This window comes from Pasteurella testudinis DSM 23072 (assembly GCF_900176075.1).
In the GTDB taxonomy this organism is placed as follows: domain Bacteria; phylum Pseudomonadota; class Gammaproteobacteria; order Enterobacterales; family Pasteurellaceae; genus Chelonobacter; species Chelonobacter testudinis.
Map to the genome: position 1 here is coordinate 162,603 of NZ_FWWV01000001.1, position 189,282 is coordinate 351,884.

Genomic DNA, 189,282 nt, shown 5'->3' on the forward strand with positions numbered 1-189,282 from the left:
TGACGGTGAAAGGCGAGAACGGTAAAGACGGTATCAGCCTGAACGGTGCAGACGGCACAATCGGCTTGAACGGCAAGGACGGCGCGAGCGCAACGATCGGCGTGAAAGCCGGTCAACCGGGCTTGAATGGCGCAGACGGTACAACCCAACCACGCTTAACCGTGGGTGATGACGAAGTGGCGACCTTGAATGACGGTTTGAACTTTGCCGGCAACCAAGGTGATGTAATTGCCAAGAAACTGAACGACACATTAACGGTGAAAGGCGGATTGGCAAATGATTCTGACGCCAGTGCGGCGAACCTGCGTGTAGACAGTGAAAGCGGGGAGCTGGTTGTAAAATTGGCGAAAGAACTGACCAATCTGACCAGTGCGACCTTCACCAATACCGCCGGTACGCAAACCGTAGTCAATGGCGGCGGTGTGACCATTACGCCAACGGCAGGGAGTGGCAAAGCGCCGGTTAGTTTGACTGAGACTGGCTTAAATAACGGTGGTAACCAAATTACTAATGTTGCGAGTGGTGGAGATGTAGATACCAATGCAGCGAATATCGGTGATGTTAAGAAGGCTGTTAATGCCACTAAAGTAGAGGTTGAAGCCGGTAAAAATGTTCAGGTGAATAGTAGAGCCGGAACAGACGGTCATACCATTTATACTGTGGCTACGACGAATGATCTGGACGTAAACAGCGTTACGGCTGGTGATACCAAGGTCAATACCAATGGCGTAACTGTTGGTGATGAAGTCAATCTGACTAAAGACGGGCTGACTGTAGGGGATGTGAGCATCACCACCGGCGGTATTAATGCTGGCGGTAATAAAATTACCGGCGTAGCCGCAGGGGACATTTCCGCGAACAGTACTGATGCCGTGAATGGTAGCCAATTGTACGCAATTCAGCAGCAAGCAAGTGCGCACAGCTCAGTGGTTGCCGGAGACAATGTGGTGGTGACAACAGGAACCAATGACAAAGGCGGCGTGGAATATAAAGTTGCTACGGCAAAAGAGGTCGCTTTTGATAAAACGACCATTGGCAGCGTGGTCACCGATTCCGGCAGCAACAAAATTACCGGCTTGGCAAACGGTGATGTGTCTGCCTCAAGCAGTGATGCGGTAAACGGTAGCCAGTTATACAACAATGCTAAATCCGTTGCGGATGCCCTCGGCGGCGATTCAAGCGTGGATGCAAACGGTAATGTGACGGCACCGACTTATACCATCACTAAAACAGATGGTTCGACGGTGACAACCAATAGTGTTGGCGGCGCATTGAATTATTTTAACCGTGAAGTCGTGAAACCGATCACCTTTGCTGCAGACGACGGTAGTCATGATGCGCAATTGGGTACAACGGTTCATGTGAAAGGTGACGGTAAAAATATCAGCACTGCGGTGAAAGGCAATACGTTGACGATCAGCATGACCGATACGCCGGAATTTAGCAGTGTAACCACCGGTAACACCACCATGAGTTCACAAGGTATCGTGGTAAAAGGCGGTGAAAACGGTGATGTTTCATTAACGGCAAACGGCTTGAACAATGGAGGCAACCGTATTACCAATGTGGCTGGCGGCGTGGAAAATAATGACGCGGCAACGGTAGGTCAGGTGAAATCCATGGGTAATGCCTTGAATAACCGTATCAGCGAAGTTGACAGCAAAGCGAGAGCCGGTATTGCCGGTGCCTTGGCAACCGCAGGCTTGTATCAAGCCTATCTGCCGGGTCATTCTATGGTGGCGGTCGGTGCCGGTACATATCGTGGCGAAAATGCGTTGGCAATCGGGGTATCGCGTATTTCCGACAACGGTAAAATCGGGGTCAAGTTGAGCGGAATGTCAACCAGTCAAGGTGATGTCGGCGGTTCTGTCAGCGTGGGTTACCAATGGTAGTGGATTTGTAGGGGGAATTCCCCCTACAACAGATAATTTGTTGTAAGGATTGGAAAAATGAAAAACACAGTAAAAAAAGCATTTCCGTTGGCGGCGGCATTTTTATTAGCCGCTTGCGGAAATTTAAGTGAAGTTAAAAAAGACGGCACTACCGACGAACCGGTATGGCCGAAAATCGAAGACGCCGGCGTGAACTTTAGCGGCTCGCAATATGGCATTTGGCCGAATTGGGACAACGTGCGCATGATCGAAAAAGGCATGAACAAAGATCAGCTTTACTATTTAATCGGTCGCCCGCACCATGCGGAAGGCTTATTTGCCGTGCGTGAATGGGATTATGTGTTTAACTACCGTGAAAACGGCGAACATAAAATTTGCCAATACAAAGTGCTGTTCGACAAAGAGATGAACGCACAGTCGTTTTTCTGGAAACCGACCGGTTGTAATAATCAGTACGAACTATCCGGTGATTTTCTGTTTGATTTTGATGCGGACAATTTGAGTGCGAAAGGGAAATCCGTACTGGATGGCGTTATCAGCGGCTTGAAATCGCAGGCGGTGAGCGCGGTTGAAATTGCAGGTTATACCGACCGTTTGGGCTCGGACAGCTATAATCAAACATTGTCGCAAAAACGCGCCGATGTGGTGAAAGCCTACTTTGTACAGCAGGGCTTTGCCCCAAGTGCGGTTACGGCAATCGGGCGAGGCAAAGCCGATCAGGTAGTCGCTTGTGAAACAGAACAGGGGCAAGCCCTGCGCGACTGCTTAAAACCGAACCGCCGCGTGGTGATTTCAGCGAAGTAAGCAGCTTACATGAAAGATAAAACCGTATTGATTGAAAAATTGATACGGTTTTTTATTTAGCTGGTTGTAAACTTGCGCCATCTGTTTTTTAAACTTAATTTCGATTTTCAGCCAATCCCATATAGATATCAAAGCGGTGGTTTTTGGTTTGCTGACTAAAGTGCGGTTTTTGTTCTGCTAAAAACGGAGCGTAGTCGGGGCGTTTGACCACCACCCGTTTGCGTGCCAATTGCATGGCGGGGGCGAGGAGTTGGTCGGAATCCAAATCGGCACCGACCAAATGTTGGAAAATGCGCATCTCTTTTTTCACCAGTGCGCTTTTTTGTTTATGCGGATACATCGGATCGAGATAAACCACATCGGCGCTATCTGCGGCAGGCGAAAGTGCGGTCAGACTGTTGATTGGCAGTAAGCGCATTCTCTGTTGCAGCCAGCCACCGATTTCCACATCCTGATAGCCGCGCCGTAAGCCGTCTTGCAGCAATGCAAAGACCACGGCATGGCGCTCGATTAACCGCACTTTGCAGCCGATTGCCGCCAGCACAAAGGCATCACGCCCTAAGCCGGCGGTGGCGTCAATCACGTTGGGTAAATAGCCTGATTTTATGCCGACGGCTTTGGCGACCGCTTCACCGCGTCCACCGCCGAATTTACGCCTGTGTGCCATTGCGCCGCTGACAAAATCCACCGTGATTGCACCCAATTTCGGCTCGTCCAGTTTGCGCAATTCCAAGCGCTCGGCGGTTTGCACCAACGCTAAAATTGCGTTCGGGTCATGCTGTAAATGTAACTCGGCACAAGTGCGGTCAAATTGCGCTTGTTGGGTTTGATCTTCGCACAGTAATTGAACGGTCATCAGCGTTTTACCAACCAAACCGCACTTTCCATATGTTCGGTATAGGGGAACTGGTCAAACAACGCCGCCCGTTCGATACGGTGGCTTTGGCATAGGATTTGCAGGTTGTCGCATAAGGTGTGCGGATTGCAGGAAATATATAAAATACGCGGGTACTGCTGCACCATTTTCACGGTTTCTTCGTCTAGTCCGGCGCGCGGCGGATCAACTAAAATGGTTTCGCACTGATAGGCATTGAGATCAATGCCCCGCAAGCGGTTAAACGTGCGTACGCCGTTGATCGCTTGGGTAAATTCTTCCGCTGACATACGGATAATTTGCAGGTTGTCGATACGGTTTTCGGCAATATTGAACTGCGCCGCCGCCACTGACGGTTTAGCGATCTCGGTTGCCAGCACGTTACGGAAATTTTGCGCCAACGCCACGGAAAAGTTGCCGTTGCCGCAATAAAGCTCCAGCAAATCGCCTTGACTGCCTTGCGTGCAGGAAAGCGCCCATTCAATCATCTTCACGTTAATCCCAGCGTTCGGCTGAGTGAAGCTGTTTTCCACTTGGCGGTAGGTATAATCGCGCCCGTTGATGGTCAGTACTTCATCGATATAGTCTTGTTCCAACACCATTTTTTGTTTGCTGGCACGTCCGATCAACTGTAGATCAAAGCCTTGCTGCTGCAATTGTCGGCGCAGCGCTTCGGCTTTTTGCAGCCATGCCTCGTCCAGTTTTTTGTGATACAGTAGGCTGACGATGATTTTTCCGCTGGTGGTGCTGAGATAATCAAGCTGAAACAGTTTATGCGCCAGCAAAGGTTCTGGTTGCAATAACGGCAAAATCGCCTGCATCATTCGGTTGATTAAGCGGCTTGTCACCGGAAATTGATCGACCCGATAACGCTGACGGGTTTGCGGATCGAACATAATGTGATAAATCTCGTTGTGATCGTGCCAAATCCGAAATTCGGCTCGCATACGGTAATGCTGCGGCTCGGAGGCAAAGACCTCGATTGGCGGCGTGCCGAACGGGGCGAGCAGGGCGCTCAATTTTTGCTGTTTGTCGCTTAACAGTTGTGAATATTGGGAAATCGGTAACGCTTGCTGTGGCATAGGATCTATTTAGGTTAAAAGTCAGAATGCGGCTAGTGTAGCATTTTTTAGGCTTGAACAGAATAAAAGTGCGGTATGGATAATAAGAGCGGCGCATAAGGCATGCGCCAGATCGTTAAGGTATCCGTTAAGATGGTGAACGGATTAATCGTTGTTGCTATAGTCGTCGACGGTATCGCTGCCGGCAAGACCGGACAAGGTGTAAACCCGTTTTACACTGGAAATACGCGCACGGTATTTGCACCAGGTTTTTTCAAAAAAGGTTTCCGCTTCACGCTCTTTGCGGCAAACCGCGACAAATTGTTTTTCTTCCGCCGTTACCGGTGCACGGTTGCCTAAATCCAGCTCGATAAACGCTTGTCCGTATTTTTCCAAGGTATCGGATTCACGAATGGTGTAATCCCCGTGACGGGAAAAACCGCGCGGATAATTTTTGTCATCGAAAAAACGACGGGTGACGCTAAAACTTTCGGCCATAATGGTTCCTCTATAATACAAAAGATAATTCGGTGTGCATTAAATCAATTCATAAAAATATGTCAATATTTTTTTGTAATATCGCTAAAATTCATGTGTATTTTGGACTGGAGAAAGGGTTAGAAAAAATCATCTCGTGATAACCCATGTTTTAGCAGATATTCAATTGCGGATAAGATTGTTTCCATTTGAGTGTCGTCATACAGCAAGGCTGAACGACCAAATTGAAAAGCGGTAATCACCGGTTTGTTATGGACAAAAGAAAAATAGCAACTGATTTGCTGTTTTTTAGTGATTTTAACTAAATTAGCATTGACCACGCGCGAGCAGAAGTAATTTTGCTCTTTAATTCGGGTGCGGATTTCAGCCTGTGTGCTGGAGCTTAACACCTGATGAAAAAGAAAGGCGAGAAAGGGATTTTTGAATACTAGCATTCAGCTAATCTCTTTCTCAGTTCATCAGCAGATTGAATTTTCCCTTGCCAAAGATCGTTGCCTAGGGCTGCCATTTTTTCAGGATCGGCTTCAGGCTCAATCTGAAAGGTGTTGTTGCGGATTTCCGCATCTGTTTTGACAAAATGGGCTTTGGCATAGTCGGGTAATTCATTGAACCAATCTTGCTGAGCGGCATTTGCCAGATCTTTTTCGATTAATGCAATGATATATTCGCGCATAGTTTGACCGGTTACCGCAAGGCGGGTTTTAACCGATTTTTTCAGATCGATTGGGAAATCCAGTGTCGTTTTTACGGTTTGTAACGGCATAATCGAACCCTCTAAGTATAAAAGTATATTTATGTATGCTATAGCATTTAACCGAGGGTTTCAATCGGTAAAAAATAGATAAAAAAACGCCGGTTAAATGGTTTTAACCGGCGCTGTGATAGCCAATCGAATTACTGATTTAACAAATACAACACCGTTGCCGTGTAGTTATCGACAAATTGTTGCACGCTGCTGGAGTCGCTGAAGCCGCCCATGTCAACCTGTTTGTTGCCGTTGACGAAGAAAGCCGGCACGCCGCGCACTTGGTAGTCTTCCAGCGCTTTGATTTGCTTGTTGACCAAGCCGTTGACGGCAAAGCTGTTGATGCCGCTGTCGAACAGTTCGCTGTCAATGCCTTTGTCGATAAAGATTTTACGGATATCCGCCATCGAATTGATACGGTTGTTTTGGGCGGCTTCAAACAGAGCGTCTTCCACTAACTCGGTGTTGTTGGTTGCCATGGCAAACGCCCAGGCACGGGTTAAGTCTTCGGAAGCACGTCCCAAAAAGTTGACGTGATATTTCACGAAAGTAGTGCCTTGCGGCATTTTTTCCTGAATGGTTTGCGGAATTTTGTATTCTAACTGGAAATTGGCACAGTGCGGGCAGTAGAACGAAAAGAATTCGATCACCTCTTTGTCGGCGCTGGCAGGCTGCGCCACCGTGACGAATTGTTTGCCTTCCTGCGGCACGAAATCGGCGGCTTGCGCCATGTTAACGCTGAACAATGCGGTTAAAATTAAAAAGAGCTTTTTCATAAATATCCTTATAAAAGTCAATATCGTTGGTGAATTTATTTGATGATGCCGCGTGCTTTTAAAAGTGCGGTTTTGAAATCATCTTCATAATCTTTTTTAATGCCCGGAATCGGCTCGTGTTTGTCGGTTCCGCGCATTTTGAGGTGATAGATAATCACCTCGTCACTCAATTCGCCGAGCGGTTTATCGAACCCTGCTTCGACCGCGATTTTTTGCAAAAATTCGATTAAACTGAGATCCGGTTCTTGTGACCAGTGTGGTTGGATCAGATCCAATACTTCGTTAAGGCGATGACATTTCATAGTTTATCCCGTCTTTGTTACCCTTTGTTTATGTTTTGATTTGTGCGATGATAGCACCGAACGGCAGAATTGCAAAAGAGAGAGTCGATGAAAAAACAACCAGTCAGTGCAGTGATTTTATGCGGCGGTTTGTCGCGGCGAATGCAAGGGGCGGACAAAGGTTTACAATTATTCCGCCGACAACCGTTATTTATGCACGCCAAAGTACGCTTGCAGCCGCAGGTCGAGCAACTTCTGATCAATGCCAACCGCCATCAACAACACTATGCCAAGTGCGGTTTGCCGGTATTTATTGACGAACTGGACGGTTTTCTCGGGCCGCTGAGCGGCATGTTGAGCGGACTGAAACACAGTGCGCACGACTGGGTGCTGTTCGTGCCGTGCGATTCGCCGTTTTTGCCGTTGGATCTGGCAGAACGCCTGCTAAGTGCGGTGTCGGCGCAAGATTTAACACTTGCTTACGCCAGTGACGGCGAACGCGAACACCCGACGTTTGCGCTGCTGCATAAATCATTGGCTGCCGATCTACGGGCCTATTTGCAACAGGGCGGGCGCAAAGTGCGCGATTTTATGCGCCGACAGCGTTATGCGGTGGTGGATTTCAGCGATCAGCCGCAGGCATTCGCGAATGTCAATTATGTGGCGCAATTGGACGAACTGAATCGTGAACAGCCGAACAGCGGCATTCCGATGTTGGGCATCAGCGGTTACAGCGGCAGCGGGAAAACCACGCTGTTGGAGAAACTGTTACCGCACTTGCAGCAAAAAGGGCTGCGGGTGGCGGTGATTAAACACACCCACCATGATCTCACCACTGATAAGCCGGGCAAAGACAGCTGGCGCATGACCCAAGCCGGCGCATCGCAAGTGGCGGTGGCGTGCGATCAGCGTTGGGCAATCATGACGGAAACGCCGCAGCGTGAAAACCGTTCGGCAGAAAACCAAAGTGCGGTTTCGCTGGATTATTTGGCACGTCAGCTGGATCCGGCGTTAAGCGACTTAATTCTGGTCGAAGGTTTTAAACAAGAGCCGCTACCGAAAATTTTATTGCACCGCCAAGCGATGACTAAGCCGTTGCCGCAAGCGGACGAATGGGTGCTGGCGCTGGCGACGGATTATCCTTTACCGGCAGCGCAAACTGTCAGCCGTTTGGATTTAAATGCGGTGGAACAAATTGCGGAATTTATCCATCAGTGGTGGCGGCAACAGCGTGGGCAGGATCAAAACGGGGAGGCGGTTGGCAATGGGTAAAAGCTATCAAGGTTTGGCGTGGGTGGCTTCGACCGCACTTTTTATGCAAACGCTGGACGCAACGATTTTAAATACTGCGCTGCCGGCGATTGCGGCGGATTTGCACGAAGCGCCGCTGGAAATGCAGTTGGCGGTGATCAGTTATGCACTGACGGTCGCCCTGCTGATTCCGTTGAGCGGCTGGCTGGCGGATCGCTTCGGCACGCTGCGTATTTTCCGCACGGCGATTGTGCTGTTTAGTCTCGGTTCGGTTTTTTGCTCGCTGGCGATCAGTCTGGACACCTTGATTTTGGCGCGGATTGTGCAAGGGGCAGGCGGCGCATTGATGATGCCGACCGCACGGTTGGCGATTATCAAAAGTGTGCCGCGCCATGAAATTATTTCCGCCTTGAACATGATGGTGATGGCAGGGCTGATCGGCCCGATTGTCGGTCCGATTCTGGGCGGTTGGTTGGTGACTTACGCCTCGTGGCACTGGATCTTTCTGATTAATATCCCGATTGGCGTGCTCGGCTTTTTCCTCTGCGGCTATTTTATGCCGAACCTGACCGCCGTGGTACGCCGTTTCGATTGGCTCGGATTCGTGTTGTTCGGCGGCTCGCTGCTTGGTATCACCCTCGGCATGGATATGATCGGCAACCGCACTTTTAGTTTGTCGGCGGCGGTGATGGTGTTGTTACTCGGTTTGCTACTGTTTTTGCTCTATTTTTATTATGCACGCAAAGTTGAAAATCCGCTGATCGGCTTTTCACTGTTTCGATACCGCACGTTTAACATCGGTACTCAAGTCAATCTGGTGCTGCGTTTGTGCGGTTCGGGCGCGCCGTTTTTGTTGCCGTTGATGTTGCAGGTGGCGTATGGGTATCCGGCGGATATCGCCGGTTGGTTGTTGGCGCCGATAGCCGTCAGTTCGATTTTGTGTAAGCCGTTTTTGCGGCCGCTATTGATCCGTTTCGGGTATAAAACGGTGTTGATGGCGGCGAGTCTGTTATTGTGCGTCAGTCTGATTATTTTCGGTTTGATGGACAAAAGTTGGGGGATTTGGGGGCTGCTTGCGCCGTTGGCATTGTACGGCGCAGCGATGTCAACGCTGTTTACCGCCACCAACACCTTAACCATCAGCGAATTTTCGCAAGAAAACAACAGCGAGGGCAGTACCTTGTTGAGCGTAACCCAACAAATGGGCTTGGGGCTTGGCATCGCCTTTGCCGCAGTGGTATTAAATATTTATCTGTCATTGCTGGACAAAAGTGCGGTGGCACAAGCCTTCAGCTACACCTTTTTCTCGGTAGCCGCCATCGGCATCGTACAAATTGCGCTGTTGTTGAAATTGCAGCCCCACGATGGCGAAAATATGAGTCGCAATCAGGAATAGGCATTGTTAGACGATTTGGTTATAATCAAGATGATTTTGATCTTTTGAAATAGGCAACGGAACGGTATCTTTAGCGATACTTTGTGATTGATTAACGATTTCGGGGGTTCCATGAAATTACGCAGCAAACTTTCCCTTACCGCACTTTTAGTCGGGCTGAGCACGGTTGCTCAAGCCGCAGACAAAGATACTTTCATCAACTGCACCAGCCGTGCGCCGAGCGGCTTCAGTCCGGCGTTGGTGATGGACGGAATTTCGTATAATGCCAGTTCGCAACAGGTTTATAACCGTTTGGTCGAATTTGAACGCGGCACAACCAATCTCGAACCGGGCTTGGCAGAGAGCTGGGATATCAGCGAAGACGGTTTGGAATACACTTTTCATCTGCGTAAAGGGGTGAAATTCCACTCAAATAAACAATTTACCCCAAGCCGCGATTTCAATGCCGACGATGTGGTTTTCTCTTTCCTGCGCCAGTTAGATCCGAACCACCCTTATCACACTGTGTCTAACGGCACTTATCCGTATTTTAACTCGATGAATTTCGGCAAATTATTGAAAGCGGTGGAAAAAGTGGACGATTACACCGTGAAAATCACCCTGAATTATCCGGATTCGCCGTTTTTGTCCAGTTTAGGTATGGATTTCATTTCGATCTATTCGCAAGAGTACGCCGATAAAATGTTAGCAGCCGGCAAACCGGAAACTATTGACACCATGCCGATCGGTACCGGTCCGTTTGTGTTCGCCGGTTATCAGCTCGATCAAGCGGTACGTTTCTTGGCGAATAAAGATTATTGGAAAGGCGAAGCGCCGATTAAACGCCTGATTTTCAGCATTACACCGGACGCAACCGCGCGTTATGCCAAACTGCAAACCGGCGCTTGCGATATGATGGATTTTCCGAACAGCGCCGATTTGGAAAAAATGCATAGCGATCCGAAAATCCAGTTGATGTCGCAAGAGGGGTTAAATGTCGGATATATTGCGTTTAACACCGAAAAAGCACCGTTCGACAATGTCAAAGTGCGGCAGGCGCTCAATATGGCGGCAGATAAAGACACCATTATCAAGGTGGTGTACCAAGGCGCAGGCGTGCCGGCGGTGAATCCGTTGCCACCGACCATTTGGGGCTATAACACGGAAGTGAAAGACTATCCGTACGACTTGGAAAAAGCCAAACAGTTGTTGGCGGAAGCCGGTTATCCGAACGGTTTCGAAACGCAGTTATGGGTGCAGCCGGTGGTGCGTAACTCTAACCCGAATCCGCGCCGCTTAGCCGAAATTCTGCAAAGCGACTGGGCGAAAATCGGCGTGAAAGCGGAGTTGGTCAGCTATGAATGGGGCGATTACATCAAACGCACCCGTGAAGGTTTGTTGACCGCCGGAATCTACGGTTGGTCGGGTGACAACGGCGATCCGGACAATTTCTTAACGCCGTTGCTCGGTTGCGATAGTGTCGGCCACAGCAACTATGCCCGCTGGTGTAACACCGAATTTAATGATTTGCTGAAAAAAGCGTCGAGTTTGTCGGATAAATCGCAACGCATTGCATTGTATGAACAGGCGCAAGTGATTGCTAAAGAGCAAGCGCCTTGGATTCCGGTGGCACACTCGATCACCGTTACACCGTTGAGCCTGCGTGTGCGCGACTACAAACAAAGTCCGTTTGGCTACAGTGCATTTTACGGCGTGAAACTGGCGGATTAAACCGCACTTTCGCTAACAACCGATGAAAGTGATATCACATAAGTGGCAGGAAATCCTGCCACTCTTTTTTTTAGCGTTTTTAAATAAAATACATTAAAAATTGATAAATGTTCAAATTTCTATAAAAAGTCAGCTTGTGTGTCTTGTGAAATAGTGGAATTGGTGATATTAACTATAAAGCCATCACCATTTTGGTGGTGTAAATAAAAACGAACAGCTTTTTTAACTGTCCTTTGAAAAACGGAGTGTAGGAATGAAACGATTGACCACCTTATCGCTCACGGCGATTGCCTTATCAGTCTCTTTATCGGCGGCAGCCGAAACCAAAACCCTAGTCTATTGTTCGGAGGCCTCCCCAACCTCCTTTAACCCGCAACTGGTCACTGATGGCGCATCGATTGATGCCAGTGGTCAGGCGATGTATAACCGTTTGGTCGAATTCGAGCGCGGTAAAACCACCGTTCAGCCGTCATTGGCGGAAAAATGGGAAGTGAGCGAAGACGGTAAAACCTATACGTTCGCTTTGCGACAAGGGGTGAAGTTCCAGTCGAATAAAAATTTTAAACCCAGCCGTGATTTCAATGCCGATGATGTGATTTTCTCGTTTGATCGCCAGATGAATCCGGATAATCCGTATCATAAAGTGTCAAATTTGGGCTATGAATATTTTGTCGGTATGGATATGCCGAATATTATCGACAAGTTGGAAAAAGTGGACGACTACACGGTAAAAATTCACTTAAAACAACCGAATGCACCATTTTTAGCTAACATTGCTATGGACTTTGCCGGTATTCTGTCCGCAGAATATGCTGAGAATATGTTGAAGGCAGGTACGCCTGAAAAAATCGACCAAGATCCGATCGGCACCGGCCCGTTTGAATTGGTCAACTACCAAAAAGACGCCACCATTCGCTATAAAGCGTTCGACGATTATTGGAAAGGACGCTCGAAAATCGACCGTCTGGTCTTTGCCATCACCCCTGACGCGTCGGTGCGTTACGCCAAACTGCAAAAAGGCGAATGCCATGTGATGCCTTATCCGAATCCGGCGGATTTGGAATTGATGAAGAAAGATCCGGCGATCAATTTAATGGAAGAAGCCGGTTTGAACGTCGGTTATGTGCATTTTAACGTGCAAAAAGCGCCGTTTGAAAATCAAAAAGTGCGTCAGGCACTAAGTTATGCGGTGAACAAAGATGCGATTATCGACGCGGTTTATTTGGGGGCGGCGGAAAAAGCCAAAAACCCGATGCCGCCGACCATGTGGGGCTATAATGACCAAGTGGTCGATTACGCTTATGATCCGGCTAAAGCCAAGGAATTACTGAAAGAAGCGGGTTTTGCAGACGGATTTGAAACCGAATTGTGGGCAATGCCGGTTTCCCGTCCGTATAACCCGAATGCGCGCCGCATGGCGGAGTTAGTGCAGGCTGACTGGGCTGCGGTGGGTGTGAAAGCGAAAATCGTCAGCTACGAGTGGGGCGAATATCTGCAACGTATGAAGAAAGGCGACGATCCGACCGGTATGATGGGCTGGACCGGTGATAACGGCGATCCGGATAACTTCTTGGGTACGTTGTTGAGCTGTGCCGCTGCCGAGCAGGGTTCCAACTATGCGAAATGGTGCTACAAACCGTTTGATGATTTAATCAAAGAAGCGCTGTTGATCACGGATCAAGAGAAACGCAGCGAGTTGTATAAACAAGCGCAAGTGATCTTTAAAGAGCAGGCGCCGTGGATCACCATTGCCCACTCGACAACCTATCTGCCGATCCGTAAGGAAGTGAAAAACTATGTGATCGATCCGTTCGGTTTGCATAACTTTTATGCGTTAGAATTAGAATAATATTTGTATTCGACCGCACTTTTGTGGTAAAAGTGCGGTTTTTCTTCTCTTCTGTTGTCATTGACAGTGGGATTATGACAAATTTCGAGAAATTATCATGTTTCAATTTATCTTAAAACGCATTCTGATGGTGATTCCGACCTTTATCGGCATCACCTTGCTGACTTTTGCGTTAATCCACTTTATTCCGGGCGATCCGATTGAGATCCGCATGGGCGAACGTGGTTTAAGTCCGGAAATGCACGCCCAAATGTTGAAACAAATGGGGCTGGACTTGCCGCTTTATCAACAGTATTTCAATTATCTTACCGATTTGGCGAAAGGCGATCTGGGGATCTCTTTTAAAAACAGCCAACCGGTTGTCGAAGAATTTTTAAACCTGTTTCCGGCGACCATCGAATTAACCACGATGGCGATTTTGTTCGCCGTGATTTTAGGAATTCCGATTGGGATTCTGGCGGCGGTGAAGCGCGGTTCGTTTTTTGATCACAGCGTAATGGCGGTGTCGTTGACCGGCTATTCGATGCCGATTTTCTGGTGGGGCTTGCTGCTGATGTTGGTGATGTCGGTGCAACTGGATCTTACCCCTGTTTCGGGGCGGATCGGCGCACAATTCTGGATTGATGATATTACCGGTTTCATGCTGATTGACAGTTGGCTCTCCGATGAGCCCGGCGCATTTAAATCGGCGGTGTCGCATTTGATTTTGCCGTCGATTGTGTTGGGGACGATTCCGTTGGCGGTGATTTCGCGTATGACCCGCTCTTCCATGCTGGAAGTGTTGGGCGAAGATTATATCCGTACCGCCCGCGCCAAAGGCTTGTCGAAAATGCGGGTGATTGTGGTGCATGCGTTGCGTAACGCCTTGATTCCGGTGGTGACGGTGGTCGGCTTGATTGTCGGGCAGATGTTGTCCGGTGCGATTTTAACCGAAACCATTTTTGCTTGGCCGGGCATCGGCAAATGGGTGATCGAAGCGATTCGTGCGCGCGATTATCCTGTGGTGCAAGGGGCGGTGTTGATTATCGCCACCATTATTATTTTGGTGAATCTGTTTGTTGATCTGCTTTACGGGATTTTGAATCCTCGTATTCGTCATCGTAAATAGTGCTGCAACACGACTGAATAGAGGAAATTATGTCAGATACTGTGCAAATTCAAGCGACTGCACCCGCACCAAAAGGGCCGATTGCCGAATTTTGGTCGCATTTCAGCCACAGCAAAGGGGCTGTAGTCGGATTAAGTTATATTATTTTTATTTTTGCCGTCAGCCTGCTGGCGGATGTGGTCGCGCCGTATGATCCGATTGCGCAGGCGCGTGATGCGTTATTGATGCCGCCGGCATGGTTGGAAGGCGGCAGTTGGAACTATATTCTCGGCACTGACGATGTGGGGCGTGATATTTTGTCACGTTTGATTTACGGCGCACGTTTGTCGCTGTTTATCGGTTTGTTGGTGGTGAGCCTGTCTTTTATTTTCGGCGTGGTTTTAGGTCTGATTGCCGGTTACTTCGGCGGCTGGATTGATATTTTTATCATGCGGATTATCGACATTATGCTGGCGTTGCCGAGCTTGCTGTTGGCAATTGCGATTGTGGCGATTTTAGGACCATCACTGTTGAACGCGTCGTTTGCGATTGCGTTGGTGTCGCTGCCGAGCTATGTCCGTCTAACCCGTGCTTCGGTGCTGAACGAATTAAACCGTGATTACGTCACCGCCTCCCGTGTGGCCGGTGCCGGACCGATTCGCTTAATGTTAATCACCATTTTGCCCAACTGTTTGGCACCGTTAATCGTGCAAACCACGTTGGGTTTTTCCAATGCGATTTTGGACATGGCGGCGTTGGGTTTCTTGGGGATCGGCGCACAGCCGCCGACGCCGGAATGGGGAGCAATGCTCGCCGAAGCCCTACAGTTCGTGCAGCGAGCTTGGTGGGTGGTGACTTTTCCGGGATTGGCGATTTTATTGACCGTGCTGGCATTTAATTTAATGGGTGACGGTTTGCGTGATGCCCTTGATCCTAAGTTGAAACAGTAAGGAACACGCAATGACACTAGATAAAACCTTAGATGCCGAGTTGCAGCAATCCTTACTGCAAGTCAATCAGCTTTCCGTCCATTTCGGCGATGAAAAAACGCCGTTTAAAGCGGTGGATCGGGTCAGCTACCAAATCAAACAGGGCGAAGTGCTGGGGATAGTCGGCGAGTCCGGCTCCGGCAAATCGGTCAGTTCGCTGGCGATTATGGGGCTGATTGATTTTCCGGGACGGGTGCATGCCGACAGCCTGAATTTTGACGGTCATGATCTGCTGGCGATTTCGGAAGATAAAAAGCAAGAATTGGTCGGTTCGGAAGTGGCGATGATCTTCCAAGATCCGATGACCAGTTTGAATCCGGCTTATACCGTCGGTTTTCAAATTATGGAAGCGTTAAAAGTGCACGAGGGTGGCAGTCGACAGAGCCGCCGCCAGCGCACCATCGAATTGTTGACGCAAGTGGGGATTCCGGATCCGGAGTCGCGGCTGTCGGTTTATCCGCACCAATTGTCGGGCGGCATGAGCCAGCGGGTGATGATTGCGATGGCGATTGCCTGCCGCCCGAAACTGCTGATTGCCGATGAACCGACAACCGCACTTGATGTGACTATTCAATCACAAATCATTGATTTACTGCTGGAATTACAGAAAAAGCAGAATATGGCGCTAATCTTGATCACCCATGATCTGGCGCTGGTAGCGGAAGCCGCCGAGCGGATTTTGGTGATGTATGCCGGACAAGTGGTCGAAGAAGGCAAGGCGGCGGATATTTTTTCAACGCCGAAACACCCTTATACCCAAGCGTTATTGCGTTCGCTGCCGGAGTTTGCGGTCGGCAAATCCCGTCTGCACTCGTTGTCGGGTGTTGTGCCGGGCAAATATGACCGCCCGACAGGCTGCCTGCTCAATCCGCGTTGCCCTTATGCAACCGATGAATGTCGTGCGGTTGAACCGCAGTTGTACCAATTAGCCGATCGTCAGGTGAAATGCCATACGCCGTTAAATGCCCAAGGAGAGCCGGTTCATGTCTGATAAGCAAAAAGTAGCTGCCGCTGCAGAAAATGTGCTGTTGCAAGGCATCGATCTCAAAAAATATTATCCGGTGAAAAAAGGACTGTTTTCCAAGACCCGTGAAGTGAAAGCGCTGGACGGCGTTTCCTTTGATTTGCGGCGTGGTCAAACGCTGGCGGTAGTCGGCGAATCGGGCTGTGGCAAATCGACCCTTGCCCGCTTACTGACGATGATCGAACAGCCGACTGACGGCGAGCTGTATTACAACGGACAAAACTTTCTGGTGAATGACAGCGCAACGCAAAAACTGCGTCGGCAGAAAATTCAGATTGTGTTTCAAAATCCGTATGCCTCGTTAAATCCGCGCAAAAAAGTCGGCACGATTTTGGAAGAGCCGCTGCTGATTAATACCGATTTAACGGCGGCGGAACGCAAAGAAAAAGTGCTGAAAATCATGGAGCAGGTCGGCTTGCGCGCTGAGTTTTACGATCGTTATCCGCATATGTTTTCCGGCGGACAACGCCAGCGGATTGCGATTGCGCGCGGTTTGGTGCTGAATCCGGATATTGTGGTCGCCGACGAACCGGTGTCGGCGCTCGACGTATCGGTGCGGGCGCAGGTGCTGAATTTGATGATGGATCTGCAAAATGAGTTGGGCTTGTCCTATATCTTCATTTCGCATGATCTGTCGGTGGTGGAGCATATCGCTGATGAAGTGATTGTGATGTATTTGGGGCGCTGTGTCGAGCAGGGTACGACCGAGCAGATTTTCAGTAATCCGCGCCACCCTTACACCCAAGCCTTGCTGTCGGCGACCCCGCGCTTGTCGCCGGAAAAACGCCGTGAGCGGATTAAACTGAGCGGCGAATTGCCAAGCCCGCTCAATCCGCCGCAAGGCTGTGCTTTCAGCGGACGTTGCCGTTTGGCAGAGCCACGCTGTTTTGAGTCAAAACCGGCATTGCGCCAATATCCGGACGGCAGCAAAATAGCCTGCTTTGTGGTGGAATAATCCGTCACTGAAAGCTGCTCGTCAGCAAACACATTAATCTGACCGCACTTTTCTTTTTTCAGCCGAACGGCTGTTAGGAAAGTGCGGTTTTTTAGTTTTAAAATAAAAATGTGGCGCATTTTTTGAAAATAATTTAATAAAAATAATATTTATATAAATTTTATTGTTGTATTGTGTCATAAATATTGAAAATGATCTAAATGCAGCTGTATGATTATCGGCAATTTATAAACAGAAAAATACGTTTTAAAACGGAGTAATAATTATGTGTGGATTTGTATTCGCCTCCGAACAGCAGATGTCGCAGGCAGATTTTAAGCGCGGTTATGATCAAATTTTTCACCGTGGCCCGGATAACCAAAGTTTAACCCGTGAGGACAGCGGTTTGTGGGGATTTCACCGTTTGTCGATCATGGATCTCTCCAACAACGGCAACCAACCGTTTAAATATAACGGTTTTGAGCTGATCTGCAACGGTGAAGTGTATAACTTTGCAGCCTTGAGGGAATTGCTCAAAGATCAATTTGAATTTCAGTCTGATAGCGACTGCGAAGTGCTGATTCCGCTGTACGAACGTGTCGGTTTTGAAACAATGGTTAAAATGTTGGACGCTGAATTTGCGTTGGTGCTGTTTGATCAAACAACCGATCAGGTGATGGCGGCGCGCGATCCGATTGGCATTCGTCCGATGTTTTACGGCTATGAGAAACACAGCGGCAGCATTGCTTTTGCCTCTGAAGCCAAAGCGTTGGTTGAATTTTGCCGTGAGGTGCAGCCTTTCCCACCGGGATACTATTATAAAGACGGTAAATTCACCCAATACAATGATATTGCCGATCCGCAAAGGATTTATGACCACGATATTCCGACTATTGCCAAAAATCTGCGTGAAAAATTGGAAAGTGCGGTGATCAAACGACTGCATGCTGATGCTCCGTTGGGCTTTTTGTTAAGCGGTGGCTTGGATTCTTCGTTAGTGTGTGCAATTGCGCAAAAGAACTTGAATAAGCCGATTAAAACCTTTGCCGTCGGCATGGAAACCGATCCGATCGATTTGAAATATGCCAAAGAAGTGGCGGATTTTTTAGGTACGGATCATACCGAAGTGATTATGACTAAAGACGATGTGCTGGATTCGTTGGAAAAAGTGATTTGGCACTTGGAAACCTGGGATATTACTACCGTTCGCGCCAGTATCGGCATGTATTTGGTGTGCAAATATATCCGCGAAAACACCAATCTGAAAGTGCTGCTGACCGGTGAAGTGAGCGATGAAATTTTCGGTTACAAATATACCGATTTCGCACCGACGGCGGAAGCGTTCCAACAAGAAGCGCAAAAACGGATTCGCGAACTGTATATGTACGACGTGCTGCGTGCCGATCGCTGTTTGGCGGCGAACTCGCTTGAAGCCCGCGTACCGTTCGGCGATTTGGATTTTGTCGATTATGCCATGAGTATCAACCCGGAAAAGAAAATGAATGTGTACGGCAAAGGCAAATATTTGCTGCGCCACGCATTCGAAGGGTTGGATTATCTGCCTGACAGCATTTTAATGCGTGAAAAAGCGGCTTTCAGCGATGCGGTAGGTCATTCGATGGTCGATTATCTGAAAGCTTACGCCGAAGAAAAATACAGCGACGACGATGTGGCGGCAGCAAAAAGCAAATATCCGCACGGCACGCCGTTCACCAAAGAATCGTTGTTATACCGTGATATTTTTGAAAAATTTTACCCCGGCAACGCCGGCTGGATCAACGACTTCTGGATGCCGAACAAAGAGTGGGAAGGTTGCAACGTCAACGACCCAAGCGCCCGTGTATTGGGTAACTATGGGGATAGCGGGAAGTAGTTTTTTATTCTCAGGCATTAACAGCAACCGCACTTTACTCTCCGTTTTAGGGAAGGGGAGTAAAGTGCGGTTTTGTTTTATAGAATAAGAGAATATTCAGATTGTTCATTATATGATATTATTTTGTCACTAGATCAGCTAAGGAAAAATAAAAATGAATAAAGATCCGATTCAAATGGTATGGGTTGGCGATTCGATAAGCCGTTTAGAATATCTGTGTATGCGGTCATTTATTGCTAATGGGCATCCTGTTCATTTATATACCTACAGTCAGATTGATCGATTACCTAAAGATGTTTTATCCTTTGATGCTAATGAGATTATTCCTAAAGAGCAGATTTTTTTATATAAAGGTTCTTATGCGCTTTTTGCGGATTTTTTTCGTTGGACATTATTAGCTTTAAAGGGGGGATATTATTGTGATACGGATATGCTGTGTATTCGCCCTTTTGAATTTGAGGAAGATTCTGTTATTGGTAAACAATCACATGATATGATTAATAGTGCTTTTTTAAAATTTCCACCTCAGCATCCTATAGTATTAGAAATGCTAGATTGCGCTTTAAATCCTAATAAGATTAAACCCTATGATACAAGGCGAATAAAGCGTAAAAAAATCTTGAAAAAATTATTTAATAATACTAAGCAAATTGGTTGGGGAGAAACTTCCGGCCCGCCAGCATTAACTCGTGCGGTTAATTATATGGGACAGCAAGCAAATTGTAGTTTAAAAGATTTTACCTATTTTTATCCTGTAGATTGTGGAAATTTTAATTCACTATTTGATGAAACCTTAACAGGTGAAAAATTATATAAGAATACCTATGTCGTACATTTATGGAATGAAATGCTACGTCGAGGAAATATCGATAAAAATAAACCATTTAATCCTGATTCATTTGTCGGGCAATATTTTTCTTTATATTGTCCGGAGTATGATTCTTTATAGAGGATGATTATGTATGGTATTTTTAAACGAAATTTTAAAAAATAAGATATTTGAATATGCCATGTTCTTATCTGTATTGGGATATGCACTATTTAAAATAGCAAACCGCAGTGTTGGCGATGTTTTTTTAACCTTATTATTCTTGGGTACTCTTTTTAGTTTTATCATAAACTGGAGAATTTTAATCAAAAATAAGATTCTTTGGTTGTTTGCATTAGCTTTAATCACTCAAATCGTATCATGGCTGCACGGGTTGTACTTTACCCCCTATACTCCGATTTATTCTCCATTCAAGCCATTAGCCAATTTATTTTATTTTTTTATATTGGCTTACTGGATAAGAGGAAATCCGTATTATATATTTTCAACGCTGAGTGCATATTGTTTAGGGGTTATTTTAGCTTGCTTCTTACATTCTAGCGCCCCGATAGATGAGTTTCTCTTGGGATTAAGTGGGCAAAGAGTAGATTTTGGTATTACGGATGCTAATCATACGGCAGCATTAGCCGGTGCTGCGGTGTTAGCTGCTGGTTTTATGCTCTATACGTTTTTTAAACAAGTGAAAAATTATTTAGCACCAGGGTATCGATATAGCTATCTTCTTTTTTTGATCATTATATTAATAATTAATCTGCTATTAGTCTATATGACGCTTTCTCGTGCGGCATGGTTAGCATTGTTTATCGTATTGCTGATGACAATGGTTTTTCTATTGGCTAACAATATTTCTTTTAATAAAAAGTCTTTTTTAAAAATTTTGATTATTTTAGTCGGTTTCATATCGGTAACCTATAGTGTAATAAGATTACCGCAAATTCATTCTCGGGTATTTGAAGAACGCGAAGTGATAGTCAGTATTTTAGACAAAACACCTGGCGAGATTGCCGGTTCTAGTATTGGGAATCGTATTAAGTTTTGGTATTCGGCCATTGACTGGGTTAAAAAATATCCTTTATTAGGATTAGGAGATAGAGACGCCAGAGAGTTTATTATTCAAGAATCCCCCTATTTATCACAAGAGATAAAAGATGAATTCAAACATTTACATAATGGTCATATCGAGATTTTGGTATCGTATGGTTTATTAGGATTAGGTGTGGTTTGGGGAATTTTTATTATAATCTTAACAGAAGCTTTTACACTGAAGTCTAAATATAAGAGCTATGCTGTTTATGCTATGGTAATTTTTATATTGTATTATTTTACTATCAATGTATTTGAGTCGTTCTTTATGTTTAAGTCAGGTGAATTGATTCAAACGGTTATTTTAGGTTGTCTATACAGTATGTGCTTAAAACAAAAATTAAGCCATTAGACCTACTTTCCATTATAGTCTATATTTTAGATTATGCAGAAAACGCTGAATATTATCTTTTGTAGAATAATATTCCCGTCTTATCTTAGCTAAAGGTGCTAGTGAAGCGCGTTTTCTACCTTCTTGTGTAATGATTGATTCTAACCCCGCATCGGAAATACAAGGAGGGACTAATCCGATATTTTCGATTTTATTTTCATAGAATCTAGCCATTTGGTCATCAACCGGATAAATCACTTCTGCAAAATAATCAATAAGCCGTTGTGCGGTTTGAGGGGTGATTAAATACCCGGTTGTACAGATGTATTCGCGGAAATATTTTGCGATAATAAAATTCTGAGTTTTAGCTATATTGGCATATTTATCCGAGCGAGGATTTTTATGTAACCATAGGAACTGATATTTCTCAGCCAATTGTTCCGCTTCTCGCATAAAATCAGCGAAATTATCCAGCAAATTAGCATCATCTTCTAATACAATGATGGGTTTATTGTCTGTTAAGCATTGTTGCCAAAGTTGATAGTGACTGGCAAAACAACCTAATTCAGAGAGCGATAAATTACGCCCTTTGCGTAAAAAATGTTTTTCAGCATTATATTTTTTAAATAATGGATGATCCGGATTTTTTGTGCCGTGTACTGCAGGAAAATAGGCTACATCTAATTTTAATTCAGGAAACCGCTCAGCTAATTTTTTAAATTGTTGATCCATATGTTTCCGTCTATCTACAGATGTTTCTAAATTCACAATATAAATTTTGGGGTACATATTTTTTCCTGAAAACAAATCGGTATCTTATTTTTTCAATACCCCCTTCGCAAGCAAAGGGGGAGAATAGATGATAAAAAATGGGAAAATATAAAAATTAAATATCCAAATTCGCCTGCAATGCGTTGCTTTCGATAAAGTCTCGGCGCGGTTCGACTTCGTCGCCCATCAGGGTGGTGAACAGTTGGTCGGCGGCGACGGCGTCTTTAATCGTCACTTGCAGCATATGACGGGCGTTCGGATCCATCGTGGTTTCCCAAAGTTGGTCGGGATTCATTTCGCCCAGTCCTTTATAGCGCTGGATCCCCAAACCGCGGCGGGATTCTCTGACCAGCCATTCGACTGTTTCTTCAAACGAACTGACGGTGGCTTGGCGTTCGCCGCGCACCACATAAGCGCCCGGTTCGATCAGATTGCGCAGTTGTTCGCCCAATTTGACCAGACGCTGATATTCCGAGCCTTCGGCAAACTGGAAGTCCAGACGGTAGTCGGTGTCGATGCCGTGAGTGCGTACGGTCAGCACCACTTCGTGCAGATGACGTTCTTGATTGTATTCGCTGCGAATCGAATAGTGATTGCCGCCGATATCTTTGTTTTTCAGTTTTGCCAGCAGTTGCTGTGCCCAGTTTTCCAATTCGGCTTGGTTTTTCATCAGTTCTGCACTCAAGGTCGGCGCATAGATCAACTCTTGCAAAAGTGCGGTCGGGTAGTGACGGCTCAAACGGGTGATCATTTTATTCACGTTGTTATATTCGCCAATTAATTTTTCCAACGGCAAGCCGCTCATCACTGGTGCGGTGTCGGAAATATGCAGACCGGCACCGTCCAACGCAATCGCCAATTCATACTGGGTCATGGCTTCGTCGTCTTTAATATATTGTTCTTGCTTGCCTTTTTTCACTTTATACAGTGGCGGCTGCGCAATATAAACATAGCCTTTTTCGATCAATTCCGGCATTTGACGATAGAAGAATGTCAGCAGCAGGGTACGGATATGCGCGCCGTCCACATCGGCATCGGTCATGATGATGATTTTGTGGTAACGCAATTTTTCCGGATTATATTCATCGCGCCCGATACCGCAGCCAAGTGCAGTGATCAGGGTGGCAACCTCTTGTGAGGATAGCATTTTGTCGAAACGGGCTTTTTCCACGTTCAGTATTTTGCCTTTTAACGGCAAAATTGCCTGATTTTTACGGTTGCGCCCCTGTTTTGCCGAACCGCCGGCGGAATCCCCTTCCACGATATACAGTTCAGAAAGTGCCGGATCGCGCTCTTGGCAATCTGCCAATTTACCCGGCAAACCGCCCAGATCCAATGCGCCTTTGCGACGGGTCATCTCGCGGGCTTTGCGCGCGGCTTCACGGGCACGGGCGGCGTCGATAATTTTGCCGACGATAATTTTGGCGTCAGTCGGGTTTTCCAACAGATATTCTTGCAGGCGTTCGCCCATTGCCGATTCCACTGCGCCTTTGACTTCGGAGGAAACCAGTTTGTCTTTGGTTTGCGAGGAGAATTTCGGATCAGGCACTTTCACCGAAATAATCGCTACCAAGCCTTCGCGTGCATCGTCGCCGGAGGTATTGATTTTCGATTTTTTGTTGTAGCCCTCGTTTTCCATATAGTTGTTCAGGGTACGGGTTAAAGCGCCGCGAAAACCGGCTAAGTGCGTACCGCCGTCACGTTGCGGAATATTGTTGGTGAAGCAGTAAAGATTCTCTTGGAAACCGTCGTTCCACTGCATTGCCACTTCCACCCCGATATCGTCTTTTTCGGTGGATAAATAGAAGGCTTGCGGGTGAATCGGGTTTTTATTTTTGTTTAAATGTTCGACGAAGGCACGGATTCCGCCTTCGTATTTGAAGTGATCCTGCTTGTCGGTGCGTTTGTCGATTAATTTAATCGAAACGCCGGAATTCAAAAACGACAGTTCGCGCAGGCGTTTTGCCAAGACTTCATACTGATATTCGATATTGGTGAAAATGGTCGGGCTCGGCCAGAAACGCACCGCCGTACCGGTCTGTTCGGTTTCGCCGATCACGCTTAACGGCGCTTGCGGCACGCCCAAATGGTAGGTTTGTTCGTGCACTTTGCCTTCGCGGCGGATGGTCAGCAATAATTTATCGGAAAGCGCATTCACTACCGACACGCCCACGCCGTGCAAGCCGCCGGAGACTTTATAGGAGTTGTCGTCGAATTTACCGCCAGCGTGCAACACGGTCATAATCACTTCCGCCGCCGAAACGCCCTCTTCTTCATGGATTCCGACCGGAATCCCGCGCCCGTCGTCTTGCACCGAAACGGAATTATCGGTATGAATTGTCACGATAATGTCTTGGCAATGTCCGGCGAGGGCTTCGTCGATGGAGTTATCCACTACTTCAAATACCATGTGGTGCAAGCCGCTGCCGTCGTCGGTGTCACCGATATACATTCCAGGGCGTTTTCTCACCGCATCAAGCCCTTTCAGGACTTTGATACTGGACGAATCATAGCTATTTGTGGTGGTGTTATTTGGCATATCTGACGACATAATTTCTCTCAGTTTTTATTCAAAAAATTTAAATAATTATAACAGATTTTGGCTGTATTTTGTCTTTTTTCTTTTATTCATTCGTTATCTCTTTTTCGCTTTGTGGCGACCATACTTTTCTTTGCTTGTGCAAAGAAAAGTAGGCAAAAGAAAGCACACCCTGATGAACTGCTGATCTTCGCTTAGTGTGAATTTGCTTAACGGAAAATTTTTAATGCGCCCGCTTCGCGGGCAGACTCGCTGCGCTCAAACAAAAAAATTTCCCTACAAATGTCACACACGCTCAGGCAGTTCATAAGGGAACCCGAAAAACACAACGCAAAGCACGAGGTTTTATACCGCACTTTATACGTTGAACTTCGTGATGAGCGAAAGTGCGGTGCGCTTGGTTTTAAATTTCCCCATCTGTAGTGCCTGAACGTTTGCGTGAAGATTTCAAGGTCAATTTGTCGTGTTCGAAGCCTGCGCAGCAGGCAAGTTTACAAATTGACCGTAGAAATTTCACACATGCTCAGGCAGTTCATAAGGGAACCCGAAAAACACAACGCAAAGTACGAGGTTTTATACCGCACTTTATACGTTGAACTTCGTGATGAGCGAAAGTGCGGTGCGGTTGGTTTTAAATTGCCCCATCTGTAGTTCCTGAACATTTGCGTGAAGATTTCAAGGTCAATTTGTTGTGTTCGAAGCCTGCGCAGCAGGCAAGTTTACAAATTGACCGTAGAAATTAGCAAAGGTGAAGATCAGCACTACAATTGGGGTCGCCTTTCTTTTGCTTATCTTTTCTTTGGCGAAGCACAAAAGCGATAGCTTTTGAGCGTTGCCTATGGCAACGAACCGTAGGGTGAACAAAATCATTTATGATTTTGTGAATCAAAAAAGAAAGTCGCCACAAGGCGAAAAATAATAGCGATAAAAAAATCAGTCGTCATCGGCGAAACCCGATAGTTAACTTTTAGATGAGCAAGAAAAAACCAAAGTACGGTCGCCGCAAGGCGAAAAACAATAGCGATAAAAAAAATCAGTCGTCATCGGCGAAATCCGATAGTTAACTTTTAGATGAGCAAGAAAAAACCAAAGTGCGGTCAGCCCAACTGTACTAATTCCCCACGTTGCAGCTCAAACAATGATCCCTTTGTCACAGGCATTTGTTTTAACTGATCTTGGGTGATGGCGGTGACAAACACTTGCGAGCCGCTGTTTTGCAGGCGTTCGGCAAGGAGTCCGCGTTTGGTTTGATCCAATTCGGAGGCAAAATCATCAAGTAAAAACAGACAATTCCGCTGCTTTGTGGCAGTTAAATGCTCGCCTTGTGCCAAACGCAGCGCGCACATCAATAGTTTGAGCTGTCCGCGCGAGAGTACGTCATCAACCGGCAAGCCGTTGGCTTTAAAACGGAAATCGGCTTTTTGCGGGCCGGAAACCGTATAGCCGATATTTTTATCGCGTTCGAAATGTTGCGCCAGCAGCGCTGCATATTCAGTCTCTTTATCCCAACCTTGATGAAAGCTGACCTGAATCTCCAGCTCCGGCAGAAACAAGCGGCAGGTTTGTTCGATATTCGGACGCAGGGTTTCGACATATTCTCGGCGCCAATCGCTGACTTGGTGCGCCAACAGCGACAGTTCGCCGTCCCAGATTTTGAGCGGTGCATAGTGCGAGCTTTGCTGCAAGGCGGCGTTGCGCTGTTTCAACAAGCGGCGCAATCTTGTCCAAACGCTGTAAAATTCGCTTTGATGATGGAACAGCCCCCAATCCAAAAATGCGCGGCGAAAAGCCGGTCCGCCGTTGAGCAGGGTTAAGCCCTCCGGCGAAATAATCTGCATCGGCAATAGCTGTGCCAGATCGGCGATTTTATTGCCGTCCTCGCCGTTGATTTTGACCAGTGTGTCGCCTTGGCGGGTTTTCTGCAAGCCCAACGCCCATTCGTGTTGTTGCTCGTTTATCCGCGCGTGCAAGGTAAAGTGCGGTTGATCGTAATGGATTATGCGTTGGCTGACCGCACTTTTAAACGAACGGCCATGCCCCAGATAATAGATCGCTTCCAGCAGGCTGGTTTTGCCGCTGCCGTTATTGCCGACAACAAAGTTAAAGCCGTGATTCGGTTCAAAATCAACGGCTTGTAAATTGCGAAACGCATTAATAATCAGTCTGGATAATGCCACTGCGACACCGTTATAAGCGCATCGGCATAATCACATATTCCGCACTGGCTTCGTTGCAGTCTTCGATTAAACAGCTGGAGTTGGAATCGCTGAAACGGAACCGCACTTTTTCGCATTTCAGTGCGTTGAGTACGTCCAACAGATAACTGACATTGAAGCTGATCTCCATTTCATCGTTATCATATTGAATATCAATCACTTCTTCGGCGACATCTTTTTCCGCATTGCTGGAGGTAATGCCCATTTGATTTAAACTTAATGCCAAACGCACGCCGTGAATGCGGTCGCTGGAGAGAATCGCCGCACGGGAGAACGCCTGTTTTAACGTCGCCCAATCGGCTTCGATAATGTGATCGGCGTTGCGCGGCAACACGCGGCGGTAATCCGGAAAACGGCCATCGATCAGTTTGGAAGTAAAGACCGTATGCTCGAATTGCACCCGAATATTGCTGGTGCCGATTTGAATCCGCACCGGCTGGCTCGGTTCGTTTAATAAACGGTTGAGCTCCAACACGCCTTTGCGCGGCATAATCACCGAATGATTCGGCAGCGCTTGTTCGAGGGCGATGGTGCAAACCGCCAAGCGGTGGCCGTCGGTGGCGATGGTGCGTAGCAAATTGCCTTCGGTTTCGAACTTCATACCGTTTAAGAAATAGCGTGCGTCTTGGTTTGCCATTGAGAACTGGGTGGCATCAATCAAGCGGCTCAAGGTTTCTTGCGCAACGGTGAAATCCACTTCCGCTTGCCAGTCGGTCAGTGACGGATATTCGTTGGCAGGCAGGGTAGAGAGCGTGAAACGGCTGCGGCCGCTGCTGACAATCGCGCGGTCTTCTTCAAAGATCACCTTGATTTCGGCATCGTCGTTAAAACTGCGGCAAATATCCAAAAACTTCTTGCCCGGAATGGTGCAAAAGCCGTCTTGATCCGCACTTTTCAGTTGCGATTGGGTGGAAAGCTCCGCTTCCAAATCGGTACCGGTCAAAATCAAACGCTGATTGTCCACTTGCAGTAATAAATTATGCAACACGGCTGTCGGCGGACGGGAATTCAGCACGCCGCAAACTTGTTGTAACGGTTTGAGCAGGTTTTCCCGAGTGATAGAAAATTGCATTGTCACCCTCTTTTATGCTGATAATGTTCGTATTAAATTGGAAAAATCTTCTTGGATATTATTGTCTTTTTCACGCAAATCCGCAATCGTGCGGCAGGCGTGCAACACGGTGGTGTGATCGCGGTCACCGAATGCTTTGCCGATTTCCGGCAAACTGCGGTTGGTCAGCTCTTTTGCCAGTGCCATCGCCAGTTGGCGCGGGCGAGTGACCGAACGGGAGCGGCTTTTTGATTTTAAATCGGAAACTTTGATTTTGTAATATTCAGCAACCACTTTTTGGATATTTTCAATCGTGACCAGTTTGTCTTGCAGCGCCAACATATCTTTCAGTGCTTCGCGCACCAAATCAATGGTGACGTGTTCGCCTTTGAAATCCGCCCATGCCCGTACCCGATTGAGCGCACCCTCCAGTTCGCGCACGTTGGTGCGCAGTTTTTGTCCGATAAAAAAGGCAACGTCTTCCGGTAGTGCGGTTCCGCTTTCTTCCGCTTTTTTCATTAAAATGGCGACACGGGTTTCCAGATCCGGCGGCTCGATGGCAATACTCAAACCCCAGCCGAAGCGGGATTTCAGGCGATCCTCGATTTTGTCGATCTCTTTAGGGTAGCGATCCGAGGTCAGGATAATCTGGTGATTGCTTTCGAATAACGCATTGAAGGTATGGAAAAACTCCTCTTGCGTCCCTTCTTTGTTGGCAAAAAACTGAATGTCATCGATTAGCAATGCGTCCAGATTGCGGTAAAATTTTTTGAAGCTGTCGATTTTGTCGTTACGCAGCGCTTTTACCATCTCCTGCACAAAGCGCTCCGAGTGCATATATACCACTTTGGCGTCCGGATTATTGGCTAAAATGCCGTTGCCGATGGCATGCAGCAAGTGGGTTTTCCCCAAGCCGGTGCTGCCGTATAAATACAGCGGATTGGAATCGGAGCTGCCCGGATTATCCGCCACTTTTTGCGCCACCGCGCGTGCCATCTGGTTGGATTTACCCTCAACAAAATTGTCGAAAGTGTGCTTGGGATTTAAATTGCTGCGAAAGGGTTTGCCGTCGGCTTGCGCGTCGTTTTTTGACGTGTTGTTTGCTGCCTGCGGTTTGGCTTCCGGTTTGATCCCGTCGATAACTTTGACGCTGAAACTGTCGTTTTTAGACAAAAAGCGGGTGGTTTCTTTAATTTGAACCAGATATTTTTCTTCAACCCATTTTTTGACAAAGCTGTTTTGGGCATACAGCATGAGCGTATCGTTACTGATTTCGGCCTGCAACGGTCTCAACCAGGTGCTGAAATCTGTGGTAGAAACTTTATCTTGTAAATGCGAAAGACAATCTTGCCAGAGAGAGGACACGCTTGTTACTCCATTATTATTCTTTATATGATGATGTGAAAACGGGATAAGCGCTAATGATACAATAAAGTGCGGTTAAGATCCCGAATCGATCTCTAAAAAACAAAAAAAAACTGCTTGCTTTTTCAGGGTTCTACTCTTTCTCGAAATTGCTGTCGGCAGGGGCGTGCGGCGGTCTTGCGTCAGCGCGGATTATTTTTGCACGATTTGGTTGCCGAGGCGCGCTTTGGCTCAAAATACGCACCCGAAAATCGCTTTGTACGCTATTGCCGTTGGCGTCCACAATCACCAAGCGATAACTGCCGTTGCCGTTGAGGGATAATAAAGTGCGGTTCGGATAGCCCTGTTCGATCAGATTGTCGTTTAAAAACCATAAATAGGGCGCGCTGCCGCCGCTGATTTGCAGGGTGAGATCGCGCGCCTGCGGCAGTTCGAGCACGCTGTTATGCAGTGGGGTAACAATCGCCAACGGCAAGGTTGCGGCGGAAACCGCACGTTGTGCCTGATTTTGCTGCGCTGCCGAATTGACCCGTTGCAAATGTGCCGGCAAGCGACCGCTGCGGATTGCCAGCGGATAGCTTGGTGCGAGATAGCGGTGCGGCGGATTCGGTAACAAGCCCAACACTTTGCGCAATAACGGAATCAGATCTTCGGCGCTGGCACGCTGATTGGCAAATTTGCCGTCCGCCCGACCGCCCCACAATACCAGACTGTACTGTTCGGTGTAGGCAAATAACCATTGATCGCGCCACCCGTACGCCGTACCGGTTTTAAAGGCGACCGGCGCTTTGCCCCAGAACAGCCGTCCGTTTTGATCTTGGCTTTGCTGCAAAATTTCTGTTATTTGCCAGCAGCTTAATGATGACGCTAATGCAGAGCGGGTGTTTGGGTCATAACCACAATTCGCCAAAGTGCGGTACAGCTTGAGCAACTGCGCGCCTTTGATGCCGACACCACCCAAGGCGACGGATAAATTCGGTTGCGCATTGGCAGGGAAGTAGAGCTGCAAACCTTGCTGCTGCAAATGGTGACTGAAGCGAAATGGATTGATAGCGCGTAATAGCCGCACCGCCGGCACATTGCGTGAGCGCACCAGTGCATTTGCCAGCGTCATTTCGCCTTGGTAGTAGCCGTCGTAATTGTTCGGGCGGTATAGATCATCGAGAATCGGCGTGTCTTGGATCAGGGTAGTGGGCTGATAATTTAACCAGTCAAATGCGAACAGAGTGACAAAGGGTTTCAGTGCCGAGCCGGGCGAACGCACCGCTTGCAGCATATCGATTTGCCCCGAACGGGCTTGCGCAAAGAAATCCGCCGAACCGACATAGGCAAGGTATTCGCCGCTTTGGTTATCCATAATTGCCGCCGCCAGATTGCTGTTTGCGTGGCGCTGTTTAAGGCTGTCGTTGAGCAGTTTTTCCAGTGCGATTTGCAGCGGTTTGTGCAGCGAGGTTTGGATAACGCAGGGTGGCTTGTCGGCCTGTTCGGCTTTTATTTGATTATTTTTTACTTGAGCATTTTTTACTTGGTCACTTTTTACTTGGTCACTTTTTACTTGGTCACTTTTTACTTGATCACTTTTTACTTGATCACTTTTTACTTGATCACTAAAGTGCGGTGCAATCAATGGAAACGCAGTCGGGCGAATGCTCACCGCCTGCGCAACCGCACTTTGATACTGCTGCGGTGTAATTAATCCGGCGCTGAAGGCACGGTTTAGCACCTGATCGCGTGCTTGTTTCGCCCGTTGTGGATAGCGCAGCGGATGATAGGCGGTGGGCGATTGCGGCAGTGCCACCAGCCACGCGGCTTCCGCCAACGACAATTTATCCGCCGGTTTGTTGAAATAGTGATAGGCGGCGCTGGTGATTCCTTCCAAATTGCCGCCCATCGGCGCAAGTTGCATATACATCTGCAAAATCTGTGTTTTGCTGAAGCGGCGTTCCAATTGCCACGCCCGAAACAGTTCGCCGAGCTTGCCTGTCCAACTGCGTGAATGCGGCATTAACAAACGGGCGGTTTGCATGCTCAGGGTTGAAGCGCCGGATACAATGCGTCCGTGACGGAGGTTTTGCCCGATGGCACGGATAATCGCCGGATAATCAATACCGTTATGTTGATAAAAACGCCGATCTTCAAAGTTGATCAGCAGTTTGAGATAGTCGTCCGGCAGTTGGTCGGCTTGCAGCGGCAAGCGCCAGGTTTGATCGGGAGAAAGATAGGCTCGCAGCCATTCGCCGTTGCGATCGGTGATCAAGAGCGAACGGTGTTGGTAACGCTGCAAATCTGGCGGAAAACATCGATCCAACAGGTGCGGCACGGCAAAAAACAGCAGACCGGCGAGCAAGACAGCGCCGAGCCAACAGCGGCGATGGCGGACAATGGAATTTTGCTTTTTGCTTGCGGCTGCCATGTTGTTGGTTTATTTCAATCCGTTGAGAGTGTTATCGGGGACGGTGCTGAAATCCGTCCCCGTTCGAGAGTTATTTTATTTCAACCGTGCTCACCGGCAAGACGGCGCGATATTGCGGTTGATACATATTTTCCAACGTGGTCGCCGGTGCCGTCCATAAGCCCCGTTTGGCGGCACGCACCACCAGACGGTGAGTCACTTGGCTTTGAGTTTTGGCAAAAGTGAAGGCGAGCAGATGCCGATCGTCGCGGTTTTCGCTGAAATCGACAAACAACATGGAATCGTCATTTTGCGCAACTGGCGGTGTCATATTTTCTTGCACGCTGAAGCCGGCAGGCAGGGCATAAACCAACATCATCTCGGCATCGGTCTGCGGCGCAGAGGCGGTTTTGCTCAATTTGAATTCGATCGTCAGCAATTGATTCAGTTGCAGCGCGCTCGGATCAAGCGGTTTGCCCTGTAGATCACGCAATGCGGTTTCAATCCGATAGCCGTTTTCCAGCCGTTCCGCCGTAGCCGGCGTGATCCACTGGTTCAAACTGATAAATGCCGGCGTCGAACCGAGATTGCGCACGCTGAGCGCCGTGCTATCCTGCGGCTGAATGTTGGCGGAGCCGTCGATACGCCGCTGTTCGCCGTTGACTTCCAGTTCAATCACACCGTTGCTTTGCGGCAATAGCGTAGCCAGTTTTGCCAGCCAGTGGGCGGATTGGGTGTCGAAATAGCGGCGGGCTTGCAGCTCGTTTAACAACGTGCCCCAGACGGTGTTGATGGCGCTGTCAATCTGTTGCGGCAGTTGGTTTTCGCTGATATGCAGTTTGGCAATTTGATTTTTCAATTCATACAGCAGCACCATTGAGCTGGCGTAATCACGCAATTCGGCGCCGTAGTTGGCATAACCGAAGCTGACCGCTTGCGGTGCCTGAGCAATCAGGCGCATTTGTTCCGCCACTTTGCCGACTTCGCCCTGTAACAATAGCGCATTCAGCACAAACAGCCGTGCCGGATAGATGTCGCCGCTTTTCGCCACCACCGGCAAGGCTTTTAACAGTGCGCCTTGCGTTTGCTGGCCGGCTTTTGCCAACACATATAATGCGTAGGCATAGCCGGTGGTGTCGGCGGTGGCAGGTTGCAAGCCGTTATAATTCGCATGGACGACGGTTTGGTAGAGATAGCCCAAAGTGCGGTTTAGCATGTGGTTTTGGTTGAACGCAGGGGTATGCAATTGGTTGTCGAGCAGGAAATCGCCGACAAATGCACTCAGCCATAACGTTGATTGCTCATCGCCCCACAACGAAAATCCGCCGTCGCTCGCCTGTTGGTTGGCTAGGCGCAAGAGCGCGTTGTTGAGGTTGTTTTGCCGTTGCGCCGGATCGGCATATTTGGCACTCGGCAGGCCGTAGCCCGGAATCAATTGATCCAACAGCAGGTTGTTCCACGCGGCGCTGGTGGTTTGTTCGACGCAGCCGTAAGGATAGCTGTTCAAATAATCCAACACCGCTTGCGGATCGAACGGCGCACGGTTAGACACCTGCAAATGGTTTGTCAGCGACGAGCCGTTTGGCAAATTCAGCGCCGGAGATTGCCAGGTTGCGCCGGATTCCAGTTGGGTCAAGGTCAGGCGGTTAAACGGTAGCGCCGGCTTGCGAATGTCGGCAAAACGTTGTTGTTTATCGCTAATATCGCCGTCGATGTGCAGATTGAACTCGGCTTTTCCGCTGTTTTCCACGCTGAAAGTGCGGTTCAGGATGATTTCTTGCTGCGCTTGCAGTTTAATCATCTGCTGTGCCTTGTTATCGTGGAATGTCACCGCCGGATTGGCGCTCAGCGCTACGTTTAATTGCAACGGCTGATCGGTGGTGTTGTGTAACCGCACTTGCATTTCACTATGGTCGCCGACGGATAAAAACAGCGGTGTGTTGAATTGGCTCACCAGCGGCTGTTTGACAATCATGGTTTTTTCCACGCTACCGATTTGTTGCGGATTCCACGCCACCGCCATAATCCGCACTTTGCCGTTAAACTGCGGCAATTCCAGCTCTGCCTGCGCTTTGCCTTGTTGGTCAAATGGAATCGGCTGCGACCAATAGGTCAGCAAATCAATATCCAAATCCGGCAGTGCGGCAGTACCGATTTCAGCGCTGTCATCGCCGTCCGCACCGCTACGGATCGCCGCCTGACGGGCTTTGATCTGTTTAATCACGCCGCCCCAGACATCAAACATGTCGAGATCGATCTGCTTTTTGCCCCAAAAGGCTTGCTGCGGATTGCTGAAGCTGGCTTTGGCGAGCTGATATAACCCTTCGTCCACCACCGCCACTTGCGCCCAAGTGTCCGGCGTGGCGTTATCCAGTTGTAACGGCAGGCTGATTTTTTGGTTCGGCAAGGTTTGTTGCGGACTGTCGAGTTGTAAATTCAGAGTTACGTTGCCTAAATCGCTGCCCAACCAGTGCAGCCCGACCGCACGCAGATTTTGATTTTCGCTCGGCGCTTGGTTCCAGCCGTTTGCCAACAGCCATACGCCTTGTGCCCATTGCGGCTGCCATTTGAAATCCAGTTCGGCTTCGCCGTTTTTGAAATTCAGCTGATAATTCGCCACAATTTCACGGGTGGCTAATTTCACGCTGGCAGGGCCGTCAAACGGCGCACGCAACCGCACTTTTACCGTTTCTCCGGCTTGATAGCGCATTTTGTCGCTGCTGATAGAAAGGGTATCCGGCGCATTGTTGATGTTCGGCCGCACGCCGTTGCCGTATTCAATCGGCAAGGACGCGGTGCTGAGCGGGTCGTCCCCTTGCACTTCGAGCAGCCAGCTGCCGTCGTTAATCGGTAATTCGAATGCTGTAATTTGACCGCTGTCGGCGGTTACGCTGCCTTGATCGCTTAACTGGCGCGTTTCGTTGACTTGGTAATCCCAGCCGTTATTGTTGCTATACCAGTACCAATTATAGTGCACCCGATACAACTTCCAGCGGAGTTTTCCGCTGAGTTGTTCGCCCTGATCGTTGATAAGTGCGGTCTGCGCCGTTTTATCTTTGGTTTTTAACACCACATAAGGCGCTTGGCGTTGAATCGCCGCCGTCAGTGAAGAGCGCACTTCTTGTCCGCTCGGTTCAATGACCGCACTTTGTAATTGCAATACTAGCGGTTTGCTGCTGCGCGGCAGGTTATTCAACGGCAAGGTAAATCGGGTGATGCCCTGTTGATCGGTGGCGGGCAGCGAATCCTGTTGCGACAGCGATTTGACGTTTTCGTCAAACACGCCGATTTGCCAGTCTTTCCATTTTGCCAATGAATCTGTTTCATAGGCAGGTTGAACCGTCCACTTCACATAACCGGACTGATTGACCGCCGGTGCACCGTATAGCCAATCGGCTTTGATTTGGAAAAGTGCGGTTTCGCCCTGCTGTAAAACGGGATTCAGCGCTTCGGTTTTCACTTCGATTTGCTGCGGCAGAATCGAGGCGAGGTTGATTTGCCGTTCGGCGATAAAACCTTTGCCGTCTTTAGCAAGCGATAATTGCAGTTTCCAACTGCCCAAACGTGCGATCGCAGGGAAGTAATGGCTAAAATAGTATGCGCCGTTGGCGTGCGGTTTCAGTTCATTGACGGAGAAGGTTTTGCCGTCGGGGCGAATCAGGGTTGCCCAAATTGAGGCGGAGGAAAAAGCGTTGCCGTCGGGTGTTTTCAATAAAAACATGGCGTTGGCGCTATCGTTCGGACGATAAACACCGCGATCAAACCAGATCCAACTTTGCATTAACGGATTTTCCAGTTCACCAGACAAACCTTTGTCGGACAGATCGATGGTGTTGCCGAGCAAATCCAAATATCCCATGCGGTTATCGTCCAGTGTGATCAGATGGCTAGGGGTAGCGCCTTTTTCACCGGCAATGGCGGCTTGTGCAAAAAAGGCGAGCCCGTTGCGATCGGTTTTGGCGCTTGCCAGAATATCGTTGTCTTTGGCATAAAGGGAAACGGTTTGTGCGGAAATTGGTTTTTTGCTCTCTAAATCGCGCACTTCGACCCATAAGCCGTGTGCGGTTTTGTAGGCGGTGAAACCGCTGTTGCTTAAGGTGAAGGTTTGAATGGTTTGTTCGCCGTTGCCATACTCATCGTTGTTGTCCTTATTGTTGGCGCGCAGCAGGTAAACGCCGGATTTGGCGTTGTCGGTCAAATCGTCAAAGAAAATATTGCTGACCGCGGTTTGGTTGGTTTGTGCGCCTTCAATTTGAAAATGCCCTTCGAACAGGAGTCGAGCGTTGTTATTTAAATCGCTGTCCAAACGCCACCCGGCACCGCTGTCGTTGAGCAGCGAACGCACGTCATAACCGGCAAGATTGCTGACGGGAATTTGCCAAAGTTGTAAGTCGACATGATTGATATTAGCGGATTCCAGTGTCAGATTGCGTTCGCGATACGCATTTAATACGTTGCCCTTGTTGGCAAAGCGCAGCATCGGCGAACGGTCGCCGGTGGCAATCTGTAAGGTGAGCGGCCGCCCCTGTTCGGTCGGATTGGTTAAGCCGAGCCGATATTCGTTTTGTAACTTCGGATTGAGTTCGATTGTATAGTCGTGCCGCCATTCGCCTTGAAAGCAGAGGCGTTTGCCTCGATATTGCCACTGAATGTTTTTATGCTCGGCAACGTTGACGTACTGTTGCCAATTTTGCAGCGGTTCGGGATTGACCACTTGGGAAAAATTCAAACAAACCAAAGGATTGTCCATATTGCGTTGCACATTGGTACTATTTAGTTTAAAGCCGTAATGATTCACAAAACGCTGCCAATACTGATCGGCTTGCGGATCGCGGCTTTGCTGCGAAATATAGCGCTGAAACGCCGGAAAAGCGAATTCGGTATTGCGCGGGTTATAGTCGATAATCGTGCTGTAGAGCTTATATTGCTGCTCGACGGAAGGAAAATATTGGTTGTATAAATAGAGGTAAGGCACGAATTCGTCGCCGTAAAGGTTTTGTTCGGCGATTTTATATAGCTGCGATACCAACGGTTTTTTGTGTTGCAGATTGTGTAAACTCGGCGCCTGTTTCGGGTCGAGTGCGCTGTCGCTTTCCGCTGCGGCGCGCAATGCCTGCTGCTGGCTCAGACTGAGGGTTTTATACAGCGACGATTGCGGATTGTCGTTCAGAAACAGATCGAGTTGTTTCACCAATTGCTCGGCGGATTGTTGCAGCGCGGCATGATTCCAATCGGCGGCGAAGGCTTGGGAAAGAAACAGCGGCAATGCCGACAGGAGGGCGATAATTGTTTTTTTCATATCGAGTACTCACGTTAAGTGCGGAATGGTCGGTTAAAAACAGCTTTCACTGATTTTTTGCACGGTTAAGCGGTGCTTTTCACGATTAATAACAATCTAATGCTTGCCAGTATCGGCTATTTAATCGGCATAAACAAGCGGTTTGTGCAAGTAAGCTAGCATTCTGTTTAAGCCGTTTTCACACGCCGCTTTCGCTCGGACTATTTTTCTCAATGGCGCTAAAGTGCGGTTTCAAATGGCGTGTCGGCAAAATAATTAAGCGTTTTTGTGAATCGGAATTGACTTGCGGACGATTTGTGATTAAAATTCCGTTCCTTATTTTTGGGTAATCGTGGTAAAGGCTTTTTTGCGGAGCGCTTGCTTGCGGAAGATAACGATGCCTGAATTATCCTTGAGAAACCTTTAGTTAAATAATAAGTAGAGATTAGTTATGAAACGTACATTTCAACCATCAGTATTAAAGCGTAGCCGTACTCACGGTTTCCGCGCCCGTATGGCGACCAAAAACGGCCGTCAGGTTTTGGCACGTCGTCGTGCGAAAGGTCGTAAGCGCCTGTCAGCCTAATTGACGTTGCCTAACCGACCGCACTTAGTGTGATTAAGCACAAGTTTCCTCGGGAGTTGCGTCTGTTGACTCCCGAACAATTCAAATTCGTTTTCCAGCAGCCTGTTCGGGCAAGCCGCCCTGAAATCACAATTCTGGCAAGAGCCAACCAACTGAATTTTCCCCGTTTAGGGTTAACCGTTGCCAAAAAATATTTGAAACGCGCCCATGAACGCAATCGTATCAAGCGCCTGTGTCGTGAATATTTCCGCTTACACCAACATGAATTGCCTGCGATGGATTTTGTGATTGTGGCAAGAAAAGGAATCGGCGCATTGGATAACCGCACTTTGAGTGAAATTTTGGATAAACTATGCAACCGTCATCGTCGTTTGGCGCAAAAATCCTGATTTTTTTGATTAAAACCTATCGTCTTACCATTAGCCCGCTGTTGGGCCCCCGCTGCCGTTTTAATCCGACCTGTTCACAATATGGGCTGGAAGCCATTCAAACGCACGGCGCAGTAAAAGGTGGTTGGCTTACGGTGAAACGTGTATTAAAATGTCACCCTTTAAGTGCGGGTGGTGACGATCCCGTGCCGCCGCCACATTGTGGTGGAAAAGACGGCGGCGAGAAAAGCCACAAACATTCGACATCTAACCAATACAGAGAAAAATAATGAATTCAAAACGCAGTTTATTAGTTATCGCTTTACTGTTTATTTCGTTTTTGGTGTACCAGCAATGGCAAATCGACTATGTTTTGCCGAAACCGGTCGCGGCAGAAACCACAACAGTGAATAACGGCAGTGATACGCCATCGGCTTCGACTTCCGGCACTGCCGCTGTCGACACACAAACAACGGGGCGGGTGATTACCGTTGAAAGTGATGTGTTAAGCCTGAAAATCGACACGTTGGGCGGTGATGTGGTTGATTCCGATTTATTAAAATATGATGCGGAACTGAATTCAAATACGCCGTTTTCGTTAATGCAAAACGACAATAATCTGGTTTATATCGCACAAAGCGGTTTAATCGGTAAAAACGGTATCGACACTCCGGCAGGGCGTGCGCAATATCAAATCAGCGGTGACAACTTCAAACTGGCGGACGGTCAGGATCAGATTCGGATCCCGTTGACCTTGGAAAAAGACGGCGTGCAGGTGATCAAGACCTTTACCTTGACTCGCGGCAGCTATGCGGTTGAGGTGGATTATCAAATTACCAACCAAAGCGGACAGGCGATTGAACTGCAGCCTTATGCGCAAATCAAACACACATTAGTTGATCACTCTACTAATTTGGCCATGCCGACCTACACCGGCGGTGCGTATTCTTCTTCCGAAACCAACTACAAAAAATACAGTTTTGAAGATATGCAGAAAGCTAATTTGGCGATTGCGACCAAACAGGGCTGGGTTGCGTTATTACAGCACTATTTTGTGACGGCGTGGATTCCGGATCAACATAGCGATAACCAGCTGTACACCAGCACCAATAAAGATTTTGCCTTTATCGGTTTCCGTGCACCGACCGAAGTGATTGCCGACGGTGCCAGCCAAACCATCAGCAGTAAATTGTGGACCGGTCCGAAATTGCAAAACCAAATGGAAGCCGCCGCGCCGAATCTGGATTTGACCGTCGATTACGGTTGGGCATGGTTTATCGCCAAACCGCTGTTTAAATTGTTGCAATTTATCCAAAGCATCGTGTCTAACTGGGGCTTGGCGATTATCGGCGTGACCATCGTGGTGAAAGCGATTCTGTATCCGCTGACCAAAGCCCAATACACCTCGATGGCAAAAATGCGGATGCTACAACCGCGTATGCAAGAGCTACGCGAACGTTTCGGTGACGACAGACAACGCATGAGCCAAGAGATGATGAAAATGTATAAAGAGGAAAAAGTGAACCCGTTGGGCGGTTGTTTGCCAATCCTGCTGCAAATGCCGATTTTCATCGCCTTATACTGGACCTTTATGGAAGCGGTCGAACTGCGCCACGCGCCGTTCTTCGGTTGGATCCAAGACTTATCGGCACAAGATCCGTACTACATTCTGCCGTTGTTAATGGGCGGCTCGATGTTCTTGCTGCAAAAAATGTCGCCGACACCGGTTGCCGATCCGACCCAGCAAAAAATCATGATGTTTATGCCGGTGATCTTTACCGTGTTCTTCCTGTGGTTCCCGGCGGGTCTGGTATTGTACTGGTTGGTGTCCAACGTAATCACGATTATCCAACAACAGTTAATCTATCGTGGTTTGGAGAAAAAAGGGCTGCATTCGCGCGGTAAGAAGTAATCACGAATTAACATTCGAATAAGGTTAAATTAAGGCATCCTAACAGGATGCCTTTTGCTATACTGCTGTAGATAAAAGTGCGGTTAAACAGAGGAATGATGATGACCAAAGAAACCATTGTTGCGCAAGCCACGGCACCCGGTCGCGGTGGAATCGGGATTTTACGCGTATCGGGTCCAAGTGCTGTTGCGGTTGCCGAAGCGGTGTTGGGCAAATGCCCGAAGCCGAGGGTGGCGGACTATCTGCCGTTTAAAGACAGTGACGGTACGGTGTTGGATCAGGGTATTGCGTTGTATTTTAAAGCGCCGAATTCATTTACCGGCGAAGATGTGCTGGAACTGCAAGGGCACGGCGGACAAGTGGTTTTGGATCTCTTGCTGAAACGCATTTTGCAGCTGGACGGCATTCGTATCGCACGCCCGGGCGAGTTTTCCGAACAGGCGTTTTTAAACGATAAACTGGATTTGGCGCAGGCGGAAGCGATTGCCGATTTGATCGATGCCAGCTCGGAACAGGCGGCACGTTCGGCGTTGAAATCGCTGCAAGGAGAGTTTTCCAATAAAATCAATCAATTGGTTGATGCGGTGATTTATCTGCGTACTTATGTTGAGGCCTCCATTGATTTTCCCGATGAAGAGATTGATTTTCTGGCGGACGGGATTATCGAAAAGCGGTTGAATGAGATCATTCAACAATTAAGCGGCGTACAAGCGGAAGCGAAGCAAGGCTCGTTGTTGCGCGAAGGTATGAAAGTGGTGATCGCCGGTCGCCCGAATGCCGGCAAATCCAGTTTGCTGAATGCCCTTGCCGGACGCGAGGCGGCGATTGTGACCGATATTGCCGGCACAACCCGTGATGTGTTGCGTGAACATATCCATATCGATGGCATGCCACTGCACATTATCGACACCGCCGGTTTGCGTGAAGCGACCGATGAAGTGGAACGGATCGGGATTGATCGCGCTTGGACGGAGATCGAACAGGCGGATCATGTGCTGCTGATGATCGACAGCACCACCACGCAGGAGCTGAATCCGCATAAAATCTGGGTGGAATTTATCGAGCGCTTGCCGACATCCATGCCGATCACGGTGATCCGCAATAAAGCGGATTTGAGCGGTGAAGCGGAAGGGATTGAGCAGCACGACGGTTACACCATTATCCGCTTGTCAGCCAAAACCAAGTGCGGTATTGATTTATTGCGTGAGCACCTGAAACAGTCGATGGGCTACCAAAGCGTGACCGAAGGCGGTTTTCTGGCTCGCCGCCGCCATTTGGACGCATTGGATACGGCTGGCGAACACTTACAACGCGGTCATATTCAACTCACTCAATTCCACGCCGGCGAACTGCTGGCGGAAGAGTTGCGCATGGTGCAAGATGCTCTGAGTGAAATCACCGGACAATTCACCTCCGATGACTTGTTAAGCAATATTTTCAGCTCGTTTTGTATCGGCAAGTAGTTGCAATTTGCCTATAAAGGAGAATTGCGATAAATCGGAAGTTTTGCTATGTTGCACCTTCCGATTTATTTTATGGACTTTTTTATTATGCAAGCGTTGCTTAAACTTAACCATTTCGTCAGCAAAACCTTTGCCGTTTGGGTTTTGCTGTTTGCTTTTTTAGCCTTCCAATTTCCCGCTTATTTTTCGCCTTTCGTCAGCTACATTCCGTATTTGCTCGGAATCGTGATGTTCGGTATGGGGATCACCTTGACCTTCAATGACTTCGGCGAAGTGTTTAAACACCCGAAATCGGTTTTGATCGGTGTGGTCAGCCAGTTTGTGATTATGCCGGTGATTGCATTCGGTCTGGCAAAAGGCTTTTCCTTACCGACTGATCTGGCGATTGGCGTGATTCTGGTCGGTTCCTGTCCGGGCGGCACATCATCAAATGTGATGACCTATTTAGCGCGCGGCAATACCGCACTTTCGGTCGCTTGCACCACCATTTCAACCTTGCTCGCCCCGATATTAACACCTGCCGTTTTTTATATTTTGGCAAGCCAGTGGCTGGATATTGATGCCGGTGCGATGTTTGTCTCGGTGTTGAAAATGGTACTATTCCCGATTTTCTTAGGTTTAGTGGTGCGTGCATTGTTTAAAAAACAGATGGCGCAACTGAGCCAAAGCATGCCGCTGTTGTCCGTGATTGCGATTGTGTTGATTTTGTCGGCAGTGGTGGCGGTCAGCAAAGATAAAATTGTCGAATCGGGTCTAATTATTTTTGGGATCGTGGTGTTGCACAACGGGTTGGGCTATTTGATTGGCTTCTTCACCGCCAAATTCTTCAAGCTCAGCACTTATGACAGCAAAGCGGTTTCGATTGAAGTCGGTATGCAAAATTCCGGTTTGGGCGCGGCGTTGGCGAATGCGCATTTTAACCCGCTGGCGGCGGTGCCAAGTGCGGTCTTTAGCTTTTGGCATAATGTTTCCGGTCCGATTTTAGCAACATTTTTTGCCTCGTTAAAAGAGAAAAAAGCCAACGTGGACGCAAAATGAAACTGCTGATTTCCAACCAACACGGCGCAATCGTGATGGCGCTGCTGCCGTTTTTATACGGTATGCTGTCATCACCAACGATTATTTGGCAGCATGCGTTTTTGCTGTTGGCGTGGGCGTGTTTGTACCTGTTCACTTATCCGTTTTTTAATCTGTTTAAAGGGCGCAATTCGGCGCAAAACCGCACTTGGGCAATCGGTTACGGGCTGGCCGCACTTTTATTTTCAGTTCCTGCTTTGTGGCATAACTGGCAGTTGCTGTATTTTTTGTTGGCAATGCTACCGTTCGGTTTGTTGGCGATTTATTACGTTAAGCAAAAAGACGAGCGCGCATTGGGCAATGATTTGGCGGCGATTGCCATTTTCGGTATTGCCGGTATGGCGGCATATTATTTTGCCGACCGCACTTTTGATCAGCAACTCGCACGGGTTTTCCTTTATCCGAGCTTGTTTTTTGTCGGTACCACGCTGTATGTCAAAAGCATTCTGCGTGAACGCAAAGATCCGCGTTACCTGCAAGCCTCGATTATTTTTCACTTATTGTGCGTGTTGCTGATCGCCTATTTTGATTGGCAAACCGCACTTTGCTTTGTGCCCGCCTTACTGCGCGCCGTCATCGTCCCGTTATGGGTGATGCCGCGTAAACGGCTAAATCCGAAGCAAGTCGGGCTGATTGAAATGGGGATTTCTTTTTTGTTTTTATTTGGATTGTTGGTGTAATTCTTTGATTTAAATGAGGAAGTGTAGAGGCGAATTATATATCCGTCCGAACTAAATTTGCATTTTTCCATTGTAAATTAAATGCTTATACCGCACTTTGTCAACGGGCGGATATACAATCCGCCCCTACGCTGACTTATCCATGACCTTTGTCAATAATCCGGTTTACACCGCACTTGATGCCATCAATAACCGCTTAAATCACCGGTTCAACCTGCATATTGCCCTTGATTTGGCAGCTGCACGCCAGCACATAACCTTGTTCGATTTCTTCTGGCGTCAACGGTCCGGTGGTGCTGGTTTCATATTCGCCTTGCAGCACTTTGGTTTTGCATGAACCGCAAATACCGGTGCGGCAGGCGGCGATCACCGGAATGTTATTCTCTTCCAATGCGCTTAATAATGAAATGCCGAACGGTACGGAAACGGTTTGCTCGCCGATAATGCCGTATACGGTTAAACCGACTTGCTTGCTGTTGTCGGTCATACAAACTTCGGTCGAGGAGTGGAACTGTTCGAGGAAGAACCGCTCTTGCGGCACGCCGAGTTGCTCGGTGATGTCGCGAATGTGCTGCATATAGCTTTCCGGACCGCAGGTTAACACGGTGCAATCGGCGATATTCGGCACGAGTTCTTGCAGCATCTGTTGTGAAATCCGTCCGGCGTAGAAGCCTTCGCTTGCCCCTTGCGACGAGTTCATATACAGATTCAAGTGCGGATATTGCGCTTTCAGTTGTTCCCACTCGCGTTTAAAAATCACGTCTTTCGGCGAATGCACGCTGTAGAACACGGTTAAATTGGCTTGCGGACGATTGACGCATAACCAACGCACCATCGACATAATCGGTGTGATGCCGCAGCCGCCGGCAACCAACAGATAATTGTCGCTGACAATTTTCGAGCAGGTGAAATCGCCCTTCGGATCGGACAACCACAGGGTATCGCCGACTTTGACATCACGGGTCAGCCACGTCGAGCCGACCCCGTTTTCAATGCGGCGCACGGTTAAGGTGACATAACGGCTTAAACCGGGCGTGGACGACAGGGTATAGGCGCGGGCAATATCCGGTGTGTTTTTAATGCTGACCAGCGCGTATTGCCCCGGCTCGTAGGGATAAAAATCTTGTGCAATCAGTTCGAGGGTGTAAACATCGTCGGTTTCCTGCACGATGTTGTTCACCATCATCTCATTGATACAAAAAGCATTTGGGTTTGACATAGTGAAATCCTGAAACAGAAAAGTGCGGTCAAGTCGAAGCTGACCGCACTTGGAATTAAATGATGACGAAATTAGCGCGCCAAGGCTTCTTGCATATCTTGTTGCGGATTAGTTAAGCCGCGCAGACCGAATTTTTCATTCAGAATCGCCAACAAGTTATCGTTCAAGAATGCCGGTGCGGTCGGGCCGGTGTAAATATCTTTCACACCCAATGCCAACAGGGTCAGCAAGATCACAATCGCTTTTTGTTCAAACCAAGACAGAACCAAGGTCAGCGGCAGATCATTGACACCACAGCCCAGTTTTTCTGCCAAGTTTACTGCCAGCATAATCGCCGAGTAGGCGTCGTTACATTGACCGACGTCCAACAAACGTGGTAAACCGCCCTCCAATGTGCCGAACTCCAGTTTATTGAAGCGGTATTTACCGCAACCTAAGGTCAAGACCACACAATCTTCCGGCACGTTACGCGCAAATTCGGTGTAGTAGCTGCGTTCGCCGACACTGCCGTCGCAACCGCCGACCAAGAACACATGGCGTAATTTTTTCTCAGCAACCAAGTTAATCACTGCGTCAGATGCGTCTAACAGGGTTTGGCGACCGAAACCGACGGTGATGTTGTGTTCGATTTCACTGTAAGGGAAGCCAGCCATTGCTTGCGCTTTGGCGATCACTTCGCTGAAATCGCGATCGTCCAAGTGGCGTACGCCCGGCCAACCGACGATGCTACGGGTGTAGATTCGATCCGCGTAGTTACCCACGTTCGGGTCGATAATACAGTTGGAAGTCATGATTACCGGTCCCGGGAATTTGGCGAATTCACGTTGTTGGTTTTGCCAGCCACCGCCGTAGTTGCCGACTAAATGGCTGTATTTTTTCAGTTCAGGATAACCGTGCGCCGGCAACATTTCACCGTGGGTGTAAACGTTAATGCCCGTGCCTTCGGTTTGTTCCAACAAGGCTTTTAAGTCTTTTAAATCATGACCGGAAATCAGGATACATTTGCCGGCAATCGGTTTGACGTTGACCGTGGACGGGGTCGGGTTGCCGAAGGCGGCGGTTTCACCTTTATCCAATAAGCCCATCACGCTAAAATTCATTGTACCGATGCCGAGTGCATTTTTCAGCAAGGTGTCGATGTCGGTCGGCTGCGTGCCTAGCCATGACATATATTGGTGGAATTCCAGATAGACTTGGTTGTCAAATTGTCCTAAGACGTGTGCGTGTTCCATATAGGCTGCCGCGCCTTTTAAGCCGTATAAGCACAGCATTCTTAGACCGTGCACTTCTTCACTGATCTCGTTAATATCTTTATTTAATGCAAAATCTTCCGCTTGTGCCGTCAAGGTCGCAATATCGCTGCCGTTTAATTTCAAATGCGCCAACGGGTGATCGCTGTCGGTGCTCGGGTTCACCGCCCGGCAGCGTTGGATCAATTGGTCACGATAGGTTTGCGCTTGTTGGGCGTATTCGACGATACGGTTCGAATCAAAGTTGACGTTGGTTAAGGTAGAGAAAAATGCTTGCGCGGTGAAGGCATCAATTTCATTGTCGATAATCGCCAGTTCGCGCGCTTTGATCGCCCAAGTGGACAGGCTGTGTAGCACCGCAATCAATAAATCCTGCAAGTCGGAGGTTTCCGAAGTTTTTCCGCACATGCCTTGAGAATAGCTACAGCCGTTACCGACAGGAGTTTTCATGGTTTGTTCGCATTGAATACAGTACATAATTTCAATTCCTTTTATTAAATGTCTGTTGATAGAGTCGAGTGAGTAGAGTAATCCCAATCCCAAAAATACCTGAGCGTTGTTGAACTCGCTTGCTGTACTACTTGGTACTATCTGCGCTCGTTCGCCTCGCTATCTGAATTTTTTGGAATGGTATAACAAGTAAACTAAATGTTAATTCGTGTTAACGGGCGTATCATAAAAGGAATGACTTGATAAAAGAAGTATTTATTATACCTATTTAAAGTTTTTTTGATTTAGATCGTATTTTGTTTTTAATGAGAATGGCTACATCGGTGATGAGATCAAAAAAATGCGAAAACGTGAGCACGTTCTTGTGTAGCGAAAAAGAACCGGAATTTTATTTGCGGTTAACAAAAATCCCTTAAAATAGCGCTATTTTAAGGGATTTGTCTGATAGTTAGGGGCTATTGCGCATTCGGTGCGAGTACATTGGGCACGGTCAGGGTGACATCGCCTTCCGGAACAGGCACTTCGGTAAAGGTTTTGCCCTCGCCTTGTTTGATTAAATCGGCGATTTTAGCGGCTGGCTCGGTCAGATTCATTGCTTGATAAGACTTTTCCAGCAGTGGCAGGGCTTGGTGGGTAGCTTCGCTATCCGGATAGGTATCCAGTAAGCCTAGCACTCGGTTGACTGTGGCGACATAGGCGTTACGCTTGAAATAGAATTGGGCAACGCGTAATTCGTGGCGTGCCAGCGCATTACGCAGATAGTTGGCTCGCAACGTCGCATCGGCGGTATATTGGCTGTTCGGGAAATGCTGTTGTAAGGTTTCGAAATTATGCAGCGCATTGGTCAACGTTAACGGATCACGCAAAGCACGGTCAGTACCGAATGTTCTTTGTAAAAAGTGATCACCCAGTTCGGTATTGATTAACCCTGCCAGATATAATACAAAATCCAGATGTTGGCTGTCGCTGTGCAGACGCAGGAATCGCTCGGCATTAGCGAGTGCCAGCGTATATTCGGAATCTTTATAGTTTGCATAAATTAATCCCAATTGCGCTTGTTCGGCGTAAGCACCGAATGGATAGCGGCTGTCGACCGCATCGAGATAACGGATCGCCTCTGAATAATTTTCATCCAAAAGATAGGTGTTGGCTTTACTGTATAACTCTTCTACCGGCGCATTTTCGACTTCTTTATTACCGGAAGAGCAGGCAGCAACGCTAAGTGCGGTTAATAACAGTAAAGCAAGCGATTTTAGTTTATGCATAATATAACAATCCTAAATAGTGAAAGCTGAGAAATACGCAGACTATGACAACGGTTTTCAGCCTAAGTTTGGTTACTTCACCGTAAACTTCGGTTACAATGGCAACAATCAGGTTATGACCCCAGTATTTTAACCATACTGGGCAAATAAGCAAATTAGAATTAAATGGATTTTATTTTTATTTATGGCAAAACAACTGCAATTAAGCACACAAATTCAATTACATCAGCTGGGGCAACGGCTGGATCAGGCGTTGGCCGAGTGTTTTCCCGATTATTCCCGTTCGCGGATTAAAACTTGGATTGAACAGGATCGGGTACAGGTTAACGGCGTGGTGGCAAACAAACCGCGCGAAAAAGTGTACGGTGACGAACAGATTTTGATCAACGTTGAAATCGAAGAAGAAGATCGGTTTACGGCGCAGGATATTCCGCTCAATATCGTGTATGAAGACGACGATATTTTGGTGATTAACAAACCGAAAGATCTGGTGGTGCACCCTGGCGCTGGCAATCCCGACGGTACGGTGTTGAATGCGCTGCTACACCATTACCCGCAAATTGCCGAAGTGCCGCGCGCCGGCATTGTACACCGTTTGGACAAAGACACCACCGGCTTGATGGTGGTGGCGAAAACCATTCCGGCGCAGACCCGTTTGGTGTACGCACTGCAAAAACGCCGGATTACCCGCGAATACGAAGCGGTGGCTTACGGCATTATGACCAAAGGCGGCACGGTGGATCAACCGATGGCACGCCATGCGACCAAACGCACGCATATGGCGGTGCACCCAATGGGCAAACCGGCGGTGACCCATTATCGGGTTATGGAACGTTTTCGCAACTACACCCGTTTGCGCTTGCGTTTGGAAACCGGACGCACCCATCAAATTCGGGTGCATATGGCGCACATTGCCCACCCGTTATTGGGGGATCAAACTTATGGTGGGCGGCCGCGTCCACCGAAAGGGGCGAGTGAAGCCTTTTTGCAGGTGTTGCGCAACTTCCAGCGCCAAGCCTTGCATGCGGTCATGCTGCGCTTGGAACATCCGATCAGCGGTGAAGTGATGGAATGGCACGCGCCGTTACCACAGGATTTTGTTGAGCTGGTGAACGCGCTAAAAGCCGATTATGAGTTACACCAAGACGAATTGGACTATTGATGGAATTGAAGAAACCGCACTTTATCCGCCCTGACTGGGCGCTGCTCGGAAAGGTTAAGGCATTGTCAACCCAGCGCACAGGTGGTGTCAGCCAAGCGCCGTATGACAGCTTTAATCTGGGGGCGCATGTGGGAGACGAACCCAGTGTAGTGACTGCCAACCGCACTTTGTTGGTGGAAGCGGCGCAGTTGCCGCAATATCCGTTGTTTTTGAACCAGATCCACAGCACCGAGGTGATTGCTTTACCGAGTGAAGAAACGTTGCCCAATGCCGACGCGGCTTATAGCGATCAAGCCGGACAAGTCTGTCTGGTGATGACCGCAGACTGTCTGCCGGTGTTGTTTGCCAGCGAAAACGGTGATGAAGTGGCGGCGGCACATGCCGGTTGGCGCGGTTTGTGCGACGGCGTGTTGGAGGCAACGGTGGCAAAATTCCGCGCGCCGCGCGAAACCATTCACGCATGGCTCGGGCCGGCGATCGGCAAAAACGCTTTTCAGGTCGGAGCGGAAGTGCGGTCGGTATTTATCCGGCACGATCCGGAGGCGGCGCAAGCGTTTCGGAGCGATATGGCTGACCCGCAAAAATATTTGGCGGATCTGTATTTGTTGGCGGAGCAACGCTTGAGAAAATCAGGCATTCGCCATCTTTACGGCGGCGAATATTGCACGTTTGCGCAAAAAGAGCGGTTTTTCTCTTACCGCCGCGACGGCGCCACCGGCAGAATGGCCAGCTTGATTTGGTTTGAATAGTCGATAAGCATTGACTTTTTGCAACACAGCCCTTACATTCTAACTGATATTTTAACAATAATTTTGGGGCGATAGACCCAAGTTTAACCTTTTCATTTTTAATAGGAGAACAACGAGATGCAACAACGAATTGTTACCGATGCCCGTCGTACTGAAGACTCGGTGCTGGCGACCAATAAAGTATTGCGCAATACCTATTTCTTGCTCGCGTTAAGTGTCGCTTTTTCCGCATTGACGGCGTATGTTTCAATGGTAATGAACCTGCCGCGTCCGGGATTGATTGTTATGTTGGTAGGCTTTTACGGCTTGCTGTTTTTAACCCATAAACTGGCGGACAGCGCCTTGGGAATTCTATCGACTTTTGCCTTTACCGGCTTTTTGGGCTACACCGTCGGGCCGATTTTGAATGCTTATGTCCGTGCCGGTTTGGGGGATGTCGTGGTGCTGGCCTTTGGCGGCACTGCAGCGGTATTCTTTGCTTGTTCCGCTTATGTCCTGACCACCAAAAAAGACATGTCGTTTTTAGGCGGCATGTTGTTCTCGCTGTTTATCGTCTTGGTTATCGGGGTGGTTGCCAGCCTGTTCTTTAACTTCGAGGGCTTGCATTTAGCCTTGAGCGCGTTGTTTGTGTTATTCTCGACCGGTGCGATTTTATACGAAACCAGCAATATCGTGCATGGCGGCGAAACCAACTATATCCGTGCCACCATCAGCATTTATGTGTCGTTATACAATTTGTTTATCAGCTTGCTGAATCTGATTGGCGCATCGCGCGATTAACTATCAATTTAAAAAATTTAGATTATTGATAGATATTTAGTAAGGAAAAGTAGGGGCGGATTATATATCCGCCCGTTTACGAAGTGCGGTATAAGCATTTAATCCGCAATGGAAAAATGCAAAGTGCGGTTCGGGCGAATATATAATCCGCCCCTGTTTTAGTAATATCAACCGCATATTTTAATTTTTTCAAAGATCTAAACAATTAGATTGATTTGTTTCTTATGCCCCTGTTTAGGGGCATAATTGTATCGGTCAAAAATGAAAACGAGAAAATATGAACGTCAACGGCGAACAGATTGAATTGGATAAAGACGGCTATTTGCTGCATAGCGAACAGTGGAATGAGCAGGTTGCTTTGGTATTGGCAGAAAAAGATCAACTGCCGTTAAGTGAAGCCCATTGGGAGGTGATCCATTTTGTGCGCGATTTTTATCAGGAATATCAAACCTCTCCGGCAATTCGTATGTTGGTAAAAGCGATGGCGGATAAGTTGGGGGCGGACAAAGGCAACAGCCGTTATTTGCAACGCTTGTTTCCCGACGGGCCGGCGAAACAGGCGACTAAACTGGCGGGGCTGCCGAAACCGGCCAAGTGCTTGTAATGTTGGATAACCCTATAAAACAGGTGTAAATTAATATAAATGATAATGATTATCATATCCTGACTTGCTATAGTTTTGCTCAGGCAAAATAGGTTGCCTAGAATTACTCTAATAACAAAAAGGAGAAGCAAAATGAAATTCATCTTGAAAAGAGCCCTGTCGGTATTACTGTTGGGCGGATTGGCGTTTGCAGTGCAAGCCCAGACGCAGGATAAACCGTTTAAGGTTTTGACCACGTTTACCGTGATTCAGGATATTGCGCAAAATGTTGCCGGAGAGGCGGCGGTCGTTGAGTCGGTCACTAAACCCGGCGCAGAGATTCACGACTATCAAGTCACCCCGAAAGATGTGATCAAAGCACAGCAAGCGGATCTGATTTTATGGAACGGTTTGAATTTGGAACGCTGGTTCGAGCGCTTCTTTGAAAATATGCCGAATAAACCGGTGGCGGTGGTGACCGAAGGAATCGAGCCGCTGCCGATTTCGGAAGGGGCTTATCAAGGCGCGCCGAATCCGCACGCATGGATGTCACCGAGTAATGCGCTGATTTATGTGGAAAATATCCGTCAGGCGTTGGTGAAACATGATCCGAAAAACGCCGACAGCTACAACCGCAATGCGGCCGCTTACAGCGAAAAAATCAAAGCGATCGACAGCCCGCTGCGTGAAAAAATTGCCGCCATTCCGGCGGAAAAACGCTGGCTGGTGACTTCCGAAGGCGCATTCAGCTATCTGGCGAAAGATTACGGCTTTAAAGAACTCTATTTATGGCCGATCAATGCCGAACAGCAAGGCTCACCGCAGCAAGTGCGGTCTGTTATCGATCAGGTGAAAGCCAATAAGATTCCGGTGGTGTTCAGCGAAAGTACGGTTTCCGATCGTCCGAGTAAGCAAGTCGCCAAAGAAACCGGGGCTAAATACGGCGGTGTGTTGTATGTCGACTCCTTGTCGCAAGCGGACGGCGCAGTGCCGACCTATTTGGATTTGTTGCAAGTGACGGTTTCAACCATAGTGAAAGGATTTGAATGATGATAAACGGCAAGGGCGCAGGCGGCGGTGATCCGCTGTTGGAAGTTCATGATGTCAGCGTGCGCTACAATAACGGGCACACCGCACTTCATGATGTTTCGTTTTCTCTTAACGGAGGAACCACTTGCGCTCTGGTCGGTGTTAACGGCAGCGGTAAATCAACCTTGTTCAAAAGTTTAATGGGATTGGTGAAACCGCTGCAAGGCTCGATAAAATTGCACGGCTTGCCGGTTAAACAAGCATTAAAACAGAATTTGGTGTCCTATGTGCCGCAGGCGGAAGAAGTCGATTGGCAATTTCCGATTTCGGTGTATGACGTGGTGATGACCGGACGTTACGGTTACATGAATTTTTTGCGTATTCCGTCGCAGTCGGACAAACAAAAAGTCGAACAGGCGATGCAGCGGGTGGATATCGTCCATCTGCGCGATCGTCAAATCGGCGAACTGTCGGGCGGACAGAAAAAACGGGTGTTTCTGGCGCGTGCTTTGGCACAAGAGAGCAAAATTATTTTATTGGACGAACCGTTCACCGGCGTAGACGTGAAAACCGAGAACGCCATTGTCGAATTGTTGGGACAGTTGCGCAGCGAAGGGCATTTAATTCTGGTTTCCACCCATAATCTGGGCAGCGTACCGCACTTTTGCGATCAAGTGGTGATGATTAACCGTACCGTAATCGCCGCCGGCAACACTGAAACGACTTTCACGCAAAATAATTTGAAACTGGTGTTCGGCGGCGTGTTGCGCTATCTGACTTTAGACGGGCAAGAACTGCACGATGACGAGGATAACCGCACGTTAACCGTGCTGACCGATGACGAGCGGCCGGTGGTGTTTTACGGCGAAAAAGGCACGGAGATTCCGCCGACCAGTTTGGCGACACACGCCGCTCATGCGGGCAATGCCAATAAAGCGGAACCGTAGCGATGTGGGAACTTCTATTGCAGCCTTTCGGCTATGAATACATGACCAAAGCGATTGTCATCAGCGCATTGGTCGGCGGGGTATGCGCGTTTTTATCCGCTTATCTGATGTTAAAAGGCTGGTCGCTGATCGGCGATGCGCTGTCGCATGCGGTCGTGCCCGGCGTGGCGATTGCTTATGCGTTGGCATTGCCTTATGCAATCGGTGCTTTTCTCTCCGGTTTATTGGCGGCGCTGGCGATTTTATGGGTCAAATCGATCACCAAACTGCGTGAAGATGCGATTATCGGTTTTATTTTCACCACTTTTTTTGCGCTTGGGCTGTTTATTATCTCGCTTAATCCGACCTCGGTCGATGTGCAATCGATTATCTTGGGCAATGTATTGGGTATTGACGATAGTGATATGCTGCAAGTCGGCATTATCATTGCGGTTTGCGTGGTGTTTTTACTGATTTTTTGGAAAGATTTACTACTGGTTTTTTTCGACGAAAGCCACGCGGTTTCGGTCGGCATTTCGCCGCTGCGGCTGAAAGTGCTGTTTTTTACCTTATTGAGCGCTTGTGTGGTGGCGGCATTGCAAACCGTCGGCGCGATTTTGGTGATTGCGATGGTGATCACGCCGGGCGCGACGGCGTATTTATTAACCGATCGCTTCGGACGTTTGCTGACGATTGCCGTTGCGTTGGGCGTGGGTACAAGTGCGGTCGGCGCCTATTTAAGCTATTTCCTCGACGGCGCGACCGGCGGTGTGATTGTGTTTTTGCAAACTCTACTGTTCTTGGCGGCATTTTTCTTTTCACCGAAATACGGCGTGTTGAGCCAAAAATATCGGCGCTATGCGTTGCAAAGTCATTCTGCGCAAAGCTATCTTCCGAAAAAAAAGAAACTGCCAGAAACCAAAAGTGCGGTTGACAGCGCTGATACAAGGGGGCGGTTATGATGAATGCGCTGTTCAACTGGTTTTACGAGCCCTTTTCCTTCGCTTTTATGCAGCAGGCGTTGTATACCGCACTTTTGGTGGCGGTGGTTTGCGCCTTGCTCTCCTGTTATCTGGTGCTGAAAGGCTGGTCATTGATGGGCGATGCGATTTCCCATGCGGTGTTGCCCGGCATTGTGTTGGCGTTTATGTTGGGCTTGCCGTTGACCGTCGGCGCGTTTGTCTCCGGCATTTTTTGTGCGCTGTTCACCGGCTATTTGAAAGAAAACAGCCGCTTGAAAGAAGACACCGTCATGGGCATCGTATTTTCGGGCATGTTTGCTTTCGGTTTGATTCTGTTTGTCAAATTGGAAACCGATCAGCATTTGACCCATATTTTGTTCGGTAATTTGTTGGGGGTCAGCAAAGAAGCATTTCAGGTGACGTTGTGGGTGTCGTTGATCACCTTTGGCGTCGTGTTTGTCAAACGCAAAGATTTTTTACTGTATTGTTTTGATCCGATTCAGGCACGGGTTGCCGGAATTTCGGTGAAAACCCTGCATTATCTGTTGTTGATTCTGTTGGCGTTGACCATTATCAGCGCCATGCAGGTGGTCGGGGTCATCTTGGTAGTGGCATTGTTGATTGCGCCGGGCATCACCGCCTTTTGTTTAAGCAAACGCTTCCAGACCATGTTATGGATCGCGATCGGCGTGTCGGTTTTTTCCACGCTGTTCGGCACGATTCTCAGTTATCATCTCGATTCCGCCACCGGCCCGACAATCGTGTTGATGCAATCATGCTGCTTCATTGCCGCATTGGCGTTGAGCGCTTGGCGCAATCAGCGGATTAAGACGGGTGCAGCGAGCTAAGTAATCTCAAACCCGCTGAATGGGGTTTGTCCTTGATAGGGTTGCTCCAGCAACTCATCGACACGGGCGGAGCGCGGACCGTGATGTAACCACTGGCGAAGTGCGGTAATTTGTGATGCGTCGCCTTCGGCGATGACGATCACACTGCCGTCAGACAGATTGCGCACCGTGCCTGTTAAACCCAATTCGCAGGCTTTGCGCCAGGTAAAATAGCGAAATCCGACCCCTTGCACCCTGCCGTAAACGTTAAATTGCTGTCGAATAGGCATCTTGACCTCCCTAATTTGGATAAAAATAGCAAATGACTATTTTATTTTATAATGTTTTGGCTTAGGATAGGCAACACAATTTGGTTTTTGTGAAGCATCGCATCCGGCGTTTGCTGCGGTGCGGCTGATTTTTCTGATTATTGAGGAAGTAAAATGAAATTAACTCGTTTAGTTATTGGTGTTGTCGCGGTATTCACCGGTTTAAGTGCGGTGGCGGCAGAAATTAGTACCTCATCTAACATCACGCTGTTAGCGGTTGACGGACAAAAAGCCGGCGGCGGATTGTTGAAACAAACCAAAAATGTGACCGTTTCCGATAACGAAACCCATCAAGTTGTAGTGCAGGTGAGCGAAATTATCCGTTCCGGCTCTGATCGTCGGTTATTTGAATCTTCCCCGATCGTGGTGAAATTTAATGCCGGCAGTGGAAACATCGTGATTAGCGCCGATAATATCGGTGATGAAAACGGGGCGGAGAAGTTCAACAAACAGCCACAAATTAAGGTCAGCAGCAACGGGCAGGCGCTTGCTAACCAACAAGAGTATTTGTCTCAGGAAGGATTATTTCCCGGTGTGAATTTGGTCGAGAATTTGTCTGCCTACAACAGCGGCAATGGCAAAGCCGCCGTTCCGGGATTTGCTACCGCCAGCATGCCGGTTGCGATGGGCATGACGAATGTGGGCAAAGCACAAAAAGGCAAAGTGACCGTGCAAGGCGAAAACGTAGCGGAACAACAGCTGCAATATTGGTTCCAGCAAGCGGATAAAGAAACCCAGCAACGTTTTTTAAACTGGGCGAAAAAACAGTAACCGCGATCAATAAAGATAAAAAAGTGAGCTTGGCTCGCTTTTTTACTTTTTGTTCCGTTTTATTACTCCGTTACCTTGTGAAGGAAAAATTATGCAAACCACAACCCGCTTGCTTCCCGACAGTAAAAACGTAGCGTTGGTCGCTCATGATCACTGCAAGCAGACCTTAGTCGATTGGTGTATCAAAAACCGCACTTTGCTTGCACAGCATAAACTTTACGGCACCGGCACCACCGGCAATATGATTCAACAAAAGAGCGGTTTGGAAGTCAATGCGCTGTTGAGCGGGCCGATGGGCGGCGATCAACAATTGGGTGCGATGATTGCCGAGGCGAAAATCGACCTGCTGGTGTTTTTCTGGGATCCGATGAACGCCGTGCCGCATGATCCCGACGTGAAAGCGTTAATGCGGATTTCTACCGTGTGGAATATTCCGGTGGCGATGAATCCGGCAAGCGCCGATTTTTTGATCAGCTCGCCTTGTTTTAACAATACGGTCAAGATTGAGATTCCGGATTACGCCGGTTATCTGGCGGAACGCCTGAAATAAGCGGCGGCATAACAGGGATACGGCTTGATAGCATGAATTTAGCACTAAATCTTTTCAATTTTGTTTTCTTCGGTTTCGGCACGGTGATCGGTTGGTTTGTCGCCACTGTGTTAAGTGCGGTGTTGATCGTCACTCTGCCGTACACCCGAAGCTGTTGGGAAATCACCAAAATGTCGCTAGTGCCTTTCGGCAACGAAATCGTGCATGTAAAGTATTTACAGCCGACAAGTGCGGTCGGCAACGGAATCGGCAGCGTTTTGAACGTCGTTTGGTTTGTCTGTTGCGGTTGGTGGCTTTGTTTATTGCATATTTGTGTCGGCATCGCACAGTGTCTGACAGTTATCGGCATTCCCAGCGGCATTGCCCATTTCAAACTGGCGGGCATTGCACTGTTTCCGGTCGGACAACGGGTGGTATCGAGCGAAGTTGCGCAGGCGGCGAAATTAGCGCAAGTGCGGCAGCAGTTCGAGAGTCGGCGTGAATAATGACGAAATATTGAGAACATGATGTGAAAAAAACAAGTTGGTTGAACAGCAACGTCATTGCGATTATTCCGGTTTTTATTGCTGTCAATCTGGCGGCAATATTAGTTTGGGGACTGAACATTTCTGCCATTGCCATGCCTTTCGTGCTGGGCATTATTGCCGCCGGACTGGTCGATCTGGATCACAGCCTCAGCGGAAAAATCAAAAATATTGTAATTACCGTCGCCGCCTTCACCACCTCTGCTTTCGGCGCACAAATTTCGCTCGACAATCCGTTGTATTTTGCCTTAATGATGACCCTGTTCACCTTTGTGTTCACCATGATGGGCGCATTGGGGCAGCGTTACAGCACGATCGCCTTCGGCACGCTGATTGTCGCGCTTTACACCTCGCTGACCTACCTGCCGCAAACCCAATGGTATATCAATCCGGTTATGATTGTGTGCGGTACGCTGTTATACAGTGTTTCTTCGGTGTTGACCTACCTGTTTTTTCCACGCTACAAAGTCGATGAAAATCTGGCGAATGCCTATCTGGCGCTGGCGGATTATCTGGACGGTAAATCCAAATTTTTTGATCCCGACGAAGCGGAAAGCGTGGAACAGCTGCAACTTGAGCTGTCATATCTGAACAGTCGGGTGATCAATGCGTTTAATCTTTGCCGCCAATCCCTGTTTTATCGTTTGGGGAAACAGCACCGCCATGGGAAAACCAGCCGCCTGATTCGCTACTATTACGCCGCACAGGATATCCACGAGCGCGCCAGTTCTTCGCATTTCGATTATCGCAAACTGGTTAAAAAATTGCAGAACAGCGATTTGATTTTCCGTATTCAGCGCCTGTTGGAGCTGCAAGCGGACGATTGCCGCGATATTGCCAATGCGATTTTAAACCGCGAATCGTATCAGCCCAAAGATCGTCTGCAACGGGCGGCAAGCGGCATTGATGCCTCGTTCCAATATTTTGTCAGCCATTCGCCGAACAGCTCGCAAGTGGAAAATCTGCGCACCGTGATCGCCAATTTGAAAAATATCCTGTGGCAGCTGCTGTTTTTAGGCAAAGAGAGCAACGACATTCAGGACTCTTTCAGCCGGATTATCACCACTGACCGCATTCGCGGGTTGCGCGAAATCAGTGCCGCAGTCAAAAGCCACTTAACGTTTGAATCCCCGCTGTTTCGTCATGCGGTGCGTTTATCGCTGGTGGTGTTGGCGTGTTGTATTATTGCTGACAGTTTGGCGTTGGAACGTGGCTATTGGGTGTTGCTGACGGCGATTTTTGTTTGCCAGCCGAATTATTCCGCCACTAAAAAACGCTTGCGTGACCGCGTGATCGGTACTTTGTTTGGGGTGATTATCGGTTCGCTGTTGCCGTATTTTGCCGCCACGCTGGAAGCTAAACTTGGGATCTTAGTCGCCACCAGTACGTTATTTTTCTTCTTTAAAAATAATAATTACCGTTTTTCCACTTTATTTATCACCATTCAGGTGTTAGTCAGTTTTGACATCAGCGGTTTTGATTTGCACGCCGCGATGTTGCCACGGGTGCTCGATACTTTAATCGGTGCAACGCTGGCTTGGCTGGCGGTGTCTTATTTATGGCCGGATTGGAAATATATGAAAATCGGCGCAATTATCCGCCGCAGCATTAAAAATAATGCGCGTTATCTGTTGTATATCATGGCACAGCTACAGTTCGGTGAAAAAAATCACGTCAATTATCGGGTGGTGCGGCTGGCAGCGCATGAAAGTGCGGCGGAATTGAACACCGTGATCGGCAATATGAACAGCGAAGCGGAGAAATACCGCACTTTTCTGCCGAACGGCTTTCAATTATTGAAGCAAAATTACCGGTTACTCGGTTATATTTCCGCCTTGGGCGCTTTCCGCCACACTATGGGCGAACATGGCGATGATAAATATTTTTTGACCGCACTTTATCCCGCCTCCAGAGAATTGATTGGGGTGCTGCAACAACTGGAACAATTGTCGGAAGCGCAGTTGGCGCAAAAAATGCGTAAAATTGCGAAACGTTTGGAAATCAAAACCGATGAGCAGTTCGGCAGCCAAACGCAATTACAGCAGGATCGGGTTTTGCGCCAACAATTGAAAATGATGGCGCAGTTGCTGCCGGATTTTTATCAAAGCGTCCAACAGCAGTTGAAATTGGAAATGGAGAAGTAAGCGTTAAACCGTCAATGGTGCGGCTAAGTTGAGCGGCTTAATCTGTAAAGGCAGGGGGCTGGTTTTCAGCTGCCAAATATCATAAGCCGCTTGTAATTTCAGCCATAGATCTGCGTTGCTGACTCCGGCTAATTCTAGACGGTAAGCCAAATTTGCCGATACAGGGGCTTTTTCGTGCAGAATACGCGAAATAGTTTCACGCGCAAATCCTAAATGTGCCGCAAAATCCGTTATGCTCATTTGCAATTCAGGCAACACATCTTCACGCAAAATCGCCCCGGGGTGGGTTGGTTTTCTGATATTCATCGTTTTGCCCTTAATGATAATCTTCATAATCTAAAATATAAGCATTGCCCTGCTTAAATTCGAAAGTGATACGCCAGTTTCCCGAAACGGTCATCGACCAAATGCCAGCCCGATTGCCTTTTAACTCGTGCGATTTATAAAAAAAACGGAAATCGCTAATGTTACCGGCTTTATCAATAACATCGAGCATACGCAGTAGTTTAGCGATATGCGCAGGATTGACGCCGTTGCTATATCCTTTTTCAAATAATTGCTTTAGCCCTTTATGTTTAAAACTTTTAATCATACGCCGTTTATCTGTGATGTATCGTATCACAAAATTGATACTCAGGGGAGTCAAGAAGATTATTTTAATCGGATAAAAACTCGACGCAGTCCTTGGGGCTAATTTTTGCGATGAAGATCGTAAAAATAAAAACTATCTTATTCTTCCTCGCCATCTTCTTCCAACTCGTCTGCCATTGCCGACAGCGCATCACGGCAGAGTTGCGCCGCTGCACGGTAGAAACCCTGATCGTGCGCTTCGACTTTGCCAAGAAATTTTCCCATTACCGGCAATAAAAAGCGTTCGAACAGTTCTTGTTGGGCAGCAAGCGAATCGGCATGATCTTCCAGCCAAGAAGCGGTTAACAGCAAATGCGCAACGTGATCCGCTTGCGGCAATTCCGGCATCGCGCGCAATTGGCGAAACGCGACAAAATCGCTTAAGTTATCGCTATAAGCAGAGATTTGCGTCGAAACTGCGCCGTTGTCGGCGAACAGTGCCTGATAGTCGGCTGCCAATTGCTCGACGGCAACCGCACTTTGCAGTTGTTGCAGGGCTTTTTCGCTTTGCGGATCGGCGGCAAGCGCCCAAAGTGCGGTCAGATTGCCTTGTTGCAGCCAAGTGAAAATCGGGGCGATTACTTCGTCTTGCGGCGCACGGTAAAACAAATTGCCGAACAGGCGGCAAAGCATAGAGAAATCGTTAATCGTGTTGGTTGTCGTCATTATTGTACCGATAGGTTCTTTGTGAATAAAATTTGGGTACAATACTAGCATAAAATCCGTTTGAAATAAGGAAATCAAGCATGAAATATATCGGAGCGCACGTCAGTGCCAGTGGCGGTGTGGAAAATGCCGTTGCCAATGCGCAGGCAATCGGCGCCAACGCCTTTGCCCTGTTTACCAAAAACCAGCGTCAATGGGTCGCCAAACCGTTAACCGAAAGCAGCATTAAAAAATTCAAACAAGCTTTGCGGCACGCTAACATCGATCCTAAGCATATTTTGCCGCACGACAGTTACCTGATTAATTTAGGACACCCCGAACAGGACGGCTTGGAAAAATCGCGCGCGGCGTTTATCGACGAAATGCAGCGGTGTGAGCAGTTGGGTTTGTCGCTGCTGAACTTTCACCCGGGCAGCCATTTGCGTAAAATTTCAGAACAAGATTGTATCGCCATTATAGCCGAATCGATTAATTTGGCGCACCAACAAGTGCCAGAGGTGATCGCGGTGATTGAAAATACCGCCGGACAAGGTTCGAACATCGGCTATCGTTTTGAACATTTGGCGGAAATTATCGCACAGGTTGAGGATAAAAATCGGGTCGGCGTTTGTTTGGATACCTGTCATACTTTTTCCGCCGGTTATGATATTTCCAGTGCTGCCGGTTGCGAGCAAGTGTTCGCTGAATTTGCGCACGTCGTCGGCTTCGAGTATTTAAAGGGCATGCATCTCAACGGCTCGAAAACCGCACTTGGCAGTCGGGTTGACCGCCATGATTGTTTGCGCGGCGGTACAATCGGCACGGCGGTGTTCGAGTATATTATGCAACATGCGGAATTTAACGATATGCCGTTAATTTTGGAAACCATCGAGCCGGAAAATTGGGCGGACGAGATTCGCTGGCTGCGCAGTTTGGCGGTCTGAGATTGAATAATCAGCGGTAATAGGCTTATTTTGTTAGCGATTTTTTGAAGTGAGTCAAAAAAAACGATTTTAATCCGAGAAAATTCGGCATTTTACTGGATAAACCGGCATGGTTCCCGTAGAATGACCTCGTTTTGTAAATTTTAACATTTAAACCTATAACCGATAAATCCATAACTATATCCATAACAATTATGTTGCGTAAAATCCTTTTAATTTTGGCAATCGCTACTTTGGCGGCTTGCAGTAACAGCGGACGGCAAACGGCGTCGCAGCAGGACAACCGCATTCGCACCAACTTGCCGGAAAACAGCGGCAATGGCGTGACCTTGGATCAATTTGCTAAACTGCATGAGTTTTATAACAACTGGCAAGGCGTGCGCTACCGCATGGGCGGCACGACCAAAAAGGGCATTGATTGCTCCGCTTTTGTGTTGAATGCCTTTGACCGTGCTTTCGGCATGGTGATGCCGCGCAGCACTGCCGAACAGCGCCATGTTGGTAAAAAAATCAACAAAAGCGAATTGGAATTCGGCGATTTGGTTTTTTTCCGTAAAAACAACCATATCGGTATCTATATCGGCAATAACCAATTTATCCACGCCAGCACCAGCCAAGGCGTGACCACCAGCTCGCTGTCGGAAAGTTATTGGGCGCGAAATTATACCCAATCTCGCCGCGTGATAAATTAAGCGGTGCGTGAAAAGGAAAGTGCGGTTATGGCAACAAATCCGATTCTCGGTTTTCATCATGTTGCCGTGATTGTCTCCGATTATGCGCGCTCAAAGCGGTTTTACTGTGAAGTTTTGGGCGCGGCAGTTGTCGCCGAAACCTACCGTACCGAACGGCAAAGCTACAAGCTGGATCTGGCATTTGCCGACGGCAGCCAAATCGAACTGTTTTCTTTCCCTAATCCGCCAAGCCGTGCAACCCAACCCGAAGCCTGCGGTTTACGCCATCTCGCCTTTAAAGTCGCCGACGTGCAAAGTGCGGTTGCCTATTTGGCGCAGCATAATGTGCAGTGCGAACCGATTAGAATTGATCCGCTGACCGGCAAGCAATTTACTTTCTTCCAAGATCCGGACGGTTTGCCGTTGGAGTTTTATCAGATTTGAACGCTACGCACGGTTAAAGTGCGGTTGAACCGCACTTTTGTGTTTAAGCCTGCTTTTTAAACTCGGCGATCCGTTGCAAATGTTGCGAGATTTTCTTGAATTTGTGGCTTTCGTTTTCGTCCCACACAATGTCATAGAACGGGGAAAGGGTATCGGCGCTGCGTTGCGAGTCTAAAATCCCGTCGTCAGTGGAGAGGAACACCAAACATTTGCCTCTGTTTTTGTCACGGAAATTGCTGACGCATTTGGTGGCGATGTCTTGATACTCTTCAGGGCGGTCGATTTTGCCCTGCATATTTTCATACGGAAACAGGTTCGGGTTAAAAATCGCCTGTTTAATGCCGCATAAAAAACCGACCCGTTCCGCCCAATAGCCGCCCAAACCGACACCACAAATCAGCGGCGCCGAATCTTTGCTTTCGCTGACCAGTTTATGCACTTCGTTCAACAAATGCTGCATATCATGGCGCGGGTGCAAGGTGCTGTAGGTCACGAAGCGCACATCGGGATCAATAAATTTCAATTGCAGAATTTTTTCATGGTTTCCCGGACTGTTACAATCAAAACCGTGTAGATAAATAATCATTTTTCATTCCTATTAAATTTATTGTCATATAACCATAAACAATTTATGCCTATTAATCAACTGTACACGCCAAAACCTGTTTTTCCAAATGGGCAATCATCTGCAAGGCAATGTCGATTTTACTGGTTTTTTCGATCAATTCTAAGCCGGGACTGGCATTCACCTCTAAAATCAGCGGGCCGTGGTTGGATCGGATAATATCCACGCCGGCAACATCGAGCCCCAGTGCCTGCACCGAATTGAGCGCCAGCGTTTTTTCCCGTTCGCTTAACTGAATCGGCTGCGCCTGCCCGCCGCGGTGGACATTGGCGCGAAATTCGCCGTTTTGTCCGTTGCGCTGCATACCGGCGATCACCTTGCTGCCGATCACAAAGCAGCGGATATCCGAGCCGTTGGCTTCGTGGATAAAATCCTGTAGCAGCGATGAAATCTGCGCCTGTTTCAAGGTTTCCAGAATACTGACCGCACTTTGCCGTTTTTCCGCCAGCATCACGCCGATGCCTTGCGAGCCGGACAGCGTTTTCAGAATCGTCGGCGAAGCGACTTGGTTGACGGCATATTTGGCATCGAATTCATTGCCGCACAGCGCACTCGGCGGTACGGCGATGCCGTGTTGTTGCAGCAACATCAGGCTATGCCATTTGTCACGCGCGTTTAAAAAGGCTTGCGAGCCGTTGAGGCAGGGAATATTCATCGCCTCAAAATGGCGCAACAACGAGCAGCCCATCGCCGTGCTGCCGGAGCCGAAACGGGGGATTACCGCATCATAATGCGGCAGCAAATACGGTTGTTGATCAAACCGCACTTGGTAAAAAATTTTAAAGCGACGGGTTTGTTCCTGATCCAGTTTTAGCAGGCAACGGTTGGGATCGATAATATCCAATGTATGTCCGCAGCTTTCCGCTGCCTCCAGTAACCGCTGGCAGCTATATAAGCGCGGTTCGCGGCACAGCATTAACAGTTTCATCGCCGATCTCCGCTATTTTTTAGCAAAGCCTTGTTGCTGCAAATAAGCCAAAACATGCGGACGTACCGGTTTGTTCAGGCTTTTGATCACGTTGCGTGACCAATCCATGTCAAGTTGGTTGCGCTGCCAATAATAATCGGCAACTTGGCGATCATATGCTTGTAACAGCTGCGGATCGAGCGCTTGGTAGCGGTTTTCACTGACCAAAACCGCACTTGGCAGGCGCGGTTTCAGCGGCGGATCTTGATCCGGATAGCCTAAACACAAGCCGACAACCGGAATAACGTGCTGCGGCAAGCCCAACAGCTCGCCGACTTCTGCGATTTTATTGCGGATAGAACCAATATACACGCCGCCCAAGCCGATGGATTCTGCCGCGAGCAGCATATTTTGCGCCATAATGCCGGTGTCGACGCAGCCGATCATCAGCACTTCGCTGTAATCGGTTTGCGCGTCGGGCAGGATTTGGTGATGGCGGTGAAAATCGACGCAGAAAACCAGAAACTCGGCAGCATCGGCAACATACTGTTGATCGGAGGCGTAGTGTTTCATTTTTTCCCGTCGCGTCGGATCGGTGACACGGATAATGGAAACGCATTGCAGGTGGTTCGAGCTTGAAGCCGCGCGGCCACAGTCAATTAAGGTTTGCAAGGTTTCAGCTGCAATCGGCTGTGCAGTGAATTTGCGGATAGAGCGGTGGGCAAGTGCGGTTTCGATAGTGTGTGAGGTGGTGGTATTTTGTTGCGTCATGGGGCGTCCTCAATAATAAAACAAACGAATTCGAGTCTTATAGTCTGATATATTACACCAATCGCAGCAATGCGGAAAAATCTTTTCTTATTTGCTTATGGATCAGCTAGAATAGCAGTGTTTTTATATTTTGATTAACTATCTCAGGAGTAAGCTATGTTTACCGTTATTTTTGGCCGCCCGGGTTGCCCGTATTGTGTTCGTGCAAAAGAGTTAGCCGAGAAATTACAAAATACCCGTGATGATTTCGAATACCGCTATGTTGATATTGTCGCCGAAGGCATCAGCAAAGCGGACTTGTCCAAATCCGTCGGCAAAGAGGTGCAAACCGTGCCGCAAATTTTCATCGATGAGAAACCGATCGGCGGCTGCACCGATTTTGAAGCAATCATCAAAGAAAAATTCGGTGTGGTTGCTTAGTATACCCTTACCGAATTTTGTCAGTCACAAGCAATCAACGCTTTGCGCTTCGGCACAAAGCGTTTTTTTATGCTATACTGCGCGCGAATTTTATCAGAAGAAAACCATTAAGAGGAAACCAGAGTGGAACAAATGCCAAATTGCCCGAAATGTAACGGCGAATATGTTTATCACGACACCATTCAGTTTGTCTGCCCGGACTGTGGCAACGAATGGAGCGGCGAAGAAGTGGCGGAAACCGCCGATGAATTTATCGTTAAAGACAGCAACGGCAATCTGTTGCAAGACGGTGATTCCGTTATTCTGATCAAGGATTTGAAGGTCAAAGGTTCGTCTTTGGTCTTGAAAAAAGGCAGCAAAGCGAAAAATATCCGTCTGGTCGATTCCGATCACAATGTCGATTGCAAAATTGACGGCGTCAGCTTGGCATTGAAATCCGAATTCTTAAAAAAAGCGTAACCGCACTTTTCCGAACAAAGCCGTTATGTTTCGATATAACGGCTTTTTTTCAGCGTCTGATTTGCTATGCCTTTACAAATACAGTGCCATCACCAACGCATCTTCGCGGCCGCCGTTTGAGGTTGGGTAATAATTTTTGCGTTGCGTCACCAGATTAAAACCCAGCCGGTCATACAATTTTTGTGCCGCCGAATTGGATTGGCGCACTTCCAACCATAGGGTTAAAACCGCACTTTGCCGCAGTTCGGCAATCAGTTGTAACAGCAGTTGCTCGCCCAATCCCTGTTTTTGATAAGCCGGATCGATCGCAAGATTGAACAGGGTGGCTTCGTCCAAGACCGTTTGGCAAATGGCGAAACCGACAAGCCGATTGTCTTTCAGCAGTTTTAAATTCAGATAACGTTCGCCTTGGTTATTCAGCAACGTGCCTTTTGACCACGGCGTGATGTGTGCTTGTTGTTCGATTTGATACAACCGTTCGAAATCAGCGGCTTGTAGCGGCAGAATTTCAATCATAGCCCGTCGTCCCGCAGTTGAAACTGTTGCAGTTGCTGCCACAGCCGGCGTTTGGCGGTTGCTTGTTTCAGTTGTTGCCAACTTTCGGCGCTCACCAGCGTATTGTTATCGCCGAGCGCTGCCAACTGTTGTGCGGAAAGTGCGCTATTTTGACCGACAAACCACACAGCCAGCGGTTTATTCAGCTGTAAACGCGCCGCTTGTTCGCTGTTCAGAATCAGGCTGTTTTCGTATTGAATGCCGAGCGCACGGTAAATATCGTGCAAAAGTGCGGTCGGCAGGTGTTCGTCATCGCTGATAATCAACAACTTGACTGCCTCACCGACAGCAATGGCCGCCGCGCCTTTCAATGCTTGCGGACGGCGCAAAATCCATTGTTCGATTCCCATTTGTTGTAACAGCAACGTGCGGCGTAGCGGCATGGCGTTCCTTAAATAAATAGCTCAAGGCGGCGAATAAGTATTATAATAGCGCTTGATTTTAACCAATAACCATCAGGATTTATAGTGATTTCAGTCGAAAGCCAAGTTTTGCAGCGCCACTTGCCGTTTTTTGCCGGAAAATCGGTATTGTTTGCCGGCAGCCTTAGTGATAATTTCCCCGCCCAACTCAAAGACAGCGGCTCGGTGCAGGTTGTCAGCAGCTATTATGATTATGTACGGCGTATTCAAAGTGCGGTCAGCGCCGATTTCAGTATCGAAAGCCGCGGGCATGTCGAGGTGATCGTGTATTACTGGGGCAAAAACAAGCAGGAAGTCGGCTTTCAATTGACCCAACTTTTATCGCAAGCGCCGATTGGACAAGCGCTGCTGATTATCGGTGAAAACCGTAGCGGCGTGCGTTCGGTAGAAAAAATTCTGCAACCGTTCGGCAATATCCATAAAATTGATTCGGCGCGCCGTTGCGGTTTGTATCATTTTGAATTGCAAACCAAACCGCACTTTGTGTTAGAACATTACTGGAAACAGTATCAACACCCGCAATTATCCGACTTGACGGTGCACAGCCTGCCGGGCGTGTTCAGTGCCGGCGAATTGGATCAGGGAACCGCACTTTTATTGTCCACTTTAAGCCACAAAGTGAGTGGACGGGTGCTGGATTTGGGGTGCGGCGTCGGTGTGATCGGCAGCTATTTGAAACGGCAAAACCCGAATATCAGCTTGGTGATGAGCGATATTCATGCCATGGCGTTGGCTTCGGCGAACCGCACTTTGCAGCAAAACCGGTTAGAGGGCGAAGTGGTCGCCAGTGATGTTTTCTCCGATCTGCAAGGCAAGTTCGATTTGATTATTTCCAATCCGCCGTTTCATGACGGCATTGATACCGCCTATCGTGCAGTGCAGGAGCTGATTTCTCAGGCGAAGTGGTTTTTACGCCAAGGGGGCGAACTGCGGATTGTCGCCAATGCGTTTCTGCCATATCCGGAATTACTCGATCGCGCATTTGGTGAGCATCGGCTGTTGGCTAAGAGCAATAAATTTAAAGTCTACGCCGCTTACGCCTGATTGCGCGGGTGCGTAGCGGACTAAATTTTGCTATACTTCTCCAAATTCATTGCAAGGATTGATTATGGCTGACAGCATTTCACATTCAACGACCCCGACCGACACTAACAATACTATTATTATCGCCATTGCCGGCGCTTCCGCTTCCGGCAAAAGTTTGATTGCCTCGACCATTCACAAAGAATTGTGCGAAGAAGTCGGCGGCGGCGATATCGGGATTATTTCGGAAGATTCCTACTATAAAGACCAAAGCCATCTTTCGTTTGAACAGCGGATCCAAACCAACTACGATCACCCGAGTTCGATGGATCACGATTTGTTGGTGGCGCATTTGCAGCAGCTTAAACGCGGCGAGAGCATTCAAGTGCCGGAATACAGCTATGTCGAACATACCCGCACCAGCAACAGCCGTGAATTTACCCCAAGACGGGTGATTATTTTAGAAGGTATTTTGCTGCTGACCGACGAACGTTTACGCAACGAATTAAGCGCCTCGATTTTCGTCGATGCGCCGCTGGATATCTGTTTTATCCGCCGTTTGCAGCGCGATATGCAGGAGCGGGGCAGAAGTTTGGAATCGGTGGTGTCGCAATATCGCAAAACCGTGCGCCCGATGTTTTTGCAATTTATCCAACCTTCGAAGCAGTTTGCCGATATCATTGTGCCGCGCGGTGGAAAAAACCGCATTGCGATCAATATTTTAAAAGCTCAGATTTTGCAAATGCTGAAACAGAAATAGAGGGGAAACCGAATGAGATTATGCGATCGTGATATTGAAGCCTATTTGGATCAAGGGATTATCGCCCTCGATCCACGCCCGAATAATGACAAAATTAACGGCGCTACCGTTGATGTGCGTTTAGGCAACTCGTTCCGCGTGTTCCGTGAATATAATGCGCCCTATATTGATTTGAGCGGTGAGCGTTCGGAAATTTCAGCCCAGTTGGATCGTGTGATGAGCGATGAAATCGTGTTAAACGACGATGAAGCCTTTTTCCTGCATCCGGGCGTTTTGGCGTTGGCGACCACTTACGAATCGGTCAAATTGCCGGCGAATGTGATCGGTTGGCTGGACGGGCGTTCTTCTTTGGCGCGTTTGGGTTTGATGGTACACGTCACCGCCCACCGTATCGATCCGGGTTGGGAAGGCAAAATCGTGCTGGAGTTTTTCAATTCCGGCAAACTGCCGTTGGCGCTGCGGCCGAAAATGACCATCGGCGCTCTCAGTTTTGAAATCCTCAGCGGTGAAGCCGCCCGTCCGTACAACAGCCGCAGCAATGCCAAGTACAAAAACCAGCAAGGTGCGGTCGCCAGCCGGATTAATGAGGATTAGCGGTCATGTGGAAAAGGCGCGTGTTGTATCCGCTGATCACGGGCAGTGCCGCGCTTGTTCTGCTGACGGTTTATCAGCTTCAGCGTTTGGAGGATCGTTTGCAGGATTTACTGCAACAGCAGCTCCCCGATTTACACTTTGACACCCATTCCTTCTCTTATCTGCCGACCCCGACAATCAGTCTGTCACAAGCTACATATCAGTACCAACACTGGGCGCTGTCCGCACAGCAAGTCAAAACCGCATTTTCTTGGGGTTCATTACTGGGTTTATCGCCGAGAATCACGCAGGCTGAACTTGTCGGCGGCGTACTGACGGCGCAACAGCAGCCGGAATTGGAAAATATCGCGGTTAAGTTGGAAAACATCGATCGCCATTATAATTCGGCGCAACTGACGATGTCGGCAGACACGCCGAGCAGCCGTTTGAATGTTACGGCGCTGGCACAACGTTTTGCCAACGGAATCGAGCTTAACCGCTTGCAGCTGAATGCGGTCATGACGCAAGGTTATTTCTTAAACAATCCGAATCTTGCATTGCAGGCGGATAAACTGTCATTGTCGTTACAGCAAAATATGTGGCAATTGGCGCTGCAACAGGGAAAATTGAACCAATTAGCGCTGACAAGAGCGGTGCTGCACTATTATCCGGCTGAGGGTGACGCAAAACCGCACTTTGATTTGCAGCTGCAGCCGCCGCAAGGAAAATTACGGATCAGTAGCCGGCAACAAGCACAAGGTAATCTTTTGAATTTGCAGGGCGAGCAGCTGGTATTAGCGCCATTGCTGGAATTTTTACGTTTGCCGATCTTGCTTGAGGGGGTCAGCTATTTTAGTGGCGATACCTTGTTTGACAATGGCGTTTTAGCGCGTGGCGATTTAACCCTGAATGTCGGTCATACCAAGTTAAACGGCTTGAATTTACTGGATTTAGTCAGTCAGTACTTCCCGATTCGGCAAGGGGCGAAAAAATATAGTGATCGGATTGAAACCCCGTTTGAGCAAGTGGATATCGCTCTGGATTGGAATCGTGAAAAGGTGAATTTCAAGCGCATCTCCGCACAAGGCAACGAGCTGAATTTAAGCGGCAAGGGCGAGATGGATCTCACGGATTTCAGTTGCCGTGTCGAGCTGAAATTATCACCGAATATTGCCGGCTATTCACAATATCAACTGCCCGTCAGCCTGTTTGGCCCTTGCCGCTCGCCACAATACCGTGTCAGTCTGGATAAAAAATTGGGTGATCAGTTGAAGCAGATACTGAAGGATAAATTAAAAGAAAGGCACTGAGGTGAAAATAAACCGCACTTTATCATTATTCAAACATAAAGTGCGGTAGCTGTTTTACATTGCACCTATCCAGTTAGGCAAGGTGAGTGAAATCGCCGGGATATAGGTGGTGGCAATCAGGAAGCCGAGCATCAGCAACAGCCAAGGGGTTGCCGCTTTGATGACTTGCGGCAGGCTGAGGTTGGTAATTGCCGAGGCGACAAATAGATTGAGTCCGACCGGCGGGGTAATCATACCGATTTCCATGTTTACCACCATGATAATCCCCAAGTGAATCGGATCAATGCCTAATTGCATGGCGATTGGGAACAGAATCGGTACCAGAATCAAGATGATGGCAGAGGGTTCCATAAAGGCGCCGGCGATTAACAACACAATATTCACCACGATCAGGAACTGCCACGGTTGCAGATTCATTTCCACCACAAGTGCGGTCAGTTGCTGTGGAATCTGTTCGGTGGTCAGCACATGGGCGAACAACATCGCATTGGCAATGATAAACATCAACATAATGCTGAGTTTGCCCGCTTCCAGTAACACTTTCGGGCACTCTTTCAATTTGATGTCTTTATAGACAAATACCGCAACAAAGAACGAATAAACGGCGGCAACGGCGGCAGCTTCGGTCGGGGTAAAAGCGCCACTGTAAATACCGCCGAGGATAATCACCATTAAAATTAATCCCCAAAGGGCTTTTCTGGCGGCGCTGAACCACTCTTTTACCGAGGCGCGCGGTAACGCCGGCAGGTTTTTAATGCGGGCAACGATATAAATGGCAATCATCAAGATAACGCCCAACATTAAGCCCGGCACGACACCTGCCATAAACAGGCGGCCGACAGAGGTTTCGGTGGCGGCGGCATAGACCACCATCACGATTGACGGCGGAATCAAAATCCCTAATGTACCGGCATTACAAACAATCCCTGTGCCGAATTCCACGGGATAACCGGAGCGCACCATGCCCGCAATTGCAATCGAACCGACCGCGGCAACGGTTGCCGGACTAGAACCGGATAACGCCGCAAACAGCATACAGGCGAGCACCGAAGCGATTGCCAAGCCGCCGCGGATATGACCGACGGTAGCGTTGGCGAAGTCGATCAAACGGCGTGCCACGCCGCCGGTGGTCATAAACGCACCTGCCAAGAGGAAGAACGGAATGGCGAGCAGGGTGTAGTGTTCCGAAGTTTCAAACAGCTTGATCGCAACCGAACTAATCGAATCTTGACTGAAGAAAATAATGATCAGGGAACCGGACAAGCCGAGCGCGACCGCAACCGGCACGCCGATCAACATCAGGGCGAACAGGCAAATAAATAGAAAGACGACAGTCATAGCGGCTCCTTAATGATTCTCTTCTTGTAATTTCATCGCATCTTTGGCTTCATCAGCCAGTCCCAAATCGCTTTGTTGACCTTTCAGCAAGCGAATGAAGATTTCAGCGAAGCGCATAAAGACCATCAGATAGCCGATCGGGATAATCAAGCCGATATGCCAAAGCTGAATGCCGAAATGTTGCAGATCTTCCGCGCCGATTTGCGCCTTAAACATGGCGCTGACCCATTCGATACTGGCGTAACCAATCATGGCGGCATAAATCAGGCAGGCGAGACAGGCTACGATACTGATGCGGCGCTGAATCGGGGTGTTAAATTTTTTCACGACCGCATCGATTCCGATATGTCCGGCAGTCCGTACGCCGTAAGACGCGCCGAAGAAAATCAGCATGGCAAAGAACAGTTTGGTTAGCGCGACGCTCCAAGTCATTTCTTGGGCAACCGTGATGGAAAAGTCGGCGATAGGCAAAAACAGCGATTCCAGCGACGGATAGGCGTCAGCCAGATCATAAAACGGTGAGTAGAGATTATTAAAAAGCACATAGACAAAGGTGATAAGGGTCATCAGCGCCAATGACAGCGCGATCATGATTTCTTCCATCTTTCCCCATAACAATTCAAGCGATTTCATGCGTATTCCTTAAAACTTGAACCGGATCAAAGTGCGGTCAGGAAAACCGCACTTTGGTCGGAGTATTATTGCTGATTGGAGGCTTCGGCGGCTTTAATTAACTCGGCACCGATTGCGCCTTCAAATTTCTGCCATACCGGACGCATCGCTTCACGCCACTGCGCTCTTTCTTCCGGCGTTAAGGTGATGATTTCCGTAGTTTTGGCATCCAGAATTTTTTGCTTGTCCGCAAGGTTGAATTCGTGGGATTTTTTATTCACTTCATCACTGACTTGTTCCATGATTTCACTTAATCCGGCGCGCAGTTCCGGTGTCAAGCCGTTCCAGAATTGGGTGTTGACGATAACCATGTACGACAGCAAGCCGTGGTTGGATTCGGTAATGTATTTTTGTACTTCATGGATTTTTTGCGAGTAGATGTTGGAATACGGGTTTTCCGCCCCGTTGACCACGCCGGTTTGCAAACCTTGGTACATTTCACTGAACGCCATTTTGCGCGGCACGGCGTTTAGCTGCTTGAATTGCGCGTCCAGCACTTCGGAGTTTTGCACTCGGAATTTCTGTCCGCGGGCGTCTCTCGGCACACGCAACGCTTTATTGGCAGAGAGCTGTTTCAGGTCGTTATTCCAGTAACCCAAGCCGGTAATGCCTTTATCGGCCATGCTGTTCAGCAGCCCTCTACCTGCGTCGCTTTTTTCAAAACGTTCTACCGCCGCAATGTCGTCAAACAGGAAAGGCAAATCGAATATTTGGATTTGCGGCGCGTATTTATCAAATTTTGCCAACGACGGCGCCAACATTTGTACGTTGTTTAATAATAAGGCTTCCATTTCTTTGCCATCGCCGTATAGTGAGGAGTTGGCATAAACTTCCACTTTGACTTGGTTAGGATATTTTTCTTCAACCAGTTTTTTAAACAGAAGCGCCCCCTGTCCTTTCGGGGTTTCATCGGCAACCACATGTGAAAATTTGATGACGACAGGAGCGGCTGCCAATGCGTTGGCAGACAGTAACAGGCCTAATGCGCTGGCAGAAGAAAGGAGTTTAAAAAATGTCTTTTTCAGTTTCATGTAGAGATCCTCGGTTAGGGTTAAGGAAAGGATGTTTGGAAATAACATGCTTATAGATGAATAGCCTTTTATTCCGGCTGGCGACATCATTTTGTGCCGTACTGCTGTATTACCTGAGATAAAATCGTATCTCTGTATAAGACTAAGGAAACTCTAAAGTATAGTAAATGTAATTTTTATGAAATGTTGATCTACTTCACATAAAATTAACATTTTATTTACAGTGAATTCAGATATTGCGGTTTTTAGTGCTTTATAGTAACGTTGGTTATAATAAAACAATCATACTATTCTAGTGAGGAGATAAATCATTTATGCATAATTTTGCTGAAATTGAAGCGTCAATCAAACAATGTGCGCAATCGGAGCCGGGAATTCCTCTGGAAAAGGTATTGTTAATCCGTTTGTTGCTGCATTCAGTGAGTGGTTATTTGGAACATCGTAATACATTACTGAAACAGTGGGGATTGAATGATACGTTGTTTATGGCATTGATCGTGATCTATACCCAACCGAATCACACTATTCAACCGTCAAAATTGAGTGATATTCTCGGTTCTTCCCGCACCAATGCGACCCGTATTGCGGACGATTTGGTAGGACGAAACTGGATTGAGCGCGTGACAGATGAAGTCGATCGCCGCTGTTTTCTATTAAAGCTGACGGAAGAGGGGCTTGGTGCTATTAAGGCGCGTATGCCGTTGCAATGGGAAAATATTCATCAGGTGTTTGCAGGCATCAGTGAGAAAGAGATGCGGCAGCTATCCTCGGTATTGCATAAAATCGTGGCAAACGTCGGGATCACCAACAAAATTCCCGCCACTAAGTTGCCGGATCTGAGCTAATCCGTGCTGTTTTGCTTGCGGTGTTAATGGCATTTTATCAAAATTATCCGCCCCTTAATCGGCCGTGCGTAATCGGTTTTTTAGGCGGCGGATTTGTTTTTTGGGCTAAGCCGATAAATTTTGTAGGGTAATCTCGGCCGCCTGTTTTAACATCTGTTGCCGAGCCTGATCATCAACCAGATGAATATCATCAAAAATACGGTGCTGAATATCGTAAATTCCACAATAATTAAACAGCCCGTCCACCAAGGTATCTTGCAGCGATTTGGCGAAACCCGATTGCTGGTATTCAGCCAGATTACTGCCGATTAGGATAAGTTGCTGTATTTTTTTCCCGTTCAATAAACCTTCGGAGACACCGTTTTCGGTTTTGTAGGCAAAACCGTGCGTCAGCACCCGATCCAAATACCCTTTCAAAATCGCGGGAAAGCCCATCCACCATAGCGGATAGACCAGCGTGATCAGATCGGCTTGTAAGATCAAGTGCTGTTCGTGGCGGATTTCCGCCGGTACGATACCTTGATAAGAGCCTTGCAGCTCTTCATGGGATAGAATCGGATTAAATCCCATTCGATACAAATCGCGGATCACCACTTCGCTACCGCACTTTTTACTGGCGGCGGCAATGCTGTCAGCCATTGCTTTACTGAAGCTGTGTAGATTGGGGTGGGCGTAAATGATTAAATGTTGCATCTTCTATTTTCAGCCTTTTTCTACGGTCAGGGTAATGCCGTCAACTGCGGTTACGATTACCGTATCACCGATCTGCAAATCATATGCGCTGTTTTGCCAAGTGATCCGCCAAGTGGTATCGCCAAAATGCGCGCGCCCGATATTGTTCGAACTGATTTCCCTGATTACGCCTTGTTGTCCCAACATCGCAATGCCGCGTTGATTAAGTGCGGTATGCGGATCATCTTGTTGATCCTTGCGATGTTGATAGCGCCACCAGACTATGCTGGCAACCACCGCAAGGGCGGCGAAAATAATCCAGTTCCAAGCGGCGGTGAGCGGGAAAATGCTGCTCAAACCGGCAACCACCAAGGCGGCGAGTCCCCACCACAGCAGGAAAATGCCGGGGATAATCGCCTCGGCAATCAAGAGGATAAAAGCGAAAATCAACCAAGACCAAGATGTCCAAGCAGCAAACCATTCCATGTTGTCCCCCTATTTACTGTTTTAATGTGGCTCAGGCTTTTTTGTCGCCCTTGAGCAATTCGCTGATACCTGCCACCGAACCGATTAAATTTCCGGCTTCCAACGGCATTAATACCACTTTGCTGTTCTGTGCCTGTCCGATTTGTTGCAACGCTTCGGTGTATTTTTGTGCGATAAAGTAGTTGATCGCTTTGGTGTCGCCTTGTGAAATCGCATCGGAAACCATTTGCGTGGCTTTCGCTTCCGCTTGTGCTTCCCGTTCACGGGCTTCGGCTTTGAGGAACGCTTCTTGTCTTTCCCCTTCGGCTTTCAGAATCCGTGATTGTTTGTCCCCTTCGGCACGCAAAATCGCCGCCTGACGCACGCCCTCCGCTTCCAATACGTCGGCACGTTTATTCCGTTCGGCTTTCATTTGCGCGTTCATCGAATCGATCAACTCTTTCGGCGGACGCACGTCACGAATCTCGATCCGCGTGACTTTTACGCCCCAAGGGTTGGTGGCTTCATCGACAATCGATAACAAACGGCTGTTGATCGAATCCCGCTGCGACAACATTTCGTCCAGCTCCATTGAACCGAGGACGGTACGGATATTGGTTAAGGTCAGGTTGATGATCGCCTGTTCCAAATGGTTGACTTCATAAGCAGCGTTGCGCGCATCGACCACTTGTACGAAACAGACCGCGTCAATTGATACGTTGGCGTTATCTTTGGAAATCACTTCCTGCGACGGAATATCCAACACCTGTTCCATCATATTGATTTTGCGCCCGACGCGATCAATAAACGGTACGATAAAATTCAGACCCGGCGTTAAGGTGCGGGTATAGCGGCCAAAACGTTCAATCGTCCAGTGATAACCTTGCGGCACGGTTTTCAGGGCGGAGAACAGGGTGAAAATAACAAACAGAACAAAAAACAGCGTGGCTACCGGCAGACCGTCTAAAAAATCCATAAATGCGCTCCTCTATTTTTTAACATTAACAGCAGGTTTTAACAGCGGGGTTTTAAACGTGACGTTAAAAAACACCGACACAAAATAACTTATCAACTTTGATAATAATCGTAAGTGCCGTTATTTGCAATAAATTCAAAAGTGCGGTTGATACACTTCGGCTGATCTTCAAGATGGTGCGAGACAAACAGCAGCTGGGTGGCGCTGTTGTCGATCAACTGCTCGATAAACGTCAGCACTAAGTGGCGATTGATTCCGTCCAAGCCCATCAACGGTTCGTCTAAAATCAGGATCGGCGGGTGTTTCACCATCGCACGGGCGATCAACAGTAGCCGTTGTTGTCCCCAAGACAGCGACCGGAACGGTTTATTGGCGAACGGCGTCATGTGGATTCTTTCCAGCCACTGCAACGCATTCAAGCGCAAGCTGTCGGGAATTTGTCGATAAACGCCGATCGAATCGAAATAGCCGGACACAATCACCTCCAACGCACTGCAATTGACCCGATAATCCAAGTGGAACTGGTTGCTGAGAAAGCCGATTTTCTGTTTGATTTGCCAGACGGTTTCACCGCTGCCGCGCTGTTTGCCGAAGATTTTCACCTCGTTGCTGAATGCTTGCGGGTGATCGCCGCTAATCAGGGCAAGCAGCGTTGATTTGCCGCAGCCATTCGGCCCCTTAATCCACCAATTTTCGCCTGGTTTTACCTGCCAGTTTAAGCGCTGCAGAATGTGTTTTTCGCCGTAACGCACGTTGACATTGCGCAAGGCAAATACGAATTCCAAATCTTGCGCCAATGTTTGCGGCGCTTCGGCCGGCAAGGGAATGGCTTGGTAGGCGCTGTTTTCGGCGTGGCAAAGTTGTTGGAAAACCGCACTTTGCCGAATCGCCGCAGCGTTGTCCTGTATCATCAGGCGGCAGTTGTTCATCATGGCGATTGAATCAACCTGTGTAGGGATATCGTCGAGTCGGTTGATAATCAATACCACTGTCATTTCTCGGCAAAGTGCGGTCAGCAATTCAAGCCAGAAATGTTGCGATTGCTGATCCAAGCCTTCGAAAGGCTCATCTAAAATCAACAAGTGCGGTCGGTTGATTAATGCCGTTGCCAGCAAAACTTTGCGCCCTTCGCCGGTGGATAAAAATTTAAACGGGCGATCCAGCAGGGCGGTGATTTGTAAGGTTTCTGCCAATTCAACGAGCGCGCGATGATCTTGTTGTCCGGCTAAAATCACCTCGGCAGCCGTTCTGCCGTGATAATCCGGATCAACACAGTCGTTATTGAGATCGCGATAGATTTGTTCAATCAACTGTTGTTGCTGTTCAAAAGAGAGCAGACTGATCCGCTCGAAACGGTTGTGATAACTGCCGTTGTAAGGCGCGGTTTTCTGTGCCAAAAATTTTGCCAACGTACTTTTACCGCTGCCGTTATGTCCGACAATAACCGTAAATTGGTGCGTTTTAATTTGAAAATCATCGATTTTCAGCAACAGTTGGTTGGTGATTTTAATTTCAGCGTGTTGCAATCGAATAGCCGGCATGGGTTTTCTCTACATTAAGACGGGTAATAAAAAAGCGAATCCACGCAGAGGCGACGGATTCGCTTTTTCAGGATTAAGGCTAACGTTAACCGTTTTTACGTTGTTCCGCAAGATCGGCGGCGGCGGTAAAGATCACGTCAGTTGAAGAGTTCAAGGCGGTTTCGACCGAGTCTTGAATCACCCCGATAATAAACCCGACCCCGATAACCTGCACGGCGATATCGTTCGGAATCCCGAACAGGCTACATGCCAACGGAATCAGCAATAACGAGCCGCCGGCAACGCCGGACGCGCCGCAGGCGCAGACGCTGGCAACCACGCTTAATAAAAGTGCGGTACCGAAGCCGACATCAATGCCTAAGGTGGTGACGGCAGCCAAGGTCAAGACGGTAATGGTAATCGCCGCACCTGCCATATTGATGGTAGCGCCCAACGGAATGGAAACCGAATAGATCTCTTCGTCCAATTCAAGGCGTTTTGCCAAGTTCATATTCACCGGAATATTGGCGGCGGAGCTGCGGGTGAAGAAGGCGGTCAAGCCGCTTTCGCGTACCGCAGTCCAAACCAGAGGATACGGATTTTGGCGGGTTTTCCAAAAGACCAGAATCGGGTTGATGACAAACGCCACGAACAACATGGAACCGACCAGAACATACAGCAGACGGGCATACGCACCCAACTCTTCCAGTCCTTTGTCCGCCATTGCAGCCGCAACCAACCCGAAGACCCCGAACGGCGCGAAAGCGATCACGACTTTCACAATCATGGTCACGGCTTCCGCCAATTCGTGAATAATGCGTTTGGTGCTGTCGGACGCGTGGCGCAGGGCAATCCCCAAGCCGATAGCCCATGCCAAAATACCGATATAGTTGGCGTTGTACAGCGCTTGAATCGGATTGTCCACAATGTTCATCAGTACGGTGATAATCACATCGCTTACGTTCTGTGGCGGGCTTAACTCCGCGTTACCGGTGACTAAGGTCAATTGGGTCGGGAACAGGTAGCTGGCGATCACTGCGGTTAAAGCCGCCAGAAAAGTGCCGAGGATATACAACACGATAATGGATTTCATCGCTTTGCTGCTGTGTTCGGCATTGCTTGGCTTACGGTTAGCAATTGCCGATAACACCAAGATAAACACCAAAATAGGGGCGATTGCGCGTAAACCGCGTACAAACAGCGTACCTAAAATGCTGACATTTTCGGCAAGATTGAAACCGAGTGAGGGAGCCAAGGGTTGAGTGATTAAACCGACAATGATCCCGAGCACCAGACCGATGGCGATTTTGGTAATCAAACTGCCTTGAAACAAAAGTTTGGTTAAAAAGTGATTTGAGTTACTCATGGTTTTCTTCTTTTTATGGTGGATGAAAAATTTTCTGCATAATCCCTGAATCAGGATTCAGACTAAGATTAGCGCAAAAATTTCAAGAATAAAACATAAAATTCAAAAAATAGCGTTTTTTGTATGGCTATATATACTCTAGGCGTTATTTTTTATTTTTTGACTAAGAAATTTGCTAAAAAACCATAAGATTATTCAATGAATTAGCAATCCCTATTCTGTTTTTGACCCTATTTTTGTAATCGGAAGTAAAAAAACAGTTGAATACTGTATGAAAAACCAGTATAAATTACTGTATAAATAAACAGTTCATTGCGTGTTTTATAGCAAACGATGATGAGACAATGAAATAATGAAGAGACTTGACTTGAGAAGGAGCGGATTATGTATAACAGTATGAATGGCATGAGCAACTCAGCCGAACAAATCTATTCTTACCAACCGATGCCGGTGTATGATGACCAGCAGCAAGCGACTTTTCATTTTGATAAGCAAAGTGCGGTCAAATATAAAATGGATCTGAATCTTTACTGTATTAAAAAACCGCAACAGACTTTCTTTATGCGGGTGAATAATCCCAATTTGACCTCGTGGGGCATTGAACAGGGCGATATGCTGGTTATCGAGCAAACCTCACAAATTGCGCTCGGCGATTTAGTTGTTATCGAACAGCACGGCAGTTTGCAGCTATATGAATTCTTTTCGGCAAAAGAGAACAATTTGGTCTTTTTCTCGCTGGATTCCAAACATCGAAATTTGCAGATTTCCTCGTTGCAAGAAGTGGTGTTGCAAGGGGTGGTGACTAACACGATTCACCAATTCAAGGGGCGGATTAAAAAATACGGAACGGCGGCCTGAGCGTGATATTTTTTGTCAATGGCACAAAATTAACCTCGCTTCTATGCTATAGTGGCAGAGCGTAGATCACTCTAATATGGAATGGAAAAGTGCCTGTGGAACACTATTTGTCAATTAGCCCGCAACTATTTTTGGTGTTAGCCTTTTTGGTCGTTGCCGTTTGGCTGTTTATCACTAACAAAGTCAGAATGGATGTGGTGGCGCTGTTAGTCATGATTGCTTTCAGCCTGAGTGGTATTTTATCCGTTCCTGAAATTTTGGCCGGTTTCAGCGATCCGAATATTATCCTGATTGCGTTACTATTTATTGTCGGTGAAGGTTTGCTGCGTACCGGCGTGGCATATCAAGTCAGCGAATGGTTGATCAAAGCCGCAGATAACAACGAAGTGAAAATTTTAGTGCTGTTGATGAGTGCGGTGGCCGGTTTGGGGGCATTTATGAGTTCCACCGGCATTGTCGCAATCTTTATTCCGGTGGTGCTGGCAATTTGCGCCCAAATGAATATTTCGCCGAAACGGTTGATGATGCCGTTGAGTGTCGCCGGTTTAACCAGCGGCATGACAACGCTGATTGCCACACCGCCCAACTTGATCGCCAATGCCGAGTTGGTGCGGGCTGGGGAGCCGGCACTCGGTTTTTTCACTTTTACGCCGATAGGTTTAATGGTATTGGTGCTAGGCATCGGTTATATGCTGTTTGCCCGCCGTTTTCTGGACAGCGGCAGTGAAAGCAAGGAAAAAAGCAACTACAACCGCACTTCTATGAATGACCTGATTGAAAGTTATCAAATTCAGGATCGCTCCAAACAGGCATTGGTGATGGCAGGCTCATCATTAATCGGTAAAACCTTAGATGAATTGCATTTACATTCGCAATACCGGATTTTGGTGGTTGCCGTTGAGCGTTGGCGTCGTATTCGCCGGATTGTGGTCACGGCTTCGGCGCTGACCGATGTGCGCGAAAAGGACATTTTGTTGCTGGACATTGCCAATAGCGAACTGGATTGGCAAGCGTTTTGCCAAGAATATGGTTTGAAACCGATTGAAGTGCGCGGTAATTATTATAGTGAGAAAGCTAAATCGGTCGGCATGGCCGAAATTTCGCCGATTCCGGAAAGTACCAATTTGGGGAAAACGGTACGCGAAATTAAATTCCAGCATAAATACGGCCTAATTATCGGTGGGGTAAAACGTGGCAATAAGTTGATCACTGAAGATTTGGCTAATGTAGTGATTACTATCGGGGATCAATACTTGGTGATTGGTGATTGGAAACAGATTCGTGAATTACGCAGCAGTAATCAAGATTTCTTCATGTTGAATTACCCAAGTGAGATTGATCAGGTAGCACCGGCAATTACACAGGCGCCGCATGCGATTTTGTCGGTGGTGACGATGGTGCTCTTGATGGTGACGGGATTGGTACCGAATGTTATTGCCGCTTTGATAGCTTGTCTGATGTTGGCTAAATTCCGCTGTATTGATGCGCGCAGCGCCTATAATTCGGTGCATTGGCCGAGCTTGATTTTGATTGTCGGTATGATGCCGTTTGCGATTGCGTTAAATAAAACCGGCGGGATTGCTCTTGCCGTCGATGGTCTGATTGAATTGGTCGGGGAGTGGGGTATTCACGCGGTGCTGGCTAGTTTGTTTATTTTGTGTGCTGTAATCGGATTGTTTATTTCCAATACCGCCACTGCCATTTTAATGACTCCGATTGGGGTAGCGCTGGCCGCAGAATTACAAACATCGGCATTGCCGTTTGTGATTACTATCGCGGTGGCTGCATCTGCCGCCTTTATGACGCCGGTTTCCTCGCCGGTCAACACCATGGTGCTAGGGCCGGGCGGTTACAAATTCTCGGATTTCCTTAAAATCGGCGTGCCGTTTACACTGATTGTCATGATTGCAACCGTATTGGTCGTGCCGATTTTATTTGCTTGATTTGCTGCAATTTTGTTTTGATAAACCGCATAAAATAAAACCCCCTGTCCGTGGTGGAAAGGGGGGTGTTTGTTTCCGCAAACTTACCGTTAGCGTTTAGTTACCTGATCGATTTCCGAAATTATGGTCGTACTTTCTTTTTTCACACTGCCGTTGATTAACGGGAATTTACCGTCTTTCAGATCCTTGACCGCTTCTTGAATCAGCACCGGAATGTTGTTGGAGAGCGTCAGTTCACCTTGATATTGATGGTTGTGGCTGGCAATATCTTTTACCCCGATTGAGCCGGTGTTGATAGCCGGACGGCTGTCGGTTGAGGTGATGGAAGCGCCGTTTAACTGCGTATGGTTGGTCACATTCAGAGCCACATTGCCGCTTTGGATACCGGCAACGGTGGTGACTTCATCTTGTGAAACGATCTTGCCCGACACATTAAACGTGGATGGTTTTAAGGTTTTTCCGGTCAACGGGTTGTGTTCGGCAAAGCCGGCGGATTCCGCCGCATTATTCACCGCCGTCGTGATTTTACCTTTCACTTCATCGGTTTTTTTGCTGGACGGAACTGCTTTCATCAAGCCGGTCAGCGCACCGCCGTTCTGTGAATTGGTCAGGTTCAAGCCCAAATCAAGTGCAAATGCTTTTTCTTTATCGGTACGGCTTTCAACGGTTAAATTGTTGCCGACGTTGGCGGTGACGTTATCCCCTTTTACGGTTGCGCCAAGCAGTGCTAAATCGTCGGCGGTGTCAAAGCGAACGTTTTGTGCGTCGATACGGCTGACCACTTGCGTTTCTTTTTCTTGCTTATCGACCTTGACGCTTAGCGTGCCGCTGCCGTCTTGGGTGGTTTTTTCTTCATTTGCCGCTTTTTTGATGCTGGCATTGCCGCCGACATTGAAGCCCCAGTTATTTTTGTGTTCCGCATTTTGCAGTGATTCCAGCAAAATACCGCCGTTGGTCGCTTTCAGATCGACATTACCGCTTTGAATGTTGCCGCCGGCAATGTGTATCGCGGTATTGCTGTCGCCTGCGGCAGTGATTTCGACCTTATCGGCTTTCAAAGTGGTCGCGGTGTAATTAATATCGGCTTGATCGGTATTTTTAACGTTCACGCCTAATTTAAATGAACCGCCGTTGCTGGCTTTGTCGCCGCTGCCGCTAGAATTGCCGCCTGCGCCGACATTCAGTGACCAGTCAAGCCCTTTCTCGGAAGACGAGCCTTGTTGGGCTTTGACGACCGCACTTTCACGCGCATCGACTTTAACCGTTTTCGCTGTTCCGTTTACCCCCTGCAGCAGCACGTTTTTACCACTGAGGTTGATGTGTTGCACTGCAATCTCGCCGGCTTTAGCCGTGATGGTTTGTGCGTTTGCGTTATTAGCGCCGCCGCCGATGCCGCCGGAACCGGATTTACTGCTCGGACTGGTGCCGCCGGAAGCGCTTAAATCCAAGTTGAAACCGCTCTTTTCGCTCTGTTTGATATTGTTGGCTTGCAGCAGACGGACATCGCCTTCTGAACTCAGAACCAACGAACCTTGTTGCGATTTCAGTTCGTTGCCTTCCAGAACAATGCCGTCTTTTGCATTGATTTTAATATCGCCGACGGTGTTGAAACCACCGCTGACCGCATTAGAGCTGGCAACGGTGCTTTCGCTGTGGCCGCCTTTGCCTTTGACAGAAACGCTGATGTCCAGACCGGTGGTGGTGGATACGCCGACACTGCCTTCGCCTTTGTCTTCAATGGTTTTGACGGTACTGGTATCCGCTGCGGCAAGATTGGCGTAGTTTTGCGTACTAATGGTTACGCCGTCCTCAGTAGTGTTGTAGCGGGTTGCCACATCACGCACGCTGTTGGCGGCAGAATTCACGCTACCGGCTTGGATTTGCGTACCAAGTGCGTTACTGTTTGCGCTGTTTTCGGTTTTTTTACCGCCGCTCAATTTTAGTGTGGCATTGGCATTCGGTGCACCGACTGAGCTGACGGAACTGAATGATCCGACCGGATCGCCGTTCGCCAAACCGTTGACCGCTTTTTCCAGCGGACGGGTGATGCCGCTGATATCCGCACCAGCTCCTATTTCTGTATTCAGATTAATGGTTTCAGTGTTCTCTTTTTCATTGTTACGCGCAACTTCACGCACAATGTTTTCCGCGTTTTCTGTCAGTTTGCCGCTGACCTGATGTTTACCGCCCTCATATTGCAGGGTGTTTTTTGCATTCAGGGTTAAATTGCCGGCAATTTCCGAAGCGGAGGTTTGCGCGTTTTCTGTGGTTTTATCGGCAACGGTTTTGTTGAAACCGCTTTCCAGCCCGACGGTAACACGATCGATACCGCCGCCGACATAAACACCGATGTTGCTTTTACGGCTGTCGCTCTGCACGTTTTTCTGATCTTGTTGTGCGGTCAGACGGATATTTTGCGCATTAATTTCCGCATTGCCATGATCGGTTTTCAGGGTCGAACCTTTCACGTTGACATCACTCTCGGTTGTGATATTCAATGATCCGCCTTGTACCAAGCTGCCTAAATGGGTGGTTTCCTGGCGTTTTTCCTGATTGCTGCCCATTTCAATGCCCACTCCGGCACGATACTGTTTATCACCGTCCGCTTTGGCATAGGCAACGCCTTTTAGTTCAGTGGTGGTGCTATCTTTGTTTAACGCCTGTTTCGCCCCTTCGATATTGATATTACCGACGCTTTTCAGATTCAGTTGATCCGCCACTTTAATGATACTGCCGATTACATTGATATTTTGCTGGGCAATCACATTAAATTTCGCTTCGGAACGCAGCTCGGCACTTTGCGCACTTTCATGCTGTTCGTCGCTGGTAACGGAGTCTTTGGTGATGTTGAAAATCGTACCGTTACGCTGATCGATAATTTCATGGGTGAAATTGGTGGCGTTATCCACCGTTACGCTGCCGGCGGTTGATTGGGCATAGCCGCCTTTTTGCGCTTTCACTTTACTGCCTTGCACGTTGACCCCTTGTGCGCCGTTCAGTACGATCACGCCTTTGGCACGCAAATCTGCAGCCATTTGCAATTTATCGCTGCGATTGTTGTCGGTGTCGTGTCCGCCGCCGATGCCGCCCCAGTAGGTTTGATTGTTGCGCGTGACTTTATTGTTGCTGATTTGCTGAGTGTTGATGGCGACTTTACCCTCGGAAGCGTTCACTAGCATGTCACCGTCTGCCCATACATCGGAACCGCTGACGACAACGCCGTCTTTGGCGGCAATTCCCATATTGCTATTGGCAGTCAGCCATGATTTTTTCAGAGTTTCGCTCTCTTCCACCTGATTCCAGCTGCCGGTTTCCAAATTGGCGGTGTGGTTGCGTTTATTACCGACATCGACACTGTAGGATTTTTGTCCCGCGCCTTTGACCGACACTTTGCCGCGATCGGCACTGACGGACAGGTTATTGTCGGCGTGTACCGCACTGCCGGTGATTTTCACATCGCCTTGCGTAGCGTTGATTTTTACGTTTTCACCACGAAAATCATTACCGATTTGGCGTTCGTCGGTTGTGATTCGGGTTTGATTGTGTTCCCAAGAGTAATACCAGTTGTGATCAACGTGCTCTTTTCTGGCGGTCAGTTTTTGCGTATTCAATTCAACGTTTTGCGAGTTCAGCTGAATATCTTTGCCGCGCAGTTTAGCTGCTTTTGCCGTCACTTTTTCGGTGGCGTTCAAATGAATGGTGTCGCCGTGAATTTCGGTTTGATCCCATTGCTGGTTATCGGTTTTGATATATTTTTTGCTGGCGCCGTTGTAGGCGGAATAGTTGCCGTCCAACTGTTGATGTTCACTGCTGTCGCTGACTTTACCGGTTAGAACCACTTCTTTACCGTTGGTTTTGATGTTACCTTGCACTTTTGCCGAAACCAGTGTGATCACGCCTTGCGCTTTCACGTCCAGTCCTTGTGTATCGTGAGTTTTTATCTCACCGCTTAAGTTGACGCCGTTTCCTTGTCCGGTGCTGACCACGTTGATCCGTCCGGCTTGCATACCGCCTAGATAGTAGCCGTCCAAGCCGCTTTGACGGCTATTGCCGTTGGTGACTTTTTTGCTTTGATAATCAACTCGGCTATTGCCGCTGACCGCAGTGATCTCTTTTGTCGCCTTAATGCTTGCCGAAGCGTTGATGGTCGGGGCAACCAAATCCAGCACTTCACTGCCGGAAACCCCTTTGCCTTGAATCGTCAGGCTGTTTTTGTTGCCGCTGCTGTTAAGGGTTTTGATGTTACCGTTTTCCAATTCGGCCGTGCCGACCACCATCGAAGCGCGCGGCACATTGATAAATCCGCAGCCGTCGCAAGTGATGCCGTTCGGGTTTGCCAACACATAATCGGCAGCCATACCGAACACTTCCTGCTGTCCGAGCAACAGCGACGGATTGCGGCTGACGACTTCGTTCAGAATCACTTTCGCCGCCTGATCTTTCACGTTGGCGTTGGCTTGCAGTTGACCGGCCAGTTGCGAAGTGCCGTTTTTGTCGGCGTTATTCAGCACCGCACCGGCTTGATTGACATTATATTGATCGTAGGTGTTGTGCGACAATCCCTGCTCGTTGGGCTTGACGATATTAATCACCGCAGCGCCGTTGGCGGCGGCAGAAACCGTCGGGGCGTGTTGTCCGCCGGCGATGATTTGGGCATTGATTTGGGTATTGGTGTTCGCAACGGCAGCACCTGCACCGGTCAGTAAGGCAATGCTCAAAGTACAGCTCAGCTTGCCGTGAAATGACAATTTAAATGATTTCATTCAGAAATCTCCTCTATATTATTCGTTGTAGCGGTGTACACTTTCGCTTATCCCGCTATCTTTTGTTGAAATATTTATAAATTAAAACGTGATTACAAATTTGCCTAATAATTGGCTTTCATTTTGACGTTCGGGCGAAGATAAAAACCACCCTCGATCAAAAGAAAGAGATCCGCTCAGCTGTTTATAAGCCAAGCTGATCCCAAAGCTCGTACCAACCGCACTTTGCCACGCATTCGGCGCGTTACGGTTGAAAATTCGTCCTGCGTCAAGTCCGATAAACGGCGTAATATTGACTGCTTTATAGCTTGTCGGATAAGAAACGGTATTGTGCAGATACCAACCGCTGTCGCTGCTTAAATTGAGTCGATCAAAACCGCGCACCGCACTTTTATCGGTTAAATCAAAGGTTTCCATCGAAGGTAAGCGATCTTTGGAAAGTTGGGCGGTAAAGTGATGTCGAATTTGCAGTGTATTTTCCAGCACGGTATATTGGCGGTTGGCGCTCAAACTGAATTTGTGAAAGTGCGGTTCGGTAATCATTTGTGCGTTTGCATGACTGGCGCCGAACAACCCGACACCTCGCTGCATACCGATATTGAATGAAAACGTACCGTTTTGCAGAATCCGCAATTGATCAAAGCTGAGATCAAACACGCTCAGGCGTAAGTTTTGATCAGGATTACGATAACCGAGCAGATGATTGCTGCTCTGTTTATGGCTGAAGCCGACACTGAGCGTATTGATTTTTACCTGATCCCGCGACAGCACCCGATCGGCACGCACGCCCAGCTGACGGCTTGAACCGTAGTATTTGGCATTTGACACCGGCAAGCTGACGGCGGTATCGGAACGGGCGGCAAAGGCGCTGAAAGTCCAGTAGCCGTAAGGAATAAAATAGAGTCCGCTGTAGCTGCGGCTGTAGCCTTGCGAACGGTTATCCAAATTTTGGCTGTGGTGCAACGATAGAAAATCGTTGTAGCCGCTGAGATTATCCACTGACAGCCCGATCCGTCCGATAATCCGGCCGCTGTTTTTTCTGCCGTAGTTGTCGACTGAGGTATAAAAACGATAAGGTGAAAGTGCGGTCGCGCGATTTTTCAGGCGGATAATCGAACCGCCATACTGTGTGCCGGGCAGAATATCGACCGCAATTCGATTGGATTGCAAACGGTTGAGCTGATCCAAACCTTGATCTAAATCGCGAATATTCAACGGCTTGCCCGATAGTGCCGGAAAGATGTTGCGCACGGTGCCGACAGAGGTGTTTTCGTCGATTTCAATGTTTTCCACCACCCCTTCGACGGCATGCAGACGTAAAGTGCGGTTTTCGTCTAATGGTGCAAAGACAATGCGGGCGGTAATATAGCCGCGATCCAGATAGCGCTGTGTCAGTTCGCGTATCAGGCGGTTGACATTTTCATCGCTGATACAATCTTGCGGAATCGGTGTCAAATCGGCTAACGCCGTTTGATCCAACAAGTGAACTCCGGACAGCTGCAAGCCGTTAACCGGTAGACAGGCGGACGAGAGCGTCTCGCTGTGTTCTTGTTCGTGCTTCTGTTGCTCGGAAGTGCGGTCAGCAGCACTTTCCACCAGTTGTTGATAGCGGTTTTGTTCGATTTGCCGGTTTATTTCCCTTTCGCTGTCACGCAAATTTTGTTCGTGTTGTATTGCAACGTCGGCAACAGCGGTATAGGGCGCAGCGAATAGCGATAGCGCTGCGCAATAGCATAGGCGGTTAAAACGTAATGTCATGCAAAATAGCTCGTTTGATAATGGAATAGTTACTATTAATTACAGTAATCATGTGAAATAGTAACTCTAAGTTATTAAAATTTGGTGCAAGATATACAGATTGGTCGTGGTTCGCAATAGAATTTTCGTAAAATATCATTCTTCGATAAAGATACAGAAAAAACTAAATAAGATTACCTAAGCATATAATAACTTAAGGTGATAACAGAGAGATAAAAAGTAGCGGTTTGATTATATAGATATTGCATTTATCTGATAAATCAATAGATTAAAATATGTGATGTAGATCTCAAATAATCAATTGAATTACATAGGCTTACTCTGTTTAAACAGGATATTTACCGTAACGGAAAGGACGCGAGCTTGCGCTATAGGCAAAAATATAGGCAAAAAAATACCCGCAAGTGCGGGTACTCTTTTATTTATCAATAGGTTATGAGCGTTTCATAATCTCAAAAAACTCTTCATTGGTTTTTGCCATTGAAAGTTTATCGATAAGGAACTCCATTGCTTCGATTTCGCCCATTGGGTGAACGATTTTACGCAGGATCCACATTTTTTGCAGCTCGTCAGCGGTGGTGAGCAGCTCTTCTTTACGTGTACCGGAGCGGTTGAAGTCGATTGCCGGGAAGACACGTTTTTCGGCAATTTTGCGTGACAGATGTAATTCCATATTACCCGTTCCTTTAAATTCCTCGTAGATCACTTCGTCCATTTTGGAACCGGTATCCACAAGTGCGGTCGCGATAATGGTCAGGCTGCCACCTTCTTCCACGTTACGCGCCGCGCCGAAGAAACGCTTCGGACGGTGCAGGGCGTTGGCATCAACCCCACCTGACAACACTTTGCCCGACGCCGGCGTTACGGTATTGTAAGCACGCGCCAAACGGGTGATAGAGTCCAATAGGATCACCACGTCTTTTTTATGTTCGACCAAACGTTTGGCTTTTTCGATCACCATTTCCGCGACTTGCACGTGACGGGCGGCGGGTTCATCGAAGGTGGACGCTACCACTTCGCCTTTCACCAAACGCTGCATCTCCGTCACTTCTTCCGGACGTTCGTCGATCAGCAACACCATTAAGATACATTCAGGATAGTTATGGGTGATGCTTTGCGCAATATTTTGCAGGAGCATGGTTTTACCGGCTTTCGGCGGCGCAACGATTAAGCCGCGTTGTCCTTTACCGATCGGGGCGGCCAAATCCAGTACCCGTGCAGTCAAATCTTCGGTCGAGCCGTTGCCGCGTTCCATGCGCATACGCGAATTGGCATGCAACGGGGTCAAGTTTTCAAACAGAATTTTATTACGCGAGATTTCAGGGCGGTCGGCATTGACTTCTTTGATTTTTAATAATGCAAAATAACGTTCGCCCTCTTTCGGCGGTCTGATTTTGCCTTCAATCATGTCGCCGGTGCGCAAGTTGAAACGACGGATTTGGCTGGGGGAAACATAGATATCGTCCGGACCGGCCAAATAGGAGCTGTCGGCAGAACGCAGAAAACCGAAACCGTCTTGCAAAATTTCCAGCACGCCTTCGCCGAAGATATCTTCACCGCTCTTGGAATGCTGTTTTAAAATAGAAAAAATAATATCTTGCTTGCGTAAGCGGGCTAGGTTTTCCAGTCCCATTTGCTCTTCCCCAATGCGCACAAGCTCGGAGATCGGGGTGTTTTTGAGTTCTGTAAGATTCATAATGAAGAATTAAGTTAGATTAATAAGATTAGATTAATGGAATAAGTGAGTTTGCTACAGTTTGAAAAGTATGACTCAGATTTGTTGAGTGGCGATAAAATTACCACTAAAATGGGGCGCTGTCCAGTCAGAATTTGTTTTTTATGGCGATTCGGGGGCAAAGTGCGGTTAAAGCCGAAAATTCGCCGCTGTTTTTTTGGATTTATGCAAGCGTAGCCCGTTAGTTCGTGTTATCCTTGAACGATTTTAATTAACAGTCGCCTGATTAAAGGGCGTTTATTTTTTTTATATAGTAAATTGTATAGCAAATTATATAGCGAAGAGACAGATAGAGAATATGCACACAAATAAACATTTAAGCCAGGTTCGTTTCAGTGATTTTGCGTTGAATCCGCAGGTGTTGAGCGCCCTGAACGATAGCGGTTTTGAATATTGCACCCCGATTCAGGCGCTGACTTTGCCTTTGACTCTGGCCGGACGTGATGTGGCAGGGCAGGCGCAAACCGGCACCGGTAAAACGATGGCGTTTTTGATTGCCACCTTTCACCAATTATTGAGCCAAGAAAATAGTGAAGTGCGGTTGCAGCATAATCAGCCGCGCGCCTTGATTTTGGCGCCGACCCGCGAACTGGCGGTGCAAATTGATAATGATGCGGAGAAGTTGGCGATCCGTACCGGTTTGAAAACTGCACTGGCTTACGGCGGCGACGGCTATGATAAGCAGTTGAAAGCGATTGAAAACGGCGTGGATATTTTAATCGGCACGACCGGACGGGTGATCGATTATGTGAAACAAGGCATTATCAATCTGGATAAAATTCAGGTGGTGGTGCTGGACGAAGCGGATCGCATGTTTGATTTGGGTTTTATCCGCGATATCCGTTATTTGATGCGCAAATGCCCGTCGGTGCAACAACGCCTGACGCTGCTGTTTTCCGCAACGCTCTCTTTCCGCGTGCGTGAATTGGCGTTTGAAGATATGAACAATGCCGAATATGTCGAAGTGGAACCGCTGCAAAAGACCGGACACCGCATCACCGAAGAGCTGTTTTATCCTTCCAATCAGGACAAAATGCGCTTATTGCAAACCTTGTTGGAAGAAGAGTGGCCGGAACGCTGCATTATTTTTGCCAATACCAAGCACCAGTGTGAGAATATTTGGGGACATTTGGCAGCGGACGGCCATCGGGTCGGTTTGTTGACCGGCGATGTGGCGCAGAAAAAACGCTTGGCGTTGTTGGAAAAATTCACCCAAGGCGAATTGGATATTCTGGTGGCAACCGATGTGGCGGCACGCGGCTTACATATTCCGGCGGTGACGCATGTCTTTAACTATGATTTGCCGGACGACTGCGAAGATTATGTACATCGTATCGGGCGCACCGGACGTGCAGGGGAAAGCGGCAAGTCGGTCAGCTTTGCCTGTGAGGCCTACGCCATGAATTTACCGGCGATTGAGGAATATATCGATCACAGTATTCCGGTCAGTCAGTATGACGCAGAGGCGTTGTTGCAAGATTTGCCGAAACCGTTGCGTTTACGGCGTAGCGGCAGCCCGACCAGTGGCCGTCCGAACCAAAAGCGCAACAACAATAGCAGAAAACCGCGAGGCCGTTAATTAAGTATTGCTTAAGATCGGTCGCTTATAATCTATACAAACAAGGTCTGTTTATCTCACCACATTCAAGGATAAGCAGGCCTTGGCATTTGGCGTTTCGAACAATTGTGCTAGAATCTGCGGTTTTATTATTTTGACGACAATTCAACAATTATTTTATGAGGAAACTTTTGCAAAATTCATTAGTCAAAGCAGTCATTGAGATTCTCGATGATTTAAAAGCAACGGATATTTCTATTTTTGATGTGCGCGGCAATAACGGGATTACCGATAATATGGTGATTTGTACCGGTACATCGAGCCGTCATGTCGGTTCGATTGCACAAAATCTGGCAGAAAGCTGCAAGCAGCAAGGGATCGAATCTTTCGGCTCGGAAGGGGTTGAAACCGCCGATTGGGTGGTGGTGGATTTTGGACAGGTGATTGTGCATGTGATGCAGCAAGAGAGTCGCGATTTGTACCAATTGGAAAAACTTTGGGGTTAAGCGGATAGCATGAAAATCCAGCTGATTGTGGTCGGCACGAAAATGCCGGCCTGGGTGACAACGGGTTTTGAAGAGTATCAGCGTCGCTTCCCGAAGGATATGCCGTTTGAATTGGTGGAAATTGCCGCCGGCAAACGTGGTAAAAATGCCGATATTAAACGGATTTTGGAAAAGGAAGGCGAGCAGATGTTGGCGGCTTGCGGCAAAAACAGCCTGATCGTCACGCTGGATATTCCGGGCAAACCTTGGACAACGCCGCAATTGGCTGCGCAATTGGAAAGTTGGAAAAATGACGGGCGGGACGTCTGTTTATTGATTGGCGGTCCGGAAGGGTTATCGCCGCAATGCAAACGGGCGGCGGAGCGCAGCTGGTCATTGTCACCTCTGACGTTGCCGCATCCGCTGGTGCGGGTGGTGGTGGCAGAAAGCCTTTATCGCGCTTGGAGTCTGACGACGAACCACCCCTATCACCGTGAATAGCGGGCAGAACGGTTATTTGGAACTGAATTGAAAACCGCACTTTACATTTTTCGGGTATAAATATTAAGCCAAATATGAAAAGCGCAAATAAAACAGTTAATTAAAGATGGTAAAAGAGATTATTCGGGACAATAAAGCGGAGCAGAACCTGTTTTTACGGCGGGTGCTGGTGGCGTTTATCGGCGTTTTAATCTTGCTTTCGCTGTTGTTGCTGAATATTTATCATCTGCAAGTGAAAGATTATGAGAATTATCAAACCCGCTCTAACGGCAACCGGATTAAACTGTTGCCGGTCGCCCCGACACGCGGTTTGATTTATGATCGTAATAACAAAGTGTTGGCGGAGAATCTCACCTTTTTTGGCTTATATATTGTGCCGGAAAAAACCGAGAATCTGCAGCAGACTTATGATGAATTGCGTCGGGTTGTCGGTTTGACCGATGACGATATTGATGCGTTTACCAAAGAGCGGCGCAGGAATTCACGTTATACGCCGATCTTGTTGAAAGCCGATTTGACCGAAGAACAGATTGCCCGTTTTTCGGTGGATCAGCACCAGTTTCCCAGCTTGGAAATCAGACCGTATTTTAAACGGCATTATCCTTATGGTGACGATTTAACCCATATTTTGGGCTATGTGGCAAAAATTAACGATAAAGATGTCGAACGCTTAAAAGACGAAGAAAAATTGGCGAATTACGCCGGAACGCATGATATCGGCAAGCTGGGCATTGAGCGTTATTATGAGGATCAATTGCACGGTGAAGTCGGTTTTGAAGAAGTGGAAGTCAACAACCGTGGCAAGGTGATCCGCACTTTGCGCCAGCAGCCGGCGGTGTCGGGCAAGAGTATCAAGCTGACAATCGATCTGGAATTGCAACGCTATGTCCGTCAGCAACTGGAAGGGCGGCGCGGTGCGGTGGTGGTGCTTGATCCGCGCGATAACAGCGTGTTGGCGATGGTGTCCAGTCCGAGTTATGACAACAATCTGTTTGTCGGTGGCATCTCGTCCGCCAATTATAACAGCTTGTTAAATGATCCCGATCGCCCACTGTACAGCCGCACGACGCAAGGCGCTTTTCCACCGGCATCGACGGTGAAACCGTTTATTGCGGTGGCGGCGTTGCAGGACGGGATTATCACGACCAACAGCACGATTTACGATCCGGGCTATTGGGTTTTGCCGGGCACTGAGCGCCGTTATCGCGATTGGTTAAGAAGCGGACACGGGCGGTTGAATTTAAACAAGGCGATTATGGAATCGGCGGATACCTATTTTTACCAATTGATTTACGATATGGGGATCAACCGTTTTTCCGAATGGATGAAACGCTTCGGTTTCGGTATGCCGACGGGGATTGATATCCGAGAGGAAACCAGCGGGGTGATGCCGACGCGCGAATGGAAGCAGCAACGCTATAAAAAACCATGGGTGATTGGTGATACCATTCCGGTCGGAATCGGGCAGGGATATTGGACGGCAACGCCGTTACAGGTAACCAAAGCATTGAGTGTGTTGATCAATAACGGCAAAGTATATACACCGCACTTTATGCAGGAAATTATCGGCAATGAAATTGAACCCTATCGTGATCCGAAACTGTATGAAGATATTAGCGGCGTACCGCAAGCCTATTGGAATGCCGCTAAAACCGGCATGTACAGTGTGTTGTACGGCAGTAGCGGCACGGCTAAAAAAGCGTTTGCCAATATGTCTTATTTGGCGGCGGGCAAATCCGGTACGGCGCAGGTATTCGGCTTGAAAGAAAATCAAAAGTATGATGCCTCCAGTTTGGCAGCGCATTTGCATGATCATGCCTGGTTTATTTCCTATGCACCGTATAATAACCCGACTATCGCACTGTCGGTGTTTCTGGAAAATGCCGGTGGCGGTTCCAGTCAGGCGGCGCCATTGGCACGCTCGATTATGGATCATTATTTATTGAAAATGGGGAATTTGCAGCAAAGTGCGGTTGCAACGGATAGCGAGAGTATGCCATGAGTGAAGAAAAACATTTTTTCGGTACGCTTTGGCAGCGTTTCCACTTGGATTTTTTACTGTTGCTCGGCTTACTGACGATTAGCGGTTATGGTTTGGTGGTGTTGTATAGTGCTTCCGGCGGTAGTGAAACCATGTTTCGTAGCCGTATCATTCAAATTTCATTGGGATTTGCCGTGATGCTGGTGATGGCGCAATTGCCCTTGCGTTTTTATGAAAAAATCGCGCCTTATTTATATATTATTGCTGTCTTGATGTTGGTGCTGGTCGATTTAATCGGTACGACCAGTAAAGGAGCGCAACGTTGGCTGGATTTGGGACTGTTTCGTTTCCAGCCGTCAGAGATTGCCAAATTGTCGGTGCCATTGATGGTGGCAACCTATTTGGGGCGGCAAAAATTACCGCCGACATTGGCTAACACCTTGATTGCTTTGGTGATGATTTTTGTGCCGACAGTGCTGGTTGCGATCCAGCCCGATTTGGGAACGTCGATTTTAGTTAGCGCCTCCGGCATATTTGTTGTATTCTTAGCCGGTATGAGTTGGCGGCTGATTGCGGTTGCGGTGGTCGGACTGGCGGGATTTATTCCGGTGATGTGGTATTTTCTGATGCACGACTACCAGCGGACGCGCGTGATGACGTTGCTTGATCCGGAATCGGATCCGTTAGGGGCAGGGTATCATATTATCCAATCCAAAATCGCTATCGGTTCCGGCGGCTTGTTCGGCAAGGGCTGGATGCAAGGTACGCAATCGCAATTGGAATTTTTACCGGAGCCGCATACCGATTTTATTTTTTCGGTTCTGAGTGAAGAGCACGGAATGGCAGGCGTGTTGGCGCTGTTGGCTATTTATATGTTTATTATCATTCGAGGATTGATAATTGCCGCTAAGGCGCAAACCGCGTCGGGCAGAATTTTAGCAGGTGCAATCACCTTAATCTTTTTTGTATATATTTTCGTTAATATCGGAATGGTGAGCGGAATTTTACCGGTAGTCGGTGTTCCCTTGCCGCTAGTGAGTTATGGCGGAACGTCGTTTGTGACCTTGATGGCCGGTTTCGGCTTGATTATGTCAATTTACAGCCACAAACGCCGCCTGACGCATTTTAGATAAACAGACACTAACGTCAAAATAGGAATTTTTTTATGACATTTTTAAAATCAACCATTTATGGCTGTTTAATGATGTTTGCTGTAACAATGAACGTACAGGCCGCAACTTCAACTCAAAATTTGTTTGGTGTGAGCGGTCCCAAGCAATTAAAAACGACAACCCAAGCAGCCAAAAGCCAGACTTATACGGTGAAAGGAAAAACGTATAAAACCATCAATCGGGAAAACGCAAAAGAATATTCGATGACCGGAACGGCAAGCTACTATGGCGGCAAATTTAACGGACGTAAAACCGCAAGCGGAGAAATTTATAATGAAAATTTGATGACCGCCGCACACAAACGTCTGCCGATCCCGTCGTATGTTTTGGTGACCAATGTTAAAAACGGACGGCAGGTGGTGGTGCGCATTAATGATCGCGGTCCGTTTGTCGGCGATCGTAAAATTGACTTGTCCAAAGCCGCAGCCAAGGAGTTAGGCATGTTGAATAAAGGTACGGCACAGGTCAAAATGGAAGTGGTGCACGTTGATAAGAACGGTAACATCAGCGGCCCGGGCGGTGAGAAATTGACTCAACTGGCGAAAAATAAAAGTTTGCCATTGCCAAAAGCCAATGAAAATGCGAAACCAGAAGTGCAAATCGCCAAAGCCAAGCCAAATGCAACCCCAACAACCGGTACGGTTGTTGGGAACAGCACCGATTTGGTTACGGCAAGTAGCGGACATAAACCGGTAACCTTGAAAAATGAGCCGGATAATCTGGCTTACGAGTTACAAAGCGTTAATCTGGACAGCGATGACAAAGCCAAAGCGTTGATTGCACAATTGTCGATGAAGAATGTCAACAGCGAAATCATTAAAGAAGGCAAAAACTTCAAAGTGAAATTCGGCCCGCTTGATTCGCGGGAAAAAGTGAACCAATTAAAAACGGAATTGGTGCAAAACGGTCAACATGACAACATTTTATATTCTTATCATGCCCAATAATTAAAGGATCGGCTTTACTATGTTTTATGGACGTAAATTGAAAACAACCCTGCTGGCAACGGCGCTGCTGACCGCGGCATCGGCTTTTGCCGCAAACGAAGCGACTATTGAGTTTAATGTGGCGGCGCCGCAGTTAAATGCGCAAACTTATATTTTGATGGACTATCATACCGGAGCGGTATTGGCAGCCAAAGATCCGGATCAGCGCCAAGCGCCGGCCAGCCTGACTAAAATCATGACCAGCTATGTGGTCGGTGATGCAATTAAGCAAGGTAAGATTCGCAATGACGATATGGTGACCGTCAGCGAAAACGCTTGGGGCAGAAATTTCCCGGGTTCTTCAAAAATGTTTTTGAACGTCAATCAACAAGTGAGCGTCAGTGATTTGAATCACGGTATTATCATTGCCTCCGGCAACGATGCCTGCGTTGCCATTGCCGAACATATTGCCGGTACCGAGCAAAACTTTATCAATATCATGAACCAATATGTGCAGAAGTTCGGCTTGCAAAATACCCGTTTTGCTACGGTGCACGGCTTGGACGCGGAAAACCAATATTCTTCAGCCAGAGATATGGCGATTATGGCATCGCACATGATCCGTGATTTGCCGGAAGAGTATGCGATTCATTCACAAAAAGAGTTTACCTTTAACAAGATCAAACAGCAGAACCGCAACGGCTTGTTATGGGATAAAACCTTAAAAGTCGATGGGGTGAAAACCGGCCATACCGATCAAGCCGGTTATAATCTGGTGTCTTCTGCGGTGGACGGAAATACCCGTTTCGTGACGGTGGTGATGGGCGTACCGACGATTAAAGGGCGTGAAGTCGAAACCAAAAAACTGTTGCAGTGGGGTTTTAATAATTTCGAGACCTTAAAACCGTTAAATGCCGGCACTGTGGTTTCTGAACAAACGATTTATTACGGAAAAGAGAATAAAGCCAAATTAGGCGTGATTGAGGACGGCTATATCACTGTTCCGAAAGGCAAACAAGCCGATCTGAAAGCCCGTTACGAATTGACGCAAAAATATCTGGAAGCACCGTTGCAAAAAGGCGATGTGGTCGGACAGGTGATCTATCAGTTGGACGGAAAGGACGTGGCGAAAATTAATCTGCAAGTATTAGAACCGGTTGAAGAAGCCGGCTTCTTCGGCAAGATTATCGACTGGATTATCTTGACTGTGAAAAGCCTGTTTAGTTAAGCCTTGAAATCGGCGTGATGAGTCCCATCTATAAACCATTAAATATAAACTATCAAAAAATCCCTGCCAGGCAGGGATTTTTAATTAATTCATTGAAATAACAAAGAGAGATAAGGAAATAAAATGGAAAAAACGAAATTACACGAACTGCTGGAATTCCCGTGCGATTTTCCCTACAAAGTGATGGGCTTGGCGCATCCGGAATTGCAAGACAAAGTGTTGGCAGTGGTGCAAAAACACATTCCCGGCGACTACGCCCCGACCATTAAACCGAGCAGCAAGGGCAATTATCACTCCGTTTCCATTATGGTGCGCGCCGACAATATCGAGCAGATCGAAACCTTATATAAAGAGTTGGCGGAAATTGATATCGTCAAAATGGTACTGTAAACCGATAACAAGCCAAAAGTGCGGTCAAAGAGGGAAGAAAAATGCAACAGCTTGCAACGCAGTTAGTCGTGCGCCAATTGGGCGTTCAACCTTACGAAACGGTCTGGCAGCAAATGCAGCAGTTTACCGACAGCCGCAGTGACCGCACTTTAGATGAAATCTGGCTGGTGCAGCATCCGGCGGTGTTTACCCAAGGGCAAGCGGGCAAGGCGGAGCATTTGTTGCAGCGTTCGTCGATTCCGGTGGTGCAGTCGGATCGCGGCGGACAGATTACCTATCATGCGCCGGGGCAGCAAGTGATGTATGTGCTGCTCGATATTAAGCGTAAAAAAGCGCAGAGCGGAAACGATTTCAGTGTCAGGGATTTGGTTTCGGCACTGGAAAATTGCGTCGTGGCGACGTTAGCGGATTACGGCATCAAGGCTTATCCGAAAGCCGATGCGCCGGGCGTGTATGTTGACGGGCGTAAAATCTGCTCGTTAGGGTTGCGCATTCGGCGCGGCTGTTCGTTTCACGGCTTGGCGCTGAACATCAACATGGATTTGACGCCGTTCAATTATATTAATCCGTGCGGTTATGCCGGCTTGGAAATGTGTCAATTGAGCGAATTAATCGCTGATCAGACTTTACTTTGCGAGCAGGTTGCCCCACAATTACTGCAACATTTTATTAACGTAATGGACTACCGCCAGATCAGCTATTTGGACGGCCAAACAGACAAGCTCCAGCCTCAGACTGAAACTGAAAATGGATAACAAATCGAGTGTAGCAATGGGTAAACCTTTTAAAATGGAACGCGGTGTGAAATACCGTGACGCCGCCAAAACCTCAATTATTCCGGTTAGAAATATCAATCCTGATCAAGAATTATTGCCGAAACCGGCATGGATGAAGATTAAATTACCGGCAAGTTCGGCTAAAATTGACAGCATCAAAAATGGAATGCGTCGCCATGGCTTGCATTCGGTATGTGAAGAAGCAAGTTGTCCGAATTTGCACGAATGCTTTAACCACGGTACGGCAACCTTTATGATTTTAGGGGCGATCTGTACCCGCCGTTGCCCGTTCTGCGATGTGGCGCACGGCAAACCGCTGCCGCCCGATCCGGATGAGCCGAAAAAACTGGCTGAAACCATTCAAGATATGAAATTGCGTTATGTGGTGATCACCTCCGTCGATCGCGATGATTTGCCGGATCGCGGTGCAGGACATTTTGCCGACTGCGTGCGCGAAATTCGCAAGCTCAACCCGAATATCAAGATTGAAATTTTAGTGCCGGATTTTCGCGGCAGAATCGAACAAGCATTGGATAAATTAAAAGACAATCCGCCGGATGTGTTTAACCACAATTTAGAGAACGTGCCGCGTTTATATCGTGAAATACGCCCGGGCGCCGATTATCAATGGTCATTAAAATTACTGCATGATTTCAAGCTGATGTTCCCGCATATTCCGACCAAATCAGGTTTAATGGTGGGTTTAGGCGAAACAAACGAAGAAATTCTCGAGGTGATGCAAGATTTACGCAGCAACGGTGTGACCATGCTGACTTTGGGGCAGTATTTGCAGCCAAGCCGTCATCACTTGCCCGTGGCACGCTATGTGCCGCCAAGCGAGTTTGATATGATGCGTGAGAAAGCCGAGGGTATGGGGTTTGAACATGCCGCCTGCGGTCCGTTCGTCCGCTCTTCTTACCATGCTGATTTACAGGCACAAGGCATGGAAGTGAAATAACCGTTACTTATTGATCATACTGATAATAATTAACCGCACTTGGGTTGCAATGCGCAACAAAAGTGCGGTTTTTTTATACTTTGGAGGTACTCATTTAGAGGTATTTTATCGGGGAAATTTGATCAAGAACAAGTATCGCGAATATATCTATGCAAAAAACAAGGGTATTTGCTAATTTACTCTCGAAGAACTTTAAATGATTACTGAAATGTTATCACGTCATTAAGCCATTGGTATGGCATTTCAAATCGAATTCTTGTGGGAAAGTCTCTACGGAGGAAATTATCGTGAATATTGCAAAACAAAAATTAACCTCGCTATTCGGCATGGTTGCATTAATTGGCGGCGGCTGGTTGGCGGCACAAAGTGCGGTAGCAGAGGAACAAAAAACAGAAGCAAATCCAAAAGTGGTTATCCAGTCTAACAATCAGCAGTTTGCTGAGAAATATCCGCTGCAATTCAATACTTGGTCGGCGACCTCGGAATCCGATGAACTGGTTTCCGCATTGGAAGAAGATCCTCGCTTGGTCGTACTTTGGGGCGGTTACCTTTTTTCTCACGATTACAACAAACCGCGCGGACACTTTTATGCGATTAAAGACGTGCGTGAAATTTTGCGTACCGGCGCGCCGACCGGTCCTGACGACGGGCCGCAACCGATGGCGTGCTGGACTTGTAAAGGCCCGGATGTGCCGCGTTTGATTGCGGAATGGGGTGAAGACGGCTATTTCAGCGGCAAATGGGCGAAAGGTGGGGCTGAAGTGGTCAATTCTATCGGTTGCGCCGACTGTCACGACACGACTTCGGCGGATTTTGCCGCAGGCAAACCGGCGTTAAGAATCGCGCGTCCGCATGTGTTGCGTGCGCTGGATAAAATCGGCGAGCCGTTTGCCAATTTGGATAAAACCGATCAACGTGCGGCGGTCTGCGCCAACTGCCATGTGGAATATTACTTTGCCGGTGATACCAAGGCGGTGACGTTCCCATGGGATAAAGGAACGTCAGTTGATAAAATCGAAGAATATTATGACGAAATCGGTTTTCATGACTGGATTCACTCGCTTTCCAAAGCGCCGATGTTGAAAGCGCAGCATCCGGATTTTGAAATCTGGTCTGCCGGTATGCACGGCAAAAACGGGGTGACCTGTATCGACTGCCATATGCCGAAAGTACAAACCGCCGACGGCAAAGTGTTCACCGATCACAAAATCGGCAATCCGTTCGATGCCTTTGAAAGCACCTGCGCCAATTGCCATGATCAAAGCAAAGAAAAATTGCGTGAGATCGTGACTTCACGCAAACATGAAGTCAAGGACGTGATGATCCGTTTGGAAGATCAACTGGTGAAAGCACACTTTGAAGCCAAAGCAGCGTGGGACGCCGGCGCAAACGAAGATGAAATGAAAGCGGCACTGCAAGATATCCGTCATGCGCAATGGCGTTGGGACTATGCGGCAGCCAGCCATGGCGGTTACATGCATGCGCCGGATGTGATGTTGCGCGTGTTAGGCACGGGCTTGGATAAAGCCGGTGATGCGCGGGTGAAACTGGCTCGTGTCCTGAGTGCGCACAATGTCAACCAACCGATTGCCATTCCTGATATTTCGACCAAAGCAAAAGCGCAGGCGGTCATGGGAATTGACTACGAAAAAGAGAAAAAAGCGAAAGATGAATTCTTGAAAACCCTTGTACCTCAATGGGATAAAGAAGCCAAAGCAAAAGGCTTAATTAGCGAATAATGGCAGTTTGCACCGCACTTTGATGATGTGGACAGAGGTTCAAAGTGCGGTCAAAGACCATAAATAACCATACAGAATTGAGGAAAAGATTATGAGGGGAAATATTCTCAACGCTATCAAAATGGTAGCTGTTTTGGCGGCCGGATTATTGGCGACCAATATTTCGCTGGCGGATACGGCGAAAAGTGCGGTGCAAAACAGTGGTGCGGGTGAGCTGACTTATCAGCCGCAGCTGGAAAATCAGCGCGATCCGAACAAATATTGTGCGCAATGTCATAAGTTTAATGACGAACAATTTCATGGTATCCATTTAAGCAAAACCAATCCGTCAACGGGAAAACCGATTAACTGTGTCAGCTGTCACGGCAATATTTCGGAAGATCACCGGCGCGGCGTGAAAGACGTGATGCGTTTCCACAGTGATATTTTTGACGGTAAAACACCAATGTACAGCGTACAAGAGCAGAATCAAGTCTGTTTCTCTTGCCACCAGCCGGAGAAATTGCGCGAAAGCTTATGGGCGCACGATGTGCATGCGATGAAACTGCCGTGTGCCAGCTGCCATACCTTGCACCCGCAAGCGGATCCGATGCAGGGAATTGCACATAAAGATCAAGTGAAACTGTGTGTTGATTGTCACGGTAAGCAACAAGCGTTGTTAGAAACCAAAACCAACCCGCAACCTGTGATTCAGGATAAGGAGAAAAAATGAGTTGCTCACGCCGAAACTTTGTTTCCGGCATGGGGGCTGGGGCTCTTATCCTGATGACCGGAAAACCCGCACAAAGTCTGGCTCAGACTTTGACGATTAATGATGTACGTTATGGTATGTTGCATGACGAGAAGCTCTGTATCGGCTGTACCGCCTGTATGGACGCTTGCCGTGAGGTGAATAACGTACCTGAAGGGGTATCGCGTCTGGAAATCATTCGGGGAGAACCGCAAGGGGAATTTCCTGACGTAACCTATGAGTTTTACCGTCATTCTTGCCAACATTGTAGCAACGCACCTTGCGTTCATGTCTGCCCGACCGGCGCTTCGTTTATCGATGAAGCAACCGGCATTGTTGATGTGAAAGCGGATCTTTGTGTCGGTTGCCAGTATTGCATTGCCGTGTGTCCGTATCGGGTGCGTTTTATCCACCCGGAAACCAAAGCCGCTGATAAATGCAACTTCTGCCGCGATACCAATTTGGCAAAAGGGCGGTTACCGGCTTGCGTTGAAGCTTGTCCGACCAAAGCCTTGACCTTTGGCGATTTGGACGATCCAAACAGTGAAATCTCGCGTCAAATTCGGCAGAAACAGGTTTATCAAACCAAGGTAGAGTTGGGAACGAAACCGAATTTGTATCATGTGCCGGCTAAAGTTGGGGAGATCAGACGATGAACAGTCCATTCCACTTCCCGTCGTTAGTATGGGACGAAATTATTGCGATTTACCTTTTCCTGTTGGGCATTTCTGCCGGCGCAACTTTGCTGGCGGTGCTGCTAAAACGCAGTGCAGTCTTGGAAGGAAGCGACGTCAGCCGTAACAGTGTGATTCGCAGTGCCGCCGTTATTGCGCCGCTCAGCCTGATTATCGGCTTGACCATTTTGATTTTCCATCTGACCAAACCGTGGACATTCTGGCTGTTGATGTTTAATTATCAACCGCAGTCGGTGATGTCAATGGGGGTAATGCTATTCCAAGTGTATATGCTGTTCCTGTTCCTGTGGTTGGCGATTGTGTTTAAGCATCTGCTTGCCGACTGGATTAACCGCTATATTCCGGCATTGGGCTTTGTGAAGAAAATCATTAATCTAGCGGAAAAAGCCACCAATCCGATTGAGTTGATCCTGATTCTGTTATCGGTGTTGCTGGGCGCTTATACCGGCTTCTTGCTGTCGGCGCTGGTCAGTTATCCGATGTTGAATAATCCGGTATTGCCGATTCTGTTTCTGGCTTCAGGCACGTCTTCAGGGATTGCCGCGCTGTTGCTGGCGGCGGTTTGGTGTTGCCGTGAATCGACGCATTCCGCCTCAATTTCATTTTTGCACAAGTTTGAAACGCCGGTGGTATTGCTGGAAATCTTCCTGCTGTTTGCCTTCTTTGTCGGGTTGTATTTCGGCGGCGGGCAAAAAACGGTGTCGATGGTGACGGCAATCGGCGGCGGCTTCTGGTCTTGGGTGTTCTGGATCGGAGTGGTGCTGATCGGTTTGGTTTTGCCGTTAGTCTTGAATGCCTGCGCCGGAGATGCTATAAAACACAAAAAAGGGTTTATTATTTTCACTGCCCTGTGTACGCTGTTCGGGGTTTTCTGCCTGCGCTTCTTTGTCCTTTATACCGGACAAATGACGCTGGCATAACGGCAACGTTGATACCAAGCGGGATTAATCCAGAGGAGTCCCGCTTTTTTATTCGCTGGAAATCAATTTATCGGGTGAGAAAAACGACACTATGCTTCCGGAAATCGGCTATTTAGCCTTGCTTGCCAGCTTGCTGACCGCACTTTTGCTGTTGGCGCTGCCGTTTTTAGCCAAACGCTATCCCGTTTTGCCGCTGCTCAAGCTGTTATCGGCGTTGCTGTTTTTATTTGCCCTCAGTGCGATCAGCATGTTGGCGTACAGCTTTGTGCAAGATGATTTTTCAGTGCTGTATGTGGCGGCGCATTCCAACAGTGAATTACCGCTGTTGTTTAAAGTGGCGGCGACTTGGGGCGGACACGAAGGTTCGATGTTGTTCTGGCTGGTCACGCTTTCCCTCTGGACTTTTCTGTTTGCCTGTTGCGGTCAAAAGACGGAAGTGCGCTTTAAAGCGACGGTTATTGCCGTGCTGGCCTTGATTTACAGCGCATTATGCCTCTATACCTTGATGTTATCCGACCCGTTCGAACGTTTTTTCCCCGCACCGTTTCAGGGACGGGATTTGAATCCGATGTTGCAGGATATCGCCTTGGTCTTTCACCCGCCGTTGCTTTATCTGGGCTATGTCGGCTTTGCGTTGAATTTCGCCTTATCGCTGGCAACGCTGTTATTGCAGACCGAAGCGCAAGTGTTCGCCCGCCACAGCCGCACTTGGGCGTTGCTCAGTTGGGGCTGGCTGACGTGCGGCATCGTGTTGGGCGCTTGGTGGGCATATTATGAATTGGGCTGGGGCGGCTGGTGGTTCTGGGATCCGGTGGAAAACGCCTCATTGATCCCGTGGCTGTTGGGGTTGGGCTTGATCCACAGCCTGATTGCGACCCAGCGGCAGGGCTTGTATCCTTACTGGAGTTTACTGTTATCACTGTTGGCATTTTCCGCCTCGCTGCTCGGTACGTTTATCGTGCGCTCCGGTGTTATCACCTCGGTACACGCCTTTTCCATCGATCCGTCGCGCGGTTACGCCTTGTTGGCGATGTTTTTTGTGTTCAGCGGCTTCGGTTTGGCTATTTTTGCTTTCAAAGCCAAACCGGCGCACTCGCCACGCCGTTGGCGGTTGTGGTCGCAAGCAACCGGCTTGCTGTTGCTGAATATCCTCACTGCGATTGCCGCATTCAGCGTGCTGCTTGGTACTTTTTATCCGCTGCTGTTCAGCACCTTCGGCTTCGGTTCGATTTCGGTCGGTGCGCCGTACTTCAATACGATTTTTACACCGTTGGTCATTTTGTGTCTGGCGGTGATGTTACTGTGGCTGAACGGCGGTCTGCAAACGGCTTGGCGGCGCTATCTTTCCGGCTTTACCTTGGCACTCGCTAGCACGTTAGCCACTATTTTTTACAACCTGCAACAAGATCCGCACAACAGTTGGCAACTGTTACCGACGGTTTTTGTATTATTGGCGTTTTGGCTGCTGTTCAGCCTGTTTCTGTATGCGATTCGCGCTTATCAACAACGGCGCTTGCACACCGCACTTGCGATGTTGTTGGGGCACGGCGGCTTGGTGTTGGTGGTGATTGCCGCCATGATGAGCGGCTATTATTCCTCGGATTTGGGCGTGAAACTGGCGCTGGACGAAAGTGCGGAATTACACCGCTACCAATTTGATTTCCAAGGCATCGAATATCGCTTGGCGGCAAATTACACCACCGAAACCGCACTTTTGGCGGTCACTCATCACGCTGAACGGTTTATGTTGCAGCCTGAAAAACGCTTTTACGATATTCGCAACAGCATGATGAGTGAAGTGGCGATCAAAGCCGGTCTGCTGGGCGATCTGTATATTGTGATGGGTGATAAATCGGGTGATCGCTACGCATTCGGACTGCATTACAAGCCGTTGATTCAGTGGCTGTGGCTGGGCGGTATTTTCATGGCGCTGGCGGCGTTTTTTTCGATTGGTTTACGGCGTTTCGCACAGCGTTCAGCGACGGAGGCCGCAACGGAACAAGGAACGCGCTTATGTTAAAGCACCGTCTGAAACTGTTTTTGCCGTTGTTGGCGGTGGTGGCGCTAGCCGTGATGTTATTGCTTGGTTTGCAACGTGATCCGAACCAACTCAGCTTGGCACGTCAGGACAAAGCGCTACCGGCTTTTCAAGTAACGGATTTATTGCAACCGGCGGAATGGATTGACAACCGCACTTTGCCGCGACAACCGTTTTTGCTTAATGTATGGGGCAGTTGGTGCGCCAGCTGTCATGTGGAACATCCGTTTTTAATCGAATTAAAACAACAGGGTATACTGATTTACGGCTTGAATTATCGTGATAATCCGCAAGCGGCGCGGCAAATGTTAATCGGCAAAGGCAATCCGTTTGCACGGGTATTAAACGATCACGACGGCAGACTGGCATTGCAGCTCGGTGTCTATGGCGCACCGGAAACCTATTTGATTGACGGCGATGGCATTATCCGCTTCCGTTACGCCGGCGAGCTGAATCCGCAGGTGTGGCAGCAGCAATTTGCGCCGTTGTTGGCGCAATTCGGCGTAAAAGCAGGGGAGAAGGAGAAATAAGATGTGGCGTCAATTCAGTCTGTGGCTATTGCTGTGTTTCTCGTTTTCACTGTCGGCGGAAATTGTCGATACCTATGCGTTTCAGTCGCCGGAAGTGCGAGCAAGAGCGGTTAACCTGGCGAAATCACTGCGCTGTCCGCAATGTCAGAATCAAAATTTGGTCGAATCCAATTCACCAATCGCTTATGATTTGCGGCTTGAAGTCTATAAAATGGTCGATGCCGGTGACAGTGATCAGCAAATTATCGAACAGATGACCGCCCGTTTCGGCGATTTCGTGCGTTACGATCCGCCGTTTAAAACCACCACTTTGTTGCTTTGGCTCACGCCTTTTGTGCTGTTGATTCTGGCGTTGGGCGGGGTTTGGCACAATCAGGCAGCAAAAAAATCCCATTTGCAAGCGCAAACAACGCCGGATATTGCCATTCAAAACAAATTGGAAAGTGCAGGGCAAAGTGCGGTTAACACGTCTGCCAACGTATTGCATCTGACGGTGTTGCCGCTGTTGATTGTGCTAAGTGCGGTATTGATTTACGCCGCCGGTCCGCGCTATGCAGCGTTACAGCAAGGCGTATCCGCACCGCGTGACGTGATTCAAAGCAGCGTAGAACGCGGGCAACAACAGACGCTTGAGCAGCTGCAACATGCGCTGAGCGCCGATTACAACAACGGTGAAAACTGGTATCAATTGGGCTTGCTATATCTGCAAAGCGAGCAATATGCCAATGCGCTGGAGTCGTTTTCACGCGCCGAATATCTACTCGGCGCACGCAGCGAACTGCTCGCTTCCGCCGCCACCGCACTTTACTATCAAAGCGGACAAAAACTGAACGACAAAGCCAAATCGTGGCTGGCATTGGCGTTGCAGCAAGAGCCGCAGCAGAGGCAAGCCTTATCCCTGCTCGCTGCCGATGCTTTTGCGCAGGGGGACTATCGGCAAGCCGCACAACACTGGCGCCGGATTTTGGCGAGTAACAGCGCCGATTTGGATCGGCGCAATGTGATCCAAAATTTACAAGCGGCGGAAATGTTGGGCAAGATGCAACCTTAAGTTGAAAATTGCGCTATAATCGCTTTTTTAAATTGACCGGATATCGCCGACATGATGCAAATCAGTGCTGCCAACCCTTCTCCCGACCACTATCACGACACCATTATCATCGGCGCCGGTGCGGCCGGTTTATTTTGCGCCGGACGGCTGGGGCAGGCGGGCAAATCGGTGTTGGTGCTGGATAACGGCAAAAAGATCGGGCGCAAAATTTTAATGGCGGGCGGCGGTTTTTGCAATTTCACCAACTTAGAGGTGACGCCGCAGCACTATCTCAGCCACAACCCGCACTTTGTCAAATCGGCACTGGCACGTTACAACCAATGGGATTTTATTGCGCTTGTGGCGGAACACGGCATTGCGTATCACGAAAAGGAGTTGGGGCAGCTGTTTTGTGACAACAGTTCGCAGGATATCGTCGATCTGCTGCTGAACGAATGCCGCAAAGGCAACGTCGAAATCGCTTTACGCCAGCAAGTGCAAGCGGTTGAGCGGCTTAGCGATCCGCAAGCTGCGCAAGTGCGGTTTCGGGTGCAACGCAACGGCGAGTGGTTGGCTTGCCGCAATCTGGTGATCGCGAGCGGCGGCTTATCCATGCCGGCACTGGGCGCCAGCGCATTCGGTTATAAAGTGGCGGAGCAGTTCGGCTTAAAGGTGATTTCGCCGCGCGCTGCGTTAGTGCCGTTTACTTGGCGCGAGCAGGATAAAGCCTATGCACAATTGGCAGGTGTTTCGCTGGCGGTGAATGTCGCTGCGCAGTCCGGCAACGCCTTTCACAATCAAATGCTGTTTACTCACCGCGGACTTTCCGGTCCGGCAATGTTGCAAATTTCTAACTATTGGCAGCCGAAGCAAACGCTGACAATCGATCTGTTACCGACGGAAAATATCAGTGATTACCTGCAACGGCTGCGGCGACAATCGCCTAATTTACAGCTGAAAACCGCACTTTCGCGCGTGCTGCCGAAACGCTTGGTGGAATTATGGCTGGAATTGCAACAGTTTGACGATCAAGCGCTGGCGCAATTGTCGAAAGTGCGGTTACAACAGCTGCAACAGTTGATCCATCATTGGCAATTTGATCCCAACGGCACGGAGGGGTATCGCACCGCCGAAGTGACGTTGGGCGGCGTGGACACCGCTGCGATTTCCTCGAAAACCATGCAGGTGAACGATATTGCCGGTCTGTATTTTATCGGCGAAGTGCTGGACGTTACCGGTTGGCTCGGCGGTTACAATTTCCAATGGGCGTGGAGCTCGGCTTATGTCTGTGCCGAGGCGATTGCGGCGGAATAGCGCCGGATAGTAATAGCAAAAATGCGGTTGAAAATAATTTAACCACACTTTTGTCCTTTTATTTAATGCTAATGCTTAATCCAACAAGAAATTACGATCTCGGTTAAACAGTTGTAGGAACAGTGCCAGCGGCGGTTTGGCGGAGTCGATTTGCTGGTATTGGGCGTTGTATTCTTTGTAATCCCCTTGCGAGTCGATGTGATATTGTTCGCCGTTGGCGGTAACAATTACGTTCCAACGCTGATTGGCGACCAGCACCCAGTCGTCGCTGTGCTGTAAGTCGAACAGATCGTTGCCTTGCGTATAATCCTGCTGCGGGTTTTCCACTTGGAACAGCTGCTGCATCACCGTCGGCACTAAATCCATTTGTGAAGAGATTTTGCTGATTTTTTGCGGCGTTTGTTGCGGTAATGCTATTAATAGCGGCACTTGGATTCGATCCCGCCCGAAATAGTTCTGGTTGCGGTTGTTTTCCGTATGGTAGGAATAGCCTTGATCCGCCGTGACGATCACCACCGTATTGTCTAACCCTTTTTGTTGCAGCCCTGCCAAAACCTGTGTCAGTTGGCGATCGATCTCCTGCAATTGCAAACGGTAATACTGCTGCTGCGCCTCAGGATCTTGCGCCGGATAATTCGCCATCACACCCAAGAGATCATATTGCAGATAGCTGAACCAAACCTTGTCGCTCTGCTGTTGATACCAATCTAGCCACTGTTTGGTACTTTGCTGATTGGAGCCGTTGAAGTTTAACCGTTGTTGTTGGAACAAAGAGCGGTTGTACAGCGGCGATTTCAGCGGTGCAGTGACAAACAGCCCGAATTGATACTGCAATTGCTGCATGCGTTCAATCCACACCGACGGCGCTCGTTGGCTGAGCAGGCTGTCGAAATAGTTGGCGTTCAAACCGTAAAACAGTCCGACCAGCGCCATATTCGGGTTGTTGCCGCCGCTGTAAGCATTTTCAAAATCTAAGGTTTGCTGGCGGAAAGCCGCTAAAGAAGGCATATCCTCGGCGCGGATCGCGTCGTGGCGTAAGCCGGAAATATTGATCAGCAGGATATTCGGCTTTTCGTCGCTTGCAGCGTGCGGACTATAACGCAGCGCTTGTTTCGGGTAGTTCAAATACGGCGCATCAACCCGACCGCTGCTGTTGACCTGCTCCGAGTAGGTGTCGCGGTTTAACAATTGGTTTTTTTCCAAGAAGGTGCGTGCGGTCATCGGGTAAGAGAGCGGTAAATTGGCCTTTTGTACCGTAATCGGGCGATAAAAATAGGCATCTGCCCAAGCATACAGCAGGTGGGAAGCGATAAAGCAGAACATCAGAAAATAAGCGGCTTTGCGAATCCATTTTTGCCGTTCCAGACTGCGCAGTTTCTCCCATGCCCAACGGGAAAACAGCATAACAATCAGGAAGATCAGCGGCATCGGCACGAAAAAGCGTTCCCAGTTGCGTGCCAAATCGCCGTTATCGGGGTTGATTAAGATATTCCACACCAAGAAAGACAAATGCAGGTGAAAACGGTTGAAAATTTCGGTGTCCAGCAACAGCAGGGTTAAGCCGATGGTGGATAACACCACGCCGACGGCGCGGAAAGTATACGGATTTTTGATGATAAAACTGAGCGGAAACAGAATCAGTAAATACAGGGCGAAGACGATGAAGCTGAAATGTCCGAGAATATTCAGAAAGAAATAGACCTTGCCGATTAAGGTCGCCGGCCAATCGGCGATAAAGGCGTAACGGGAGCCGATTAAAATCGCAACGATAATATTAAAGAACGCAAACCAATGTCCCCACGCAATTTTTTGTGAGGTGGCTTCCCAATATTGTCTTGGAATTTTCAGCATATCGTTGCCTGCCTATGATCTGCGCAAGGGAAAAGTGCGGTTATGCGCGCGGTTTTAAGGAGTGTTGTAAGGCGCTGCAAAAAGCGTCCGCCAGCGCCTGCTGCTGGTTGCGCCCGACACTGGATTGCAAGAGATTGGTGACCGTATTGCCTAATGCCATCAACGAAAGATCAACCGAAGCCTGATGTTTTTCCAACACCGCCGCCAAATCGTTGAGCAGGGCTTGCACTTGTTGATCGCTGTATTTTGATTGTGTTGCCATAAATTCAACCCTCTCGCTTGGTTAATGTGGTGTCTAATCGCGTGTGATTCGGATATCTTGCGAATGTTAGCATATTTTTTACGTTACCGCTAAAAAAGCTGTCGCCAATTGGTTATAATGGCGCTTGTTTTGACACAAAAAATTAACGGACGATGAAATGAGTATAGAAGTTAAGCAAATTATCCTACACCAGCTTTATTTGACGGATAATCGGGACGGCACTGAGCCAAATATGGCTGGGAATGAAGCCGACAGCGCCAACAAACAGTTGAGCACCCGTCTGCGTTCGCAATTGCTGCCGGTCAATGCCGAGATTCAGCAGATGATGTTGCAGCTGCACCAAAATTATCAAAGCAAAGCGTTAGCTTACGGCGTGTTTAAAGGCGAATCGCAATTTGCCCGTCAGTTGAACCGTTTTTTGGAAAATGACTTGGATTTTCTCGATTTCAGTCAGCAAAGTGCGCAGAATTTGGCGCGCGAACTCAGCAAATATGTGTTTGCCGACAGCGGTACTTTTATTTTGTGCCAATATACCTTTTTGGCAACCGATTACCTGTTTATCGCCCTGCTCGACAGCCGCCACAGTATGCTGGTGGACGAAGAACTGGACATTCAGCAAACCTCCTATCTGAATATTCAGCAGTATGATATCGCCGCGCGTTTGAATCTGACCGAATTGACGCTCTCGGCGTCTTCCGATCGCTATTTAAGTTTTATCAAAGGGCGGGTCGGGCGCAAAGTATCGGATTTCTTTATGGATTTTTTAGGCGCAGACAGCGGTTTTGATCCGAAACAGCAGAATTTGACCTTGTTGCAGGCGGTGGATGATTTTTGCCAACAGGGCGAATTGGACAGCAAACAGATTCAAGAAGTGAAAAAACAGGCGTTCGATTACTGTAAAGGGCAATTAAAAGTCGGTGAGGAGATTGTTGTAACGGAACTTTCCGATACCTTACCGAGTCTAAACCAGCAGAATTTCAGCCAATTCAGCCAAGAACAGGCGTATGATCTGGCGGAGAGCTTTCCGCCGTTGTCGGGGGCGCTGAAATCGTTGACCAAATATTCCGGGTCAGGCAAAGGTGTGACGTTGAGCTTTGACGCTGCGTTATTAAATGAGCGGATTTTTTGGAACGAAGAAAATGACAGTTTAACAATTAAAGGTTTGCCGGCGAATTTGCGCGATCAACTCCAGCGCTTTGCTAAGCTACAATCTTAAATGTATTGGCATTTTTACCAACTTTAGGTATCATCCATAACAATTCATAATAAAAAGGTAGAAAAAAACATGAGATTGAAATCTGTTTTAACGGTTCTGTTGGTCAGTATCAGTGTGACGTCATGCTCTTTATATAACAAGCTGGTTTACCGTATCGACGTGCCGCAGGGCAACTATCTGCAAGCCGAGCAAGTGGCGCAGTTGCAAAACGGTATGACACCGGTGCAGGTGCAATATTTATTGGGAACACCGATGTTGACTGATCCGTACAGCAGTTACACTTGGTATTATGTTTATTTACAACAAAAAGGTTACGAAGATCCGCAACAACATACCTTAACCGTGAATTTCAGCCAACAAGGGGTGGTCAGCGATTTCCATTTGGATAAACCGTTGCCGGAAAATCAAAATTCAGATATTAAGCCGCTGGAACTGGAAGACAGCAAAAGCTGGTGGCAATCAGTGAAAGATTTTTTCAGTTTTTCATAATAGACTGATTTTCATTATAAATTGATAGACAGCAGAAATCCGTTATGAGTGATCATAGTGGATTTTTTCGTTTTCAAATGGCCGGCAGTCCGGCAAAATAGCGTTGCCAATCAAAATATTTGCCCGGATCAATTTTTCGTCCCGGGGAGATATCGCTATGTCCGACGATCCGCTCTTGGTTGATTTGCGGGTAAGTTTGCATAATCAAAGCGGTCAGGTGCTGCAAAGTGCGGTATTGTTCGTCACTGAACGGCTGATTGTCCGATCCTTCCAACTCGATACCGATCGCAAAATCATTACATTTTTCCCGTCCCTGAAAGCAAGATAAACCGGCGTGCCAAGCACGATCAGCAAAGCTGACATATTGGGTCACTTCGCCCGAACGATTAATTAAACAGTGGGCGGAAACCCGTTGTTGGTAAATTTCGGCAAAATAGGGGTGGGCGTTCGGGTCGAGTCTGCCTTGAAAAAAACGATCGATAAAATCGCCGCCGAACTGTTCCGGCGGCAGGCTGATGTAATGAATCACCAACAATGAAATATCGTGAATATCCGGACGTAAGTCAAAGTGCGGTGACCGCACTTTGCGCACCGGATTCAGCCAGCCGCTGCTGATTTTTTGCGGGGTCAAAATCATATTTTGCGATCTCGCTTCCAATTATTTTTGCGTTGCTAGATTTTGCTATTCTCCTTTGCCATGCTGACGCTGTCAATTTTTTACTAGTGACAACGCAAAGATAAAAGGAAAAAACAATGACTAAATTCAACCTGAAAAGCAGCTTTAAACAGGGGTTCACCCTCGTCGAATTGATGATCGTGATTGCGATTATCGCCGTGCTTGCCACCATTGCCGTGCCCTCCTACCAAAGTTATACCCGTAAAGCGGCGCTCTCCGAGCTGTTGCAGGCCTCAACGCCCTATCGCGGCGAGGTGGAACTGTGCATTTACAGCACCGGCGCGGTGACGAATTGCAGCGGCGGCAGCAATGGGATTCAGGCGGACAAAAGTGCAGAGAATAAATCGAAGTATATTAAAACCATTACCACGGCCGGCGGTAAGATCAGTGTGAGCGGTAGAGGCAGTTTGGAAAATTACGGCTATACCCTCACTGCAAGCGGCGGCAATGGCAGCGAAATCAGTTGGACAGTGGCGTGCACAGCACCGAATTCAGACATTACGATTTTTCCGTCCGGCTTCTGTTCATAACGGCTTGACTGACGGCAGGAAAACGCCATGGATCTAATCAGTATTGACGGACAACGGTTTACACTTGACGAGGCATTACGCCAGCGCAACTGCCGCGATCAAGCGTTGTTGTTGCGCTATTTCGCCTTGCCGCTGCAAGAAGACGAAAGCCGCTTGTGGTTGGGGCTGGATTCGTTGGATAATCTCAACGCCTGTGAAGTTTTTGCTTTTTTGTACGATAAAACGGTAGAGCCGGTGATATTGGCAAACAGCGTATTGAAAACCACACTTCAACAGATGACGGAACAGGCGTCTGGCGGGATCGGGCAAGTGCAGGATTATGCGCAGGCGGTATATCGCCACGAATTTCAGCCGTCGGCAGATGAAAGCAGTGATGAACCGGTGATCCAACTGCTGGAAAGCATTTTTGAGCAAGCACTGGCGCAACGGGCGTCGGATATTCATCTTGAACCGCTGGCACAGCGCCACAGCAAGGCAAATGCGCTGACAACACAGGCTGGCTTGCAAGTGCGTTTTAGGGTGGACGGCGTGTTGACGGTAGCGAAGCAGATCAGTGCCAATTTTGCCGAACGCCTGATTTCACGGGTGAAATTATTGGCGCATTTGGATATTGCCGAAAAGCGCCTGCCGCAAGACGGACGCTTTCAGTTTACCACGGCGTTTAATGATGTGCTGGATTTCCGTTTGTCGATTTTACCAACCCAACTGGGCGAAAAGGCAGTGTTGCGCTTGCAGCAAAATAAACCGGTGGAGCTGGCGTTTGCCGAATTGGGCATGACCGAACGGCAACAGCGCTGTTTCCAGCAGGCGTTGCAGCAACCGCAGGGCTTGATTTTGGTGACCGGTCCGACCGGCAGCGGCAAAAGCATTTCCCTCTATACCGCACTTCACAGCCTCAATCAGCCGGAAAAGCATATCGTGACCGCCGAAGATCCGATTGAAATCAGTTTGGACGGCATTGTGCAGACCCAAGTCAATCCGGCAATCGGATTGGATTTTAAGCAGTTGCTCAGAACGTTTTTACGCCAAGATCCGGACGTGATTATGTTAGGGGAGATCCGTGACGAAGAGAGTGCGATGATGGCGATCCGCGCCGCGCAAACCGGACATCTGGTGTTGTCCACGCTGCATACTAACGATGCCGAAGCGGCGATCGGACGTTTAAAACAGTTGGGGATCAAAGAGTATGAGCTGGAATCCTGCCTGCTGTTGGTGGTGGCACAACGCTTGCTGCGCCGTCGTTGCGCCTGTCGGCAAGCCGGTAAACAAGGCTGCGAAAAATGCCATCAAGGTTATCACGGGCGTATCGGCACATACCAATTTTTGCAACCGCACTTTGTTAATCTGCAAACCGATAACAACCGTCAAGATCCGCAAGAAATAGCGTATCGTTTGGATTTCGCCAGTTTGTATCAAAGCGGCATGGAAAAGGTGCGTTCGGGCGTGACCGATCTGCCGGAAATCCGACGTGTGTTGGGAGATGAAGATGGCGGAATTTAGTTGGCATGCGGTCAATCATCTGCAACGGCAGCAGAGCGGTACGATTCTGGCGAAGAATGCCGAACAGGCGAAAGTGCGGTTGCTGGCACGCGGTTTGCAGCAGGTGAAGGTGCGGCGCAACTGGCGTTTATCGACAAAAGTCAGGCAGGCTGAGATTGGCGAGTTAATGCAGCAACTGGCAATGCTTCTGCAAGCGGCATTGCCATTAAAATCGGGATTGGAGATGTTGCGGCACAACTGCCAAAACGAAAAATTGCAGCATTGGTTGCAGCAGTTGACACAGGGGATTGTCGGCGGCTATGCCTTTTCGCAGGTGCTGCAACAGTATCCGCACTTTTTAACTGATCGTGATCGGCAATTGATCAAAATCGGTGAAACCAGCGGACGGTTGGCACAAATTTGCCGCCAGATCGGCGAAGATAAAGCGAAAAAACTTGAATTACAGCGTAAGTTACAGAAAATTTTGCTCTACCCGCTGATGGTTTTGCTGATTTCATTCGGGTTGACCGTGCTGTTGCTGCTGTTTATCGTGCCGCAATTTGCCGAAATGTACCAACAAAATCAGCAGCAATTGCCGCTGTTCACCCGATTTTTACTGCAACAATCGCAGATTTTACAGCAATATGGCGGACGTTTGGCGCTGTTAGTTGCATTGCTGATTGGCGGCGGCGTACGGATTTATCGCCAACACGCCGGATTACGCCGCAAATTGTCGGCGCTATTGCAGCGACTACCGCTCTTTGGACGCTTGCAGCAGTTCAGTCTGATTGTCGATTCCAGCCGTAATTTGGCGTTAATGTTGCATGCCGGCATTCCGCTCAATCAAGCCCTGAGCACTTTTTTAGCGCCGCAGCAGCAGGAACAGCCGACCTTAATGCAGCAGGAGATCAGCCAAAGTTTGCAGCTGCTGCAACAGGGATATGCGTTTTCGCAGAGTGTCAGCAGCCGTTGGTTTCCGCAACAGGCGCAGCAAATGTTGCTGGTGGGCGAAAAGAGCGGTTGTTTGGGGCAGATGTTGCAGCATATCGCCGATAATTACCAGCGGCGGCTCGATCATCAGATTGATTTGCTGTCGCAGCTGCTCGAACCGCTGTTAATGCTGCTGATCGGCGCCTTGATCGGGGCGGTGATGTTGGGCATGTACCTGCCGATTTTCGATATGGGGGCGATGTTAGGCTAATGATAGTGAACCTGTTTTTGGCGGCGTTTTGCGCTTTGTTGATCGGTTGGCGGCTGCAACGTTATTTTGAACATTTTGCCGAGGAGTTTAACCGCACTTTACAGCAATACTATCAAGACTGCCATGCCGATGTGACGGCGCAGCCGCTCGCAGACGATTATCAGTGGTTGCCGCCGTTACGAAAGCGTTATTTTCGCTTGCTGCCGTTGGGCTTGGCGCTCGCAGCGTTGCCAATCGGTTATTTTCAGCCGGATTTTTTAAGCCTGCTCAGCCTGTTATGCTGGCTGGGATTGTTGATCGCAATCGGTGTGATCGATTTTTATTATCGCCTGATCTCGACCGCACTTTGCCAAGCGCTGTTACTGTTGGCGCTGTTTGGCGCATGGCAGGGAATCTGGGCGGTTTCTTTAGCGCAGAGTGTGCAAAGTTTGTTGATTGCGTTGGCGGTCAGCACGCTGTTTTACCAACTGAGCAAACGGCTATACCGCCGTGAAGTGTTCGGCGAAGGCGATTGTTGGCTGATCAGCGCACTTGCCGCGTTTTATCCGTGGCAGCAACTGCCGTTACTGCTGTTGTGCGCCAGTTTATTGACGCTGCTTGGGGCGTTGTGTGCTTGTGCCAGAGCGGTTTTCAGTCCGCAAGCATTGGGCGAGCAGGAGTTGCCGTTTGCACCGGCGCTGAATATTTCAGCGGTGCTACTGTTTTGCCACAATGCGACTTTGCTATAGCGTTATAGCTATGGTGTTATAGCGCCAATAAAATAATTTTTTCAGGGGCAATGCTGAGATAAATCTCTTCGCCGATTTGATATTGCTCGTTGTTGTGATAACTGGCGCAACATTCGATTTGCGGCGTGACCTGAATCACTGCTTCATGGTTGCCCTGCTGTTGCTGAAGTGCGCTGATTTTGCCTTTGAAGCTGTTGAGCCCCTGCGGTTGTTTGTGCAGCGTGACCCAAGGCGCTTTGAACATCAACAGCAGTTCTTGCTGCGCTTGCAGTTGCAAACGCACGGCGCTGGCTTGGGTGATCTCGGCGGTTAGCGGTTGCGGCAAGCCGTCGATATTGATCCGCACTTCACTGATCAAGCCTTGCGTGCGAACCGCCGCCACCGTGCCGATCAGCTGGTTTCTGGCGCTGCTTTGCAGGCTGAATTTTGCCGTGGCGGAAAGCAGACTGGTGAGCGGAATATTTTCGTCTTGCAAAATGGCAAACGCGCGCAGCTGGGTTTGTTCCAACAGTTCGTATAAGCGCAAAACCCGTTTGGCGTAAGCGGTCAGGGTAGTGCCGCCACCCTCTTTCCCGCCGCTGCTGCGCTGCAACAACGGTTTGGGGCTGAGCAGATCCATCGCATTCAGATTATCCCATGCGGTTTTGTAACTGATGCCGACCTGTTTGGCGGCTTGCGAGATCGAACCGCACTTTTCGATGGCACGCAGCAGGTGAATGCGGCGCGGATCAACGAACAGTTGCTGTTGCAGCTTAATACTCAGTTCAATATCAATCTCGCTCATAGTGATTCCTGTTGGATAGTCTTAACTCATTGTGATTGGTTTCTCATTTTAAAAGAAAAACATAAATCTTGATAGACATCTTTTTTTATCGTTATATAATTTGTTTTATAGCGTTTTTTTATGTTCATTCTTAGGAGACATTATGTTTAAGCAAATCGGTAAGTGGGGCAAAAGTGCGGTTTTGGCGGTGGCATTGGCGGCGGTCTCTTTTTCGGGCATGGCAAGTGAGAAACTGACGGTTTTTGCCGCCGCCTCGATGACCAATGTGTTGCAGGATTTGGCGAGCGAATTTAAGCAGGAGCAAAAAGCGGCGGAGATTGTGTTCTCGTTCGCTTCTTCTTCCGTGTTGGCGCGCCAAATTGACGAGGGCGCACCGGCGGATATTTTTGTTTCGGCAAATTTAAAATGGGCGGATTTCTTGCAGGAAAAGGGCAAAATCATTGCCGATTCGCGCAAAATCGTTGCCGGTAATAAATTGGTGATGATTGCGCCAAAAAGTGCCGGCGAGTTGAAATTTGATCTGAATAATGACGAGTGGCTGCAATATTTGGGCAAAAACTTTTTATCGGTCGGCGATCCGGAACACGTTCCGGCAGGCTTGTATGCTAAAGCGGCATTAACCAAATTAAATCAATGGGATAAAGTTGAAAGTCAATTAGCGCGCGCAGCAAACGTGCGTGCCGCGTTGACATTGGTGGAAAGAGCAGAAGCGCCGTTGGGGATTGTGTATGCCACTGATGCCGCCGCCAGTGATAAAGTGCAGATCGTCGGCGTGTTTCCGGACGGTAGCTATGAAGCGGTCGAGTATCCGGCAGCGATTATCACCGATCACGACAGCGCCGTTGCACGCGCGTTTATGGCGTTTTTAGGCTCGGACAGCGGTAAAGTGATTTTGCAGAAATACGGTTTCAGCGTAGAATAATTACCAACAAACCTATTTACGAGGGGCAAAGCCCCTCGAGGCCTATGTAACCGTGCACGGAAACGGCTATCAGCCTTGCACGGCAAGCCGTACAAGGTTATGCATAGGTCAGGCTGTAAAACTGAGCAATACATTATTAAGATTTAAAATTTTAAATTGTCTAGGGCGGATAGTTAATCCGCCCATACTTTTGCAATAAAAATCGAACGTTTTAACCGCACTTTTGTTTTAAACAATTTATAAAGGAATTCGCTTTGATTGATAGCATCATTCAAACCCTCAGCCTCAGTCCGGCGGAAATCAGCGCGATCAATCTCAGTCTTAAAGTTGCGCTGTTCGCGATGTTGATCAGCCTGCCGCCGGCGGTTTTTTTCGCATGGTTGCTGGCCCGTTATCACTTTTTCGGTAAAAATCTGCTCGACGGTATTATTCATTTACCGTTGGTGCTGCCACCGGTGGTGATCGGCTATTTATTGTTGGTCGGTTTCGGGCGCAACGGTTTTATCGGCAAATATCTCTATCAATGGTTTGATTTCAGCGTGGCGTTTAGTTGGCGCGGCGCAGTGGTAGCTTCGGCGGTGGTGGCGTTTCCGTTGGTGGTGCGAGCGATTCGTTTGGCGTTGGAAAATGTCGACCCCAAACTGGAACAAGCGGCTCGCACCCTTGGTGCGTCGGCGTGGAGGGTGTTTTTCACCATCACCTTGCCGCTCTCTTTTCCCGGTATTCTCGCCGGTATGGTGTTGGGATTTGCCCGTTCGCTGGGGGAATTCGGCGCAACGATCACTTTCGTTTCCAATATTATCGGACAGACCCAAACTATTCCGTTGGCGATGTATTCTTTTATCGAAACCCCGTCGGCAGAGGGCGCAGCGGCACGTTTGTGCGTGATTGCGATTGTGATTGCGCTGCTGTCTTTGGTGCTGTCGGAGTGGTTGGCACGACGGGCGAAATACAGATTGGGGCAGGGCGATGCTTGAATTGAATCTTAAAAAACAGCTTGGCAGTCTGGCGTTAAGTGCCAACTTGCAAATTCCGTCCAACGGTGTGACCGCACTTTTCGGTTTATCGGGTAGCGGTAAATCCTCATTGATTAATTTGGTGAGTGGTCTATCAACCCCCGATCAAGGTTATATTCAACTCAATAACCGCACGTTGGTCGATACTGCGCGCAAAATCAATCTGCCGCCGGAACAGCGCCATCTCGGTTATGTGTTCCAAGATGCGCGCCTGTTTCCGCATTACACCGTCAAAGGCAATCTGGCTTATGGCATGAAAAAAGTCAGCAAGGCGGTATATCAAGAAATTATTGAGCTGTTAGGCATCGAACATCTACTGAAACGTTATCCGCTCACGCTTTCAGGCGGCGAAAAACAACGGGTGGCGATCGGCAGAGCATTACTCACCGAGCCTGAGTTATTGCTAATGGACGAGCCGTTAGCCGCACTTGATCTGCCGCGTAAACAGGAGTTGTTGGCGTATCTGGATCGCTTGGCGAAAGAGATCAATATTCCGATTTTGTATGTCAGCCATAGTCTGGAAGAGCTGCTACGCTTGGCGCAACGGGTGATTTTGATGGAACAGGGCAAAGTGCTGGCGTTTGACGAGTTGGAAACTATTTGGCAAAGTCCGCATTTTCTGCCGTGGAAAGGGCTGCAACAGCAAAGTGCGGTTTTTAACCTGCCGATTGAGATGCAGCACCCGTTGTATCAAATGACCGCACTGGCATTTGGCGGACAGCACTTGTGGATTCAACAAGTTGAAAAAAGCGTGGGCGATTCGGTGCGGATTTGTATTTACAGTTCCGATGTCTCGATTATTTTACAACCGGCAAAGGGCAGCAGTATCCGCAATGTGCTGGCGTGCCAAATCACTGAAATTGAAACCCAAGCGCAGCAAGTGGAAGTGCGGTTAAATGCCGATGGCTTGCAGTTCGGTGCGTCGATTAGCCGTTGGGCACTGGCGGAATTAAAACTCTCGGTCGGCATGTGGGTGTATGCGCAGGTGAAAAGTGTGTCGGTGGTGGCGTAGCACGCACATAATAAATAATAACCTTATCTGATATGTAAAAGGTCAAACTTAATTTGGCAGTCCCCGATTTAAAATTGTGTGTCTGTCAGATTCGTTTGAACTAAAATCCCTCCCAACACAAATCGGTTTTCCATACGGGTATATCGATTATTTTTGTTACGTTTATCACGATTTCAATTTTTCTCAATCAAACGTGAGCATTTGTGCATTCCTACTCATCTCGCTTTCCGCTATGTTATTTTCCAACAAAAACACCATAGGAGAATACATTATGTTATTAAAAGACAAAGTAGCCATTGTTACCGGCGCAGCCTCTGCGCGTGGGTTAGGGCGTGCGACAGCGAAATTGTTTGCCGAACAGGGCGCTAAAGTCGTTATTGCCGATTTAGACGAGCAAGCCTCTATTGAAGCTGCCAATGCTTTGCCGGGAGAAGGGCATTTAGGCGTAGCAATCAATGTCGCCGATGAAGCACAAGTACAAGCGGCAAAAGAGAAAATTTTGGCCAAATATGGTCGTATCGATGTATTGGTCAACAATGCCGGCATTACTCAACCGTTAAAAGTGATGGATATTAAAGGCGGAAATTATGATGCGGTGCTTGATGTCAGTTTGCGCGGCACCTTGTTAATGTCTCAAGCGGTCATTCCAACCATGCGTGCGCAAAAGTCAGGTAGCATCGTTTGTATTTCTTCGGTATCGGCACAGCGTGGCGGCGGTATTTTTGGCGGTCCGCATTACAGTGCCGCAAAAGCAGGCGTGCTCGGTTTGGCTAAAGCGATGGCGCGCGAATTGGGGGTTGATGGTATCCGTGTGAACTGTATCACTCCGGGCTTGATTCAAACCGACATTACACAGGGCAAATTATCTGATGAGCAAAAAGCCAATATTATTGCCGGCATTCCATTAAGCCGTTTGGGTGATGCGGTTGATATTGCGCGTGCAGCATTATTCTTAGCCAGCGATTTAGCATCTTATTCAACCGGTATCACATTAGATGTGAACGGCGGAATGCATATTCATTAATTTAAGGGGAAATAAATCTATGGCAACTCAAGATTTAGCGACAAAACTGGCAAAGCATGCCTATAACATTAGACGTTATGCATTACGCATGGGAGAAGTGCAAGGGCAAGGTTATATTGGCCAAGCATTAGGTTATGCCGATGTGTTGGCAACGGCATATTGTCACGCATTAAATTTTAAACCGGCGGATCCGGAATGGGAAGATCGCGATTTCTTTTTACTTTCTCATGGCCACTATGCGATCGCATTTTATGCGGCATTAATAGAAGCTAACATTATTCCGGAAGAGGAACTGGAAACTTACGGCGGTGACGATAGCCGTTTACCTATGTCCGGCATGGCAACTTATACTCCGGGAATGGAAATGTCCGGAGGTTCATTAGGGCTGGGTTTATCTATTGCCGTGGGGATAGCGCTTGGTTTGCGTTATCAAAATAAAAAATCCTTTGTCTATAACTCCATGTCTGACGGGGAACTGGACGAAGGTTCCACTTGGGAGGCGGCAATGGCTGCCAGCCATCATAAATTAGGCAATTTAATTAATTTAATTGATGTCAATCAACAACAAGCAGACGGTAAATCAACCGATATTATGAGTTTTGAGCCACTGCTAGATAAATGGCAAGCGTTCGGTTGGTATGTTCAAAGAGTCGATGGCAATGATATTGCGGCGGTGCTCGCAGCATTTGATAATGCGCGCAATTATGAAGGTGATCAACCGCGTGTCATTATTTTCGATACGTTAATGGGGAAAGGCGTTCCATTCTTGGAAGCGCGTGAGAAAAATCATTTTATTCGAGTTGATGCTGACGAATGGCAAAAAGCGATTGCCGTATTAGATGAAAGCCAAAAATAGAGGAATTTTACGATGACTAAGAAAAAATTAACTACATCGGCAATGATCGCCTCTATTGCCGAAGAGGGACAAGAAACCATTGCAGCACCGTTCGGTTATGCATTGAGCAAATTGGCGGAAACCCGCCCTGAAATCGTTGGGGTCACTGCGGATTTGGCAAAATATACAGACTTACATATTTTTGCTCAAAACTATCCGGATAGATTTTTCCAAGTAGGAATTGCAGAACAATTGGCGATGGCAACCGCCGGTGGTTTAGCTAAAACCGGATTAATCCCTTTTGTTACGACTTATGCAGTATTTGCCACCCGTCGGGCTTATGAATTTATTCATCAAATTATCGCAGAAGAAAATCTGAATGTGAAAATCGCTGTGGCATTGCCGGGTTTAACCACCGGTTATGGCCCAAGCCATCAAGCTACGGAAGATATTGCGATGATGCGTGCAATTCCGAATATGACGGTAATTGATCCTTGTGATGCGACGGAACTTGAGCAAATTGTTCCGGCTATCGCTGATCACAACGGTCCGGTTTATCTGCGTTTATTACGCGGAAAAGTACCGAACGTGTTAAAAGATTATGACTATCAATTTGAAATCGGCAAAGCAAAATTACTGGAAGACGGTAATGATGTGTTAATGATTTCAACCGGTATTCTCACGATGCGAGCGATTGAAGCGGCGAAAAAATTAGCCTCCGAAGGTATTAGCGTAGCAATTTTACACTGCCCGACGATTAAACCATTAGATAATAAAACGATTTTGAAAGAAATAACTAAATCTAATCGTTTGGTTGTTACCGCAGAAAATCACAGTGAAATCGGTGGTCTTGGTGAAGCAGTATCGAGTTTATTAGTTGAACAAGGGATTTCCGCCAAAGTGAAACGTATTGCATTACCGGATAAATTTTTACTTGCCGGTGCATTACCGACTTTACACGATGAATATGGCATTTCTACTGCTGCAATTTGTAACAGCATCAAGAAATGGTTAGCGGAATAATACAATTTGAGGTGACTACAGGTGGGAGGATAAGTCCACCTGTAGTAAATCTCGAGGGGAGATTTTTTTATTCATAATATCAATAAATAGTATTTTCAAATTTTAGGTAAGGCACTAAAAATAGCGTGATGGTAAACCGCACTTTATGCTTTCTCCCTAATTTCCAAGCAAATAGTATTGCCCCTCATTCATAAAACGGAGAATTATTATGACAACCCGCAATATTTTACAAATAGAGCAAAGTGCCGTGCGTAAGGTAACTTGGCGTTTACTTCCATTCCTTTTCATTTGTTTTTTTATTTCTATCCTTGATCGTGTGAATATTAGTTTTGCAGCACTGCAAATGAATGCTGATTTAGGATTTTCTAATGCTGTGTTTGGTATTGGTGCAGGTATTTTCTTTTTTGGCTATTTTTTATTGGAAGTGCCGGGTAGTGCCATGATGGCAAAAGTTGGTGCGCGCAAGTGGATTTGTCGGATTATGGTGAGTTGGGGGATTCTCGCCATTTTAATGGCATTTATCGAAGCGCCTTGGCAATTTTATACGATTCGGTTTTTATTGGGGGTGGCCGAGGCGAGTTTTTATCCTTGTATGGTGCATTATTTAAGCGGTTTTTACCAAACTAAACATCATGCTCGAGCCATTGCCGCTTTCATGTTAGCGATTCCGGGCGCAAATGCGTTAGGCTCACCGTTATCCACATTCTTATTAACCATTGAAGGTTGGGGCTTAAACGGTTGGCAATGGATGTTTATTATTGAAGCCATTCCTGCCGTCATACTGGGGGTTATTTGTTATTTCTACCTAACGGATAGTATCGACAAGGCACACTGGTTGGAAAAAGAAGAAAAAGAATGGTTAATCGAAACGCTTGATATTGAACAAAAAATGAAGCAAGAAGTGAAACATTATACCTTTATGGAAGCCTTAAAAGATAAAACGGTTTTATGTCTATCAGCAGGCTATTTCTTTTGGATGATGGGTTACTATGGGATCAATATGTTTTTGCCGACCATCTCTAAAACCATCTCAGCTACTTCAGGTATTAGCTTGCAAAACTTAGGCTGGATTATTGGCGCACTCTATTTTGTGTCAATGATTGTGATGATGTTAGTCGGTAATCACTCTGACAAAACGCAAGAGCGTCCATGGCATGTCGCCGGGTGTTTGGCAGTGAGTGCGCTAGGTTTAATGCTGGCAACTTATGTGGCAGATATTAACGTATGGCTTGCCTTTGTTTTCCTTGCGGTTGCATTGTGTGGTGCATTCGGTGCATTTCCGCCATTTTGGGCTATTCCGCCTTCATTCATCACGGGAGCAGCGGCCGGCGGAGCGATTGCGTTAATTAATAGTATCGGTAACTTGGGGGGATTTTTTGGCCCGACGATTGTGGGATACTTAAAAGAATTAACTAACTCATTTAACACGGCGATTGCATTCTTAGGTGTTAGTATGTTCGTTAGTGCGGCAATAATTGTACTGAGTGCAAGGAAAAAACAAAAAGAGCTTGCATAATATCTGATTTTTACCCTTTATTTGAACACAATATTTTGCCGTATTGTGTTCTTTTTTTTATAACTTATAATAAGTTATAAATCAGTTTTATTACAAGGAAAAATTATGGCAAACATTATTCCTCCGTTAAAATCCCTACAAGTATTCGAACAAGCGGCCTATTTTGGTAATATAGTGAAAACAGCCGAAAGTTTAAATATCACACCGTCAGCAGTTAGCCATCAAATTGCCGGATTGGAAAGTTTATTAAATAAAAAATTATTTTATCGTACAGGAAGAGGGATAAAACTCACCGGAGCAGGGCAACAATATCTTGATGCTATTTCAGGTGCATTACATACCTTGGGCACAGCAACTAATGATATTATCGAACGTCAAGAACAAGAAACCTTACGCATTCATACGGCTCCAACTTTTGGATTACTTTATTTATTGCCGAGATTGGAAAAGTTTAAAAAGCAATATCCTGAATATCAAATCAATATTGATTGTTCCTATGAAAATATTCAGTTTAATCTATCTCAAACTGATGTGGATATTCGTTATGGTAGTTTTTCTTGGAAAGGATTAAACGCGATTCCTATTAAAAATGAATATGCAATTGTGTTAGCTCACCCTGATTTTCTTAAAAAGAATCAAATCAACCAGCCAATAGATTTATTAAAATGCGATTTAATCGCTTCTCAATGTATGTTAATGCAATGGAAACAATGGTTTGCGTATCATAATATACAGACGGAAAATTTATCCTATGCTTTTAGTTTTGATCGTTCATATATGAGTTTTGAAGCGGCCAAACAAAATCTTGGCGTTATTGTAGAAAGTAGTTTATTAGCACAACCTTTTATTAAGTCTGGTGAACTAATCCCTGTTTTTGGCAGTAATTATATGATTCCTATTGATGCACATTATATTGTTTTTCCGCATACTCATAAAAAATATGCCAAAGTACAACACTTTATCAATTGGTTGGAAGAAGAGTTACACAATAGTAGGTGAATACAGTATATAAAAAAACGCTCAAACAATTTGTCTGAGCGTTTCTATTTTTAAGAGCGGCTTAGATATTAATCACAGCGAAGAATACCAACACCGAATACAGTGCCGCCAAGCCGTAGAAAATGACACCGGCGGCGGGAACGTGCAGTTTGAAATCGTGCATGCCGTGGTGTAAGCGGTGCATGCCTGCCCACATCGGGAAGATTGCCACGGCGAGCAGGATCAGTTTGCCGATAATGCTTTGTGCAAATGCCACCATGTTGCCTGCGTCAACCAATCCTAACGGATAGAGGAACAACAGGATTAATGCCAGCACAGGGAAAACAATGGCACTGATGGTTCCGCCTGCGCCAAATAGCAACCATACCACCGGTTCATTGGAACGTTTTGGAGCTTGTTTCATCGTTTTCCTCCTAGATATACACAAGAATAAGGGTTAAGACCGAAACGGCGATCGTGATGACCCACATTAAATTTTTGATCACCGCTTGCGGCAAGCGCTCGTTTTTGTAGATCAAATTTAAGGCTTTCGGGGTCAAGCCGTACCATGTGATGGTATTAAACACCACGCCTGCCATTGTGATCACATTCAGGATAATGACCAACGGATTTTTCAAAAAAGCAACAAAACTGGTTTCAAAGGTTCCGTTGCCTAAGCACAAGAAACCGTAAAGCAGGACGATACAGAACCAAATGGTCGGAAGTGCGGTAGATTCGCGCAAAATATACATTTTGTAGAAATCTATTTTTTGCCACCAGTTCGGTTTGATTTCGCGTACGTATTTATTACGTTTGCTGGTTGTGGTTGTCATTCTTTCCTCCTTACTTTTGCGGTTTCAGCATGGCGATAACGTAGTCTTTGGCAGACTCGACTTTGCCTTGGTTCACACCGGCCGCCGGATCAACGTGTTTCGGACAAACTTCCGAGCAGTAGCCGACGAAGGTACAAGTCCACACGCCGTTTTTACCGTTCATGATTTTTAAACGCTCGGCTTTGCCGTTGTCACGGTTATCCAAATTATAACGGTGTCCAAGGGTTAACACTGCCGGTCCGACAAATTCAGGGTTCAAGCCGAATTGCGGACATGCCGCATAACACAGGCCGCAGTTGATGCACATAGAGAAAGTGCGGTATTTTTCCAGCTGCGCCGGTGTTTGTTTGGTACGCTCGCCCGGAGGCGCTTTGTTACCGATAATATACGGTTTGATCGATTCCAGACTTTCGATAAAGTGGCTGAGATCCACCACTAAGTCACGTTCAATCGGGAAGTTGGCCAGCGCCTCAACCCGCATAAAACCGCTGTAATCGCGCAAGAACGTTTTACACGCCAAGCTCGGTTTGTTGTTGACCATCATGCCGCAAGATCCGCAGATTGCCATGCGGCAAGACCAGCGGTAGGACAGTTCCGGTTCCAGCTCGTCTTTGATGTAGCCCAAGGCGTCCAATAATGAGGTTTGATCATCATAAGGTACTTGATAAGCCTTCAAGTATGGCTCTTTGTCGACTTCGGGATTATAACGAAGCACTTCGATAGTCATTGTTTTGTTAGCTAGATTACCCATTGCTTACTCCTTGTTTGCCTTTGCTGCTTCTGCGGCGTCTGCTTCCGCACCATATACACGTTTGGCAGGTTGCGATTTGGTAATCTTCACATCACTGTACTCAATTCGTGGTGCGCCGTCTGCATTGTAATATGCGAGAGTATGTTTCAAGTAGTTGGTATCGTCGCGTTCAACGTAGTCCAAACGTTGGTGCGCGCCGCGTGATTCTTTCCGTGCAACCGCAGAAGAAGAGATCGATTGTGCCACATCGAGAATCGTACCTAATTCAATGGTGTAGAGAATATCGGTATTGAACACGCTGGAACGGTCGGAAACCCGCACTTTTTTGAAGCGTTCTTTCAATTCGGCAATTTTATCCACGGTTTTTTGCATGGATTCTTCGGTACGGTAGATACCGCAGCCTTCTTCCATCGAATCGCCCATCTCATCACGGATTTTCGACCAGCTTTCATTGCCGTCTTGATCCAACAGGGCGTGCAGGCGACCGACTACATCTTTGGCTTGCGCATCGACAGCCGCAGTGTTGACGTTTTGGCTTTCGACCGCTCTTTGTGCGGCGTATTCACCGGCGACTTTACCGATAACGACTAATTCCGCCAAGGAGTTCGAACCTAAACGGTTCGCACCGTGCAAGCCGGAGGAGGCGCATTCACCCACAGCAAATAAACCTTTGATACGGGTTTCCGCTTGTTGGTTTACTTCGATACCGCCCATGGTGTAGTGCACCACCGGACGCACCGGAATCGGGGCTTTCGCCGGATCAACGCCTTCGTAGGCTTTCGCCAGTTCGCAGATAAACGGCAGACGTTCATGCAGGTATTTTTCGCCCAAATGACGCAGATCCAAATGCACCACATCCACGCCTTTGGCGGTTTTCAAGGTGCGCCCTAAACGCCACTCTTGCCAGAACGCTTGCGACACTTTGTCACGCGGGCCCAATTCCATATATTTGTTTTCCGGTTTGCCGATTGGCGTTTCCGGTCCCAGACCGTAATCTTGCAGGTAGCGATAGCCGTCTTTATTGACCAAGATACCGCCTTCACCACGACAGCCTTCGGTCATCAAAATACCGGTGTTCGGTAAGCCGGTCGGGTGATACTGCACGAATTCCATATCGCGCAACGGCACGCCGTGACGATAAGCCATGGATAAACCGTCACCGGTCACGATACCGCCGTTGGTGTTGAAGCGGAATGCACGGCAGCCGCCGCCGGTGGCGATAACAACCGCGTTGGCATTGATTTGCACCAGTGTGCCTTCCATCATATTCATCGCGACTACACCGCGCGCATGCCCGTCGTCAGTCAGGATATCCAACACGAAGTGTTCGTCGTAACGGATAATTTGCGGGAATTGGATCGAGGTTTGGAAGAGCGTGTGCAACAGGTGGAAACCGGTTTTGTCCGCGGCAAACCAAGTCCGCTCGATTTTCATACCGCCGAAACGGCGCACGTTGACTTCACCGTCGTCACGACGGCTCCACGGGCAGCCCCAGCGTTCCAATTGGGTCATTTCAATCGGCGAATGTTCGACGAAATGTTCCACCACATCTTGTTCGCACAGCCAGTCACCACCGGCAACCGTATCGTGGAAATGCTTGTCATAACTATCTTCGGATTTGATGACCGCCGCAGCTCCGCCCTCGGCAGCTACGGTATGACTACGCATCGGATACACTTTTGATATTAACGCAATCTTCAGATTGGGATTTGCTTCCGCGGCTGCAATTGCAGCACGCAAACCGCCACCGCCGGCGCCTACGATTGCAATATCGACATTGATAGTTTGCACGATATTCCTCCAGTATAGATGTAAGTAAAAAGTAATGATTTAGAGTCAAAAAGTAATATGAACATAGAGTTTGGTTTTTTGATCAAGGTCATTCTGCCACTTTTTGTTTTACAATTTAATTGTTTTTTGTGAAATGCTCCAAAAAAGGGGACGTTTCGTGATCTACCTCAAAAAAGTTAGTAGATTGAATAGCTTACTTTTATAGTCAAGTATTCCGTTTTCCTTTCTGTAAGATTCGATTGTGACTTGACGGGATAACCGATAAAATGCCAGCTTAATATTTATTGGCAGGCAGATTATCGGCAGCGGTGGTTGATAAAGCAAGGTAGGGGCGGATTGTATATGCGCCCGAACCGCACTTTGCATTTTTCTAGTATCGATTAAATGCTTATACCGCACTTCGCAAACGGACGGATAGTTAATCCGTGCCTACTTCTGTAATCTAAACCGTGCGTTTAACGCTTTGCCGATGCCTTGATTTATTTTTAGGATCATAAGCAATGATTTTACAACAACAGTGGCAACCGAGTGCGGCGATAAAAAATATTATCGCTCGTGCCAAGATCGTTGCCGAATTGCGCAGTTTTTTTATTGATCGCGGCTTGCTCGAAGTCGAAACCCCGATTTTAAGTGAATACGGCGTGACCGATGTGCATTTATCGGTGTTTGAAACGCAGTTTAACGCGCCTTTTCAATCGCAAGCCAAACCGCTCTTTTTAGCCACCAGCCCCGAATATCACATGAAGCGCCTGCTGGCGGCGGGCAGCGGACCGATTTTTCAGATTTGCAAAGTGTTCCGCAACGAAGAGGCGGGGCGCAAGCATAACCCTGAATTTACCATGTTGGAATGGTACCGACCGCACTTTGATATGTATCGCCTGATTAACGAAGTGGACGATCTGTTGCAACAAATTTTGGATTGCGAAGCGGCGGAGTCGTTCAGCTATCAGTTTATTTTTCAGGAATACGTCGGTTTGGATCCGCTGTCGGCGGAAAAAGCCGAATTGGCGAAAAAAGCCAAAGAACAGGGATTGATGGAGGCGGAGCAACAAAGCCGCGACACCTTGCTGCAATATCTGTTCAGCCAAGTGGTCGAACCGAAAATCGGGCAGGAACGTCCGGCGGCGGTCTATTATTTCCCGACCTCGCAGGCGGCGTTGGCGCAAATCAGTTCGGAAGATCATCGGGTTGCGGAACGTTTTGAGTTTTATTACAAAGGCTTGGAGTTGGCGAACGGCTTTAATGAACTGACCGATGCCAACGAACAGCTGCACCGCTTTGAACGTGACAACAAGCAGCGTGCGGCGATGGGCTTGCCACAGCGGCAAATCGACCAGCGTTTTATTTCCGCTTTGCAGCAAGGTATGCCGCAATGTGCTGGTGTGGCGCTGGGGGTCGATCGCTTGCTGATGATTGCCTTGGGGCAGCAAAATATTGCCGATGTAATCAGTTTCGGCATTGAGAATGCGTAATCTGTGCCGATAAACGGACATGGTTTAAATATGAGTGAGGGGCTTTGCCCCTCGTAAAAAGAGATTCGATAAGGCAAAGTAGGGCGGATTCGCTATCCGTCCACATACAAAGTGCGGTGTAACCCTTTAATCCACAGGGAAAAATGTAAAGTGCGGTTCGGGCGGATAGTGACTCCGCCTCTACTTTTACAACCTAAACCGAGCGTTGTAACGTTTGCCAAATAAAATTGAAATATTGACTTACAGACGTTAATTCAAAAAAGAAACAAAAAGGAAACAATATGTCAGATATTTTTATTGCAGTGATAATGGGAATTGTCGAAGGTTTAACCGAGTTTTTACCGGTTTCTTCTACCGGTCATTTGATTATTGCCGGTGAGTTTTTGGGCTTCACCGGCGAAAAAGCCGCCACCTTTGAGGTGATGATTCAGCTCGGTTCGATTTTAGCCGTGGTGGTGGTGTTTTGGCGCAAAATGTTCAGCCTGATTGGCATTCATTTCGGTGCAAAACCGGATCATAGCCAACCGCACCTGACTTTGTTGCATATCATTTTAGGCATGATTCCGGCGGTAGTGATCGGCTTACTGTTCCACAGCACGATTAAATCGTGGTTCAGTATCGAAAATGTGATCTATGCGTTGATTGTCGGTGGTGTTTTGCTGTTAGTGGCGGAAAAATTCCGTCCGCAAGTCACCGCCCACACCCTCGATCAAATTAGCTACAAACAGGCGTTTGCCATCGGTTTGTTTCAGTGTCTGGCGCTATCGCCGGGCTTTTCCCGTTCCGGCGCCACCATTTCCGGCGGTTTATTAATGGGGGTCGGCCGCCATGCCGCCGCAGAATATTCCTTTATTTTGGCTGCGCCGATGATGATGGGGGCTACTGCGTTGGATCTGTATAAAAGCTGGAATTTCCTCTCCGCCTCTGATTTACCGATGTTTGCCGTCGGCTTTGTTACCGCCTTTGTAGTGGCAATGTTGGCGATTAAATTGCTGTTGAATTTGATTCAACGCATTTCGTTCGTACCGTTTGCCATTTACCGCTTTGTGGTAGCGATTGCGCTGTATTTTGTGTTTTTGTATTGATTTGACGCTTTAATTCGATTCATCAGCACTATTCAAGCATTAACAAGCATTAAAGTGCGGTTTGTCTAGGAAACAGGCAAACTGCTTTTTTTATATCATTCTTCCTTAAAACATGATTTATTGTAAGGTTTTTACGCATTATTGTAATTCGTTGTGTGTTCGAATTTGGTTTGAAAATCAACAGGATAATTTGGTTTAATCACTCCATTTTCTGCCTGCGCATACCGCACTTTCTATAGATAATACGAACTTTAATCATTTTTCCTACGCTCCAATAGAAAAAATCGGCTTTGTTGGCATACCTAGAAAAAGGTATGGTAGGTAATTTCGCGTAAATAAAATTTGTGATTTTGTTTTTTTTTTGATCATTTGTCAGCTTGAAACAATGTTTAATTAAGTAAAATTTTATATTAGGCTGTTTGCTTGATAAATGATGTTGCTGAAATACAAAAAAAATCACTCCGCAAATATTAATTTGATTAAATGGTTATTAATTTTGTTTGATTTAAATACACGTTGAGTTTTTTCTGACAATGGCATGCTATTATTCTGCCAACCTAAATTTGTCTGTAGTTAGTAACGCTAAGTAACAATAAGTTCCAGTGTTGTGAGTAATATTGTGAATTACGTCAACGGAACTTATATCGATCGAGTATTTTCTTTATTTATTAAAATAAATTTTGACTTATGGTCAAAGTGCGGTTTTTTATTGCCAAAATAGAGTGATTTGCATATTTGATTAAAAATTAAACGTTACAGGTAAAAGGAATTGTAAGCAGTGAAAAGTGATTTTTCAAATCTGTTTTCGGCAGTAAAAAACAGGTGTTACCAATTCAGGAAAAACCAGAATGGCGTGACGGCAATTGAATATAGCCTGATTGCGGTAGCGGTCACAACTTTGGTTGTTCTTGTGCTTTTTTATAATGAAGGCTCAGTAATTAAAGCCTACGCCGAAAAATTTGCACAATTGACAAAAATTATTCAAGCGGCATTGAGTGATGTCTGACCGCACTTGACGGAATATCAATAGTTAACCGGTGATTTGTCGGTTAGGTATTGTATATAGCGCGGTCTATTTTCATTTTTTAGAAAATGAAAATAGATTATTTACACTCCCGATATATTAGGGAATTATATTTTTAATTTAAGGAAAAACATAATGTTAACAAAAGCATATATTCATGTAACTGAAGCTTTGCGCCGTTTTAAACAAAATCAGCGTGGTGTAACTGCGATTGAGTATGGTTTGATTGCAGTGGCTGTGGCGGTATTGATTGTTGCTGTTTTTTATAATGACAGTGGTTTTATCGGTCAATTAAAAGAAAAATTTAAAGGGCTGGCTGGTACAGTTACAGGTGCGAAGACTGATGTTACCTCTGGTTAATTTTTAAAATAAGGGCTAAATTTTTTAGCCCTTTATGGTGACCACTATTCTTAATCTATAAAATATTATGGGATTTTTTTTATATAGCAAAAGTATCTTGTTAATATTGATAGTGATATTGCTAATAATTTTAAGTTGGAGTGATATTAACCAACGGATTATTAGCAATTCAACGGTACTAACATTGCTGATTTTTATTGTACCATTTAGTTTTTTATTTCACGGTGACGTGTTTATCAGCAACGCACTGATCAGTTTGGTGATTGGTTTTATGATTTTTTATTTCGGGGTGATCGGTGGCGGCGATATTAAACTGATTTCCGTGTTAATGCTGGCAACACCGACAAACCATATTGTACCGTTTTTATTTTTAACCTCCATTGTCGGCTTGCTGTTGATTATTGTCGGGTGGATTTTTTTCCGTCATTCAATTAAAGAAAATGGTTTACCTTATGGGGTGGCGATTTCTGCCGGATTTTTATTGACCCTCTGGGGAGTGCATTAGTTTTTCAAAACAGATTAGGATTAGCGGAATGAATTATCGCATATTATTTGTTATTTCCTTGATTATTATTGCTGTCGGTTTTGGCGGATTGTTTTTCATCGGTGATCAGCAGGCGGCAGCCGTGCCGCAAAACGGCGAAAGTGCGGTGCAGACAGATAGTGAACAGCCTAAAGAAGAAAAAACCATTATGGTTGCGGTAGCGAGCAAAGCATTGACCGCAGGGCAGATTTTAACCAAAGGCGACTACTATTTAACTGAAATGAAAGTCGATGTGGCGGATTCGGATAGGTTGCTCACCCTGAAAAGTGATCTGTTGTCATTGCTGGAAAATCAAAGCACCTTGTCTTTAGAAGGGTTTCTGTTAACGCAGAACGTGGTGGCGGAGCAGCGTTTGAATAGCGATATGCTGATTGCTCCGCAGGACAGTCGTTTTTTACTTGAAAGTCTGGAACAGGGGCAGTTGGCTTATCGGATTTATATCCGCTTGGAGCACCAATTTTTGCTGGATTCACTGTCGGCAGGAGAAAGCGTGTCGCTGTATGCCCGTCATAAAAATTATCAGTTATCGCGTGAAAATAAAGATAACTTGCGTATGGACGAAGTGTTAACCAATTTGGAAGTGCTGAAAATCGAACGCTTTACCGATGATAATCAAGCCGGTAACAGTGCCTTTCAGAAAGATTACGCCGGTTATATCAGTGTGAAAATCAGTACCGAACAATTGGTTCCGTTGCAGCGTCTGCCGTCGGAAAAAGTGTTGTTTCCGTTACCGAAAGCCAAATCAGAAACGCGACTGAACAGCCGTGGCGCAGCGATTAGAGCATTACGAGGTTAATCATGGGGTTTAAGAAATATAACAAAAAGGCAGCAAAACCGTTTTTCCTTTTCAGTTTGTTGATGTCGGTCGGCTTTTCCGCATTGGCGGCGCAATTCACTTTGGAAGCAGGGCAGACCAAAACGATTAAGTCGGCAGTGAAAATTGATACGATTTTCGGTTCGAATCCTGAAATTGCCGATTATGAAATTTTGGACGATTACAGCTATATCATTTATGCCAAAAGCGAGGGCAAGGCGGAAGTCGGGGCGTATAACGAAGCCGGTGAGGTGATCAATAAAGATACGATTACCGTCAATGCCTTGTTAACTTCAATTAATGAGTTAAACGATACCAATGCACAAATCCGTGCCCGTTTTCCCAAAAGTAAATTGTCGGTGCAACAAGTGGGCAAAGCCTATTTGATTGAGGGCGACGCCGATTCGGAAGTGGAACGCGAGGAGATCAATCGGGTGGTCGGCGAAGCATTGGGAGCAGATAAAACAGTGCGCAAGGTGGAAATCAAGTATAACGGCGAGAAAGAAGAAGTGCCGTTTTTGGACAAAGTGGAATATGCCGGAGTGGTTGATCATTCACAATTTTCGGAGACCACTCAAATCAATGTCAAATTATCGGTGGTGGAAGTGAATAAAGATTTTTCCGAAAGCATCGGCATCAACTGGAGCAATTTAAGCGGCTCGGTGATCGGCGGTTTTACCGGTTTGACGACGAATGCTAATACCGCCAGAGGCGGTTACTACGGCAAAATTAATGCTAACAGTTTTAATGCCTTTATCAATGCGCTGAATAATCAATCGAACGCACGGATTTTGGCGGAACCGAATGTGTCGATGATTTCCGGTGAAACCGCCAGTTTATTGGTCGGCGGACAGATTCCGTTTGCGAGTAAAGATAAAGACGGTACGACGATTACTTATAAGGATTTTGGGGTGCAGTTGGCGGTCGGTGCCAAGATCCAGAAAAATAACCGTATCCGTATGATTTTAGGGCAGGAAGTCAGTACTATTGCCGGTTCTTATAACTATGAGGTCGGTAATGTGCCGTATTTTAATACCCGCCGTTCGAAATCGACGATTGAACTGGCGGACGGGGAAAGTTTTATTTTAGGCGGATTGCTCAGCTCGGAAGATATCGAGGGGATTAACAAGTTGCCGGTGTTGGGAGATATTCCGATTTTAGGTGCATTTTTCCGTAATGCGACAACGGAAAGACGGAATAAAGAGTTGGTGATTATCGCCACGGTCAATACGGTGCGTCCGGTCAGTCGTGACCAGATTGAATATCCGACCTTCGAACGTACCGGCACGTTGGAGCGCTTTTTTAATGTTACACCGATGAAAGAGACATTTCAGAAAACGTTAGCAACCAACTTTTTAGAAAGAGGCGGATTTATTCAATGAACATGGATATCACCAAAACCAACCGTTTAATGCGGTTGTCGGCAGTTGCCTTTATCTTTGCACTGTTCATCTTCTGGAGTTTGCCGGCAAGTGCGGTTTCAGGCGCGTTTGCCAAAAACAGCGCCGTCGAACCGACCCGCAGTGATCTGTATGCCGGCGAACGTTTGCGCATTCAGCACTATGTTCCGATCAATAACAGCGACGCGGAATTGCGCAATGTCGTCAATCGGGTGGTGCGCGATCTGGGCAGTCGTAGTGATAAGCAGGTATATATTGTGTGGACCGACGCAAAAAGCCGGAAGCTGGCGAATATCTTAAAGAAAGCCTTTGTCAAAAAGCACGTTGCCGATAAACAGGTCATTGTGGCGAAAAGCCAGTATCGACGTGATATTTATCCGTTGTATGTTGAAATTCACGGTTTTGATGCGGCAAAGCACACTTGTCGGCTTCGTTCCGCGGAACGGCATTTTTATTCCGAACCGCATGAATTTTGTGCTGAAAACAATAATTACAGGGTGCAACTGAACAATCCGACGGCGTATCGCTGATAAAACGAATCGACAGAATAAACAGAAGAATAAGAAATAGGAAAAAAGAGCATGTTGTTATCCGGCAATCCAAATACGATTTTAAGTCCCGGCGCAAAAGCCGTCGTGGTCATCTCGCAACGGGAAAATGTCCGTGCGGAAATTGCACAATTGTTGCGCACGCAGGGCATGCCTGTGGTCAAAGAGATGAATCAGGATTTTTTCAGCAGCGAAAAACTGAGTTTTGACGCTGAAAAAATTTCCGGCATTGTCATTGATATTGAACAGATTGACGATGTGGAATCCACGGTGAATGCGATTTACGGCTTGATTCCGCAGGCGGTGTGGTGCTGTTTGGTCGGTGACAGTGATTCGATCAGCACGGCGCAACAATTTTTAAACCGTGGTGTGTTGTATTTTCACCTTCAATCGCAAAAAGGGCAGATGGTCAGACAGATTCTGTCCGGTTTGTCGATCCCACGGGTGCGCACCACCATCAATATTTCGGTTTTGGCCTGTAAAGGCGGTGTCGGTGCCAGTTTTATCAGCGCCCATTTGGCCAATCTGATTGCCGAGAATAAGAAAATCCCGGTGCTGTTGGCTCAAGACAGTCGCGGTTCGCAAGATTTGGATCTGCTGTTTGACAAACGGATTCAAAACGAGGTGACGGAATTTAGCGACTTTTTGGATCTGTTCAGCGGCGATTTGAACAAATTGAAAGAGACGGCGTTGGATAAATATAATTTTATTCTGCATGATAAACCGCTCTTTTCGGCGCTAAAAGAGCAATATGCGACGTATTTGCAGGAGAGCAATAATTTTATCTTGGTTATCGAACGCAAAATGCATGCCATTCGGTTGGCGAAAAGTTTTTTGGACGAGTGCAACCGAGCGCAGCAGGCGGATTCCAAACCGCGGCGGGTGTTTATTTGCATTAATGATCACAATGCGGAAACCGCCAAACTGATGGCGACGACCGATATCGAACGCCTGCTGGGGCACTCGGTCGATACGGTATTTCCGTTATTGAAAAAAACATCAGGCAAAGTGCTGTCGGTCGATATCGGCAAGAGTGGTAAAAAAGCGTTGACCGGTTTGGTGCAGCGTTTGTTGGGGGCGAGCAGTAAACAGCATAAAAAACGCAAAAGCCTGTTTGTCTCTTTATTTCGCACCTTAAGCGGCAAGTGACGGGATTAAATTATGTTGAGTTTCGAGCTACAGCGTTTTTTCCGCGCCGAATTGATGAAAAACATCGATATTGAAAAATTGGACAGTTTCGGCGGCGAACGAGAGAAATTAATCGAACAATTCTTACAGGATATTATCCGCATCAGCGGCGAGAGCGAAAAATATCTCAGTGCGCCCGATGCTCGCTTTATGGCCGAAGCGGTGGTCGATGAGATCGAAGGCTACGGTCCGCTGCGCGAGTTGATGGAAGATGAAACCGTCAATGATATTTTGGTTAACGGTCCGGAAAATGTATGGGTGGAGCGTTTCGGGATTTTGGAAAAAACCGATAAACGCTTTATTGACAATACCCAGTTGACCGAAATTGCCAAACGTATGGTGGCAAAAGTCGGACGGCGGATCGACGACAGCCGTCCGTTGGTGGACTCCCGTTTGCCGGACGGCAGCCGTTTGAATGTGGTGATCGAACCGATTGCGTTGGACGGTACGTCAATTTCCATTCGTAAATTCAGCAAATCGAAAAAATCGCTGCAAGAACTGGTTAATTTCGGCTCGATGACGTTGGAAATGGCGAATTTTCTGATTATCGCCGCCCGTTCGAGGGTGAATATTATTGTGTCCGGCGGTACCGGCTCAGGCAAAACCACATTATTGAATGCCCTTTCCAGCTATATTTCGCCGACCGAGCGGATCTTAACGCTGGAGGATACCGCCGAACTGAAATTGGATCAGCCGCATGTTTTGCGCTTGGAAACCCGTTTGGCAGGGGTGGAACATACCGGCGAGATTACGATGCAGGATTTGGTGATCAATGCGCTGCGGATGCGGCCGGAGCGGATTATTGTCGGTGAGTGCCGCGGGGCGGAAGCGTTTCAAATGTTGCAGGCGATGAATACCGGCCATGACGGTTCAATGTCAACCTTGCACGCCAATAGTCCGCGTGATGCCACCGCCCGTTTGGAAAGCATGGTAATGATGGCAAGTGCCGCGTTGCCGCTGGAAGCGATTCGGCGCAATATTTCTTCGGCGGTGAATTTGATCATTCAGGCTTCGCGCTTGAACGACGGGTCGCGTAAAGTGGTGAATATCACTGAAATTATGGGCATGGAAAGCGGGCAAATCGTGATGCAGGATATTTTCAGTTACGAGCCGAGCAAGCACCGCGATGAGAACGGTAAAATTACCGGTCGTTTTATTTGCCACGGTCTGTTGAGCCGTTCGATTGTGGCGGAAAATGCCAAAGTGTTCAATTTAAGTAACGAATTACAGAGTATCTTCGGACAGCGGGAATGAATTTATATTATCTGATTTTATTGTTCGGTTTATTATTGGTGTTATTTACCTTAATTAACTGGATTAAAGTAAAAAAAACCGTAGCAATCAAAGAGTATCATACCGCCTCTTTTTTTAGCCGCTGGTTGGATTCTGTTTCCGTTAAAGTAAAAAAATGGCTGTTTTATTTTAGTTTCGGCAAGCCGAAAAATATTCCGATTCATAGCGTCGTTTTATTTTTTATGTTTTTTATTTCGATGCTGTTGAATGATAAATTTCTAAAAGCCAATACTTACCTGTTTTTAATTTCGATCGTACTGCTTTTTATTTTTGCGGTTTGGTTTTTGGGCAATAAAAGAAGCAAGAAAATTTTTGAAAACACGTTTCCGGAAGTGATTCAGGTTATTGTGTCAGCGACTTCGTCCGGCGCCGGACTTTTACAGGCGCTGGAACGTTGCGGGCAAAATATTCACGGCCCGCTGGGCAGTGAGTTCCAAACTATTTACCGCCGTTTGGCGATCGGTGAAGAGGCTTCGTCGGTCTTTGCCGACAGTTATACCCGTTATCCTTATAAGGAATATTATTATTTTATTATGATCATTAAGCTGAATTTGGCACGCGGCGGACAAATTCGCGAGGTGATCTCCCGTTTGGGCAAAGTGATCACCGACAGTAAAAAAATGGAGCAACGCAAAAAATCCATGACATCGGAAGCCAGAATGTCGGCGATGATCGTTGCTTGTATTCCGCTGTCGTTTTTTATCTTTATGCGCTTTTTTATGACGGAGAATTTCGATTTTGTCATTAATGATCCGAGCGGAAGAATCGTGCTCTATTATGTACTCGGCAGTGAATCTTTAGGTTTATTTATTGTGTGGTGGTTAATGAGGAAATCAACTTGATATCGTTTGCGACCTTTTATGTGGTTTTAATTGTTTTCGGACTGCTGGTGCTGATTATGGCGTTTTTTGCCAAGCGGGATTTCAGTAAAAATATGCAGATTGTGTTGCAGGATAATTATCCGCAGCAAGAGAACAAGAAAAAGAAAAAAGAACCGAAAAAGTCCAAAAAACAGTTGGAAATAGAAAATATCATCGCTAAAAATCATGGATTAATTAATTTTCTGTTTATTTTGGATAAAAATGTGAAAGTGAAATTTTCCCTGATTTTATTGGTATTGGCGGCGTATTATTTTTCCGGCGAGGCAAAAACGGCAGAGGATCTGTTGTTGCCCGGACTGTTGATTATGATCTTTTTTATTGTTTTTCCGGCAATGTTGGGCGGTATGTTGATCAAAGGCCGCTTAAAGAAAATGATGGAAGACTTTCCCGGCTTTATTGATTTGGTGGCGGTGAATTTACAGGTCGGGCTGAGTATTGAAGCGTCGATTAAGTATGTCGCCAACGATTTTTCCAGTTTAAACAAAGATTTGGCTATAGTGATGTTACGCATGATTAGAAAAGCCGATGTCACCGGATTAGAAACCGGTCTGCAAGACTTAGCGCAATCGTTGCCGACACAGGAAGTGAAAATGTTCTGTACCGTGCTGCAGCAGAGTTTGAATTTCGGTTCTTCGATTTATGCGCATTTGATTCAATTATCAGCCGATTTGCGTGAAATGCAATTGTTAATTATTGAAGAGAAACTGGGTACGTTATCGGCAAAAATGAGTATCCCGTTAATTATTTTCATTATGGTGCCGATTATTATTCTGATTGTTGCACCGGGCTTTATGAGGGTTTTTCCAAGTGTACTTTAAAAAAATCATTTCAATCAGCGTATTGGTATTGATGGTGGCTGGGTGTGTTAATCCGGCTGGGAATTCAGGCAAATCAAAATATAGCGCACAGCAGATTAGCGAAAAAGAGACGTTTTTGCAAAGCAGCGGTGACTATCGCGGTTTGATTGCGTTGTACCGTGAGATTTTGAAAAACGGCGAAAATGAGATGATCCGTTATAAGCTGGCGGAAAGTTATTATTATAACGGTGACAGTAAATCTTCGAATTTTTATTTAGAGCCGTTAATCGCCAGTAATAATCGTAAATTGAGCCATGATGTTTTTTTATTACGCATTAAAAATGACATTCAGCTCAATCAATATCAACGTGCGATTACCCATGCGGACAGTTATTTGAAAATCAATGCCAAAGACGGGCAGGCATATAACCTGCGCGGCATTGCTTATGCGCATTTGGGCAATCTTGATCAAGCCTATCATGACATTATGTCGGCAAGGGAGCGGTTTATTTCCGACAGTGTGGCAATCAATAATTTAGCGATGTTAAATATTTTGGATAAACAATATAAAAATGCCGTCAATTTATTATTGCCGCAATATTTAAACGGCGAACGTGAACCTCGTCTGATTTATAATCTGGTTTTTGCCTTGGTCAAGAGCGGTGATTTAAGTTATGCGAAGGATATTATTCAAAAGGAAAAATTGAATACTTCACCGGATCAATTAATTATCGCTTTGCAAAAGACAGAAAAAAATGCTGATAAAGTCAAACGATAAAAAACCTTGCTAATTGTTGAAGAAAATATGAAAAACATACGACGATTTATCCGGAATGCCAAAGGCGTTTCAACCGTTGAATTTGCGTTAACCATTCCGTTTTTTATTTTATTGTTAAGTATGATTTTTGAGTTGGCACGGATCAGTTTATTGTCGGCATATTTAGATTATGCCCTGAGTGAAGCCGCACGCGAAGCCAAAAACCGCTATGTTCGCGGCGGTGATTATCAGCAAATTTTCACAAATAAATTGGAACAGGAAAAAACATGGCAATTTTTGAATTTCGGCGGCAGTTTCGATATTAAAACCGAATATGCCGACGATTTAAAAGCGTTGTTAAGCAATCAGTATCGAACTCCGGTATTTGATGCTCAGGGAAATATCATTTCTCCGACCGGATCCGATGCCGGTTTGGCGCGCTATTCGTTTAATTATCATTACCATTCTTGGATTCCTCTCGTGCCGGAAAAGTGGATTTCGCCGATTTTTCATCGCGAAATTGTGGTGGTGCAGGAATATGAACGCTCTTTATTTCCGTTTGTTTCCGATGGTTTATTGTAATAACAGAAAAATAACAGGTTGTGGAATGCATCGCTTCAAACATCACTTTTTTAATGATAATCGGGGTTCGGTCAGCATCGAGTTTATTTTTGCCTCAATGTTTCTGTTGATCATTTTCGCCTTTATGGTCGATTTGGTCGTGCTGCGTTCAACGATGGGCAAACTGGATCGAACCAGTAACAGTTTGGTGAATATCCTGCGCGAAAGAACCCAGTTTTATAGCGGAAATGCTGAAATTAACAGTGAAGATGTGGTTAATTTTAAAAAATTGGCCGGTTTAATGATTAATTCGGATCGGGCAATCGGTGTTTATTTAGAACGTTGGGGCGAAGAGCAAAACGGCAAGATGGCGATCGGCGATCCGAATTGCCGCCCGGCGGTCAGCTTGCGGGAGCGGGCGAATTTATCCCCGCGTTCGGAAATTTCAAACACACGCAGGATTCCGTTATATCAAGTGACGTTGTGCACCGAAACCCATAGTTTGTTTCGGGCGATGATCATGGATAAAGAAAACAGGGTAACCGAAGGAATCCGTTCTTCTTCATTGGCTGTCAGCCGTTAAATCAGCAGGAGTTTTGTTCGTGGGCGTATTCTCTTTTTGTAAAAAACAACTTGTCACATTTTGGCAGGATCAGCGCGGCGTCTATATGATTATGATCGGATTACTGAGCGTGATTTTGCTCAGTATTACGGCGTTGGCGGTGGACGGCAGCGGTTTATTGCTGGACAAAGCCCGTTTGGCGGACAGCATGGAACAGGCGACGATGGCATTGGCGGCGGAGAATAACCTGAACCGAACCGATGAACATAAACTGGATCAAAATTATAGTGATAACAAATTCAGTAAAGATGCTTTTTTCTTTAGCAACAGCAAAGTTTATCAACGTGATCAAGAGCTGATCAAAGGCTATATTCGAGCATATATGCCGAATGTGAAATTTTTTCAGGATTTCGACTACGACTGCACATTTCGTCAATTGAAAGATGAAAAGGGCAATATTATCAATACGCCGGTTGTTTGTTGGGCAAACGGCGAAGTAAAACGCCCGTCTTGGTTGTTTTTAAATGATGTCAAAACCACGTTTGCCAAAGAAGAGCGGATCGGCTCCAGCGGCATTGCAGCGATTAAACAAGCCTCGGTGATTCCGCTGGACGTGATGGTAGTCACTGATTTGTCCAGTTCGATGAACTGGGTCACCACAGAACGGCGCGCACCTTATTACCGTGGAGAGGAAAGTAAACTAACCATTTTAAAATCGGTGATGAGCGATATTTCCGATATTTTGCTTGATACCAATCCGGCAAAAGCCAGCCCGTATAACCGGCTGGGATTTGTTTCCTTTGCCGTCGGTGCACAGCAGCTTGGCGATACCGAAAATTGTGTGATCCCTTTTTACGGACGGAATGGAGAAACGCCGGATGGAAATTCACGCGCGATTGTCGATAGAGTCAAGCGTAAGCAGGTGGGGGCTTTTTTAAATAGTTTTCCGAGTTATATTGACTATGATAAAACAATCAACAGTATTCGCCATTTTGACGGTAAGCAAAAGCAATATCCGTTACATTATCCGAAAGGGAGTTGGTGTTTGTTTACCAACCGCAGTCATAGCACTACGCAGGCCTGGTTTGAAGTGAAAGATAAAGCGGTGTTGAAATCCGAATTTAACCGACTGTCGGCTAGCGGTGCAACGTTGGTCAGCTCCGGTACATTAATCGGTGCAAATATGATGATGGGCAAGAACAGCAATGTGAATATTAATGAAATAAAGGAAAATACCCAACGGATTTTGCTGATTTTGTCTGACGGACAAGACGAGATGACCGGAGATAATACCTTGGGGGAATATAATTATCGCAACATTACCAAGAAACTGATCGAAAGGGGAATGTGTACCGAAATTCGCAACCGCATGAACAGCCTGCAAGATCCGCGTTTTCGTGCCAGACCGAGCCGAATTGCGTTTGTGGTGTTCGGTTACACGCAAACCGCCGATCAGGAGCAGGCGTGGCGTAATTGTGTCGGCGATACCAACTATTATCGGGCGGATGATAAAGTCGGCTTATTAAATGTATTTAAACAGATTATCGGCTTCGAGGAAGAGGTCGGACGACCAACGTTTCAATTTTAATTAAATTAATCACAAGAGGATATTATGCAGTTATTCAAATCAAAAATCGCAGCAGTGGGCGCATTGTTGTTAGGGGTATTTTCATTCAACGCCACGGCACAGGATAAGGATTACCAATATTATGAAAATGCCAAAATTGCGGTGAATTATAACGGTGAAGTCGGTTATTTGTTGCAAAAAATTGCCGATCAGATGAAAGTCGGCTATTTGTCGTACAATGCCGATTCCGCGCAACCGATTGTGATTAAGCAGGCGGAAACGCAAACGCTGAAAGACTTGCTAAATTCGGTGAACGGGCAGTTGAAAGGCAATACCGCGCAGTTTGATACCCTCGGCAACCGCACTTTGCTGGTGCTGTCGGACGGCAAAGAGCCGATTGTGCAGCAATATATCGGGCCTGTGATTTTTGGCAGTGAGCAGCCGCCGCAAAACAGTATTCAAGTCACCCTGCCTGAAACCGAAAAAGGCGAGACGAGTGGGGCTGTGGAGACGAGCGATAACGCGGCAGAAGAGCAGTTATCCGAAGCGGATCAAAAGTTGCGTGATAAAGAAACCAAGATTATTGATGCGATTATTCAAGAAAGCGCCGACGAAAAAGTGCTGGCTAAATATAAAAAGAAAAAAGCGCCCGAATATCGGGCGTTACCGAATACGCCGTTGTTAGGCTTGGAAGATATTAAATCGACGCCGATCAGTACGTTTTTGCTGTTTTCGCCGGAGGTGAATACCGGCGAATATTCGGTTAAAGGCCCATTTGAGAAGATCGGCAAATGGGGCAGTGTGATTGCCATTTCACATAAAACCTGGAAAGCGCCGGTTGAAATTCGGGTTTTTAATCAGGAAAAAGAGGAGTTGCGGTTATTGAAAAAATAGCCTTAGCTTGCCCTGCCACATTTTTTACCGCACTTATAGGTTTTCACCGCACTTATATATAGGCGCTGCCAGTATGCGCCGCTCTCTGTTTATTCCGCCTTGAAAAATCGAGCGTACTGCCGCACCCTGAAATCAATGGTATTGAAATCGGGATTTTGTGCTTTCAGCATTTTATATTCGGGCAGAGCACCGACGGCACGGTTGGCGGCGCCGGAGGGGGCGGTGAGGGAAACAGTGGTGAAAGTGCGGTTTTGCCATTCGAATTGATGAATGCGCGGTATGTTGTCATCAACTAAATTCAGGTGTAAACCGACAGTTTTTAAATGCTGGCGGAACAAGTATTCCGGGCCGTTTTTGCTGTTGCCGCCGGTGAACAGCAGGGTTTTGAGATGCGGATTCTCACTTAAATACTGCAGTAGCGGGCGCAGTTCGATCTGCTGCATACCCAGATCGGAGGCATCGATTTTGGCACGTCGGCACTGTTGCACCATATCGCAAATGCCAATGTTATGCCGAATTAAAAAATCTTGCCGTTGTTGAACCGCACTTTGATTGTTTTCAAAGCGGAAATCGATGCCGAAAATATTGCCCAAAATCAGCCAAAGCTGCCCGTCGCGGCTGCCGTAGCAAAAATCCACATCATCGGGTTTGAGCAAACCTTGCGAAAAGCGTGGCGGCGGCAACGTGCCGACAATCAGCTTGTCGGCAGTGGCAGGAATAAACGGCGGATAAGGGTGGCGGTGCAGAAACACGCTAGCTGCGCTCACTGCGGTGAGGTTCACTTTCCTGCAAATTTTGAATCAAAATCTTGGATTTGCGTTGATAGTTGTAATGTTCCCGTTTGTCTTGCGGTAAATCTTCTACATTGGCGATTTTAAATCCGCGCTCTTGAAACCAATGCACCGTGCGGGTGGTCAGCACAAATAGCCGCTTGATTTTCAATTTTCTGGCGCGTTTTTGTAGCTCTTCCAACAAAATATCGCCGCGCGAGGAGTTGCGGTAATCGGGGTGAACCGCCACGCACGCCATTTCCGCCATGCTTTCTTCCGGATACACATTCAAGGCGGCGCAGGCGATCACCACGCCGTCACGTTCGATAATGGTGTAATTGCCGATCTCCATTTCCAACTGTTCGCGCGAACGTTTGACCAAAATCCCTTGTTGTTCGAACGGTTGAATCAACGTCAGCAAACCGGCAATATCTTGAATAGTGGCGATCCGAATCGTTTCCGAACTCTCCATCGATACCTGCGTACCGATCCCGTCACGGGAGAACAGTTCCTGCAACAGTGTGCCGTCCTCTTCATAGCTGAGCAAGTGCGAACGCTTGATGCCGGCGCGGCTGACATCAATTGCCGCTTGCAGGAAACGGGCTTGCGAGCTGTGATAATGTCCGTTTTCGATCAACTCATGCAGATGAACCGCGGCACGTTGCGGGAACAGGTCGGCGATAATCTCCCCGTTTTCATCACGGATACCGTCGTCGGCGCAGAAGCCGATCAGTTTTTCCGCATTGAGTTTAATCGCCACTTGGGTGGCAATATCTTCAAACGGCATATTGAAATTTTCACCGGTCACCGAAGCACCAATCGGGCCGAGCAGCACAATGGCGTCGTTGTCCAATTGCTGCTTAATCGCTTTGATGTCGATACGACGGATTTTGCCGCTCAGCAGATAATCCACTCCATCGTCCACACCGATCGGCTGTGCGATCACAAAATTGCCGCTGACCACGTTGATACTGTTATTGCTGTGATTGCCGGCATTAAACGTGCGCACCGACAGACGGGCGCTGATGTCGAATTGCAGCTTGCCGACCACCTGTTTCACCAGCTCCAGTGTTTCCGTATCGGTGATACGGATATTTTTGTGATAAGCCGGTGTAATATCGTGCGCTTGCAAGGCTTCGTTAATCTGATGACGCACGCCGAACACCACCACCAATTTGATACCTAAGCTGTGTAATAAGCTGATATCATTGATAATATTGATAAAATTTTTACTGGCAATGGTGTCGCCGTCCAGCATAATCACAAAGGTTTTATCACGGTGCAGGCTGACGTAAGGCGTGGATTCTCTGAACCATTCGACTAATTCGGTATCGCGTATCATAATCGTCCTATCTAAACTGATTATTGAATAAATATGTTATTATTTTGCATTTTTAATCAAGTTAAGCAAGCAAAATAAGTAAATCCGTTCTCTGCCGACCGCACTTTTTCCGTTCGCCACGGCAAAAGTGCGGTCGGCTTATTGGGTTGATGGCTTAGTCGGCAAACAGCAGTTGCCAAATTTCCCTGACATACGCCCTTTCTACAACAAATTGATCGTCGCTGACAATCGATTTTTTACCGATCAGGTTCAAATGGTGAATTTTATTGCGTAAATCCACATAACAGCGCTTTAAACGCTGCGCTTGCTCAGCGCTCAACACGCCGCTTTGCGCCATGCTGTCGAAAATCCGCACATTATCCGACCAGCGGCTCAGTTCAGGGTGTTGCGGCGTGTTGGCGAGCACCAGATATTGCGCGATAAACTCGATATCGGTGATCCCGCCCGCATCGGTTTTAATATTGAATAAACCGGCTTGCGTTTCGGCGAGATGTTCGTACATTTTCTCGCGCATTTCACGCACCTCTTTTTTCAATAGGGTAAGATCGCGTGGCGTTGCCAGCACATCAGCCCGAATTTGCTCGAATTGCTGCCGAAGTGCGGTTTCGCCGTAAATCGCACGGGCACGCACCAGCGCTTGTCGTTCCCACGTCCACGCATCTTGTTGTTGATATTGCCGGAAAGCGTTGATACTGCTGACCAGCAAACCGGCAGCCCCCGACGGGCGCAGGCGCATATCCACTTCGTACAAAATACCGGCACGGGTATTGATACTGAAAATGCTGATGATTTTTTGCGCCAGCCGCAGATAAAACTGGCTGCTGTCAATACTGCGTTTGCCGCCGACGGTTTGGCTGCCTGTCGGGGCATCGTATAAAAACACCAAATCCAAATCGGAGTTGTAACCCAGTTCGATTCCGCCCAGTTTGCCGTAGGCAATCACCAAAAAGTTTTTCTGCCCGTCCTGCAAATGCTGCGGCGTGCCGAAACGCTGTGCGGTCTGCTGCCATGCCAGATTGACCACGGCGCTGATGATCGCTTCCGCCAAATAAGTTAAATGATCGCTGACTTTCATCACCGGCAACACCTCTAAAATATCGGCGGCGGCGGTTCTGAGCAGGGTGGCTTGTTTAAACTGGCGCAGGGCGTCGATTTGCTGTTCCTCGTCCTCTTGCGGAATGCGCATGAGATACTCTTTCAGCGTGTTGCGATATTCACTGAACGGCGGCGGATTGAACAGAGTTTTGTGATCCAGCAGTTCATCGAGCAAAATCGGAAAATTGGCGATCTGCTCGGCAATCATCGGCGAAGCGGCGCTGAGGCGGATTAACATTGCCGATGCCGACGGATGTTCCAGCAGCAATTCCAGATAAGTGGTGCGGGTCACGATTTTGCTGATGATATTGAGGATTTTCGGCAATACGCTTTCAACCTGTTCATGGGCAAACAGTTTATCCAACAGGCTCGGCATCAGCTTGTTCAGTACATCACGCCCACGCTGTCCGATTTGGCGGCGTTGAGTATCACGGTAAAACTGCGCCAGTGTTTGTTGCAAGGTTTGCTGCAATTCGTGGCTGAACGAGTAGGTTTGCAGGTTGCTGTTGAGATAGTCCTCGTTGTCACCAAAATGCAGAAAATCGTTCCAAATCGAGTCGTTGCTCTGTTCTTCCTGACTTTCGTTTTCATCGCCGATCAAGTGCTTGAACACATGGCGCACGCTGTGTTGCTGTTGTTGCAGCACGCGATAGAAATCGTCCCAATCCTCAATCGGATAAGCGATTGTCTCTGCTTCACCTGCTGCATTCAGCACGCTAAATTGGCGGCAAGCGAATACCAACCGCACTTTATCCTGTTCATTTTGCGGCAATAATTGGGTTTGCTGATCGTTGATCGCCTGTAGCACGTTTTCCACTCGGCGCAAAAACAGATAAGCCGCTTGCAACGCTTGCGCTTCCTCCGTCGGAATCAGATTGAGCCGCACCAAGTGCGGTAACACGTTTAATAGCGAACGGTGTTGTAAATCCGGCTCGCGTCCGCCGCGAATCAGTTGGAACACCTGCACGATAAATTCCACTTCGCGAATGCCGCCTGCACCCAATTTAATGTTATCCACCAACCCACGTCGGCGGATTTCCCGTTCAATCATCGCTTTCATGTCGCGCAGCGATTGGATTACGCTGAAATCAATGTAGCGGCGGTAAATGAATGGCTTTAGCATGGTTTTCAGTTGCTGATGATACGGATTGCTGTCATCTTCGCCCATTAAGCGCGCCTTAATCATCGCATAGCGTTCCCAATCGCGCCCTTGTTCCTGATAATAATCTTCCATCGCGGCAAAGCTCAACGCCAGCGCGCCGGCGTCGCCGAACGGACGCAGACGCATATCGGTGCGATAGACAAAGCCGTCGATGGTGTGTTGATCCAGCGCTTTGATAATCCGTTGCGCCAAACGGATAAAAAACTGCGCATTATCCACACTGCGCCGTGCGCCGACGGTCTCGCCTTTTTCGGGATAGGTGAAAATCAGATCGATATCGGAGGAAAAATTCAGTTCGAAGCCGCCCAGTTTACCCATGCCCAAGATTAACAGCGGTTGCGGCTGACCGCACTTGTTGACCGGCGTGCCCAGTTCCTGACAGATTTTTGGATAGAGCCAATCGCGCGTTGCCACAATCAGGCTTTCTGCCAACTGCGAAAGTGCGGTAAAGGTTTGCTCCACCGTCATCAGATTCAAACTTTGGCAAAAACTCAACGCCGCCATTTCCCGATTGCGGAAACGGCGCAATAGCGCATGAAGCTGTTCTTCGCTTTCCACTGCGATTAATTTGGCTTGCAAGCGTGCGGGATAATCCGTACACGTCTGCAACGACGGCGGCAGTTGCGCCCACTGTGCGACTAAGTGCGGTTGTTTGTGCAGGACCTCAGAGAGGAAATCAGAGAGGGAAAGTGCGGTTTGGAGTTGTTGTGCAAATGGACTGGCAAGAAGTTCGTCGATTGACAGCGGCGGTGAAAAATGGGGAAGTAGCGCTTGCAGTTTAGGTAATACGTTCGGTAAAGTAAGGGGCATAATATGCTTTCCTGCGTAACAGCAAAATTAAACGAAACTTTAGCATATTGTATTTTAGTGTGTTATCAAAATTTTTAAAACTGCCCCCTAATATTCAACCGCACTTTCCCTACTGCGCCTTTAACAACGCCACCAATTCCGCTTCGGTTTTGCAATTTTTTACCATTTCCACTTCTTCCGGACTGAGGTGCATTAAGACTTGGTATTCCCCGTGTTTGTCGATTGCGGTGATAAATTCGCCGTCCTCCGAGCCTTTGCCGCCGTATTCGATACGTTCGCAAAAGGTCAGCATGGCTTGTTCCAAGCGTTGCGCGGCTAACGTGCGGTCGGCGATGTATTGTTCGGCTTCGCTTTCAGGGATCAGGTAAGCGTCGACTTTGACCATTTTTTGAAATTTTTGTGGCTTTTTCATAACAGATTATCCTTGATAAAAGAGGTTGGTAGCATAAAAGAAAAATAGAAAGCGGGAAGATTCCCGCTTGAATCAGGATTAGTCGATTTGGCTGCCGATCACGCCGCCCAGCGCCGCGCCGCCAAGGGTTGCGCCGGTGCTGTTGCCGATCACGTTACCGGCTACGCCGCCGACGGCTGCACCAATTGCAGTGTTTTTTTGGCGGGTGGTCATATTGGAACAACCGGCGGCAAATAAAAATGCCAAAGCCAAAATAGTTGATTTAAATGCGATTTTTTTCATATTAGCTCCTGAGTTATCGAATAAACCGTGATCAGCATAACAAAAAAATCGCTGATGTTGTATCTTTTCGTGTAAAACTATGTGAACGGAATAAGCGTGACTCGGCTTCAAATGAAGAAAAACGGCAGGGCTAATCGCTTAACCTTGCCGTTTTAATCCTGAAAATCCGGTTTATTTTACGGTCACACGGGCAAATTTGCGTTTGCCGACTTGGTAAACCGCACTTGAGGCTTGAATCATCATTTTGCTGTCTTCGACTTTCTCACCGTCGATTTTCACGCCGCCTTGTTGCACCATGCGGTTGGCTTCGGAGGTGGAGGCAACCAAGCCCGCCTCTTTCAGCAGATTCGCCAAACCGATTTCGCCTTGGAATTCAAATTCCGGCATCTCGTCCGGCATCGCGCCTTTTTGGAAACGGTTGATAAAAGTTTGTTCGGCGGCGTCGGCGTCGGCTTCGCTGTGGAAACGGGCGATGATCTCTTTCGCCAACAACACTTTCAGATCGCGTGGGTTTTTGCCGTTGGCAACCTCTTGTTTGAATTGCGCAATTTCGCTCAGTGGACGGAAAGAGAGCAGATCGTACCAACGCCACATTAACTCATCGGAAATCGACATCACTTTGCCGAACATCTCGTCCGGGGCTTCGCTGATGCCGATATAGTTGCCGAGCGATTTTGACATTTTTTTCTCGCCGTCCAAGCCTTCCAATAGCGGCAGGGTGATCGCCACTTGCGGTTTTTGTCCGGCGGATTTTTGCAGTTCGCGTCCGACCAATAGGTTGAATTTTTGGTCGGTGCCGCCCAATTCCACGTCCGCTTGCAGCGCAACCGAATCATGCCCTTGCAGCAACGGATAGATAAATTCGTGGATCGCAATCGGTTGGTTATTGGTGAAGCGTTTTTTGAAATCATCACGTTCCAACATCCGTGCAACGGTGTAATTCGAGGCAAGGCGGATCATGCCTTCGGTTCCCAATTGCCCCAACCAGTCGGAGTTAAACACGATTTTGGTTTTTTGCGGATCAAGGATTTTGAAAATTTGTTGCTTATAGGTTTCTGCGTTTGCCAGCACGTCTTCACGGGTCAGCGGCGGGCGGGTGGTGTTTTTGCCGGACGGATCGCCGACCATACCGGTGAAATCGCCGATTAAGAAATAGACTTCGTGACCTAATTGTTGGAATTGGCGCAGTTTGTTTAGGACAACGGTGTGCCCCAGATGAATATCCGGTGCGGTCGGATCCGCCCCTAATTTCACTCTTAACGGGCGGTTTTCTTTCAATTTTTCGATTAAATCGCTTTCGGAAAGCACTTCATCAACGCCGCGTTTTAACTCGGCGAGTACGGTATTTAACTCAGTCATAATTTTCTCAAGTGTGATTAAACAAACAATAAACGAATCATTATAAGCATAAAAAAGCAAATAGAAAGGGTTAAATTGGCAAAGGCAAGACTTGAATTTCGTGGTTGTGGGTTTATAATACAAGAAAGGAACGAACCTGGTACAGCTCGTTCCTTGGTTGGGTTGCTATCGTGTGATAGGGGTATCAGCAGTTAGCAACAAAATTATGATGATTATCAATAGATATTTAAACCATCGCAATCTTTTCACCTCCTTAGATCGGCATGATTAAGGGAGGATATAGCTAACCCGAGTACCAGTCGGGAAAGCTATAACATACCCGACCAACCGAGAAACATAGTAGCATAAAACCGCTGAATTATCAGCGGTTTTTGTTTTTTAAAACCTAGGATATTACGCCTTGCATAGACAAGCCATTTAGGGTTAAGTGTGAACGAGCCATTCCACCTCTCTATAAGAAAGCCGCCCCAGCGAGGCTGAATTATGCTTAACCGATTGCGACGAAGTCGCTGTCGGATATTTTGTTGATTAGACCATCAAATTTTAAGCAAAAAAAGCCTCTTATGGGCAAATAAGCATAGAGGCGTAAAATATTGGAGTTTTGTTGATTGCCCATCAAATTTTAAGCAAAAAAAAGCCTCTTGTGGGGAGAGGCGTGAAATGTTGGAGTGATTATCTAGATTTATTTATGTTCTTATCTAGTGGCGCTAATGATAATCTTTCTCATTAATATTGCATAGTGGGTTTACAATACTTTAAATTAGGACATTATATTTTTATCGGTACGGTATGGCTTAAGTGAAGTGCGGTCGGTGTGCCGTTTTCGTTGTCGTAACGGCAGGCGTAGCAGAGAATTTGTACGCCTTGCTGTTGCGCTTGTTGCAGTAGTGCGGCGTATTTGGCATCAATCTCGGCGGCAACTTGAAAAGAGCAAACGGCGCTGTGCAGGGCGGCGAAAAAGATGACCGCACTTTGCCCCTGTTGTTGCACTTGGATTAATTCACGCAGATGTTTCTGTCCGCGTTCGGTTTTGGCATCGGGGAACATGCCGACCGCACTTTTGCTGAGTAAGGTGGTGGATTTCACTTCCACATAGCAGTCGGGCAGAGTGGGGTGTTGTAATAAAAAATCAATCCGGCTGTTTTCTGCGCCGTATTTCACTTCGGCTTTCACGGTTTGATATTGCGCCAATTCGGCTATTTTGCCTTGTTGCAGGGCTTCTTGTACCAACTGATTGGCACGCACGGTGTTGACACAGACGAGATCACCGTTTGGTTTTTCGGTCAGTTCCCATGAGTGGCGGTATTTGCGTTTCAGGTTATCGGAAGTGGAATACCACACTGTATCACCTGCCTCGCCGCAGCCGGTCATTGCGCCGGTGTTGGCGCAGTGAATGGTGATAATTTCGCCGTCGGGCAGTTGAATGTCGGCAAGAAAGCGTTTGTAACGGTGGATTAAAATTGCGGATTGTAATTTTGGTAGTTGCATTTTGGACTCGGCTTTTGGTTTTGGCTTTTGGCTTTGGTATCGCATAATTGAAAATCTGAATCGCTTAAATAGCATATTCTTGTCTAAATCGGTAGGATTTTTCAAAAAATTTTCCCCATTTTGCATTGATAAATGATAAAGTTAAACCCGATTTGATTTTTGTTTTTGGACGAAGTCATTCTGGCACGGGTTGTCTGCGATCTGCGCCTGTTTTAGGGGGATAGTAGGGGTTGTTGATCTTTGTTTATAATTTGAGCTATCCAACGTTTTTAACCAGCCAATTGAGGAAGTAAACGATTATGCGAATTGGTGTACCTAGAGAACTGCTCGACAATGAAAGTCGGGTAGCGGCAACACCGAAAACCGTACAGCAGATTTTAAAGCTAGGGTTTGAGGTCGTTGTGGAACATGATGCCGGTTTTAAAGCCAGCTTTGAAGATGAGGCATTTACCGAAGCCGGCGCGACTGTCGGCACGGCAAGTGACGTTTGGAATTCTGATATTATTTTCAAAGTCAATGCGCCAACCGATGATGAAATTGCACAGATTAAAGAAGGCGCGACGTTAGTCAGCTTTATTTGGCCTGCGCAAAACCCTGAATTAGTCGAAAAACTGTCAGCGAAAAAAATCAATGTGTTGGGCATGGAATCCGTACCGCGTATCTCGCGTGCACAAGCATTAGATGCGTTAAGCTCCATGGCGAATATCGCCGGTTATCGTGCGGTGGTGGAAGCGGCGCACGAATTCGGCAGCTTCTTCACCGGACAAATCACCGCAGCTGGTAAAGTGCCTCCGGCGAAAGTGCTGGTGATCGGCGCAGGGGTTGCCGGTCTTGCCGCAATCGGTGCGGCGAACAGCTTGGGCGCAATCGTGCGTGCGTTTGACTCCCGTCCGGAAGTGAAAGAACAAGTACAAAGCATGGGCGCGTCGTTCCTCGAGATCGACTTCAAAGAAGAAGGCGGCAGCGGCGACGGTTATGCCAAAGTGATGTCCGATGAATTCAACCGCCGTGCGTTGGCGCTGTATGCCGAGCAAGCGAAAGAAGTGGATATTATCATCACTACCGCACTTATTCCGGGCAAACCGGCACCGCGTTTGATCACCAAAGAGATGGTCGAGTCGATGAAACCGGGTAGCGTGATCGTCGATTTAGCGGCGGCAACCGGCGGCAACTGCGAACTAACTAAAGCCGGCGAAGTGGTCATCACCGACAACCAAGTGAAAATTATCGGTTACACCGATTTGCCGAGCCGTTTACCGACCCAATCGTCGCAACTGTACGGCACAAACTTAGTCAACTTGTTGAAACTGTTGTGCAAAGAGAAAGACGGCAACATCAATATCGACTTTGACGATGTCATTTTGCGTGGCGTGACCATTGTGCGCGACGGCGAAGTTACTTGGCCTGCACCGCCGATTCAAGTGTCGGCACAGCCGCAACAAAAAGCAGCGGCGGCACCGGTGGCGAAAAAAGAAGAAAAACCAACCAATCCGGCAGTGAAATACGGCGTGATGGCAGGGGCGGCGATCGCATTCTTGTGGTTAGCTTCGGTTGCGCCGGCGGCGTTCTTGTCGCACTTCACGGTATTCGTGCTGGCTTGCGTGGTCGGTTATTATGTGGTTTGGAACGTCAGCCACGCTTTGCACACGCCGTTAATGGCGGTAACCAATGCGATTTCAGGCATTATTATCGTCGGTGCGTTGTTGCAAATCGGACACGGCAACGGTGTCGTGACATTCCTTTCGTTTATTGCGGTGTTAGTCGCCAGCATCAATATTTTTGGCGGCTTCAAAGTCACACAACGTATGTTAGCAATGTTTAGAAAAGGTTAAGGAGAAAAGAATGTCTGCAGGTTTTGTACAAGCCGCTTATATTGTAGCAGCGCTACTGTTTATTATGAGCTTGGCCGGTCTTTCTAAACATGAAACGGCAAAAGCAGGTTGTTGGTACGGCATCGTCGGTATGGCGATTGCGTTGGTGGCAACCATTTTCGGTCCGGAAACGCAAGGGCACTGGTGGATCATCATCGCGATGGTGATCGGTGCGGTGTTGGGGATCCAACGTGCGCTGAAAGTTGAAATGACCGAAATGCCGGAACTGGTAGCAATTTTGCACAGCTTCGTTGGTTTGGCGGCGGTGTTGGTCGGCTTCAACAGCTATTTCGCCCCGCACGGCGTGATGGATTCGGTGATGCAGAATATCCACGATGTCGAAGTCTTTTTAGGAATCTTTATCGGTGCGGTGACGTTCACCGGTTCGATTGTGGCATTCGGCAAATTGCGCGGCATCATCAACTCAAAAGCCCTTGCCTTGCCACATCGCCATAAATTGAACTTGGCAGCGGTGGTGGTTTCGGTATTGCTGATGATGACGTTTGTCGGCGACGCCAGTCTGTTCCCGTTAATTCTGATGACGATTATTGCGTTAGCATTCGGTTGGCATTTGGTTGCTTCAATCGGCGGTGCGGATATGCCGGTGGTGGTGTCGATGCTGAACTCCTATTCCGGTTGGGCGGCTGCGGCGGCAGGTTTCATGTTAAGCAACGACCTGTTAATCGTTACCGGTGCGTTGGTCGGTTCTTCCGGTGCGATTCTGTCTTACATTATGTGTAAAGCGATGAACCGCTCTTTCATCAGCGTGATCGCCGGCGGTTTTGGTAACGATGTGCAAGTCAGCTCCGATGAAGAGCAAGGCGAACACCGTGAAACCAGCGCCGAAGAAGTGGCAGAAATGTTGAAAAATGCCAGCTCGGTCATCATCACCCCGGGATACGGCATGGCGGTGGCGCAAGCGCAATATCCGGTGGCGGAAATCACCCAGAAATTGCGTGACAAAGGCGTGAACGTGCGCTTCGGTATCCACCCTGTCGCAGGGCGTTTGCCGGGTCACATGAATGTATTATTGGCGGAAGCGAAAGTGCCTTATGACGTGGTGCTGGAAATGGACGAAATCAACGAAGATTTCTCAGAAACCGATGTCGTGTTGGTTATCGGTGCTAACGACACCGTCAATCCGGCGGCGTTAGACGATCCGAACAGCCCAATCGCAGGAATGCCGGTTCTGGAAGTATGGAAAGCGCAAAACGTGATCGTCTTCAAACGTTCTATGGCAGTAGGTTATGCCGGCGTGCAAAATCCACTGTTCTTCAAAGACAACACCCAAATGTTGTTCGGCGATGCCAAAGAACGCGTGGACGATATTTTGAAAGCGTTGTAGTTCCTATTTTGGATTGAAATCGAACCTGCTGTTGCTGACAGCAGGTTTTTTTATATTCAAAAGTGCGGTTTAAAGTGTTGTTAAAAGATTTTTATTAGTGCTATATTAGTTTTAGTATTATTAGGAGGACATTATGGCTGTACATCAAATTTTAACCAATACTGTCGCCAGTATTACCGATCTCAAAAAAAATCCGATGGGGACGGTCGCTGCAAGTGATAGTGGCGCGATAGCAATTTTAAATCGCAACGAACCGGCATTTTATTGTGTAACGCCTGCGTTATTTGAATATTTTCAAGAAATGTTGGAAGATAAAAATTTAAACCGAATTGCAGATGAACGCTTGAAAACATTAGATGTAATAAAGGTTTCGCTTGATGAGCTATGAATTAACCTTTGATAAACGTGCGTTAAAAGAGTGGCGTAAACTCGGTGAGACGGTGAAAGCGCAATTCAAAAAGAAACTGGCGGAGAGATTGATCGCACCGCACGTTATGAACGATAAGTTATCTGGTTATTCAGCACGTTACAAAATTAAATTGCGCACTTCAGGTTATCGTTTGGTGTATGAAGTGAATGATAATACGATTACGGTGCTGGTCTTGGCGATTGGTAAACGTGAAGGCGCAGAAGTGTATAAAACAGCAGAGAAACGTTAGGAATAACAAATGACCTATATCATAGGCTTAACTGGCGGGATTGGCAGCGGTAAAAGCACAATCGCCAATCTGTTTGCCGAGTTGGGCGTACCGATTATTGATGCCGATATTGTGGCGCGCGAGGTGGTGGCGAAAGGCTCACCGCACTTGGCGCAGATTGCCGCGTATTTCGGCGAACAAGTGATTACGCCGCAAGGCGAGCTGGATCGGGCGGCATTGCGTCAGATAGTATTTAACGATAAGCAGAAAACCGCATGGTTAAACGGTTTGTTGCACCCTGCCATTCGCGAACGAATGTTGGCGCAGTTGGCGCAGCAGCGCGCGCCTTATGTGCTATGGGTCGTGCCGCTGCTGATTGAAAACCGGCTGACCGAGTATTGCGATCGAGTGTTGGTGGTGGACGTGAGCGAAGCGATCCAGTTGCAAAGAGCGGTGCGGCGTGATAAAAACCGCACTGAACAGATTAAAAACATTATGCAGGCGCAGGTCAGCCGCGAACAGCGTTTGGCACAAGCCGATGATGTGATCAATAATGACCGCACGTTGTCCGCAGCGGCAAGCGATTTGCGGGCGCAAGTTCTCAAATTGCATCAACATTACTTAGCTTTAGCAGGAAAAAAACATGAAAAATGAGATCACCCGTGTTCCTTGCCCGATCTGCCATAAAGCGGTCGAGTGGAGCGAAAACAGCCCGTTTCGACCGTTTTGCAGCAAACGCTGCCAATTGATTGATCTGGGCGAGTGGGCGAATGAAGAAAAAGCCATTTCCGCCGGCAGTGCTGATTTTGCCACCGACGATACGTTCAGCAACGACGGGCAGGATTGGGTCAAACATTAAGGGAGATTGTGATGAAAATTGAACGGCAACACCATACGCAAGGCGGCGCGTTTTTTATCGAGCAGGACGGCGTGCGCATCGCCGAATTGGCATACCGCACTTTAACTGAAAATACGCTTGATGCGCATCATACCCATGTTGATCCTTCGCTACGCGGACAAGGCGTGGCGGATAAACTGTATCGCGCGTTTATGGATTTTGTCGATCAAAACGGCTATCGGGTGAAACCGAGCTGCAGTTATATTGAAAGCAAAATGCGACGTGAAAAACGACTTGGTTGAGCAGAAAAATTGAATAAAAATAAGCAGTTATTTGAAGCGGTGAAAGATTACTATCCTGATTATCATAACAACTTTAACGCAAAATAAAAGGGAAATTATCCGATTTTTTGCCCTATGCCTATTTTTTGATAAATTGTGTTACAAAACAAAGAAAAAGGCTTGAAATCTGCCGATAGTAGGACTATGTTGTAACCAAAGCCAAATGGATTTTTCTTGAGTGTCAACACTCGGCAACCTACCTAAACAAGAGGTAAATACTATGACAGTAAAAATTACAAGCAAACAAATGGAAATTACCCCTGCAATCCGCGCCCATGTCGAAGAGCGCCTCGCCAAACTGGAAAAGTGGCAAACACAGTTGATTAATCCGCACTTTATTTTGAACAAACTACCGCAAGGCTTTTCTGCCGAAGCCTCGATCGGCACACCGTTAGGCGATCTTTTCGCCAGTGCGGAAGGTGAAGATATGTACAAAACCATTAATGATCTGGAAGAAAAACTGGAGCGTCAATTAAATAAATTACAGCACAAAGGCGAAGCGCGTCGCGCCAATGAAAGATTAAAAGATTCTTTTGAATAATATTGCGTTGCATAAGCGCAATAATCGATTCAACCCGGCAAAAAAGCCGGGTTTTTTTCGCACCGAACTTGAGAAAAACCCCGTTACTACATAGAATGGAGAAAAAGATGAAGGAACTGAAAAGCCCATGCCGAAAGATTTGAACGAAATCCGCCAACAAATTACCCAACTTGATCGTAACTTGCTGAAATTATTATCCGAACGTCATCGCTTGGCTTATGATGTGGTGCGCAGCAAAGAAGAGAGCAAAAAACCGTTGCGTGATGTCAATCGCGAGCAACAACTGCTGCAAGAGCTGATTCATTTTGCCGAAGCGCAAAATTATCAGTTAGAACCGCAATATATCACCCAAATTTTCCAAAAAATTATCGAAGATTCGGTGCTGACGCAACAGGCGTATTTACAGAATAAACTTAACGAGCAGCGTGAAAACAGTATCAGCATTGCCTTTTTAGGCGTGCGCGGTTCTTATTCCAATTTGGCGGCGCGTCAGTATGCCGAGCGCTATAAAAAACAGTTGCTTGAATTGAGCAGTGACAGCTTTCAGCAAATTTTTGACAAAGTGGAAAACGGCGACGCGGATTTCGGCATTTTACCGTTGGAAAACACCACCTCCGGCGCAATTAACGATGTGTATGATCTGCTGCAACACACCCAATTATCCATTGTCGGCGAACTGACCTATCCGATCAAACATTGTGTTTTGGTTGCCGGCGAAACCGCACTTGAGCAGATCGACACGTTGTACAGTCACCCGCAAGTGATTGCCCAATGCAGTCAATTTATCCAACAACTGGAACGGGTGCATATCAACTATTGCGAAAGCAGCTCGCACGCCATGCAGTTGGTGTCGCAACTGAATAAACCGAATATTGCGGCGTTGGGCAATGCCGACGGCGGTAAGTTGTACGGTTTGCGTGTGCTGAAAACCGAGATTGCCAACCAAGCGAACAACATCACCCGTTTTATCGTGATCGCCAAAAAAGCGATTGCGGTTTCGCCGCAATTACAGACCAAAACTCTGCTGTTGATGAGCACCGAACAAAAAGCCGGTGCTTTGGTTGATGCCTTGCTAGTGTTTAAAAATCACGGGATTCAAATGAGCAAACTGGAATCGCGCCCGATTTATGGTCGTCCGTGGGAAGAGATGTTTTATCTGGAGATCGAAGCCAACATTAACGATCCGCAAACCCAAACCGCACTTGACGAGTTAAAACAGGTCAGCACCTACCTCAAAATTCTCGGCTGCTATCCCAGTGAAATTGTGCAACCGGTTGATCCGGTATAGTCTTTGCTTTCAGTCAAAGTGCGGTTGCTTGACCGCACTTTTGCTTTTTGGCGGCAGTCATATTTCTGTCATATAAATCACCTAAAATGATGTGGAATTTGCTTCAATTCGCATTAAATTTAAAAAGGGAGATTAGAAAATGGCAGTAAAAAATAACCATAAGCTGAGTGTAACCGCACTTTTAACATTGGGTCTGGCGCAAGCTGCAATCGCTGCACAGGAATATCCGGCAGTGTTGGCGGGTCATGTGGTTTTGCCGGCGGAAACGTTTGTGACTGCGCCGGACGATGCGCCGAACAGTCTTAAACATAGCGGTAAGTTCACTACCGGCAAGCGTAATGAAACACTGCGCAGTATCGAGGGCTTGTCCGACGGACGTCCGACCGGCGTTTCGTTGCCGTTTGACGGCCAGCCGCTGCAAGGGCACTCCGGAATCAAGCGTATGGCGGACGGCAGTTATTGGGTATTGATCGACAACGGTGCCGGTTCAAAAGCCAATTCGCCGGATTTCATGCTGTATCTGACCCAGTATGACGTGGATTTTGCCAATGATAAATTCGAGCCGAAGAAAACGATTTTCCTGCACGATCCGGATAAAAAAATTCCGTTTCATATTGTCAATGAGGCGACTGATAAACGTTATCTGACCGGTGCGGATCTCGATCCGGAAAGTTTCCAAATTGTGGATAATACGATTTGGATCGGCGAAGAGTTCGGTCCTTATTTGATCCAAACCGATATGGACGGCAAGGTGTTGAATTGGTATGAAACCCAAGTTGACGGCAAATTGGTGCGCTCGCCGGATCATTTCACTCAACGTTTGCCGGGCACGCCGAATGATAAAGTCAGCTTTGAAGTAAAACGTTCCAAAGGATTCGAAGGCATGGCGGCGGCAGCGGACGGCAGCAAGCTGTATCCGCTCTTGGAAGGCGTGCTGTGGAATGCGGCAGCGAACAATTATGAAAATGACGGCGGTAAAGAATACTTGCGGATTTTAGAATTCGATCCGCAGCAAAAAGCATGGACAGGCAATTTTTGGAAATATCCGCTGGAAGCCAATCATCATGCAATCGGCGATTTCAATATGATTGATGCCAATCGGGCGCTGATTATCGAGCGTGATAACGGCGAGGGCGTGGCGGAACAAGCCTGTACCGCCGAAGCGAAAGACAAAACAGCCTGTTTCTCTAACCTGCCGCAATTCAAACGGGTCTATCTGGTTAAGTTCGATCAAACTAATTATGGACAAAACGTGGAAAAATTGGGTTATATTGATTTGCTGAAGATTCAAGATCCGAACAACATGGCGAAAAAGCCGTTGAGCCAAGGGGTGTTCACTTTTCCGTTTTTCACCATTGAAAATGTGGATCTGGTGGATAATGAGCATATTATCGTTGGTAATGATAACAATCTGCCGTTCTCCAGCAGCCGCGATCCGAATAAGGCTGATGATAACGAATTGATTTTGCTGAATGTGAAAGCGCTGTTGCAGCAAAAATAGTGTCGCCGGCGAGAAGTCGAAAAACAGCAGGTCGGGCATATTGCACCGACCTGATTTCTTTGTTTTCCGGTTAAAGATTACCGATGAATATCGAGATGATCACCAGCGGAACAAAGTATTTCACATAGTTAAACCACAGATTGGCAAATTTGGAGTTGCTGTTGGCGGTCAATTCCTGCTTGGCTTCGTCTTTCATCACGAAACCGACGAAAAGCGCACAGCCAAGTGCGGTCAGCATAAACAGAATGTTGCCGCTGAAATAATCGAACGCATCAAAAATATTACGGCCGAAAATAGTCACTTCCGCCCAAGGGCCGTAACTTAAAATCGACGGCAGGTTGCCAAACAGATAAATGCCGCCCAACACCAAAATAATCACTTTACGGCGGTTCATACGGGTTTTTTCCTGAAGTGCGGTGATCAGCACTTCATAAATCGTCAGCGAGGTGGTCAAGGCGGCAACCAGCAGCAGTGAGAAGAAAATCACGGCAAAGAATTCGCCTGCCCATAAATGGGAAAAGACGATCGGCAGGCTTTGGAACACCAACGTCGGGCCGGAATCCGGCGCAACGCCGAAACTGAATAACGACGGGAAAATCATAAAACCGGCAAGGACGGCGATCAAGGTGTTGGTGAAGCCGGTGATGACGGCGGTTTGCACCAGATTTTCACCTTTTTTCAGATAGCTGGACAGCGTAATAATCACGCCGAAGCCCAAACTCAACGCGAAAAAGACTTGCCCCAACACAAACATAAACAACTGCGGCGTGATTTTGCTGAAATCCGGTTGCAGATAGAAACGAATGCCTTCCGCTGCACCGGGCAGGGTGACGTTGCGGATCACCATACAGATTAAAAACACAAACAGCAGCGGCATCAGATATTTGACCGCTCTTTCGATGCCGCCGATCACACCTTTGACCAAAATAATATAATTGATCAGCACAAACAGCAGCGTATACAGGCTGATCATCAGCGGATTGCCGTTAATGCTGGACTCAAAAAATTGTGCGGTGATCTCTTTGCTGATCGGTTCGGACAACACCAAGCCGCCGTTAAAGATACTGATAATATAGTTGATCACCCATCCGCCGAGCACCATGTAATACGCCATAATACAGAACGCACCGAGCATGCCCAAATAGCCGAGCCATTTCCACGCCGGTGAAATCCGCTTGCCGTTAACCGTGCCGGCGAAAGAGTCAATCGCGTTGACCCGAATACGGCGGCCGATCACGTTTTCCACCAAAATCATCGGAATGCCGATTACGATCATGGCGATACAAAACAGCAACACATAAGCGCCGCCGCCGTTTTCACCGACCAAATAAGGAAAACGCCAAGTTGCACCGAAACCGACCGTTGCACCGGCAACCGTCATAATATAAGTGAGGCGGCTTGACCAGGTTTGTCTTTCCTGAGTTGACCGCTCTTGTGTCATGTTTGTCATAGTGAACCTAAGTGTGCTGGAGCTTCCTGACCATTCGATTTACGGGCGCTTTTCGCCCCTGAAAACGCATTTGCTGCGTTTTTTGCCTTGCATCTGCGTTTTCAGGAACAAAAATCTTCTCATAAATGAATTGTCAGGACGCCCTAAGAGAAAGTTAAAATTAAGATCAAAGCGGCATTTTGTAGCACACCTTGCAGACAATGTAAATCATTCTGCACAAAAGCGCTAAATTTGCTATTATCTTGCGTTACTTCAATGGCTAAAAATAGGAAAAAGCATGAGCAAATTATTTGAAAACGCCCAACCGCGCACCAAAGCCCCTTTCCGTTACGATATTGTCGGCAGTTTTTTACGCCCTGAAAATTTAAAGCAGGCGCGTGCGCAATGCAGCTGTGGTGAGATGAGCCACGCCGATTTAACCCAAATCGAAGATGCGGAAATTGCCAAATTGGTTGAACAACAAAAAGCGGTCGGTTTGCACGCAGTCACCGACGGGGAATTCCGCCGTACCTTTTGGCATATGGATTTCTTGGCGGCGTTGGATGGCGTGCAGGAAGTGGAGGCGGAAAAATTTTCGGTGCAGTTTAAAGATAAAGACGTGCGCCCGAAAACCTTGAAAATCGTGGATAAAATCGATTTTTCCGCTCACCCGTTTTTAGAACACTACCGCACTTTGCAACAGATCGCCGGCGATTTTCCGGTGAAATACACTATTCCGTCGCCAAGTATGCTGCATTTGATCTGCTGCGTGCGTGCTACCGATTATCAGCCGATTGCGCGCTATCAAGACAATAACGAACAGCTGTTGGCGGATATTGCCGCGGCGTATAAAAAAGCGATTCGGGCGTTTTATGATTTGGGCTGCCGCAACTTGCAACTGGACGATACCAGTTGGGGCGAGTTCTGCTCGGCAGAAAAACGTGCAGCGTATGCCGCACGCGGTTTCGATGTCGATCAAATCGGGCGTGATTACGTCAAGATGATCAACGCCGCGATTGCCGATCGTCCGGCGGATATGGCGATCACCATGCACATTTGCCGTGGCAATTTCCGTTCCACTTGGTTCTCCTCTGGCGGATATGAGCCGGTGGCGGAGATTTTATTCGGCAACTGCAACGTGGACGGCTTTTTCCTCGAATACGACAATGACCGTTCCGGCGATTTCAAACCGTTGCGTTTCATCAAGGATCAGCAGGTGATTTTAGGGCTGGTCACGTCAAAGAGCGGTGAGTTGGAAGATAAAAACACCATTATCGAACGGATTAAAGAAGCGGCGCAGTATGTGGACATCAACCAACTGGGCTTAAGTCCGCAGTGCGGTTTTGCTTCGACCGAAGAGGGCAATATTCTGACCGAGCAACAGCAATGGGACAAACTGAATTTCATCCGTGAAATCAGCGAAGAAGTGTGGGGTAAATAATGGTGACGGTTTACGGCATTAAAAATTGCGATACGGTGAAAAAAACCTTGGCATGGTTGGCGGCAAATAATGTGGCGGCAAAACTGCACGATTATCGGGCGGACGGGATTGATTTGGCTTATCTGCAACAGGTGGAGCAGCTATTCGGCTGGCAGGAGCTAGTCAATAAACGCAGCACCACTTGGCGCAATCTGGATCAGGCAGTCAAAGACGGTTTAAATCAACAGACCGCACTTGCGTTGCTGTTAGAGCAACCGACCTTGATTAAACGCCCGATTGTATTGGACGGTGCGCAGCCGTTAATCGGCTTTAACGCCAAGCAGTATGAAAATGTGTTCAATTCCAATGTGTGCAATGGGTAAAAGTGCGGTCAGATGAAACAGACAATTATCGAATTAGCGCAGGATCTGATCCGCCGTCCGTCAATCAGCCCGCAAGATCTGGGCTGTCAGCAGGTGATCGCCGAACGTTTGGCAGCCGTCGGCTTTACCATCGAGTGGCTGCCGTTTAACGATACCTTGAATTTATGGGCGCGTCGCGGCACGCAAAGCCCGTGTATCGCCTTTGCCGGACACACCGATGTCGTGCCGGTGGGCGAGGAGAAAAACTGGCAATATCCGCCGTTTGCCGCCGAAATTGTCGGTGATATGCTGTACGGACGCGGCGCGGCGGATATGAAAGGATCGCTGGCGGCAATGGTTATCGCAGCGGAAGAGTATGTCAAAGCCAATCCGGATCATGCGGGCAGCATCGCCTTTTTAATCACTTCTGACGAAGAAGCGGCGGCGACCGACGGCACGGTGCGCGTGGTCGAAACCTTAATTGCGCGCGGCGAACAAGTGGATTTTTGTATGGTCGGTGAGCCGTCAAGTGCGGTCAAATTGGGTGATACGATTAAAAACGGCCGGCGCGGTTCGATTACCGCCAATCTCACGATTCAAGGCATTCAAGGACACGTTGCTTATCCGCACTTGGCAGAAAATCCGGTGCATAAATCCCTTGCCATGCTTGATGAATTGGTGAACGTCGAATGGGATCGTGGCAATGACTTTTTTCCGCCGACCACCTTGCAAATCGCCAACATTAACGCCGGAACCGGTAGCAATAACGTGATTCCGGGCGAATTGTTTGTGCAGTTCAACCTGCGTTTTTCCACCGAAATGACGCCTGAGTTGATTAAGCGGCAGGTGGCGGATCTGTTGGCAAAATACGGGTTGCAATATCGCTTAGAATGGAATCTGTCTGGCTTGCCGTTTGTCACCGAGCAGGGCGAATTTATTCAGGCGGTAAAAAGTGCGGTGCGCCAACACTTGCAAATTGAACCGAAATTGGATACCGGCGGCGGCACGTCCGACGGGCGTTTTATCGCGCAGATGGGTACGCAGGTGGTCGAGCTGGGGCCGCTCAATGCCACGATTCATAAAGTTGACGAATGTGTCAGTTGCGACGCACTGCACCGTTTGGGTTTGGTGCACCGTCAGTTGCTGCAAAATTTACTCGGTTAAGCCGGAAAAGAGGGCGTAATGGCGAATTTTCAATTTACCGATCAGATGCTGACGGGCAAAACCGAGACGCATTTAATTCCGTTGGCGTCGCCGTATGCCACGCACCACCGACTGCATGCCGATGCACACCGTGCTTTTTGCGCCTTGCAACAAAGTGCGGTCAACGCCGGTTTTGATCTACAGCCTGCCAGCAGTTTCCGTGATTTCAAACGCCAGCAGCAGATTTGGAACGGCAAGTTTTTGTGTCAGCGCAAAGTGCATGATGATCAAGGTCAGGCACTGGATCTCAGTTGTCTGGACGACTGGCAAAAAGCGCAGGCGATTTTGCGCTGGTCGGCGTTGCCCGGTGCCAGCCGTCATCACTGGGGCAGTGAGATCGATATTTACGATCCGAGCTTGCTGCCGACAGGGCAGACACTGCAATTAGAGCCGTGGGAATATGAAGCGCAAGGCTATTTTTATGAACTGGCGCAGTGGCTGGCACAAGCGCTACCGCACTTTGATTTTACCTTGCCGTTTAGCGCCGCTTCACATTTGGAAATCGGGCGTGAGCCTTGGCACATTAGCTATCAGCCGCTTGCCGAGCAAGCCAAAGTGCGGTTTAGTGCCGAAATTTTGCTGCACAGTTGGAAAGATGAAGAGATTCAAGGTGTTGAGCTGTTGAGAGAAAAAATCCCAGAGATTTTCACTCGTTTTATTAAATAATTGTTATCAGGCGCTTCTATTTATTTTTCATTATTAAAAAAATGTGATCCAGCTTTTATTTTAGAATATTAATAATAAAAAGTCGTTGTAACTTTTTCACTGAATCGTTTATAGTGCGCTGCACTTACGCGGGTCGAAAGACAGACGGCGTAATTTATAAACAAATTTTAGTATGTAATTTTCTCCGCAAAAACAATTTTATTAGGGGCTAACATGTCAAGTAATCTGTTTGCGACAGCGCAAAAGATCGGAAAATCATTAATGTTACCTGTATCGGTGTTGCCGATTGCAGGGATTTTATTAGGTGTCGGTGCGGCACATTTCAGTTGGCTGCCGGATGTGGTTTCCAATCTGTTTGAGCAGGCCGGTGGTTCGGTGTTTGCTCAAATGGCGCTGTTGTTCGCTATCGGGGTGGCGTTAGGTTTCACCAATAATGACGGTGTGGCGGCGATGGCTTCCGTGGTCGGTTACGGCATTATGATCGCTACGCTAAAAGTAATGGCGCCATTGGTCGGTGTCGAAAGCATCGAAACAGGTGTTTTGGGCGGTATTTTGGTCGGTGCGATCGCGGCTTGGGCGTTCAACCGTTTCTACCGCATTCAATTGCCGGCGTATTTGGGCTTCTTTGCCGGAAAACGCTTTGTGCCGATTGTCACCGGTTCGTTGGCGATTGTATTGGGCGTGGTGTTGTCTTTGGTTTGGCCTCCAATCGGCGGATTAATCGACAGTTTCTCACACTGGGCGGCGGAACAAAATCCGGCGTTGGCATTCGGTATCTACGGTGTGGTCGAGCGTAGCTTGATTCCATTCGGTTTGCACCATATCTGGAACGTACCGTTCTTCTTCCAAGCGGGTACTTGTGTTGATGCCAGCGGCGTGACCCAACACGGTGTTGTTACCTGTTTCTTGTCAGCAACTGAAGCTAGCCGTACGCCGGAAATGAGCTATTTCGGGCAGTTGGCAGGCGGTTATATGTTCAAAATGTTCGGCTTACCGGCAGCGGCCATCGCGATTTGGCGTGCGGCAAAACCGGAAAACCGCGCCCGTGTCGGCGGGATCATGATTTCGGCAGCCCTGACTTCATTCCTGACCGGAATCACTGAACCGTTAGAATTCTCTTTCATGTTCGTTGCACCGGTACTGTATGCAATTCACGCTGTATTAGCCGGTTCCGCTTATGTGGTTACCAACATGCTGGGCATGGTACACGGCATGACCTTCTCGCACGGCTTCATTGATTTCACCGTGCTGTCTGCTAATTCACAAAAATTGTGGCTGTTTCCGGTTGTCGGCGGTATCTATGCCGTAATCTATTTCACCGTGTTCACGGTGGTGATCAAAGCGCTGAACTTGAAAACTCCGGGTCGTGAAGACGAAAGCGAAGAGAAAGCGGCGGCGGCAAGCAGTAGTGATGAAATGTCTGCCAACTTGGTTTCTGCCTTCGGCGGTAAAGAAAACATCAAGAGCCTAGACGCTTGTATCACCCGTCTGCGTATCGGGGTGAACGATGTCAGCAAAGTTGACCAGCCACGTTTGAAAGAACTGGGCGCAGCCGGTGTAGTTGTGGTCGGCAGCGGAATCCAAGCGATTTTCGGCACTAAATCAGAAAACTTGAAAACCGATATGGATCATTGGATTCAAAAGAACTAAGTTTTTTAAGTTAGATTAAAATAAGCCTAAAAAAGCCTTGTATCGGTGTTGATACAAGGCTTTTTGTTTGAGCAAAGTGCGGTTAAATAAAGAAATGGATATAGTTTTTTCTTAAATAATCTGCTAATCTGTTTTTGTCTATTTGCATTATTTCATTAACAAATATATCACTGTTTATTTTACGTTTAATACTAGGGAATCCAGCTTCAAGCAGATGAGCTATATCACGTGGTTGTAATTCAAAATTGACTTTGATGCACTCTATCCCTTCTTCACGCAGATAATTCGATATTTTATTGGTAAAGGTAACAATAAAGTCAAATTGATTTTTATTTAGTACATGAAGTTCATTAATATTAATACAGTTTATGATGTCTATATCAAATATTGATGAAATTAGGGTTTTAAAATAACCGATTTTTCTTTCTGAAGCGTTACTGACAATATAAATACGTTTTTTAATTTGATTAATAGAAAGTGAGCGTATTTCTGCTTTTTTTAGAATAAGAACAATCGTTGCAATCATATTTTTACTTAATGACTGTTGATAGTAATAACTGATTTTTTCGATCAGTAGCTTCACGTTAAAAAACAACTCACTATGAATATCCGCCACTTTTTCTAATTTTTTATCATCAAAATCAATATTGAGTTTGCTTTGTAGAATTGCGGCGTAGATAACTTGATATATTTCCAATAGTAAACGGTCTTTATCGCCATTATAAAGATGAATTGTTTTTGTAATTTCATCAATGAAATCGGTGATAAAACCATATAATGTATGATCAATACAGGGTTGCTTATCATCTTGATAATTGAGTGATGAGAGTAGCGTATTCAGAAAATCTTGTTCCAATTTTTCGCTAAATCCATCAAGTTGTGAGTTGAAAATAGGGAGAGGAATATTGATGTGATGGCGGATTGTCTGTTGTTGTTTGATTCGATATAAAGCAATACAGAGATAGATAATCAGGTATTTTTTGGAATTATAAGATAACATTAATGTTTTTTCTATCTGTTGAAAAAGGGCTTTTGCCGATTGGATTTCGTCATTGATGATGTCTAAAAATCGCATAATAAAATGCTTATCGAGTGGGAAATTGGCTTTATGTGGAATGATCGTATTATTAAAGTCTAATTCAAGGGCATGAAAAATATGTTTGCAAAAGAACATGCGAATTGTGATTTCATCACCGGAAAGTATCAGGTTTTTATTGTCTTTTACATGGATTTCAAATTTATCAGGGAGCGTTTTTCGCAAAATATTAATGTCGTTTTTTATTGTGCTATAGCTGATATTTATCTCTTGTTTGAATAATTCAATGTTAACACTCTCAAATAAAATGCTTTCTAACGTGAGCAGTTTCACTCTTTCTGTTGTGGTTGAGAGATAGCGATTGAGATGAATGCTATTGGTAAAATCAATGTAATTTTGATATCCCATTCTTGTCGTGATTTTGGCATCAATAATATGAATTTGCAGATGTTCATCTAAATAGTAATTAATTTCTTTAATCGCACGCTTGATCGTAGAAAGTGTTTTTTGAAATTTTTCAGTAACAGTTTCAATGTGAACAGGCGAGTTTTCCTGAATAAATTTGATTAAAGCTAAATTAAAATAATTCATTTATACCTTCGCTCGCGTTATTGTGGCAAAGAACAAAAAGCTATTTTAACCAGAAAATAGCTTTTTGTTATTAAACGATAATGAATGAGAAGCTAAAGCTGTGGACAGCCCCGACAATAGACTTGCACTAAATCTAATTTTTCATTTAAAACAAGAATATCAGCATCCTTGCCGCTTGTTAAGCTGCCTTTGCGATCTAGTACGCCGGCAAGGTGTGCCGGATTTTCGCTTGCCATTTGCGCAACCGATAACAGCCCTCTTTCTAGGCGTGGCAATACGGCTTTTACCGATTCCAAAAAACTCATTTCTAAATGGCGCACATTTTCATAGTCTGACGGATCAATTTTGTTATAGCTGCCGTCTTCATTTTCAACGCGGAGAAAGCCGTTGGCTTCGATTTTGAATTTTTGTTTGCGCAAATAGTGATAGAATTCATCACCGACGGCAAAATCGGCAAAGCCGACACAATCGGTGGTTAAAACCAAGCGTTTATCAGTTTTTAAACGATAGAGCAGTTCAAAGGCTTCTGGTTTAATGGTCATACCGGTTTGTTTAGCGACTTCGGCATAGGCATTTTTGTGATACATCAATGCGCCAACTACGCCCAACTCACGATGATGAAAGCCACGCATCGCACTATAAGAATGGGTGAAATGGTTCAAATCCGCTTCTTGTATCGCTTGGGTGATTTCATCAAAGGTGGCGGCGGTGTGTCCGGCGGCAACGGTGATATTTTGTTGTCTGAGGTGTTTAATCAACGTTAAGCTGCCATCTAATTCCGGTGCAAGGGTCATGGAACGGATATGTCCCCGAGCAAGTCGGTTAAAGTGTTCGAAACCGGCAGTGCTCGGTGATTGCACGGCATCGTCACGCTGCATGCCCAAATATTTCGGGCTGATATAAGGTCCTTCCATATGTATGCCGATCACTTCCGCTCCATTTTTCGGCGTAGCGGTTTCGATATAATCGGCAGCTTGCTGTAATGAAGCCTCAAGAAAGGCATTCGGCATTGTGCCGGAGGTGGCTAAATAGGCGGTTGTGCCAGTGTGAACCAGATCCTTGCTCATGCGTTCCAACGAGGCGTAATCCCCTTTATGCGCAAATGCACCACGCCCCCAACCGTGTATGTGAATATCAATAAAGCCGGGCTGTAAAATATGTTCGCTGTAATCGACAATGTTATTACCTTGATATTGCTTACGAAACTCTATGATTTTGCTATTATTAATAATTAAATAGCCGCTTTTGATATCGTCAGGCAAGACGATTTTGGATGATTTGATTGCCCATTCCATGATTAACCCTCCATTGTGTTGGCTTTTTCAACCGCTCTTTGTACGGTTTCTTCGGCTAAAACAGCACACAAGCCGATGTAATTTTCAGGGGCAAGCATCGCTGAAATTTCATCGGCGGAAAAAAGCTGTTGAATGGTAGTATTGGTTTGCAATGCGGTTGCGTAATTGGATTCCGCTTCTAGCGATTGCATCGCAATTTCATAAACTAATTCGTGCGCCTTGTCTTTGCCCAAGACTTCGATCAAATTCATCATGATTTTTTCACTGTTGATTAATCCGTTGGTCAGCATCACATTTTGATACATTTTTTGGGGATTAATCACAATGGTACGTGTTAGTTCTTCAGCTCGCATAACAATTTCCGCCATTAACTCAATGCTTTCCTGTAACGAGGCATCAAAAATAAAGTAGGCGGAGCTGTCAGCTTCAAATGGGCGGGGTGAAACATACAGGGTTGCCGTCAGTACAGAATAAAGCTTTTGCGCATTGGCAATAATGCCTTTTGCTAATTTCGGATTCACCTTTTGAGGCATGGTGCTGCTGCCGATTGTGCCTTTAGTAAAAGCCTCGGAGACTTCGGCAAATTCTTCACTTGAGGTTTGATATACCTCTTCCGCCATTTTATGGAAGGTGGTGGCAAGCAGAGCAAGGTTGCTGATGTATTCGGTACGGAAAATCCGGCTGTTGCGTGATGGAATCGGCATTGGCAACATACCGAGTTTTTGTGCGACCAAGGCTTGCACTGCTCGCCCTTGCTCTGGCGCAGCGTGAAACGCCCCGACTGCACCGCCCATCATTACTCGAAAAACCCGTTTTTCCGCTTCTTCCAAACGTTCGATTGCCGCGAGTAGTTCGTCAATCCAGACCGCAACCTTATAACCATAAGTAATCGGTAAGGCGTGTTTACCGTGTGTTCTACCGGGCATAATCGTGAGTTTATGTTGTTCGGCTAAACGGCTTAAATTCAGTAAAATATCCTTTAAGAATCCGATTAAAGTGCGGTGAAATTTTTTAACCAGCAGTAAATGCCCGCTCTGCTGAATATTTTGCGTAGTCACGCCGTAATGCACATATTTTCCGCTTTCCGCATCACAGGCATGAATTAACACTTTGATAAGTGGCACAAAACCGTGTCCGATCTGTTGCAATAAGCGATCCATTTCTTGTAGATCAATTTGATCAACGTGGCACTTGTCGGCAATTTTTTGCCCGACATCCGGTGGAATCAGGCCGACTTCGGATTGCGCTAATGCCAACGCCGCTTCAACATCAAGCCAAGATTGAACCCGCGCTTCAAAGGTGAACAAGGCTTTCATTCCTCGGTCATCAATAGTCTTACTTTTTGAATCATAGAGAGCTTTCATCGCCTATTCCTTAGTTAATGAACCGGAAAGTTGATCATCAACCGCATTGCGGACAAATTCAACGTGCGGACCGAATACGATATGAATATGATTGCCAGAAGGAATAAATGTGCCGAGCGAGCCTGAATCCCGAATTAATTCCATGTTCAATTTTTTCTGATCTACAACATCAACTCGTAAACGAGACACGCAGTTTTCAACTTGTTTAATGTTCTGTTTACCGCCTAAGCCGTCAATGACTAAATGTGCGACTTTGTCATATTCTTTATTGTTTAGCAGCGTGCTGTCGGAGGTTTCATCTTCGCGCCCCGGCGTTTTAATATCAAATTTTGCAATCGCATAGCGAAACACGAAGTAGAACACCACGAAATTGACAATGCCCAATAGTACCAGATTGACCCAATTGGTATTTTCATACATCAACCCGAAGATACCGAAATCAAAGATTGTGCCGCGAATGTAGCCGATTGAGATGCCGAGCATTTGAATCGGTATGGTTAGTACACCACAAAGAATGGCATAGACAATAAACAGTTTTGGTGCAATGAATAAAAATGAGAATTCGAGTGGTTCAGTTATGTTACCTAAGAATGACGTCAGCACAATAGTCAGAATAATTCCTTTGGCAAACGGTTTATTTTTAGTGTGTGCCATATGATACATCGCTAAGCCGATTGCCGGAATGCGAAATAAGGTGGTTTGCATCTGCGCAGAGGCCAGATAACTGGCTAGGGTCGGCATATGTTCAGCCCAAGCATCGCTATTCGGTCCGAGTTCAAATAAAATTTTATTCATCGCGGGCAGAATGCCGACATAGGTTTCACCATCAATTAAATATGTGCCACCGGCTTCAGTAAAGCGAATGGTCGAACTTAAGACATGGTGTAATCCAAACGGAATCAATAACCGATTTAAAGCCATGTAGATACCCGAACCGATATGTTCGGCCATTAAAATGGTAGAAATTTGATTCATACAGAAAGTAAACCAGTCCCAAACAAAGGGAATAAGCAAGCCGATAGGAATCATTAAGCCAATCGTAATGATGGCAACCGATTTTTTGCCGCTGAAAAATGCAAATGCCAGCGGCAGTTGCAAACGATAAAAGCGGTCAGTTACTTTTGCTGCCAGTAAACCAGCAATAATGCCACCAAGGGCCTCGATTTTCAGAGTATGAATGCCTAACACCATGCCTTGAGCGACAAGCGCCATATTTTCTTTAACTAATTCACCTGAGAGTTTTAAATGGACATTCATTGAAATTAACAAGGTAAGATAGGCAATGACGGCAGCAAACACTGCAATCCCTTTCTCTTTTTTCGACATGCCGTAAGCAACGCCCATAGCAAAAAGCAGAGGAATATTTTGGAAGATAACGCTAGCAATTGAACCGGCAGAAGAGAAAATGGCTTTGCATACCTCATTACCCAAAAATGGAAACTTGGCAATCATATAACTTTGCCCTAAAGCGCTACAGATTCCCATAATCATGCCAACAGGGGCTAAAACAGCAATCGGGAGCAGGAGAGAACGACCAAAAACTTGTATTTCATCTTTAAAATTGGATTTCATAGCAATACCCTCGTCATTGATTGTTACCAAGAACGAAGTTAGCTTAACAAGAGTATTTCAAAAGATGCAATAACAAATTATGCGCCTAGATAGGCGCATAATTTATAGTAAAATGAACGGATTATTTAGCAAAGTGCGGTTTGGTTTTTTCTATACCACTTCAATCTCTACACCGCTGTGCAATCCCCTTGGCAACTGTCCGCCGCGGCGGCCGCGTTCGCCTTTGAATTTTTCCAAATCGTCCGGTTTTAGGGTGACTTTGCGGCGTCCGGCGTGGAAAATCAGGCTGTTTTCCGGTTTGATTAGTAGGATACGGCTTAACAGTTCTTCACGCGATTTGGCGTTGGCAGACGGTATGCCGATGATTTTATTGCCCTTGCCTTTCGACAGAATCGGTAGATCCGCCACCGGAAAAATCAGCATTTTACCGATAGAAGAGATCGCGACCAGCAGCATATCTTCGCCTAATACCGCCTGCGGCGGCAGCACTTTGGCATTTTCCGTCAGACTGATCAAGGCTTTACCGGCTTTGTTACGCGAGATCAAATCTTCAAATTTACATACGAAACCGTAACCGGAATCCGATGCCATTAAGTAGGCTTGATCCTCTTTATCCATTAATAACTGCTCGATCGCCGCACCGTTTGGCAGGCTGAGTTTGCCGGTCAGCGGCTCGCCCTGCGAACGTGCCGACGGCAACGACAGCGGATCGAGCGCATAACTGCGGCCGCTGCTGTCGATAAACACCGCCGCTTGATTGCTTTTGCCGTAGGCGTGTTGCAGATAGCGGTCACCGCTCTTATAGCTCAAACCCTGTACGTCAATATCGTGGCTTTTGGCACAGCGCACCCAGCCCATTTCCGATAAAATCACCGTCACCGGTTCGGTCGGCAGCATTTCAGTTTCGGAAATCGCTTTGGCTTCGGCACGCTCGACAATCGGCGAGCGGCGTGGGCTGGCGTAGGTTTTGGCGTCTTGCTGAATCTCTTTTTTGATCAGGGTATTCAAGCGGCGTTCCGAACCTAAAATCAGTTGCAGTTGGTCGCGCTCTTGCGCCAGTTCGTCTTGTTCCGCCTGAATTTTGACCTCTTCCAGTTTTGCCAAATGACGTAATTTCAGATCCAAAATGGCGTCTGCCTGAATTTGGCTGAGGTTGAAGCGTTGCATTAACACCGCTTTTGGCTCGTCTTCGTTGCGGATAATGTCAATCACTTCGTCAATATTCAAATAAGCGATCATCAAACCGTCTAAAATATGCAGTCGCGCCAGCACTTTGTCTAAGCGGTATTGCAGCCGACGGGTGACGGTGGTGCGGCGGAAAGTCAGCCATTCGCTCAGAATCGTATGCAGGTTTTTGACCGCCGGTTTTTGATCCAGTCCGATCATGTTCATGTTCACCCGATAGCTTTTTTCCAGATCGGTGGTGGCAAACAAATGATCCATCAACGGTTCGGCATCAACCCGATTGGAACGCGGCACGATCACGATTCGCGTCGGATTTTCGTGATCGGATTCATCACGCAGATCGTCCACCATCGGCAGCTTTTTATTGCGCATCTGTTCGGCGATCTGCGCAATCACTTTCGAGCCGGAGGTTTGGTGCGGAAGTGCGGTCACGATAATTTCGCCGTCTTCTTTTTTCCACACCGCACGCATTTTGACTGAGCCGCGTCCGTTTTGATAAATTTTGGCGATCTCAGTTTTCGGTGTGATAATTTCCGCTTCGGTCGGGAAGTCAGGGCCTTGTACAATGGTTAATAATTGCTCTAGCGTGGTTTGCGGATTATCCAAGAGACACACCGCTGCTTCGGCGATTTCATTGATGTTATGCGGCGGAATATCGGTCGCCATGCCAACCGCAATGCCGGTAGTACCGTTGAGCAGAATGTGCGGTAAACGTGCCGGTAAATATTGCGGTTCGTCTAACGTGCCGTCAAAATTCGGCTGATAATCAACCGTGCCTTGCCCCAATTCGGACAGCAACACTTCGGCGATTTTGGATAAACGCGATTCGGTGTAACGCATGGCGGCAAAGGATTTCGGATCGTCCGCCGCGCCCCAGTTGCCTTGCCCGTCCACCAACGGATAGCGGTAGGAAAACGGCTGCGCCATCAACACCATCGCTTCGTAACAGGCACTGTCGCCATGCGGGTGGAATTTCCCCAGCACATCGCCGACGGTACGCGCCGATTTTTTGTATTTGGCGGAGGCGTTCAGCCCCAGTTCCGACATCGCGTAAATAATCCGCCGTTGCACCGGTTTCAAGCCGTCGCCGATAAACGGCAGCGCGCGATCCATAATCACATACATCGAATAGTTTAAATAGGCTTTCTCGGTGAAATGTCCGAGCGGCATTTGTTCCACGCCTTCATAGTTGATGATTTGATCCATTGCTTTCTCTTTGTTTAATTATCTTTATTACGGGGTGATTGCGGTATCGCTGATTTTGCCGGAATACAGGGTTTTATTCTCTTCGCCCTCAACGATCAACTGTCCGAGTGTGCCTTTGTGCATTGCGCGGAAAATCGCATGATCCAAAATGGTGTAGCTGCCGGGCACCAAGAGCGTGGTTTCGGCAATGGTGGCGCCGCCAGCCGGGATCATGGTGGTCTGCACATTATGATTCAACAGTGAACCGCCTTCCACCCGCACTTGATCAAAAATACTGCCGACGATATGCAGTGATGACATCAGATTCGGTCCGGCATTGCCCAGATAAAACCGCACTTTGTCACCGACCTTGGCTTTGAGTGCATTGTCGCCGGCAATCGCCCCGACATGCCCGTTAAACACCACATAATCGGCGCGTTCATCAATCGCTTTGTTCATATCAAACGCTTGCAAGCCGGGCTCGCCAAAGGCGCCGCGGGTATAAAATTCGCTTTGTACGATATAAAATTCTTTATCGACCGCCGGTAAACCCTCTTTCGGCTCGACTAACATCAAGCCGAACATGCCTTTGCCGATATGCACCGCCATCGGCATGGCGGCACAATGATACAGATATAACCCGGGTTTTAACGCTTGAAAGGCGAAGGTTGAAATGCGCCCGGGCGCAGTCAGACTGGCCGTTGCACCACCGCCGGGGCCGGTGACCGCATGCAGATCGAGGCTGTGCGGCAATTTGGAGTCGACGGGGTTGGTGAGCTGGATTTCCACTTGATCCCCTTCGCGTACCCGAATAAACGGACCGGGCGCAGTGCCGTTGAAAGTCCAGTATTTGAATTCCACTTCGTCCATCAATTGCATCACTTTTTCTTCAACCTGCAGCTTAACCAGTACTTTTGCCGGATAATCACGTCCGGTCGGCGGAGCGGCATTCGGAGCGAAGCCTAATTGCGCTTCAATCGTCGGTAAATCATGCACGGATTCAGTGGCAACCGCACTTGGGGTTTGCGTTTGCTGTGCTAAAGTGATTTTCGGTATCACTAAGGAGGCGGATAATACTGCGCTTGCAGCAGTCAATAAGGTACGTCGTTTCATCTTGATCTCCCTTGCGCTTAGAGTGCTAATTCGGCTTGATCGCCGTTACTTTGCAGCCAATTTTTACGATCTTCCGCGCGCTTTTTCGCCAGTAGCATATCCATTAATTCTAAGGTTTGATCGGCGGTTTCATCTTCGCTGACCGCACTTTGATCCAGAATATCACCGGCTTGATAAGTCAGTTGCACCAAACGGCGGGTGTTCGGATCCATGGTGGTTTCGCGCAACTGCAACGGGTTCATTTCACCCAACCCTTTGAAACGTTGTACGTTGGGTTTGCCGCGCTTGCCTTTTAAGCGATCGAGAATGCCCTCTTTTTCCCCTTCGTCTAAGGCATAAAACACCTCTTTGCCCAGATCGATCCGATAGAGCGGCGGCATTGCCACATAAACATGGCCTTGCTGCACTAATTTTGGAAAGTGACGCAGGAACAGCGCACAGAGCAGGGTGGCGATGTGCAACCCGTCGGAGTCCGCATCGGCGAGGATACAGATTTTACCGTAGCGCAATTGCGACAGATCGTCATTGTCGGGATCGATGCCTAACGCCACTGCAATATCGTGGATTTCGTTGGACGCCAACACTTGATCGGACGAGACTTCCCAAGTGTTTAAAATCTTACCGCGCAACGGCAAAATCGCCTGATATTCGCGGTCGCGCGCCTGTTTTGCCGAGCCGCCGGCGGAATCCCCCTCGACCAAAAATAGCTCGGTTTTAGCCAGATCCTGACTGCTGCAATCCGCCAGTTTGCCCGGCAGCGCAGGGCCGCTGACCAGTTTTTTGCGTACCACTTTTTTCGCCGCGCGCAAACGGCGCTGGGCGGAGTTGATTGCCATTTCCGCCAGCAATTCCGCTTGTTGCACGTTTTGATTGAGCCACAAACTGAATGCGTCTTTCACCGTACCGGCGACAAAAACCGCACTTTGGCGCGATGACAACCGCTCTTTGGTCTGTCCGGCGAATTGCGGATCTTGCATTTTCAGCGACAGTACATAAGCACAGCGATCCCAAATGTCATCGGCGGTTAGTTTTACGCCGCGCGGCAGCAAGTTGCGGAATTCGCAAAATTCGCGCATCGCATCGAGCAGTCCTTGGCGTAAGCCGTTGACATGCGTGCCGCCCTGCGGCGTCGGGATCAGGTTGACATAGCTTTCGCCCAACAGTTCGCCGCCCTCCGGCAACCACATCAGCGCCCAAGTCACGGCTTCGTTTTCCGCTTTAAATTCGCCGACGAACGGCGTTTCGGGGACGGTTTCAAAGCCTTGCACGCTCTCTTGCAGATAATCGGACAGCCCGTCCTGATAGCACCAGCTGGCTTGGGTGTTGTTGACTTTATCGGTGAAGGTGATTTCCAGTTTCGGGCACAGCACCGCTTTGGCGCGCAATAAATGGCTTAAACGGCTGACGGAAAACTTCGCCGAGTCGAAATATTTCGGATTCGGCCAGAAGCGCACGGTGGTGCCGGTGTTGCGCCGTCCGCAACTGCCGATTACTTGCAATTCTTCGATTTTTTTGCCGTTGGCAAAGGCGATTTTGTAGATTTCGCCGTTGCGCTTCACCGTCACTTCGACCCGATCCGACAACGCGTTCACCACTGAAATGCCGACCCCGTGCAAACCACCGGAGAACTGGTAATTCTTATTGGAAAATTTGCCGCCGGCGTGCAGCTTGGTCAGGATTAATTCAACGCCGGAAATTTTTTCGATCGGGTGAATGTCGACCGGCATGCCGCGTCCATTATCAATCACTTCCAGCGATTGATCTTCGTGTAAAATCACATCGATTTTGCCGGCATAGCCGGAAATGGCTTCGTCGACACTGTTGTCGATCACTTCCTGCCCTAAATGGTTCGGGCGGGTGGTGTCGGTGTACATACCCGGTCGCAGTTGCACCGGTTCGAGATCTTTGAGAACGGTAATATCATCAGCTTGGTAATTCGAGGTTGTCATATCTGCTTCTATTATTGGGTTATCAAGTTAAATGCAAAATTGCGCCAATTCTATCAAACCTGCGGAGAAACGGACAATCTTAATTCCTGTTTATTTGCATTCGCGCCGCTATTTTAAGCCCAGATGCTGGAAAGACGGGGTTAAAGCATGGAATTTTTAATAGTTAACAAGGCGTTGAGTAAAGTTGACATTAAAAGTATTTTTACATTTGGTGCCGTTCGCTATAGAATAATCGGACACTTTTGAAATAGTAACGTATAGTTAGCGTTAGTAAAAATAAGCACAGTGCTGAAAAAGTTGATAACGGTATAATAATAAAATGAATTTAAACAAATTTGAGATAATGGTTTTTGTATCATTACTCACAACCGCATGCCAAAATTATTCGATCAATCGCTGGGACAACAAAGTTTCTTATCCCAACCTCAGTGTTGGTGCCGGCACTGAAAAAGTGATTAAAGCTTCACATACGATCAGTAGCGCGCAACAACCTGAATTGAGCGAAAAAAAGATCAAACGCCTACAGAAAGCCCGTGACTGGATAAATCAACTGAATCAGCAAAGCAAGGCAGTGGAACAGTTTGAACCGGTTAAGTTGCAGAATATTGATACGGTCAATCCGAGCGCTTACCTCTATATCGATGACTACAATGTGCGTTTGGGCAAAGTGCGGGTCGGTTTCGGGCAGTATGCCGGTTATCGCCTTGCTTCGCTGGGCGCGAGTGATAAATACAATATTTATTCCGACGTCAAAATATATAACTGCCGCGAACGCACCAGTGTTACCGCGATAACCTATACTTACACCACCAACACCGATGAAACCAGCGTGTCTGCGCCTGAGTCGACATGGGAAAGCCCTCGACAAGGTACGGCTCAGCGCTGGTTGATGAATGCGATCTGTTCGGCGACGCTGGTTGAAAACGACGACAGCTCGCTTTCTGTCGGTTACAGCGTTTTGCTTAACCGTTTGGATTAAACGGAATAGCTGTTATCTGTTGAATATGGCATAATGCGGAGTATCATTATGCGGTATTGCAAGAGGAAAATTCGTGATGGCGGATTTCAACTATTCCATTTATATTCAGTTTTTTATCGGCCTGGTCGCCGTGGTGAATCCGTTTGGCGTCTTGCCGATTTTTGTCGGTATGACCTCTAATCAATACGAAGCCCAACGCAACAAAACCAATCTGGTGATGTGCATTTCGGTGGCGGTGATCTTGCTTACCAGCCTCTATCTCGGGCAGATTATCCTGAACCTTTTTAATATTTCTCTGAATGCCTTCCGTATCGCCGGCGGTATTCTGATCGTGTCAATTGCAATGAGCATGATCAGCGGTAAGCTGGGTGAACAGAAACAAAATAAAGAGGAAAAAAGTGCGGATCTGTCCGATTACGGCAACATTTCGGTCGTGCCGTTGGCGATGCCGATTATGGCGGGGCCGGGCACGATCAGTTCGACTATCGTTTGGGCTTCGCGCTACCATACTTGGATCGATTTTATCGGCTTTACCATCGCGATTTTACTGTTTTCGCTGTTTGTGTATTTTCTGTTCCGCTCCGCACCGTTCGTCGTGAAAACGCTCGGCAACACCGGCAGCAATGTCGTTACTCGGATCATGGGCGTGATTTTGATGGCGCTGGGGATCGAAGTTGCCGCCGCCGGCATCGGCAATCTGTTCCCGGGCTTGGTGAATTAAAGATGTTTGGTTTTTGGCATAAGATGAAAAGTGCGGTTTTTATCCGGTTTAACCTGTGGTTTGCGCCGTTATGTTGTTTGGCGTTGGCGGTTTTGCTAACCGCTTGCGATTGGCAGCAAAAACCGGCGGACGATAAAACTACTGCGCCGCAAACTCAAACCGAACAACCGGACGAAAGCCGCCATCTGTTAACGCGTGGGATCTATGCGCAAGGATTCGATTTGCAGCCGCAGCAGCTACGCGACGACTTGCAGTTGCCGCTGATTCGCGATCTATACGAAGGTTTGGTGCGCGTCGACAAAGAGGGAAAATTGCAGGGCGGCGCGGCGCAATCTTGGCAACAGCAGGATTATAAAATCTGGACTTTTCATTTACAACCCGATTTGAAATGGTCGAACGGAAGCGCCTTGACCGCACAGGATTTTGTGCAAAGCTGGTATGCGCTGGCGGCACAGGCGGAGAACAATCCGTTGAGCGAATACCTGCGCTTTATCGCGCTGGAAAACGCCGAACAAGTGTTGAATAAAGCGTACGGCGTAGAAATGTTGGGCATTAAAGCGCTGGACGAACACACCTTACAGCTCACCTTATCGCAGCCGGTTCCTCATTTGCCGCAAATGTTAAGCCATGTTGCGCTGTTTCCCGTTTATCAAGGCGACAACAATCCTGTTGAGCAACCTCAGGAAGGGCAGGAAAATCACGCTGCGGTCGTGACCAACGGTGCGTATCGCCTGCTATATCAACATGGTTCTGATCTCTTGTTGGAAAAAAATCCGTTTTATTGGAACCGCAATAGTGTTTTCTTCCGTAATGTCAGTTACCAAGCGCTACACGAAAATGAGCGTGCGGCGAATATCGATGTGCTGCAACTGCCGGCGGCAGGAAGCGCCGTGCCGGAGAATATGCTGCGCGTGGCGTTGCCGAGCTTGTGCACTTACTATTATGAATTTAATTTCCGCCACCCGCAATTAAAGCAAAGTGCGGTGCGCAAAGCGTTGGCGGCAATGATTTCACTACAGGAAATTAATGCGGATAATTTCAGCGGCGGTTTGAACAGTATGCGCAGTAACGGCAAGTTTTTGCCGCGCAGTTTGCAGTCATCGGAGCAGGAAGAGGGGTGGGCGCCGACCGTTGTCGAACAACTTTTGGCACAAGCCGGCGTTAACAGCGGAAAGCCGTTGCGCCTGCGTTTAAGTTATGAACAGCAGGGTATTCACCCGCAAATTGCCGAGCGCATGATCCGTATGCTATCGCAATCGGATTTGATTCAGATTCAGGCCGATCCGCTGACACGCCAGCAGTTGTTGGCAAAGCGCGCGCAAGGGGATTTTGATCTGATCCGTTCCGGCTGGTGTGCCGATTATCCCGAACCGTCCGCGTTTTTGAATATTCTGCACAGCCAAAGCGCCAACAATAAAATGGCGTATCAAAACCACGAACTGGACGAATTACTGCAAAAAAGCCTGCAAAGTGCGGTCAGCGACAGTGAGCGGTTGCAAATCTATCAGCAAATCGAAAAAATCATTAACCAAGAGCAAGTCGTGCTGCCGCTGTTTCAATATTACCGTGATTATCTGATTAAATCCGATTTGGCGGGTTACGCCGTACCGGCGGTCAACAGCGGCATCGACAGTCGTGATCTATACCGCAAAATCGGTCAACAGTAAGGAGCCGCTGATGTCGAAACCGCTAATAATCGTACATACCAAATTGCCGCCTGCGTTGTTGGGCAAGCTGGAACAACATTTTCAATTGGCGGTGTTTGAAACCTTATCCGCTCAAAATATTACGTTATTGCGCGCGCAGTTGGCAAGTGCGGTCGGGATCATCGGCACCGGTTTACGGGTAGACGAAGCCTTGCTGCAACAAGCGCCGTTATTGCAGGCTGCCTCGACCGTTTCCGTCGGTTATGATCAATATGATTTGGCGGCGTTGCAGCGGCATCAAGTGGTGTTGACCCACACACCGCATGTGTTGGACGATACCGTTGCCGATTTGGCGTTTGCGTTGATATTGGGGGCGGCAAGACGGGTGTGCGAGCTGGATTCGGCGGTGAAACAGGGACGTTGGAGCAAGCAGAGCGAAAGCGGCTATTTCGGGGTGGACGTACACCATAAAACCATCGGCATTTTAGGCATGGGGCGAATCGGACGGGCGATTGCGCAACGGGCTTATTTCGGTTTCGGTATGCCGGTGTGCTACACCGCCCGTCATGATAAAACCGAGGTTGACCGCACTTTTCAAGCGAAGCGCTGCGAACTGGATCAGCTGCTGGCGACGGCGGATTTTGTAGTCAATATGCTACCGTCAACGGCGCAAACGCAAAATGTGATCGACGGAAAAGCGTTTGCACTGATGAAACCCAGTGCGATTTTTATCAATCTCGGGCGCGGCAACACGGTCGATCAACAGGCACTGTATCAGGCGCTAAAAACCAAACGGATTTTAGCCGCCGGCTTAGATGTTTACCGCGAAGAACCGATTGCGGCGGATTCGCCGTTGCTGACGCTGGAAAATATTATCTGTTTGCCGCATATCGGCTCGGCGACGGCAGAAACCCGTTATGCGATGCAGGCTTGTGCGGTGGATAATCTGATCAATGCCCTGTTATATCCGAACTGCGCGGACAAACCGGTCTATCGGGTTAATTAGGCGTTATAAGCACATAGAAAACCGCACTTGAGGTTTTTTCCAATCGAAGTGCGGTTAAGGTCAAGCAAAGTGCGGTTATGCTTCGCTTTTCAGCTGCTCGCCCTGACAAGAGTAGCAAACGCCGTGTCGGTGCTGTTCGTGTTTTTCGTCATGCACAATCAAATGCCCCATTTTTTCCGCTTTGGTGGCAAGGTATGCCGTGTTGTAGCGGTTTTCACCGACATTTAACGGCACTCGCTCGACCACGTTGATTCCGGCGTTGCGCATGGTGTCGATTTTATTCGGGTTATTGGTGAGTAACCGCACTTGCTTCACGCCCAACAACTCGAAAATATCGGCACAGACCGTAAAGTTACGTTCGTCGGCGGCAAAGCCCAGCGCTTCGTTGGCTTCGATGGTGTCCAAGCCTTGATCTTGCAGGGCATAAGCACGGATTTTATTGATCAAACCGATACCGCGCCCCTCTTCGCGGTGATAAATCAAGACACCGCGTCCTGCCGCGCTGATTTGCCGAAGTGCGGTTTCCAGCTGAAAGCCGCAGTCGCATTTCAGGCTGTGCAAAGCATCGCCGGTTAAACATTCGGAATGGATCCGCGCCAATACCGGCTCGTCACTGTTGCTGACATCGCCCATCACCAAGGCGACGTGTTCTTTGTGGCTATCGGGAAATTCAAACCCGACCATACGAAAAATACCGAATTGGGTTGGTAATTTGGCTTCGGCAACCAACTGGATTTTAGACATGAGTGTTATTCCTTAACAGATCGGTTATCAGATTACGCGGCCAGTATAGCCTTTTTCCTTTATATTACAGATCTCTTTTTTTGATATGGATTCGATAGTTGTTGTAGATTAAGACTAATAAACAGTGTTGTCGTTTAAACAGACTGTTTTTTTGAAGAAAAGTGCGGTTTATCAAAGAAAAACGCAGAGATTTTCGGTAGAATCGGCAAAAAATAGCAAGGAGCGGATTATGTATTACTACGGTTTGGATATTGGCGGCACAAAAATCGAGTTGGCGGTTTTTAACCAAAAATTAGAAAAATTGCACTCGGAGCGGGTTAATACCCCGAAAGAAGACTATTTGGAATGGATTGAGGCGGTGGCTGGACTGGTCGAGCGCGCTGACAACCGTTTCGACTGTAAAGGCTCGGTAGGAATCGGGATTCCGGGTTTTGTCAACCGTGAAACCGGTTTGGCGGAAATCACCAATATCCGGGCAGCGGATAACCGCCCGATTCTGTTTGATTTGAGCAAACGTTTGGAGCGCGAAGTGCGGGCGGAAAACGATGCCAACTGTTTTGCCATTTCCGAGGCTTGGGCAGAAGAGAATCAGCAATATCCGTTTGTGTTGGGGCTGATTCTGGGGACGGGATTTGGCGGCGGCTTGGTGTTTAACGGCAAAGCGCATTCGGGACATGTCGGCATGGCGGGCGAGTTGGGACATATTCAGCTGAATTACCACGCTTTGAAACTGCTGGGTTGGGACAACGCTCCGATTTACGATTGCGGTTGCGGCAATCGGGCATGCTTGGACACCTATCTGTCTGGCCGCGGTTTTGAAATGTTGTATCGTGATCTGGAAGGGGAGGCGCTTTCCGCCAAAGAGATTATCGAACGTTTTTATGCCGGAGACGACACCGCGCTAAAATTCGTACAACTGTTTGTCGAGTTGGCGGCAATCAGTATCGGCAACATCATCACCGCGCTGGATCCGGACATGATTGTGCTGGGCGGCGGGTTGTCCAATTTTGATTATTTGTATGAAGCCCTGCCGAAAGCCTTGCCGGCGCATTTGATGCGAAGTGCGGTCGTGCCGGTGATCAAAAAAGCCAAATACGGCGACTCCGGCGGCGTGCGCGGCGCAGCGGCATTGTTTATGAGCCGTTAATTTTCCAAGCGTCAATTTTTAAGTCGTGAACCTGATAAGTCGGGCTTCAAGCCCGACATCAAAGTGCGGTTTAAGTGCGGTTTAAAGAACGGTGCTCGCGGTTTCCAACAGGATTTTGCCTTCGCGCACGGTGAGCTTTTTCACCATGTTTTTAATCAGATTTTGGGTTTGATCTTGGCTGTCCAAAGTATAAACCGGAAATTGGTTCAACAATGCCTGTGCGGTGCTGTTTAACATCGGCATAATCAACTGTAATTGATCAGCATATTGCTGCGGTTCGGACGACCAGCGCAGCACACGCAGGTTTTTCAAGTATACCGATCCTTGCTCGGCGTTATATTCCGGTTCGACGTCCAGCACCAGATTGATCCGGCTGTCAAACTGCTTGCCGTTATACTGAAAACCGGCGCTAACAATACCGTCCAGCTCGATTTTATTACTCTCTTTTTGTCCTACTTTGGCCTGCATTTGATCCACTTGGTACTGGATCTTGATAATGCCCGGCAGATTAAGTTGGTCACTAAAGCCCAGCTTTTTGTTGAGATATTGATTGATTTGCGCTTCGCTGATCTCAATATGGCTGGCTTGGGCGAAGAGCGGCATGGCGAAAAAGAAAATAAGTAGGGTGCGGATAAATCGCATTTGAAGCATAAAAACGTCCTCGAAGGTTTAAATTATTCCAAAAAAAAGATAGAATGTGTCCGTTTGACGAACAAGTTTTAACCACTTGGTTTTATATTAATCAACTGGTATCACATGAAATAAGGAATCCTATGAAACACTCTATTACAAAAGTTGCGGTTTTGTCAGCAGTTTTCGCATTGTCCGCCTGTAGTAATTTGACCGGCGAAAGCGGCATGAGTTCACCGGCTTCGACAGCAAATACCGCATTGAACCAATCTTTTGCTCAATTGGAGCAGGCGGCGGCAAATCAGAACAGCTTTCAATATCAACTGAATCAAGATGTGTACAAAGCGTATTCTAGCGGCGGTAGCCTGAGTTATGTGATTGCGCAGAATGAAAAAGGGACGACGAAAGTCTTTTATAAAGGCGGAAAATTGTACGGCGTACAAGATGCCGACGGCAGCTATGAATTTGACAGCGCCGGCAAGCTGATTACCGCATTGAACAGTAACGGCGGCGAGCTGAAATTATCGGCAGAAGCGGCTGCGAAAAAGCAGAGTGAATTAAGCGCTGGCGCGAAAAAACTGGCGGCCATGTTGGGCAGCAATTCGGCGGATCGCTCTGTCGGCTCGATCAGAACCGGCGGTGATGCCAAGTTGAACTATTTGTGTATCGCCAAAATTCAGCAAGTGGCCTCGACCAAACGCGTATTCCGCAGCTCGGCGAACAAAGCCAACAGCACCAGCCGTTTAACGGCGGATGTACGCTTGAACGGCAATCAGTATTACAATATGGATTGCCAATTGCAAGGTGAACGGGTGGCCAGTTTAACACTGACTAAAAAATAATTTCTATGAGATTGCGAGTAGCAAAGAGCGGTTATCACCGCTCTTTTCGTTTTGCATAACGGATAATGGTAACAAATTTACAACAAATGATCGCTGATGTACTCAATACCAATAAGGATATGCGAGTAGTGGCGTTTGAGTTTGAAAATGAAAAATACTGGCTAAAACAGGCTGAACACACCACCGGTTTTATGCGAATTTTAAAAGCCAATCCAAAGCGGGCGTTGCAGCAGGAAATCCAGGCTTTGCAATATCTGAATAAGTTGGGCGCGCCTTGCGCCGAGCTGGTGGCGTGGCATGATGACTATTTTGTGTTGAAAGATGCCGGTATCACCGCCAACCAATGGTTGAAAAATCCGCAGTTTACGCCGGCGAAAAAGCAGGAAGTGCTGGAGGATTGTGCGGCGGCGCTGGCGCAATTGCATACGCTGGACTTGGTGCACGGCCGTCCGGCGATCCGCGATATCGGCTGGAATAACGGCAAAGTGCGGTTTATCGATTTTGAGTCGAAACTGAATGTCGATCGCTTGCAGTGGAACAAAGCCAGAGATCTGATTATTTTCGTTCATGATCTTTACCGCAACACTATTCCGCAAGCGATGATAGAAAGTGCGGTCGGCAAATACCGCACATGCGGCGGCGAAGCAACCTGGCAATATGCATTGGCGATCTTATATAAACGCCGTTTTCTTTATACGTTGTTTAAACCGTTTTACCCGATTGCCGGCAAGGATTTGCTGGCCAGCTTGAAATTATTTGAATATTTGTTGCAAGAGGCGAAAAAATGAAAGTGATGTTAATTCTCGCATTCGCATGCTGTCTGGCGGCCTGTAACAACACCGGGGTCGGCGGCAGCGTCGGCGGCGGAAGTTTGGGCGTTAGCGGCCAATTTGGCATTTCCGGCGGCATCGGATTTTAGCCGATACCGCACTTTCAGGGGAAATTTGGCATTTAATCAGGGCAACCGCGCACTTTGTCTAATAATCAACCAACAACACCAAACATCAGCTCTGACCTGAATTCATCTGACCAACCCGCTGCTTTCAGCTTCATCCGCATACTCATTTTAGCCGGGTGAAGCCGCGATAAATTCAACGCAAAACGGCGCAATATCGCCATATTCTCCGCGCCGTCATCCTTGCTTATCACACAATCATCTTCCCGATAGACCATATCCAGCACCCAGTGCGCCTTATTCTCCACTTCCCAATGACCGCGAATAC

At 47.6% G+C, this 189,282-nt stretch carries 179 protein-coding genes; 116 read left to right on the top strand and 63 right to left on the bottom strand.

Going from position 1 to position 189,282, the window contains the following annotated elements:
• Together B8880_RS00700 and B8880_RS00705 are read left to right on the top strand one after the other, a co-directional pair.
• Window positions 1–1,892: YadA family autotransporter adhesin (locus tag B8880_RS00700; protein ID WP_208610868.1), on the top strand; the 1,892-nt coding region annotated here is incomplete at its 5' end.
• A 57-nt stretch (window positions 1,893–1,949) separates the two neighbouring features.
• Window positions 1,950–2,696, top strand: a complete 747-nt coding sequence (locus B8880_RS00705) for an OmpA family protein (protein WP_084255322.1) — start codon at window positions 1,950–1,952, stop codon at window positions 2,694–2,696.
• Window positions 2,697–2,790: 94 nt separating this feature from the next.
• Here the strand turns inward: B8880_RS00705 and B8880_RS00710 are convergent, their stop codons facing one another.
• The 7 genes from B8880_RS00710 to B8880_RS00740 all read right to left on the bottom strand — a co-directional run bounded on the left by B8880_RS00710 (window position 2,791) and on the right by B8880_RS00740 (window position 6,952).
• The gene (locus tag B8880_RS00710; RefSeq protein WP_084255324.1) at window positions 2,791–3,552 is read right to left on the bottom strand and encodes a class I SAM-dependent methyltransferase; all 762 of its coding nucleotides are present in this window, start codon (window positions 3,550–3,552) and stop codon (window positions 2,791–2,793) included.
• The gene (gene trmA / locus B8880_RS00715; protein ID WP_084255326.1) at window positions 3,552–4,652 is read right to left on the bottom strand and encodes a tRNA (uridine(54)-C5)-methyltransferase TrmA; all 1,101 of its coding nucleotides are present in this window, start codon (window positions 4,650–4,652) and stop codon (window positions 3,552–3,554) included. The genes B8880_RS00710 and trmA overlap by 1 nt, the downstream gene beginning before the upstream one ends.
• A gap of 144 nt (window positions 4,653–4,796) precedes the next feature.
• Window positions 4,797–5,129: a MaoP family protein gene (locus B8880_RS00720; RefSeq protein ID WP_084255328.1), complete on the bottom strand. Its 333-nt coding sequence runs from the start codon at window positions 5,127–5,129 to the stop codon at window positions 4,797–4,799.
• 119 nt (window positions 5,130–5,248) lie between these two features.
• Window positions 5,249–5,563, bottom strand: a complete 315-nt coding sequence (locus B8880_RS00725) for a hypothetical protein (RefSeq protein WP_084255330.1) — start codon at window positions 5,561–5,563, stop codon at window positions 5,249–5,251.
• Window positions 5,557–5,892, bottom strand: coding sequence for a hypothetical protein (locus B8880_RS00730; RefSeq protein WP_084255332.1), 336 nt, complete (start codon window positions 5,890–5,892; stop codon window positions 5,557–5,559). The genes B8880_RS00725 and B8880_RS00730 overlap by 7 nt, the downstream gene beginning before the upstream one ends.
• A 131-nt stretch (window positions 5,893–6,023) precedes the next feature.
• The gene (gene dsbA / locus B8880_RS00735; protein ID WP_084255334.1) at window positions 6,024–6,650 is read right to left on the bottom strand and encodes a thiol:disulfide interchange protein DsbA; all 627 of its coding nucleotides are present in this window, start codon (window positions 6,648–6,650) and stop codon (window positions 6,024–6,026) included.
• A 35-nt stretch (window positions 6,651–6,685) separates the two neighbouring features.
• Window positions 6,686–6,952, bottom strand: coding sequence for a YihD family protein (locus B8880_RS00740; RefSeq protein ID WP_084255336.1), 267 nt, complete (start codon window positions 6,950–6,952; stop codon window positions 6,686–6,688).
• An 87-nt stretch (window positions 6,953–7,039) separates the two neighbouring features.
• Here B8880_RS00740 and mobA point away from each other — a divergent pair, with 87 nt between their 5' ends.
• The 11 genes from mobA to B8880_RS00795 all read left to right on the top strand — a co-directional run bounded on the left by mobA (window position 7,040) and on the right by B8880_RS00795 (window position 21,308).
• Complete coding sequence (gene mobA / locus B8880_RS00745) at window positions 7,040–8,203, top strand: molybdenum cofactor guanylyltransferase MobA (protein WP_084255338.1); 1,164 nt, start codon at window positions 7,040–7,042, stop codon at window positions 8,201–8,203.
• Complete coding sequence (locus B8880_RS00750) at window positions 8,190–9,578, top strand: DHA2 family efflux MFS transporter permease subunit (protein WP_115306427.1); 1,389 nt, start codon at window positions 8,190–8,192, stop codon at window positions 9,576–9,578. The genes mobA and B8880_RS00750 overlap by 14 nt, the downstream gene beginning before the upstream one ends.
• 111 nt (window positions 9,579–9,689) lie before the next feature.
• Entirely contained in the window at window positions 9,690–11,288 is a 1,599-nt protein-coding gene (locus B8880_RS00755) for an ABC transporter substrate-binding protein (RefSeq protein ID WP_084255342.1), read from the top strand.
• 253 nt (window positions 11,289–11,541) lie between these two features.
• Window positions 11,542–13,137 (top strand): ABC transporter substrate-binding protein, encoded by a 1,596-nt coding sequence (locus B8880_RS00760; protein WP_084255344.1) that lies wholly within the window; start codon window positions 11,542–11,544, stop codon window positions 13,135–13,137.
• A gap of 97 nt (window positions 13,138–13,234) precedes the next feature.
• A complete protein-coding gene (locus B8880_RS00765) occupies window positions 13,235–14,245 on the top strand; it encodes an ABC transporter permease subunit (protein ID WP_084255346.1) in 1,011 nt (336 codons plus the stop codon).
• Window positions 14,246–14,274: 29 nt separating this feature from the next.
• A complete protein-coding gene (gene dppC / locus B8880_RS00770) occupies window positions 14,275–15,174 on the top strand; it encodes a dipeptide ABC transporter permease DppC (protein ID WP_084255348.1) in 900 nt (299 codons plus the stop codon).
• A gap of 10 nt (window positions 15,175–15,184) precedes the next feature.
• Window positions 15,185–16,204: a dipeptide ABC transporter ATP-binding protein gene (gene dppD / locus B8880_RS00775; RefSeq protein ID WP_084255350.1), complete on the top strand. Its 1,020-nt coding sequence runs from the start codon at window positions 15,185–15,187 to the stop codon at window positions 16,202–16,204.
• Window positions 16,197–17,192, top strand: coding sequence for a peptide ABC transporter ATP-binding protein (locus B8880_RS00780; RefSeq protein WP_084255352.1), 996 nt, complete (start codon window positions 16,197–16,199; stop codon window positions 17,190–17,192). The genes dppD and B8880_RS00780 overlap by 8 nt, the downstream gene beginning before the upstream one ends.
• Window positions 17,193–17,457: 265 nt before the next feature.
• A complete protein-coding gene (gene asnB / locus B8880_RS00785) occupies window positions 17,458–19,044 on the top strand; it encodes an asparagine synthase B (RefSeq protein ID WP_084255354.1) in 1,587 nt (528 codons plus the stop codon).
• A 154-nt stretch (window positions 19,045–19,198) separates the two neighbouring features.
• Entirely contained in the window at window positions 19,199–19,993 is a 795-nt protein-coding gene (locus tag B8880_RS00790; RefSeq protein WP_084255356.1) for a glycosyltransferase, read from the top strand.
• Window positions 19,994–20,006: 13 nt separating this feature from the next.
• Window positions 20,007–21,308: an O-antigen ligase family protein gene (locus B8880_RS00795; RefSeq protein ID WP_084255358.1), complete on the top strand. Its 1,302-nt coding sequence runs from the start codon at window positions 20,007–20,009 to the stop codon at window positions 21,306–21,308.
• 12 nt (window positions 21,309–21,320) lie between these two features.
• Here B8880_RS00795 and B8880_RS00800 read toward each other — a convergent pair whose 3' ends face one another.
• The 7 genes from B8880_RS00800 to B8880_RS00830 form a co-directional block, all read right to left on the bottom strand.
• Entirely contained in the window at window positions 21,321–22,076 is a 756-nt protein-coding gene (locus B8880_RS00800) for a glycosyltransferase family 25 protein (protein WP_084255359.1), read from the bottom strand.
• Window positions 22,077–22,173: 97 nt separating this feature from the next.
• Complete coding sequence (gyrB, locus tag B8880_RS00805; protein ID WP_084255361.1) at window positions 22,174–24,597, bottom strand: DNA topoisomerase (ATP-hydrolyzing) subunit B; 2,424 nt, start codon at window positions 24,595–24,597, stop codon at window positions 22,174–22,176.
• A gap of 1,097 nt (window positions 24,598–25,694) precedes the next feature.
• Window positions 25,695–26,774 (bottom strand): DNA replication/repair protein RecF, encoded by a 1,080-nt coding sequence (gene recF, locus B8880_RS00810; RefSeq protein ID WP_084255363.1) that lies wholly within the window; start codon window positions 26,772–26,774, stop codon window positions 25,695–25,697.
• 10 nt (window positions 26,775–26,784) lie between these two features.
• Window positions 26,785–27,885, bottom strand: a complete 1,101-nt coding sequence (gene dnaN, locus B8880_RS00815) for a DNA polymerase III subunit beta (protein WP_084255365.1) — start codon at window positions 27,883–27,885, stop codon at window positions 26,785–26,787.
• 12 nt (window positions 27,886–27,897) lie between these two features.
• On the bottom strand, window positions 27,898–29,229 hold the full coding sequence (dnaA, locus tag B8880_RS00820) for a chromosomal replication initiator protein DnaA (RefSeq protein WP_218563593.1): 1,332 nt from the start codon (window positions 29,227–29,229) through the stop codon (window positions 27,898–27,900).
• Between the two features lie 133 nt (window positions 29,230–29,362).
• Window positions 29,363–31,642 (bottom strand): transglycosylase domain-containing protein, encoded by a 2,280-nt coding sequence (locus B8880_RS00825; RefSeq protein WP_084255368.1) that lies wholly within the window; start codon window positions 31,640–31,642, stop codon window positions 29,363–29,365.
• Between the two features lie 70 nt (window positions 31,643–31,712).
• Window positions 31,713–36,920: an alpha-2-macroglobulin family protein gene (locus tag B8880_RS00830; RefSeq protein ID WP_084255370.1), complete on the bottom strand. Its 5,208-nt coding sequence runs from the start codon at window positions 36,918–36,920 to the stop codon at window positions 31,713–31,715.
• A 430-nt stretch (window positions 36,921–37,350) separates the two neighbouring features.
• Between B8880_RS00830 and rpmH the strand changes: the two genes are divergently transcribed.
• The 7 genes from rpmH to B8880_RS00865 all read left to right on the top strand — a co-directional run bounded on the left by rpmH (window position 37,351) and on the right by B8880_RS00865 (window position 42,985).
• The gene (gene rpmH / locus B8880_RS00835) at window positions 37,351–37,485 is read left to right on the top strand and encodes a 50S ribosomal protein L34 (protein WP_084255372.1); all 135 of its coding nucleotides are present in this window, start codon (window positions 37,351–37,353) and stop codon (window positions 37,483–37,485) included.
• A 29-nt stretch (window positions 37,486–37,514) separates the two neighbouring features.
• The gene (gene rnpA / locus B8880_RS00840; RefSeq protein WP_084255374.1) at window positions 37,515–37,874 is read left to right on the top strand and encodes a ribonuclease P protein component; all 360 of its coding nucleotides are present in this window, start codon (window positions 37,515–37,517) and stop codon (window positions 37,872–37,874) included.
• On the top strand, window positions 37,838–38,143 hold the full coding sequence (gene yidD / locus B8880_RS00845; protein WP_084255376.1) for a membrane protein insertion efficiency factor YidD: 306 nt from the start codon (window positions 37,838–37,840) through the stop codon (window positions 38,141–38,143). Before rnpA ends, yidD begins: the two co-directional genes overlap by 37 nt.
• Complete coding sequence (gene yidC / locus B8880_RS00850; protein ID WP_084255378.1) at window positions 38,143–39,765, top strand: membrane protein insertase YidC; 1,623 nt, start codon at window positions 38,143–38,145, stop codon at window positions 39,763–39,765. The genes yidD and yidC overlap by 1 nt, the downstream gene beginning before the upstream one ends.
• A 98-nt stretch (window positions 39,766–39,863) precedes the next feature.
• Window positions 39,864–41,228: a tRNA uridine-5-carboxymethylaminomethyl(34) synthesis GTPase MnmE gene (gene mnmE, locus B8880_RS00855; RefSeq protein WP_084255380.1), complete on the top strand. Its 1,365-nt coding sequence runs from the start codon at window positions 39,864–39,866 to the stop codon at window positions 41,226–41,228.
• 87 nt (window positions 41,229–41,315) lie between these two features.
• The gene (locus B8880_RS00860; RefSeq protein WP_084255656.1) at window positions 41,316–42,266 is read left to right on the top strand and encodes a bile acid:sodium symporter family protein; all 951 of its coding nucleotides are present in this window, start codon (window positions 41,316–41,318) and stop codon (window positions 42,264–42,266) included.
• Complete coding sequence (locus tag B8880_RS00865; protein ID WP_084255381.1) at window positions 42,263–42,985, top strand: YwiC-like family protein; 723 nt, start codon at window positions 42,263–42,265, stop codon at window positions 42,983–42,985. Before B8880_RS00860 ends, B8880_RS00865 begins: the two co-directional genes overlap by 4 nt.
• Before the next feature lie 196 nt (window positions 42,986–43,181).
• Here the strand turns inward: B8880_RS00865 and hcr are convergent, their stop codons facing one another.
• The 3 genes from hcr to B8880_RS00880 all read right to left on the bottom strand — a co-directional run bounded on the left by hcr (window position 43,182) and on the right by B8880_RS00880 (window position 47,169).
• Complete coding sequence (gene hcr / locus B8880_RS00870; RefSeq protein ID WP_084255383.1) at window positions 43,182–44,204, bottom strand: NADH oxidoreductase; 1,023 nt, start codon at window positions 44,202–44,204, stop codon at window positions 43,182–43,184.
• Window positions 44,205–44,275: 71 nt separating this feature from the next.
• Complete coding sequence (gene hcp / locus B8880_RS00875) at window positions 44,276–45,931, bottom strand: hydroxylamine reductase (protein WP_084255385.1); 1,656 nt, start codon at window positions 45,929–45,931, stop codon at window positions 44,276–44,278.
• A 428-nt stretch (window positions 45,932–46,359) separates the two neighbouring features.
• On the bottom strand, window positions 46,360–47,169 hold the full coding sequence (locus B8880_RS00880; protein WP_084255387.1) for an outer membrane protein assembly factor BamD: 810 nt from the start codon (window positions 47,167–47,169) through the stop codon (window positions 46,360–46,362).
• 184 nt (window positions 47,170–47,353) lie between these two features.
• Here B8880_RS00880 and rluD point away from each other — a divergent pair, with 184 nt between their 5' ends.
• The 8 genes from rluD to B8880_RS00920 all read left to right on the top strand — a co-directional run bounded on the left by rluD (window position 47,354) and on the right by B8880_RS00920 (window position 54,208).
• Complete coding sequence (gene rluD / locus B8880_RS00885) at window positions 47,354–48,331, top strand: 23S rRNA pseudouridine(1911/1915/1917) synthase RluD (RefSeq protein WP_084255389.1); 978 nt, start codon at window positions 47,354–47,356, stop codon at window positions 48,329–48,331.
• The gene (gene pgeF, locus B8880_RS00890) at window positions 48,331–49,080 is read left to right on the top strand and encodes a peptidoglycan editing factor PgeF (RefSeq protein WP_084255391.1); all 750 of its coding nucleotides are present in this window, start codon (window positions 48,331–48,333) and stop codon (window positions 49,078–49,080) included. Before rluD ends, pgeF begins: the two co-directional genes overlap by 1 nt.
• 117 nt (window positions 49,081–49,197) lie before the next feature.
• The gene (locus tag B8880_RS00895) at window positions 49,198–49,860 is read left to right on the top strand and encodes a Bax inhibitor-1 family protein (RefSeq protein ID WP_084255393.1); all 663 of its coding nucleotides are present in this window, start codon (window positions 49,198–49,200) and stop codon (window positions 49,858–49,860) included.
• 277 nt (window positions 49,861–50,137) lie between these two features.
• Entirely contained in the window at window positions 50,138–50,464 is a 327-nt protein-coding gene (locus B8880_RS00900; protein ID WP_084255395.1) for a TusE/DsrC/DsvC family sulfur relay protein, read from the top strand.
• 132 nt (window positions 50,465–50,596) lie between these two features.
• Window positions 50,597–51,493, top strand: coding sequence for a metal ABC transporter substrate-binding protein (locus B8880_RS00905; RefSeq protein ID WP_084255397.1), 897 nt, complete (start codon window positions 50,597–50,599; stop codon window positions 51,491–51,493).
• Entirely contained in the window at window positions 51,493–52,419 is a 927-nt protein-coding gene (locus tag B8880_RS00910) for an ATP-binding cassette domain-containing protein (RefSeq protein WP_084255658.1), read from the top strand. Before B8880_RS00905 ends, B8880_RS00910 begins: the two co-directional genes overlap by 1 nt.
• A 2-nt stretch (window positions 52,420–52,421) precedes the next feature.
• On the top strand, window positions 52,422–53,360 hold the full coding sequence (locus B8880_RS00915) for a metal ABC transporter permease (RefSeq protein ID WP_084255399.1): 939 nt from the start codon (window positions 52,422–52,424) through the stop codon (window positions 53,358–53,360).
• Window positions 53,360–54,208 carry a metal ABC transporter permease gene (locus B8880_RS00920; RefSeq protein WP_084255660.1) on the top strand — a complete coding sequence of 283 codons (849 nt, stop codon included), beginning with the start codon at window positions 53,360–53,362 and terminating at the stop codon, window positions 54,206–54,208. Before B8880_RS00915 ends, B8880_RS00920 begins: the two co-directional genes overlap by 1 nt.
• Here the strand turns inward: B8880_RS00920 and B8880_RS00925 are convergent.
• Window positions 54,205–54,477 (bottom strand): acylphosphatase, encoded by a 273-nt coding sequence (locus B8880_RS00925; RefSeq protein ID WP_084255401.1) that lies wholly within the window; start codon window positions 54,475–54,477, stop codon window positions 54,205–54,207. The genes B8880_RS00920 and B8880_RS00925 overlap by 4 nt on opposite strands.
• Window positions 54,478–54,630: 153 nt before the next feature.
• Here B8880_RS00925 and B8880_RS00930 point away from each other — a divergent pair, with 153 nt between their 5' ends.
• The 4 genes from B8880_RS00930 to yccS all read left to right on the top strand — a co-directional run bounded on the left by B8880_RS00930 (window position 54,631) and on the right by yccS (window position 58,505).
• Entirely contained in the window at window positions 54,631–55,287 is a 657-nt protein-coding gene (locus tag B8880_RS00930; RefSeq protein WP_084255403.1) for a curli polymerization inhibitor CsgI-related protein, read from the top strand.
• A 91-nt stretch (window positions 55,288–55,378) separates the two neighbouring features.
• On the top strand, window positions 55,379–55,837 hold the full coding sequence (locus tag B8880_RS00935; protein ID WP_084255405.1) for a methylglyoxal synthase: 459 nt from the start codon (window positions 55,379–55,381) through the stop codon (window positions 55,835–55,837).
• A 32-nt stretch (window positions 55,838–55,869) separates the two neighbouring features.
• Window positions 55,870–56,322 (top strand): YccF domain-containing protein, encoded by a 453-nt coding sequence (locus B8880_RS00940; RefSeq protein WP_084255407.1) that lies wholly within the window; start codon window positions 55,870–55,872, stop codon window positions 56,320–56,322.
• A gap of 23 nt (window positions 56,323–56,345) precedes the next feature.
• A complete protein-coding gene (gene yccS / locus B8880_RS00945; protein WP_084255409.1) occupies window positions 56,346–58,505 on the top strand; it encodes a YccS family putative transporter in 2,160 nt (719 codons plus the stop codon).
• Window positions 58,506–58,508: 3 nt separating this feature from the next.
• On the opposite strand, the gene B8880_RS00950 is transcribed toward yccS, so the two are convergent.
• The 3 genes from B8880_RS00950 to B8880_RS00960 form a co-directional block, all read right to left on the bottom strand.
• Window positions 58,509–58,811 (bottom strand): HigA family addiction module antitoxin, encoded by a 303-nt coding sequence (locus B8880_RS00950; protein WP_084255662.1) that lies wholly within the window; start codon window positions 58,809–58,811, stop codon window positions 58,509–58,511.
• A gap of 10 nt (window positions 58,812–58,821) precedes the next feature.
• Complete coding sequence (locus tag B8880_RS00955; protein WP_084255411.1) at window positions 58,822–59,097, bottom strand: type II toxin-antitoxin system RelE/ParE family toxin; 276 nt, start codon at window positions 59,095–59,097, stop codon at window positions 58,822–58,824.
• Between the two features lie 137 nt (window positions 59,098–59,234).
• Entirely contained in the window at window positions 59,235–59,801 is a 567-nt protein-coding gene (locus B8880_RS00960) for a TorD/DmsD family molecular chaperone (RefSeq protein ID WP_084255413.1), read from the bottom strand.
• Window positions 59,802–59,881: 80 nt separating this feature from the next.
• On the opposite strand from B8880_RS00960, the gene nfo reads away from it, so the two are divergent.
• From nfo to gloA2, 3 genes are all read left to right on the top strand, one after another.
• Window positions 59,882–60,724: a deoxyribonuclease IV gene (gene nfo / locus B8880_RS00965; RefSeq protein ID WP_084255415.1), complete on the top strand. Its 843-nt coding sequence runs from the start codon at window positions 59,882–59,884 to the stop codon at window positions 60,722–60,724.
• A gap of 194 nt (window positions 60,725–60,918) precedes the next feature.
• Entirely contained in the window at window positions 60,919–61,416 is a 498-nt protein-coding gene (locus B8880_RS00970) for an NlpC/P60 family protein (RefSeq protein ID WP_084255417.1), read from the top strand.
• A 27-nt stretch (window positions 61,417–61,443) separates the two neighbouring features.
• The gene (gloA2, locus tag B8880_RS00975; RefSeq protein ID WP_084255419.1) at window positions 61,444–61,839 is read left to right on the top strand and encodes an SMU1112c/YaeR family gloxylase I-like metalloprotein; all 396 of its coding nucleotides are present in this window, start codon (window positions 61,444–61,446) and stop codon (window positions 61,837–61,839) included.
• Between the two features lie 43 nt (window positions 61,840–61,882).
• Here the strand turns inward: gloA2 and ycfP are convergent, their stop codons facing one another.
• Genes ycfP through nfsA form a run of 3 tightly spaced genes read right to left on the bottom strand, consistent with a single transcriptional unit; the run spans window position 61,883 to window position 64,142 of the window.
• Window positions 61,883–62,425 (bottom strand): alpha/beta hydrolase YcfP, encoded by a 543-nt coding sequence (gene ycfP, locus B8880_RS00980; protein WP_084255421.1) that lies wholly within the window; start codon window positions 62,423–62,425, stop codon window positions 61,883–61,885.
• Between the two features lie 52 nt (window positions 62,426–62,477).
• On the bottom strand, window positions 62,478–63,392 hold the full coding sequence (locus B8880_RS00985; RefSeq protein WP_084255422.1) for an ATP-grasp domain-containing protein: 915 nt from the start codon (window positions 63,390–63,392) through the stop codon (window positions 62,478–62,480).
• A 12-nt stretch (window positions 63,393–63,404) separates the two neighbouring features.
• Entirely contained in the window at window positions 63,405–64,142 is a 738-nt protein-coding gene (nfsA, locus tag B8880_RS00990) for an oxygen-insensitive NADPH nitroreductase (RefSeq protein ID WP_084255424.1), read from the bottom strand.
• A gap of 156 nt (window positions 64,143–64,298) precedes the next feature.
• On the opposite strand from nfsA, the gene B8880_RS00995 reads away from it, so the two are divergent.
• Window positions 64,299–64,562: a GrxA family glutaredoxin gene (locus tag B8880_RS00995; protein ID WP_084255426.1), complete on the top strand. Its 264-nt coding sequence runs from the start codon at window positions 64,299–64,301 to the stop codon at window positions 64,560–64,562.
• 123 nt (window positions 64,563–64,685) lie between these two features.
• Complete coding sequence (locus tag B8880_RS01000; protein WP_084255428.1) at window positions 64,686–65,021, top strand: zinc ribbon domain-containing protein YjdM; 336 nt, start codon at window positions 64,686–64,688, stop codon at window positions 65,019–65,021.
• Window positions 65,022–65,093: 72 nt separating this feature from the next.
• On the opposite strand, the gene rimI is transcribed toward B8880_RS01000, so the two are convergent.
• Window positions 65,094–65,537 carry a ribosomal protein S18-alanine N-acetyltransferase gene (gene rimI, locus B8880_RS01005; protein ID WP_084255430.1) on the bottom strand — a complete coding sequence of 148 codons (444 nt, stop codon included), beginning with the start codon at window positions 65,535–65,537 and terminating at the stop codon, window positions 65,094–65,096.
• A complete protein-coding gene (locus tag B8880_RS01010) occupies window positions 65,534–65,959 on the bottom strand; it encodes a DNA polymerase III subunit psi (protein WP_084255432.1) in 426 nt (141 codons plus the stop codon). The genes rimI and B8880_RS01010 overlap by 4 nt, the downstream gene beginning before the upstream one ends.
• 84 nt (window positions 65,960–66,043) lie before the next feature.
• Here B8880_RS01010 and rsmC point away from each other — a divergent pair, with 84 nt between their 5' ends.
• The 4 genes from rsmC to B8880_RS01030 all read left to right on the top strand — a co-directional run bounded on the left by rsmC (window position 66,044) and on the right by B8880_RS01030 (window position 69,664).
• Window positions 66,044–67,042 carry a 16S rRNA (guanine(1207)-N(2))-methyltransferase RsmC gene (gene rsmC / locus B8880_RS01015; RefSeq protein ID WP_084255434.1) on the top strand — a complete coding sequence of 333 codons (999 nt, stop codon included), beginning with the start codon at window positions 66,044–66,046 and terminating at the stop codon, window positions 67,040–67,042.
• Window positions 67,043–67,118: 76 nt separating this feature from the next.
• On the top strand, window positions 67,119–67,781 hold the full coding sequence (gene udk, locus B8880_RS01020; protein ID WP_172461307.1) for a uridine kinase: 663 nt from the start codon (window positions 67,119–67,121) through the stop codon (window positions 67,779–67,781).
• A gap of 12 nt (window positions 67,782–67,793) precedes the next feature.
• Window positions 67,794–68,375, top strand: coding sequence for a dCTP deaminase (dcd, locus tag B8880_RS01025; RefSeq protein WP_084255437.1), 582 nt, complete (start codon window positions 67,794–67,796; stop codon window positions 68,373–68,375).
• 5 nt (window positions 68,376–68,380) lie between these two features.
• Window positions 68,381–69,664 carry a hypothetical protein gene (locus tag B8880_RS01030; RefSeq protein ID WP_084255439.1) on the top strand — a complete coding sequence of 428 codons (1,284 nt, stop codon included), beginning with the start codon at window positions 68,381–68,383 and terminating at the stop codon, window positions 69,662–69,664.
• Window positions 69,665–69,718: 54 nt separating this feature from the next.
• On the opposite strand, the gene dctM is transcribed toward B8880_RS01030, so the two are convergent.
• The 3 genes from dctM to B8880_RS01045 all read right to left on the bottom strand — a co-directional run bounded on the left by dctM (window position 69,719) and on the right by B8880_RS01045 (window position 72,705).
• A complete protein-coding gene (gene dctM / locus B8880_RS01035) occupies window positions 69,719–71,002 on the bottom strand; it encodes a C4-dicarboxylate TRAP transporter large permease protein DctM (RefSeq protein ID WP_084255441.1) in 1,284 nt (427 codons plus the stop codon).
• Between the two features lie 9 nt (window positions 71,003–71,011).
• On the bottom strand, window positions 71,012–71,635 hold the full coding sequence (locus tag B8880_RS01040) for a TRAP transporter small permease (RefSeq protein ID WP_084255443.1): 624 nt from the start codon (window positions 71,633–71,635) through the stop codon (window positions 71,012–71,014).
• 65 nt (window positions 71,636–71,700) lie between these two features.
• Complete coding sequence (locus B8880_RS01045) at window positions 71,701–72,705, bottom strand: TRAP transporter substrate-binding protein (protein ID WP_084255445.1); 1,005 nt, start codon at window positions 72,703–72,705, stop codon at window positions 71,701–71,703.
• 314 nt (window positions 72,706–73,019) lie between these two features.
• Here B8880_RS01045 and mprA point away from each other — a divergent pair, with 314 nt between their 5' ends.
• Window positions 73,020–73,550, top strand: coding sequence for a transcriptional repressor MprA (gene mprA, locus B8880_RS01050; RefSeq protein ID WP_084255447.1), 531 nt, complete (start codon window positions 73,020–73,022; stop codon window positions 73,548–73,550).
• 105 nt (window positions 73,551–73,655) lie between these two features.
• Here mprA and B8880_RS01055 read toward each other — a convergent pair whose 3' ends face one another.
• The 5 genes from B8880_RS01055 to sstT form a co-directional block, all read right to left on the bottom strand.
• Complete coding sequence (locus B8880_RS01055; RefSeq protein WP_084255449.1) at window positions 73,656–74,243, bottom strand: NAD(P)H-dependent oxidoreductase; 588 nt, start codon at window positions 74,241–74,243, stop codon at window positions 73,656–73,658.
• Between the two features lie 9 nt (window positions 74,244–74,252).
• A complete protein-coding gene (locus tag B8880_RS01060; protein ID WP_084255451.1) occupies window positions 74,253–74,708 on the bottom strand; it encodes an NfeD family protein in 456 nt (151 codons plus the stop codon).
• Between the two features lie 31 nt (window positions 74,709–74,739).
• The gene (locus B8880_RS01065; protein WP_084255453.1) at window positions 74,740–75,663 is read right to left on the bottom strand and encodes an SPFH domain-containing protein; all 924 of its coding nucleotides are present in this window, start codon (window positions 75,661–75,663) and stop codon (window positions 74,740–74,742) included.
• A 92-nt stretch (window positions 75,664–75,755) separates the two neighbouring features.
• A complete protein-coding gene (gene modF / locus B8880_RS01070; protein ID WP_084255455.1) occupies window positions 75,756–77,204 on the bottom strand; it encodes a molybdate ABC transporter ATP-binding protein ModF in 1,449 nt (482 codons plus the stop codon).
• A gap of 85 nt (window positions 77,205–77,289) precedes the next feature.
• Window positions 77,290–78,549 (bottom strand): serine/threonine transporter SstT, encoded by a 1,260-nt coding sequence (gene sstT / locus B8880_RS01075; protein ID WP_084255456.1) that lies wholly within the window; start codon window positions 78,547–78,549, stop codon window positions 77,290–77,292.
• 384 nt (window positions 78,550–78,933) lie between these two features.
• On the opposite strand from sstT, the gene B8880_RS01080 reads away from it, so the two are divergent.
• Together B8880_RS01080 and B8880_RS01085 are read left to right on the top strand one after the other, a co-directional pair.
• Complete coding sequence (locus tag B8880_RS01080; protein WP_244165580.1) at window positions 78,934–79,407, top strand: LexA family protein; 474 nt, start codon at window positions 78,934–78,936, stop codon at window positions 79,405–79,407.
• A gap of 95 nt (window positions 79,408–79,502) precedes the next feature.
• A complete protein-coding gene (locus B8880_RS01085) occupies window positions 79,503–81,350 on the top strand; it encodes an SLC13 family permease (protein WP_115306426.1) in 1,848 nt (615 codons plus the stop codon).
• 89 nt (window positions 81,351–81,439) lie between these two features.
• On the opposite strand, the gene B8880_RS01090 is transcribed toward B8880_RS01085, so the two are convergent.
• From B8880_RS01090 to rho, 3 genes are all read right to left on the bottom strand, one after another.
• The gene (locus tag B8880_RS01090; RefSeq protein WP_084255459.1) at window positions 81,440–86,113 is read right to left on the bottom strand and encodes a hemagglutinin repeat-containing protein; all 4,674 of its coding nucleotides are present in this window, start codon (window positions 86,111–86,113) and stop codon (window positions 81,440–81,442) included.
• Window positions 86,114–86,194: 81 nt separating this feature from the next.
• On the bottom strand, window positions 86,195–87,871 hold the full coding sequence (locus tag B8880_RS01095; protein WP_084255461.1) for a ShlB/FhaC/HecB family hemolysin secretion/activation protein: 1,677 nt from the start codon (window positions 87,869–87,871) through the stop codon (window positions 86,195–86,197).
• A 433-nt stretch (window positions 87,872–88,304) separates the two neighbouring features.
• Window positions 88,305–89,567, bottom strand: a complete 1,263-nt coding sequence (rho, locus tag B8880_RS01100) for a transcription termination factor Rho (RefSeq protein ID WP_084255462.1) — start codon at window positions 89,565–89,567, stop codon at window positions 88,305–88,307.
• Window positions 89,568–89,904: 337 nt separating this feature from the next.
• On the opposite strand from rho, the gene rhlB reads away from it, so the two are divergent.
• The 18 genes from rhlB to B8880_RS01190 all read left to right on the top strand — a co-directional run bounded on the left by rhlB (window position 89,905) and on the right by B8880_RS01190 (window position 108,577).
• Window positions 89,905–91,185 carry an ATP-dependent RNA helicase RhlB gene (gene rhlB, locus B8880_RS01105; RefSeq protein ID WP_084255464.1) on the top strand — a complete coding sequence of 427 codons (1,281 nt, stop codon included), beginning with the start codon at window positions 89,905–89,907 and terminating at the stop codon, window positions 91,183–91,185.
• Window positions 91,186–91,343: 158 nt separating this feature from the next.
• A complete protein-coding gene (gene rsfS, locus B8880_RS01110; RefSeq protein ID WP_084255466.1) occupies window positions 91,344–91,670 on the top strand; it encodes a ribosome silencing factor in 327 nt (108 codons plus the stop codon).
• A gap of 9 nt (window positions 91,671–91,679) precedes the next feature.
• Window positions 91,680–92,150 (top strand): 23S rRNA (pseudouridine(1915)-N(3))-methyltransferase RlmH, encoded by a 471-nt coding sequence (gene rlmH, locus B8880_RS01115; protein ID WP_084255468.1) that lies wholly within the window; start codon window positions 91,680–91,682, stop codon window positions 92,148–92,150.
• 106 nt (window positions 92,151–92,256) lie between these two features.
• Complete coding sequence (gene mrdA / locus B8880_RS01120; RefSeq protein ID WP_084255470.1) at window positions 92,257–94,152, top strand: penicillin-binding protein 2; 1,896 nt, start codon at window positions 92,257–92,259, stop codon at window positions 94,150–94,152.
• Entirely contained in the window at window positions 94,149–95,264 is a 1,116-nt protein-coding gene (gene rodA, locus B8880_RS01125) for a rod shape-determining protein RodA (protein WP_084255472.1), read from the top strand. Before mrdA ends, rodA begins: the two co-directional genes overlap by 4 nt.
• A gap of 32 nt (window positions 95,265–95,296) precedes the next feature.
• Window positions 95,297–96,250, top strand: a complete 954-nt coding sequence (locus tag B8880_RS01130; protein ID WP_084255474.1) for a septal ring lytic transglycosylase RlpA family protein — start codon at window positions 95,297–95,299, stop codon at window positions 96,248–96,250.
• 19 nt (window positions 96,251–96,269) lie between these two features.
• Window positions 96,270–97,457: a D-alanyl-D-alanine carboxypeptidase family protein gene (locus B8880_RS01135; protein ID WP_084255476.1), complete on the top strand. Its 1,188-nt coding sequence runs from the start codon at window positions 96,270–96,272 to the stop codon at window positions 97,455–97,457.
• A 123-nt stretch (window positions 97,458–97,580) separates the two neighbouring features.
• Window positions 97,581–97,847 (top strand): DUF493 family protein YbeD, encoded by a 267-nt coding sequence (gene ybeD, locus B8880_RS01140; RefSeq protein WP_084255477.1) that lies wholly within the window; start codon window positions 97,581–97,583, stop codon window positions 97,845–97,847.
• A 41-nt stretch (window positions 97,848–97,888) separates the two neighbouring features.
• Entirely contained in the window at window positions 97,889–98,602 is a 714-nt protein-coding gene (lipB, locus tag B8880_RS01145; protein WP_084255479.1) for a lipoyl(octanoyl) transferase LipB, read from the top strand.
• Window positions 98,603–98,618: 16 nt separating this feature from the next.
• Window positions 98,619–99,581 (top strand): lipoyl synthase, encoded by a 963-nt coding sequence (gene lipA / locus B8880_RS01150; protein ID WP_084255665.1) that lies wholly within the window; start codon window positions 98,619–98,621, stop codon window positions 99,579–99,581.
• Between the two features lie 326 nt (window positions 99,582–99,907).
• Window positions 99,908–101,320: an ammonia-forming nitrite reductase cytochrome c552 subunit gene (gene nrfA / locus B8880_RS01155; RefSeq protein ID WP_084255666.1), complete on the top strand. Its 1,413-nt coding sequence runs from the start codon at window positions 99,908–99,910 to the stop codon at window positions 101,318–101,320.
• Between the two features lie 91 nt (window positions 101,321–101,411).
• Window positions 101,412–102,032, top strand: coding sequence for a cytochrome c nitrite reductase pentaheme subunit (nrfB, locus tag B8880_RS01160; RefSeq protein ID WP_084255480.1), 621 nt, complete (start codon window positions 101,412–101,414; stop codon window positions 102,030–102,032).
• A complete protein-coding gene (gene nrfC, locus B8880_RS01165; protein ID WP_084255482.1) occupies window positions 102,029–102,706 on the top strand; it encodes a cytochrome c nitrite reductase Fe-S protein in 678 nt (225 codons plus the stop codon). The genes nrfB and nrfC overlap by 4 nt, the downstream gene beginning before the upstream one ends.
• Window positions 102,703–103,665, top strand: coding sequence for a cytochrome c nitrite reductase subunit NrfD (gene nrfD, locus B8880_RS01170; RefSeq protein ID WP_084255484.1), 963 nt, complete (start codon window positions 102,703–102,705; stop codon window positions 103,663–103,665). Before nrfC ends, nrfD begins: the two co-directional genes overlap by 4 nt.
• Before the next feature lie 91 nt (window positions 103,666–103,756).
• On the top strand, window positions 103,757–105,685 hold the full coding sequence (locus tag B8880_RS01175; RefSeq protein ID WP_084255486.1) for a heme lyase CcmF/NrfE family subunit: 1,929 nt from the start codon (window positions 103,757–103,759) through the stop codon (window positions 105,683–105,685).
• A complete protein-coding gene (locus tag B8880_RS01180) occupies window positions 105,679–106,233 on the top strand; it encodes a DsbE family thiol:disulfide interchange protein (protein ID WP_084255488.1) in 555 nt (184 codons plus the stop codon). The genes B8880_RS01175 and B8880_RS01180 overlap by 7 nt, the downstream gene beginning before the upstream one ends.
• Window position 106,234: 1 nt before the next feature.
• Window positions 106,235–107,284 (top strand): heme lyase NrfEFG subunit NrfF, encoded by a 1,050-nt coding sequence (nrfF, locus tag B8880_RS01185; protein ID WP_084255489.1) that lies wholly within the window; start codon window positions 106,235–106,237, stop codon window positions 107,282–107,284.
• 51 nt (window positions 107,285–107,335) lie between these two features.
• Window positions 107,336–108,577 carry a BaiN/RdsA family NAD(P)/FAD-dependent oxidoreductase gene (locus tag B8880_RS01190; RefSeq protein WP_244165582.1) on the top strand — a complete coding sequence of 414 codons (1,242 nt, stop codon included), beginning with the start codon at window positions 107,336–107,338 and terminating at the stop codon, window positions 108,575–108,577.
• Between the two features lie 75 nt (window positions 108,578–108,652).
• On the opposite strand, the gene B8880_RS01195 is transcribed toward B8880_RS01190, so the two are convergent.
• Window positions 108,653–110,428: a DUF3413 domain-containing protein gene (locus B8880_RS01195; protein ID WP_084255491.1), complete on the bottom strand. Its 1,776-nt coding sequence runs from the start codon at window positions 110,426–110,428 to the stop codon at window positions 108,653–108,655.
• Window positions 110,429–110,468: 40 nt separating this feature from the next.
• Window positions 110,469–110,690, bottom strand: coding sequence for a DUF1414 domain-containing protein (locus B8880_RS01200; protein WP_084255493.1), 222 nt, complete (start codon window positions 110,688–110,690; stop codon window positions 110,469–110,471).
• A 157-nt stretch (window positions 110,691–110,847) separates the two neighbouring features.
• Between B8880_RS01200 and yejK the strand changes: the two genes are divergently transcribed.
• Both yejK and bamE read left to right on the top strand, forming a co-directional pair.
• Window positions 110,848–111,906: a nucleoid-associated protein YejK gene (yejK, locus tag B8880_RS01205; RefSeq protein ID WP_084255494.1), complete on the top strand. Its 1,059-nt coding sequence runs from the start codon at window positions 110,848–110,850 to the stop codon at window positions 111,904–111,906.
• A 69-nt stretch (window positions 111,907–111,975) separates the two neighbouring features.
• Window positions 111,976–112,395, top strand: a complete 420-nt coding sequence (gene bamE, locus B8880_RS01210) for an outer membrane protein assembly factor BamE (RefSeq protein WP_084255496.1) — start codon at window positions 111,976–111,978, stop codon at window positions 112,393–112,395.
• A 73-nt stretch (window positions 112,396–112,468) separates the two neighbouring features.
• Here bamE and ampD read toward each other — a convergent pair whose 3' ends face one another.
• Window positions 112,469–113,032 carry a 1,6-anhydro-N-acetylmuramyl-L-alanine amidase AmpD gene (gene ampD, locus B8880_RS01215; RefSeq protein WP_084255668.1) on the bottom strand — a complete coding sequence of 188 codons (564 nt, stop codon included), beginning with the start codon at window positions 113,030–113,032 and terminating at the stop codon, window positions 112,469–112,471.
• A 116-nt stretch (window positions 113,033–113,148) separates the two neighbouring features.
• On the opposite strand from ampD, the gene B8880_RS01220 reads away from it, so the two are divergent.
• The 4 genes from B8880_RS01220 to B8880_RS01235 are packed head-to-tail and all read left to right on the top strand — an operon-like array spanning window position 113,149 to window position 117,009.
• Window positions 113,149–113,601, top strand: a complete 453-nt coding sequence (locus tag B8880_RS01220; RefSeq protein ID WP_084255497.1) for a prepilin-type N-terminal cleavage/methylation domain-containing protein — start codon at window positions 113,149–113,151, stop codon at window positions 113,599–113,601.
• 27 nt (window positions 113,602–113,628) lie between these two features.
• Window positions 113,629–115,101, top strand: coding sequence for a GspE/PulE family protein (locus B8880_RS01225; protein WP_084255499.1), 1,473 nt, complete (start codon window positions 113,629–113,631; stop codon window positions 115,099–115,101).
• On the top strand, window positions 115,082–116,281 hold the full coding sequence (locus tag B8880_RS01230) for a type II secretion system F family protein (RefSeq protein WP_084255501.1): 1,200 nt from the start codon (window positions 115,082–115,084) through the stop codon (window positions 116,279–116,281). Before B8880_RS01225 ends, B8880_RS01230 begins: the two co-directional genes overlap by 20 nt.
• Entirely contained in the window at window positions 116,281–117,009 is a 729-nt protein-coding gene (locus tag B8880_RS01235) for a prepilin peptidase (protein ID WP_084255503.1), read from the top strand. Before B8880_RS01230 ends, B8880_RS01235 begins: the two co-directional genes overlap by 1 nt.
• Before the next feature lie 16 nt (window positions 117,010–117,025).
• Here the strand turns inward: B8880_RS01235 and B8880_RS01240 are convergent, their stop codons facing one another.
• Window positions 117,026–117,793 carry a TOBE domain-containing protein gene (locus tag B8880_RS01240; RefSeq protein ID WP_084255504.1) on the bottom strand — a complete coding sequence of 256 codons (768 nt, stop codon included), beginning with the start codon at window positions 117,791–117,793 and terminating at the stop codon, window positions 117,026–117,028.
• 142 nt (window positions 117,794–117,935) lie between these two features.
• Here B8880_RS01240 and modA point away from each other — a divergent pair, with 142 nt between their 5' ends.
• The 8 genes from modA (at window position 117,936) to B8880_RS01280 (ending at window position 126,140) form a co-directional block, all read left to right on the top strand.
• Complete coding sequence (gene modA, locus B8880_RS01245; protein WP_084255506.1) at window positions 117,936–118,715, top strand: molybdate ABC transporter substrate-binding protein; 780 nt, start codon at window positions 117,936–117,938, stop codon at window positions 118,713–118,715.
• Window positions 118,716–118,969: 254 nt separating this feature from the next.
• Window positions 118,970–119,692, top strand: a complete 723-nt coding sequence (modB, locus tag B8880_RS01250) for a molybdate ABC transporter permease subunit (protein ID WP_084255508.1) — start codon at window positions 118,970–118,972, stop codon at window positions 119,690–119,692.
• Window positions 119,685–120,743 (top strand): molybdenum ABC transporter ATP-binding protein ModC, encoded by a 1,059-nt coding sequence (modC, locus tag B8880_RS01255; protein ID WP_084255510.1) that lies wholly within the window; start codon window positions 119,685–119,687, stop codon window positions 120,741–120,743. Before modB ends, modC begins: the two co-directional genes overlap by 8 nt.
• A 271-nt stretch (window positions 120,744–121,014) precedes the next feature.
• Complete coding sequence (locus B8880_RS01260; protein WP_084255512.1) at window positions 121,015–121,767, top strand: SDR family NAD(P)-dependent oxidoreductase; 753 nt, start codon at window positions 121,015–121,017, stop codon at window positions 121,765–121,767.
• A gap of 19 nt (window positions 121,768–121,786) precedes the next feature.
• The gene (locus B8880_RS01265) at window positions 121,787–122,623 is read left to right on the top strand and encodes a transketolase (protein WP_084255514.1); all 837 of its coding nucleotides are present in this window, start codon (window positions 121,787–121,789) and stop codon (window positions 122,621–122,623) included.
• 12 nt (window positions 122,624–122,635) lie between these two features.
• Window positions 122,636–123,625: a transketolase family protein gene (locus B8880_RS01270; RefSeq protein WP_084255516.1), complete on the top strand. Its 990-nt coding sequence runs from the start codon at window positions 122,636–122,638 to the stop codon at window positions 123,623–123,625.
• Between the two features lie 208 nt (window positions 123,626–123,833).
• On the top strand, window positions 123,834–125,141 hold the full coding sequence (locus tag B8880_RS01275; protein ID WP_084255518.1) for an MFS transporter: 1,308 nt from the start codon (window positions 123,834–123,836) through the stop codon (window positions 125,139–125,141).
• 105 nt (window positions 125,142–125,246) lie between these two features.
• Complete coding sequence (locus B8880_RS01280) at window positions 125,247–126,140, top strand: LysR substrate-binding domain-containing protein (RefSeq protein WP_084255519.1); 894 nt, start codon at window positions 125,247–125,249, stop codon at window positions 126,138–126,140.
• 61 nt (window positions 126,141–126,201) lie between these two features.
• Here B8880_RS01280 and frdD read toward each other — a convergent pair whose 3' ends face one another.
• Genes frdD through frdA form a run of 4 tightly spaced genes read right to left on the bottom strand, consistent with a single transcriptional unit; the run spans window position 126,202 to window position 129,494 of the window.
• On the bottom strand, window positions 126,202–126,543 hold the full coding sequence (gene frdD / locus B8880_RS01285; RefSeq protein ID WP_084255521.1) for a fumarate reductase subunit FrdD: 342 nt from the start codon (window positions 126,541–126,543) through the stop codon (window positions 126,202–126,204).
• 10 nt (window positions 126,544–126,553) lie between these two features.
• On the bottom strand, window positions 126,554–126,952 hold the full coding sequence (gene frdC / locus B8880_RS01290) for a fumarate reductase subunit FrdC (RefSeq protein ID WP_084255522.1): 399 nt from the start codon (window positions 126,950–126,952) through the stop codon (window positions 126,554–126,556).
• Between the two features lie 10 nt (window positions 126,953–126,962).
• On the bottom strand, window positions 126,963–127,703 hold the full coding sequence (locus tag B8880_RS01295) for a succinate dehydrogenase/fumarate reductase iron-sulfur subunit (protein WP_084255524.1): 741 nt from the start codon (window positions 127,701–127,703) through the stop codon (window positions 126,963–126,965).
• A gap of 3 nt (window positions 127,704–127,706) precedes the next feature.
• Window positions 127,707–129,494 carry a fumarate reductase (quinol) flavoprotein subunit gene (gene frdA / locus B8880_RS01300; protein WP_084255526.1) on the bottom strand — a complete coding sequence of 596 codons (1,788 nt, stop codon included), beginning with the start codon at window positions 129,492–129,494 and terminating at the stop codon, window positions 127,707–127,709.
• Window positions 129,495–129,994: 500 nt separating this feature from the next.
• On the opposite strand from frdA, the gene epmA reads away from it, so the two are divergent.
• The 17 genes from epmA to B8880_RS01385 all read left to right on the top strand — a co-directional run bounded on the left by epmA (window position 129,995) and on the right by B8880_RS01385 (window position 145,241).
• Window positions 129,995–130,966 (top strand): elongation factor P--(R)-beta-lysine ligase, encoded by a 972-nt coding sequence (gene epmA / locus B8880_RS01305; RefSeq protein ID WP_084255528.1) that lies wholly within the window; start codon window positions 129,995–129,997, stop codon window positions 130,964–130,966.
• A gap of 281 nt (window positions 130,967–131,247) precedes the next feature.
• Window positions 131,248–132,051 carry an undecaprenyl-diphosphate phosphatase gene (bacA, locus tag B8880_RS01310; protein WP_084255530.1) on the top strand — a complete coding sequence of 268 codons (804 nt, stop codon included), beginning with the start codon at window positions 131,248–131,250 and terminating at the stop codon, window positions 132,049–132,051.
• Between the two features lie 778 nt (window positions 132,052–132,829).
• The gene (locus B8880_RS01315) at window positions 132,830–133,057 is read left to right on the top strand and encodes a Flp family type IVb pilin (protein ID WP_084255532.1); all 228 of its coding nucleotides are present in this window, start codon (window positions 132,830–132,832) and stop codon (window positions 133,055–133,057) included.
• A gap of 153 nt (window positions 133,058–133,210) precedes the next feature.
• Window positions 133,211–133,435 (top strand): Flp family type IVb pilin, encoded by a 225-nt coding sequence (locus B8880_RS01320; protein ID WP_084255534.1) that lies wholly within the window; start codon window positions 133,211–133,213, stop codon window positions 133,433–133,435.
• Window positions 133,436–133,502: 67 nt separating this feature from the next.
• Window positions 133,503–133,940, top strand: coding sequence for an A24 family peptidase (locus B8880_RS01325; protein WP_084255536.1), 438 nt, complete (start codon window positions 133,503–133,505; stop codon window positions 133,938–133,940).
• A gap of 28 nt (window positions 133,941–133,968) precedes the next feature.
• Window positions 133,969–134,775, top strand: a complete 807-nt coding sequence (locus tag B8880_RS01330; protein ID WP_084255538.1) for a CpaB family protein — start codon at window positions 133,969–133,971, stop codon at window positions 134,773–134,775.
• Window positions 134,776–134,777: 2 nt separating this feature from the next.
• Complete coding sequence (locus B8880_RS01335; RefSeq protein ID WP_084255540.1) at window positions 134,778–136,175, top strand: type II and III secretion system protein family protein; 1,398 nt, start codon at window positions 134,778–134,780, stop codon at window positions 136,173–136,175.
• Window positions 136,172–136,723 carry a hypothetical protein gene (locus B8880_RS01340; protein WP_084255542.1) on the top strand — a complete coding sequence of 184 codons (552 nt, stop codon included), beginning with the start codon at window positions 136,172–136,174 and terminating at the stop codon, window positions 136,721–136,723. Before B8880_RS01335 ends, B8880_RS01340 begins: the two co-directional genes overlap by 4 nt.
• Before the next feature lie 51 nt (window positions 136,724–136,774).
• On the top strand, window positions 136,775–137,890 hold the full coding sequence (locus B8880_RS01345; RefSeq protein ID WP_084255544.1) for a CpaE/TadZ family protein: 1,116 nt from the start codon (window positions 136,775–136,777) through the stop codon (window positions 137,888–137,890).
• Window positions 137,891–137,902: 12 nt separating this feature from the next.
• Complete coding sequence (locus B8880_RS01350) at window positions 137,903–139,183, top strand: TadA family conjugal transfer-associated ATPase (protein ID WP_084255546.1); 1,281 nt, start codon at window positions 137,903–137,905, stop codon at window positions 139,181–139,183.
• A complete protein-coding gene (locus tag B8880_RS01355; protein ID WP_084255548.1) occupies window positions 139,180–140,064 on the top strand; it encodes a type II secretion system F family protein in 885 nt (294 codons plus the stop codon). Before B8880_RS01350 ends, B8880_RS01355 begins: the two co-directional genes overlap by 4 nt.
• The gene (locus B8880_RS01360; protein WP_418889041.1) at window positions 140,064–140,921 is read left to right on the top strand and encodes a type II secretion system F family protein; all 858 of its coding nucleotides are present in this window, start codon (window positions 140,064–140,066) and stop codon (window positions 140,919–140,921) included. The genes B8880_RS01355 and B8880_RS01360 overlap by 1 nt, the downstream gene beginning before the upstream one ends.
• Entirely contained in the window at window positions 140,911–141,678 is a 768-nt protein-coding gene (locus tag B8880_RS01365) for a tetratricopeptide repeat protein (RefSeq protein WP_418889039.1), read from the top strand. Before B8880_RS01360 ends, B8880_RS01365 begins: the two co-directional genes overlap by 11 nt.
• A gap of 27 nt (window positions 141,679–141,705) precedes the next feature.
• On the top strand, window positions 141,706–142,239 hold the full coding sequence (locus B8880_RS01370) for a TadE/TadG family type IV pilus assembly protein (RefSeq protein WP_084255550.1): 534 nt from the start codon (window positions 141,706–141,708) through the stop codon (window positions 142,237–142,239).
• A 25-nt stretch (window positions 142,240–142,264) separates the two neighbouring features.
• Window positions 142,265–142,801, top strand: coding sequence for a tight adherence pilus pseudopilin TadF (gene tadF / locus B8880_RS01375; protein WP_244165584.1), 537 nt, complete (start codon window positions 142,265–142,267; stop codon window positions 142,799–142,801).
• Window positions 142,802–142,886: 85 nt separating this feature from the next.
• On the top strand, window positions 142,887–144,368 hold the full coding sequence (locus B8880_RS01380) for a Tad domain-containing protein (RefSeq protein WP_143933380.1): 1,482 nt from the start codon (window positions 142,887–142,889) through the stop codon (window positions 144,366–144,368).
• Window positions 144,369–144,392: 24 nt separating this feature from the next.
• A complete protein-coding gene (locus B8880_RS01385; RefSeq protein WP_084255556.1) occupies window positions 144,393–145,241 on the top strand; it encodes a hypothetical protein in 849 nt (282 codons plus the stop codon).
• Between the two features lie 89 nt (window positions 145,242–145,330).
• On the opposite strand, the gene B8880_RS01390 is transcribed toward B8880_RS01385, so the two are convergent.
• The 7 genes from B8880_RS01390 to sfsA form a co-directional block, all read right to left on the bottom strand.
• Window positions 145,331–146,008, bottom strand: a complete 678-nt coding sequence (locus tag B8880_RS01390) for a hypothetical protein (protein ID WP_208610869.1) — start codon at window positions 146,006–146,008, stop codon at window positions 145,331–145,333.
• Window positions 145,995–147,350: an amino-acid N-acetyltransferase gene (argA, locus tag B8880_RS01395; RefSeq protein ID WP_084255671.1), complete on the bottom strand. Its 1,356-nt coding sequence runs from the start codon at window positions 147,348–147,350 to the stop codon at window positions 145,995–145,997. Before argA ends, B8880_RS01390 begins: the two co-directional genes overlap by 14 nt.
• 157 nt (window positions 147,351–147,507) lie before the next feature.
• Complete coding sequence (gene glnE / locus B8880_RS01400) at window positions 147,508–150,420, bottom strand: bifunctional [glutamate--ammonia ligase]-adenylyl-L-tyrosine phosphorylase/[glutamate--ammonia-ligase] adenylyltransferase (RefSeq protein ID WP_084255560.1); 2,913 nt, start codon at window positions 150,418–150,420, stop codon at window positions 147,508–147,510.
• A gap of 109 nt (window positions 150,421–150,529) precedes the next feature.
• Complete coding sequence (locus B8880_RS01405) at window positions 150,530–150,832, bottom strand: hypothetical protein (protein ID WP_084255562.1); 303 nt, start codon at window positions 150,830–150,832, stop codon at window positions 150,530–150,532.
• A gap of 78 nt (window positions 150,833–150,910) precedes the next feature.
• Window positions 150,911–151,114 (bottom strand): glycine zipper 2TM domain-containing protein, encoded by a 204-nt coding sequence (locus B8880_RS01410; RefSeq protein ID WP_084255564.1) that lies wholly within the window; start codon window positions 151,112–151,114, stop codon window positions 150,911–150,913.
• Window positions 151,115–151,285: 171 nt separating this feature from the next.
• The gene (gene tyrS, locus B8880_RS01415) at window positions 151,286–152,473 is read right to left on the bottom strand and encodes a tyrosine--tRNA ligase (protein ID WP_084255566.1); all 1,188 of its coding nucleotides are present in this window, start codon (window positions 152,471–152,473) and stop codon (window positions 151,286–151,288) included.
• Between the two features lie 768 nt (window positions 152,474–153,241).
• Window positions 153,242–153,961, bottom strand: a complete 720-nt coding sequence (sfsA, locus tag B8880_RS01420) for a DNA/RNA nuclease SfsA (protein WP_084255568.1) — start codon at window positions 153,959–153,961, stop codon at window positions 153,242–153,244.
• Window positions 153,962–154,260: 299 nt separating this feature from the next.
• Between sfsA and pntA the strand changes: the two genes are divergently transcribed.
• From pntA to B8880_RS01470, 10 genes are all read left to right on the top strand, one after another.
• Window positions 154,261–155,793 carry a Re/Si-specific NAD(P)(+) transhydrogenase subunit alpha gene (gene pntA, locus B8880_RS01425; RefSeq protein ID WP_084255570.1) on the top strand — a complete coding sequence of 511 codons (1,533 nt, stop codon included), beginning with the start codon at window positions 154,261–154,263 and terminating at the stop codon, window positions 155,791–155,793.
• Window positions 155,794–155,803: 10 nt separating this feature from the next.
• Window positions 155,804–157,177 carry a Re/Si-specific NAD(P)(+) transhydrogenase subunit beta gene (gene pntB / locus B8880_RS01430; protein WP_084255572.1) on the top strand — a complete coding sequence of 458 codons (1,374 nt, stop codon included), beginning with the start codon at window positions 155,804–155,806 and terminating at the stop codon, window positions 157,175–157,177.
• A gap of 133 nt (window positions 157,178–157,310) precedes the next feature.
• Window positions 157,311–157,565, top strand: coding sequence for a type II toxin-antitoxin system Phd/YefM family antitoxin (locus B8880_RS01435; RefSeq protein ID WP_084255574.1), 255 nt, complete (start codon window positions 157,311–157,313; stop codon window positions 157,563–157,565).
• Window positions 157,555–157,836: a type II toxin-antitoxin system RelE family toxin gene (locus B8880_RS01440; RefSeq protein WP_084255576.1), complete on the top strand. Its 282-nt coding sequence runs from the start codon at window positions 157,555–157,557 to the stop codon at window positions 157,834–157,836. The genes B8880_RS01435 and B8880_RS01440 overlap by 11 nt, the downstream gene beginning before the upstream one ends.
• 9 nt (window positions 157,837–157,845) lie before the next feature.
• Complete coding sequence (coaE, locus tag B8880_RS01445) at window positions 157,846–158,469, top strand: dephospho-CoA kinase (RefSeq protein ID WP_084255578.1); 624 nt, start codon at window positions 157,846–157,848, stop codon at window positions 158,467–158,469.
• Window positions 158,459–158,674 (top strand): DNA gyrase inhibitor YacG, encoded by a 216-nt coding sequence (gene yacG, locus B8880_RS01450; protein ID WP_084255580.1) that lies wholly within the window; start codon window positions 158,459–158,461, stop codon window positions 158,672–158,674. Before coaE ends, yacG begins: the two co-directional genes overlap by 11 nt.
• Window positions 158,675–158,685: 11 nt before the next feature.
• Window positions 158,686–158,955, top strand: a complete 270-nt coding sequence (locus B8880_RS01455) for a GNAT family N-acetyltransferase (RefSeq protein ID WP_084255582.1) — start codon at window positions 158,686–158,688, stop codon at window positions 158,953–158,955.
• Window positions 158,956–159,214: 259 nt separating this feature from the next.
• Window positions 159,215–159,535, top strand: a complete 321-nt coding sequence (raiA, locus tag B8880_RS01460) for a ribosome-associated translation inhibitor RaiA (protein WP_084255584.1) — start codon at window positions 159,215–159,217, stop codon at window positions 159,533–159,535.
• Between the two features lie 127 nt (window positions 159,536–159,662).
• Window positions 159,663–160,823: a prephenate dehydratase gene (pheA, locus tag B8880_RS01465; protein ID WP_084255586.1), complete on the top strand. Its 1,161-nt coding sequence runs from the start codon at window positions 159,663–159,665 to the stop codon at window positions 160,821–160,823.
• Between the two features lie 139 nt (window positions 160,824–160,962).
• Entirely contained in the window at window positions 160,963–162,324 is a 1,362-nt protein-coding gene (locus B8880_RS01470; protein WP_084255588.1) for an esterase-like activity of phytase family protein, read from the top strand.
• Between the two features lie 70 nt (window positions 162,325–162,394).
• Here the strand turns inward: B8880_RS01470 and B8880_RS01475 are convergent, their stop codons facing one another.
• Window positions 162,395–163,765, bottom strand: coding sequence for a sodium-dependent transporter (locus B8880_RS01475; RefSeq protein WP_115306425.1), 1,371 nt, complete (start codon window positions 163,763–163,765; stop codon window positions 162,395–162,397).
• Between the two features lie 286 nt (window positions 163,766–164,051).
• Between B8880_RS01475 and B8880_RS01480 the strand changes: the two genes are divergently transcribed.
• From B8880_RS01480 to ptsG, 5 genes are all read left to right on the top strand, one after another.
• Window positions 164,052–165,194 carry a 5-methyltetrahydropteroyltriglutamate--homocysteine S-methyltransferase gene (locus tag B8880_RS01480; protein ID WP_084255592.1) on the top strand — a complete coding sequence of 381 codons (1,143 nt, stop codon included), beginning with the start codon at window positions 164,052–164,054 and terminating at the stop codon, window positions 165,192–165,194.
• Window positions 165,194–165,556 carry an ArsC family reductase gene (locus B8880_RS01485; RefSeq protein ID WP_084255594.1) on the top strand — a complete coding sequence of 121 codons (363 nt, stop codon included), beginning with the start codon at window positions 165,194–165,196 and terminating at the stop codon, window positions 165,554–165,556. The genes B8880_RS01480 and B8880_RS01485 overlap by 1 nt, the downstream gene beginning before the upstream one ends.
• A gap of 12 nt (window positions 165,557–165,568) precedes the next feature.
• Complete coding sequence (gene dapE, locus B8880_RS01490) at window positions 165,569–166,699, top strand: succinyl-diaminopimelate desuccinylase (RefSeq protein ID WP_084255596.1); 1,131 nt, start codon at window positions 165,569–165,571, stop codon at window positions 166,697–166,699.
• An 18-nt stretch (window positions 166,700–166,717) separates the two neighbouring features.
• Window positions 166,718–167,404, top strand: coding sequence for a M15 family metallopeptidase (locus tag B8880_RS01495; RefSeq protein ID WP_244165585.1), 687 nt, complete (start codon window positions 166,718–166,720; stop codon window positions 167,402–167,404).
• 213 nt (window positions 167,405–167,617) lie between these two features.
• On the top strand, window positions 167,618–169,054 hold the full coding sequence (gene ptsG / locus B8880_RS01500; RefSeq protein ID WP_084255598.1) for a PTS glucose transporter subunit IIBC: 1,437 nt from the start codon (window positions 167,618–167,620) through the stop codon (window positions 169,052–169,054).
• 82 nt (window positions 169,055–169,136) lie between these two features.
• On the opposite strand, the gene B8880_RS01505 is transcribed toward ptsG, so the two are convergent.
• The 7 genes from B8880_RS01505 to parE form a co-directional block, all read right to left on the bottom strand.
• Window positions 169,137–170,681, bottom strand: a complete 1,545-nt coding sequence (locus B8880_RS01505; RefSeq protein ID WP_084255600.1) for a helix-turn-helix domain-containing protein — start codon at window positions 170,679–170,681, stop codon at window positions 169,137–169,139.
• A gap of 92 nt (window positions 170,682–170,773) precedes the next feature.
• A complete protein-coding gene (locus B8880_RS01510; RefSeq protein WP_084255602.1) occupies window positions 170,774–171,976 on the bottom strand; it encodes an N-acetylglucosamine-6-phosphate deacetylase in 1,203 nt (400 codons plus the stop codon).
• Window positions 171,977–171,978: 2 nt separating this feature from the next.
• A complete protein-coding gene (locus B8880_RS01515) occupies window positions 171,979–173,340 on the bottom strand; it encodes a class-II fumarase/aspartase family protein (RefSeq protein WP_084255604.1) in 1,362 nt (453 codons plus the stop codon).
• Window positions 173,341–173,343: 3 nt separating this feature from the next.
• The gene (locus B8880_RS01520; RefSeq protein WP_084255606.1) at window positions 173,344–174,912 is read right to left on the bottom strand and encodes a PTS transporter subunit EIIC; all 1,569 of its coding nucleotides are present in this window, start codon (window positions 174,910–174,912) and stop codon (window positions 173,344–173,346) included.
• A gap of 150 nt (window positions 174,913–175,062) precedes the next feature.
• Window positions 175,063–177,303 (bottom strand): DNA topoisomerase IV subunit A, encoded by a 2,241-nt coding sequence (gene parC, locus B8880_RS01525; protein WP_084255608.1) that lies wholly within the window; start codon window positions 177,301–177,303, stop codon window positions 175,063–175,065.
• A gap of 27 nt (window positions 177,304–177,330) precedes the next feature.
• Window positions 177,331–178,395, bottom strand: coding sequence for a copper-containing nitrite reductase (gene nirK, locus B8880_RS01530; protein ID WP_084255610.1), 1,065 nt, complete (start codon window positions 178,393–178,395; stop codon window positions 177,331–177,333).
• Window positions 178,396–178,412: 17 nt separating this feature from the next.
• Entirely contained in the window at window positions 178,413–180,344 is a 1,932-nt protein-coding gene (parE, locus tag B8880_RS01535; protein WP_084255612.1) for a DNA topoisomerase IV subunit B, read from the bottom strand.
• A 451-nt stretch (window positions 180,345–180,795) separates the two neighbouring features.
• Here parE and B8880_RS01540 point away from each other — a divergent pair, with 451 nt between their 5' ends.
• The 4 genes from B8880_RS01540 (at window position 180,796) to B8880_RS01555 (ending at window position 184,696) form a co-directional block, all read left to right on the top strand.
• Window positions 180,796–181,323, top strand: a complete 528-nt coding sequence (locus tag B8880_RS01540) for a hypothetical protein (protein WP_143933381.1) — start codon at window positions 180,796–180,798, stop codon at window positions 181,321–181,323.
• Between the two features lie 73 nt (window positions 181,324–181,396).
• Window positions 181,397–182,044: a YchE family NAAT transporter gene (locus B8880_RS01545; protein ID WP_115306424.1), complete on the top strand. Its 648-nt coding sequence runs from the start codon at window positions 181,397–181,399 to the stop codon at window positions 182,042–182,044.
• A 2-nt stretch (window positions 182,045–182,046) separates the two neighbouring features.
• The gene (locus tag B8880_RS01550) at window positions 182,047–183,711 is read left to right on the top strand and encodes a peptide ABC transporter substrate-binding protein (RefSeq protein WP_084255617.1); all 1,665 of its coding nucleotides are present in this window, start codon (window positions 182,047–182,049) and stop codon (window positions 183,709–183,711) included.
• 10 nt (window positions 183,712–183,721) lie between these two features.
• Window positions 183,722–184,696: an NAD(P)-dependent oxidoreductase gene (locus B8880_RS01555; protein ID WP_084255619.1), complete on the top strand. Its 975-nt coding sequence runs from the start codon at window positions 183,722–183,724 to the stop codon at window positions 184,694–184,696.
• A gap of 75 nt (window positions 184,697–184,771) precedes the next feature.
• Here B8880_RS01555 and ribA read toward each other — a convergent pair whose 3' ends face one another.
• A complete protein-coding gene (gene ribA, locus B8880_RS01560; RefSeq protein ID WP_084255621.1) occupies window positions 184,772–185,440 on the bottom strand; it encodes a GTP cyclohydrolase II in 669 nt (222 codons plus the stop codon).
• A 229-nt stretch (window positions 185,441–185,669) separates the two neighbouring features.
• Here ribA and nagK point away from each other — a divergent pair, with 229 nt between their 5' ends.
• A complete protein-coding gene (gene nagK, locus B8880_RS01565) occupies window positions 185,670–186,587 on the top strand; it encodes an N-acetylglucosamine kinase (protein WP_084255623.1) in 918 nt (305 codons plus the stop codon).
• A gap of 81 nt (window positions 186,588–186,668) precedes the next feature.
• Here the strand turns inward: nagK and B8880_RS01570 are convergent, their stop codons facing one another.
• Window positions 186,669–187,238 (bottom strand): YceB family lipoprotein, encoded by a 570-nt coding sequence (locus B8880_RS01570; RefSeq protein WP_084255625.1) that lies wholly within the window; start codon window positions 187,236–187,238, stop codon window positions 186,669–186,671.
• Window positions 187,239–187,360: 122 nt separating this feature from the next.
• On the opposite strand from B8880_RS01570, the gene B8880_RS01575 reads away from it, so the two are divergent.
• The 3 genes from B8880_RS01575 to B8880_RS14745 all read left to right on the top strand — a co-directional run bounded on the left by B8880_RS01575 (window position 187,361) and on the right by B8880_RS14745 (window position 188,978).
• Window positions 187,361–188,059 (top strand): hypothetical protein, encoded by a 699-nt coding sequence (locus B8880_RS01575; RefSeq protein WP_084255627.1) that lies wholly within the window; start codon window positions 187,361–187,363, stop codon window positions 188,057–188,059.
• A gap of 65 nt (window positions 188,060–188,124) precedes the next feature.
• Window positions 188,125–188,847, top strand: a complete 723-nt coding sequence (locus B8880_RS01580; protein ID WP_084255629.1) for a phosphotransferase — start codon at window positions 188,125–188,127, stop codon at window positions 188,845–188,847.
• Entirely contained in the window at window positions 188,844–188,978 is a 135-nt protein-coding gene (locus B8880_RS14745) for a hypothetical protein (RefSeq protein ID WP_260337794.1), read from the top strand. Before B8880_RS01580 ends, B8880_RS14745 begins: the two co-directional genes overlap by 4 nt.
• A gap of 65 nt (window positions 188,979–189,043) precedes the next feature.
• Here the strand turns inward: B8880_RS14745 and B8880_RS01585 are convergent.
• Window positions 189,044–189,282: transposase (locus B8880_RS01585; protein WP_143933382.1), on the bottom strand; the 239-nt coding region annotated here is incomplete at its 5' end.

What these genes read in the sequence shown, in the direction of transcription:
- B8880_RS00705 (WP_084255322.1), top strand. Translation starts at nt 1,950, where the DNA reads ATGAAAAACACAGTAAAAAAAGCATTTCCGTTGGCGGCGGCATTTTTA.
- B8880_RS00710 (WP_084255324.1), bottom strand. Translation starts at nt 3,552, where the DNA reads ATGACCGTTCAATTACTGTGCGAAGATCAAACCCAACAAGCGCAATTT.
- trmA (WP_084255326.1), bottom strand. Translation starts at nt 4,652, where the DNA reads ATGCCACAGCAAGCGTTACCGATTTCCCAATATTCACAACTGTTAAGC.
- B8880_RS00720 (WP_084255328.1), bottom strand. Translation starts at nt 5,129, where the DNA reads ATGGCCGAAAGTTTTAGCGTCACCCGTCGTTTTTTCGATGACAAAAAT.
- B8880_RS00725 (WP_084255330.1), bottom strand. Translation starts at nt 5,563, where the DNA reads ATGCTAGTATTCAAAAATCCCTTTCTCGCCTTTCTTTTTCATCAGGTG.
- B8880_RS00730 (WP_084255332.1), bottom strand. Translation starts at nt 5,892, where the DNA reads ATGCCGTTACAAACCGTAAAAACGACACTGGATTTCCCAATCGATCTG.
- dsbA (WP_084255334.1), bottom strand. Translation starts at nt 6,650, where the DNA reads ATGAAAAAGCTCTTTTTAATTTTAACCGCATTGTTCAGCGTTAACATG.
- B8880_RS00740 (WP_084255336.1), bottom strand. Translation starts at nt 6,952, where the DNA reads ATGAAATGTCATCGCCTTAACGAAGTATTGGATCTGATCCAACCACAC.
- mobA (WP_084255338.1), top strand. Translation starts at nt 7,040, where the DNA reads ATGAAAAAACAACCAGTCAGTGCAGTGATTTTATGCGGCGGTTTGTCG.
- B8880_RS00755 (WP_084255342.1), top strand. Translation starts at nt 9,690, where the DNA reads ATGAAATTACGCAGCAAACTTTCCCTTACCGCACTTTTAGTCGGGCTG.
- B8880_RS00760 (WP_084255344.1), top strand. Translation starts at nt 11,542, where the DNA reads ATGAAACGATTGACCACCTTATCGCTCACGGCGATTGCCTTATCAGTC.
- B8880_RS00765 (WP_084255346.1), top strand. Translation starts at nt 13,235, where the DNA reads ATGTTTCAATTTATCTTAAAACGCATTCTGATGGTGATTCCGACCTTT.
- dppC (WP_084255348.1), top strand. Translation starts at nt 14,275, where the DNA reads ATGTCAGATACTGTGCAAATTCAAGCGACTGCACCCGCACCAAAAGGG.
- dppD (WP_084255350.1), top strand. Translation starts at nt 15,185, where the DNA reads ATGACACTAGATAAAACCTTAGATGCCGAGTTGCAGCAATCCTTACTG.
- B8880_RS00780 (WP_084255352.1), top strand. Translation starts at nt 16,197, where the DNA reads ATGTCTGATAAGCAAAAAGTAGCTGCCGCTGCAGAAAATGTGCTGTTG.
- asnB (WP_084255354.1), top strand. Translation starts at nt 17,458, where the DNA reads ATGTGTGGATTTGTATTCGCCTCCGAACAGCAGATGTCGCAGGCAGAT.
- B8880_RS00790 (WP_084255356.1), top strand. Translation starts at nt 19,199, where the DNA reads ATGAATAAAGATCCGATTCAAATGGTATGGGTTGGCGATTCGATAAGC.
- B8880_RS00795 (WP_084255358.1), top strand. Translation starts at nt 20,007, where the DNA reads ATGGTATTTTTAAACGAAATTTTAAAAAATAAGATATTTGAATATGCC.
- B8880_RS00800 (WP_084255359.1), bottom strand. Translation starts at nt 22,076, where the DNA reads ATGTACCCCAAAATTTATATTGTGAATTTAGAAACATCTGTAGATAGA.
- gyrB (WP_084255361.1), bottom strand. Translation starts at nt 24,597, where the DNA reads ATGCCAAATAACACCACCACAAATAGCTATGATTCGTCCAGTATCAAA.
- dnaN (WP_084255365.1), bottom strand. Translation starts at nt 27,885, where the DNA reads ATGCAATTTTCTATCACTCGGGAAAACCTGCTCAAACCGTTACAACAA.
- B8880_RS00825 (WP_084255368.1), bottom strand. Translation starts at nt 31,642, where the DNA reads ATGGCAGCCGCAAGCAAAAAGCAAAATTCCATTGTCCGCCATCGCCGC.
- B8880_RS00830 (WP_084255370.1), bottom strand. Translation starts at nt 36,920, where the DNA reads ATGAAAAAAACAATTATCGCCCTCCTGTCGGCATTGCCGCTGTTTCTT.
- rpmH (WP_084255372.1), top strand. Translation starts at nt 37,351, where the DNA reads ATGAAACGTACATTTCAACCATCAGTATTAAAGCGTAGCCGTACTCAC.
- yidD (WP_084255376.1), top strand. Translation starts at nt 37,838, where the DNA reads ATGCAACCGTCATCGTCGTTTGGCGCAAAAATCCTGATTTTTTTGATT.
- yidC (WP_084255378.1), top strand. Translation starts at nt 38,143, where the DNA reads ATGAATTCAAAACGCAGTTTATTAGTTATCGCTTTACTGTTTATTTCG.
- mnmE (WP_084255380.1), top strand. Translation starts at nt 39,864, where the DNA reads ATGATGACCAAAGAAACCATTGTTGCGCAAGCCACGGCACCCGGTCGC.
- B8880_RS00860 (WP_084255656.1), top strand. Translation starts at nt 41,316, where the DNA reads ATGCAAGCGTTGCTTAAACTTAACCATTTCGTCAGCAAAACCTTTGCC.
- B8880_RS00865 (WP_084255381.1), top strand. Translation starts at nt 42,263, where the DNA reads ATGAAACTGCTGATTTCCAACCAACACGGCGCAATCGTGATGGCGCTG.
- hcr (WP_084255383.1), bottom strand. Translation starts at nt 44,204, where the DNA reads ATGTCAAACCCAAATGCTTTTTGTATCAATGAGATGATGGTGAACAAC.
- hcp (WP_084255385.1), bottom strand. Translation starts at nt 45,931, where the DNA reads ATGTACTGTATTCAATGCGAACAAACCATGAAAACTCCTGTCGGTAAC.
- B8880_RS00880 (WP_084255387.1), bottom strand. Translation starts at nt 47,169, where the DNA reads ATGCATAAACTAAAATCGCTTGCTTTACTGTTATTAACCGCACTTAGC.
- rluD (WP_084255389.1), top strand. Translation starts at nt 47,354, where the DNA reads ATGGCAAAACAACTGCAATTAAGCACACAAATTCAATTACATCAGCTG.
- pgeF (WP_084255391.1), top strand. Translation starts at nt 48,331, where the DNA reads ATGGAATTGAAGAAACCGCACTTTATCCGCCCTGACTGGGCGCTGCTC.
- B8880_RS00895 (WP_084255393.1), top strand. Translation starts at nt 49,198, where the DNA reads ATGCAACAACGAATTGTTACCGATGCCCGTCGTACTGAAGACTCGGTG.
- B8880_RS00900 (WP_084255395.1), top strand. Translation starts at nt 50,138, where the DNA reads ATGAACGTCAACGGCGAACAGATTGAATTGGATAAAGACGGCTATTTG.
- B8880_RS00905 (WP_084255397.1), top strand. Translation starts at nt 50,597, where the DNA reads ATGAAATTCATCTTGAAAAGAGCCCTGTCGGTATTACTGTTGGGCGGA.
- B8880_RS00910 (WP_084255658.1), top strand. Translation starts at nt 51,493, where the DNA reads ATGATAAACGGCAAGGGCGCAGGCGGCGGTGATCCGCTGTTGGAAGTT.
- B8880_RS00915 (WP_084255399.1), top strand. Translation starts at nt 52,422, where the DNA reads ATGTGGGAACTTCTATTGCAGCCTTTCGGCTATGAATACATGACCAAA.
- B8880_RS00920 (WP_084255660.1), top strand. Translation starts at nt 53,360, where the DNA reads ATGAATGCGCTGTTCAACTGGTTTTACGAGCCCTTTTCCTTCGCTTTT.
- B8880_RS00925 (WP_084255401.1), bottom strand. Translation starts at nt 54,477, where the DNA reads ATGCCTATTCGACAGCAATTTAACGTTTACGGCAGGGTGCAAGGGGTC.
- B8880_RS00930 (WP_084255403.1), top strand. Translation starts at nt 54,631, where the DNA reads ATGAAATTAACTCGTTTAGTTATTGGTGTTGTCGCGGTATTCACCGGT.
- B8880_RS00935 (WP_084255405.1), top strand. Translation starts at nt 55,379, where the DNA reads ATGCAAACCACAACCCGCTTGCTTCCCGACAGTAAAAACGTAGCGTTG.
- B8880_RS00940 (WP_084255407.1), top strand. Translation starts at nt 55,870, where the DNA reads ATGAATTTAGCACTAAATCTTTTCAATTTTGTTTTCTTCGGTTTCGGC.
- B8880_RS00950 (WP_084255662.1), bottom strand. Translation starts at nt 58,811, where the DNA reads ATGAATATCAGAAAACCAACCCACCCCGGGGCGATTTTGCGTGAAGAT.
- B8880_RS00955 (WP_084255411.1), bottom strand. Translation starts at nt 59,097, where the DNA reads ATGATTAAAAGTTTTAAACATAAAGGGCTAAAGCAATTATTTGAAAAA.
- B8880_RS00960 (WP_084255413.1), bottom strand. Translation starts at nt 59,801, where the DNA reads ATGACGACAACCAACACGATTAACGATTTCTCTATGCTTTGCCGCCTG.
- nfo (WP_084255415.1), top strand. Translation starts at nt 59,882, where the DNA reads ATGAAATATATCGGAGCGCACGTCAGTGCCAGTGGCGGTGTGGAAAAT.
- B8880_RS00970 (WP_084255417.1), top strand. Translation starts at nt 60,919, where the DNA reads ATGTTGCGTAAAATCCTTTTAATTTTGGCAATCGCTACTTTGGCGGCT.
- gloA2 (WP_084255419.1), top strand. Translation starts at nt 61,444, where the DNA reads ATGGCAACAAATCCGATTCTCGGTTTTCATCATGTTGCCGTGATTGTC.
- ycfP (WP_084255421.1), bottom strand. Translation starts at nt 62,425, where the DNA reads ATGATTATTTATCTACACGGTTTTGATTGTAACAGTCCGGGAAACCAT.
- B8880_RS00985 (WP_084255422.1), bottom strand. Translation starts at nt 63,392, where the DNA reads ATGAAACTGTTAATGCTGTGCCGCGAACCGCGCTTATATAGCTGCCAG.
- nfsA (WP_084255424.1), bottom strand. Translation starts at nt 64,142, where the DNA reads ATGACGCAACAAAATACCACCACCTCACACACTATCGAAACCGCACTT.
- B8880_RS00995 (WP_084255426.1), top strand. Translation starts at nt 64,299, where the DNA reads ATGTTTACCGTTATTTTTGGCCGCCCGGGTTGCCCGTATTGTGTTCGT.
- rimI (WP_084255430.1), bottom strand. Translation starts at nt 65,537, where the DNA reads ATGATTGAAATTCTGCCGCTACAAGCCGCTGATTTCGAACGGTTGTAT.
- B8880_RS01010 (WP_084255432.1), bottom strand. Translation starts at nt 65,959, where the DNA reads ATGCCGCTACGCCGCACGTTGCTGTTACAACAAATGGGAATCGAACAA.
- dcd (WP_084255437.1), top strand. Translation starts at nt 67,794, where the DNA reads ATGAGATTATGCGATCGTGATATTGAAGCCTATTTGGATCAAGGGATT.
- B8880_RS01030 (WP_084255439.1), top strand. Translation starts at nt 68,381, where the DNA reads ATGTGGAAAAGGCGCGTGTTGTATCCGCTGATCACGGGCAGTGCCGCG.
- dctM (WP_084255441.1), bottom strand. Translation starts at nt 71,002, where the DNA reads ATGACTGTCGTCTTTCTATTTATTTGCCTGTTCGCCCTGATGTTGATC.
- B8880_RS01040 (WP_084255443.1), bottom strand. Translation starts at nt 71,635, where the DNA reads ATGAAATCGCTTGAATTGTTATGGGGAAAGATGGAAGAAATCATGATC.
- B8880_RS01045 (WP_084255445.1), bottom strand. Translation starts at nt 72,705, where the DNA reads ATGAAACTGAAAAAGACATTTTTTAAACTCCTTTCTTCTGCCAGCGCA.
- mprA (WP_084255447.1), top strand. Translation starts at nt 73,020, where the DNA reads ATGCATAATTTTGCTGAAATTGAAGCGTCAATCAAACAATGTGCGCAA.
- B8880_RS01055 (WP_084255449.1), bottom strand. Translation starts at nt 74,243, where the DNA reads ATGCAACATTTAATCATTTACGCCCACCCCAATCTACACAGCTTCAGT.
- B8880_RS01060 (WP_084255451.1), bottom strand. Translation starts at nt 74,708, where the DNA reads ATGGAATGGTTTGCTGCTTGGACATCTTGGTCTTGGTTGATTTTCGCT.
- B8880_RS01065 (WP_084255453.1), bottom strand. Translation starts at nt 75,663, where the DNA reads ATGGATTTTTTAGACGGTCTGCCGGTAGCCACGCTGTTTTTTGTTCTG.
- modF (WP_084255455.1), bottom strand. Translation starts at nt 77,204, where the DNA reads ATGCCGGCTATTCGATTGCAACACGCTGAAATTAAAATCACCAACCAA.
- sstT (WP_084255456.1), bottom strand. Translation starts at nt 78,549, where the DNA reads ATGAGTAACTCAAATCACTTTTTAACCAAACTTTTGTTTCAAGGCAGT.
- B8880_RS01080 (WP_244165580.1), top strand. Translation starts at nt 78,934, where the DNA reads ATGTATAACAGTATGAATGGCATGAGCAACTCAGCCGAACAAATCTAT.
- B8880_RS01090 (WP_084255459.1), bottom strand. Translation starts at nt 86,113, where the DNA reads ATGAAATCATTTAAATTGTCATTTCACGGCAAGCTGAGCTGTACTTTG.
- B8880_RS01095 (WP_084255461.1), bottom strand. Translation starts at nt 87,871, where the DNA reads ATGACATTACGTTTTAACCGCCTATGCTATTGCGCAGCGCTATCGCTA.
- rho (WP_084255462.1), bottom strand. Translation starts at nt 89,567, where the DNA reads ATGAATCTTACAGAACTCAAAAACACCCCGATCTCCGAGCTTGTGCGC.
- rhlB (WP_084255464.1), top strand. Translation starts at nt 89,905, where the DNA reads ATGCACACAAATAAACATTTAAGCCAGGTTCGTTTCAGTGATTTTGCG.
- rsfS (WP_084255466.1), top strand. Translation starts at nt 91,344, where the DNA reads ATGAGGAAACTTTTGCAAAATTCATTAGTCAAAGCAGTCATTGAGATT.
- rlmH (WP_084255468.1), top strand. Translation starts at nt 91,680, where the DNA reads ATGAAAATCCAGCTGATTGTGGTCGGCACGAAAATGCCGGCCTGGGTG.
- mrdA (WP_084255470.1), top strand. Translation starts at nt 92,257, where the DNA reads ATGGTAAAAGAGATTATTCGGGACAATAAAGCGGAGCAGAACCTGTTT.
- rodA (WP_084255472.1), top strand. Translation starts at nt 94,149, where the DNA reads ATGAGTGAAGAAAAACATTTTTTCGGTACGCTTTGGCAGCGTTTCCAC.
- B8880_RS01130 (WP_084255474.1), top strand. Translation starts at nt 95,297, where the DNA reads ATGACATTTTTAAAATCAACCATTTATGGCTGTTTAATGATGTTTGCT.
- B8880_RS01135 (WP_084255476.1), top strand. Translation starts at nt 96,270, where the DNA reads ATGTTTTATGGACGTAAATTGAAAACAACCCTGCTGGCAACGGCGCTG.
- ybeD (WP_084255477.1), top strand. Translation starts at nt 97,581, where the DNA reads ATGGAAAAAACGAAATTACACGAACTGCTGGAATTCCCGTGCGATTTT.
- lipB (WP_084255479.1), top strand. Translation starts at nt 97,889, where the DNA reads ATGCAACAGCTTGCAACGCAGTTAGTCGTGCGCCAATTGGGCGTTCAA.
- lipA (WP_084255665.1), top strand. Translation starts at nt 98,619, where the DNA reads ATGGGTAAACCTTTTAAAATGGAACGCGGTGTGAAATACCGTGACGCC.
- nrfA (WP_084255666.1), top strand. Translation starts at nt 99,908, where the DNA reads ATGGTTGCATTAATTGGCGGCGGCTGGTTGGCGGCACAAAGTGCGGTA.
- nrfB (WP_084255480.1), top strand. Translation starts at nt 101,412, where the DNA reads ATGAGGGGAAATATTCTCAACGCTATCAAAATGGTAGCTGTTTTGGCG.
- nrfC (WP_084255482.1), top strand. Translation starts at nt 102,029, where the DNA reads ATGAGTTGCTCACGCCGAAACTTTGTTTCCGGCATGGGGGCTGGGGCT.
- nrfD (WP_084255484.1), top strand. Translation starts at nt 102,703, where the DNA reads ATGAACAGTCCATTCCACTTCCCGTCGTTAGTATGGGACGAAATTATT.
- B8880_RS01175 (WP_084255486.1), top strand. Translation starts at nt 103,757, where the DNA reads ATGCTTCCGGAAATCGGCTATTTAGCCTTGCTTGCCAGCTTGCTGACC.
- B8880_RS01180 (WP_084255488.1), top strand. Translation starts at nt 105,679, where the DNA reads ATGTTAAAGCACCGTCTGAAACTGTTTTTGCCGTTGTTGGCGGTGGTG.
- nrfF (WP_084255489.1), top strand. Translation starts at nt 106,235, where the DNA reads ATGTGGCGTCAATTCAGTCTGTGGCTATTGCTGTGTTTCTCGTTTTCA.
- B8880_RS01190 (WP_244165582.1), top strand. Translation starts at nt 107,336, where the DNA reads ATGATGCAAATCAGTGCTGCCAACCCTTCTCCCGACCACTATCACGAC.
- B8880_RS01195 (WP_084255491.1), bottom strand. Translation starts at nt 110,428, where the DNA reads ATGCTGAAAATTCCAAGACAATATTGGGAAGCCACCTCACAAAAAATT.
- B8880_RS01200 (WP_084255493.1), bottom strand. Translation starts at nt 110,690, where the DNA reads ATGGCAACACAATCAAAATACAGCGATCAACAAGTGCAAGCCCTGCTC.
- yejK (WP_084255494.1), top strand. Translation starts at nt 110,848, where the DNA reads ATGAGTATAGAAGTTAAGCAAATTATCCTACACCAGCTTTATTTGACG.
- bamE (WP_084255496.1), top strand. Translation starts at nt 111,976, where the DNA reads ATGAGATTGAAATCTGTTTTAACGGTTCTGTTGGTCAGTATCAGTGTG.
- ampD (WP_084255668.1), bottom strand. Translation starts at nt 113,032, where the DNA reads ATGATTTTGACCCCGCAAAAAATCAGCAGCGGCTGGCTGAATCCGGTG.
- B8880_RS01220 (WP_084255497.1), top strand. Translation starts at nt 113,149, where the DNA reads ATGACTAAATTCAACCTGAAAAGCAGCTTTAAACAGGGGTTCACCCTC.
- B8880_RS01225 (WP_084255499.1), top strand. Translation starts at nt 113,629, where the DNA reads ATGGATCTAATCAGTATTGACGGACAACGGTTTACACTTGACGAGGCA.
- B8880_RS01230 (WP_084255501.1), top strand. Translation starts at nt 115,082, where the DNA reads ATGAAGATGGCGGAATTTAGTTGGCATGCGGTCAATCATCTGCAACGG.
- B8880_RS01235 (WP_084255503.1), top strand. Translation starts at nt 116,281, where the DNA reads ATGATAGTGAACCTGTTTTTGGCGGCGTTTTGCGCTTTGTTGATCGGT.
- B8880_RS01240 (WP_084255504.1), bottom strand. Translation starts at nt 117,793, where the DNA reads ATGAGCGAGATTGATATTGAACTGAGTATTAAGCTGCAACAGCAACTG.
- modA (WP_084255506.1), top strand. Translation starts at nt 117,936, where the DNA reads ATGTTTAAGCAAATCGGTAAGTGGGGCAAAAGTGCGGTTTTGGCGGTG.
- modC (WP_084255510.1), top strand. Translation starts at nt 119,685, where the DNA reads ATGCTTGAATTGAATCTTAAAAAACAGCTTGGCAGTCTGGCGTTAAGT.
- B8880_RS01260 (WP_084255512.1), top strand. Translation starts at nt 121,015, where the DNA reads ATGTTATTAAAAGACAAAGTAGCCATTGTTACCGGCGCAGCCTCTGCG.
- B8880_RS01265 (WP_084255514.1), top strand. Translation starts at nt 121,787, where the DNA reads ATGGCAACTCAAGATTTAGCGACAAAACTGGCAAAGCATGCCTATAAC.
- B8880_RS01270 (WP_084255516.1), top strand. Translation starts at nt 122,636, where the DNA reads ATGACTAAGAAAAAATTAACTACATCGGCAATGATCGCCTCTATTGCC.
- B8880_RS01275 (WP_084255518.1), top strand. Translation starts at nt 123,834, where the DNA reads ATGACAACCCGCAATATTTTACAAATAGAGCAAAGTGCCGTGCGTAAG.
- B8880_RS01280 (WP_084255519.1), top strand. Translation starts at nt 125,247, where the DNA reads ATGGCAAACATTATTCCTCCGTTAAAATCCCTACAAGTATTCGAACAA.
- frdD (WP_084255521.1), bottom strand. Translation starts at nt 126,543, where the DNA reads ATGAAACAAGCTCCAAAACGTTCCAATGAACCGGTGGTATGGTTGCTA.
- frdC (WP_084255522.1), bottom strand. Translation starts at nt 126,952, where the DNA reads ATGACAACCACAACCAGCAAACGTAATAAATACGTACGCGAAATCAAA.
- B8880_RS01295 (WP_084255524.1), bottom strand. Translation starts at nt 127,703, where the DNA reads ATGGGTAATCTAGCTAACAAAACAATGACTATCGAAGTGCTTCGTTAT.
- epmA (WP_084255528.1), top strand. Translation starts at nt 129,995, where the DNA reads ATGATTTTACAACAACAGTGGCAACCGAGTGCGGCGATAAAAAATATT.
- bacA (WP_084255530.1), top strand. Translation starts at nt 131,248, where the DNA reads ATGTCAGATATTTTTATTGCAGTGATAATGGGAATTGTCGAAGGTTTA.
- B8880_RS01320 (WP_084255534.1), top strand. Translation starts at nt 133,211, where the DNA reads ATGTTAACAAAAGCATATATTCATGTAACTGAAGCTTTGCGCCGTTTT.
- B8880_RS01325 (WP_084255536.1), top strand. Translation starts at nt 133,503, where the DNA reads ATGGGATTTTTTTTATATAGCAAAAGTATCTTGTTAATATTGATAGTG.
- B8880_RS01330 (WP_084255538.1), top strand. Translation starts at nt 133,969, where the DNA reads ATGAATTATCGCATATTATTTGTTATTTCCTTGATTATTATTGCTGTC.
- B8880_RS01335 (WP_084255540.1), top strand. Translation starts at nt 134,778, where the DNA reads ATGGGGTTTAAGAAATATAACAAAAAGGCAGCAAAACCGTTTTTCCTT.
- B8880_RS01340 (WP_084255542.1), top strand. Translation starts at nt 136,172, where the DNA reads ATGAACATGGATATCACCAAAACCAACCGTTTAATGCGGTTGTCGGCA.
- B8880_RS01345 (WP_084255544.1), top strand. Translation starts at nt 136,775, where the DNA reads ATGTTGTTATCCGGCAATCCAAATACGATTTTAAGTCCCGGCGCAAAA.
- B8880_RS01350 (WP_084255546.1), top strand. Translation starts at nt 137,903, where the DNA reads ATGTTGAGTTTCGAGCTACAGCGTTTTTTCCGCGCCGAATTGATGAAA.
- B8880_RS01355 (WP_084255548.1), top strand. Translation starts at nt 139,180, where the DNA reads ATGAATTTATATTATCTGATTTTATTGTTCGGTTTATTATTGGTGTTA.
- B8880_RS01370 (WP_084255550.1), top strand. Translation starts at nt 141,706, where the DNA reads ATGAAAAACATACGACGATTTATCCGGAATGCCAAAGGCGTTTCAACC.
- tadF (WP_244165584.1), top strand. Translation starts at nt 142,265, where the DNA reads ATGCATCGCTTCAAACATCACTTTTTTAATGATAATCGGGGTTCGGTC.
- B8880_RS01380 (WP_143933380.1), top strand. Translation starts at nt 142,887, where the DNA reads ATGATTATGATCGGATTACTGAGCGTGATTTTGCTCAGTATTACGGCG.
- B8880_RS01385 (WP_084255556.1), top strand. Translation starts at nt 144,393, where the DNA reads ATGCAGTTATTCAAATCAAAAATCGCAGCAGTGGGCGCATTGTTGTTA.
- glnE (WP_084255560.1), bottom strand. Translation starts at nt 150,420, where the DNA reads ATGCCCCTTACTTTACCGAACGTATTACCTAAACTGCAAGCGCTACTT.
- B8880_RS01405 (WP_084255562.1), bottom strand. Translation starts at nt 150,832, where the DNA reads ATGAAAAAGCCACAAAAATTTCAAAAAATGGTCAAAGTCGACGCTTAC.
- B8880_RS01410 (WP_084255564.1), bottom strand. Translation starts at nt 151,114, where the DNA reads ATGAAAAAAATCGCATTTAAATCAACTATTTTGGCTTTGGCATTTTTA.
- tyrS (WP_084255566.1), bottom strand. Translation starts at nt 152,473, where the DNA reads ATGACTGAGTTAAATACCGTACTCGCCGAGTTAAAACGCGGCGTTGAT.
- sfsA (WP_084255568.1), bottom strand. Translation starts at nt 153,961, where the DNA reads ATGCAACTACCAAAATTACAATCCGCAATTTTAATCCACCGTTACAAA.
- pntA (WP_084255570.1), top strand. Translation starts at nt 154,261, where the DNA reads ATGCGAATTGGTGTACCTAGAGAACTGCTCGACAATGAAAGTCGGGTA.
- pntB (WP_084255572.1), top strand. Translation starts at nt 155,804, where the DNA reads ATGTCTGCAGGTTTTGTACAAGCCGCTTATATTGTAGCAGCGCTACTG.
- B8880_RS01435 (WP_084255574.1), top strand. Translation starts at nt 157,311, where the DNA reads ATGGCTGTACATCAAATTTTAACCAATACTGTCGCCAGTATTACCGAT.
- B8880_RS01440 (WP_084255576.1), top strand. Translation starts at nt 157,555, where the DNA reads ATGAGCTATGAATTAACCTTTGATAAACGTGCGTTAAAAGAGTGGCGT.
- coaE (WP_084255578.1), top strand. Translation starts at nt 157,846, where the DNA reads ATGACCTATATCATAGGCTTAACTGGCGGGATTGGCAGCGGTAAAAGC.
- yacG (WP_084255580.1), top strand. Translation starts at nt 158,459, where the DNA reads ATGAAAAATGAGATCACCCGTGTTCCTTGCCCGATCTGCCATAAAGCG.
- B8880_RS01455 (WP_084255582.1), top strand. Translation starts at nt 158,686, where the DNA reads ATGAAAATTGAACGGCAACACCATACGCAAGGCGGCGCGTTTTTTATC.
- raiA (WP_084255584.1), top strand. Translation starts at nt 159,215, where the DNA reads ATGACAGTAAAAATTACAAGCAAACAAATGGAAATTACCCCTGCAATC.
- pheA (WP_084255586.1), top strand. Translation starts at nt 159,663, where the DNA reads ATGCCGAAAGATTTGAACGAAATCCGCCAACAAATTACCCAACTTGAT.
- B8880_RS01470 (WP_084255588.1), top strand. Translation starts at nt 160,963, where the DNA reads ATGGCAGTAAAAAATAACCATAAGCTGAGTGTAACCGCACTTTTAACA.
- B8880_RS01475 (WP_115306425.1), bottom strand. Translation starts at nt 163,765, where the DNA reads ATGACACAAGAGCGGTCAACTCAGGAAAGACAAACCTGGTCAAGCCGC.
- B8880_RS01480 (WP_084255592.1), top strand. Translation starts at nt 164,052, where the DNA reads ATGAGCAAATTATTTGAAAACGCCCAACCGCGCACCAAAGCCCCTTTC.
- B8880_RS01485 (WP_084255594.1), top strand. Translation starts at nt 165,194, where the DNA reads ATGGTGACGGTTTACGGCATTAAAAATTGCGATACGGTGAAAAAAACC.
- dapE (WP_084255596.1), top strand. Translation starts at nt 165,569, where the DNA reads ATGAAACAGACAATTATCGAATTAGCGCAGGATCTGATCCGCCGTCCG.
- B8880_RS01495 (WP_244165585.1), top strand. Translation starts at nt 166,718, where the DNA reads ATGGCGAATTTTCAATTTACCGATCAGATGCTGACGGGCAAAACCGAG.
- ptsG (WP_084255598.1), top strand. Translation starts at nt 167,618, where the DNA reads ATGTCAAGTAATCTGTTTGCGACAGCGCAAAAGATCGGAAAATCATTA.
- B8880_RS01505 (WP_084255600.1), bottom strand. Translation starts at nt 170,681, where the DNA reads ATGAATTATTTTAATTTAGCTTTAATCAAATTTATTCAGGAAAACTCG.
- B8880_RS01510 (WP_084255602.1), bottom strand. Translation starts at nt 171,976, where the DNA reads ATGGAATGGGCAATCAAATCATCCAAAATCGTCTTGCCTGACGATATC.
- B8880_RS01515 (WP_084255604.1), bottom strand. Translation starts at nt 173,340, where the DNA reads ATGAAAGCTCTCTATGATTCAAAAAGTAAGACTATTGATGACCGAGGA.
- B8880_RS01520 (WP_084255606.1), bottom strand. Translation starts at nt 174,912, where the DNA reads ATGAAATCCAATTTTAAAGATGAAATACAAGTTTTTGGTCGTTCTCTC.
- parC (WP_084255608.1), bottom strand. Translation starts at nt 177,303, where the DNA reads ATGGATCAAATCATCAACTATGAAGGCGTGGAACAAATGCCGCTCGGA.
- nirK (WP_084255610.1), bottom strand. Translation starts at nt 178,395, where the DNA reads ATGAAACGACGTACCTTATTGACTGCTGCAAGCGCAGTATTATCCGCC.
- parE (WP_084255612.1), bottom strand. Translation starts at nt 180,344, where the DNA reads ATGACAACCTCGAATTACCAAGCTGATGATATTACCGTTCTCAAAGAT.
- B8880_RS01550 (WP_084255617.1), top strand. Translation starts at nt 182,047, where the DNA reads ATGTTTGGTTTTTGGCATAAGATGAAAAGTGCGGTTTTTATCCGGTTT.
- B8880_RS01555 (WP_084255619.1), top strand. Translation starts at nt 183,722, where the DNA reads ATGTCGAAACCGCTAATAATCGTACATACCAAATTGCCGCCTGCGTTG.
- ribA (WP_084255621.1), bottom strand. Translation starts at nt 185,440, where the DNA reads ATGTCTAAAATCCAGTTGGTTGCCGAAGCCAAATTACCAACCCAATTC.
- nagK (WP_084255623.1), top strand. Translation starts at nt 185,670, where the DNA reads ATGTATTACTACGGTTTGGATATTGGCGGCACAAAAATCGAGTTGGCG.
- B8880_RS01570 (WP_084255625.1), bottom strand. Translation starts at nt 187,238, where the DNA reads ATGCTTCAAATGCGATTTATCCGCACCCTACTTATTTTCTTTTTCGCC.
- B8880_RS01575 (WP_084255627.1), top strand. Translation starts at nt 187,361, where the DNA reads ATGAAACACTCTATTACAAAAGTTGCGGTTTTGTCAGCAGTTTTCGCA.
- B8880_RS01580 (WP_084255629.1), top strand. Translation starts at nt 188,125, where the DNA reads ATGGTAACAAATTTACAACAAATGATCGCTGATGTACTCAATACCAAT.
- B8880_RS14745 (WP_260337794.1), top strand. Translation starts at nt 188,844, where the DNA reads ATGAAAGTGATGTTAATTCTCGCATTCGCATGCTGTCTGGCGGCCTGT.